The organism is Zobellia barbeyronii (assembly GCF_018603515.1).
Taxonomy (GTDB): Bacteria; Bacteroidota; Bacteroidia; order Flavobacteriales; family Flavobacteriaceae; genus Zobellia; species Zobellia barbeyronii.
In genome coordinates, this window is the sequence record NZ_JACATN010000002.1 from 634,387 (window position 1) to 865,072 (window position 230,686).

Below are 230,686 nucleotides of genomic sequence, written 5' to 3' on the forward strand. Positions count from 1 at the left end.
AATTACGCCCTCATATTGTTTGGTTTGGCGAGGCTGTACCACTTTTAGAACAGGCAGCAATAGCTACTCAAAATGCTGATATCGTTATAATCATTGGCACATCTATGCAAGTGTATCCAGCAGCAAGCCTTATTGATTACACCCAAAGTGGTGTCCCCATTTATTTTATAGACCCACAACCAAGTGTTTCAGAAAATAATTATGAAAACCTTTCTATTATTGCAAAAACAGCCGTAGAAGGTTTACCCAATCTTGTGACAGAACTTACTGAAACAGCCAAAAGACAATAATAAAAGAGTACAATTTCCTGCTTTAATGACCAAAGAAGAACTTTACAAAGCTCTAGATTACGTAAATCATTCTCGTGAAAAACGAGCAGAAATGGCTGGTTTGATTACGCGAAACCCGCAACTGGTAAAACCTTTAATGCATATTGCTTTTAATGTAGATGACCCCATATCCAATAGAGCTTGTTGGGTGTTGGAGTTTACGGCAAAGGAAAACCTACCTTTTATCTACCCACATTTAGATCATTTTACCGCTAATCTCGGCAGGGTTCATTTTGATTCCGCCGTACGACCAATGGCTAAAATTTGTGAATATTTGACAAAAACATATTTCTCAAAACAGAAAAATGAATTACAACAAATAATGACCGAGAGTCAGTTGGAGCAGATAACTTCAGCCTGTTTTGATTGGTTGATAGGAGAACACAAAGTGGCAACTAAAGCTTACTCTATTACTTCATTATGGCTACTAGGTCAAAAATACCCATGGATTCACCCCGAATTGAAAATTATACTTGAGCAAAGCTACGCAGAGGGCAGCGCTGCTTATAAAGCAAGAGCCAGAGATATTTTGGCCAAACTAAAGAAGTATTCCGCATAAAAACCAAGTTATTAACTTTTTAAGGACATCTTTTTAGAACAAGAAACTCTAAAACCTTTTAATACTACCCATCTTAGGGTATCTTTGCTTTTTTTCAAAATCAACCTTAAACAACGTTATGTCGCTAAACGCTTTGAACGCTATTTCGCCTATAGATGGGCGCTACAGAAGTAAAACTGAACCATTGGCACCGTTTTTCTCGGAAGAAGCCCTAATCAAATACAGGGTACGAGTAGAAATTGAATATTTTATTGCCCTTTGTGAGATTCCATTACCTCAACTTTCAGGTTTTGACAACTCCAAATTTGGAGCGCTTCGGGAAATCTATATCAATTTTGATACGGTTGATGCACAAGAAATAAAAGAAATAGAGAAAACCACAAATCACGATGTAAAAGCAGTAGAATATTTTATAAAAGCTGCTTTTGATAAATTAGGGCTTTCCGCTCATAAAGAGTTCATTCATTTTGGACTTACCTCTCAGGACATCAATAACACCGCTATTCCTCTTTCTATTAAAGAAGCGACTAACGAAGTTTATGTACCTGAATATACTATACTATTGAATAAAATTCAGGAGTTAGCAAAAGAATGGGCAGACATACCAATGTTAGCCAGAACACATGGACAACCGGCATCGCCTACACGTCTTGGTAAAGAAATAGAGGTTTTTGCAGTTCGATTAAAAGAACAATTCAACCTATTGAACGATATACCTAGTGCCGCTAAATTTGGTGGTGCTACCGGAAATTATAATGCACACAAAGTTGCCTATCCATCAATTGATTGGAAAGCTTTTGGAACTAAATTTGTACAAGAGAAATTAGGACTGCACCACTCCTTCCCTACTACACAAATTGAACATTATGACCATATGGCTGCCTTGTTCGATAACCTTAAGCGTATAAATACTATTATCCTTGATTTAGACCGTGATTTCTGGACCTATGTTTCCATGGATTATTTTAAACAAAGAATTAAAGAAGGTGAAGTTGGGTCTTCGGCTATGCCACATAAAGTAAACCCAATAGATTTTGAAAATTCTGAAGGTAACTTAGGTATAGCAAACGCCTTATTTGAGCACTTATCCGCTAAATTACCGGTATCTAGACTACAGAGAGACCTTACGGATAGTACAGTTCTTAGAAATGCCGGTATGCCTTTTGCCCATACAATTATTGCTTTTCAGTCTACTTTAAAAGGATTAAACAAACTCTTATTGAACAAAGAAAAGTTTGAACAAGACCTTGAGAATAATTGGGCCGTAGTTGCAGAAGCTATACAGACTATCTTACGTAGAGAAGGCTATCCTAATCCTTACGAAGCATTAAAAGGTCTGACTAGAACCAATGCTAAAATAAATAAGAACTCTATTGCTGAGTTTATTGATACGCTTGAAGTTTCTAATGAAATTAAACAAGAACTAAAGGTAATTACACCAAGTAACTATACTGGTATTTAATAATTACTAAAATATCCTAAACGAAAAAAAGGCCGCAAATGCGGCCTTCTTCGGGGGATAATGGTTAGTGTTTACGTAATAATCATCCTTTCTTTTGTATCTCAACTTGATGTGGGTAAGGAATTTCAATTCCAGCTTTATCAAGTGCTAACTTACAGTTTTCTAAAGTTCCAAAATATACATCCCAGTAATCTTCTGGCTTACAGAACGGGCGTACTGCAAAATTTACTGAGCTATCTGCCAATTCAGAAACGTTTACAGATGGAGCAGGGTCTTTCAATACCTTTGGATCTGCTAAAAGAACATTAAGCAGAACTTCTTTTGCTGTTTTAATGTCTTCACCGTAACCAACTCCTATAGTAGTATCAACTCTCATTTTACCTTCGGCAGTATAGTTAATTATATTTCCGTTAGCCATTGCGCCATTAGGTATAATGGCCAATTTGTTATCAGGCGTAATAAGTTTAGTAGTGAAAATTTCTATCTCCTTCACAACTCCAAGTGCTCCTTGTGCTTCTACCAAATCGCCAATTTTATAAGGCTTGAAGATAATGATCAAAACCCCGCCTGCAAAATTGGATAAGGAACCTTGCAGTGCAAGACCTATTGCCAAACCTGCTGCTGCAATTATAGCGGCAAAACTTGTAGTCTCTACTCCTAACTTAGAAATTACCGTAATTATCAAGAAAATAGTCAAGGCCCATTTTACTAGGCTCAATAAAAATTTCTGCAGAGACTTATCGTACTCTTGTTTTGTCATTCCTTTTTGAACAACCTTAACTATCTTTTTTATAACCCATGAACCAATAATGTAAATTACGATTGCCCCTATTACTTTAGGTCCGTAATCAACGGCGAATTCAATACCTTTATTCATCCATACTTCTGCTTGTTCCATAATCGTTTCTCGTGTTAAGGGTTAATGCTTTAATATTTAAGACACCCGATTTATCTAAAGGTCACTAAAAACTTTAAATTTTATTCAAAAAAAAAACAAACCAGTCAATTTGGTTTGTTTTTTTAAGCGAAACATGTTGTTGTTTTTACTTCATATAGTCCATGACCTTAGATAGTTCATCTCCTTTAAACTCTGATTTTTCTAAAGCTTGAACAAACTGAATCATTTTTGCCGGATTCATGTTTTTTCCTAAAACCCGAACAACTAAAAAGCCTTTATCTTCATTATCTCCGTAAATCACCACCTCATCAATGGCATCTTCGTCTCCAAGATACTTGATTGTGGCCCTACCAAAATCCGTATTCATTTTCATGAGCTCCGTGAAGTCTTCACTCTTTAAAATAGACTTTATAATAGTTTGCTCTTTCAGAAAGTCGGCTTGGTTTGCTTCAGTTTTCTTAAAAGCCAGAACATTTAGCTTTTTTAATGAGCCAAGACTCTCTTTTTGTTCTGAAGACAATTGCGCCTCCCTTATATTCAAAAGGCCTACCGGCAAATCTAAAGTCAAAAAATTAGGGTTCTCAGAATTTGTTACATAATACTGTTGTAAGCTAGGTGTGGAATTACAAGCACTTACAATACATAGTAGCAGGATAGCTATAACCATTGTTATTCTTTTCATATAAATGTCTTTAGGGTATTGAATTAGACTTAGAGGGTGTTCTTTTACCTTCCTCCTACTTCGTTTAACTCTTCAGGAAGATTCATCTTTCTAGTCAGTGCTCCAATTTTGTTCAAATCTATATCTCCGGTCATAGATACCAATACACTTTCAAATTTTCTATTGCCCATATCTAGCTCATCGCTATTAATATCGGACACGAACAACAAAAGCTCACTAACATGATCTTCATCTCTTCCTTCTTTAATATAGAACTTTACAGTAGCATCTTTGTCCTTCACTCTCATCAGCTCTTCTAGGTTAGAAGATTTTAGATACTTTTTAACCGTTTTACCCATATCCTCGGATATTCCAGCATCTTCGGTAATAAATACCTTAATACCATCCAAGCCTTGGGCTATAGAAGCAAAATCTTGAGAATCTTGATCACTCTCGTCAAAAGCAGCTATATTACCCGCTAGTCTAATCATACTTTTGTTTACGGTAACAGAACCTACATTCTTCATGTTATCATATTTGTCAAACATAGATTGAGAAATTCCAAAAAATGGTAATATTACTAGTACTAAAAATACACTTAGCTTTTTCATGATTGTTCGTTTTAAGATTAATGCTTGTTTTTGATTATTGATTGATGATGATTAATTTACTATCTATTCTTACCTGCCTCGTTCAACTCTTCTGGCAAGTTCATTTTTTTTGTTAAAGAACCTATCTTGTTCAGGTCTATATCTCCTGTTAACGATAACAGTACAGTTTCAAACTTTCTACCGTTTACATCTACATTTACGTTGTTTATACCTGTCACGAACATTAGAAGCTCGCTAACGTGGTCATCGTCTTTACCAGCACGGATATAGAACTTAACGTTAGCATCTTTATCTTTTACACGCATAAGCTCTTCTAACTTAGCTGATTTAAGATATTTCTCTACGGACAATTTCATGTCTGTAGAAATAGACTTGTCCTCAGTAATGAAAACCTTTAAGTTATTTAAACTCTTAGCTATATCCATAAAATCTTTTGCTTCTGGATCATCTACCTCAACGTCTATTTTACTCAGTAAATTAAACATGCTACGGTTTACAACTACCGCACTTACCTCATCTAGGTCTTCATATTTATCAAATAGGGACTGTGAAAAGCCCATTACCGGCAACACCGCTACTATTAGTACAATTAATATCTGTTTCATTTCTCGGGTTTTAATTTTAATTCTTATTATAAATTTTTTGTTTTGCTACAACAAACTCATTGAGGTATCCTATTTTTTCCGTACCTCTTTCCATATTATGACTAAGCATGTCCAACGCTTTTTTTGTTTCGTTGTAGGCATAAAGAGCCTGTTGCTGCTCTAGTTCCTTTTCGTCATAATAATTTTTTCCTAAATACACTCCGAACATTAGCATAACTGCTGCTGCAATAGACATCCATTTATAGAAATTTTTACTAGTACCTTTTGTTTCAGGCTCCAATAAAACTTCCTTGGAAAACTGCTCTTTTTTAGCTCCGTCCATAAAACTGAACAAAGGAATATATTGTTGCAGGTTCTCAGGTATATCCTTTTTAGAAAAATACGTTCGGAGCAGCTTTTCTTCTGCAACTGTTGTATCTGCTTCAAAGTACTTTTCAAGCAATTTTTCTATTTTATCCAATTCCATAACTGTGTTTTTGTATTAATTTTTCCCTCACGGTCTTCCTTGCCCTAGACAAAGCTACTCTTACCGCTGTTGGCTGCATTTCTAACATTTTGGCAATCTCATCATAGTCATATTCTTCTACGTCTCTCAACTGCAATACCATTTTTTGCTGTTCAGGTAAATCGTCCATTATTTTTTCTACCCATGAAACACTATCGTTTGCTTCTATCTTTTTTTGTAACGAGCTCCCTTTTTCTTCATAATTGGTATGAACTAGTTTTAAATTCCCAGCCTGCTTAGATTTTAATCTGTCTAAGCAAAAGTTTTTGGTCATCGTCATAGCAAAAGCTTCAACACTTTTATATTGCTCTATACTCTTGTTCTTAGTCCATAGCTTCAATAGAATCTCTTGCGTGGCATCTTCTGCTTCTTCCCTAGACACCAACAACCGTTTTGCCAAACGATATAACTTGTCTTGAAAAGGGCCAATAATTTTTATAAAATCTGCCTGTTGCATTCTAATGGTCTGGTTATTATAAACACTTTTTAAAGGTGCTACATAAGGAAGACGAGCTACTCTTAATTATGTTACAAATATTTTTTATATTTTAGTTATGTAAGTAATTACTACAACCTTTTACTAACTATCTACGTATACTAACTTAGTACCTTTAATTTAGACTCCCCCGTTATATTATCATCATTCTTTTGGAACGGTAATTGATTTGGTAGTTTTATCGCATAATAAAAAACTATGAAAAAGTACCTCTTATTGTTCCTTGTTACAGGATTTTTATTTATTAGTTGTAAAAATGACGATAACATTTTTCCAGAGGAAGTTAAAACAGCAGCCGACTATCCTGCACAACATTTTATGTATCAGGTAATGAATGAATGGTATTTTTGGCAAGCCGATGTCCACAACCTCGCCGATGATAAATTTGGAGGTTCTAATGATCCTGATTATATTTCTTTCTTAGCTTCAGAATCCAACCCAAGTGATTTTTTCTATAATGACCTTGCCTATAACCATAAAGAATCTGTAGGAGATAACGCCTCTGCGACAGACAGGTTTAGTATTGCCGTTGAAAACTACAAAGACCTTGTAAATTCTTTGCAAGGCATTTCTAGTAGCAATGGTTTAGAATTTAACCTTTATCGGGCAAGTAACAATGATATTTTTGGTGTTGTAACTTATATCTTACCGGATTCAGATGCCTCCGCGAAGGATATTGCAAGAGGTGACGTCTTTAACGGAGTAGACGGACAAGCTTTGACAGATAGCAATTTGGGAGATTTACTTTTTGGTGATAATGCGAGTTATACTCTAAATATGGCAGATTTTTCGGGAGATTCTGTCATAGGCAATGGTAAAGAAGTAGCTCTGACCAAGATTGAGAATTTTTCAGAAAATCCTATACATATTAATAAAATCATTGAGCAGAACGGAAAGAAAATAGGCTACTTAATGTATAATAGTTTTCTAGCCGCCTATGACGATCAATTAAATACTGTTTTTGGCGAATTTAAAGCAGAAAACATTGACGAGTTAATTTTAGATTTTAGATATAACGGAGGTGGTAGAGTCACCTCTGCAATTCAAATGGCAAGCGCTGTTTATGGAACGGAAACGGACCAGCTATTTTTAAGAGCGCGTTACAATAATAAAAAAATGGCAATTTTGGCGGGAGACGATAATTTTACGGATAAAACCTTTGATAGTAAAATAGATCTTAACACACTTAATTTAAAAAAAGTATATATCATTGCTACGGACCGAACAGCATCTTCCAGTGAATTGGTAATGAACGGTCTGGCTCCATATGTAGATGTTGTACATATAGGCGAAGTGACAGTGGGTAAAAGTGAGTTTTCTAATACCTTTGTTGATGACCCTGACCCTTCAACTGGTTACTTCTATACAGGAAATAACGATAGTAACATTAACCCTAATAATCAATGGGGAATTCAACCCTTATTAGGTAAGAATGAAAATGCAGATGGGTTCTCTGATTATGAAAATGGGTTAATACCTGATTACGAAATACCAGAAGATATTGAAAATCTAGGTATGCTAGGAGATGTAGACGAGCCCCTTTTGGCATTAACATTATCTGTAATTTCTGGCAATACCGCTAAAAGAAATTTCAACCATGGTTCTTTCTCTAAATCATTTGCTCACTCAAGAATATTTTCTTTAACAAACAATTCTATGGTTATGGATGGATTACTAAAACCGTTAAAATCAGAAAACTGAAAATAAGATGGATTTTTTTACGTTGTGATATTCTATTACGGTGTTCCTTAAAACTCCCCTTTAAACTATATCAGCAATCATGAAAAAAAGCGTAACGACAGGATTATTTCTTTCACTTTTTCTAATATTTTCTTGTTCAGAAAACGACGATTTTAGCATTCCTGATACAGTAGACCCTGACCCAGATGCAGGGGTTGAAGTACAAGATTTTATGTGGAAAGCCATGAACTTTTGGTATTTCTGGCAATCTGATGTAGAAAACTTATCTGACGCAAACTTCCCCAACACGCCTGAAGGCTCTGTAATTTATACAGAATTTCTTTCTTCTGAATCAGACCCAGGAAAATTCTTTGATGATAAATTACTTTTTTCTGAGGATAGGTTTAGTTTCTTTTCAGATGATTATGTAGAGCTTACACAGTCTTTAGCCGGTATTTCTAAAAGCAACGGACTTATGTTTGGCTTGGTAAGACAGAAAGCAAATAACAGTGAACTTTATGGCTACGTGCAATACATTGTGCCTAATTCAAATGCATCAACCAAAAATATAAAACGTGGAGACCTTTTTACCGGTGTGAACGGAACTACCCTTACCGATCAAAATTACATATCTCTCCTTTTTGGAGATAGTGATTCTTACACACTAAATATGGCAAGCATAGTTGGAGAAAATGCCGAGCCTAACGGAAATGACATTCAATTAACTAAAGAAGTAGATCTTAGAGAAAACCCTATTTTTTTGGATGAAATCATAGAAATACAAGATAGTAAAATTGGTTATCTAGCATACACTGGTTTTACAAACGAATACGATGAACAGCTTAATACCGTTTTTGGAAGATTTAAGTCTAGTGGTGTAAATGAATTGGTATTAGACCTTCGTTACAACCCTGGAGGCTCTGTTAATACGGCAGTTCTTTTATCTAGTATGATATACGGCACTAATTCAAAAGATGTCTTCCTTAAAGCCCTTTATAATGAAAAATATCAAAAAGTATTAGATGACAGCGATACTGAACTAAGACGCTTTTTTGCTGAAAAAACAGGGAAAGGAACGGCTATAAATACTTTAAATTTAAAAAAAGTATACATCTTAACCACAACAGGAACTGCCTCTGCAAGTGAGTTAATTATAAACGGACTAAGACCCTATATGGATATTGTTCAAATAGGTGAAACCACACGTGGAAAAAATGAATTTTCTGTCACTATGGTAGATGATAGAGGTAATAACTACATCTACAGCGCAGAAAGAGCTAGTAAAATTAACTCAAAGAACAAATGGGCTATTCAACCTTTATTGGGAAGAAATGAAAATGCAGAAGGATTTTCAAATTTTACCAGTGGACTTTTACCGGATGAACCATTACAAGAAGACATTACAAACATGGGCGTGTTAGGTGATTTAAAAGAACCATATCTAGCAAAAGCTATAGAATTGATAACTGGCTCCTCTGCCAAAGGTATACAGAAAGTTGAGCTACCCATTGAAACTATGACAAGCTCAAAAATGTTTACCCCTCTAAAAGATAATATGTATGTTACCGACCCACCTATAATCTGGTAATTTGATATAACTAAGAACAAAAAAGCGGCCTGTTTAAAACAGGCCGCTTTTTTATTTAATTAATATTTTTTTTTAGAATTCGTAAAACTTTTGGTACTTGCGTTTTAAACGCGTTGGTACGGAGATAACCTCTGGGTGAAACAATCCTGCCAACAATTCTATACCATCCACCAACGTTCCTGCAGATGATTGGGTGAACAAATCAAAATCAGTTATAAATACCTGTTGATTCTGAACTGCTTCCAATGAATTCCACCCATCTTTTAAAAGTAATAAGTGCATTTCTGTCATTGTTCTTTTCATACTAAATCCGCATGGGGCTATGACAATCACTTCTGGATTGTACGCTAAAATATCTTCCCAAGAAATAACCCCGCTATTCCCAGATGGATTAGATAACATATCTACACCACCGGCAAAATCTATCTGATGAGGAATCCAATGTCCACAATTATAAATAGGTTCCAACCATTCTAACAACAACACCCTCTTTTTAGGAGCCTTGGATGCTATTATGGTATCCATAACATGATTAACACGATCATTTAACTTTATTAAATATGCGTAAGCAACCTCTTCTTTATCCAATGCTTTTGCTATAGTAACGGCATTTTGAAAAACATCATCAAAACCCATAGGACTAATAGAAATGAGCTCTGGCTGTTTATCAAGATTTGCAACGGCTGCTGCCGTACATTCCGTATCAATCTGGCAAACATCGCACATATCTTGCGTGAAGATGATATCAGGGGCTATTTCGGCAAGCGCTTGTTCGTCTACATAATAAAGTTTCTTCCCTTCTTTTTTACTTTCAGAAAAAAAGACATCTATCTGTTTACTTGTATAGTTCTTACCTTCTAAGATACACCGCACTACTGGCTTTTTCTCTTTCAGCGCTTGTGGTGGACATTCAAACGTAATACCATACAAATGTTCTTGCAAACCCATATCATAGAGCATTTGCGTAACAGCAGGCATAAAAGAACAGACTTTAAGCATTGTATTTAATTAAAATATATACCTCCTGGAATTATGCCTACAGAAATAGTGTTGGTTAATTCCTTGGTATTTAAATCATATATAAACAAATCTCCTTTACTAGCATAATCTTTTGCATCTGTACCGTAAAGTTTACCGTCATTAACAGTCATACTGTAAAACGAGACATTATTTAAAAAAGCTTCAGTTGGCAAAGCATCCAATCCAGATTCAAATGTATAAACAGCATTAGACATCCCAAAATAAAATGTATCATCTTCCACACTTAAATCGCCAGGATGTTCTGTAGTTTCAAAATCAAAAGTCTGTACTATACTATTATCTGATGTATTAATTTCCGTAAGTGTTCCATTGGTTTCTTCTCCTGTATATTCTGGCGCACCACCACTTAATACCCATAAGTTTCCGGAGGTATCCCATTGCATAGAGTTAGGAAAATCTCCAACAGTAAGTGTGGATGATACAACATCCGTAGAAGCATCAATAATAGAAACCTTATTATTTTGACCAAATGCTCCTTGATGTGCTACATATACAAAATCTGAGTTCGAAGTAATTGCTTCTGGTCCTAACTCAACAGGAATAGAACTTGAAACTACATTAGCATTCAAATCAATAATCGAAACATAATCATCCGTCTCATCGGCTGAATCTCCCCAATTGGTAACATACCCTTTGCCGTTAGCTACGGTCATATACCTAGGGTTTAAAAGCCCCTCTTCTATTACGGCCTCGCTTTTAAAAGTATACCGATTGACCACATGAATTTTATGTGAATTATTAACCACAATATAAGCTCGTTCTTCGTCAAAAGCGATAGATTGAACAATATTACCGAGGTCTTCATTATTTTCTAATTTAAAAATAGCATCTTTTACTAGTAATGAATCGTTGGATATATAAGTTACCGTTCCGCTACCGTTGTTAAAGGGGCCTTCATTTACTATTAATATTCCATTCTGGTAATCTCCCTTCACTTCTTCAATTACAACTCCATCGTCATCATTTGAACAGCTAACTACAAATAAAGCCGCCATGGCTACTAAAACTGATACTTTGTTGATTTTCATTTTGTTCTACTTTTAGATTTTAATTTTTAATTTTAATTGAACATTTCTGTTTGGCATTGGTCGATAAGCTACATTTTGATAATTTTTATTGAATAAGTTATTGACTTGAAGCGAAGTCTCAATATTCAATTTTTCCTTTATTTTGAAACCTCTACTCAAACCTAAGTTGGATACGGAATAACCAGACAAAGACTCAGAGTTATCTGAAGTGACAAAGACGCTACTATTTACGAATAATTGATAAAACAATCGCCAGTCAGAATACGCATACGTTAAACTAGTGGTTACCTTATGCCGTGGCACATACATTAGCGAATTTTCAGTCTCAGAATCGACCGCCTCAGTCAGTGCATAGCTATTTTTCCAAGTAACATGATGGTTTCCCCATTTTTCCGCTAACTCTAAAGAAACTTCAAGACCATAGTTTGACGCGTCTTTGATATTGATGGGAGTCCAAATCCCATCATTGTTAGGCCTCCATTGTATCAAATTCTCCGAATCAATATAAAAAGCAGCCCATTGAAAAGTATATTTCTCTTTTTTGAACGTTTGTCCTATTTCTGCCTGTAGTGAAGATTCAGGTCTAATATCAGGGTTACCACCTGACCCTCCTCCTAAAATCCAATAGACTTCATTGAACGTGGGAACCCTGTAGTTTTTTGAAGCATTAAAATAAACAGAGTGATAAGAATTGAACGAATATCTAGCATTTAAAGAATATACAAATGGACTTTTGTAGTCGTTTACAAATTCTTTTCTAAGGTTGGCTCCGTAGGTAATTTTCTCCCCAAGATTATGCTTAAATAAAAGGGTCGTGGCCAATGTATTTCTCTTCCCATTTTCAATATCAGTTCCTTTTGCTTCAATATAACTGTAATCAACAATTCCGTTAAGAATAATATCATTTAGATCAATTTTATAATCATAATTAACCAAAAAAGTATTGGTGTTTCCAAAAGTAAAACTCTCTCTTTCTTTGTTATCATAGTATTTGTACTTTTCGTACAAGTAACCAAACTTAACACGGTGAATACGTTTTTCATTGAAATGACTCCATTCCAAAAGGTTACGGGAATTATAATCGCGATAATTAGAATTCGAAGATGCAGTAATAGTACCTGAAAAGTCACGGTCGCCAATAAAAGTATTATGATAGAATTTTAGTAATTGTCCTTCTGCTATTTCATGTCCTACGTTAGCATTGACATTAATATTATTAAAGGCTCCATTTTCATTCCTTTGGTCGGTTCCTAAATATTTATAGTCATTTTCGGAAACAAGATAATTTACGCCAAAACCAACCGTGGTCCTCTTTGTCCCAATAGAAGTGCTATAGTTAAAATTCTTGGTATCAAAACTTCCATAACTAACTAGTAACTGGTGTTCTGAGTGTTTATCAAATCGGAATACATCGTTCAAATGCACACTCCCACCAATTGCTCCACTACCAAATTGCACACTCCCTCCTCCACTTCTAACACTTATAGAGCCATAATTTCTTGGCACAATTGTATTAAAATCAACCTGACCAGTAAGTTGTGAATTAATATTGATGCCATTCCAGATAACGGCTGTTTGTGAGGCGTTAGTTCCGCGAAAAGATGGAGAAGAAATCATTCCTAACCCATTTTCTTTCAAATAAATACTAGAGTTAAACTGTAAAAGGTCAGTCAAAGAACTACCATTACGGTCAACTATAGAATCTTTTAAAACGTCTACCTTTCCATTCGAGAAATGCAAAAGGCGGACATCAGTAAGAATTACTTCGTCTAGAACAGTTATGCTATCGCGTTGCGCATAGCCGCAAACACCACATAATGAAATTAGAATAAAAAAAAATGGTTTATAGTTTCTCATACCGTAAAAGACCTTTTACCCGAAAGTCTTGTTTAAGGTTATGAACATGGCAGGTCTCCTGACTTGTTCAATGTTATCTAACCTTCCCATCTATTTATAGACAGTGGTGTTGAAGAAAATAACACCCTCTTAAGAGGTACCTAGCATAGCTTGGCATGAACTTACAGTTGCGGGAACAGTTCCGGATTTTAACCGGATTCCCTTTTAATCGATAAAATATATGTTACTTTATCGAACCAAAATTCGCGGCGAAGGTAGTGAATTCATTGACAAATACAACCTAAAAAAAATACCCTTCGCTTGAAGGGTATTTTTATCGTATAGCATTATAATTTAATTTACTTCTATAAGATTAACTTCAAAAACAAGTACGGAGCCACCGGGAATACCACTCCTATCCGAATTCCCATAACCTAAGGCCGCTGGAACTAAAAGTATACCGTTTCCTCCTTCTTTGAAATAAGTAATACCTTCTGTCCACCCAGCAATAACACCTGAAAGAGGAAAAGTAGCACCACTTGAGCCACTTTGATCAAAAACATTTCCATCTAAAAAATAACCTTTATAAGCCACAGTTACATCTGAACTAGCCGTAGGTCTTTCACCTGTACCTTCTTCTTCTATAACATAGTAAAGACCAGAATTACTTCTAGTTGCATCCAAACCGTTTGCTTCAATATATTCCTTTATATCCAATTCATTCTTAACTGTATAATCTACAACCTCTTTTGGTTCATTTTTATCATCATCTCCACAAGAAGCAAATACAACCAAGGCCAAAACAAATAAAACTTTCTTCATCATAATTATTTTTAAGCGTCAAATATAATGAACTAATAACAGGGCTTAAACTATTTTAGCATATCTAAATTTGAACTTAATTGAATAATGGTAATTATCCGGTTATAAGCCCTCTTCCGTAAAATTAATTAGCAAGTGCCTTTCTTCTTAGTAGATAAACACATTACCTTTAGCACCGTAACAAAGCATACTCCAAGTAACAACTACAAACCGAATACATTGAAAAACAGCATTTTAATCTTAATGTTTTGCCTTTTTATCGCTTGTAAGACCGATAAAAAAACTGATTTTTCTTTACCGAATACACCTGCAGCTGAAATTGAAATAAGCCATGCAAAGGGTTTTACAATTGAAAAATCAAACAACGGACTTACCATAATTGAAGTTTCATCTGCTTGGCCAGGAGCCAATACTTCTTTTAAATACGCACTGATTCCAAAAGATAAAATGGCATCGATGACTCTCAACAAAGATGATTACGATGCTATTATTACCACCCCTGTAGAACGTTTAATTGTAACCTCTACGACCCACATCCCTTCTCTTGAAGCTCTAGGTGTTATTGATAAGTTAGTAGGCTTTCCTAAAACTGAACTAATCTCTTCCGAAAACACCCGTAAACTAATTGATAATGGAGAGATTAAAGAATTAGGTAATAATGAAACTTTAAATACGGAGATTACTATTAGCCTAAGACCAGATGTTGTAGTTGGGTTTGGAATGAACAACCAAAACAAGGCATACGAAACCGTAATTCGCTCTAATATTCCCCTTGTTTATAATGGCGATTGGACAGAAGAATCTCCTTTAGGAAAGGCGGAGTGGATTAAATTTTTTGCCCCTTTTTTCGGTCTTGAAACTAAAGCTGATAGTGTTTTTAAGTCGATAGAAAAATCATATTTGCAAACGAAGGCAATTGTAAAAAATGTCACTAAAAAACCAACGGTACTTACTGGTGGACTTTATAAAGATGTTTGGCATGTTGCTGGAGGAAAAAGCTGGATGGCGCAATTTCTTAAGGATGCCAAAACCGATTATCTATGGAAAGACACACCGGAAACCGGAGGTATTGGTCAAAGTCTTGAGACTGTTCTTGCTACAGCACAACATGCAGATTATTGGCTCAACCCTTCTATGCTTACCTCGTATGAAGATATGGAAGAATCCAATAAGCATTATACGCAATTTGATGCCTACAAAAATAAAATGGTTTTTTCCAATACGCTAGCAAAAGGCGCTACAGGTGGTTTACTCTATTACGAATTAGCACCAATGCGTCCGGATATTGTTTTAAAAGATCTCATTCATATTTTTCATCCTGAATTGTTACCTGATCACGAACTTTACTTTTTTAAGCCTTTAGAATAGTTGCAAACCCCTAAAACATATCGCTCTTCTTTTGTTCTTCTGCTTACTGTTCTAGTAATTGCTTTGGGCATTAATATTTCTTTGGGTTCAGTTTCTATTCCATTTTCAGAAACCCTGCATTCCGTTTTTGGAGGAACTTTGGATAATACAGCTTGGGATTACATTATCTGGAACTACAGAGTGCCTAAAGCTTTCACAGCTATATTGGTAGGTGCAGGACTATCCTTAAGCGGACTCTTAATGCAAACCTTATTTAGAAACCCACTTGCGGGACCTTTTGTATTGGGTATAAGTTCCGGGGCAAGTTTGGGAGCTGCTTTTTTAATTATGGGTTCAGCAACCCTTTCTTCCTTATTTGGGTTCAGTCTTGTAACAGATGTGTCGCTAGCTATTGTCTCCAGTATTGGTAGCTTTCTAGTTCTATTGGCTGTTATAACTGTAGCATCAAAAGTAAAAGACACCATGGCGCTTTTAATTATTGGCCTTATGTTCGGAAGCATTAGCGCAGCAATCGTTAGTGTTCTCTCTTATTTTACCGATGCACAAAAACTGCAGCAGTTCGTATACTGGTCCTTTGGTAGTGTTGGGAATTTATCTTGGCATCAACTAGGGTTATTATTTGTTATTTTAATTATTGGAATAGTTCTAGGTATATTATCAATAAAACCTTTAAATGCTTTGCTCCTTGGTGAAAACTACGCCAAAAGTCTAGGTGTAAATTTAGTCCGCTCACGTTATCTCATCATAATAGCTACCGGTCTTCTGGCTGGTGGTGTTACTGCTTTTGCCGGTCCTATCGCTTTCATTGGCTTGGCTGTACCACATTTAACCCGTCAAATATTTAATACTACAGAACACCGCGTTTTAGTACCCGCAGTTCTGGTATATGGTGCTATTCTCATGCTTATATGCGATACCATTGCACAATTGCCTAGCAGCGCAGAAGTACTTCCTATAAATGCTATTACAAGTATTTTAGGAGCTCCTGTAGTTATATGGCTATTGGTAAGAAAAAGAAAGATGGTATTTTGATAAAACCTTCGTTTCAAAAAACTTTAATTTATACACATTAGACCATATGTTATACTTGTCACAATTGTAATTCAATAGTTTTACCTGTACATAAGATTAAAATCTTTCATCATTTTTCCATTCACAAATCAGATCCAATATGAGAACCAAATTAACTTACCTTTTCCTTCTTCTAATAAGTGTGGCTAGCAGCTTAAATGCTCAGAATAATGATAAAGATTGGGTAAATCTTTTAGATAAAGACTTAACTAACTGGGATGTTTTCATAGGCGTTCCTCATACCTCGTTAGAATTAGAAGGTTATGAAAAAGGAGATGGAATGCATGGAACTCCAATCGGCCTGAATAACGACCCATTAAATGTTTTCTCTACTACTCAAGAAAATGGTGAAATTGTTTTAAACGTTAGTGGTGAAATTTATGGTGGATTAAGCACTAAAAAAGAATACGATAACTATCATTTGGTTTTTGATATTAAATGGGGTACTAAAAAATTTGAACCACGCCTAAAGGACAAAAGAGATAGTGGCGTACTTTATCATGCTCAAGAACCGCACGGCCAATTTTGGAATGTTTGGATGCGTGCCCCAGAAATGCAAATACAAGAAACAGATTGTGGCGACTTCTTTCCTTTAGCAGGCGTCAGTATGGACATTAAGGCAACTAAACGAAGTGAAGACGGTAAAGAATTTTGGTTCTACGATCCAAAAGGAGAAATGCGCACATTTAAAACTGGTGGTGATGGTCGTTGCAGAAGAATGGCTAATTTTGAAAATCCGCATGGCGAATGGACTCGCGTTGAGCTTATCTGCATTAAAGATAAGGCCTACCATATTGTAAACGGTAAAGTGGTTATGGTTCTGGAAAATGCAAAAGAGTATAATGAGGATGTTGCAACGTCCCTAACAAAAGGGAAAATTCAGTTTCAATCTGAAGCTTGTGAAGTATATTACAAGAATATAAAAATAAAGAATATCAGTAAATTACCTAAAAACATTAAAAAACAACTTTAAATAGAAATCGCCGTCGCCCTTCACACAAAACATAATACACTTACCGCTGCTAATCTCTCTATTGGGTATGGCAAAAAAGCTATTGCAGAAAATATAAATTTTGCTTTAGCTCCTGGTGAACTTACCGCTATAGTAGGTATTAATGGTATTGGAAAATCTACCTTGTTGCGGACTTTAGGCAATGCGCAACCAGATTTAGGGGGATGTCTTGCTGTTAAGGGCAAACCTATTGTTTCTTATGCTCCATTAGAATTATCGGCAGAAATAAGCATGGTATTAACGGAGCCTATTGCTTCTAAAAACTTATCTGTCTTGGAATTGGTGGCATTGGGCAGGCAACCCTACACCAACTGGTTAGGTACGCTCACAGATACGGACAAGCAAAAAATCAAAGATGCAATCAGTTCATTAGAACTAGATGAGTTGCAGCATAAGAAATGCTACGAGTTAAGTGATGGTCAATTACAGCGTGTGATGGTTGCTCGTGCTTTTGCACAAGACACCTCCATTATACTTCTAGATGAGCCTACCACTCACTTAGACCTTTATCATAAAATTCAGATTTTAAAGCTTCTGCGCTCTATTGCCCATACCACACAAAAAACAGTAGTCTTTACTACTCACGAGATTGAAATGGCTATTCAGCTATGCGATAAAATGGTTTTACTAGATGGTAAAAACAATTATTTTGGACAACCTTGTGAGTTAATTGAACAAAAAGCCTTTGAGTCGTTATTTCCTTCGGATACCGTCTCGTTCGACCCTAAAACAGGTTCTTTTCGGATTACAAAGTAACATAAGAGTAGTGTTTGGATTTAAAGCCAATCTTGTATCTTTACCCCAAACACTTTACCTTATAAATGAATATTTACCTCGTATATTTATTAATTGGAGTTGTATGCCTTGCCTTGGGGTACTTCTTAGGGAACTATATTCAGAACTTAAAAACGAAGTCTACAAATAGTGCCCTTGAAGAACGTGAGCAGCAATTAAACACTAACCTTGGCGTATTAGAGCAGCGATTACGAGATAGCGATGTACTTAAAATAAATCTACAGGCAGAAAAGGAACAAATGGGAAACCAGATTGTTCGGTATCAAGCAGATTTAGAAAATCTTCAACTTAAAAATACAGAACAAAAAGAAGAAGTAGAAAAGCTGCAAGAAAAATTCACCAAAGAATTTGAGAACCTTGCCAATAAAATTTTAGAGGAAAAAAGCTTAAAGTTCACTGAACGTAACGAGAAGAATATTAAAGATATTTTATCTCCTTTAAATGATAAAATACAGCTTTTTGAAAAAAAGGTCGAAGAAAGCCAGAAAGAAAATATTAGCATTCATTCCGCTTTAAAAGAGCAACTTTTAAACCTTCAGAGCCAAAACCTAAAGATTACCCAAGAGGCCGAAAATCTTACCAAAGCTTTAAAAGGCGATAGTAAAATGCAAGGAAACTGGGGAGAACTGGTATTGGAACGCGTACTTGAAAAATCGGGGTTAGAAAAAGACCGTGAATATACGGTTCAACAAAGTTTTACTAGAGAAGATGGTTCTAGAGTACTTCCTGATGTGGTTATACACCTTCCTGACGGCAAAAAGATGGTTGTGGATTCAAAAGTATCCCTTACCGATTATGAACGTTTCGTAAATGCAGAAGATGATAATCTTCGCGATAAATTCCTGAAAGACCACATCAATTCACTCAAAAGGCACGTAGACCAACTTTCAGCAAAAAAGTACGAAGACCTTTATGCTATGGAAAGTCCGGATTTTGTCCTGATGTTCGTTCCTATAGAACCTGCTTTTGCCATTGCCATAAACAACGATAATAACCTGTATAACAAAGCTTTTGAACAAAATATCATTATCGTTACCCCATCTACCCTATTAGCTACATTACGTACTATAGATAGTATGTGGAATAACGAAAAACAACAACGTAATGCTTTGGAAATTGCTAGACAGGCAGGTGCCCTTTATGACAAATTTGAAGGTTTTGTAAACGACCTTACCAAGGTTGGCAAGAAAATGGACGAGGCCAAATCCGAATACAAGGGAGCTATGAACAAGCTTGTTGAAGGCCGCGGAAACATTGTAGTAAGTATAGAGAAATTAAAAATAATGGGAGCAAAAGCTAAAAAATCAATCCCAGAACCAATATTAAAACGCGCTCAAGATGATCATTTTGAAAGCGAACTAAAACTAAAATCATGAAAAAGTCGCTTTTTGTAACCTTGGGGATTATTGTAGCCCTCTTTGGAATTGTTTACGCATTTATTTATTTTGTAACCTATAGTGATGGCATAAGGACTGGCGAGCTCATTAAAATAAGCCATAAAGGAGTAATTATAAAAACTTGGGAAGGCGAAATAAGCCAGGGGATTTCTGGAGCTCAAATCTTTTCTTTTTCCGTTTTAGATAAGGATAAAGAAGTAATTGAACAATTACAGGAACACCAAGGTCAGTATGTAAAATTACACTATGTAGAGCGCTTTGCCACTTTTCTTTGGCTAGGCGATAGTAAATATTTTGTAACCAAAGTAGAGCAAGAAAATTCACCTCATTTTAAGAACTAATGGAAAAATTTAAAACCGCTAACGAATCTAGGGTATCAATTACAGAACTCATGCTGCCCTCCCACTCTAATTTTGGCGGAAAGGTTCATGGAGGACATATTCTTAGCCTCATGGACCAGATTGCTTTTGCATGCGCCTCAAAACATTCGCAAATGTATTGTGTAACTGCTTCTGTAAACCGAGTAGATTTTTTACATCCCGTAGAAGTAGGCGAGTTATTAACGCTTCGCGCTTCTATAAACTACACAGGAAGAACATCTATGGTAGTTGGTGTTCGTGTTGAATCTCAAGACATTAAGTCTGGTACAAAGCGCCACTGCAACTCATCATATTTTACCATGGTGGCAAAAGATGAAGATGGCAGAGGCGTACCAATACCTGGTCTACTTTTAGACAACGAACAAGGTGTTAGGCGTTTTGCCAGAAGTAAGAAACGAAAAGAAGAAGCTTTCTCCAGAGACACCGAGTTCGACTCTACTCAATTTAAATCAGAATTGCATTTAGAAAGTCTAAACGGTGAAAACGTTAAACTTGACCTTCCCTGATTTTAGCAGCTGCGGCCTTATCTAAAAACCAAACTAAATCACCCAATGTTGGGGCTACTAAATTAGCGGGGTAAGTATCACACGCACCATCACAATTTAGAATTTCCCCAACCTTTTCTTCCTTGCTAGCTCCTGTAACAAGAAAAGCAACGGTTTTAGAATGATTGATAAGGTTACCCGTTATTGTAATTCTTTTTTGACCTGAGTCCGGATGAGCGGCTACCTCACAAAGGTTTACAGATTTCCATAGTTCCATTTCATATGGAAAAATAGATGCGGTATGACCATCGTCTCCCATGCCTAAAATCACCAAATCAAACTGTGGAAAACCATTTTTTCCAGGAAGCTCATCTTTTAGCACTTGGGCATAACGAACAGCTTCTTCCTCTGGATCATTCTCTCCCTTAATTCTATGGATATTCTCTTCTGGAATTTCAATTTTTGACAATAGGTGTTCTACTGTCATTTTATAATTGCTTTCATCATCAGTAGGAAGTACACAACGTTCATCTCCCCAATAGAAATGAACTAGCTTCCAGTCTATACTCGTGCCAAATTCCTTTGCAAGAACATCAAAAACTATTTTTGGTGTACTTCCTCCAGAAAGTGCCACATGAAAGGGCTCGTCTCCTTTTGCTTTCTCAGCAAAATACTTTGAAAACTCTTGAGCAACTTCGTTCTTATCTTGATATATCTTTAATTCCATAGTCTATTTTAAATTGTATAAAAGGCTGCTCTAGGAACATCACCCAAAGCAATAATTAACAAATGACACAAAAACCAGGGTCGTCCGTTAAGTTTGGTCCAGGATTTCTCCACTCACCAATACCTTCTATTAATTCATGAGAATTTTCAGGACCCCATACACCTGCGGCGTACCCGTACATTCTAACATCCTTACCACTAGACCAATACTTTAATATAGGATCTACAAATTCCCAAGCAGCTTCAACTTCATCTGCTCTAGCATATAACGTAGCATCACCTTGCATAGCATCTAACAATAAACGTTCGTATGCATCCATAACATGAGTCTCTGCTAAACTAGAATAGTAAAAATCTAAATTAGCTCGCTCCACTTTAAATCCTTGACCAGGTACTTTTACTCCAAATTTCAATAATATACCTTCATCTGGCTGAATACGGATAACCAACTTGTTATCCTTACTATCCAATCCTGATTCCTGAAAAATCTGGTGATGTGGTGTTTTAAAGTGTATAACTACTTCTGTAGCCTTTGTTGGCATTCTCTTGGCAGTACGCACGTAGAACGGTGTATCTTTCCACCGCCAGTTATCAACAAAAAACTTAATGGCAGCAAACGTTTCTGTAGTAGAATCTTTATTTACTCCCTCTTCTTCGCGATACCCTTTTACTTCCTGACCATCAATTACAGATTTGGTGTACTGAGCTCTAATGGTGTTATCGAAAAGCTCTTTATCGGTTTTCATTACCCTAAGGGATTTAAGCGCCTTTACTTTTTCGTTTCGGATATCTTCTGGAGCATCACTAATAGGTGGCTCCATAACAATTAATGAAACTATCTGTAGCAAATGGTTTTGGAACATATCTCTTAGAGCTCCGGATGTATCATAATAACCACCTCTTTTCTCAACACCAACACTTTCTGCATTGGTAATTTCTACATGGTGAATATAATTACGATTCCATAGGGGCTCAAAAATACTATTGGCAAAACGTGTGATCAGAAGATTCTGCACCGTTTCTTTACCCAAATAATGATCTATTCTATAGATTTGATCTTCTTTAAAAAACTTCTGAAGACCAGTATTCAGCTGTTTAGCCGTATCTAGACTATAACCAAAAGGTTTTTCAACAATTAATCTTTTCCACCCGTTGTTTTGGGTATTCATACCGGCTTCCGCCAAGTTATGAGCTATTGTCTCGTACAATGTAGGAGGCGTGGAAAGGTAATATATAATGTTACCAGAAGTCTGGTATTTATTCTTTAGGTCCTCTACTCTTTTACGCAGACGGCTATAATCCGTATCGTAACTTCCACCTAAATCTTCATAAAAGAATTTATTTGCAAAGTTTTTTATACCCTCATCCGATAGGCCTTCTAGCTTACCTTTTAAGTATGTACTCTCTGACACCACTTTTTTTCTAAAAGCACTATCTGTCATATCACTTCTACTTGCCCCTAGAACTATAAAATTATCAGGAAGTTGATCTGCCTGATGAAGATTAAAAAGTGCGGGTACAAGTTTTCTTGCAGTTAGGTCGCCAGATGCGCCAAATATCACAAGAATCTGATTTTCTGTTTTATTCATAATGAGATGGTATCCATATACTATTTGAAAGGTTAAAAGTATCGAAAAGATGCAGTAATACCAACGAGTTTACCCTAAGATAATCTTACATTTCAATAATTTCGTTTAATTTTGATTGTATCGACCAATAATATCACTTTTATGGTCGTCCATGTAATTTTAAAATTAGAAGATGGAAGAAAAATATGATTTTGGATTAGTTGGCCTTGGAGTTATGGGGCGTAACTTTATATTAAATGTAGCCGATAATGGTTTTTCTGCCTACGGATATGATTTAGACCCTGAAAAAGTAGCCGCTTTAAAAGAAGAAGGTGGTCACGAAGCCAAGGTAAATGCCGCTACAAATATTAAAACATTTGTTCAGGCGCTAAAACAACCTAGAAAAATTATGCTTTTGGTTCCCGCAGGTAAGATTGTGGATGCCGTAATTGAAAGCCTATTACCGCATATTGATCGAGGAGACATTATTATAGATGGTGGTAATTCATTCTTTACGGATACTGACCGTCGTGAAGCTTATCTACATGACAAGGCTATCAACTTCTTTGGAGCAGGTGTTTCCGGTGGTGCTAAAGGTGCTCGCTTAGGACCAAGTATCATGCCTGGAGGTTCAAAATCTGCTTACCAACACATCAAACCTATTTTTGAAGCGGTTTCGGCAAAATATAAAGGGGAACCTTGTGTAGCTTACTTAGGTCCAAAATCATCTGGTAACTATGTAAAAATGGTTCACAATGGTATTGAGTACGGATTAATGCAACTTACTTCTGAAGTTTATGATTTGCTTAAAAAAGCTGGTGATTTTTCTAATGAAGAAATGCACGATACCTTTTCTAAATGGAACGCAGGTCGTTTACAGTCTTTTTTAGTTGAAATTACTTCTAAAATTCTTGAGCAAAAAGATGAACTTGGTTTAGACAAAGGGCATTTAGTAGATCAAATTTTAGACAAAGCAAAACAAAAAGGTACTGGAAAATGGACTAGCCAAAACGCAATGGATTTAGGTATTCCTGTTCCTTCTATTGATATTGCCGTTAGCATGCGTGAGATATCAGGTCTTAAAGACGAAAGAATAGAAGCCGATAAGTTATACGACCGTCCAGAAATTGAGAAATTAGATAAAAAAGAATTGGAAAAAATGGCCGAAGAAGCACTTTACTTCTCTTTCATTATCACCTATGCTCAAGGACTTCATCAATTGGCGGACGCATCCAAAGAATACAACTACAACCTAGATATTACAACAATTGCAAAAATCTGGCGTGCAGGCTGTATTATTAGAGCTGGCTTATTAGCTGATATTTCTGAGGCTTTTGAAGCTGATAAAGATTTACCAAACCTTTTACTTTCTAGTCATTTTATTGATAAAGTGAAGAGTACGGTAGGTTCTACTAGAAAGCTAGTGGCACATGCAGCTGCAAATGGTATTCCTTTACCTGGAATTTCAAACTCTCTTACTTATTTTGATGCATATACCTCTAGCAGATTGCCATTGAACTTAATTCAAGCACAAAGAGATTTCTTTGGTTCGCACACTTACGAGAGATTGGATAAAGAAGGTATTTTTCATACAGAATGGGAATAGACAAATAGTTTGGAAGTATCAAAATTTAATGAGGACAGAACGTTAAAGGCAATGAACAAATACAGCAATAGAAGCTTTTTTATTGAAAAACCTATTTGGGCAATAGCCAGCGCTCTTGTACTTATTATTCTAGTTACTTCATGCAAGCGACCAACCGAGGAAAAGCCGGTAAAGGTTCTTGACGAACATACTTTAAATAGAAGGGTTGACCGTTCTACGGTTGACCCTCTTACCAAACAGGTATACGTACCCATATACTCTGATATTTATAACCAAACCAGGGATTCTAGAACATTATTGACTGCAACTTTAAGTATAAGAAATACGAGCTTAAAAGACAGTCTCTTTATTACGACCATAGATTATTACAATACAGGTGGTGATTTGGTGAGAAGTTATTTAGACCAAGCAATCTACCTTCGGCCTATGGAATCTATAGATTACGTTATTGAGCAGCAAGATACTTCTGGTGGTAGTGGAGCTAATTTTATAATTGATTGGTACTCTAAACGCCCTATTAACCCTTTGTTCCAAGCTGTAATGGTTGGCGGGCTAGGTGCTCAAGCCTTTTCTTTTACTACTGAAGGAATTGACGTAGAAGCACCATAATCTTATTAAAACGTAACTAGAGCATAGTTATAGAGGTGCCATTTATCAATGAATTGCCTACTTCGCAGTCTATTGCGAAGTAAATTCCTATATTAGCTAGCCAAAAAGGTCATACCCACAATTTTATACTGGCCCAAATATTCTTATGAGTATATTAAGAGCACTTGTATTCGTATTTTTTCTTTCCCATTTAACCAATGTACAGGCTCAGAATACTACAGAATGGCAAAGAGACACCTTGGAGTCGTATGTCAACAAATCCAATGAAGCTTACGAACAATACAATTACAAAGACGCTATAAAATATGCCTCTACACTTATAGAAAAAGGGCATGAATACAACTACGATTACTACGAGTTTTTAGGATACGATATTTTAGGTGGAATTTATTCTGAAACCGAGGATACTATAAAAGGAAGGATTTATTCTGAAAAAGCTCTAGAACTAGCAAGAACCACTCAAGCAGATAGCCTAGTGGCATGGGGAGCACTTAACTTAGGTATTCTTTACTCCGATAATAAGCAGACATATCCAAAAGCAATTAAGTTCTTTAAAGAAAGTATAAGTCTAAATGAAAAGAACAAAGACTATGACGAGGTTTATTTAACCTATGTTAACCTTATCTGGACATACTTAGATAACAACCAAATAGATAAGGCATATACCTTTCTTCAAAAAGCAGAAGCACTTTCTACTAAAAATGTAGACTCTCTTGACAAATTATATATAGACCTTTTGTATGGCAAGTATTACTTAGCAAAGAAAAAATATGATTCCGCTGCTCAAAAGCTTGAAAACATTGCACTTACTGCCGATAAAAATGAAAATACAGATTTAGCTATTGAAGCCTATGAAGATTTATCTAAGCTATACAGTGAAACTGATGATTATAGAAAAGCATTTGCCAATCTAGACAAATACAATCAATTCAAGCAAAAGGCGTATACCTTAAAGAAGTTAGAGGAAACGGAAAAGGCTAGGGCAAAATTCGATTTAGAGCAGACACAAAAAGACTTACAATCCGCTTTAAAAGAACACGCCTATTCCGAAGAGCTTATTTCTAAGTCAAAGTCGCTTACCACTCTTCTTGTTGTTGCTATTGTTATTCTTGTTCTAGCCCTATTTGGCATCATTGTTTTTTATAAGACAAGAAAGATTTACATTAATAATCTTAAAGCAAAAAATAAGCAACTTAGTATAGCCAATGAAAAAGCAGAGAAGCTTTCTAAGGTAAAAACTAAGTTTCTTTCTACCGTAAGTCATGAACTACGAACTCCATTGTACGGGGTTATTGGTATCTCTACGTTACTAAAAGAAGATGAAAATTTAAAGGCCTATGCAGATGACCTTAGTTCTTTAAAATTTTCGGCAGATTATTTACTTGCCCTCATTAATGATGTGTTGCTACTAAGTAAGATGGATGCAGAGGCCATTACCTTATCCAAAATTCCTTATGAACTAGATGTACTCATCCAAAACATTGTTCGTTCTTTTGAATTTTCGCTACATGAAAACAGTAATAAGCTGCACTTACATATAGATAAAAACATACCTAATAATCTTGTTGGCGACCCTATACGGTTTTCTCAAATACTTATAAATCTGATGGGTAATGCCATTAAATTTACCGAGAACGGAAACATTTGGCTAAAGCTTATTTTAGTAGAACCCGCTGATAGCACCACCTGCAAAATAAAATTTATCGTAAAGGATGATGGCGTTGGTATTCCTCTGCATATGCAAAAGGAAATTTTTAACGAGTTTACCCAGATTGAAAACAAAAACCACAATTATACAGGTACAGGACTAGGACTCACTATTGTAAAAAAGATTTTGGCACTTTATGAAAGTGAAATTAAACTAACCAGCGAACCCAATAAAGGGGCTAAATTCTGCTTTCAACTAACGCTTAAAAAACAAACCGAACAAAACACAGAAATACCAGTTATAAATGGTATTCACAATACCTCTGATGAGCCTAAAAACGGAAATTTAGCTCACGTACTTATTGTAGATGACAATAGAATAAATCAAAAAGTAACTCAAAAGACTTTAGAAAGACGAAACATTAAATCTAGTTTGGCAGATGATGGAGCTCAAGCCGTAGCTATGAGTAAAGCCAATAATTATGATTTAATATTGATGGATATTAACATGCCGAATATAAACGGAATGGAAGCCTCAATAATGATTCGTAAGTTTGATAAAAATATTCCTATAATAGCTTTGACCGCCGTTGAATTAGATGAAGGAAGAGAAGAAATACTCAATTCGGGCATCAACGATATCATACATAAGCCTTACAATATTCCTGAGTTCTTGAATACCATTTTCAAATACCTTCCCAAGGAAGAAATGGATTTATCACACTAAAAAATCTATTTTAAAATGGCCAAAACTGAATACCGTATCTACGTCATAGAGCTTTCCAAAAAAGTATTCACAGAAAACAGGCGTTTTCGCGAAGCAAATCCTCAGTTTAACGGTGTTTTAGAATGTGTGTATGTTGGCATGACCAGCAAAACCCCAAAAGAACGTTTTGAACAGCATAAAACAGGGTACAGAAACAAAAAGGGACACAACCTATCTTCTAACATTGTAAAAAAATACGGGTCTTATTTACGCCCCAGTCTTTACAATCATATTAAACCATTGACCACTAGAGCTGCAGCCTTAAAAATGGAAGAAATCTTAGCTCTGGAACTTCGCCGAAAACGGTACGCTGTCTGGTTTAACTAAGTACCTCCTTCCCTTTTCCATTACATATCAAAAATTAGTAACTTTAGAGAAGTATGTCTCAACGATTAAATACTTCAACTACAGCTTATGGAAGGATTGATAATGGATTACCCTCTCACCACAACGACAATTCTTGAATACGGAAATAGTGCATTCAAGCATAAAAAAATAATTAGTCACCTACCCAACGGTTCCAGGCATGAATATACATTTGGCGACCTTCACAAAAGATGCAAGCAGCTAGCAAATGTACTTACCCATAAACTAGGGGTCACTAAAGGTGATATGATCGGCACTTTTGCTTGGAACCATTACCAACATGTAGAACTTTATTATGGAATACCAAGTGTTGGGGCAATTTGTCATACCATAAATATCAGGCTCTCATCTCATCAAACTGAATTCATCATAAATCATTCTGAGGACAAAGTAATTTTTGTAGATGCCTCACTTGTTCCTTTATTAGAAAAAATTGCGGGTCAGCTAGAAACTGTGGAGCACTACGTTATTATGAATGCCCCGGAAAAATTCAGCACTACGCTTTTGAACGTGCTTCATTATGAAGACTTGTTAGAAGGTGAATCAGAAGAGTTTGAATGGCCAACCTTAAGTGAGAATGACGCTTGCGGTATGTGTTATACTAGTGGCACAACTGGTTTACCAAAGGGTGTACTTTATACGCACAGATCCACATACTTGCATGCACTGACTATTTCTACCCCAAATGCAGCCAATTATGATAATTCGGACATTGTGTTGCTCATAGTTCCACAGTTTCATGTTATGGCTTGGGGATATCCTTATTTATGTCTTATAACCGGTTCCGATATGGTATTACCATCTTCTAATCTACAGCCAGAAGCTATTATCTCCATTTTGCAAGAAGAAAAAATCACAAAAGCCAATGGTGTGCCCACTATTTGGATGGGAGTTTACGAAGCAATGAAAAAGAATCCGCCAAGACCAAAATTAGCATTACAAGAGTATCTAGTTGGAGGCTCTGCACTCACCGCGAGTCTCATTAAAGGCATGGACGACGATTTCGGTATTAAGGGCGTACAAGCATGGGGAATGACAGAGACTTCCCCTTTGGGTACCGTAAGCCGCTTGCAGCCCCATCATGAAAAACTAAGTACAGAAGAAAAAATAAAAATACGTGCCAAACAAGGTATTGAATTTCCTGGCATTGAAATGCGCGTTGTTGACAATAACGGCAAGGTAGCGGAGCGTGACGGAAAAACCATGGGTGAACTACAGGTTAAAGGAGCTTGGGTTATTAAGTCCTATTTTAAAACAAATAATAGGGATAATTTTACGGATGACGGGTGGTTTAGAACAGGTGATGTAAGCACGGTGGATAGCGATGGCTATATGCATATTACAGACCGAACAAAAGATTTAATCAAAAGTGGAGGCGAATGGATATCTAGCGTTGCCTTAGAATCTGCATTGATGTCTCACCCAAAGGTTAAAGAAGCAGCCGTAATAGCCATACCAGACGAAAAATGGGCCGAAAGACCATTAGCGGTAATTGTTCTGACGGATGAAGATGAAGTGGTCTTAGATGCCAATTTTAAAGAATTTTTATCTCGAGATTTTGCAAATTACCAAATACCTGATAACTATGTTTTTGTTAATCAAGTTCCCCGTACCAGCGTAGGTAAATTTGATAAAAAAGAAATTAGAAGACTTTATGCACAAGGCGAGTTATAAAAGAAAATCGTGATCAATTGAATTAAACACATCTATTATTTACAGTAAATACAGCTGAACATCTATTCTAGATTTTCAGCTTTTTTTTTGTAAAAACACCTCCATTTTATGCGGTTTAACACCAATGTATAGCCTTTAAAATGTAAGTATTAGTTATTCCTTTTTATATAAATGTTGAGAATATAGAATATCTACTCTTCTATAAACCAGTTTTTTACCACAACATAGCCTTATTAGGCAACAAAAATTTATATCATACGGTAATCATTCATAAATTGTAAGAGTTAACCTACTTTAAATAAGTCTATCCAGTTATTATGATTTCACCCAAGCAATCAGCTACACTAGTGTTATGGTCGTCTTTACTACTGCTATGTTGTAAGCTTGCTTTTGCGCAGCAAAATCAAAACCCTTTGTCTTTTCAACACTTACCGGGTGGTTTATCTCAAAGCTCTGCTAACGTAATATATGAGGATAGCTATGGTTACTTATGGATTGGCACCAGAAATGGACTCAATAAATACGATGGTAAAAACTTTCAAATATATGAGCAGGCTCAAGATACCAAGACAGGGCTAACCAATGGCTATATAGAGGATATTTACGAAGACAATAATAGACAACTATATATAGGTACGGTTCAAGGTTTAAACATCTATAACCGAGAAATGGATATCCTAAAGTCCTACCCCTTCATTGGCGAGGGCGAAAAACTAGCTTTAGAACATTTCTATTCTGTTGTTAAATCTTCAGATTTCCTTTGGTTAGGAACCACCACTAGCATCTTCAGGTATCATATTACCACAGGCGAAACCAAAGAATTTAAATATCACGGAACACCTGCACAAGATAACTTTTTTGTGAAAATTGCTAAATTAGATAATGAAAGAACTTTAGTCATAATTGATAACGACATATGGATATTAAATAGTGAATTACAAGTCTTATCAAAACTTCATGAAAATCATAGAATACGAAGTGTAATACAACAAAGCTCATCTCAGTTTTTAATTGGCTTACACAATGGTGAGCTAATCGAATTAAAAATCAAAAATGATAATTCTATAAACATAGAAAGAACAAGCATAAGTAGTGGCTACCCCATACTATCATTATCAATTGCCGCAAATGGTGATTATTGGATAGGCAGTGAAAATGATGGACTTTATATCTACTCAAAAAGCACCAAACAATTATCAAATTTAAAGTATGATAGTAAAAATATAGAATCGATTTCTAGTAACTCTATATGGTCTATATATAATAATAAAGGAATTATGTGGCTTGGTCCATATAAAAAAGGTCTAAGCTTCTACGATCCCATATATCATAAATTTAAGCATGTAAAAAATGAACCTTTTAATTCTCAGTCTTTAAATAACAATAACATAAACTCCTTCATTCAGGATAGAAATGATACTAATGACCACCTTTGGATTGGAACCGATGGCGGTGGACTAAATTATTGGGATAGAACTACTAATTCTTTTGTCAAATACAGTTTAGATAATAAAAATCTTAATACCAATGTCGTCCTTAGTATGCTACAAGATAAAAACGACCAACTATGGTTGGGGTCTTGGGGCAAAGGAATTACCATCTTTAATATCAAGGATAAAAACTATGAGGTATTAACCAAAGAAAATTCCTTTTTACTATCAAATAACGTATTCAATCTAATGATGGATAGTAAAGGGCGCATATGGATTGCAACTTTTCACGGTGGATTACAATTCTATAATCCTGAAACCGAAACTCATAAAAACATAGACCTTAAAAACAATATCAATAACACTAAGGTCTCTACCATCACAACTTTAACCGAAGATAAAAATGGAAATATTTGGGTTGGAACCCAAATTTCCGGACTATTTAAACTTGTTGAAAAAAACGAGGAGTGGCAATACACAAGTTATAACAGCCTTGAGAAGGAACAAATCTTAAGTAACGACTTCATTAATGCAATTGTAGAAGATACGGAGGGTAACTTATGGGTGGGTACACAAGCCGGTTTAAATAAATATAATTCCACAACAGATTCCTTTCAATCGATCCCACACAATGAAGAATTAAAAAATGACGCTGTTAAAGGAATTATAGAAGACACTAACCATTTGCTATGGCTTAGCACCGGTTCTGGAATTACGCAATACAACCCTAAAAGCACAGCATCTATACATTACTATATTAATGATGGTTTACAAGGCAGCGAATTCAATACAAATTCTTTCTATAAGACCAAAAACAACGAATTAATTTTTGGTGGTAGTAATGGCTTCAATTTATTTCAAGCAAAGGACATTAAAAAAAGGGAGGATAAACCTATTGTAAGTATTACCAGTCTAAAAATATTCAACAAACCTATTTATGCAGACGATGAATCTAAAATATTAAAAAAGCACATCGCGCAAGTAGATTCCATTACCCTATCGTATGATAATACTGTGGTGGATTTTGAGTTCAATGCTTTAACTTTTCGTCATCCAGATAAAGTAAACTACGCTTATTTCTTGGATGGTTTTGAAACGAATTGGAATTATGTTGGTCACAAAAACAACGCTACTTATACCAGTTTAGAACCAGGTAAGTATACACTTCGAATAAAATCTAGTAATTCTGATGGTATATGGAATAGCAATGAAACTGACTTACACATTACAATTACCCCTCCTTTTTGGAAAACCTGGTGGTTTCGCGTACTCATGATAGCTTTGTTAATTTCTGCTATTTATTTAGTCTTATTTCTCCGGGTTAGAAACATAAAAAAGTATCAATTAACACTGGAAAAAGAGATAGGTGAACGTACTCAAGAATTACAACTACAAAAGAAAGAACTAGAAAAAGTAGCAGATGAATTAACCACGAAAAATCAAGAAATTCAGCGTTTTACTTTTGCAGTTTCTCACGACCTTAAAAGTCCGTTAAGTGGTATAAAAGGTATTGCAAGCCTAATTCCTATGGAGTTTGTGATGAAAGATTTCCCTGAATTAGAACAGTACCTAGAAATGATTAATATTTCATGTGATACTATGAATAACCTTATTGCCGATATTACCAAAATTGCGAAAATTGGTAAAATTGAGAACAAAAATGAAGTGCTCGATACTAATGAAATTGTATCACTATCAACCACTTTGGTTAAAGGAAAATTAAAAGTATCTAAAGTAAAACTCATAGTTGAAGAAAACCTACCAAATATTTATGGCGACAGAAATAGAATTATACAAGTCTTTGGAAATCTTCTAGATAACGCCATAAAGTATATGGGCGACCAAAAACAACCTGTAGTTCATATTAGAGCAGAAGAAACCGGAGAAAAAATACAGTTCTCTGTTTCAGATAACGGTTCTGGAATGGATGAAAAATCTTTAAAAAAGCTCTTCTCCCCTTTTGAGCGATTTCACGCTGACGTAAATGGTACGGGGCTTGGCCTTTATATGATTAAGCAAATTGTTGAGTCCCACGATGGCATTATCTATGCAGAATCTGAGGGAAAAGGAAAAGGAACTACTTTTAGTGTAATCCTGCCAAACGTTGTAGGTCAGCAGATAAAAAATATGATCGATAATGATATAGTTCCTGAAAAAACCGATGACAATTAGTCTGCAAAGAAAAACTATTGATATAAAAAAAGCTTGAGCAATATGCTCAAGCTTTTTTTATGTTTAAAAATAGTATCTACTACTTACTTAAGTACATTTTTCTGCGGCCGTAAAGCTCATAGAACTGATCGTCTTTTAAACTATCAATAAAGAGAATACTCTCTCCCGTACTTTTCATTTCAGGACCTAAGTTCTTATTTACATTAGGGAATTTATTAAAAGAGAAAACTGGTTGCTTAATCGCAAAACCTTCCAATTGCGGATTGAAATTAAAGTCCTTCACTTTCTTTTCACCTAACATTACCTTTGTAGCGTAGTTCACGTAAGGCTCTTTATAAGCCTTAGCAATAAACGGTACCGTTCTAGAGGCTCTTGGGTTAGCTTCAATGATATAGACCATATCGTCTTTTATAGCAAACTGAATATTGATCAAACCAACTGTATTCAATGCTAAAGCAATTTTCTTTGTATGATCTTTTATCTGCTGCATAACAAACTCACCAAGGTTAAACGGTGGCAAGGTTGCATTAGAATCTCCTGAGTGAATCCCACAAGGCTCAATATGCTCCATTATACCAATAATGTACACATCTTCGCCATCACAAATTGCATCGGCTTCTGCCTCAATAGCTCCATCCAAATAATGGTCTAAAAGTAATTTGTTATTGGGGATTTTTCTTAGAAGGTCTACTACATGCGATTCTAGCTCTTCCTTATTAATTACAATCTTCATTCCCTGCCCTCCTAGTACATAGGATGGTCTTACTAATAAAGGAAAGTCTAATTGGTCTGCAAGCGCTAAAGCCTCATCTGCTGTTTCCGCAATACCGTATTGAGGAAAAGGAATATTATTTTCTTTCAGCATTTCAGAGAAACTACCTCTGTCTTCAGCTAAATCTAATGCTTCAAAGCTGGTACCTATAATTTTGATTCCGTATTTAGATAGTTTTTCAGCTAATTTTAAAGCTGTCTGCCCACCTAACTGTACAATAACACCTTCTGGCTTTTCGTGACGGATAATATCGTAAATATGCTCCCAAAAAACAGGCTCAAAATAAAGTTTGTCTGCTGTATCAAAATCAGTTGAAACCGTTTCAGGGTTACAATTGATCATGATAGTTTCATAACCACATTCCGCTGCCGCCAATACGCCATGTACACAACAGTAATCAAATTCAATTCCCTGTCCGATCCTGTTGGGACCAGAACCAAGAACTACAATCTTCTTACGGTCTGTAACAATACTATCATTCTCTACATAACGGGTTCCATCTGGCTTTTCTATTTCTGCTTCAAAAGTAGAATAGTAGTATGGAGTCATCGCCTTAAACTCGGCTGCACAGGTATCTACCAATTTGTAGACCCTATTAATGTTCATTTCTTCCGTACGTTTCTTATGCACTTCGCTCTCATAGCAATCTAGCATGTGAGCTATCTGTCTATCTGCAAAACCTTTTTGCTTAGCTTCCAACATTAAATCTTTGGTAAGCGTTGCAATAGTATATGTAGAGATTTCTTTTTCTAATAAATGAAGTTCTTCATATTGTTTCAAGAACCACATATCAATTTTTGTAATCTCATGAATTCTTGACAACGGAATACCCAATTGAATAGCATCATAGATTACAAATACTCTATCCCAACTTGGGATGGTCAATTTTTGAATGATTTGGTCGTAATTGGTATAACTTTTACCATCCGCACCTAATCCGTTTCTTTTTATTTCTAGAGATTGAGTTGCTTTGTGTAATGCCTCTTGGAACGAACGTCCAATACCCATTACTTCTCCAACAGATTTCATCTGAAGTCCTAAAGTACGGTCAGAACCTTCAAATTTATCAAAGTTCCAACGTGGTATTTTTACAATTACATAATCTAAAGTCGGTTCAAATAAAGCAGAAGTAGATTTTGTAATTTGATTGTCTAATTCATTTAAATGATACCCGATAGCTAATTTAGTTGCAATCTTGGCAATAGGATACCCGGTTGCTTTTGAAGCTAAAGCAGAAGAACGAGAAACCCTTGGGTTAATCTCAATTGCAATAATATCTTCTTCATCATCAGGACTAACTGCGAACTGCACATTACATCCTCCGGCAAAATCACCAATACTACGCATCATATGAATTGCCATATCACGCATTTTTTGGTACGTTCTATCTGACAGGGTCATTGCTGGTGCAACAGTTATAGAATCTCCTGTATGAATACCCATCGGATCCATATTTTCTATTGCACAAATAATAACTACGTTATCATTATCATCACGCAATAACTCTAACTCATATTCTTTCCAGCCCAATAAGGCTTTATCGATCATTACTTCATGAATAGGAGAAATTTCTAATCCACGACTTAATAACTCATCAAAATCTTCTGGTTTGTATACTATAGCAGCTCCTGCACCTCCTAAAGTATATGATGCTCTTATTACTAATGGAAAGCCAAATTCCTGAGCTATTTCTTTTCCTTTCAAGAATGATGTTGCCGTTGCCTGTGGTGCCATGCCAACACCAATTTTAAGCATTAACTCACGGAATTGCTCACGATCTTCTGTAATGTTTATCGCATCAATATCAACACCTATAAGATCTACTCCAAAATCTTTCCAAATTCCCTTTTCATCTGCCTCAATACATAGATTAAGAGCCGTCTGGCCACCCATAGTTGGTAGCACTGCATCAATTTGAGGATGTTCTTTTAGTATTTCAATTATTGACTTGGTAGTCAACGGTTTTAAATACACATGATCAGCCATTGATGGGTCCGTCATAATTGTTGCCGGATTACTATTTATTAGTATAGTCTCAATACCGTCTTCACGTAATGAACGTAATGACTGTGAACCTGCGTAATCAAATTCACAAGCTTGACCTATAACAATGGGACCGGAACCGATCAGTAGTATGGATTTTAAATCTTTTCTTTTTGGCATTAGTTGTATTCTTTAAAACTTTGGCTATAATTTGTTACAAATATCAATACAAATCTGACATAAAAAAAGGTGTTACTTATAAAAAGTAACACCTATATATTTCTTAAAAAATAAAATCATTATTTCTTATGTCTCGGTTCAGAGGATACAGAAAGTTTTTTTCTACCTTTAGCTCTTCTACGAGCTAAAACTTTTCTTCCGTTTACGGATGCCATACGCTCCCTAAATCCATGTTTATTTCTTCTTTTTCTCTTTGAAGGCTGATATGTTCTTTTCTGTCCGGGCATTGTATTATCCTTTTCTTTGTGTGATAAGAGATAGCGAAACCGCTCGCTAAAACTGGGCGCAAATATACAAAGACTTTTGGCTTTGCCAAATACATTTGTAAAAATATTTTTATTGAATGCCTGCCGCCTAGAGATAGGTTTTTATTACTTTTGCCAAAATCGGATTATAGCAACAGATTCAATATATGAGAAACTTTTTGGGCATTATTTTTATTGTTCTTTCAAGTACCGTTTCTTTAGCCCAGACACAACTTGAGTACAAATTAGAGAAAAACGCCGTCTTCACCGTAAAGCAAAACGCCGAGCAAACCATTACACAAGAACTGGATGGGGCCTCTCATATTCTAACCAATAAAATTAATGGTATTCTAGAGTTCAAGGTACTAGAAGTAAGAGATACCACATATAAGATAGCTTTAAAATTTAAAGATCTTAATTTAAATATGTCTTCTAGCATACAAGGAGAATTAATGGATGTGCATGCTAAAGAAGTGGACGAAAGCAATATGCAGTCGCAAATTTTCCATAGCCTTCTAAACCATCCTGTAAACATTATTCTATCTAAAACAGGTGATATTATTGAAGTAAAAGGTGGCGACAATCTTGTAGCTAAAATGGCCGAAGCATCTGGTCTTGAAGACCAATTTTCTTTGAATATGATGAAAAAATCTTTGGAAAAAGAATTTGGGTCGGAGGCGCTTTCTAACAGTTACAAGCAAATGACCTTCATTTATCCTTCTAAAAAAGTAAAATTAGAGGATACTTGGAAAAATCAATATTTGGGCAAATTGCAAGCCAATAACACTTGGACCCTAAAAGCAATTTCTGCTGACACTGTAAATTTAATAGGAACAGCAGATGTTATAATGAATGTTACCGAAGCTGCAACAGCAATGCATCTTAAAGGAACTCAGAAAACAAATATTACTACTAATGCCATAACAGGCTTTATAAAGAAAATGACCGTTGAAGGCACTTCTAAAGGATCATCTAGCATGACTCAAATGCAGGACCAAGAAATACCCACAACTATAGCGTCTTTTACATCATACGAACTCATTCCTAATTTAAACGAACCGATCAATAATTAATACACATGTTCAACAAAAATCTTAAAATAGTCATAGCAGGACTTATCATAGCATACGCCATATATCAATTTATAGAAGGAAATATAGGCAACGGAATTGCTTTGATTCTTTTATCTTCAATCTTTATATTTCTTTATTTCAGAAACGAGATAATTCTATTAGCTTTTCTACGCATGAGAAAGCAAGATTTAGAAGGAACTCAAAAGTGGCTTGATAAAATTAAAAACCCAGAAGCTGCATTAGTTACAAAGCAACAAGGGTACTTTAACTACCTACACGGTATTATACTTTCTCAAAAGAACTTAACACAGGCCGAAAAGTATTTCAAAAAAGCATTGAAGTTAGGCCTTACAATGGATTATGATATAGCTATGGCTAAATTAAGTCTTGCAGGTATTGCTATGCAGAAAAGAAGAAAAAGAGAAGCTACAACTCTTTTGAGAGAAGCTAAAAAGTTAGACAAAAGCAATATGCTTACTGATCAGATAAAAATGATGCAACAGCAGATGAAGAAAATCTAACTGACTGTATTTATTTAAAATCTGTCTCTAAGAGTTTAACTTACATTATAGAAGTGGTGCCCATAACCTACTAAAAGATTCCTTTAGTTTACGTCTTAGGCCACGGTTTTGCCATCTTTCTAACTCAACCTCTTCACATTCCTTTAAATCATCTAAGAAAGTTGCCGCTAGTTTAAGGTTTATTTCCTTGTTGTATAGCATAGCATTGATTTCAAAGTTGATGGAAAAACTTCTATAATCTAAGTTGGCCGTTCCTACGGTTGAAAACAAATCATCTATAACCATGGTTTTAGCATGAATAAAGCCTTTTGTATACCTGTAAATTTTAATGCCTGACTCCAAGCAATATTCAATATAAGAGTCACCAGCGTACTGCGCTGCCCAGGAATCAGATTCATAAGGAACAATTACCCGAACATCAATACCACTTCTAGCAGCGGTAGCTAAGGCCGTTAAAATAGCATCATTGGGCATAAAGTAAGGTGAAGTAATATAAATGCGTTCTTTTGCCGAACTAATGGCACAAAAGATAGCTTCCATAATATTAGCCCAATCCGTGTCTGGTCCGCTGGCTGCAATCTGTACAGCAACGGGTTGATTCATCTCCGGTTTACTTTTTGGAAAAAATGATTTTTCTATTTCTACTTCATTATGAGAAGCAAAGTTCCAATTTAACAAAAAAGACGATTGTAACGAACCTACTGCCGCACCCTGAAGCCTTAGATGTGTATCTCTCCAATACCTTGGATTATCATATGAATTATCATAACGTTTGGCCATGTTTATACCTCCTACGTAGCCAACCTTCCCGTCTATGACCACAATTTTCCTATGGTCTCTATAATTAAGTTTACCCGTAGAATTTGAAAAAATTACAGGCATAAATGCGTAATGCTCAATTCCCGATTTGGTCATTTTATGTTTTACACTCCTTGCAATCTTACTACCAACATCATCATAAACCAACCTAACTTTAACACCAGCCTTGGCTTTTTCCATGAGGATTTCAATAATTTTATTCCCAAGTTCATCACTAAAAAGAACAAAATATTCTATGTGGATATGGCTCTCGGCATTTCTTAAATCCTCAAACAAACGCTTAAATTTCTCTTCGCCATTAATTAAAACCTCTACATTGTTATCAAAAGTAAGAACAGCCTTCTCGTTGTTTTTCAATAATTTATACACTTTAAAAATACCCTCACCATAAGTTTCTTCAAAATCTTCCCTTTCTTCACAATCCAATTTAAAATTGGCTCGCCATTCCATTATTTTCTTATTATCCAGAAAATATTTCTTTTCAAAAATTTTAGATTTTCTATAGTCTTGTCCAAATAGATAATACACAATCAACCCTAAAAAAGGCAATACAGCAAGAGCAAAAAGAAACGAAAGCGTCTTTACCGGGTTCTTATTTTTTAAAAGGATGAAAAAGGAAAGCACAATAACAAGCCCATAATTAATCGTTAGAAGAATTAACCAGAGATTATCGTTAAAAAGTTGTAGTGCGGTATCCATCTTTGTGATTGCTGAATAAACTCTTAGAACATTCTAAGCGAACTAGCATTTAAAGATGGGAAATAAAGTGGCGTAAAATGACCTCAATGCGAAATTAATATAACGCATTGAGGCTTTAAAATTAACTATTTGCCAATTTTATAATATCCCTTATTTGGAATTTCAATAATATATTTTTTACGCGAACTGTTGTTCAAGTGCGCCTCTCTAAGCCAAGGATTATGTCTTTTCAATATTTTATAATTGATTTCGTACTGTTGCGCGTAATCTGCAAAGCTTAATACAGGCTCATCTAGCTCTACTTTAAAAGTAGGCACTGCCTGGTACATATCTTCTTTATCAATATCAAAACCATACTTCTCCGGATGACTCAATATTTCTTTTATGGCCATAATACGAAATACATATCTACCTGTCTCCTGCCCTAGAAGAAGGTCATAGTAATTACTTACTTGCTGGATACCCAAATACTTATTAATAGCACCTGCACCTGCATTATAAGAAGCAGCAGTCAACGTCCAACTGCCATACCTTTTATAGTTTCTGTTTAAATATTCACAAGCTACCTCAGTAGCTTTTTCTAAATTATAACGCTCATCTACGTTTCCGTTTACCTCCAAGCCATGCTCCTGCCCAGTAGCTTTCATAATTTGCCAAAAACCAGCAGCACCCGCATGTGATTTCACATTCTGAAGTCCGCTTTCTGCAACTGCTAAATATTTAAAATCATCAGGAATACCATTCTTTGCTAAAATAGGCTCTATAATAGGAAAGTACATGTTGGCCCTTTTTATTAATAGTACAGCATTTGATTGCCAATACGTATTAACCAAGAACTCACGATCTATACGTTCCATAACCTCTGGATCATCCTGAGGGACAACCTCACTAGCAAAATTTAAATCTTCAGGTATTTCTATAGCAGAAATACGGTACCCTTCGGCAACGCTTTTATCTACTTCTTTTGCTTCATTTTCAGCATAATCAGCATCACCTTCAGCAGGCTCCGCATTATTCTGTACGGCAAATATCAAAGTGCTCACGACAAAAAAGACACCCAAGAGCATCAATACATTCTTTAAAATCTTCATTTTTTGGTATTGTACGGTTTATTCAAAGTTAATAAACTCTTTTCTAATTTTTCTACCTGAAACGCACTCATATTCAGCATTGACTTTAATTATCTTAAAAGCCAAATCTAATTGTCTTTATTCAAAATCAGACCTTATGAATGTGATTAGTGCAAAGGGGGAAACGAGTCTATTAATACAACTCATTTATTGCAAAATAATTGTAGGCAAATGCTCGTTAAACCATCTAGCTCTATGAATAATCATGGTGTGTGTACCGTTTTTCACAGTAATGCAGTCTTTTATGTTATCTATAGGAAAAACAACATCTTTTTTACCATGAATATGAACAAGCCCTGGAATTGGCTCAACTTGTTTCCAATTAACAATTTGATCAATAGACCAATCTATATAGTATTTATCCCTGACGGAGAGGTATTCTTCATAAAGTGCCAGACGCTTATTTACGTTTTCTCCAAAAGCATATTTTGTTAAAAGTTCCATATTGTTCACTATACCAGTTGGTAAGAGCTTGTGCACGTTAGTGTATTTCGCAAATATCATGCGCTTAGGTAACTCCGATGCATCTTTAACACTTGAAATAATTATAATTTTCCGAAATGATTTAAACCTAGCCATCTCCTGCACCAACATACCACCAAATGAAACCCCTATCAAAACGGCATTTTCATGGTGAATGTTTTCGTTCATTTTTTTGGCATATGCTTCCAAAGACATATTTTTCTCAGGTACGAACCATTCCAAAAGATGTTGTTCAAATTTGTGCTCTGGTAGTGCAATATTTTTAAATATTGATGGGTTGGCTGCCATTCCTGGCATAAAATATATGTGAATCTTAGAATCGCTCATTATTACAACACATAGGAATTGTTAGGAAATTAACATTATTTTCACTACTTTTGGTATCGACTTTGGGGGATTTCCATAGTTTATACAAATATGAGCAAAAGTATACAAAATTACGATTTGAGAACACCGTGATTTTCTTACCTCTTGCCGTCATCTAAAATCAAACTATATGAATGAAGTAGAAATTATTGACAACACTTTCTTGCGTCAATTCGAAACTACGGTTGAAGGCATCTTGGCCAAAATCGAGTATTCTTCGCAAGAACGTAAAGTATTTCTAACAAAATTAGTAGTGCCTGAGGAAATCACAAAAGAGGGTTTCAAAGAAGATTTTATTAAGTCGGTTCTTCACCGTATTCAGGAGCAGAATCTTAGAGTAGTCCCTACGAGTCCACAAATTGCTGGTTTTTTACGTAAAAACAGACAGTACAAAGAAATGTTGCCCGTAGGCATAAGAATCTAACGTATTTCAAAGTTTTTTTTGAAGATGAATCCCGCAACTAGCGGGATTTTTTTTATTCTAAACCTCAGTAGTAATCTTTTCAAAATCAAAACGAACAAGGCCGTCCTCATCTATCTCCGTAAGAGACACATTATGTAAAGTATTAACCAATTCTGGATTCCAAGGAGACTTAACCTTAACATAATTACTGGTAAACCCGTGAATGTACCCTTCTTTGTTCTCTCCTTCAAAAAGAACTTGGTATGTTTTACCTAATTGACTTTCATAAAAAGCCCTTCTTTTTTTAACAGAAAGCCCGCGAAGCATCTTACTACGTTTACTTCTCACCTGCTTAGAAACCACACCATCCATTTCTGCAGCAGCCGTATTATCTCGTTCCGAATACGTAAAAACATGCAAATAGGATATGTCTAGTTCATTAAGAAAATGATAGGTCTCTAAAAAGTGCTCATCTGTTTCTCCCGGAAAACCAACAATAACATCAACACCTATGCAGGCGTGAGGCATGGTTTCTTTAATCTTATTGACCCTATCTATATATAAACCGCTCATATACCTGCGGCGCATCAACTTTAAAATATCATCGCTACCACTCTGTAATGGAATATGAAAATGCGGTACAAATGAATTGCTCTGAGAAACGAAATCTATGGTTTCATTCTTCAATAAATTAGGTTCTATAGATGATATACGTAAACGATGAATACCCTCTACCCCATCTAAAGCCTTTACCAAGTCTAAAAATGTATGTTCGTGAGTTTTATTTCCAAACTCTCCCTTTCCATAATCCCCAATATTAACACCGGTCAATACAATCTCTTTAATGCCCTTCGCAGATATCTCAGCAGCATTATCTAATACGTTCTGCAACGTATCACTCCGTGAAATACCTCTGGCCAAAGGAATGGTGCAATAAGTACATTTATAATCGCATCCGTCTTGAACCTTAAGAAAAGCACGTGTTCGGTCTCCAATAGCGTAGCTACCCACGTAAAAATCTGCTTCTTCTATCTCACAGGAATGAACTTCACCAAAATCATTTTTAGTCAGGTCGTTTATATAATCTCCAATCTTAAATTTCTCCGTCGCACCCAAAACTAAATCCACTCCATCTACAGCAGCCAATTCCTCTGGTTTTAATTGAGCATAACAACCAATTGCTGCCACAAAAGCTTCAGGATTTATTTTTTGCGCTTGTTTTACTATTGTTTTGAATCTTTTATCTGCATTTTCGGTTACCGAACACGTATTAATTACATACATATCTGCATATTCCGAGAAATCTACACGGTCAAAACCGTCTTCCTGAAAACCTCTTGCTATAGTAGAAGTTTCAGAAAAATTAAGTTTACAGCCCAATGTATAGAAGGCAACTTTCTTTTTCATATCCTGATCTCTTTCCGCTTTCGTATTCAATTGAAACTATTTTTTTTTAGAGAATGCAAATATACAAACTTGTACCTAGCCCATAGCAAACATGAACGGTATCAATTTATTAACCCATTAAAAACACGTCTTTACCTGCCGCTCTTAATCTAATATTCTATATTTGACCGAAAATAAAACACTTGTTTGTAAGCAGTTTATATGCTAACCAACCATTAACTCTTGAAACCAACTACTGTGATTTTTACTTCTAAACACATCCCTTCATTCTTAGCTCCTATTCTAATAATTTTTCTGCTTTTCACTTCTAGCATTGCAATTGCTCAAGAATCTGTGTTAAAAGAGAAAACAGCCAAAATTCAAGAATTACTGAGCACGGTAGAAGCAAACAAATTAACTTTCAATCAAGAGCTTACTACCATTTCCCCCGGTTATTACGATTATACGGTTCGCGAAGTAAATAGTAAAGGGAACGAAGTTGCAACCACATACTCGTTTGCACTTTCGGACATTAATACAAATGCAGTTAGATCTTTTACAAAACGAGATGTTTTTCTTATAGAATTAACGGTTAAAGGAAAACAAAAACTGATTAAGAGAATAACGGATGAAGGTAACAAAATAGCCTACATTCCAAGCTTTACCTTATATGGCCTAAATGCAGATAACGGTCGTGATTTAGAAAATGCTATTGAAGATGCCATCCCTGAAGCAATTGAAGTTGATAAAAAGACACTTGTTTTAAATTCTTATGAAGAGCACTTGCAATGGCTAAAAAATAATATTGGTAACGTTAATCTACCAAAACATGAAATTGTACAACAGCTTAATACAGATACCAAAAGACCTGGTCTCGTTATTTTGGAACGAACATTGGGGTCAAAAAAGGAGCGTTTTGAATTTAACTTATCCCTACTAAATCCTAACTCGGTAAATTATAAGATTTCCGGCGATGAGTTTCTAATTGAAATGGGAACGAAAAAAGATATTGCAGGTATTAAGTTCTACAGCGATGACGTTCTTAAAGGCTATACTGATAAAGTGCTATTTTATGCTAATTCATTGGCCAATGGAAAAAACATACACAAGGTCCTTAAAGGAGTTGCTCCACTAGCAAAAACAGAATTTGACTTCTCCAAACCGGATATCACTACCGTAGAGAATGCATTAAAGTATATAAACGACAATATTGATGGAATAGAATCTGACGGTAGAACCACAGTTCAAAACTTAGTTTTGGAAGATTATATGGCCACTTTTTCTCAAAAAGAAACAGTATCCGACAAAAATGAGGAGCATCTATATTTCTTTAACCTTACGGATATAAATGAAAACGGCATAAGTTTTAAAGACAAAAAAACAAGACTTTACCTTGTTTTAAACACCAATAAAGGTGCCTACTATATTGGTCACTCCCTTAATGGTGAGACAGAAGATTACGAAAAGCAACTTTTCCTATACTTCAATTCCTATGACGAAGCTATTATTGGCAAAGAAGCATTTCAATTCCTAATAGAGCACTTTAAAAACCAAGTAACCGAAAGAGCCGAAGAACCCGCAACAAGCTTAGAAGAAGCATTGTCACTTCTTAGCAACGAAATAAAGCCTATACAAAGCACCAACCTTCAATATGAACAACAAATAGAACTTTTAGAAACAGAAACTAGCACGTTTAGATTTACCAAAATAGAATCTAGCTCCAAAAAGACTATTGAAAATGTGTTTGAATTCAGCGCTCAAGACCTAAATAAACAAAACAGCAAAGTTAAGGTGTCCGGAAAAAGGGTTTGGGCAGAAATTGGCATCAAGTCTTCCGAAAAACTAGTAAAGGTTTACGAAGATGGTGAGGTTCAAAACTACGAAAACAGAATTGAGATTGAAGCCCCTAGTATTGAAAACGCCAAAAGCATAGTGGCCATTTTAAAACGATTGGCAGCTTCTCAAAATAAATAGTAAACAGAAAAAACTTAGCAGTTACGCCACTTTTTAGTCAACTCAAAGACGTGTTCTAAAATACGGGCTTCCTTATCATCAAACTCTACATTTCTTCTGGCCATCATAACTTTGGCCGTCTCAAAAGCTTTTGATGTACCATAAGTAGAGAAACCTGAAGCCCCACCCCAACTAAAACTAGGGACAAAATTACGTGGAAAACCAGGAACGTAAATATTACAGTTTACCCCTATTACCGTACCCGTATTGAACATTGTGTTTATAGCTGTTTTACTATGGTCACCCATCATTAGGCCGCAAAACTGTAAACCGGTTTGTTCAAAACTTTCGCTGGCATAATTCCATATACGGACATTAGCATAGTTATTTTTGAGGTTGGAGTTATTAGAATCTGCACCAATATTACACCACTCTCCTAAAACAGCATTACCCAGATATCCCTCATGACCCTTACTAGAGTATCCAAAAATTACAGAGTTGCTAATTTCACCACAAACCTTTCCGTAAGGTCCTATAGTAGTAGCTCCATAAATTTTTGCTCCCATTTTTACAACCGCATTATCACAAAGTGCAAAAGCGCCGCGAATAAGATTACCTTCCCACACCTCTGAGTTTTTACCTAAATAAATAGGACCATCCGTAGCGTTCAAAATACTATGTTCTACCGTGGCACCTTCTTCCATGAAAATTCGCTCAGGGTGAATTAAAGTATTGCTTTTAGGAATAGGCTGGCTTTTTCTTCCTGCGGTAATAAAATCAAAATCCGCCTGTAAGGCTGCTCCATTTTTAGAGAAAATATCCCAAGTATTAACTATCTGGATTAATTCATCTTCAAATTCAATTTGCTTATAAGTATCAAAATCTACTTCTTCTTGACTTTCATTGGTAAAAAAAGCGATGACTTCATCACCTTGAAAAATAGCCTCGTTTTCTTTTAGGTCCTGAACTAGGTCTATCAATTTTTGATTCGGTAAAAAAGAGGCATTGATCAGCACATTTTCCTCCATCTCAACCATTGGAAATTTCTCAGATAGATATTCTTCGGTTATAGTAGTTGTGGTATTCCCTAAATATTTTTCCCATTTTTCCCTAATGGTCAATATACCCACTCGTATATCGGCAACAGGCCTTGTAAAGGTGAAGGGTAACAAATTGTCTCTTACCGTACCGTCAAAAAGAATATAGTTCATGGCTGGTTATTTTTTTACTAAAATAGGTATTCTGCTTTTCTAATCCGTTTGGACAATAGTATAAATATTGGCCATGTTATAAACTAAAAAAGCCTCCGACAATTGTGGAGGCTTTGTAAATATATTATAAAAGAAATTATTTTTCTTCTGTATCAGCTTTCTCTTCAGTAGCTGCCGGTGCTGGCGCTGCTGGTTTTTTCTTAAACTTGTCGTATTTGTTCTTGAACTTGTCAATACGTCCTGCAGTATCCAGAAGTTTAGCTTTACCAGTATAAAAAGGATGAGATGTTCTTGAGATTTCCAATTTTACAACTGGGTATTCAACACCATCAACTTCTAAAGTTTCTTTGGTAACTGCTGTAGATTTAGTTAAAAAAACCTCGTCGTTAGACATGTCTTTAAAAGCTACTAATCTATAATTTTCTGGGTGTATATCTTTCTTCATTATAAATAAAATTTTACGCACCCATTCCAACAGGCACTCATTTTAAGGCTGCAAATTTAATTAATTTTATTTAACCCACAATCTAAATCCTAAAAAAAGAAACAAAAAAAGATATTTTCTTCTGTAACAAAGAAACAAAAACAACCACTAACTTTGAAAACAACCAAAAAAGATAATAACATGGAAGAAAGTAAAGCTGAAACAGGAAAGTTTGCTTTTAATTACGGCCTGCTTGTAGGTGGTATTGGTATTGCATTTGGCATAATGCTTTATACTATGGACATGCACTATGAACGCGGTCTTGCAGTTCAGGGTACGCAAACCTTAATTCTAGTTGTTGGTATAGTATTAGGCATCTATCAATTTAAAAAAAGTAATCTAAATTATCTTACAATTTCCGAAGCCTTAAAAGTTGGTGCGGGCGTTGCTCTTATAGCAGGTATTTTAGGTATCCTTTATTTTTATGTTTTCTCTAGTTATGTAGAACCAGAATATATGGACAAGATGTATGAGATTGCGAAACAGGAAGCCTTAGTAGATAATCCTAAACTAACCGAGGAAGAAATTGATAAAGGTATTGAAATGCAGAAGTCTTTCTCTTGGATGTCTTATCCAATAATTTTAATCATGAACATTCTTATTGGTCTTGTTGTAGGTGTTATTACTGGTCTAATCCTTAAGAAAGAGAAGCCAGCCTATTAAAACCTTTTTTGATATTCATTAATTTATATTCAGTTAGGGTTCTTAATTTGATAATTATCAATATCTTAACTTATTCGAATATTATAAATTATAATAATAAAAATTAAGTCCCCAACAAGAAAGAAGCGTTATAGCCGAAAAGTTTAAATGACTTCAGTATCAAAATTGTATTTTTGGTCAGACTTATAGAAACTGTGAATGGATCTGTCCATAATTATACCCTTACTTAACGAAGAAGAATCTTTAAAAGAGCTTCATGATTGGATTGTAACCGTATTACGCTCCAATGACTTTACGTACGAGATTCTTTTTATAGATGATGGTAGTACTGATGATTCTTGGAAGATTATTACAGGGCTTTCCGAATCTAATCCAAATGTAAAAGGATTACGATTCAGAACTAATTTTGGTAAATCCCAGGCATTACACGCTGGTTTTAAAGCAGCAGAAGGCAACGTAGTTATTACTATGGATGCAGACTTACAGGACGACCCGGAAGAAATACCGGAACTATACCGGTTAATAAAGGAAGACAAGTTTGATTTAGTTTCTGGCTGGAAGAAAAAACGTTTTGATTCCGTTCTCTTCAAGAACATGCCTTCTAAATTATTCAACTGGGCAGCTAGACGAACTTCGGGCGTAAAGCTCCACGACTTTAATTGCGGATTAAAAGCTTTTGACAAAAAAGTAATTAAAACCATTGAGGTTTCAGGCGAAATGCATCGTTACATTCCCGTGTTAGCAAAAAACGCCGGCTACGGCAACATTGGCGAAAAAATTGTTAAGCATCAAGCCCGTAAGTACGGTAAGACCAAATTTGGAATGGAACGTTTTATAAACGGTTTTCTAGATTTGCTCACCATCTGGTTTGTTTCTAAATTTGGTCGTCAACCCATGCATTTATTTGGTGCTTTGGGCGTCCTAATGTTCATAATAGGCTTTGGTTTTGCCATTTATTTAGGTGTCGATAAGCTTTTTATCAACCCTTATGGACGATTAATAACTGATCGACCGCAATTTTTCATTGCGCTTACTGCAATGATTATAGGTACTCAATTATTTTTAGCTGGATTTTTAGGCGAAATTTTAATAAGATCACGAAAAAACGAAACACGTTATACCATTTCCGAAGAAATAGGCTCAGACGCAAAAGCAAAGCAATATTCTTCGTAATTTTAAACGCTAATAAACACACATAATATAGACACGACTATGGATACCATTTTAAATACCGCCAAATCTTGGTTAACCGATTTTTTTGACCCAGAAGTAAGAAAAGAAGTCCAAAACTTAATCGATAATGATACCGATGAGCTAAAGGACCGTTTTTACAAACAAATGGAATTTGGTACGGGTGGTATGCGCGGTGTTATGGGCGTAGGTACAAATAGAATAAACAAATACACTTTAGGCAAGAGCACACAAGGCCTTAGTAACTACATTATAAAAACGTACGGTAAAAAAGATTTAAAAGTGGTTATCGCTTTTGATTGCCGTCATAATAGTGATACCCTAGCAAGAACTGTGGCAGAAGTCCTTTCGGCAAACGGTATCAAGGTTTACTTGTTTTCAGAATTACGTACTACTCCAGAGCTTTCATTTGCCGTTAGACATTTAGAGTGTCATGCAGGTATTGTCTTGACTGCTTCTCACAACCCACCAGAATACAACGGTTATAAAGTATACTGGACAGATGGTGGACAAATTGTACCACCACAAGATGGCGAAATCATTTCTGAAATCAACTCGCTTTCTTTTGAAGATATAAAATTTGAGGCAAACGATAGTCTTATTGAGATTATAGACAAAGATGTGGATGAAGCTTTTATTGAAGCTTCTGTAGCTAAAGGAAGCTTTAATGCTGCCGGTAAAGACGATTTTAAACTCGTTTTCACATCGCTTCACGGAACATCAATAACTGCTATTCCAGAAGTATTGAAAAGAGCAGGTTATAAGAATGTAACTATAATTGAAGAGCAAGCTAAACCAAATGGAGATTTCCCTACTGTAAAATCACCCAATCCAGAGGAGCCAGAAGCCCTTTCTATGGCCGTTACTAAAGCCGAAGAAATAGGTGCCGATATGGTTGTTGGTACAGACCCTGATAGTGACCGTTTAGGTATTGCAGTTCGTAACCTAGACGGAGAAATGGAAATCGTTAATGGCAACCAAGCCATGATTTTGATGACCAAATTTCTTTTGGACCAACAAAAACAAAAAGGTTTCAAAGGCAATGAATTCATTGCTACTACAATCGTTTCTACTCCAATGATGGAAGCCATGGCAAAAGCCTACGGTGTAGAATTTAAGACCGCTCTTACTGGTTTTAAATGGATTGGAAAGATGATAAAAGACTTCCCAGAATCTAATTTTATTGGTGGTGGTGAAGAAAGCTTTGGTTATATGGTAGGCGATTTTGTTCGTGACAAAGATGCCGTTACCTCTACCCTACTGGCTTGTGAAATAGCAGCTCAGGCAAAAGCCAATGGCAGCTCATTCTACAAACAATTAATTGATTGTTATGTTGATTATGGTTTCTATAAAGAAAAACTTATTTCTATTACTAAAAAGGGAATGAGCGGTGCTGAAGAAATCAAACAAATGTTGAAAGATTTTAAAGAGAATCCTGTTTCTTCTGTAGCCGGTTCAAAAGTAAAATGGATTGAAGACTACAATACTTCTATTGCCAAGAATGTTCTTACAGGTGAAGAAAAAGCAATAGATATTCCAAAATCTAACGTATTGATATACGAAACTGAAGACGGTACTAGAATAGCTGCAAGGCCAAGTGGAACTGAACCCAAGGTTAAATTTTATATCAGTACAAATACGAAATTGGACAAAGCGGAAGATTTCAAAAAGGTCTCTAAAGAACTTGATATTAAAATTCAAAACATTCTTAGGGAACTTAATCTCGGTTAATGGAGTATTTTAAAAAGATTCTTCGGTTTGCTAAACCGTACAAAATATACGCTTTTTTAAATATTGTATCCAATATATTCTATGCGCTGTTCTCTACATTGGCAATGATTTCATTGTTTCCGATGTTGACAGTTATGTTCAATAATACCAAGCCGGTAAACGAAAAACCAGTTTGGCGCGGTATTTCTGAATTGAAGGATTATATAATGGAATACCTTAATTTTTTCGTTACCGAAAGAAGTCAGGATGGTGACTCAGGAGATGTTCTCATACTCATGGTTGTGTTAATAATTAGTATGTTCTTTATGAAGAACGTATTTAATTACCTAGCCATGTATTTCATTACATTTTTACGTAATGGTGTACTTAAGGATTTGCGAAATGAGCTATATGACAAAACTATAGAGTTACCTATCTCCTATTACTCCGAAAAAAGAAAAGGTGATACTATTGCCCGTATTACCTCAGATGTATTAGAAATTCAACATTCTTTTTTATCCATTTTAGAGCTTATAGTTAGAGAACCATTGACTATAATCTTCACGATTATAGCCATGCTAGCTATAAGTCCAAAACTGACTTTGTTTGTATTTTTATTTCTTCCGCTTTCAGGATTTTTAATTTCGTTGATAGGGAAGTCTTTAAAAAAGAAATCAGATAAGGTTCAAAAAGAACAGGGGCTTTTCTTATCTATTTTAGAGGAAACCTTAGGAGGTCTGCGGGTTATAAAAGCGTTCAATGCAGAATCTCGATTTTCAAAAACTTTTCAAGCTTCCACTAAGAGATTTTTTAATTTTTCCAACAGCCTACTCAACAGACAAAACCTTGCCTCACCAACTAGTGAATTCTTTGGTATTGCTGCTATTGGTGTTATACTATGGTATGGTGGGCAAATGGTTCTTGTAGAAAAGTCATTGGCACCTGGTCTTTTCATTACCTATATGGGACTTTCTTATCAAATTTTAACACCTGCAAAAGCTATTAGTAAAGCTTCGTACAGCGTTAAAAAAGGAAATGCCGCTGCTGAACGAGTTATGGAGATTCTTGAAACAGAAAACCCTATTGTAGACAAGCCCAATGCCTTAGTTAAAGAAACTTTTGACACCGGAATAGAACTTAATAACATATCCTTTAAATATGAAGATGAATATGTGCTCAAGAACTTCAATCTAAACGTTCCTAAAGGAGAAACTGTAGCTCTTGTAGGCCAATCAGGTAGTGGTAAGAGTACCATTGCTAACCTTGTCACCCGTTTCTACGATGTAAATGAGGGAGAGATATCTATAGATGGCCACAACATTAAAGATCTCTCTAAAAAATCATTACGTGGTCTTATGGGACTTGTTACTCAAGATTCCATTTTATTTAATGATACCGTTGCCAACAACATTTCTTTAGGAAAAGAAAATGCTTCCAAAGAAGAAATTATCGAGGCTGCTAAAATTGCCAATGCCCATGATTTCATAGCTGATTTACCAAATGGTTACGATACCAATATTGGTGATAGCGGAAATAAGCTTAGTGGTGGTCAAAAACAACGTCTATCAATTGCCAGAGCAGTACTAAAGAACCCTCCTATCATGATTTTGGATGAGGCCACTTCTGCGCTAGATACCGAAAGTGAACGCTTAGTACAAGATGCGCTAGAAAAAATGATGCGCAACAGAACTTCTATTGTAATAGCACACAGACTTTCTACCATACAAAATGCCAACACCATAGTAGTACTTCAAAAAGGAGAGATAGTAGAACAGGGCTCTCACGATGAACTTATCGCGAAGAATGGTTCCTATAAAAAATTAGTGCAAATGCAATCTTTAAGCTAGGTCATTAAACCTTTTCCTAAATTTATAGTCTTAACTATAGAATTTAAGCACAATTCATTTGATTGCAGAGGAAACCTTAGTAAATCAGTTACAGCAAACAGAAACGCAGGCCAGCGCTTTTGGTGTGTTAGTAGAGACCTATAAAGAACGTCTTTATTGGCATATTCGTAGAATCGTATTAAATCACGATGATACGGATGATGTACTGCAGAACACATTCATTAAGGTTTACAAAAACATTTCAAATTTTAAAGGTGATAGTAAACTGTATTCCTGGATGTATAGGATAGCAACCAACGAAGCGCTCTCCTTTCTCAAAGTCAAATCAAGAATGATGGGAGTTAGCGATAGTGAATTGCAGGATCGTTTGGTTGAAAACCTAGAAGCAGACGTATATTTTGAAGGAGAAGAAATTCAGTTGAAGCTACAAAAAGCGATAGCTACTCTGCCCGAAAAGCAGAAGCTGGTATTCAACATGAAATACTTTCAAGAGCTTAAATACGAAGAAATATCAGAGATTCTTGAAACATCGGTCGGAGGACTAAAAGCCTCTTACCACTTGGCAACCAAGAAGATAGAATCCTATTTAAAAGAACAAAAAGAATATCTTTAGCAGCATAGCATATGAAGCCATTCGATAAAAAAAATCCGTTTAAAGCCCCAGAAGGCTATTTTGAAGAGTTTGATAAAAATCTTTTTAAAAAGTTATCTAGTAAAGGCTCGGCCATACCCAAAAAAGAAGGTTTTAAGCTTCCTGATGGTTACTTTGATTCGTTGAGTGATAAGCTCCAGCAGAAATTAAAAGAAGACCAACAAAGTAAGGTCATCCCTTTAAAATCATATAAAAAATATTATTACGCAGCTGCTACAGCGGCGGCAGTATTAATAGTAGCGCTGGTATTGAACTTAAACAAAACAACCGAAATTAGTTTTGATGATTTAGCCCAGTCAGATATTGAAAATTATTTTAACCAAAATGAATTAGACCTTACCAGCTATGAACTAGCAGAGGTAATGCCCATAAGTGAACTTGAAATGACAGACATGTTCGATAGTAATTTTAGCGAAGAAAACGTGCTAGATTATATTAATGAGAACACAGATTATTTTGACGAATTAAATCTTGAAGACAATGAATAGATTAAAAAAAATAATAGCAACCATGGTGCTTTTACTAGCATCTGCGCAGTTTTATGCGCAGAGACCGCATGATTACGCTAAGATAAAGTCTCTTAAAATAGCTTTTTTAACGGAGCGGTTAAATTTGAACAGTAAAGAGGCACAAGCCTTTTGGCCTATCTATAATGAATACGAAAATAGCCGTAGCGTACTTAGAGAAAAAGAGCATAACCAAATTCGTAATAAAGTAGAAGAGTCCGAAAAACTTTCAGAAAAAGAGGCGAATGAAATTGTTGAACTATTTCTTGAATTTGAACAAGAAGAGGAAGACATAAGAAAGGACTTTATTAAAAAAGCAGCTGGAGTCATTACAGCTAAGAAAACACTTTTATTATTACGTTCTGAAAATGATTTCAAAAGACAACTCATTAAAAAATACCACCAAAAGCATGGTGAAAGTAACAGAAACGAACCTTAAGTTAGTTAAAACTAAGTTTAGCAATTCTGTTTTTTCCTGCGGCGTAAGCAATGGAATCATTTAAAAAGCGAATTGTGTAAAATGATTCATCTGATAATTGTTTCCAGGTTACTCCCCTATCGCTTGAGTATGAAATACCTGTAAAACCTATAGCCACTAGACCATTTCCATCAGAACCAGGTACAAATTGAATACAGCTTTTGTATTGTGGATTTTGACCATTTGCCATAAGTTCCCAAGTTTTACCACCATCTGTAGTTATTGCCTTGTTTGCTGTATTGGTATCTGGCTCCTTAAAATCACCGCCGATTACAACTCCCAAATTTTCATCATAAAAATCAATTGAGAAAATGCCTTGGGTTTCAACATCACTCTTTAAGGGCGTATTATAAATTTGCCAGGTTTTCCCTTTATCACCTGAAAAATAAATTCGGCTCTTGTTAGTGGCTATCCATGTCTTATTACCCAAAACCTTAATATTAGTATTACTAGCGGCAAACGCACCTTCGCCCTCCAAACCTTCTGGTAATCGCGAACACGGCATCTTTTTCCATGTATTGCCACCATCCCTTGTAATCAAAAGACTCAAACAACCGTTCATGCTATCTCCAACAGCAATACCTTCTGCATCGTTCCAGAAAGTCATAGCGTCATAGAAAACACTTTCGTCTTCTTCCTTATAGACCAATTGCATACGTCCGTTTTCACCCGTTTTGTATAACAAGGCCGGGTTTGCTACGGATAGCATAAAAAAATCTGTTGATGTATGGGCTATGGAACGGAATTCAGGAATGGTAGTATGGTACTTTTCTATACTCTCCCTTACTTTTCCGGTTGGAATATGTACACTTCCAAATACGCCATTACTACCTGCGTAACCCAAGCTATTTCCCATAATTTCAATAGCTCTAATGCTCACTGAATCTTCGTAAACAATCTCTACTTCAACAGATGTAAAGTGTTCATTCTTTGGTTTTTCGGAGCAAGAAATGAAGAGAATAACAATCAAAAAGGGAAGTAGAATACGCATACGTACAAAGTTTCTCAAAAATACAGGTAATCCAATAGCAAAACAATACCTTTGCAGCCTTAATTTTTTGTAATGAAGCTACATAGAAACCTGGTTTTCGCAGTAATCGATGCCTTGAATTTGATTTTTAACGAAGGAGAATATGCCGATAAGGTAGTACAGAAAGTACTAAAATTCGATAAACGCTGGGGTGCTCGTGACCGTGGCTTTATTGCTGAAACCACCTATGAAATTGTTCGCTATAAGCGATTGTATACTGAAATTGCTGAAGTAAAAGGACCTTTTAGCAGACCTGACCTTTTCAGAATCTGGGCTGTATGGGCCGTTTTAAAAGGAGTAAGCTTACCTGATTGGAAACAATTAGAACCTACTCCAGAACGTCGTATCAAAGGTAAGTTTGATGAACTTTCAAAAATTAGAAAGTTCCGTGAATCTATGCCAGATTGGATAGATGAAATCTGCGAAAAGGCTTTGGGCGAAAAGTTATGGACAGCAGAAAGCGCTGCACTTAACGTACAAGCAGAAGTTATTCTTAGAACCAATACTTTAAAAACAACTAAGGAAAAGCTTCGTAAGGCTTTACTTGATGAAGGTATTGTTGTAGAACCTATAAAAGGGTATGCTAGTGCGCTTAGATTACCAGAGCGAGCCAATGTTTTTGTTACCGAATCATTTAAAAAAGGATATTTTGAAGTTCAAGATGCTTCTTCACAGTTAGTTGCTGAATATTTAGATGTAAAACCTGGACAACGTGTAGTTGATACTTGCGCTGGCGCAGGAGGAAAATCGCTTCACTTGGCTGCCCTTATGGAAAATAAAGGTCAGCTTATTTCTATGGACATCTATGGCAGCAAATTAAAAGAGCTGAAAAGACGCGCTAGAAGAAACGATGCCCACAATATTGAAACTCGCGAAATTGACTCTACCAAAGTTTTCAAAAAACTATATGGTAGTGCAGACCGTGTACTTATAGATGCCCCATGTACTGGTATTGGTGTATTACGCAGAAACCCGGATAGCAAATGGAAAATGCAACCTGCTTTTCTTGAAAAAATCATGAAAACGCAACATGAAATTATCCGTAGCTACAGTAAAATTGTAAAGCCGGGCGGAAAAATGGTGTATGCCACCTGTTCTATTCTTCCTCAAGAAAACAATGACCAAATCAAATCTTTTTTATCTTCAGAAGAAGGAAAAGACTTCAGTTTAGTTAAGGAGAAAAAGATTTATGCATCCAAAAGTGGGTTTGACGGATTCTATATGGCGTTACTAGAAAAGAAAAGCTAGTTTTTTTTGATTTATAACGGCATATAGTTGAGAGGTTTATAAAAATGATATGAAGCAGTTTTCGCTTTAAGTAGAAGAGTAACCGGGTATACAAAGTAATCAACAACCTGTTAACTTTTAGTTAGAAAATTTTACGATACTACTTTAAAAAGAGCCTTTTAAAAGCTAAATTTGCGTTTTCTCAAACCTATCAATTTACAAGCTAAATGATTCACTACTTCGGGGATGTAGCCACTAAAGTCTTTGCCGTTCAAACGGTTGAAGAACTTTCGCAAGAAAACAATAATAAACTTATCTGGTTGTTCGGCAACCTACCAAAAATAAATACGGCGTCTATAGACGCCTTTTTTGTTGGCCCAAGGGCAGCAATGATAACGCCTTGGAGCACGAATGCTACTGAGATTACCCAGAATATGGGCATAGAGGGCATAATTAGAATTGAAGAGTTTACAGCGTCAAGCGAAAACTTTACCGATTTTGACCCGATGCTTTCTGAAAAATTTAACGGACTATCGCAGTCTATTTTTCAGATTGATGTTGCCCCTGAAGCAGTTCTAGAAATAGAAAACATTGGCGAATACAACAAAAAAGAAGGTTTAGCCTTAAACGACGAAGAGGTTACCTATTTAGAGAACCTCGCAAAGAAATTAGGCAGAAAATTGACTGATTCTGAAGTTTTTGGTTTTAGCCAAGTAAACTCAGAACACTGTCGTCATAAAATATTCAACGGTACTTTTGTTATCGATGGCGTAGAAAAACCATCTTCGCTTTTTAAGCTTATCAAGAAAACATCGCAAGAGTTTCCTAATGATATTGTTTCGGCATACAAAGATAACGTGGCTTTCGTAAAAGGGCCAAAAGTGACCCAATTTGCACCAAAAAGTGCCGATAAACCCGATTTTTACCAAGAAACGGAGTATAATTCAGTTATTTCTATAAAAGCAGAAACACACAATTTCCCTACTACCGTAGAGCCTTTTAACGGTGCTGCTACAGGTTCCGGTGGAGAAATTCGTGACCGTTTGGCAGGTGGAAAAGGTTCATTACCATTGGCAGGAACTGCTGTTTATATGACTGCCTATTCTCGTTTGGAAGAAGACAGAGAATGGGAAAAAGCATTCCCAGCGAGAGAATGGTTGTACCAAACTCCAATGGACATTCTTATAAAGGCCTCTAACGGTGCTTCAGACTTTGGAAACAAGTTTGGGCAGCCTCTTATTACTGGTTCCGTATTGACTTTTGAACATGACGAGTCTAAAGATAGTAGCGAAAAGAATACAAGAAAACTAGGTTTCGATAAGGTGATTATGCAAGCCGGTGGTATTGGCTACGGAAAAGCAGAACAAGCTTTAAAAGATACGCCTAGAAATGGTGATAAAATTGTTATCCTAGGTGGTGATAACTACCGTATTGGTATGGGCGGTGCAGCCGTTTCTAGTGCTGATACTGGTGCATTTAGTTCTGCAATAGAGCTGAACGCTATACAACGCTCCAACCCAGAAATGCAGAAAAGAGCATCAAATGCTATCAGAGGTATGGTAGAAAATGATGTAAACCCAATTGTCTCAATTCACGATCATGGTGCTGGTGGACATTTGAACTGTCTTTCAGAATTGGTAGAAGATACTGGGGGAAAAATAGATTTAGATAAACTTCCGGTGGGTGACCCTACCCTATCGGCTAAAGAAATAATAGGTAACGAGTCTCAAGAACGTATGGGCTTGGTTATCGGTAAAGAAGATATTGATTTACTACATCGTATTGCTGATCGTGAACGGTCACCAATGTATGAAGTAGGAGATGTAACTGGCGACCATAAATTTACTTTTGAATCAGCTACCACAGGTGAAAAACCTATGGATTTGAATTTGGAAGATATGTTCGGTAGTTCTCCTAAAACTATAATGACCGATAGTACGGTTCAAAGAACGTATAGCAATCCTGAATATTCGTTAGAATTTTTCCATGATTACCTAGAACAGTTGCTACAACTTGAAGCTGTTGCCTGTAAAGATTGGCTAACGAACAAAGTTGACCGTTGTGTTGGTGGCCGTGTTGCCAAACAACAATGTGCCGGACCATTGCAACTTCCGTTGAACAATTGCGGCGTTATGGCTTTAGATTTCAAAGGAAAAGAAGGTATTGCCACTAGTATTGGCCACTCTCCTATTTCCGGATTAATTGACCCAGCTGCAGGTAGCTTGAACAGTATTGCTGAATCTTTAACCAATATTATTTGGGCTCCATTAAAAGAAAATTTAAAATCCATTTCGCTTTCTGCCAACTGGATGTGGCCTTGTAAAAATGAAGGTGAAGATGCCCGTTTATACGAAGCTGTTGAAGCGGTATCTGACTTTTCCATTGCTTTAGGTATTAATGTACCTACGGGAAAGGATTCGCTTTCAATGAAACAAAAATATAAAGATGGCGACGTTATCGCACCAGGTACAGTGGTTATATCAGCTGCTGGAAATTGTGACGATATTACTAAGGTAGTAGAGCCTGTATTAAAGAAAAATAGTGGTTCTATCTACTACATCAACCTATCAAAAGATTCTTATAAATTAGGAGGTTCTTCTTTTGCTCAGGTTCGTAATGCCATAGGTACTGAAACACCAACCATTAAAGATGCAGCCTACTTTAAAACAGTTTTCAACGCTATTCAAAACCTGATTAAAGAAAATGAAATTGTTGCTGGTCATGATATTGCTTCTGGTGGATTGATTACTACTTTATTAGAACTATGCTTTGCCGACACCAATTTATCCGCAGAATTAGATTTATCTAGTTTAGGTGAAGAGGACACGATAAAATTACTTTTCTCAGAAAACTCGGGAATTGTTTTTCAAGCGAAAAATGATTCTATAGAGGAAAAATTAGCTGACCTCAACATAGATGTCAAGAAAATAGGAAACGTAGTTTCTGGAACCGTTCTGAAAATTAAAAATGGAGGAATGGAAATGGGCTTGAACATTGACTCTTTAAGAGATACATGGTTCAAAACTTCCTATTTACTAGACAACAAGCAAACAGCTAAAAACTTAGCTAAAGACCGCTTTGAGAATTATAAAAATCAACCACTTCAGTACAAATTTCCTGAAAACGTTGATTTAACAACTGTTCCGACAAGTACTGGAAAACGACCAAAAGCAGCTATCCTTCGTGAGAAAGGAAGCAATTCTGAACGAGAAATGGCAAATGCCATGTACTTAGCTGGTTTTGATGTAAAGGACGTTCACATGACCGATTTAATTTCTGGTCGTGAAACCCTTGAAGATATTCAGTTTATTGGTGCCGTAGGTGGATTTTCTAACTCAGATGTTTTAGGAAGTGCCAAAGGTTGGGCAGGAGCTTTTAAATACAATGAAAAGGCTAATACCGCTCTTAAAAACTTCTTTGCAAGACCTGATACATTATCCATTGGGATATGTAACGGTTGCCAGTTGTTCATGGAGTTAGACCTTATCAACCCTGAGCACGAAACTCACGGTAGGTTAACTTATAACGATTCTCATAAACATGAGAGTAATTTTACATCGGTTAAAATTCAAGAAAACAACTCGGTTATGCTTTCAAGTTTAGCAGGAACCACTTTAGGTGTTTGGATTTCTCATGGCGAAGGCAAGTTTAGTCTTCCACATAACGAAGACCAATACGGTGTTGTTGCCAAATACGGTTATGAAGGCTACCCAGCCAACCCTAACGGTAGTGACTTTAACACAGCTATGCTTTGTGATACCACAGGTCGCCATTTGGTAACCATGCCACATATTGAACGTTCTATTTTCCCTTGGAACTGGGCATATTATCCAGAAGGTGCTAATGATGTAGTATCTCCATGGTTAGAGGCTTTTGTAAATGCTAAAAAATGGATTTTGGCGACTAAATAGTCTAAAGAAACATACGTATTCAAATTTTAAAACAGCGTGTACTTAAATGTGCACGCTGTTTTTTTATAATTTAGTTTGATATGAAAATCCGAAAAGCAAAGGAAAGTGATATTTCCGCAATTGTAGCGTTATTGGCAAATGACAAACTGGGCAAGCTACGAGAGAACTATAAAGAACCGCTACCCCAAAAATATTACGATGCTTTTAAAGCTATAAACGAAGATCAAAACCAAGAACTAATAGTTTTTGAGAATGAGACTGAACAAATAATTGGCACTATGCAACTATCATTCATTCCCTACTTAACATACCAAGGCGGTGTTCGTGCTCAAATAGAAGCCGTACGGGTACATGAGGACTATCGCAGTAAGGGAATAGGACAACAATTATTTAAATGGGCCATACAACGTGCGAAACAAAAAGGCGCACACGTTGTACAACTCACCACGGATAAAAAGCGACCCGATGCGCTAAAGTTTTATGAAAAGCTAGGTTTTACAGCTAGCCACGAGGGAATGAAATTGCATCTTTAACTCCGCTGATAAGCTTAAAACTAGTTATTTAACCATTAACTTACTACTCCATACTTTATCATTACTACTTGTAATTTTATAGAAATAAAGCCCAGAATTTAAATTTTTCCGTTGTACTGAAATCATATTTTGACCTTCTTTTGTATCGCCATTCATATCATGAGATGAGATTTTTTTACCAGCCATATTGAACAGCTCAAAAGTATAAGTACCTGCGCTTTCTTCGTAAAAATAAAGACTAGATTCAGATTGCATAGGATTGGGATATACCACTGATTCTGAAGTGTCTTCGGAAATAAAAATCTTATTATCTTCATTATTGTTGAAAGAAACATTGGATAAGCTCATTTGCTTTTCCTCAACACTACCATCTTCAGATAATAAATTAAAATTGATGACTTTTAAGCTGGCGAAATCAGTTGTTACATTCGTTGAACTTTTGAAATCTGCGTCTAATAAATTAAAGGTATTAGTCTCGGAAGTTAAATTGACTTTTGCTGTGTATGATTCTCCATCGCCCTTTAATAATTTTACTTCTAAAACTCCTGTTCCACTAGCCTCAAAAGTCAGTTTTCCGTAATCCGATAAATTTACTGGTGTAAACCGTGGACTCAGTGCGCGATACACTCCAATATAGCTTGATGTTTTTCCGCTCAACTCAACATTTCGTTCAACAGGGTAGCCATCTTCCATATAGGGCATTTGAACGGGCATCACTTCATAATTATCTACCGTGGTACCATCTGATGAGCCATCTAATCCCCATGGCGCATCGGCTACAAAAAGGTCATCCGGAGTACCATTGGCAATACTCACTCTAAAACCAAAATCGAAAATATTCCCCGTGCTTAAAGCAACGGAATCTAAGTAACCATCTATAGGTGCTGCTAAAGTCATGCTCTCCGTCTCGCTGGTTTCTGTCTTTTTAAGACCGCCTTCTAGTTGTATTTTCTCTGTCTTATTATTATTTACCAAATTAAGGATGACTTCTCCTTTGGCATACTTAGCCGATTTTACAAAAACTGGAGGTGGTGTAGAACCCTTAAATTCAGAAATTGGACTATTCACTTCTAAGAGGTTCAAAATCTCATCTGCCAGCAAAAGCAAATCATCTACGGTATTAGACCATATCTGAAAATTATAATAGGCCGCATTATCTTCATAAGCATCAATATTCCAATGCGATTCTACAACAAACTCGTCGTTAGCATCTAATCGTGCAGAAAAGGTTAATGCAAATTCTGTATTTCCGTCTGGCTGTTTAATAATGGATTTTATAAAATCTTTCTCTCGCAGCTGTATATTAGATACAGATAATAGCTGAGCACCAAGAAATCTATCGCATATAAACTTACTATGTTCATAAACTTTATTATCAGTCTTAATAACCATTAACGCGCCTATGTTATCATCCTTCCTTAAATAATCTACCGAGTATATATCAGAAGCATTGGTAAGATCTAAGAGATCGGCCGGAGAAGATTCTATAGTACTGCTTTCACCAATCACATCTAAAGGAACTAATTGCTTTAAAGGAATAGCATCTGGTGAAAATTTTCCCGTCTTGGCATAAGTAGCGCCTTTCATCACCTTTTTGGCCGTTAGTTTATCAAACTTATAATTAGTCCTAGCCCGGTTGTAATTCCGCTCTCCGATAAGTGAGGATAACCTGTCATTACTCTCTAAACCACCATCATTAGCTCCTGAGGTAAGGCTGATTGTTGGGCAAGAAGCCACACCAGAACATGAAGGATCATCACAATCTACAAGCCCATCTCCATCATCATCTACTCCATTAATACAATCTTCTTGAGGCACAGGTGCAGTAGGACATCTTGCTCCATCATTACTAGATGCAGCAGGACCAAAAGCAAAAATATTGGATTTCATTACGCCAAGGCTTATATCCTGAACGCTATCTATTTTATAGACCGCACCGGTTTGATTGGCCGAAATATAAAAATTACCATCTACATCAAAATAAACAGCACCAAATGTGTAGTTCAACCCTTCTAAAATAGGTACTTCACCCAATGATTCCACTACTCCTGTTTCAGCAGAAATTCTATAAAGAACGTTGGTTCCTCGTTCTACTGTATACAGCTTATTATCCTTAGCATTAAAAGCCCAGTCAGCTATTGACAGGCTTTGGCTCAAGGAGAACTGTCCTAAATATTCAAGGTATGTTTCAGATTCGGGATTTAAATCAATTTTATAATAAGAAGCGCCTCCGGCTTTAAAGTAATAGATACCATCTGTTGAAATATCTCCAACGTATTTATTACCGGATGGTAGTTCCGGAATAGTATGCTGCTCTACTGTAAAATCCTTTCCTATACGAACAATAGATTGAGACGGAGTTGATAAATAACCCCAAATATAACCGTCCGTTGTATTATAAGCTACGGCATTTACATTACCAGGAGTAATATTTTCCGATACTAAATATGAACTGCCTGAAGCTAGGTCTAGTGCATAAATATCATTATATTGAAACAAGTAAGCATTAAAATCACAAGCAAACGGAGTTGATTGAGATTGACCCATTATACCCGATAATAATATCAGATAGGTCATTTTTTGTAAAAAGAATTTCATGATAAGTAGTTTTAGGGCATACTTTATGGGTAAAATTTGGGATATGTAAGAATTATTTTTAGTGTATAAGTTTTTTCTTACCTTAATGCTATGTAAAAATATATAACTATTTCATTTTCTTTTTATTGCTGTCTTACAAAATTATCAGTCAAGATGTGCGTTACTAGTAGGTGAAATAGTGATTTCTCATAAAATTGATGCTAATTTTGTGAAACTCATTTTAAACTTCCGTGTTCTTTCGTAATTTGCGAGGACCATTTAGATACAAAATATGCAAGATATTACCCGACTTTTTGACTTCCCCTACTATCAGTTGGAGAAATATAATTTAGAAAAATCACTTATCTCAAAAAAGGGCGGTAAGTGGGTTTCTTTATCCACTCAAGAATACATAGACCAAGCAAATACAATTAGTCGTGCGTTACTCCGAATGGGGGTAAAACCTAACGACAAAATTGCGGTGATTTCTCTAACAAACCGTACGGAATGGAATATCATGGATGTTGGTATTCTACAACTAGGCGCTCAAAACGTTCCTGTTTACCCTACAGTTTCAGAAGAAGATTATGCCTATGTATTGAACCACTCAGAAGCTAAATACTGTTTTGTTTCTTGCGGAGAAGTATACCAAAAGGTAAGTTCTGTTAGAGATCAAATTCCAAGCTTGGAACATGTCTACTCTTTTGATGAGATTAGCGATTGCGATAGTTGGAATAAAGTTCTTGAGCTTGGTGCAGATGCTTCAAACCAAGAAGAAGTAGAGAAATTAAAAGATTCGGTTAAAGCGGATGATCTCGCTACCTTAATTTATACTTCCGGAACAACAGGAAGACCTAAGGGTGTTATGTTATCTCATGACAACCTAGTAAGTAATGCTATTGAAAGTTCTAGTCGTTTTCCTATAGAAGACGGCAAGGCCAAGGCATTAAGTTTTTTACCACTATGTCATGTTTACGAACGTATGTTGATTTATCTCTACCAGTATAGAGGTGTTTCTATCTACTATGCTGAATCTCTTGATGTAATTTCCGAAAATCTAAAAGAAATACAACCGCATGTAATGACAGCCGTGCCAAGGCTTTTAGAAAAAGTATACGACAAGATATATGCTAAGGGCACTGAGCTAACGGGTATTAAAAGAAAATTGTTTTTCTGGGCGGTGGACTTAGGTCTTAGATATGAGCCTTATGGTAAAAATGGATGGTGGTACGAACAACAACTAGCTATAGCCAGAAAACTTATTTTTAGTAAATGGAAAGAAGGTCTTGGCGGAAACCTAGGTATCATTGCTTCTGGAAGCGCAGCATTACAACACCGGCTTGCACGTATTTTTAACGCTGCCGAATTTGGACTGATGGAAGGTTATGGCCTTTCGGAAACATCGCCAGTTATTTCTGTAAATGATATGCGTAATGGAGGTTTCCGTATTGGAACCGTTGGTAAGCCAATAAACCGAACCGAAGTAAAGATTGCTGCCGATGGTGAGATTTGCATAAAAGGTCCTCAAGTAATGCTAGGCTATTATAAAGATCCACAGAAAACCGCAGAGGTTATCATAGATGGTTATTTCCATACAGGAGATATTGGTGAGTTAGATAGTGATGGCTTTTTGAAAATCACAGACCGTAAGAAAGAAATGTTCAAAACCTCTGGAGGTAAGTATGTTGCTCCTCAATTATTGGAGAATCGTTTTAAGCAATCTCGTTTTATAGAACAAATTATGGTTGTAGGTGAAGGCGAAAAAATGCCAGCAGCCCTTATTCAACCAGACTTTGACTTTTTACACGAGTGGGCTAAATTGCACAATATTACGATACCTGAGAATTCAGACATCATTAAAAACGAACAAGTTTTAGCTCGTTACCAACAAGAAGTTGATGAGGCAAATGAAAAATTCGCCAAATGGGAGAAAGTAAAACAATTTCGTTTAACACCAGATGTATGGAATATAAGCGAAGGTCACCTTACTCCTACCCTAAAACTTCGTCGGAAGATTATCAAAGCTAAATATATGGATCTCTATGAAGACATTTATGGGCGTTCTTAATGCCGAAAATCCAACATCTAGATTTTAACAAAAATTTATTCCTTTCCTAACGAAAGCCCTCACCCCTTACGAATAAAGTAAAATCTTCATATTAGCGTTGCTCTTCTGGTTTAAAAATTCAAAAATATATTATGCATGCATAATATATTTTTTGTATATTTGATAACCGTCAACCCACCTTATGTATGAAAGATATTACAATAGACTACGCATTGCGTGCCACATGGCAGGCAGTAGCGCGGATGTACAACGAAGAGGCTAAAAAGTTTGATTCAACCATGGCCGTAGGATTTACACTGTTGAGTGTTGACCCTAAGACCGGCACACCTTCTACCGCTTTAGGGCCTAAGATGGGTATGGAAGCAACAAGCTTATCGCGTATTCTTAAGAGGATGGAAGAGCAAGGACTTATTGAGCGTAAACCAAACCCCAAAGATGGGCGCGGCGTACTAATCTACCTGACGGAATTTGGATTAGAGAAAAGAAACGATTCAAAAAATGTGGTCTTGCGGTTTGACGAATCGGTTAAAAATAATATTTCCGAGGATAAAATCAACAGCTTTTTTGAGGTTATGGAAACCATAAATGAGCTTATTACAGAAAAAAACATTTACAATAATGACAATCTGATGAACGATTAAGATAGTCTTAATTCTAAAACAGATTAATTAATAACCCAATAACTACATCGTGAACAAGCATATTAAAAAAGTAGCAGTCATTGGATCCGGAATTATGGGTAGCGGCATTGCTTGCCATTTCGCAAATATCGGAGTAGAAGTGTTGTTGCTCGATATCGTTCCAAGAGAATTGAGCGATAAAGAGAAAGCAAAAGGATTGACACTAGAAGATAAGGTAGTGCGTAACAGGTTGGTAAACGACTCATTAACAGCAGCTTTGAAATCTAAACCTTCACCTATCTACCATCAAAAATTTGCATCGCGGATCTCTACGGGTAACCTAGAGGACGATATTGCAAAAATTAGTAAAGTAGATTGGATTATTGAGGTTGTGGTAGAACGTCTTGATATCAAGAAAATGGTTTTCGAAACTATCGAAAAACACAGAAAGCCTGGTACCTTGATTACGTCTAATACCTCTGGTATTCCTATTAAGTTTATGTCAGAAGGCCGAAGTGATGATTTTCAGAAGCATTTCTGCGGAACGCATTTCTTTAATCCGGCACGTTACTTAAAATTGTTCGAGATAATTCCTGGTCCTGAAACTTCGCAAGAAGTTCTTGATTTCCTTAATGGATACGGAGAACAGTTTTTAGGAAAGACTTCTGTTGTTGCTAAAGACACTCCTGCGTTTATTGGAAACCGTATTGGTATTTTCAGTATTCAGAGTCTTTTTCATACGGTGAAGGATATGGGTATGACTATAGAAGAGGTAGATAAACTTACCGGCCCTGTTATTGGCAGACCTAAGTCAGCCACCTTCAGAACTGTTGATGTAGTTGGTCTAGATACTTTGGTACATGTTGCCAATGGTATTTATGAAAACTGTAAAGATGATGAGAGAATAGAGCTTTTTAAATTACCTGGTTTCATCAATACGATGATGGAGAGTAAATGGTTGGGAAGTAAAACTGGCCAAGGGTTCTATAAAAAATCGAAAGATAAAGACGGAAAGACCGAAATCTTAACGTTGGATTTGGACACTATGGACTATCGTGCCAAGAAAAGTGCCAAGTTCGCCACACTAGAGCTTACCAAGACCATTGATAAAGTGGTGGACCGTTTTGCTGTACTAGTTGGTGGAAAAGATAAAGCCGGAGAGTTCTATAGAAAGAGTTTCGGTCAGTTATTCGCCTATGTATCGCATAGAATTCCTGAAATAACAGATGAGCTTTATAAAATTGACGATGCCATGAAAGCCGGTTTTGGCTGGGAACATGGACCTTTCCAAATTTGGGATGCAGTTGGTTTAGAAAAGGGACTTGAATTTATTAAAGCAGAAGGCTTGGAAGCCGCTGCTTGGGTACAAGAAATGAAAGCTTCTGGAAACGAAACGTTTTATTCTGTAAAAGAAGGGTCTACATATTTCTATGACATTCCTAAAAAGTCCGTTGCAAAAATACCAGGTCAAGATGCTTTTATCATTTTAGATAATATTAGAAAGACCAAAGAGGTTTATAAAAATAGCGGTGTAGTAGTTGAGGATTTGGGTGATGGCATTTTAAATGTTGAATTCCAATCAAAAATGAACACCATTGGTGGTGATGTACTCGCCGGTTTAAATAAAGCCATTGACCTTGCCGAGAAAGATTTTCAAGGTTTGGTTGTTGGTAACCAGGCGGCAAATTTCTCCGTAGGTGCCAATATTGGAATGATTTTCATGATGGCCGTTGAGCAAGAATATGACGAGCTTAATATGGCTATTAAAATGTTCCAAGATACGATGATGCGTATGCGTTACTCATCAATTCCAACTGTTTCTGCTCCTCACGGCATGACCCTTGGTGGCGGATGTGAGCTTTCTCTTCATGCGGATATGGTAGTAGCTGCGGCTGAAACTTACATTGGTCTTGTAGAATTTGGTGTTGGTGTTATCCCTGGCGGTGGTGGCTCAAAAGAGTTTGCTGTTAGAGCGCAGGACACCTTCAAAAAGAACGATGTTGAATTGAATGTCTTACAAGAATATTTCTTGACAATTGGTATGGCCAAAGTTTCAACTTCTGCTTACGAAGCTTATGATTTAGGTATTCTTCAACATGGTAAAGACATAGTGGTGGTGAACAAAGACCGTCAGATTGCAACTGCAAAAGCACACGCCAAACTAATGGCTGAATCTGGGTATACGCAACCGGTTAAACGAACAGATATTAAAGTTCTTGGTAAACAAGCTTTAGGTATGTTCTTAGTAGGTACGGATTCTATGGAAGCTAGCCACTACATAAGTGAGCACGATAAGAAAATTGCAAACAAACTGGCCTATGTAATGGCTGGTGGCGATTTGTCGGAGCCTACTTTGGTAAACGAACAATACCTATTGGATTTGGAGCGTGAGGCTTTCTTATCGCTTTGTACCGAACGTAAAACGCTCGAGCGTATCCAACACATGTTAAAGACAGGTAAACCTTTAAGAAATTAAACACATGAAAACTGCATATATAGTTAAAGCATACAGAACGGCTGTCGGAAAAGCTCCGAAAGGTGTTTTCAGATTTAAGCGGACAGATGAGCTCGCCGCGGAGACCATTGAATACATGATGAAAGAATTGCCGGATTTTGATAAAAAACGGATTGATGATGTCATCGTTGGTAACGCAATGCCAGAAGGATCGCAGGGTCTGAACATGGCTAGGCTGATTTCATTAATGGGATTAGACATTGTTGACGTTCCTGGTGTTACGGTAAACCGTTTTTGTTCTTCAGGTATAGAAACTATTGGTATTGCTACAGCAAAAATTCAGTCGGGAATGGCCGATTGTATTATAGCTGGTGGTGCTGAAAGTATGAGTTCTGTACCAATGACGGGATATAAAACTGAATTGAACTACGATTTAGTAAGTGAAGGTCATGAAGATTACTACTGGGGTATGGGAAACACCGCCGAAGCAGTAGCGAACGAGTACAAAGTATCTCGTGAAGATCAAGATGAGTTTGCTTACAACTCTCACATGAAAGCTCTAAAGGCTCAGGCAGAAGACCGTTTTCAAGATCAGATTGTTCCTATTGAAGTAGAGCAAACTTACATTGATGAAAATGGAAAGAAAGCCACTAGAAAGTACACAGTAAATAAAGATGAAGGACCAAGAAAGGGAACTTCAATAGAGGTTTTAAACAAATTGCGTCCAGTTTTTGCTGCTGGCGGAAGTGTTACTGCAGGTAACTCATCACAAATGAGTGATGGTGCAGCGTTCGTAATGGTTATGAGCGAAGACATGGTAAAAGAATTAAATCTTGAACCTATTGCTCGTATGGTGAACTATGCTGCTGCCGGTGTGCCTCCAAGAATTATGGGTATCGGTCCAATTGCAGCCATTCCAAAGGCTTTGAAGCAAGCAGGTTTAAAACAAAATGATATTGAATTAATTGAGTTAAACGAGGCGTTTGCTTCGCAATCACTTGCCGTAATACGTGAACTTGGTCTTAACAAGGATATCGTAAACGTAAACGGAGGTGCTATTGCACTAGGTCACCCATTGGGCTGTACCGGTGGTAAATTATCCGTGCAACTTTTTGATGAAATGAGAAAACGAAATATGCAAGGCAAGTATGGTATGGTAACCATGTGTGTGGGTACAGGACAGGGTGCTGCCGGTATATATGAATTTTTGAACTAATACAAGACAACTAACATTAAGTATAAAACTATGAGCAAAGAAATTCTACGTGGTGGTCAGTTTTTGGTAAAAGAGACCAACTGCGAAGACATCTTCACTTTAGAAGATTTAAGTGAAGAGCAAAAAATGATGCGTGACAGTACCAAAGAATTCGTTGATCGCGAACTATGGGCACATTGGGAACGCTTTGAGAAGAAAGATTACGCTTATACAGAAGAATGTATGCGTAAAGCAGGTGAGCTTGGACTTTTAAGTGTTGCTGTTCCTGAATCATATGGCGGAATGGGCATGGGCTTTGTTTCTACCATGTTAGTTTGTGATTATATTTCAGGTGCTACAGGTTCATTTAGTACAGCTTTTGGTGCACATACAGGTATTGGTACTATGCCAATTACTTTGTACGGATCCGAAGAGCAAAAACAAAAGTATGTTCCAAAATTAGCTTCTGGTGAATGGTTTGGCGCTTATTGTTTAACGGAGCCTGGTGCAGGTTCTGATGCCAATTCTGGTAAAACAAAAGCGGTACTTTCCGAAGACGGAAAACATTATAGCATCTCCGGACAAAAAATGTGGATTTCAAATGCTGGGTTTTGCAGCATGTTCATTGTTTTCGCAAGAATTGGGGATGATAAGAATATCACAGGGTTTATTGTTGAAAACAAACCTGATAACGGTATTACATTAGGAGACGAAGAGAAGAAATTAGGTATTCACTCCTCCTCTACTCGCCAAGTATTTTTCAGCGACACGAAAGTACCAGTTGAAAATATGCTTTCTGAACGTGGCAATGGATTTAAAATAGCCATGAATGCTTTAAATATTGGCCGTATTAAACTAGCTGCAGCTTGTTTAGATGCTCAAAGAAGAGTCATCAAAGAAGCGGTTGTATATGCCAATGAGCGTATTCAGTTTAAGACACCAATTATGAATTTTGGTGCTATTAAAGCTAAAATCGCAAATATGGCTACCAACGCATATGCTGGTGAATCTGCTAGTTATCGTGCTGCCAAAAATATTGAAGACCGTATTGCTATCCGTGAAGCGGAAGGTAATACACATCAAGAAGCTGAATTAAAAGGTGTTGAGGAATACGCCATAGAATGTTCTATCTTAAAGGTTGCTGTTTCTGAAGATGTTCAAAACACAACTGATGAAGGTGTTCAGATATTTGGTGGAATGGGCTTTAGTGCCGATGCTCCTATGGAGAAAGCATGGAGAGATGCTCGTATTGCTCGTATTTATGAAGGTACTAATGAAATTAACAGAATGCTCGCAGTGGGTATGCTTGTTAAGAAAGCAATGAAAGGCCATGTGGATTTATTAGGTCCTGCATCTGCAGTTGGTGAAGAATTAATGGGAATTCCTTCTTTTGACACTCCTGACTTCTCTGAACTTTTTGCTGAAGAGAAAGATTTAATAAAGAGATTGAAGAAAGTTTTCTTAATGGTTGCCGGTAGTGCCGTACAAAAATATGGTCCAGATTTAGAAAATCATCAGCAATTGATGCTTTCTGCAGCAGATATTCTTATTGAAGTATATATGGCTGAAAGTACCATCTTAAGAACCGAGAAAAATGCCAAACGTTCTGGTGAAGATTCTCAAAAAACTCAAATAGCTATGTCTAGACTATATCTATACAGTGCTACTGAGACTATTATACAAAAAGGTAAGGAAGCTATTATTTCTTTTGCTGAAGGCGATGAACAACGCATGATGCTAATGGGCTTGAAACGCTTCACTAAATACACGAACAATCCTAATGTAGTAGCACTACGTACGGAAATCGCGGACAGAGTTGCCGCTGATAATGCATATACTTTTGATTAGTATATAACTCAAGTGTTTGTTGTTATAACTTAAAAGCACCCCATTGGGGTGCTTTTTTTATGTTCCATAGTAAGCTAGATTTTAGCTTCGCATAGATTCTTTAATATCTTCTGTACTTTCTTTTTTAGCAAAGTTCACAGCACATTCAATTAAGGCTAAATGCGAGTAGGCTTGCGGGAAATTCCCCAATAACCTTTTTGTTTTAAAATCCAAATCTTCACTAAAAAGACCTAAATGGTTACTGTAGCTCAATAATTTCTCAAATTGCTCAAGCGCTTTATCGTGCTCTCCAATTTTAAACAGACTATTTACATACCAGAATGTACAGACTGTAAAAGAAGATGAAGGCAGTCCAAAATCGTCTTCATTCTTATAACGATATAGAAGACCGTCATTACTCAAATCTTTACCAATTGCCCTTACCGTCTTTTTATAGCGCTCATCGGAAGCATTTACACAACCATAAGATTCCATAAGTAAAACAGAAGCATCTAAGTCTTTAGACCCATAAGATTGCGTATAAGCCCCTACTTCTTCGTTCCAAGCATTTTCGTAAATATCGTTCCAGATTTCTTCACGAAGTGGCTTCCACTTTTCTATTTTATGCTTTTTACCAAGCATTTCGGCTACTTTTATCGCTCTATCTATAGCGGTCCAACATAGCACCTTAGAAAAGGTAAAGTGTCTGTCTTCGGTACGGAACTCCCAAATTCCCTTATCGGCTTCATGCCAATGGTTTCCAACAATCCATACAATACCTTTGGTAATAGACCATAAATCTTCACCGTTTTCAATATCTACACTAAATTTTACCATCTGTTCATAAATGACATCCATTAAAATACCATAGATATCGTTTTGTTTTTGATGATAAGCGGCATTACCAACACGTACAGGTTTTGAACCTTTGTAGCCACTTAAGTGCTCCAACGTTTCTTCGGTTAATTTTTTCTCTTTGTTGATCCCATACATGATTTGCAGTTTCTCTGCCTTGTCAGGAATCAAATCAATAATGAATTTCAAGTAACGTCTGGCGACATTCTTATGACCAAGTTCTGAAACTACTTTTATAACCATAGAGGCATCGCGAATCCAGCAAAAACGATAATCCCAGTTCCTCACCTCACCTATGGTTTCTGGTAAAGAAGTGGTAGCTGCAGCCAAAACGGCTCCAGTTTTATCGTAACTCAAAAGTTTCAAGGTCAATGCGCTTCTTGAAATCTCTTCATTGAACTTCTTGTACGTTGGTGTTTTTGTAGACCAGTTTAACCAATATACCTTGGTGCTTTGTAATTCTAGATAGGCCTTAGCTGTAGTAGTTGGAAAAATTTTTTCATTATAACCCATCAAGAAAAAGCCGTCTTCGGTAAGGGTCAGTTCTTTCCCTTCTAGAACAGCTTCTTTATCAAAAGAGGTATAGAGAAAAACAGTATCAAATTTAACGTCATGGGTTAGACTGGCTATAAAATCACTTTTAATATAGCTTTTTGTTTCACCGGCCGCATATTCCAACTTAGGGTCATACACGACTTTAAATTTAGGAGTACCTGCAACTAGCTTAATATATCTCACAAATTCCGGAGGAGCTACATACGTGCCATCCTCTTTATGGTACCGTGGCATAAAATCATGAATTTCAAAACAATCATCACCATCAGTGAATTTCGTTATTAAAATACAAGTACGTGGTTCGTATTTCTGGTCAATAGTATATGAATCGTCTACCAACACTTCAAAACTACCTCCTATTTCCTCATCTAAGAGCTTTGCAAATACCGATGGCGAATCAAATTCTGGCAAACAGCACCAATCTACGCTCCCAGTTTTCGATATTAACGCTGCACTTCGGCAATTTCCTATTATTCCGTAGTCTAAATTATCCATTCAATAAAATTGTTGATTCAATAGGGTAACGTATTGTAATTACCCTTCTTTTTCACGAAATTTAGAGAAATTAAATATAAAACACCGCAAAATATCCAATTTATGGGCAAAACTATCATAATCTCAAATAGACTACCCGTTCAATTACAAATTAGCAACGGAGACATAACTGCAATACCAAGTGTTGGTGGTCTGGCAACGGGAATGAAGTCCGTCCATTCAGGTGGCGATAGCCTTTGGATTGGCTGGAGCGGACTTACCGAAGAGGAAATTCCAAAAGAACTGGAGCCTAAAATAGACGCTGCACTTGCTGAACACGGTTCTTCTAAAGTAAAGCTTACCGAAAAGGAAGTAGATGGATTTTACTACGGATTCAGTAATAGAACCATTTGGCCTTTATTCCACTACTTTTTAGAATATTCAGAGTTTCAGCTAGATTATTGGAATACCTATAAAGAGGTGAACCAAAAATTTGCCGATGCTATTTTGGCAAATACAGAGGATGGTGATACTATTTGGGTACATGATTACCAACTTATGTTAGTACCACAGATGGTGCGGAAAGAAAGACCGGATGTATCCATAGGTTTCTTTTTACACATTCCGTTTCCTTCATTCGAAATTTTCAGAACCCTACCTTGGCGTGAAGAGCTATTGGAAGGTGTACTTGGTTCTGACCTTATAGGTTTCCACACTTATGATTATGAAAGACACTTTCTTAGTTCCGTAAGACGTTTGTTAGGGCTTGAGGTTAGTTTCAACGATATTACTATGGGCGACCATGTGATTAAAGTTGATTCTTTTCCCATGGGTATCGATTACAAGAAATTCAGCGATGCGGCTAAAATTCATTATAATAAATCAAAAAACGAACAATCTGAGCTGCAACAGCGACTTAATACACATCAAGAAACTGATCCAGACGCTAAATTCATTTTGTCTATAGACCGTTTGGATTACAGTAAAGGTATTGCGAAACGACTTAACGCTTTTGAGTATTTCTTAAACAAATACCCACAGTACAAAGAAAAGGTAAGGCTTATTATATTGGCAGTTCCTTCGCGTTCTAACGTACCACAGTACCAATTATTAAAAAGAGAAATAGATGAATTGGTAGGTAGAATTAACGGTGAATTTTCAACCGTAAGCTGGACGCCTATTTGGTATTTCTACCGCTCTATGCCATTTGAAAACCTCATTGACTTATATACTTCTAGTGATATTGCTTGGCTTACGCCGTTACGCGACGGTATGAATCTTGTTGCCAAAGAATACATTGCTACACGTACAGATCAGACCGGTGTTTTAATTTTAAGTGAAATGGCGGGTTCTGCGAACGAAATGAATGAATCATTACTCGTTAACCCTAATAATTTTGAACAGACCGCAGATGCATTGGATGAAGCTATAAATATGCCAGTGGAGGAGCAAAAAGCGCGAAATTCAGTATTACAAAAAAGATTAGCGCGCTATAACGTAGAGAAATGGGCAAATGATTTCATGACTTCCTTAAAATCTCAGAAAGAACGTGAAGCAGCGAATGTTTCTCATAAGCTAACCGATAAAATCTTTGAATCAATATCAGAAAAATATACAAAAGCTAAAAAGAGATTGCTGTTCTTAGATTATGATGGCACCTTAGCCGGTTTTCACAATGACCCTCAAAAAGCTAGTCCAGATGAACAATTATACAAACTTTTGGACAAGTTAAATAGCCAACCCGGTACTGTTCTTTATTTGATAAGCGGAAGAGATAAAGACACTTTTACCGAATGGTTCTTGCCTAAAAAATACAACATGATTGTTGAACATGGTGTTTGGATTTCCCAAGAAGGAGAACCTTTTAGAATGTTAGAAAACGTAAAGAACGATTGGATGGAGCATGTGCGCCCCGTATTGGAGTCCTTTGTTGATCGTACACCTGGAAGTTTTATTGAAGAGAAAAACTACAGCTTGGCTTGGCACTATAGAAAGACCGATCCAGATTTTGGTGAAAAAAGAGCCATGGAACTTTCTGAAACGTTAACCAGCCTTATAGGCACAGACGACTTAAGCTTACTTAACGGAAATAAAGTTGTTGAAGTTAAGAGCAGTAATGTAAACAAAGGTCGCGCTTCTACACGTATACTTGGCGAAGATGAATATGATTTTGTTTTTGCAATTGGTGATGATTGGACTGATGAGTTCATGTTTCAAGAACTACCCGAAAGCACAGTTACCGTAAAAGTGGGTCGCCAGCAGACCTCCGCTAGATTTTACGTAGAGAATACACTAAAAGTTAGAGATCTTTTACAGAAATTTGCTAAACTGTAATAGACAAACCAGCCAGATGAGAATAAAATACGTTCTAATAATAGCTTTGCTATTTTCTTTACCGAACCTTCAGGCCCAACAGAATACGGAAGTATATCTTTTGGACATAAAGACGGTAAACGGTAAGACCGAAATGGTCAACCCAAGAAACATAAGCAATAATGAAGGGTATGATAACCAACCATCATTCTATAACGAGAACACCATTTTATTCTCATCTACTAGGAGGGGACAGACAGACATTGCCAAGTACGATGTAAAATCTGGTGCGCTAACCTATATTTCGGACACACCACAGGGCAGCGAGTATTCCCCTTTAAAAATTCCGGGTAAGAACTCCACTTCTGCAATTCGTTTGGATACTACAGGTTTACAACGCCTCTATAAATACAGTATTTGGGACGGTACATATACCGAAATTCTTAAGGACCTTAGTATAGGCTACCACGTTTGGTTTGATGAAGAAACGATTGTATCCGCAGCGCTGGGAAATGAAGGTCTTGATTTAGTAGTTTCTAATATTAAAAATGGAAGCCATGATACTATTTGCAGCAATGTAGGTCGTTCGCTTCATAAAATTCCAGGAAAGAACCTCATTAGTTTTATTAGTAAGAAAAATGACCCTTGGGAAGTGAAATCTTTAGACCCAAAAACGGGCAAGATTAAAACCATCACCACAATGTTCAAGAATATTGACGACATCTGTTGGCTTGATAATGGCCATATTATTGCTGCCGATAATAAAACATTAATGGAGATTGCCCCTGAAGAAAGTAAAGAATGGAAACGCTTTTTACGATTGGACAAAAAAGGACTAAACAACATTAGCCGTATTGCAGTAAGCCCAAACGGAAGCCACTTATCTCTTGTGGTAGAACAAACTCCGGAGGCTATTGTACAGAATCAACTAGATGCCTACAATGCTAGAGATCTGAAAGCTTTTTTAAACACGTATTCAGAAGACATACAAGTGTTTAATTTCCCAAATGAACTAAGTCTTGAGGGCAAAGAAGCATTAAAGGAAAGGTATGGCGCTTTCTTTGAATCCACTCCTAACCTACACTGTAAAATTAAAAACCGCATTATTATTGGTAATAAAATAATAGATAAAGAAAAGGTTACCATAAATAAAGAAACCCATTGGGTGGTTGCCATTTACGAAGTGGAAAACGGTAAAATTGCCAAAGTTACTTTTGTTCGGTAAGTTCTATTGAAGCCGCGCACCCATATACTCCCAATAATTATTCTCTCGCAATTTGCTTGCACCTCCTTATGGTTTGCAGGCAATGCCATTGTGGACGAGCTTACTCTTAAAACAGGATTAGGTCCTGAAATTATTGGTTATGTGCTGTCTTCCGTGCAATTTGGTTTTATTATAGGCACTTTAGTTTTTGGTCTTTTTATGATTGCCGATAGGTTTTCACCTTCCCGTGTATTTATGATTTGCTCTATTTTGGCAGCAGCTTGTAACTTCCTTTTGCTTTCCGAAGTTCTATCTAAGTGGACTCTTCTCTTTGCACGTTTTGGTACGGGTTTTTTTCTTGCTGGTATTTATCCGGTAGGAATGAAAATAGCAGCAGATTACTACCAAAAAGGACTAGGTAAAGCTCTAGGTTATTTGGTAGGCGCACTCGTTTTAGGAACTGCATTTCCTTATTTTGTGAGCGGTACTAGTTTAGGTAGTGATTTTACTTTGGTTATAATGATCACCTCCGCACTAGCTATTGCAGGTGGGTTAATATTATGGGCGTTTGTTCCCAATGGGCCATTCCGTAAACCTAGTGCCAAGCTTTCATTAGGTGCGGGACCCCTACTTTTTAAACTCCACAGTTTTAGACAAGCAGCATTTGGTTATTTTGGTCATATGTGGGAACTCTATGCCTTTTGGGCATTTACGCCACTAGCCATCCAAACTTATAATATCATAAGTGGCGCGGAGCTTTCCATTCCCTTATATACAGGAGTTATTATTGCCTTAGGCGGACTTTCATGCGTTTTAGGTGGATTAATCTCATTGCGAACTGGCAGTCGTAAAGTGGCGGTAATTTCATTGCTTCTATCCGGTCTATTCTGCTTGCTTTCTCCCGTACTCTTTGTACTACCCTCTGAATTATTTTTAATAGGATGGTGTCTTTGGGGTATGGCGGTTACGGCAGATTCCCCTCAGTTCTCAAACTTAGTAGCCGGCTCAGTACCACCAGAATTAAAAGGTACGGCATTAACCCTCGTAAACTGCATTGGTTTTGCCGTTAGTATTTTTAGCATACAATTGCTTTCTGCCTTAGCGGAGACAATTGATGTCACCTACCTCTTTACCATTTTAGCTTTAGGTCCAGCCATTGCTCTCTTAGGTCTACTGGGAAAGAAGAAGGATAAGGCCTAGATTAAACACTTCAAACTCTGTTTATAAGAACCTAGCATGTCAAAAAGTACACTAAATTGGAGTAAAGTTTCGGTTTAAACCCATCAATTATAGAAAAAATAAAGGCTGTTGGTCATTTGTCGATTAGCAAGTGAAACTTACAGAGATTAGAACGTAAAAACGTCATACAAAACCGACATGAACAAGACCTAAAACACTGGTTTTAACAATAATAGACTTTAGTAAACGTTAAATTTATGTAAGAATAAACCTATAAAACTATATGGTAATAAATTACATACCCCCGATTTCTTGTAAAAACATAGTAATCTTTCTTCTATTGATATGCACAGCATTGTGCCATTCCCAAAATCTTGTGGTAAACCCAAGCTTTGAGGAATTTATTGCTTGCCCTGATAATTTGGGTATTGCAAAGGATAACATAGTAGGATGGTCCGTACCCACAGACGGAACTACTGATTACTTTAATACCTGTAGCGTTGCAATGGGCGTGCCCTATAACTTTAATGGTAATCAGCAACCAAAAAACGGGTTGGGATATTTAGGCTTTTATTTGTTTGCTGCCAATGATTATCGTGAATTTGCGCAGGGGCAATTAATGGAACCTCTTATAAAGGATACTGAATATATTATCAGTTTTTATATTAGTTTGGCAGAAAAATCTCAGTATGGTATAAAATATATAGGAGTTCTATTCTCTGAAAACGAACTTAATACGGCAAATTCCAAATCTCTATTAAAATATAAAAAGACAGAATCACGAGTGATCAATTTTACAGAGATTGGCAACCCCAAGTACTTTGCAGACAAAGAGGAATGGATGTTTATATCCTTCAGAACAAAAGCAAGGGGAGGTGAACGTTTTTTAACGATCGGTAACTTTAGAAACAACCAATCTACTGTAAAGACCACTACTAAAGGAATTAAAAGTGCTGGCTATTATTATTTGGACATGGTATCGATTAAACCGGTTATGAATGATCCTTTTGATAGGGATTTTCTGCTGGACACTAACTATGTACTAAATGATGTCCTTTTTAAGACCGACGAATATTCTTTGGATGAGAAGGCCAAGAAAAGTCTTCAAATTTTGGCAGATAAATTGAAAAAAAATCCTTCATTACATTTAACCGTTCATACACATACTGATACTGACGGATCGGACCAGTACAATAAATCACTTTCTACAAAACGGGCATTGGCCATAACTGAATACCTAGTTCTATTGGGTGCTGCCAAAGAACGTTTAAAATTTATTGGTCATGGAGGAGGAAAGCCCATTGCCGACAACTCCCAGCCTGAAGGCAAGGAAAAAAACCGCAGAGCGGAATTTGAACTTTCTAAAGGCAAATTCAAGAATTTAAAAACAAACACCGGATTTGCCGAGACCATTTTTGAAGATGAACAGTAAAATTTACTCGGAACTATTATCTTAAACTTCCTTTGTAAGAAATTAGCACTTTCATAAGTAAACTAAATTTGTATTTTAGTCGAGAATTTAATTTAATAATCTTCTATCTCTTCATACAGCTAGGTTATTAAATAATACGTAGGTGATACATGGCAAACTGTAAAAATTGTAATTCTACAATTAGTGAAGAAGATAATTATTGTAATGAATGTGGCGCAAAAATAATTAAAGAGCGGATAACTTTAAAAAGTTTATTCTCACACTTACTGGTTGCTTTAGGTTGGGACAGCAACTTTGTTGTCACCTTGAGGTATTTAATTTACAAACCTCAAGTAGTTATTCAAGAATACATAAACGGAACAAGAAAGAAATTTGCAAACCCTTTTTCTCTTCTTGCAATTATTACCGCTATTTCAGTATTTACTTTTAGCCAGTATTCTGAACAATACAAGCTAATGTCAAAGAACCTTGGCACAGAACAAATCGAAAAGTCAGAAACTCTAGCACCTACTATAGATAAAAGTAATATCAAAGAAGCACCTATATTTGGGTATAAAAATCAAGATGAATTTAGTGATTCTATTAATGTCTTTTCATTGAAGTACTATAACCTTATGGTTTTTTTCTTTTTACCATTTTACACACTTATTGCACGCATTGTTTTTGGCAATCCCTATAACTTTGGCGAGCATCTAGTAACTAATATATACCTACAAAGCATACTGTCTTTCTTAGGTCTTTTGTCATTTATTTTAAGCCTCACAATAAGTGTAAATTTATTTTTTAGCTTCATTATGCTACTTCCAATTTTGTATTATAGCTACACTTACAAAAAGCTGTATCAGCTCACATTTGGTCAACTGTTATTAAGAATTTTTAAATTTGTTGGAGTACTTCTTTTATTATTCTTGATACCTGTGCTTATTGGTTTTTTCTGGGGCTATATAACCAAATAATAACAACTAATTTCCTTTGTATGAGGTATGAAGTAGATTTCGTTTTTATTCATACTATCTAATCGTAAAAATTTAAAATACATCTCTAAATATGAAAAAAAACATCTTAGCATTTATCAAAGAAATAGTTCCCATAATAGCGGGTATTTTGATAGCCATGTATATTAATAATTGGAATGAAGATAGAAAAGACAAGAAATATATCAATCAAATATTCTCATCTATCAATAAGGAATTAGCTGAAACCAATGAAGATATCACCGAGAAATTAGTTGTACAAGAATCTCTTATTGACACTGTAGATTTTTATTTAAAAAACGACTCAACATCTATTTTAGAGATAATACTAAAGGCTGAGGGCATTAAGATTCCTTCAATAAAAATTAATTCTTGGAAGGCTATTTCCAATTCAAAAATTGAATTAATGGATTATGAAAAAATATCTGCTTTGGCGAATATTGAAGAACAAAAAGAGACTTTACGCATGAAGGGTGAATATCTATTGAATTTTATTTATCCAAATACAAAAGAAACAGGAATAGATAAAAAAGAACTTCTAAAACTATTGATTAGAGATATTACGGTTACAGAAAAAATGATACAAAATGAGATTGATAGAATTACAAATGATTAATGCTTGTCACCCATAATGACCATAATAAATATGGCTATTATTACTAATTTAAAACTCTTAGATATTTACGAATGCTAAAAGCACTAAATCCAAAGTCAATTCTTGTAGTTTCAGTCTTTATAAGTCTTTTGTCATGCGTGGATACGAAACCAGAATTGATTCAATTGAACTTTCAAAAGGACTTGTTACCAGAAGGCATTGCCATAGACAGCCGTACTGAAAAAGTATATCTGAACAGTCTTAAAAATAACAAAATAGTAAGTAGCTCTATTAATGGGAGTAATCCTAAGACATTTCTAGAAACTAACGAATATAACTATCTGTCTGGCTTTGGAATGACAATCAAAGGAGATACCTTATACGCTCTAGGCAATAATTTACCAGAAGGAAAAAGTAAAAGTATCCTCTTACTCCTACAACTTTCCACTGGAGCTTTAATTGATTCTTACTCTATTAAGGATTCCGTTTCTCACTATTGGAATGATTTGGCTATAAGCACTACTAACCAAATTTTTATCACAGATTCTCAAAGCAATAAAATCTATAGCATTCAAAGACCTGGTAAAACCGTTCAGATTTATTGGGATTCTGAAGCTGTTCCCTACTCCAACGGTATCACTATTTCCGCTAATGACAACTATTTATACCTAGCATCAGACAACGGAATAGCTGTTATAGAAACAGCGTCTAAAAAACTACTGAATAAACCAAAAGAGGAGTATTCCAGTATTGATGGCTTAAAATATTATAAAAATAATTTATACGGAATCGTAAACGGCTGGGGTGAACAATCACAAAACGGACTGTTTAAATTTGAACTTAATTCTACTGGTACGGAAATTCTAAAAAGTAAAAAATTAGTAGAGTTTACAGAGCGTTTCAGAATTCCTACCACTTTTGACATTTGCGACGGGTACATCTATTTTATAACGAATACACAAATAGATAACCTAGACGGTAATACTAATGAAATTCTGGACTTAAATACCCTGGAGCCCTATAGAATGATGAAAACCCCATTGGAATAACAAGTACAGTTGAAACCATTTATGAATACCTATTTTCAAAATTTAAAGAACAAAAAAAAAGGTGAAGCCAATAGCTTCACCTTTTTGTTGAAAATAGTATCTATTATTTTTGGCAAAGTGTAGCCATAAAAGAACCTTCTATATCATTTTCCTCTTTGGAATCTCCACCTTTTACTCTTCCTGAGATAGTAGTCTCTGTAACTTCCGTAATAACAACACTTGCTCCAAAAAAGGAAGAAGTTCCGGAATCCTCTCCATCTTTATAGAAAAAATAAGGGCCTTTTCCATCATATTCGCCAGGTGCTAATTCTGTGTCCGATGCTACGAAAAAAGAAATATCTCCTATAGATTGAAACTCATCACATTCTTTTGTTTCACTAAAAAGTTTGAATTCATAACCTGCATCTCCAAAACTTTCTCCTTTTGTAAAATGGGTAGTTGCAGGAGCAAAGGCTACAGAATTTAAAAAACCTGAAACAGCTGCCGTACTAATTTCAGCTTCTGTTGAACCTTCTTCTTCTGTGGAATCTGAGTCATCTGTTGAACAGGAAATAAAAAAGGTACTACATGCTAATACAAGACTTGGGATAATAAACTTACGCTTCATCTATTTCTTTTTTAAAGTTTAGAGAAGATTGAACGAATAAAACATTCTTTTATTTAGTTAAGCCATGCATTAGTTTTATTATATATTAGGTTCAAACGATAAATTTTTAATTCCGCAGACAACAAATTGGTCTCTCAATAAACAAAATCAAAAAGAGTAGTCAGTGCCTATAAAAAAGCTGTAAATTCTACCAAAGGGTTTCCGTAATTTTACAGCCAAAACACAGCTCACTTGAAAAACAACACTACACCTATGGAATGGATACTAGAATTTTTAAACAGTGAAAAATCGTTGTTTTTATCCGCAGGTATATTGGGGGCAATTTCATTGATTGTTGGACTACTTTTTTTAATATTCTCTACTCATAAAAGCTTTGCCATAACATTGATAGTCATAGGGGTTTTAGAGATGGTTATGATGTTCCCTACGTACATTAAATACCAACAAAAAATAGATACTAAAATTTCTACTTATGAAAGTGATGTTACTGGATTTATAGCAACCGAATCCATAACAACAGAAAAAGCGCTGACCAGTTTTTTTAGACTGAAATTAATCTACGGCATTTTAATTGTAGTTCTTAGTTTGGCTATGTCTTTCATAAATGACAAATCGTTGCTTTTAGGAGTATTTTCTGCTCTCATTATACATTTGGCATTAGCTATTACCATTGACAATTTTGGAGAAAAATATACAAAAGCATATCTGACCGAATTGACCAATGCCTAAAAAGAACTTGGCATAACACTACATATGCTGTATTCTAAGTACTTACTTCCTTTTAAAAAATACTCGCGAATCTTTTATTTAGTTTGTATTCACTAAATTAAGTGCTTAAAATGTGCATCTAACTGTACACGAAGTGTTGGAAGCCACCTAAGCACAAATTCTTATGAGAGCTGCAGTTTATACAGAATATGGTCCGCCAGAAGTTCTTAAGTTAATGGAAGTGGATAAACCAAGTCCAAAGGACAACGAAATTCTGGTGAAAATTCATGCCGCAACAGTAACCTCTGGCGATGTGCGACTACGTAGTTCAGATTTTCCGGCACTTTTCTGGTTACCCGCAAGGCTTATATTCGGACTTTTTAAACCAAAAAAGAGCATCTTGGGTCATGAATTATCTGGAGTGGTCCAAGACAAGGGGAAAAATGTAACCAAGTTTGCTATTGGTGACCACATTTTTGGGACTACAACAATGCTCAATGCTGGTTCTTATGCAGAATATATTTGTTTGCCACAACAATGGAAACATGGTGTGGTTACTATTAAACCTAAAAACCTCAGTTTTAAAGAAGCTGCCGCCCTACCTATTGGAGCCATGACGGCTATGTACTTATTGGAGAAAGCAGAAGTAAGCAAATCTAAAAAAGTACTCATTTATGGTGCCTCTGGCAGCGTAGGAAGTTATGCCGTTCAACTTGCCAAGCAACAGGGTGCTTCTGTTACTGGAGTATGCAGTGGCCCAAATTTTGAGATGGTACAATCTCTTGGAGCGGACGACCTGCTGGATTATAAAAAAGACGACTATTCCCTTTTAAAAGATAAGTTCGATATTGTTTTTGATGCCGTTGGAAAAACCTCAAAATCAAAAGCAAAAAAAGTACTAAATAAAGGTGGAAAATTCGTTTCTGTAAAAATGCTGACCAAAGAAAAACCTGAACACCTTTCAAAAATTAGAACACTCGCCGAGGAGGGAAAACTCATTCCTTTTATTGACAAAACTTTTCCGTTGGAAGACATCGTAAATGCGCACGCCTATGTTGACCGCGGACGCAAACTAGGCAATGTTATTATTGAAGTATGACCCGCTTAATTAGTACATATATAGCTCTTTACGATACATTTAGTTGCTATTTCATTTTTTACCCAACACACTACTTAAAAAAATAGCATCTCTCGATGTTTTTACATTTATATGATAAACCTTGGTAAATTAAGTAATTTAATTACATATATTTATAGGAAAATTCTTTAGTAAATAAACTAAACTACTCTAGCATGTTACGAAACCTAACAAAATCTAATTTAATTTGCCTGATTGCATTTATGAGCTTATCAATAGGAAATCAGCTTTATGCTCAAAATAGCGTTAGTGACGAGGAGCTTGGTAAAAATCTTATTGGTACATGGGTCTATCAAAAAAATCTTAATGGTGAAGATTCAGGTTTAGCTGTTTCTAATAGAATCAAAACAATTGTGGGGAAACATTGGCAAATAACCCAATCAGACCCTAAAACAGGAGAAGTTGTTTTTCATCATGGTGGGACTTATACAATTGAAAATGGTATATATACCGAAACCATATTATTTGCCAATGAAAGTACTATGAACCTAATTCACCAATCTTTCATGCTTAAAATTAAGATAGAAGGAGATACCATGACACAAATAGGAGAAGGAAATCAATATAATGAGGTCTGGAAACGTACTGAATAGTCCATTCCGATTTTGATGCTTTTTTATTGAAAGTTGATACATGCAGGTTCTCAAAAAGCGAAAAGAATTACTTAATTACTAAGCGGGAAAAGAGTTTAAGTACAGTGCATACTATAACAACTACCTCGGCAAATGTTTAATTGACATGATTGGAGAGAGTATAATGGGAACACTAAAAACGTTTTTGCTATCCTTTTAATAGTACTATTTTCCTACCTACAATATTCATTAAGACATATTTTTTCTCAATTTAAAAATTCATAGAATCATCAATTCTTAAAGTAAGGTATTTTCTTAGGTCTGTATATTACTAGAAACGGGTTAAAAGCTTCCACCCATTTTTTAGGTACAGTAATTAATTAGGAATCAACTTTTTTGATGAGTGACTTCCTCTTCCATTAACGCTTTGATAAATAAATAGAGGGTTTCGGACAATTTAAAATCCTATTCGTCCCTAAATAACTGTCTTTTCTATAAATTATCTATTTCTTTAAAATAATAATGGATAGTTGATACCAATTTATAGAGACTAAAAAAGGAACATCTGCTCCTTACTCTATTACAATATAAGTAGCCAACGGTAAAATTGCGATTAGTATACTCCCCCATCCTTAAGTTAAACAAGGATAAACCATTCTCCCCAGAAGAGTACTATATAAAATAATGTGTAAATAATTTTCAGATAGAGATATTTCTCTAATACTGTAGCAATTCTAGTACTAGTGTTTTAGAAAGTAATACTCCAAAAAACTTAACCAATCTAATAATTTAAACCAAGTACAATGAAAAAAACAATTTTTATGCTCGTCATGATGACATCGCTCATCACATTTGCTCAAAAGAAAAACGGAACAGTTTATAACGAACATCCCGCTATTGATGTGGTTGCTAGTTTTACGGAGGCTTTTGTAAAAGGAGATACTACGAAGTTAGCAAGTATGTTAACGGATGATTTTAAGGCATATAACGGACTTTCCACAAAAGCTAATCCCGAAGGCTCTGGAAAAGCAAAATTCATAAAAAATTCATACCGTTGGTTTGATGAGCTAGATTATTTTTCCGTATCCGATTACCCTGGTTCATACCCTGATGCTGTTGAGTACAAAGAGGACAACAAAAACAATGAAGTGTGGGTCCAAACATGGGATTTATTAAAAGGCATCCATAAAACTACGGGTGTAAAATTTTCTTCGCCAGCACATCGTCTTGTTTTAGTTACCAAAGACAATAAAATTAAAATGACGATCGAATATCTAAACGAAAGCATTTTTGATGAGTTGAGAGCAAGTTTTGTAGACCGTACCAACGGTACAATTTACAACCATCATGACAACATTAATACCGTACGTAAAGCGGTCTATGCATTTGAAAACTTAGATTTAGACAAAGCTATTGGTTACTATTCCGAGGACGCCCGGTTTTATAACATAAATGATGATTTTAATACTCCCAGCAATAGAGATGAAGTAAAAGCTACACGGCAAAAATTTCTTGACAATTTTGAAATTAAAAGTATAGAAATGATTGGCTATCCAGATTACTTGGAATATGAAATGGGCAACGGAAGGTCCGTTTTATCTTGGTGGGATTTTCATTTGGTCAGAAAATCAGACAAGAAAGAAATTACACTCCCTATGCATATTAATGATGATTTTGATGAAGAAGGCAAAATATCATCCGAGATGATCTATTTCAACAGGACAATGCTGGAGAAGTAAAATCAATGCCGTGAATTTTGATACTTCACGGCATTTTTTAATTAAATGCAAATACAACTGTTTTGAAACCTATTGAATAGAAAAAATTATGAATGAAACTATTATAGACCGTGTTTACAAATCCTTCGCTACCGGTGATATTCCAACCGTATTGGGCTTATTAGATGAAAAAGTTGTCTGGAATGAAGCAGAAAGTAATTCCTTAGCAGATGGCAATCCATACATAGGGCCGGAAGCCGTATTAAATGGTGTCTTTGCCAGACTTGGAGAAGAACATGAATACTTTAACCTCAAAGACATTGAACTGCATAATATGTACAATGACAAAGTGCTTGCAACTTTACGGTATGATGCCAAAAGGAAAAACAATGGTGCGCTGTACGATGCACAAGTAGCTCATCATTGGTCACTAAAAAATGGAAAAGTGATAACCTTTCAACAATATGCCGATACCAAGAAATTGGCAGATGCAACCAGTAAATAAATTATCAACTTTTAAATAGTCATATATGAACAGATGATTTTTTTCTAAAACTGGAATTATTATAGTTCTAATTTCAATAACTTTCCTTGGATGTAATCTACAGCAAAATGAAAAAGAGGCTGAAACAATAATCGCTAAGAATGATACTCCAGAATACTTTCTCCTACGTCCAGAAGTAGAAAAAGCCTATGGTTACTCACATGCCGTAAAAATAGGGAACGACATAAAAATATCCGGTACTGTAAGTATGGATGACGAAGGTAATGCAACAGCTGTAGGTAATTTTGAACAACAAATGAAAAACTGTTACGCAGATTTGGAGAAAATATTAAAATATTATGGCTGCACCTTTGATGATGTTATTGTAGAAAATGTCTTTACCACCAACATGCCTAAGTTCTTGGAATTTGCAGCTTATAGAAATGAAATTTATACCACTCAATTTCCAACCGGGTCCTGGCTTGGAGTAAAAGAATTGGAATTGCCAGAGTTCATGATTGAAATAGAATTAGAAGTATATAACGTAAACTGAAAAATACAAAGAACTGGCAGAAACAGGTACACATACCTTTTATTGATCAAACTTATTCGTTAGTTGAAATAGTAAAGGCACATGAATATGTAGATCAGGGACATAAAAAAGGAAACGTTATTATCACTATATAAGGTGCTCGTAAACCCATTTTTTTTGAGTACTCGCACCTTTTATTTACTTTTTAATACTGCGTACTTAAGTAGAAATTAATTTGCAAATGCACCCATATCCCACGATCCATTATTTGGTCTAGAAACTTGATTGAAATCAACTCTAATATCAAGACCGTATAAGGATTCGAAATGAGCATAGACATCAAAAGTTAAGTCACTTGGCTGCAATGCAGCATCTATAGCTGCACTAGATGCTTGCAAAGAGAAATCTTCTACACTAGTATCAACAAATAAAGGATTTGCGCTTATACACCCTTCACCTTTACTAAAAGCTGTTTGAAAGCTTGCCAAATCATGAGTAACTCCATTACTCCATGTAATTTTAGCTTCAGCATCAAAATGATTATTTCTAAGTGTAGATTGTGATCCTGTCAAATAACTATCTTCAAGCATTATATCAAAATCTTTTGTGTTAGAAATCATATTATTTTCGATAAACATAGTTGAATTATAATAGCCATTTGCAACTCCAATATCACTATTCACGATAGTATTATTAATGATATATCTTGGGGTAGCGCCATTATTAATTTCTATTCCCAACCCACTTGTAGCACCATTATGCGCGGTACCGTTTATAGTTACATCTTTTATAAGGTTACCGATTATAAAGACACTTTTACCATTAGTACCTGCACCGCCATTATCACTACCTCCACGAATGCCCGTGTATACATTAGAGATTTCATTAAAAAGAATCCAAACACGATCTGGTGCATATTGAAACCCAATTCCTTTTGAAGGAGACCACGGCGTATCTATAATATCATGCACCACATTTTCACTGATAATAATATCTAGAGCATATTTTATTCCAATACCTGCTTGAGCAATATCAAAAATATGATTTCGGGAAATATAAATATGATGTGTTGTTGTTTGGTTGGCCAATGAACCAGCTTCTACTTGAAGTCCGGCAGATGAGTTACTAAATTCATTATCTAATACCCACATATTACTGGTATATGATTGTATAGAGCAACCACGTGCATCAATATCTACATCAGAATCTAGAGGACCTATTCTATGTGCTTTATTATTGTAGATGATAATATCTTTTGCTGGCCCTTCTTCTAAACCAACAGTATTTATTAAGACACCACCAGCAACATCAACTTCGCCCTTCATCTCACTATTTCGAATCAAAATATGATCTACCTGACTACCAGGTTGATATGAACCCAATTGTATGCGACCACCAGAGTGAAAATAAAATCCGTCTAGATATACATAACTGCCTGATAGCAACATTTTTTTATCTGTTATTTCGGCTTTGTTTTCTGAATCACTTACCACCCAAACAGGTCCGCTTTCGCCAGCTACCCAAGTATCTCCTGTGCCTTCTCCTCTTAGTTTAATATCGTTTTGTATGTAATTATAATTACCAGCAACAACAACATAAGACCCTGCAGGAACAGGATTTGGAATTGTTTTACGAGGAGAACTTGGCGTTCCGTAGGTATTATCAGTATCTGATCCAACAGCATACTCAACAAAATAATAACCTGCTAGTTCTGTTTCCCAAGAGCTAGGTCTCTCTGGACTTTCAATATCAGGAGAAATCCATGCATCCGGAACTCCTATTGGAGCAACATATGCGCCTAGTGTTTCAGAAGAAGTTAAGTTACCATCCTCGGTATCAGCATTATCATCCGTACTACAACTGGTAACCGTACTAAATATCAGACTTAGCAGCGCTATGGTAAACACAAATTTTTTCATATTTCTATTTTTTACCTAACGAGCATTTTTTTTATTTATTGGTTGTTTTTCATTAACATCGTCAAACTACACTAAGTTTACATTAGCTAGCCACAAAACTCCGCGCCTCTGTAAAACAACAGAGCTCCCGAAATAAAGACTACTACAGGTCAGTATAATTTACAAGGTTTAGATTTCAAGTAAAAAACCGCTACCTTTAAAATTGTACGGTTGTCATTAGCGGAATAGTCCTTGTAGAAATTCTAAAACCAAGCTATATTTTCACCTTTACCACTAACCCAAAATCAAGAACTATAATTGAGAAAAAGACTTTCAATCAGCATATTTTTAATTATAATTATTGGTTTTTTGATTCCTCAAGATTTAAGAATGCCGGTTAAAGGAGCAACTAAATCTGACTATAATTCCAAATCATTTTGGTTTTTTCCTTGGGGCAAGTCAGTTACTCACAAAGGCGTAGATATTTTTGCTAAAAAAGGAACTGAGATTAATTCTTCCACATCGGGTGTGGTATTATATTCCGGTGAGATAAGTATGGGTGGAAAATTTGTTCTCATACTGGGGCCAAAATGGAGATTACATTATTATGCACATCTAAATAAATTGAAAACAACTTCTTTATCTCTTGCAAATACAAACACCACAATTGGAACCGTTGGGACAAGTGGTAACGCTGCCGGAAAATCACCACATCTACACTATTCAATTTTAACAATTATTCCTTACGTTTGGAAAATAGATACAGACAGACAAGGTTGGAAAAAAATGTTTTATTTAAATCCGATTGAATTCTTTAAAGCTGACAATTAAAAGTTAATACCAGCCTAGTGTAAATAAAAACATAGCAGTAAACCTAAATCCACAAATTGAAAAAACTTATACCAACCCTTGGTGCTTTTATGATGTTATTTTCATGCAATAACCAAAACCAAAAAATACAGAAAAAGGAGCCAGAAAACAGTAAAGACAAGACCTTAATGGCCATATTTGCCCACCCAGATGATGAGATTGTAATTTCTCCTATCTTCTCTAAATATGCAAAAGAAGGTGCTACTATTCATTTAGTAATTGTTACTGATGGCTCCAAAGGAGTTACACCACATGCCAATATCCCTGCTGGAGATTCACTTGCTAGTGTTCGCGCTCAGGAAGCCTTTTGTGTAACAAAAACCTTGGATATCAACCCTCCTATTTTTTTGAATTATACTGATGGTGATCTAGCTTTGAATGAAAACCTATTTTCTTTAGATGATAAAATTGATAGCTTATTCATAAAACACCATCCTGAAGTTGTAATTACCTTTGGGCCTGGCGGAGAATATGGTCATTCTGACCATCGTATGGTTAGCAATATCGTTACAGAAGTTTTTCAGAGGGAAGCATCTGAAACCCAACAACTACTCTATTATGGCTTTCCTAAAGAATCTAAAGACAAGGAATTAAAACTGAATACGAACTTGGTTACATGGTTCAATGAGAATTTAAAAACTACTCAAAAGAGATTTCTCACTTACAGAATATCCTTTAGCAAGGAAGATTTAAAATTGGGACATGAAGCATCTAGTTGTCATAAATCTCAATACACAGCAGAAGCCATAGATGATTTATTTTCTATGATGGGACAAACAGACAGCTTAATCTACTTGAGGCCCTGGAATGGTTCTGAAACGGTTAAGAATCGCATTTTTGATTAGAACATAGAATTCAACAAAAATGTAGAACTCCAATACATATTCCTCTGCCGCACTATACTAACTATTAAATGAGTAAATTTCACAAGAAATAAAAGAGAAGTATTTGAAACCAAACACTAATAAAATGAATAAAAAGATTAGCACATCAGTAGCAACGATATTAACGATTGGTTTTTTTCTTGCACTTAATAGCTGCGGAAATGCCTCTAAAAAAACGAATACAGCAACAACGTCTGACACAGATGAAAAAGAAGTTGTAAAAACTGTTTACGCAAGTGACGTTATTCCGTTTTTTGATGATTGGAAATTGATTTTAGGTGATGGTTCAAATGCGGGTATTGCAAATAACTTTGAAAACAAAGATTTCTTTTATACTGAAAATGATGGTAATAGTGATTGGATTGTGTTTAAGGCTCCCAATGGTGGCGACACCCATGGAACTTCAAATAATACAAGAACTGAATTAGCACAAATAAAAAAATGGTATCCAAAAACCGCTAACGATAAATTAACCGCTACCCTTAAAGTAATGAATGTATCTGCTACTGGTGATGCCCGCGTAGCGGCTTCACACGCTGTGGTGGTCGGACAGATTCATAGTGCAGATAAATTTGAGAACGAACCGCTTAAAATCTTTTACAAAAAATTTCCTGGTCATACTAAGGGTTCTGTTTTTTGGCATTATGAAATCAATACAGCAGGCGATGACAATTCTAAAAGATGGGATTATTCCTCAGCAGTTTGGGGTAATGACTTTTCTGTTGTTGGTACTGAGGCAAATACCCCTCCAGAAGAACCTAAGGATGGTATTGCTTTAGGAGAAGAATTTAGTTATGAAATAGAAGTTAAGGACGGTATAATGAACTTAACATTTACAAGTAAAGATCACGAAACTAAAACCTTTACAAAAAACTTAATCGAATCCGAATATGCTACAAAAGCGGACATACCTAAGCAAACACAAAAATTATTTGTGCCAATTGGTCAAGATGGCGTAGAACGTAAAGAAGCATATGCTGGCGAAGGTTGTTTCTTTAAACTTGGTGCCTATAACCAAACAAATGGAAAATCTCCCGAAGTGAACATGAACTGGTGTTCTGGTGCTGAAACGCATAACGGTGATATCCAAAAGCAATATGCAGACGGAAACTATGCGGAGGTTTGGTTTAAAACAGGAAGTATATCTGTAAGTGAAGATGCAGTATCTAATGAAGGTTATTTTACCAAAAATGATTAGAACTAGAAAATGAAGGACTTAAAAATAAAGAACCTATATTTTTATCCTATAAAATCTTGCCAACCAATAGAAGTAAGTAGTGTAGATATTCAAAAAATTGGATTCAAATATGATCGGGCCTTTGCTGTAATTAATTCACAAAATAAGATTTTAACAGCCAGAGAAAATCCAAAACTCCTAAATATATCTTCAACAATTGATGATGGAAATTTGCTTCTTTCAACACCTGAAAAACCTTCTGTTTCTATAGATTTAAACAAGGTTTTGACCAGTAAAATTGATATCCAAATATTCAGTGATACCGCGAACGCTAAAGTTGTTGGTAGTGAAACGGATGATTGGTTATCTGATACGCTGAATGAAAAAAGCCGCCTAGTTGCTATACATTCAGAACAACTTAGACGAGTGAAATCAAAGTATAATGGCAAGGAAAATGATTTCATTTCATTTAGCGATATTTCGCCTATTCATTTAATTTCCGAAGAGTCCCTGAACGACTTAAATTCTAAATTAGAGAGTCCGGTTACTATTCAAAACTTCAGACCAAATATTGTAGTGTCAGGATGCGCTGCTTATGAAGAGGATAATTGGAGTAGCATTACCATTGGTGATTGCGAATTTGAAGTAACACTTAAAACACCCAGGTGTAAATTTACCACAATTGACCCAATCACAATACAAGTTCATAGCAAGCAAGAACCGTTAAGAACATTATCTACATACCGGAAAGAAAGCAACAGTATCAACTTCGGGATATATTTAACGCCTAAAAAAATAGGCGCTATTAGTACAACTGACGAAATAATAGCTGCTAGATAAAATTTCTTGTTCTATTCGTAAATTTTATCCGTAATCCGTACTCCATTTAGGTTTTATGAATCCACTTTTCTGTTGTCGTTAATTGCAGTATTTCATCGATTTGATTATTACGAGATATGTAGGAAAAGTTACATTCGCTCCTAAAATAAACATCTATGTCTACTATTTTTAGGCCGCTTGCTTTCCTCCTGTTTTTTACATTATGTTTCTCAAATTTTGTACTAGCCCAACCTAATAAAGGGCAATTTATTAAGGCATCGGTTGGCTATGGTCTAACCATTCCCCTTGAGGATTACAATATAGGTGGTACTGGATTTTATACTCAAGGAGAATACGTCATTGGCATACGCAAATGGTTTGGTGTTAGGCCTTATGCTGGGGTCATTTTTACTTCTCCCAATGAAACCGTTACGGACGCTAGTCTTGCACAGTATAGAGTTACAACGAAGGCTTTTATGTTTGGTGGTAAGATTCGTATAGTTGCACCCATACCGTATGTAGCTCCATATTTTGAGCTTGGGCTTGGTTCGTCAATTGGTTCTTTTGAAACCTATACCCCAACGAAGCATATAAAAGCTAATGGCATACAATTCCATGTACCTTTTAGTTTAGGTTTGGCTATAGGTAAAAATCACGACTTTGAACTTGAATTAACCTATTACAGTTACCCTTCTCTAGAACAGGTTTCCGGAGCCATGGCACTGGGGTTTTCTTTTCCTCTAAATTGATAAAATCCTTTTTAAATAGAATTGATTACAACCAAATTGAAATTTAAAAGGTTTCCATTTTCTATTAAATTCTACATAAATAATAAGCTTCAAAAATTTTATACCTTTATCTTGAACTTTGTTCAAAATACTTAAAATTTTAAGATGAAGAAAATACTAGTATCAATACTTCTGGCAACAACATCAGTTGCTTTTTGTCAAGAATTTACAGAACAAGATACCTTAAGGGGAAGTATTACACCAGAACGCGAATGGTGGGACCTCAACTATTACCATTTGGATGTAGCAGTAGACCCAGACAAAAAATTCATTTCCGGAAGCAATACCATCCGCTATAAAGTGTTGAAAAAGAATCAAGTGATGCAGGTTGACCTTCAACCGCCTTTGACCATAGAAAAAGTAACTCAAGACGGTAAAAAACTGGAAGTAGTAAATAATGGAAATGCCCATTTTGTTCAGCTGAAGAAAAAACAAAAAAAAGGTGATTTTAACGAAATCAAAGTATACTACTCAGGTCATCCAAAAGAAGCGATTCGTGCTCCGTGGGATGGTGGGTTTTCTTGGAAAAAAGACCCTAATGGCAATGACTTTGTAGCAACTTCTAACCAAGGGCTGGGCGCTAGTGTTTGGTGGCCTAATAAAGACCATATGTATGACGAAGTAGATAGTATGCTCATTAGCGTAAAATCTCCAAGGGGACTTATGGATGTCTCCAACGGTAGGTTAAGAAAAGTAGACGAGGATACAAATACCTACCATTGGTTTGTTGCTAACCCTATTAACAACTACGGCGTTAACATTAATATTGGCGACTATGTTCATTTTGGCGAAAAGTACGATGGCGAAAAAGGTACTTTAGACATGGATTACTATGTGCTTAGAGATAATCTGGAAAAAGCCAAAGAACACTTTAAAGATGCTCCAAAAATGATGGAAGCTTTTGAGCATTGGTTTGGTCCCTACCCTTTTTACGAAGACAGTTTTAAGTTGGTAGAAGTACCTTATTTAGGCATGGAACACCAAAGTTCCGTTACCTACGGAAATCAATATATGAAAGGCTATTTGGGTAGAGACCTATCCGGAACTGGTTTAGGTCTAAAATTCGATTTTATTATCATTCACGAATCTGGCCACGAGTGGTTCGCAAACAACATTACCTATAAAGATATTGCGGACATGTGGATTCACGAAAGCTTTACGGCTTACTCGGAAAACCTGTTTCTAGATTTCCATTTGGGCAAAGAGGCTTCGGCAGACTACGTAATTGGTACGCGTACAAACATTCAAAATGACAAGCCTATTATTGGTCCGTACGGTGTAAATACCGAAGGCTCAAAAGATATGTATTACAAGGGCGCCAATATGCTCCATACCATAAGACAATTGGTAAACGATGACGAAAAATGGCGACAAGCGCTACGTGGACTAAATAGTGAGTTTTACCACCAAACGGTAACCACAAAACAGATTGAAGAATATATTTCAAAAAAATCAGAAATAGACCTTTCAAAAGTATTTGATCAATATTTGCGAACTACAAAAATTCCGCTTTTTGAATATAAGATAGATGGTAACCAAGTAAAGTATCGGTATACAAATATTGTAGATGGTTTTGCCATGCCGCTTAATATACTAGTTGATGGTAAGCCACAAATCCTCTCCCCTACGGCAGATTGGAAAAGTCAAGAGTTAGACGGTGACCTTTCTACTTTAGAGGTAGATCGTAATTATTATGTAGACCACAAGCAGGTAAAATAATTAAGTATACTCCATAAAAAAGCGGCCCACATTTTCATGTGGGCCGCTTTTTTATTTTAAAGAAGAGTTTTACTCTGTTTTATCTGCTCCTTTTTCTTTAAGAACAACAGTCTTCATTCCAGTAAGCGGAATGGTACCTTCTTGCCCTTTATCCGTATAGCTTGCGGTAATTACCATCACCTTATCATCTTTAGTAGGTTTAGGTACAATACTACCAGAAGCAGGAAGTGATTTTAGCTTCTCTCCGGTATCGGCCAATGACATAATATACTCAACAACCTGTCTGGTTTCATCCTGCGTAATATTAGGATGAGCAGGCATTACTACCTCTCCCCAAACACCGCCACCACCGGCAACAATCTTCTTCTGCAAGTACGATTTTGCTTTCTTATCGTTTTTGTATTTATCGGCTACAGCCTTATAATTCGGCCCTATAGATGGGCTTGCCTCTTTGTGACAAGTTTTACAATCCATGCCCTGGGTTAGTGCTTTACCCATAACGGCAGCAGAAACCTGTTGATGACCTAAAGACATGTTCTGTTCGTCAAAGCTTTCTAAATAATCTACAGACACAAAAATGTTCTTTGAATCAATAACGTCACCATCGGCATCAGTAGCTTTTACTTCATACTTTACAGGAACTCCTTTTTCAAAAATAGCGGTTCCATCATTTAAAGTAATAGCTACTTCAGGTCTTGAGTTTCCCGCAACTACAGAAATCACATCACTCATTGCAACATCACCTTGAGCATCTTTTACTTCAACAGAAATTCTATACTCTCCTGCAGTAGCAAACGTGTGGCTAATTTGTGGTTCAGTGGTTTCTTTAGTCTCTCCATCACCCAAATTCCAAACATAAGAAATGGCATCATCCTCACGGTCTCTCGCATCTACTTTTGCGTTAACCGTAAGCGGTAATTTACCAGAAGTGTGATCAACAATCATACCATCTATAACCGGTGGACGATTGCCTCCATTATATTCGATATAACTTAAAGCTGAATTCTCATTTTGTGTAAACCAACCACTACCATACTCCAGTAAATACACCCTTCCGTTCGGGCCCATTTCCATATCAATTAAACTATTCACTTTAATATCCGAAGCAAAAGGTTCCATTTTATTGAATGTACCGTCATCAAAGAAGGTTACGGCTTTCATCCATCCACGCATCCAATCGTAAATAATGGTCTTACCATCAAAATAATCTGGTAATCCACCTCCGTTAGGATATAAATCTGAATAATACGTTGGTCCTGCCATAGCATTCCTACCACCAGAACCTACTTCCGGAAATTCTTTTGAATCCACATAAGGATAATAAACATAAGCCCCTTTTGCAGGTGGAAGTTCGCGAAGTCCTGTATTGTTCTTAGAATCGTTGATTGGCTTTTGCGGGTCAAAAGTAATACCGCTTTCACCAGTCTCATAATCGTAATCTACATACGGTTTGTTATCCGCAATGAATAATGGCCAACCAAAGTTACCGGCTTCCGTAGCACGGTTCATTTCATCGTAACCTCTTGGTCCACGTGTATCCAACTTATCTTCGCGAGCATCAGGTCCTACTTCTCCCCAATACAACGCACTGTTCTTTTGATCAACTGAAATACGGTACGGGTTTCTATGTCCCATGGTGTAAATCTCTGGACGCGTTTTTTCTGTTCCTTCAGCAAACAAATTACCTGCAGGAATATCATAACTACCGTCTTCGTTTATTTTTAATCGGATAATTTTTCCTCTTAAATCATTGGTGTTTCCAGAAGCTCTACGTACATCATACTGCTCATGACCCGGAATATCATTTAACGGTGCAAAACCATTGCTAACATACTTTACTCCTTTTTCGTTGAAAGGAGTAGAATTATCACCAGTAGAAAGGTATAACAACTTGTCTGGTCCAAAAGCAATAGAACCACCGGTATGACAACAAATCTCTCTTTGTGAATCCACATCTAAAATGACCTGCTCAGAAGCCAAATCAAAAACCCCGTCCTTATATTGGAAACGAGATAAACGGTTTACCCACTTATCACCTGTAGGAGAATAATAAAGATATATCCAGTTGTTAGTCGCAAAATCAGGGTCTTTCTGAAGTCCCATTAAGCCTTCCTCTGCATTAACCCCTTTTGTGTTCAAAGTTTTATAGTAGACATCTAAAGAAGCTATTTCTTTTAGCTCTTGCGTAGCATCATTATACAATGCAATCTGACCACGACGTTGTGCAATAAGCACATCATTATTAGGTAATACCGCCATTTCTGTAGGTTCAAAAAACTCACCTATGCTCAACTGCTTTTTTGAAAAACGGTCAACATCTGGTGGTATTTGTGTTGTAACCTTAGAGTAATCTAAAACCTCATTCTTACCAATGGCATAATTAATACCACCTAGTAAATGTTTTAAGAAAAGGTCTTCTGAAAACGTTTCGTCTGTATGGCCAGCTCCTGTATAGAAAGCTCTACCGCCATCAAACTCATGATACCAAGCAAATGGGTGGTAATCTCCATTTGTACCGCCTTCATAAGTAGACTCATCTACCGTCATCACTACATGAACATCTGGGTTCAGCTTGTTGTAATTGTAAATTTCGTCACTTCTATGCCAAACAGAATCCGTGAAAAATTCTGTTGCGCCAAAGTTTTTATCGGTAACAATAAAATCGGCTTCGGGTGTACCTTTTGGGTGGCTTCTAAATTGAGCTCCTACCAATTTTGTGTACCAACCCCAATCATACTCTGTATCTGCCGCGGCATGTATACCTACATAACCTCCACCAGCTTGAATGTAACGTTCAAAAGCTGCCTCTTGTTTAGCATCTAAAACGTTTAATGTGGTACTCAAAAAGATAACCGCAGAATATTGCTTTAGATTTTCCTCATTAAAAAGTTCGGAGTCTTTTGTGGCATCTACTTCAAAGCCCTGTTCGCCACCTAGTTTTTGAATGGCAGCAATACCAGCTGGAATAGATTTGTGTTCCCAACCAACGGTTTTGGAAAAAACCAATACTTTAGGTTTACCTTCTCTTTTGTGATTACCATCGCCACAACTGGCAACAATCAGTCCTAATACTAGGACTAGTATGGATACTGTTTTTTTCATAAATGAATTGCTTGACTTATTTGGTTTAGTTTGAAAACAAGTTTTAAATGTAATGATTCGCTATCTAATCGCCCAAAATGAAGTGTTAGAAATACAGTTTTGGGAAAATATTAATACACTTTGACCGTCAATTTATCATAACTTGAAAACTCAGAAGACTTTTAAATACAAATTACCAATGACCGACGAGAATAAATATTGGACGGAACGTTATAAAGAAAACAAAACAGGTTGGGATATTGGCTACCCTTCTACCCCCATAAAAGAATATATAGACCAACTTACGGATAAGAATATTTCTATCTTAATACCAGGAGCTGGTAATGCCTATGAGGCAGAATATTTATGGAAAAAAGGTTTTAAAAATGTTCATGTCATGGATATTTCGGAAATCCCGCTTCAACACTTTCAAAAGAGAATTCCAAATTTTCCTAAAGAGCAATTATTACAAACAAACTTCTTTGAACACGACAACCAATATGACCTTATTCTTGAGCAAACCTTTTTCTGCTCATTTGTACCAACTAATAAAAACAGGAATGCATATGCCCAACAAATGGCAAACCTCCTAAAGCCCGGTGGTAAGCTTGTGGGTCTTTGGTTTGATATTCCACTAACGGGTGATATGGTAAAACGCCCTTTTGGAGGTACGAAGGAATTATATCTCAATTATCTAAACCCACATTTTAGTACAACTACCTTTACAAGCTCCTATAACTCTATTCCACCACGCAAGGACAGTGAACTTTTTGGTATTTTTCTTAAAAAGTAAAAGACAAACCAAGTTCTCATCTGCTATGAATTTGCAGTAAGATGTTCAATGGCAAAAGATTCTCTTTTTTGACCGCAATATATTTCTTCAAAAGAAAAAAGAAAGTATTTTTGCGATGTGAAGCAATGCGTAATACTTTTCGTAGCATTTATAATGATGGTCAAACCTCTTTGGCCAGTGGCCGAGTATGTGGCCAACTATGACTATATCAAAAATGTATTGTGCGAGAATAAAGATAAACCAATGCTTAACTGTGACGGTAAATGTTACCTAGCCAAGCAACTTGCCAAAGAATCAGAAGAGAATAGTAAGAACCCTTTTGGAGAAAAGAGTTCTAAAACAGAAATGCAAACTACAGTCTACTTTCAATCAATGTTCAAAATTAATCTTGATTTTATTTTAGATTACGAGAAAACTGAAATTTCCAAAATGGATTCTAATTTAAAATCCACACTTCTTACTTCAGATATTACCGAGCCACCCGAATTGGCTTAATACCCTTCTACATCCAAGCTATGTTCTTCTGCGTCTAAAACTGACCAAAAGCAAGCACTATCATTCAAAAAATAGACATGCTTCCGCCTTATTTAGGCTGTAAGCAACTGTCAACAAACAAAATTCTAAAAAAAACGGATTCAATCTGACCTACCAAAAAATAGGCATTCAGTTTATCCATTCTATAAAATATTCACTGATGAAAAATTCTTTATTAGCCCTTTCTGCCGTATTCGCACTTTTTATGACCTCCTGCTCAAGTGATGACAATGCAAGCGATGATGACTCCCTAACGGGAAGTGGTGAAATCTCTATTAAATATGACAACGGTTTTAACGGTAACGATTTAGTATTGGGAACTGCAAATGCGGCCAATGCCAACGGAGAAGCTATTACAGTTAACCGTTTTAATTATATCGTAAGCAACTTTAGATTAGTTAACGCGGCGGGTGAAGAATTCACCTATGCAAAAGATGATAGCTATTTTATCATCAGTCAAGAAACAGAAGATGATCAAATAGCACTTGCAAATATTCCTGCAGGAGAATACACTACCCTAAAATTTGGTGTAGGTATAGACCAAGAAAAATACCTACAAGGTGCTGAAGGCCAAGGTGATTTCTTAACTCTTGCCGAAGACAATAATATGATGTGGTCATGGCAAGCGGGTTACAAATTCTTAAACTTTGAAGGTACATTTACCTCTGAAACCATTACCGAAGCTACAGAGTTTAAAATACACATGGGAAGCCACGGTTCTAGCCTTGATAATTACAAAGAAGTAACATTAGAGCTACCAAATAATGTTGTTGTTGGTGATGGTGTAGATTCTAATATTCACCTAAAAATTGATGCTTCTAAAATATTAGTAGGTGCTACCAATAGTATTGAGCTAACAGAGAAGCAAGTAATTATGGTAGATGCTGAAAAATCTCCACAGATAGCGGTAAATACTTCTGAGATGTTTGTAGTTGACCACATTCATAATGGCGACGGACACTAGTCTACGATGCATAAAAATTTATAACCGGCCTTTTTGGGGTCGGTTATAATAATAAAGTGAAAATGCAAAAAACTAATATTCTTGCTATACTCATAACATTGGTATTATGGTCTTGTAATTCTTCTGATGATGAATACACAGCCATAAATGAACCTTTGGAATTTTCCGTACCCTCTAATTTTCCGGAGGCTATTTATGATTTAGAATCAAATCCGCCTACTACAATAGGTTTTGAACTTGGTAAAAAACTCTTTTACGATGGTCGCCTGTCTAGTAACGGTTTTATTTCATGTGGTTTTTGCCACGAACAAAAAACGGCATTCACCCACCATGGTCACCAGTTTAGTCATGGTATAGATGACCTTGAAGGCGTTAGAAATACACCTGCGATACAGAATACAGCTTTTATGAAAGAATTTGCTTGGGATGGAGCAACGAATCATTTGGACTTATTCCCTATAATTCCTATTACCAATGAGGTAGAAATGGGTGAAACGGTAAGTAATGTTCTTTCTAAGCTAAAAAGTGATGAAGAATACCAAAAACTATTTGCTTCCGCCTTTGAAGATGGAGAAGTGAATAACGAAAACTTTTTTAAAGCACTTGCTCAATTTATGGTAATGATGGTTTCTGCAGATTCTAAATATGATAAATATATGCGCCAAGAAGATGGTGGGACTTTTACCGATGAAGAAAAAGAAGGCTTTGCTGTTTTTACCAACAAATGTGCCTCTTGCCATACATCGGACCTTTTTACTGATGATGCTTTTAGAAACAATGGTCTAGCTCCAAACCCTTCTCTTAATGACATAGGCCGTGAAGAAGTAAGCGGCGATGCTGCTGACCGCCACAAGTTTAAAGTACCCAGCTTAAGAAATGTAGAACTTACCGCTCCTTATATGCATGATGGTAGGTTTGGCTCTTTAGAGGCGGTACTTGATTTTTATAGTAATTCAGTTACGGACTCTCCTACCCTAGACCCTATTTTAAATCAAGATGGTGAATTGGGTATCGCTTTAACTGAAAATGAAAAAACTACGTTACTGGCCTTTTTGGGCACATTAACAGATGAAACTTATATAAATGACGAACGATTTGCAGAATATTAGAACCTTGCACAGGTTTATAGCCTTTATAGGTATAAGTCTCTACACTACGATTTCTTACGGAAACGATAACCCAAAAGCAATTGACCCAACCCCAACCGAATGTGCAAACCATCTTCATTATGAAGGTGAGTATTTTGATTTTTGCGATACCTGTGGTTGTGGTAGTAGTGGCGGCAGTATGGGCTACGGCACAGGATTGAACAATAATTTTATAGGCTTGCGATACATAGGTCAAGAGTACCGTTCTAGAGACGGAATTTTTGCCGACTCGCCCTGGATAACCGAAAATTTCAATACCGTACAGGCTTGGGCCAATATTCCTGTTACTAAAAGGGCTGTTCTAAATGTTATTGTTCCCTATCAATTTCACAACAGAATATTGCCGGATAATACAGAACAAAACATAAATGGTATAGGCGATATTAGCATACTAGGATATTACAACCTACTTAAAGCTAGACCAGATAGCGTGGTAACCATTAAGCCGGAACATTATCTACAATTAGGTGGTGGTATTAAGATGCCTACCGGAAAATATGATAAAGACAACAATGAAGGAAGCGTAAACCCCAGTTTTCAATTGGGTAATGGTAGTTGGGATTATATTTTAGCTATGAACTATGGCTTTACCTATAGAAATTGGGGTGTGAGCGCTATGGCCAATTATACCATCAAAACTAAGAATCCAAAAAACTATCAATTCGGAAACCAATTGAATTTGGGTATTAATGCCTTTAAAACGTATTACGTTTCAGACTTTGCCATTACACCAATTATAGGTGTAGCCGAAGAAATATACGGCACCAATCAAGAACTAGGTTTTAATATTGCTGATACCAAAGGTGATATTTTCTTAGGTAAATTAAGTGTGGAGGCTAGCTACAATAGATACGCGTTAGGCCTAACTGGAATGCTACCCATTAGTCAAAATTTAAATAGTGACAAAGTAGAACTTCGTAATAGGCTTTCGGTCTATTTGAATATCAATTTATAGCTTACTTTTTCACTTCAGGTCCTGTTTTCAATGTTTGATAGTCATTGGGAGCAGGGCCTTTTTATTTCTACTCTTTATTATCAACATTGATAAAAGCAACTAATTACTAAAACTGACTATAAGGCACAGTATACTTCTTTGCTCTTAACAGCTTTTTAAGAAGTATGATTTAAAGTTTTTGGTATATTTAGGGCTTTACCAATGCTAATTCAACTTGTTTTCTTAGAAAACGAAATCCCTAAATTTTAATGAAGAAAGTTCTACTAGGTTTAATTTTTCTATGCTCAATTTTAACCAATGCCCAAGAAACTGGCGAAAATAGTCTGGGTACATGGCATATGTATTTTGGCACTAATAAAGTGTCAGAAAAATTCAGTATTCACACGGAAGGTCAGCTACGTTATTATGAACAAGCAGATAATTTTAATCAGCTTTTATTACGTACCGGCCTCAATTACCACATTAACTCTGATGCCATAGTCACAATGGGTTACGGTTATATTACTACAGATGGTACTTTTGAAGAATTTCCCGATGAGACCAATTCAAGAGAGCACCGCATTTTTGAACAGCTTATTCTAAAAAATAAAGTAGGTGAGTTTCTTTTTGAACACCGTTACAGATTAGAACAACGTTTTCTAGATTTTGGGGAGACCACGGACACACAACATCGTGCCAGATACAGGCTGCAAGTAACGCTGCCGTTAACGGATATCTTTTTCTTGAATTTCTATGATGAGATTTTCTTAAACCTACAAGACGATGTTTTTGGACAGAACCGTTTATATGCCGCCCTTGGTGTGAACGTAACCAACAATCTAAGTGTACAGGCCGGTTATCTAAAAAATCATTTTCCTTCAGCAAATTTTGATCGTTTACAGATAGGTGTCACCTATAATCCCGACCTAAGAGGTATATTTAAAAAGAATGATAGCGGCAGTTAACAGTAACTCTCATAACTATCTAATTAAAACCGGTACCCATGAACCTTCAAAAAGTAAACTTTAAAAACAAGGACGGACAAGATTTAGTAGGTAGATTAGAACTGCCTGCCAATAGACACCCGCATAACTTTGCCATTTTTGCCCATTGCTTTACGTGCACAAAAAACCTGACTGCAGTGCGTAATATCAGTAAAGCTCTAACTGCAAATGGATTTGGAGTTTTACGTTTTGATTTTACAGGTTTAGGCGAAAGTGAAGGTGACTTTGCCGATACTAATTTTTCAGGTAATGTTGATGACCTTGTTGCCGCTGCAGATTATTTAGAGAAGAACTATAAAGCCCCTACCCTATTGGTTGGGCATTCGCTTGGTGGTACAGCCGTGATTTTTGCTGCGGGAAGAATCAATTCTATAAAAGCTCTGGCAACTATAGGTGCTCCATCAAATCCGGTTCATATAAAACATCTTTTAAAAAGTGGTATTCCAGAAATTGAAGAAACCGGAAAAGCAGTCGTGAATCTTAGCGGAAGAGATTTTACTATCAAAAAACAATTTTTAGATGATTTACAACATCAGCCTCTTGCCCAAATACTGGGTAAACTGCGTAAACCTATCTTAATACTGCATTCTCCACAAGATGCAACCGTTGAAGTTAAGAATGCAGAAGAAATTTACCGTGCAGCACATCACCCTAAAAGCTTTGTTTCTTTAGATGGCGCGGATCACCTGCTATCTAATAAAAGAGACTCTTTTTATGCCGGCGAGCTTATCTCCGGGTGGGCCAAACGTTATTTAACGCTGGATACCGAAAAACAAGAAGAGCCTAAAACAAAACACCAAGTAGTAGCTAGTTTAGACCATGATGATGGTTTTTCTACCCAAATGAAAGTTGGTAACCATTTTATGACCGCAGACGAACCTATTGATGTGGGCGGTAATGATTTTGGGCCATCACCATACGAATTAGTATCTGCCGGTTTATCTGCCTGTACTGCTATGACCGTACAGATGTACGCAAAACGTAAAGGATGGAAAATAGATAATATAGAAGTGCACACTAGCTATAACAGAAGCCACGCAATAGATTGTAAAGAATGTGACCTGGATTCTGCTAAAATTGACACTTTTAAAAGAGAGATAAAACTAACTGCAGATTTAGACGAGAAACAGAAAAAACGCATTCTTCAAATTGCTGATAAATGTCCGGTTCACAAGACCTTACATAATGAAACGCAGGTCATAACCACCTTAATAGCATAAGCGATTCCCAATTTTACTTTAAAGAACTACAATCGTGGAGGTTTTTATGTGTTAAAATCATCTTATAGTCAAGTTGATATGGCTATAAGAATGTTTAACTTTGAGGCGAAACCTAAAAATTCACAGGGAACATGAAAAAAATTAAACTTATAGCCCTTGGGCTACTGTTAGTTGGTGCTTTTAGTTGTAAAGATGCCAAAAAAGAAAACGCAGAACAGAGTACAGAAGCACAAGCTGCAACGGAAACGTATAGCTTGGTACAAGACTCTACAAAAGTTAGCTTTACTGCCTATAAAACAACTGATAAGTTACCGGTTGGTGGTCAGTTCAAAAAAATAAACATTACTAAAGCTGGCGAAGGCGATACTGCTCTTGAAGCTTTAAACGGAACTGAATTTAGTATTCCTGTAAGCAGTTTATTTACAAACGATGCTACTGGAACAAGAGACCCAAAAATTTTGGAATTCTTCTTTGGTGTAATGGACAACACAGAACTTATTTCAGGAGTATTTAAGGTTGAAGCAGATAATACATGTTCTATTGATGTAACCTTAAACGGTAAAACTGAAAACATAGCACTTTCTCACAAAGCTGTTTCTGATAACGCACTTACTTTTGATGGTGTTATGGAACTTGAAAACTGGGATGCTCTTGATGCTGTTGCTTCAATAAACAAAGCTTGTGAAGCGTTACACACTGGTAAAGATGGTGTTAGCAAAACATGGAGCGATGTTGCTGTTCACGCAGAAGTATTACTTCAAAAAAACTAGAATTTTAGAGAGAAGACGTTAAGTCTCATCAATAAATTCCAATTAAAAAATCCACTTATCAATCTAATTTGATAGGTGGATTTTTTTTGTACCCTCTCTTTTTTGACGCAATGAAAGAGAATCATGCCGCATACGCTAATACGGGTTGAAAGAGCCTAAATTTCTTATTACATTTCACCTAAATCTTAAAACATCAGTATTATGAAAAATATAAAAATAGGAGCACTAGCGATATTCGCAATGGCTATGGTAAACTGTAAAGAAACCAAAAAGAACGCAGCCGAAACAACAGATGGCCTGAACAACAGCGTGGACCAAATTGAATCAAACGTTAATGAAATGAAAGACGATGTTATGGGCGAGACCCTTACCGTAATGATGACTTCCAAAAGCGATAGTGACATGAACGGCGAGATTACTTTTACCCAAACAGATGGTGAAGTTGATATGAAAGCAGTTTTTACTGGTCTGGAAGAAGGTTCACATGCTATTCACTTACACGAAAATGCCGATTGCTCATCTGACGACGGTAAATCTGCAGGTGGACATTGGAACCCAACGGACGAGCCTCATGGGAAATGGGGAGCAGAAGAAGGATACCATAAAGGTGACATAGGAAACTTCACAGCTGATGCAGATGGTAATGCTACGGTTGAATTTTCTACGGACGAATGGTGTATGGATTGTGATGATGAAAATAAGAACATTATAGGTAGATCAGTAATCGTACATAAAGGTCAAGATGATTTTACTTCTCAACCAAGTGGAGACGCTGGTTCAAGAATAGGCTGTGCCGGTATTACCAAATAATATAACATTTACACTTTAACTTTAAAAACCGCTTTCTGGAGCGGTTTTTTCTATCTTTAACAGAATCACTAAAGAAAATATGGATTTAGATACATTGGTTGTTCGCTTCCAAAAAAAGGACATCCTAGCTTTTGAGAAGCTCTACGACATGTATTGGGAAAATATCTGCGGCGTTGTTCATACTATCGTGAAGGACAAAGGCTTGGCCGAAGAAATTTCTCAAGATGTCTTTGCTAAAATCTGGAATAATTCAGACAGCTATAACCCTTCTAAAGGGCGATTTTTTACGTGGATTCTAAATATTGCCCGTAATGCGGCAATCGATAAAGTGCGATCAAAATCCTTTAAAGACCAAAAAAAGAACCTGTCTGCAGATTACTTCGTAGGTATTCTAAACAGGCCGGATAGTACCGAAGAAAGCAAAGAAGAAATAGATACTTCCGCACTGAAAAAATTAGTACTCAACCTAAAGGAAAAATGTCTTGAAATTATTGAAATGCTTTACTTTAAGGGATACACCCAGACAGAAGCATCTCAGGAACTAGATATTCCACTAGGTACCGTAAAAACAAGAAATAGAAGCTGTATTTCTCAACTACGGAAAAATGTTACGTTAGAATGGAAGTAGACAAATACATAGCATCGGGAATTTTGGAACTCTACGTAGCGGGAACGCTCACGGAAGAACAAAATGTGGAAGTATTTCAGTATGCTCGCGAGTACCCTGAAATACGAGAAGAGATTTTGGCTATAGAAGCATCTATTTTGGAGTTGACCAAATCGGTTGCTCCCAAAATGGCCAAAAGAAAAGGATTTGACGACGTTAAAGTTCGTATTGGAGAAAGAAAAGATGCTAAGGTTGTTCAGTTTCCTAAAGAGAAATCTAATTGGAGTACATATACAGGTTGGGCCGCAGCTATTTTATTGGGTGTTGGTGTTGCGTGGTTCTATAATGAAAACACACAACTTAAGTCAAACATTAATGTTGTTGAACAACAGAAGCAAATCTTGGAACAACAAATTTTTGAAGCCCGCGGGTCATTGGCAAGCAGCAACGAATTGTTGGACAACTTAAGAGATAAAGACATAACCTTAACTCCGTTAGGCGGCCAAGAGGTATCCCCTACTTCATATGCAAAAGTATATTGGAACAAAAAGGAAGACAAGGTTTATATAGATGCCCAAGGATTACCGGAACCACCAGATGGTATGGTATACCAAGTATGGTCTCTTAAGCTAGACCCTTTAACACCAACAAGTATGGGTCTTTTGAAAGATTTCATTGAAGATGAAAACAAAATTTTTACACTGGATAATCCAAATGAAACGGAAGCTTTTGGTATTACACTTGAGCCTGCGGGTGGTAGTGAATCACCAAATCTAGAACAACTATATACCTTAGGAGCAGTTGCTTCTTCCTAACAGAATTATCACTTAAACTTAAAAGAGCTTTACATTAAGATGTAAAGCTCTTTTTATTTGTATCCCTTGGTTAGTCTAAAAGACCAAAAACGACTTATATATCTTTTTTCACCTTATGAACCGCCATTAATTTAACCATCCACTTTGGCAAGGGTTTTTGCGGATTCCGTGTTTTTAAATTTATAAATACACCCAACTTCTTAAAAACAGGAACGCGGTGGGTTTCTACTAATTCAATTAATGTTCCGTCTGGATCTTCCATATAAGCAAACCTTCCTGCAGCGTCACCCATATCAAAACTATTGGCGCTGTCTACCGTAAAAGAATGACCTGCTTCTTTTGCCTCATCCCTTAGAAAATTTAAACCAGAGACATCAAAACAAAGGTGTATAAAACCCAAATCTCCCCAAAGTCTATCTTTAAATATCGTATTCGGAACTCTGTCTAGTGCTTGTATCAATTCTATTTGAGACGGACCATAGAGCTGTCCAAAACCACCTGAGTGTCTATTACTTCTTGTTAGCAAAACTCTCCTAAAATTATTACCATGTCCATTTGATAACTCCTCAAAAACACCAGAAGAATCACTTACAGCAGTATCATACCCCAATAATTTATTATAAAAATAGAGTGAAGCATCCATATCAGAAACACCAATTATAACACCTAATATGCCTCCGGAGTCTCCCTCATTTTTGACAAACTTGTACTGTTCATCAACCAATTGTACTTGGTTTCCCCACGGGTCCTTAAAATAGAAATGACTTCCCTGATGTATCTCCGAAAGCTCGGTTATATTGGAATCACATAGTGCTTTATGGATTTCATTTATATTAGCAGAACGGATTTTAATCGCGTTAATTCCCAAATCACCAAATTGAACGGGATGTATTGGTGGTTGTGGTTTTCGGTTTTTAAACTGCCAAATTTCAAGTCCACCGCCACCTGCCATATTCAAGGCTAAAATTGCCTGCCGTTGTTCTGCGTTACCCGCAGTATATTGCGTCATTAGATTAGCAGTGGCCAAATCATTAAAAACCATAATATCAAAACCCAAATGGGCTCGGTACCAATTAAAAACAGCTTTTACGTCTGTAACGCCAATACCTATCTGTTGAATTCCGTTTATGATTTTATGCATGCTAAAAAATTAGGTGTTCTGCTGATAAGGCATTTTGAGAAGTTTGTTATGTATGGATTTCAGTGTTTCCGAAGAAATCCCCATTTTAAATAAAACTACAAGTAAGAAATTAGAAAGGTTCACGCGCAGGTATGAGTTACTTTCATACTTCCTTGCGGAAACAATCAAATCGTTATTTATAATTTTATAAGGTATTTTGTTTCTTTTCATTCGTTTGAAAAACTCAAAATCCTCCATTAGCGCTTGGTTTTCATCAAATTTTCCAAGATTCTCAAAAGTTTTCTTTTTAATGAAAAGACACTGGTCTCCTCCTCCTGTGAAAATACCATCCTTAGCTGTAAAGGAAGCATTTATATCCAACCAAAAACTTTCCTTATCAAATCGATACGAGAAAAAACCAGCCTCGTAATCCTCATTTAAAGTCTTTTCTATATCATTTAGAAAAGAAACAGGTGGTCTCACATCTGCATGCAAAAAGACCAACACGTTACCCAAAGCCATAGATGCCCCCGTATTCATTTGTACAGACCTTCCTTTTCCTTGGCATTTAACGAATTTAACATTAGGTGCCACCTCTAAATTTTCAGAACCATCTGTACTACCACAAGACAACATAACAAGTACTTCAAAAACTACGCTACTAGCTTCAGAATTAAGCATTGGCAGTAGTTGAGAAAGATTTTGTCTTTCATTGTGCGCAGGAATAATAATAGATATCATAGTGTCTTTTAGAAATTCTTCAAGGGATAAATTAAAACTTTAATAAAGTTACCCTTGTCAAACACATCTACGTAACTTTAAAAGAAAGGTTTCAAAAAAAAATCGACAAAACCTCGGCATGTACTATTACGTATATAGCAATATTACAACTCTAAAGCATAATCCATGAGCGCAATCAAATATAAATATCCTGTTATTTTATTCCTACTAGTATTATCGATTTTTCCTTCATATGGGCAAATGGCTACTAGTGAAGTTTTGGACCTTAATTCCCTTTCGGAGAATTTTTTAACACGGGTACGCAACAATCAAGACACCAATGAACTAAGGGCGCAGTTATACAGTACAACACTAGAAGAACTAGAAGTGGGTCTAGATACAGATGAAAAGAAACTTGCCTTTTGGATTAATGTTTACAACGCATATATTCAAGTGGTTTTATCTGAAAACCCTGAAAAATATGATGACCGAGGCACATTTTTCAGCTCTGAACAGCTACCTATTGCCGGCAGACTTATTTCTTTTGAAAAAATTGAACACGGTATTATTAGAAAGTCGCAATGGAAACTTGGTCTTGGTATGATCAGAAAATGGTTCCCAAATAAATTTGAAAGAAAACTAAGAGTAGATAATAGAGAATATCGTGTACATTTTGCCTTAAACTGTGGAGCAAAAGATTGTCCTCCAGTGGCCATATATAACGCAGACACTTTAAATGAGCAACTGAATAAAGGTACAGCCGCTTATTTGAGCAAGACATCTACTTATAACAAGGAAACCGGAGAAGTATCCGTTACATCATTATTTAGCTGGTTTAGAGGTGATTTTGGATGTAAAAGCGGAGTAAAAGATATTTTAAAGGAATTTGATATCATCCCAACTACAAAGAACATTGACCTGAACTATAAAAGTTACGATTGGACTTTGGACTTAGATAACTGGATAGACCTTTAGACTCCTTCCTTAAAACGCCTCTTTTATGGTAAAATAGAAATTACCGCCTTCGCTAGACATGCCATAATCTGCACGTATACGAACGCCATCTCTTTTATTAATGATATATCTTAGTCCTACTCCTGCTGAGTTTTTATAAGCGGAAGATGATAGACTTTTAAAAGCCGGAGCAACCGTACCTGAAGAACCAAAAACAGCTCCTCCAAATCTACCTGCAATAGGAAATCTATATTCTAGCGCCATACTTAACTCAGAATTATCTTGAAATCTTCTATTATTAATACCTCTAGTTCTATCAGAACCCAAGTAAAACAAATCATAAAACGGCGTACTCTTACTACTGCTACCTAAAAACAAATTGGCAGCAATTACCTGCTTTTTCCCTACTTTTTGATAAAAGCGGTTATCCAATTCAAATTTTGAATACTCAAAGCTAGACCCTAGAATTTTGCTAGAGGTAAATACATTAGCTTGAATATAAAATCCTTTAGTTGGAAAAAAGATATTATCTCTGGTGTCATAGAATGCTTGTAACCCTATATTAGATACAGTTCCATCCTGCTTTCCTGGTACATCCGAAGCTTCTAAAATTCCACCTTCTTCAATTTTTAAACTACTAAAATTGTCAAACTCATACCCCAGCCCTAAGTAAAGGTTGGGCCACACTTCGCGCATTAAAGCCAAACGTGCTCTAGGAAAAGTTACTTCATATACTTCTTCATCTTCCTCTTTGCTATCTATTCCTACACCAAAAAAGTTATAGAAATACTTATAAAAACCAAGCTCTCCCAACAAGCGCCATTTTTCATCATCCTTATAAAACTCAAAAGGCATGTAAACTAAAATTTGACTTTTTGTGGTATAACTAACTCCTAATTGTAATGAGGAAGGCCTTGTCTCTCTTTTTTCATTCTTCAGCCAAAAGTTAGCAATACCGATACCTCCAAAGCCAAAAGCTGTTTCGGGTGTGTAGAAAGCTACAGGAAAAGCAGAAATTTTTAAATCCTTTACAATGGAGTCTTGACTAGTTTGCTTTTGCTCTTGAGCCATAATGGAACTCATGCAAAAGCATAGTAGAAATAATGGTATAATTCTCTTTGAGTTGGTCATTCTTTTTTTAAGGATACCTTAAGTTTTTAAAAAGTAATTGATAATCGTTTATGATGGGGTAATTTAGCACCGTATTTGAAGAACCGATATTCCATATGCATAAAATATTTGCTTTAAAGAAAACCGTACTGATAATTTTTGGTGTACTAAGTGTATTGGCGGTAATGTCCTTGGGGAATTTGAAGTTCTCTTTTGATTTTAGTCAGTTTTTTCCAGAAGGAGACCCTGATCTTGTGTTTTACAACCAGTTTATTGAAGAATTTGGTACAGATGATAACTTTCTGCTCATTGCCGTAGAGAATGATTCCACTGTTTTTAATCAAGATTTTTTGCAACGGTTTGATGCGCTTTCCAAAGAAGCACGGGAGCTTCCATTTGTAACCGAATCACAATCGCTTACAACGCTTTTCTACCCATTAAAAACCTCGTTTGGTTACACCAAGCTTCCTATTATACACCTTAAAGATTCCACTAAGTACACGTCTGACCTTAATAAAATAAGAGAAGACAATCTATACGTAAATGCATTAATAGATGAAAAAGCTACGTCCTTGGTCCTTGCCCTAGAGACAGAAAACAAATTAGATTACGCGCAAAGCATTATTCTATTGACCAAGGTTAGGGCGCTACTAGAAAAACACAATTTAAAAAACCACCACTTATTAGGACGCTCCTATTTCTATGAAGCTATAGTGGCGATGCAGAAGCACGAAGTTATAGTAAGTAGCATTGCTTCTATTCTGCTCATATTTATTGTGCTGTTATTAATTTACCGCAGAATACTAATTGTTCTAATTGCTCTATTTTCTATAACGATAGCACTTTTACTCTTTTTAGGACTACTGTCCGTATTAGGAAAGGAACTGAACGCAATGGCCGCCTTCTACCCTATTTTAATGCTCATTGTGGGTACTTCTGACGTAATCCATATTGTAGATGATTATTTGAGTAAACTTAAGACTGGGCTAACCAAAGAGAACGCCCTTTTGTCTACATTAAAAGAGGTTGGAACCTCAACATTATTGACCTCGGTAACTACCGCAATAGGATTTGCCTCTCTTTTAACCTCAAAATCCAGTAGTATAAGTGATTTTGGTATGAATGCAGCTTTAGGGGTTTTAACAGCATTTATTACGGTAATTTTCTTGACCAGTGCGCTCATACTGCTTCCAAAGAAAGAGCAATTATTACCAAAAAAAGAAGTATCAACAAAATGGCCTAAGCTACTGTCCGGTATAAATAATTACACAAAGAAAAGACACAAACCCATTCTATATATTAGTTTAATATTCACTTTTGCCTGTGCTTACGGAACCACATTAATTGACACCAACTACCAAATAAAAGAGAGCTTACCAACCAACAGCCCAATTGCAACCGATTTTAAATTCTTTCAAGATAGCTACTCAGGTTTCAGACCGTTGGAAGTTGCTGTAATGACCCAAGGCACCAGTAAAATATCTGATTTTGAAGTGATTAAACAAATAGAACTTGCTGAAAATCAATTAAGAACGGAGTCGCCTATAAGAAATATCCAATCCGTTTCTACATTGTACAAAGCCCTGAACAAAGCTCACAACTTAAATAAAACGGATTATTTTACGCTACCAAAAGACAATAAGACTTTTGAGCTTTACCAAGATGATATTAAAAAAATGGCTCGCAAACAGTATGGGAAATTCGTAAATAAAAACGAAACAAAATCTCGCATAAGAGCTAGGGTATTGGATGTTGGTACAGATACCTTGAACCAACTTTACAAAAGGTTTGATAATTTTACCTCCACACAAACAGACTCCTCTCAGGTAAAATTCAAATTAACGGGAAGCGGTGTTCTTTTAGACAAAAACGCCTATTATATTCAGGAAAGTTTAATAACAGGGCTTTTAGCCGGATTATTAATGGTTGCACTTATTATGGCGCTACTTTTTAAGAACTTAAAACTACTCTTGATTTCTTTACTTCCAAACTTAGTTCCACTTCTATTTGCCGGAGCTCTGTTGGGCTATTTAAATATTCCACTAGAATCTACTATTTCCGTTGTTTTTGCTATTGTATTTGGTATTGCGGTAGATGATACCATTCACTTTTTGGGAAGATATAAACTGTGTAGGGATAAAGGATTGAATAAAGAGGCTGCCCTTGAAATTACTTTTGCGGAGACCGGTAGAGCACTGATAATAACAACTATGACGCTCTTCTTTGGCTTTTTAATTCTGCTCTTATCTACCCACGCACCAAGCGTAACCATTGGTCTATTGGTAAGTGTAACCCTTTTAACAGCTTTGGTATTAGACCTGCTCTTATTGCCTGTCTTAATCCGCTCGTGGTTAAAATAGAAGTGTAAGATTGAACATAAGTTTATATCTACAAGAATTTAATGTGTAGACAAAACCTTCAATACAATACAAGACGAATTTAATAGCAGTAAGCGTATTAGCAACTCACTGTTATAATTCTTAAATAAAAAATGAAATTTATTATTTTTCGGCCTTGAGGAATTTCCTGAGTTCTTTACGAGCTACTATAATTCTGTACAATACAATAGACATAAATGAAAGCCAAGCGAAGAAAAGGAGGTACTCCATAATGATACTGGTTTTGGGGACTATTTCGGTTAAATTACTCTTATTCAAGATATTATTAGAATACCATAGAATAGCACATACTTAATTTGGAAGATAAACATAGTAATTACTTTCGTAATTTCCTACACTAAAGTTAAAAAAAACACAAATAATTTGCTTTTTTCGTCAAGAGGGGCTCTAGTTTCAGATTTAGATCCTTTTGAAAACCACTCCTACCCAAGACCTAAATCATTATCAGGCTATTATGTATAGAAACTTAAACCTCATCTTTATATCTATAACTTAGAAATACTCTTCGTAGAAGAAGGCCCTAACTCATAAACCGCCTCAAACAACTCTGTTTTAATAGCTTGAGCCTTCTCAACATGTCCTGTTGCTTTATAAATTTCAGCAGCATAGACTAGCACAGCTGGCTCAAAAGTTTTTCCTTCAATATGCTTCTGAACAATTTCTAGAGCCTTCTCTTTATCACCTTTTTTGAAGTGACTATAGGCCAATAAGCTATATGATTCTGGAGTAGGTCTATTTCCCACTTCTTTTCTAGATAATTTTAACGCCTTATCAAACTGGTCCGTTCTATCTAAATACAAAGAAACGTTATAAGCGTTATACATATCTCCATAAGCAGGATTTCTAACCATTTTAAAATAGGTGTCAAAATTGGAGAGACTTTTTAAATCATCACCCATAAAATCTGCAATTTCAGCCTTAAGCAAATAATAATCCGGTGCTTTATAGTTCTTAGTTACGGAATCAAGAATACGCATTGCCTCATCTGCTTTCTTTTCGTGAGAGAAAACTATCCAAGCTATTCCTTTCTTTGCATAGGCATTACCAGGGTCCAGCGCTAATGCTTTTAAATAATGCTGATAAGAATCTTCAATTCTCCCTGCATGTCCGTAATAATCAGCAAGATTCGTGTAAGCCCACAATCTTAGCCCTTTATCTTTTGCATCTTCAGCTTTTTCCTTTGCCTTTTCCATAAACCTGATGGTAGTATCCAAATCACCTTTGTGGTCATTCCATTTAGATAATCGAATTAAATATGCAAAATCATTCATATTCTTTAAACTATCCAAATATTTCTGCGCTACATCATAATTGCCCAATTCCATATTCACATCAAACATAAGCCCCATGGTTTGATCAACACCACTCTTTATTGTACGTGCAGAATCCGCAAGTTGCGCAGCTTCCCTAAAACGGTGTTGTGAAATATAATTTCTTGCCAAAGCCCTATAATAACTAGCCTGCCCAATAGCAGCGATATTTACCGCCTTCTCTAAAACTTGCTCTGCCTTTTTTAAATATTGAATATCACCCGTATTCTGAAAATAGCGGTTATACTCCCCTCCTACGATACCAAAACTCATTAGCTGAGAACTATCTGGTAATATCTTGTTATTCCAAAGTTCAAAATATTTTGAAGTAGTCTTTGAAGGACTTGATGCCAAGTACTTATTATAATCATCCTTATTGGTCAAGAGGTTTTCAGTCTCTGTTTTGCATGAGGAAAGAAAAAGCAACACAATGCACATGGAAAGATATTTCATACTTGGATTTTTATGGTTTGATATTGAATTTGATTTGATAAAAAGGGGAGGATGTAAATACCATCCTCCCCACCCCTTCTTTTTCATAGACTTACGTCTTATTCAGGAGACCCCAAATACGGGAATGTATCTGTTGGATTTGCAGTAATGGCAACACCATCCGAAACCAATCTTGGAAAAGTCCCTACACCTTCTACTTCTTGACCATTGAAACGTGCTCCATCGCCTCCTCCAAAAAGAAGGATTAAAGAAACATCAATAACATCGTCTTGTGGTGTTCTTCCCGTAAAACCAATAGCGCCTTCAAAATTAGGTGCACCGCTACCTCCGTTAAAATAAGTAGTTGGTAAATCCGGAGCTACTTCTAAAACATCGTTCGCTAAAACTGTAGTTAAGACCTCTGCACTAACAATATTATCCGTGAAACCATCCTTATCTGGACCATTAAGAATATCTCCTAAAATATTAGGCTGATAATTAACATCTTCTGGATCAAGGCCTAATAACTCTGCATACACATCATGCAAACCTTCCAATCTATTTTCAAAATCTTTTTGATAAAATTCTGCTATAGTAGACGGCACCGCTTGGTTGTAAGGATCCTTGAAGTCAGGAATACTCAATACTGTATTGATACCTGGTCTTCCCATAAAATCTACCTGGGCATACGTACCTGAGAAATCTGGAGGTGTAACCATCATTTCTCCACCACCTTCTTCGCATGGTGCGCAAGAAGTACCACCGCAATCAACTCCCGTTTCTGTACCGTTCATAATACCATCTGTACAACTGGTTTCTACCATTTCTAAAGCGTCATCATCATCACAGGCAACAAACATAGTAGCTGCGCAAAGCGATAAGAACATGTATTTTATAGTATGTATTTTCATTATTTTTTAATTTTAAGATTAGTTATTATTGTTTTCTATTGGTAGTTACCCAAGTCTTGTACACTTTTAAGCCTAGAACGTTCGTACCAGTAGTTTCTCCCAAAATGCTATTTGGAATTTCTAATACTAAGGCCATAGTATTGGCTCCGTCAAAAGTATCTACAGCTTCACCTGCAGGTAAGAATCCTTCCGGTGCAGCACCACCAATAACCTTATTGAACTGTCCAAAGTCAAAAAAGAAAGCATCTTGTCTTGGTCCGGCAAAAAGAGAAATACCAGATTCCGTTGTTGTAGTTAAAGCACTTTCTGTAGATATTGCAACTTGCCCTAGTGGCGAACCGATCATTACCTCACTACTCTTACCTGTTGTACTAGGAATAGCTGGGCCAAAGAAATACATAGTATCTTTTCTAGGAATAGCCTGAATAACCAAATCTTCAATTAAATCGTTATTGGTGTCAATATTAATCTCAGTTAATACATTCTCGTCAAACGTCCCGTAAGCTAAATCCTCAAGTACATTTGTTTGCAGGTCTACTATAAACACGGTGTTATCTGGATTAGAAGGCGATTCAAATCCGTAGAAATCAGCAATGTCAGCTGTATTTCCTGTAGTACCTGGCGCATCAATATGATCCGCTGCTACTAAAACCGCACCAACTACGGCCAGGATTCCCATGCCGAATAAAAGTTTTGTCTTTTTCATTTTAAAGTTTTTAATGATTATTAATTCACCCCTACTTACGGGGCTTTAGTTGGGGGGTTTGGTTTTAAACGTTAAAACAATGTTAAAATCAAAAAGAAGCCTTCTCTAGCTTCACGTACACACTTGTATAGTCTTAAACAAAAATTAAAGCACTCATTATTAAATAAGTGACAATAATGAACACTATAAATTCTAACCTTTTTAAAAATGAGCTCTTAAATAGGATTCTACTGTGTATGCAGTTTTCGTTTGCTCATTTTAGCGTAATTTGGCGCTTCAATAACCATTACCCTATGAACCCTTCAGCCTCAGGTTGGATCAATAAATTCGGTTCGCTTGTAGAAAAAGAGCAGGACCTTTATACGGATTTCGATTCGCACTACTGCGATTTAAGAAATACGGGATTTGTCTATGGCATAAACATGGAGATTCCGGAGTTTATAGTTCCGGAGTACAAACTCTCTGAAGATGAGAAGGCTAAAATTAATCTACTTCATGCACTATATGGTATCTACAGGTTAGAAACCAATGAAAGTGAGTTTGAGCCTTTTTTAGAAAAGACATTTGAATTTTATAAAGTACTGAAGGTTGGTCATTTTTCATTTCTAAGCAAAATGCTTACCGGTTCAACCACACCCGCACGATTAGAAAAACTCATAGAAGCTAGGGTGTCGTTAGGTGATAGCCTTATCAATAAGACTTTTAGCAGCGTAATTACCAACTCTCTGCTATTTATTGATGTACTGCTATTCAAATGTTATTTGGGCGACCCTAGAGATATCCGGGAACAGGCTAAGCTCATGGAGTACTTGACCATAAATATCACCTACCATGCCTTAAGTTCAAAAGAGACAAACAAAAGCGATGAACGTCTAGCGTTATTGTTTGCATCCTCTCTAACGTTTATAGAAAGTGATGCACAGGATTTTGATGGCTCTTATCGTCAACAGTTACTAGAAAAACGTTCCGAAATAGAAAACCGATATTTTTTAGATATTGCCTGCCTGGCGGTATGGGAAGATAAATCTTTGGAGTACCAAGAATCTGAATTCATTTTTGGGCTCGGAAAAGACTTGGGATTAAAAGAAGACATCATTACCAGTTCTCTGGATAAGATAAAACTGTTCTTTCTAAAAAACTCAAAAACGGTACCTTTTTTGAAGGATACCAATCTAGCTATTCAGTTTTATGACAACATGTCTAAAATGGTAAATAAGCTAATTTTAAGAAATAGCAAACGACTACAAAAAGAACTAGCGGAAAGTAAAGAGTTGGTTTTTCTTATTTCAAAATCTACCATAAAAGACCTTACTCCAGAAGAGAAGAAAAAGGTTCAAAAGCAGCTTATAGATATCTTCAAAAGCATACCATCTTTGGCTATATTTTTACTTCCAGGAGGTGCAGTACTTCTACCTATTTTTATAAAATTAATTCCAAAACTATTACCTTCTTCTTTTGATGAAAATCGTATAGAAAAGTAGTTTTTTTGTTAAAAAAGCCACTATAAGAAAAATCTATAGGTAATATTAATGAATTTTAAATCAGCTTGTTAAACTATTTTACTCCAACCACAACTTGAAGTCCTTAACACGATCTCTACTAACGATGATTTCCTGCTCCTGAAAGTGATTTAACTTAATTTGTAGCCTGGAATTCGTATATGAAACGATGTCTTTTATATGATTAATATTGATATAAAATTTTCGACTCACCCGGAAGAAAGTTTTGGGTTCCAACTCAGTCTCAAGGTTCTCAAGAGTGGTATCCAAAAGGTAATTTCTACCATCTGAAGTAGCCGCATACGTCCCTTTGTTTTCACTATAAAAAGACTCTACTTCGTCTGCATTTATGATTTTAAGATGTTGCCCTACCCTTGCCGTAAATCTCTTTTTGTATTCGCGTTCTAATGGGTTTACCAAGAGGTTTTTGATGTCATCAAAATTGAGTGTCATATTCTTTACCTCAGGCTTGAACGACTTATATTTTTTAACAGCCACCTCCAATTCCTCATCATCAATGGGTTTTAACAAGTAATCAATACTATTCAGCTTAAACGCCTGCAAAGCATATTCATCATAGGCAGTGGTGAAAATAATAGCGCTTTTCACCTCTACAGCGTCAAAAATCTCAAACGAAAGTCCGTCTGAAAGTTGAATATCCAGGAAAATTAAATCAGGATGTGGGTTGTTTTGAAACCAGTTAATGGACTCCTCTACCGAATGTAGCATTTGCGACACTTCTACATCTAAATCTAATAACAAACGCGACAATCGTCTTGCTGACGGCTTCTCGTCTTCTATAACTATAGTCTTCATATTTGGTTTTGGTTGATTTAAAAAAAATAGATTATGAATACTTCTTCATTTCATCTCTATCTGCATCCATATACTTTTGAATTTGACGTTCCTCCCAAGCCTTACTAAAGAAGGGGTTGTACGAAAACACTTTAAAGCCATGAAAAAGGACACCTATACCCCAGAAAATAAACGTCGAAAAGGTATTGAAGTTAAAAAATGCCTCGCCAAAACTTTGACCGTTATTCATATTACCCGACACAGCACCAGCTATAACAATTATGTTCACTATAATAAATACAGCCAAATGAATATAAAAAGCCTTTAACTGTTCTATTCTTTTCTTTGCCCTAATCTGCTTACTTCTTCTACCTGATGATGTTGCTTCCATTTTTATATTTTTTTATACTCAAACCCAATTGTTATTGCCACTTTGTTCTTTGCTCATCTTCCTGCATGAATTCCTTTATTTTTCGCTCTTCCCAGTCTCGTCCAAAAAACGGATTACCACCAAATGTTTTCACAGCTCCAATAACAACACCTATACCCCAACCAAAGGCAGCCCACAAAAACCAAGCATATGCAAAACCATTGGTGTAGTAATTTATGGCTGCCAAGAAACTTATGACCACTACATATGAAATTAAGCCATTATAGAATTTTTTCTCTGCCTCAACTCGTTCTTTCGCCCTAATATATTTACTTTCTCTTTCCATGATTTAAATGTTTTTCTAGTTATTTATTACAAGTTCAAATTACGTTAAAAGGGTGTCGATTTTAAAATGTTACTTTCTGAACTGTAATTTTTTACGACTGAACTGTAAACTTTTAGTTTAACTCTTTAAAAAGACGCTAAATGCTAGTTTAAAAGTTATCGTCCTCCATATACTCTTGCATCTTTTTCTCTTCCCATCGTTTACCCCAAAGTGGATTAGTTCCAAAAGCCTCCATGGCATGCATAGCCACACCAAAGCCCCAACCCAAAATAGGAAATATCACCCATGGAAAACTCGTTGTCTTATAGTTTAATAAAGCCAAGAATGGTATAACAATACAGTACGCCAATAGATTTCCATAAAACCCCTTAATTGCCTCTACACGCTCTTTCGCCTTCTTATAGCGCTTATCTTCAATATACTCATGTTGTATTTCCATAGCTGAAATTTCCTTTAAAAGTATAGGCAACCGGACACTGAACTCAGTAGCTGTTTTATCAATCACCACCTTTCTATCCGTCAGGATTGCATAGCGCTCACGTATATTATACAAACCAACACCACTGCTTTTTTTAACCACTTGTTTCTCCTGAAGATTATTCACCACCACCAGCTCACCATTTTGCTCAAAAACCTTTAAATGCAAAGGCTTGCTAGGAGTAATCACATTATGCTTAACAGCATTCTCAATAAGCAATTGAAGCGACAAGGGAACAATCTTTGCATCTGGGTCCTCACTCTCTTCTAGGATGTCAAAAACAATACTATCTTCAAACCGCATTTTCAAAAGCCGAACATATGTTCTAGCGAATTGTAGCTCCTCATTTACAAGAACCAAGTCTTTACTCTTTTGTTCAAGTACATACCTATAAACCTTTGATAAGGAAGACGTAAACTTTTGTGCTTGATATGGGTCTTCTTCAATAAGACTAGACAATACATTTAAGCTGTTGAATAGAAAATGGGGGTCTAGTTGATTCTTTAACGCATCAAATTTCGCCGATGCCGTATTGGCTATTATTTTCTGTTCTTTAACTTTATTTTCTTGCCTAAACCTATAATAAAAAATGGCGTAAAAAATTATGGAAACTCCCAAGGAGATAATAATAGTACGCACATAATTCTCTACCGTATGATAACTTAAGGTGTCCTGAACAGGCACGTTATAAAGCGCTACCAGAAGAATAGAAGTAGCCACAAAAACACCCAAACATGTTATAACCACATTACCTAAAACTGCAAGACTCATACGCTTGGCCGTATATATGTTTCTTTCAAATTTTTTCAAAAGAAAATAAAGCCAAGACATGTTTACCATGTACAAGACAATGGAAAACACAATATTAACAAAGTATTCCCTCCAAATATCCTGAAACATATTATCAAACCGATAATCATCGGTAAAATAATTATAGGTGAGGAATGCAAAGAAAATTCCATTACCAATAATGAAACCCCAAAAAAGCTCCTTCAAAACCCTATTACCTCCCATTTTTTACTGTTTTCAAAAAAGTACTAACTCCTATTTCTTATAAGCGCAAAGATGCCTTATTGGCCCACACTTTTAAAATGAATACTACCCAACTGTAGATAAACCGCTCCAAACTGCAATCTTCCGCTACTAAAACGGAACACCACACCCTTGTTTTATTGTACCAATTACAAAAGTGCTATGGGCACTACCTATATTATTCACAGCTCCCAAGGTATTGATTACAAAGTCCTGATAATGCTTCATATCTCGCACAAGAACTTTTAATCTAAAATCATAATCCCCTGAAATATTATAACACTCCGTTACCTCTTTTACAGCGCGAATATCCATAACAAACTGATTACCAATAACTTTTGTATGCTGTTTTAAGGTGATGTCACAAAAAACTATCAACTCAAGACCCATTTTTTCAGCATCCAATAGAGCCGAATAGCCTGTAATATAACCCTCTTTCTCCAATTTTCGAACCCGTTCATAAACTGGTGTTGGAGATAGATTTACGGTAGCCGCTAGTTCTTTTGTAGTAATATTCGAGTTTAATTGAAGCTGCTTTAGTAACTCCAAATCGGTTAAATCTAAATTTTCCATAGATAAATCGTCTTTAAAATGCCCATCACAGGACATTCACTTTTCGTTTACACTTTAAAAATACCCATTTACAGTTAAATAATCTTAATTAAGCTCATTATTATGGATAAAATAACCTTTGTAATAGCTTTGCCTAGATATTAATTCAAAAAATACAGCATGAAAACTACTAACCTAGGATATCCCAGAATTGGAAGTAAAAGAGAATTAAAAAGATCCCTAGAACAGTATTGGTCCGGCAAAACAGACCTTGAATCACTACTGGCTACGGCAAAAACAATTCGGAAAGAAAACTGGTTGTTACAACAAGAACAAGGCATAGACTTGATTCCAAGTAACGACTTCTCCCTTTACGATCAAGTATTGGACCTTTCTACAACTTTGGGGTGTATTCCTGAGCGTTATGCAGCCTTAGCAAGCAACCCTTCTTTCTCTAGCCACGACCTTTATTTTGCCATGGCAAGAGGTATTCAACAAGACGGAGCAGACATTACCGCTATGGAAATGACCAAGTGGTTTGACACCAACTACCACTACATTGTACCGGAATTTACTAAGAATCAAATATTTAATGTCTCTACGGATAAAATTATAAATGAGTACAAAGAAGCTCTAGAATTAGGTATTAAAACAAAATCAGTACTGATTGGCCCTGTTTCTTTTCTTCTATTAGGAAAAGAGAAAGAGGATGGTTTCCACAGAATAGATCTATTGGAGCGGTTACTCCCTGCATATGAAGAAATTCTACAACAATTAGTAGATGTTGATGCGGAACATGTTCAATTTGATGAGCCTTATTTAGCCCTTAATCTTTCCGAAAAAGAGCAGCGTGCCATCCAACAAACCTATGCATATTTCGCTACCAAATTCCCGAATATAAAAATAACCGTTGCTAATTATTTTGATTGTTTTGGTGAAAATATTGATACCGCACTATCCTTACCTGTACACACTTTACATCTAGATTTAGTGCGTTGTCCTTTACAACTAGATGATATCTTAGAATCAAATAAACTAAATAGTTATACTCATTTATCTCTAGGAGTAGTTGATGGTCGTAATATTTGGAAAAACGACTTTGAGAAATCCTTAAAGTTGATTCAAAAAGCAATTGACCATGTAGGTACAGAGCGTATTCTTATCTCACCTTCATGCTCATTATTACACTCGCCTTGCGACCTAGATTTAGAATCTAACGAAGAAAATCTAAACGGAGAAATCAAACAATGGTTAGCCTTTGCTAAACAAAAATTAGACGAAGTAACCACGCTTAAGCAATTAGCCAATAAAGAGAATCTTTCTGATAGTTTAGAAAAGCTTAGAAAAAATAGTGAAGCTCAAGCCAACAAAAAAACAGCGACTCTTATACACAATCAGAAAGTAAAACAACGTGTAAATGCCCTTACGGCCAAAGACGACCAAAGAGAAAGCAAATTCCCAACGCGCCAGAAACTTCAGAAAGAAGCTTTAGACCTTCCTCTTTTCCCAACTACAACTATTGGTTCGTTTCCTCAAACAAAAGAAGTACGTAGCTGGAGAGCCAATTTCAAAAAAGGAAATCTATCTGCAGACGAATACAACGTTCTTTTAGAAAAAGAAACCAAAGAGACCATAGAATTCCAAGAACGCACAGGTCTTGATGTCCTTGTTCATGGGGAGTTTGAACGAAATGACATGGTAGAATACTTTGGAGAGCAACTAAGCGGATTTGCTTTTACCAGCTTTGGATGGGTGCAGAGTTATGGTAGCAGATGTGTTAAGCCACCAATCATTTATGGTGATGTATCTAGAGAAGCTCCTATGACGGTTAAATGGTCTGCTTTTGCACAATCATTGACTAAAAAACCGGTAAAGGGGATGTTAACGGGACCGGTTACTATTCTACAGTGGTCTTTTGTACGTAACGATCAACCGCGTTCTGAAACGTGTACTCAAATTGCATTAGCTATTAGGGATGAAGTAGTAGACCTAGAAAAAGCCGGCTTAAAGGTTATACAGATAGATGAGCCCGCTATCCGTGAGGGTCTTCCGTTACGTAAAGAAGATTGGAATGCGTATTTAAATTGGGCCATTAAAGCTTTTAGAATCTCCGCTAGTGGTGTTCAGGATGAAACGCAAATCCACACACACATGTGTTATTCCGAGTTCAATGATATTATTTCGAATATAGCTGATATGGATGCCGATGTCATCACCATTGAATGTTCAAGATCACAAATGGAGCTTTTAGACGTTTTCGCAACGTTTAAATATCCAAACGAGATTGGACCTGGTGTTTACGATATTCACTCACCGAGAGTTCCAGAAAGAGCTGAGATGGTCGCTTTAATGGAAAAAGCCGCAAAACAGATTCCAACAGAGCAACTTTGGATCAATCCTGACTGTGGATTAAAAACAAGACACTGGCCAGAAACTAGAGAAGCGCTCATAGAAATGGTAGCCGCTGCTAGAGAATGTAGACAAAACAGTGCTGTATTGGCATAATACGCCTTAAATTATTTAAAAATGCATCTTACAAATCGTAAGATGCATTTTTTTATACCATAAAGCGTAGTAGCTTTGCACCATGGTCAGAAGAATTCAGTTGCGGGTATCGTTAAAAGAGGAAAGTAAACCCAACATCCTTTTAAAGAAAACCGCTAAATATTTAAGCGAGGACGAAAAGAACATCACTATTAAAGTGTTGCGCAAATCTATTGACGCCCGTAAACCTAAGATTTACTTCAATTACAAGATGGAGGTTTACATTAACGAAAAGCCTTCTCCTGCTGCTGACTATGAATTCAAATACCTAGATGTTTCTAAAGCAAAAGAGGTTCATATTGTAGGTTTTGGACCTGCAGGCATGTGGGCCGCATTACGTTGTTTGGAACTAGGATACAAGCCTATTGTTCTAGAACGTGGCAATAATGTCAAAGACAGAAGACGAGATTTAAAGGCCATTAACCAAGACCATATTGTAAACGAAGATTCTAACTACTGCTTTGGCGAAGGTGGTGCCGGAACCTATTCTGATGGTAAACTATACACCCGAAGTCTAAAAAGAGGAGACGTACGCCGTATTTTTGAAAGTTTGGTTCACCATGGTGCTACCGAAGAAATTCTGGTAGACGCACACCCGCACATTGGCACGAACAAGCTTCCTAAAATTGTACAGAACATAAGAGAAGCTATAATTAGTCATGGTGGCGAGGTACATTTCAATACCCGCCTAACCAATTTTACGGTAAAGAATAACAAAATAGAAAGCCTTCAATTGCAAAACGGCAATGAAATGAAGGTTAATCGGGTTATTCTAGCAACAGGACATTCGGCCCGTGATATCTACTATTTATTGAACGATAAGAAAATCAGCCTAAAGGCTAAATCTTTTGCTATGGGCGTTCGTGTTGAACATCCACAGCATATTATCGACTCTATTCAATACCACTGCTCTGGAGATCGTAACGAATTGCTTCCTGCTGCTGCTTATAGTTTAGTAGAGCAAGTAAAGAACCGTGGCGTATACTCTTTTTGCATGTGTCCCGGCGGATTTATAGTTCCAGCTGCAACTGCTCCTGGAGAAGTGGTCGTAAATGGTATGTCTCCCTCTAAACGAAATAACAAGTTCGCTAACTCGGGTATTGTAGTAGAAATCAATGTGGATGAAGATCTATATAAATACGAACGTTTTGGGGTTTTAAAAGGATTGGAATACCAGAAGGATTTAGAACGATTGGCTTTTACCGCAGGTGGAAGAACGCAAACGGCACCCGCCCAACGTTTAACAGATTTTGTTGATGGTAAACTTTCAGCAGACCTCAACCCTACTTCCTATCAACCTGGATTGAATTCTGCTCCCTTACACTCTTTACTCCCCAAACTTATTGGCGGAAAACTGCGTCAGGGCTTTAAAGCCTTTGGTGATAAAATGAAAGGGTATTACACTGCCGAAGCTAATATTGTAGGTGTAGAATCCCGTACCTCATCTCCGGTCAACATCCCTAGAACTGAAAAATTAGAACACCCAGAAATTGAAGGCCTATTCCCTTGTGGAGAAGGTGGTGGTTATGCTGGTGGAATAGTTTCTGCTGCAATGGACGGTGAACGGTGCGCAGAGGCCGCTATAGCAGGTCTATAGTTAGGGTTTATAGGCTTATCCAAACATTCGCCGTATCTTTGCGGCTTATTAAATATACATGACATTTAAAGATTTAGGTATTGCTTTGCCTATACTCAAAGCTATTGAGGAACAAGGATATACGAATCCTACACCCATACAGGAACAAGCCATTCCTATTTTACTTAACAAGAAAGACCTTTTAGGAGTTGCACAGACAGGAACCGGAAAAACAGCCGCGTTCAGTATCCCCATAATACATCATTTACACAACAGCCAAGATCAAACTAGAGGTAAGCGACGCATACGCACACTTATTGTAACACCTACTAGAGAACTTGCTATTCAGATAGCCGATAACTTTACTGCCTACAGCAAGCATACGCACATTAAAAACACGGTGATTTTTGGCGGTGTTAAACAATCCAGACAGGTGAATGCCTTACATAATGGTGTTGATGCACTTATTGCTACTCCAGGAAGATTATTAGATTTGATGAATCAAAATATTATCTCATTACGGGATATTGAATTTGTGGTTCTAGATGAAGCGGATCAAATGCTGGATATGGGTTTCATTCATGATATTAAAAAAATCATAGCTAAACTGCCAAAGCAAAGACAATCCCTTTTCTTTTCGGCTACTATGCCTTCTAGTATTGTGGAGCTTTCAAAAACCCTTTTGGGACAGTTTGAAAGGGTTACTATAAAGCCGCAACAGGCTACAGCAGAAAAAGTAGATCAAGGTGTTTATTTTGTAAGCAAGCCCAACAAGCCAAAATTATTGGTTCATTTAATTAACGAAAGACCTACAGATTCTGTTTTGGTCTTCTCAAGAACTAAGCACGGCGCCAACAAAATAGTTAAGAAATTAGCACAGGCTGATATTAAGTCGGCTGCTATACATGGTAACAAATCACAAACTGCAAGACAAAAAGCTTTAGGTGATTTTAAAGATGGAAAATTACGCGTCTTAATTGCAACTGATATTGCTGCAAGGGGAATTGATGTAGAAGACCTTTCTTTGGTTATCAATTACGATTTACCAAATGTACCCGAAACTTATGTTCACCGTATTGGTAGAACAGGCCGGGCAAGTGCAAGTGGTATTGCCCTTTCTTTTTGCGATAAAGAAGAACGCGCATTTTTAAAGGATATTGAAAAACTTATCAAACAACAGGTGCCACGTATGCCGGAGCATCAGTTTATTGGTGGGGACGAAGAGGAAGCTGAAGAGGAAAAAAGACCTCAACAGAGATCTAATTCAAGAAACAACCAAGGAGGTAACCGAAATAAAAGTCGCTCAGGAAATTCGAATAACAGAAGTGCAAACAATCGCAACCGAAGTAATTCAAATAGACCACGTAGAGACGATTAAACAAGTCCGTTCATAATTCAATTGAACAATTAGAACAACCGCAAGCAGATTTTGATTCCATAAGGCATCTTTTCTTCTTGCGGTTTTTCTTTGCTTTTTTTCTATGTAAACTACCTCGGGGCAAGCGCACGAGGCATTAAAAGGAATATACTTTGATTTCGAGGCAAGCCTTGGAGCATTTAATCTCGATTATCGAGTAAAAAAATAACGGTTTCATAATTTCTATTTGAGAAAGTAGAACTGATTATTCTTAAATTGCTATTCCATACTAACTCATAATCTCAAATGGCTTTAAGAACTATTCTCGCTTCGTTCATTTTCCTCACTATGCATATTGCGCAAGCTCAAGACGTAAAGGTTATGAGCTACAATATTAAATATGATAATGTAAACGACACCGTAAACAACTGGAACGACAGGAAAGCTCCTATGGTTCGTTTAATTAAGCATTATGCTCCAGAGTTTATTGGCATGCAAGAGGTGGTGTATCATCAATTGACCTATTTAGACGAAGCGCTGGAAGATTACAAATACATTGGCGTAGGCAGAGATGATGGAAAGAATAAAGGTGAGTTCTCCCCTATTCTTTTCAACAGTGAAAAATTTAACCTATTACAATCCAATACCTTTTGGTTATCCCCTACACCAGATAAAGTTAGTGTGGGTTGGGATGCCGCTATGGAACGTGTTTGCACGTATGGCCTCTTTGAAAATAAGGAGAATAAGCAAAAATTCTGGGTATTTAATACTCACTTTGACCACATAGGAACAGAGGCGCGTGAAAAATCTGCTGCGCTTATCGTGAAGAAAATTAATGAGATAAATACGAATAAACTTTCCGTTGTCCTTACGGGGGATTTCAATTTGGAACCTGAGTCAAAACCGATTCTGTTTCTTAAAAAAGAAATGACGGACGGAAAAGAAATAACTGAGCAGCCTTTTTATGGGCCTACCGGGACCTTTAGTGGATTTGACCATGCACGAGTGCTTGACCACCGCATTGACTATATTTTTGTACGAGGTTTGAAAGTTGAAAAATACATTCACATAGATGACCGAATGGAAAATAACCAACATATTTCTGACCACCTTCCTATAATGGCTACACTACAGAAATAGTTTAGTTTCAACAAACATAAAAAAGCCCGAATCTAGATAGATTCGGGCTTTTTAAATTTATATTACCTATTTCATTACTTTTTCAAGAACGAAATAAGAATTTCATTTAACTCATCGGCATGTGTTAGGTTTAAACCGTGAGGTGCACCTTTTATAACTTCGTATTGATTGTCCTTTATTCCTTTTGCCGCTTGGTCAGCAGAAGTTGCCTGTGGAACCGTTGCATCCGCATCTCCATGAACAATAAGCGTTGGTACCGTAACATTTTTTAATTCCGGTCTAAAGTCCGTATGCATCCAAGCTAAAGCCGTTTCAATTGCAGCTCTTGGTGAAGCATGTGATGCAATACTAAAATCATAGTCCAGTTGAGCCTCACTAACTTTGTCCTTGTTATCCTCGTAATTATAGAAACCCGTCAGGAACTTTTCTTTTAAGAATCCTACCCTATCATTTTGTAAGGCCTCCTTAATCCAATCTAAAGTTTCTTCCGGTACTCCATCAGGATTATCATCTTTCTTCTTTACCAATGGAATTATAGAACTTATTAGAGCTGCTTTTGAAACTTTATTTGCTCCGTAGTCCGTTAGATAACGAACCACTTCTCCTCCACCCATAGAGAAACCAACGATTACCACGTTGTCTAAATCTAAATCTTCAATAATGGCATTTAAATCGCTGGCAAGTGCAGAATAATCATACTCTCCCCATGGCGCTGAAGACGCTCCAAAGCCTCTTCTATCATAAGCGATACAACGATAGCCTTCCTCTACAATTTTCCAGACCTGCTGTTCCCACGCTTTGTGACTTAGAGGCCACCCGTGAATAAGTATAACCGGTTGTCCGGAGCCATAATCCTCATAAAATATTTCTACGTCTTCTTTTCCTTTTTTGTTCTTTATAAATGGCATATATTTATTTTTAAAGTGAATTTAAATTTACGGAATGTTTGCAATAGCGCTTGCCTCATTCGCATTAATATTCGCCCTAAAAGACACTTTTTACACTTTCTTAAAATACAGCTCTTATAGAACTGACAATTAACTTAGCTTATGTTTATACCTGATCATCACCGTAACGAAAATGCTTCAGAGATTAGAGCGTTCTTAAAAGCGAACAGTTTTGGAATTCTCGTAAGCCAATATCAAAACAAACCTTGGGCTACACATATTCCTTTAGAATTAGAAACCACAGAAGACGGAAAAGAGGTTCTCACTGCCCACATTGCCAAGGCCAACCCACAATGGCGTGAGTTTGATCAGAACGAAGAAGTACTCTGTATTTTTAACGGTCCGCATTCCTATATATCCTCATCTTGGTACAAAGATGAAGAAGTACCTACATGGAATTATGTTGCCGTTCACGTTTATGGAAAACTGAAAATTTTGAGCGAAGAAGAAGTTATGGCTTCTATGCACAGGCTGGTAGATAAATACGAAGCAAATTCAAAGAAACCAATTTCCCTAAAAGACATGTCTCCCCGCACGTTGAAACAGATAAAAGGCGTAGTGGGTTTTCAGATAGAGATAACAGATATTCAAGCGCAGTATAAATTATCTAAAAACCGAGAACAAGACCACCCGAAAATCATTGAAGAGTTGGAAGACTCCAAGAACCCCATGAGTATTGAAGTTGCCAAAGCCATGAAAAAATAAAGTTCTTAAAGGGATTTATAAGCCTTAAGAATACGCTCTATTTTCTGGTTTTTATCCTCATTTACAACTTTTGGTTACATAACGACTTAAATAGAGTGAACATTGTCAATAGTTCCCAATTGGTTATTCATAATGGAAATATCCAAAATCCTTGAGGAACCAATTAATTCGTTGCCTAATGCAAAATAAATTTTCCCCTGTGAGACCCTCTTTATTTTAATAAATATCAGGCTTTTAATATGAGATAAGGGGAAATGTTACATAGCTCGATGTTTTCTGTAGTTTAACGATAAAGAGCGCAAAGACGGGATTTGAAGATTAATTTCAGAGCACTATTTTAGAACAATAACTATGAACCAAGTTACCTTTCTCACATTATTTTCTATTTTTTTTTTATTCAGTAGTCCAAAGGAAGCCAAACACTCCTCTCATACCGATGCTATAAAAGTATCGGCCGCATTGGCAGATGCTATTCATTATGACGAAGGCAGTTTCAATAATAAGGAAATGGTCCATAGCCATACCATAATAAACCTCGATCAACTTAACCCAAATAACCAGCGGCCATTTATAACTACCTGGAAAACGGATAACCCTGGTCCTTCTAATGATGACCAGATAACCATACCGACCGCGTCGGGAGAGACTTATGCTTATACGGTAGATTGGGGTGATGGTAGTTCTGATTCCGATGTTACGGGCGACATAACGCATACCTATGCCACCGCTGGAACGTATACTGTAAGTGTTTCAGGTGTTTTTCCTAGAATATTTTTTGAAACTGCCGCCGCGGATAAAGATAAACTGCTCTCTATTGAACAATGGGGAGACAACCCATGGGTTTCTATGAGAGGTGCATTTTACGGTTGTAGTAATTTAAGAGGACAATTTAGTGATAGTCCGGATTTAATTAATGTTACCAACATGCAGCAAATGTTTCTTGGGGCGAGAATCTTTAATAGCAACATTGGTGATTGGGACGTAAGTAATGTAACCAATATGAGAGGCTTGTTTCAGAATGCAATCTCGTTTAACCAATATATCGGAGATTGGGACGTGAGCAATGTAACCAATATGAGCAGCCTGTTTTTCAATACAAGGGTCTTTAATCAGGATATTGGCAAGTGGGACGTAAGTAGTGTAACTAACATGAGTAGCATGTTTCGCGCGACCGCAACTTTCAATCAGGATTTAGGAGATTGGGATTTTAGTAGTGTATTGAGTATGCCGAATATGTTCAATGGTGCACTAGAATTCAATCAGGATATCGGAAGCTGGAATGTGGATGGCGTATACAACATGTCGTTCATGTTTTTCAATGCTTATTCCTTTAATAGGAATGTTGAAAATTACGATGCGTTGTTAAACGGCTGGACCAGTCTGTCCAGTTTACAATCAGGAGTATCATTTGATGGAGGCGGTAGTCAATATTGTCAAGGTACAGCGGGCCGTCAAAAACTCATCGATGACTATGGTTGGGTAATTACCGATGGCGGTAGAAGTGAAGATTGCGTTACCGAAAGCGGTGGTAGACCTTTCGTCACCACTTGGAAAACAGACAACCCTGGTACATCTTCAGATAATCGGATTACTATACCGACATTCCCGGGGGAAACGTATGACTATACTGTTGATTGGGGAGATGGTAATACCGATACCGGGGTGTCTGGCAATATAACGCATACTTATGCTACATCTGAAACATACACCGTAAGTATTTCTGGTGTTTTTCCTAGAATATATTTCGAAACAGCAGGCGATAAGGACAAATTACTCTCTATTGAACAATGGGGTAACAACCCTTGGGTTTCAATGAGGGGGGCATTTGCTGGTTGTAGTAATCTACAAGGAAACTATAGCGATAGTCCAGACCTTTCGAACGTTACTAATATGAGAAGAATGTTTAATGGGGCCACCTCCTTTAATCATCCTATAGAAAATTGGGACGTAAGCAGTATAAAGGATATGTCCTCTTCATTTCGCGATGCTAGTTCGTTCAATCAGGACATTGGAGATTGGGACGTAAGTAATGTTACTGAGATGAGCCGTATGTTTTACCAGGCCACGTCGTTCAACGGTTTCATTGGAAGTTGGGATGTAGGAAACGTTATTGATATGTCTCGCATGTTTTTTAGAGCTTCTACTTTCAATCAGGATATCGCTAGTTGGGATGTAAGCAGTGTAAAAGATATGTCTTCTATGTTTGAAGGACCCGTGATTTTTAATCAGGATATTGGAGATTGGGATGTAAGCCAGGTAACGGTAATGACCAAAATGTTTCATAATACACTTGCCTTTAATCAGGATATAGGAGGTTGGGACGTAAGCAATCTACAGGATATGAATGCTATGTTCTACAATGCCCTTGCCTTTAATCAAAATATTGGGGATTGGAATGTGGGTCAGGTAACTACAATGCAGAATATGTTCAACGGTGCGAAAATTTTAAACCAAAATCTAGGGGCGTGGGACGTCGGGAGGGTTACCGATATGGAAAATATGTTCAATCGGGTCGACCTTTCCATAGAAAATTATGATGCCATCCTAAACGGCTGGGGCATTTTATCAAGTTTGCAATCCAATATAACGTTAGGTGTCGGGACCAACACTTTTTGTGATGGCAAAGTGGCCAAACAAAGGCTGACCGATAGCTTTGGATGGGTAATTACCGACGGAGGCGAAGACTGTTCGTCAATCACGCAGTTTTCTACTGAGGTAGTGGAAAATGAGATTCCATTTGACATCTCCATATATCCTAATCCATCATCTGATATGATTACTATTTCTGTTGATGCCCCTGCCGAAATCAAAGAAATTAAGGTATATGATTTAGCAGGTCGGTTAGTGCAAACTACAAAAGTATTTCGGAGAGTACCGTCTAACGAGTATAGTTTGGATGTATCATATTTTAATGCAGGCACGTATTATCTACAAGCCACTGATAGCTTAGAAAAAGTATATCAGCAACAATTGCTAATCAACTGATCCAAAAAATTAACAGAGAGTCATCTTTTTTTCTCGATTGCATATGAGAGTAGTTGTTGTACAGCGAAAGACCGGCCTAGCAAATAGCTCGCATGCAGTTTAAAGCTATACTTTCTAAAGAACATAGAATTTAATGCCCATTCATTTTTATGAAAAAATAAAATTCTTAGAGGGATTTATAAGCCTTAAGAATACGCTCTATTTTCTGGTTTTTATCCTCATTTACAACTTTATGTTCAGGATTTTCATCAAACCATTTTAAGGTTCTTCTAATTCCTTCTGAAAAAGGAATGGTTGCTTTAAAGTCAGGTACAAATGTTTTGATCTTGGAATTATCAAAAATGACACTTTCTCCTTTATCGGCCAGTAAAGTACCTGTAAATGATGGTTCAATTTTACATATAAAATCTGAAGCAATATGCACTACCCTAGCTTCATACCCAAGAGCATCGGCAAAAATTTTGTAAATCATATTCCAACTCAATATTTCGTCAGACGTAATATGAAAAGCATGGCCAATAGCTGTTGTTAATCCTAACAGACCTACAAAGCCTTTTGCAAAATCATCTGCATGGGTAACCGTCCACAACGAAGTTCCATCACCATGAATAATAATTTCTTCGCCATTTATAATACGATTGGCCGTTGTCCATTCCCTGAAACCACCAATGGCAATAGGAATTACCGTGTCATAGGTTAATGATGGACGAACAATAGTAATAGGAAAACCTGTTTCCCTATACGCTTTCATTAAACGGTCTTCACTTCTAATTTTTTCTTGAGAATAATCCCACAAATTATTACAAAGCGGAGTAGATTCAGTTATAATAGGATATTGCAAAGGAGTCTGATAACAAGATGCCGAACTAATAAAAATGTACTGCTTTGTCTTCCCTTGAAACAAGACAATATCACGCTCTATATCTTCCGGTGTAAAAGCAATCCAATTCACTACTACATCCCAAGTGTGGTTCTGTAATTCCGAAAGTTCTTCTGGTTTGTTTATATCGCCAAAAATAGTATTAACGCCTGGCAGGCCTGCCTTATTTGTACCTCTATTTAAGTGATAGAGGTCAATGCCCTTTTCTAATGCCAAGTGACTAGATGCTGTACTTATATTTCCTGTCCCACCTATAAATAAAACCTTCATTGTGCTATATATTTTTCGTTATTCGAATATAACTATAAGCAACGGTAATCCAGCAATTGTGACCAGCCCAATAAACGCTTTTTACAATCTATAAAGCCAAAGACTTTAAACAGTACTGAACAAAACTGTATTTTTGAAATATGGCCAACCTGCCACCATTCAAACTTTAACCCACAAGACAAAAAATGGCTTACGACGAATATCTTGCCGACCGATGTAGACAAATATTAAAGCAAAAGCATGTGTATTCCGAAGAGAAGAAAATGATGGGCACCCTATGCTTTATGGTCGATGAAAAAATGTGTTTTGCAATTACTATTAATAAGGATAGTGAGTCATCTCGTATGATGGCAAGAATAGGAAGGGATAATTATGACAATATACTTCAATTACCCCATTGCAGACCTATGGACTTAACTGGCCGCAAGATGAAAAGTTATATTTATGTAGATGCAGACGGAATGGACACGGACGAAGACCTAGAAAGTTGGATTCAACTTTGTTTAGATTTTAATCCGTTGGCCACAAAGAGCAAAAAGAAAAACAAGAAATAAAAAAATCCCCGATGAACATTAAAGTCCATCGGGGATTTTTCATCTATAATCACCTAAACTATATTTCTTCGGCCAACCAAGCTTTCATCATCCAGACTGTTTTTTCCTGGCCTGTAATGAAATCACTCATCATAGAGTTGGTACCTTCATCTCCAGATTCACCTGAAGCATCTAAAATTCGTCTCTCAATAACCAAAAGACCTTTTAATGAATCTACTACCAAACGGATAGCATCTTCATCTTTACTTATATTCTTACCTACTGGTACTTTTGAGTTTTTTATATAATCCTCAAATGTATGCAATGGCACTCCTCCTAAAGTAAGTATACGCTCTGCAATCTCATCTACATTAAGATTTGCTTCTGTATATAATTCTTCAAATTTTGGGTGAAGCTCAAAAAAGCGTTTCCCTTTTATATTCCAATGAATACCTCTTAAATTTTGGTAGTAACGTTGAAAATTCGCTAACAACTCGTTTAAGTCTTCGCTTAATGATTTTGAATCTTTTTCGCTTAATCCTATACTATTTAGTTTCATGGCTCTTGTTGTTTTAACTATGGTATAAAGGTACCCAATATTAGACCCTACTTCATGATAGATATCATTGATAGTTTTTATATTTTTATCACTAGAATTTATAGCAAATGACAATTACTCAATTACAATATGTGCTGGCCGTTGCCGAGCATAAAAACTTCACCTTAGCTGCAGAAAAAAGCTTCGTTACGCAACCTACCTTAAGTATGCAAGTACAAAAGTTAGAAGACGAGCTAGATGTTTTGATTTTTGATAGAAGTAAAAAACCTATTTCTATTACAGAAGTAGGAGCAAAAATAGTGGCGCAGGCCAAAAACATCGTAAATGAAGCCAGTAGAATAAAGGATGTCGTAGATCAAGAAAAGGGATTTATAGGAGGTGATTTCACTTTAGGCATTATCCCTACCATAATGCCCACACTACTCCCCATGTTTCTTAAGACTTTTATAAACAAGTACCCTAAGGTAAACTTGATTATAAAAGAACAGAGCACAGAAACGCTAATTCGTAATATTCAAGATGGTCATATAGATGCGGCTATTGCTGCCACACCACTGGGTATTGAGTTTATAAAAGAACGGCCTTTGTATTACGAGCCATTTGTAGGCTATGTTCCAAAAGAGCATAGACTTGGAAAAGCAAAAACATTAAAGCCAGAGGATTTAGATATTAATGATGTTCTATTGCTACAAGACGGTCATTGCTTTAGGGATAATGTGATTAACCTATGTAAAGCAACACGGAATTTAGACACTAAGCAATTTCGTTTGGAAAGCGGTAGTTTTGAGACATTAATCAATCTAGCAGATGAAGACCTTGGAATGACTCTATTGCCTTATTTGAACACGTTGGTATTAGATGATAAAAAGAGAAGCAAGTTGAAGTATTTTGATAAGCCCTCACCTGCTCGTGAAGTAAGCTTAATTTACCACAAAAGTGAGCTAAAAATTCAGATTACAAATGCGTTAAGAGATGTCATCTCTAGTATTGTTAGAGGAGCCATTGCTTTTCAAGATGTACAGATTATCAGTCCTGTAAACAAATAAGTTGTTACCCATTTATTTATAGCTAAATCGTGCTATACTATGCTTGGGTAGTAATATTAAAAAAGCCCTCTGTTTAGAGGGCTTTTAATTATGATTTTATATAAATAAGCGTTTGTTTTAGTTCTGGTTTGTCTGTAATAAACTGTTGTAACCAGAGTTGAAGTTCTTCAATTTCTTCGGGAAGCAACATTGATACTGCTTTTTGAAGTTCTTTAATGAACAATTTCGCGTCAAAACTAACTTTTTTCAATACCGTTTTAGAGTATTCAAGCATAGCTCTAGCCATATGTCAAAATGTTTAAGTTATTAGTTGTTGTTAAGAGAAATTCTCTCCTTATAAAGTTAAACAATAATGCATTTACTATATTGCTTATGAGTTGTTAAATGTAAGCCAATTTCTTGTTAAATGCCCTGAATACAGGCGATAACACAATTTTAAAAATGAAAAAAATACTATTTATACTTCTTGCCTTTGTTTCTTTAACTAGCTGTAAATCATATAAGAAGATTATTTCTAAATCTACAGACACCATTATTTTATCTGACTTTTATAAAAATCAGTTTGTGGGCTTGCTGGTTTTAGACCCAGAAACGAACGATACCCTGTACTCTAACAAAAGTAAGAAATACTTTACACCGGCTAGCAATACCAAAATCTTTACACTATTTGCTTCTTTGCAATTATTACCCCAACAGGTACCTGCTTTGAAATACGCTGTAAAGAATAATACCGTATATGTTGAGGGTACTGGAGATCCTTCTTTCCTACACCCACATTTTAAGGATAGTACTGCTTTTCATTTTTTACAAAAATATAATTCTATAGTTCTTGACCTGAATAATTTTGAAGACAAAAAATTGGGTCAAGGATGGGCGTGGGACGATTATCAATATTACTATCAACCTGAAATAACTTCTTTACCGCTCTATGGCAATGTCACCAATATTTCCAATACAAACGGGTTGAAAGTAATACCTGATTTTTTTAAAGACGATGTTGTGCGTACTTGGTATAAAAAGAATAGGGAATTAGAAAAAAATACGTTTTACTTCTCACGTTCACGTAAAGACACGATTGAAATTCCCTTTCGCACAGATTCAGTTCTAACCAAACAATTGTTAGAATCTGCTCTGGACAAAAAAATAAGCTTGTCTAACAAACCTATTATAGGCGAAAAACAAATACTCTACGGACAGCCATCAGATTCCCTTTATATACGGATGATGCACGAAAGTGATAATTTTATTGCAGAACAATTACTGGTTTTGTCTTCATCTACCCTATCCGACACCCTTAGTGGAAAAAGAACAAGGGAATATATTCTTAAAAACCAATTGGCCGATTTACAACAGCCTCCTAGATGGGTTGATGGTTCCGGGCTTTCTCGTTATAATTTATTCACTCCAGAGTCTATGGTTACTGTTCTAAACAAATTGTACCAGACGGTTCCCCGCCAAAGATTGTTCTCTATTTTTCCAGAGAACGCAGTTTCTGGAACTTTAAAAACATGGGATTACGACGGAGGATATCCAAAGATATATGCCAAGTCCGGGAGTCTAAGTAATAATTACTGTCTGAGTGGCTACCTCATTACCAAAACAGGAAGAACGTTGATTTTCAGTTTTATGAACAATCATTACCAACAACCCACCTCCGAGGTAAAAAAGAAGATACAACAGATTCTACGGCAAATAGCAGATACCTATTAAGGTAGAAATATAGGATTTAACTAAAAGCTGACTAGGCTAGTAGCTTATGAACGGCCGCGTATTGCAATAACAGAATGGTTTTAGCGTCTTTGATTTCTCCAGAAGAAATCATAGCCATAGCTACATCAAATGGATATTCAAGAACCTCTATGTTCTCGGTTTCATCTTCTGCACCACCACCGTCGCCAATTTTCATTTTTTCCTCATAGGCACCCACAAAAAAATGGAGTATTTCTGTTACCGAACCTGGTGACATATAAGATTCAAATACTTTTTTGACGTTTTCTATTTTGTAGCCTGTTTCTTCTTCTACTTCTTTTCTGATGCAATCTTCAGGATTATCGCCATCTAAAAGACCGGCACAGACTTCTATCATCATTCCACTAGGATTACCGTTAACATAGGTAGGCATGCGGAATTGTTTTGTTAGCACCACCGTTCCCTTTTTCTGATTGTACAATAGAATTGCTGCTCCATTGCCACGATCATAGGCTTCACGTTGTTGAGTTTCCCAAGAACCATCTTCCTTTTGATACTCGTAAACATACTTGTTTAAGGTGTACCAATTATCTGATAAAACTTCCTTTTTGATGTTTTTTATTGTGCCGTTTTTCACTGTAGAATAGCCGTTCGTGGATTAATATTGATTCAAAGCTACTAGCATTTAAGCAAATGCTACTATTTAGCCTCTTCTTTTTCTCCAAAAATACGGCTAAGTGCTCGCTTTGAAATAGGTTTATCAAAATAACCTTTTACTACAGGATGGGTAGATGCACGTTGTCTTTCTTTTGTGCTCAAAAATGCAGACAAAATATAGATATCAGAGCTTCTAACATGCTCTGGCATTTCTTCCAACTTTTCTAGAAACTCCCAACCATTCATTTTAGGCATAACCAGATCAAGCAGTATAACGTCCGGTAATTCTTTGTCACCCTCAAGACTATCCGATAATATTTTTAAAGCTATTTCAGCGCTATCAAAATCAACTACATGATAAGGTTTTTTCAACTGCTCTATACCATAACGCGCTGCAAATAACGAAACAAGGTCGTCATCTATAATCCAAATTGTTAAGGGGGTAACGGTTTCAAATATCATAATTCCCTAAAATATAGTAAGAAAAAACTTTCAAATCAAATTTTAATAAAATAAATATATGCAAAAGATTTATTACTATACCCTTTTCAGGCTACTGTTACCGCTTTATTGAGATATCTTCTAAATGGAAGCATTTCTTTGTACACATTGATAATTTTTTCTTCAAAATTATTCCTAAACACCTCATTTGTAGGAAATTCGTGTGCCACAGCCAATGTTTTATTGCGTAAAAGCTCTATATGTTCATGAGAATTTGAGAACCCTTTTGGCGCTTTTATTAATTTGGCATCTTCATAGAGTCCGCCAAAAACTTTTTTGAAAGATTTTTTATCAATTATTTCCTGAAATACATCTCCATCATAATCTATAGCATCGCGTATGCTTTTTAGCGTTGGAGAATCCGGCCTCCAAAAACCACCTGCCATGATACATCTTTCAACACCAATTTCAATATAAAAATCTCCCGTTGAAGGTCTTTTGTCCAATCCCGCTCCAAAGTGGTCTTTGTAAACCGGTTTGTTAGGGTGAAACATTAGGTTATTATTAATCCGGTTAATTCCCTTCTTTCCCGGCGTATCATAATACTCATTATCCAAAGCAGCCATTACATCATTCATATGGTCTAACCATTTTACGAAATCTGTGCGTACTTCTTTATACCATTTACGGTTGGCATCCATCCACTCTTTGGAATTATTGGAATTGAGTGCCTTTAAAAACTCTATGAGGTTTTTGAAATCCATTTAAATATTACGACTGATGCGCATCTTATTATAAATTATACTATTCTCTTTGGAGGTTCTTCCTAAAAACGATTATCGCCACCAACAATATCTCCTAAAGAACCTAAAATACTTCCTTCGCCTTTATCCTTGCCTCCTCTTGGAATAGAAGCCAAAACTCTACCGGCAAGTCTACTAAATGGTAATGATTGAACATAAACCGTTCCAGGCCCTCTTAAGGTAGCAAAGAAAAGACCTTCACCACCAAAAACCGTATTTTTAATACCACCTACAAATTCTATATCATAATCTACGGTTTGAGAAAAACCAACAATACAGCCTGTATCTACTTTCAATACCTCTCCGGCAGCGAGTTCTTTTTTTGCTAAAGTACCACCGGCATGTACAAAGGCCATACCATCTCCTTCTAACTTTTGCATAATGAAACCTTCTCCACCAAATAAACCTCTACCCAACTTTTTGGAAAATTCAATACCAACTGATACTCCTTTTGCCGCACACAGAAAAGCATCTTTTTGACAGATGAATTTTCCTTGCTTTTCGGATAAATCTATTGGAAGGATTTTTCCTGGATACGGAGAAGCAAAACTGACTTGCTTTTTCCCCTGACCTACATTTAAAAAAGCGGTCATAAAAAGACTTTCACCAGTCAATATTCGTTTTCCTGCAGAAAAAATCTTTCCCAATACGCTGTTATCCTGGTTAGAACCATCTCCAAAGATGGTATCCATTTTAATATCAGAATCCATCATCATAAAACTTCCTGCTTCTGCCACTACAGCTTCTTGCGGGTCTAGTTCTATTTCTACATATTGCATTTCTTCACCGTAAATCTGATAATCTATTTCGTGTGCGTTCATTTCTTTTTTGTTTTTTGTTGATGCTTGTTAGTTGGTGTCTACGGTAGAAATGTTACAGGATTTACTGAAAATTTTATTTCTTCACTCGCACAGTCCACTCAAAATTAAAAGTAGAAACCACTACTCCATCCTCATTTACACCAACGGACTTCATCCAAAACGCCTGACCCTCACCAGTAGCAACGGTTTTATCTATAGCCTCTTTAATCATATGACCATCCTCACAAGTAAATGTGATTTTACCTGTAGCCTTTTTAGAAAAGTTGGCATTATTATTTGCTACAAGCATAGATATTTTTTTTCCGCTTTCTTTAATTTGAGCAATAACCATAGCGCCAGTACTTAACTCCGCAGCCATTCCTTGTACGGCCCAAAACATGCTTTTAAACGGATTTTGATTAAACCATTTATGGGTTACCGTTACAATTGCCTTCTTTTCATCCATATGTCGCAACCTTACCCCACACCACCATGCAGATGGTAATTTAAAAAAGGTAAATGTGTTGAACTTGCCCGTAGATACTGCCATCGTCTTATTTATTTTCTCTAAATGTATTGAAATTTTTCCTTTTTACAATTGTTAATTTGATGTTAATTTTTAGTACTTTGTTTTGCATAGTACCTTCTTTTAGCCATATATTTGCATAAGAAATTACTAAGCCATGGAAAGTACACTAACAAAACACGAACGAAATTTAGCCGCAATGGTGCATGCTTCTTCTTTTTCAAAATTCTTTATTCCTTTCGGGAATTTTATTATTCCGTTGGTATTATGGACTGCCAATAAAAAAGATTCTGCACTTGTAGATTATTCTGGAAAACAGGTTTTAAATTTTCAGATTAGCCTTCTACTCTACTCTATTGTTTTGGGAATCATTAGTATACCAATATTGGTTGGTTTCTTTCCTGATTTATTAGATAGCAGCTTATTTGGTCTAAACCACCTGAACGATTATAATAATCTGAACATTGACTTTAGTGAAACTTTTAAGTTTAGTTCTTGGTTATTTCCGTTGGGTGTTGCCGGTCTGGCCCATGGCGCTTTGTTTGTTGTAAACATAGTTTACACTATTCTAGCGGTCATAAAAACTAACGAGGGACAAGAATTTTCTTATCCAATCACTATAAAGTTTTTAAAATAATGAAGTTAACTACCGTCATAATCGCACTTATTTTTATTTCCAACTTTTGTGAGATGGCAGCACAATCGGCTGCCGAGGAACAATTAAAGGAAACGATTACCAAGTTAGATGCAGATTACTTTGAGGCTTACAACACTTGTGACATGGAAAAGCAATCAGAAATGTATTCTGAAGATTTAGAATTCTATCATGACAAAGGAGGCTTAATGACATCAAAACTAGATTTACTTGAGAGCTTAAAAAAAAACATTTGTGGCAAAGTAACAAGAGAATTAGTTGAAGGTAGTATTGAAGTGTATCCCATAAACGATTTTGGCGCGGTAGAAATAGGATTGCACAAATTTCATAACAACCAAGAGCCGGACGCCATTTCAGAACCGGGAAAATTTATAATAATATGGAAAAAAACAGATTCTAATTGGAAGATCACGAGGGTCATCAGCCTTCATTAATATAAAAAGGGTGCTCATCACACCCCAGTCAAAAAGGAGTTTATTCATCAATCAATTTACTCAAAATTTGCATAAGGGTCTCACTAATCACGGGGCGTTAACCTAAACAGATTTGGAGTAAAGAAAAACGAACAATCACACTATGCAGCGTACCATTTATGAACAGACACGTTCCCCCAATTTAAAGGAACTGCATAAAAAGAAAAAAGAAATTATGAATGTAGAAAATACAAAAGCACAAATGCGCAAGGGCGTTTTGGAGTATTGTATTCTGTCTATCTTAAATGGGAAAGACAAATACGCTTCTGAAATTCTCGCAACGCTAAAAGATGCGAAAATGCTTGTAGTAGAGGGCACAATTTACCCTTTATTAACTCGCTTAAAAAATGCAGGCCTACTCAGCTACCGCTGGGAAGAATCAACCTCTGGTCCCCCAAGAAAATATTACGCATTAACGGAAACCGGTAAACTTTTTCTAAAAGAACTGGACAGCACTTGGGATGAGCTAAGAACAGCAACTAATTTGGTAACCAACAACAAATAAACCTAAAAAACTACTTTGTAACTTCATAGCTACTATGCGTTTACAGAGAAAAAACGACTAAAATGAACAAAACTATAAACATTAATCTAGCAAATATGCTCTTCCACATGGATGAAGATGCATATAACAAAATGCAGCGCTATTTGGAGTCCGTGAAGCGCTCTTTTGCCAACACACCGGGTAGTGATGAAATACTGGCGGATATTGAGGCACGAATAGCAGAACTGTTTCATGAAAAGCTTGATAACGAGCGACAGGTTATTACCCAAAAACAGGTAGACGAGGTCATAGCCATCATGGGACAGCCAGAAGATTATATGGTGGATGAAGATATTTTTGAGGATGAGCCTAATACAGGTAGAACAAATTCTGAGCAAAGAAAATCTAAAAAACTGTACCGAGATACGGAGCAGAAATATGTAGCGGGTGTTTCTTCTGGTTTAGCGCATTACTTTAATATAGACCCACTTTGGGTACGCTTAATATGGGTGCTTTTAACAATTGGTTCTTCGGGTGGTTTTATTTTGATTTATGGCTTACTGTGGTTATTGATTCCCGAGGCTGTTACTACTTCGCAAAAATTAGATATGCGGGGGGAGGACATCAACATCAGCAATATAGAACGTAAGGTCAAGGAAGGCTTTGATGATGTTGCCCAAAAAATTAAAAGCGTTGATTATGAAGATGTAGGTAATAAAGTAAAAAGCGGAGGTAAGTCTTTTTTTGATACCCTAGGAGATATTATCATGTTCTTCTTTAAAGTCTTTGGAAAGTTCATTGGCGTGCTCTTAATCATTATTGGTGCTTCTACTATTATAGGTCTTTTTATAGGCATGATAACCGTAGGTATTTCAGATATGGTTCAGATACCTGGTCTTAAAATGTATAATCTAGTAGATGCAAGTAACATGCCCATTTGGTTGGTATCCATACTGGGTTTCTTTGCCATAGGTATTCCATTTTTCTTCCTTCTATATTTAGGTTTGAAAATCTTGGTGAACAACTTAAAGTCTATTGGTAACATTGCAAAGTTCTCGTTATTGGGCCTTTGGTTATTATCTATTATAATGCTGATTGTCTTTGGAATAAAACAAGCTGCAGCGCGTGCATATTCAGATACTGCTCAAGTTACTGAAGACCTCTATTTTAGAGATGTTAAGGACACCTTAGAAATTAGAGTAGTTGCATATGATACCAGGTTTAGAAATAAAAGAAAAGTTGAATTAGACGGACTTACCATTACCCGTAATGAAGCTGGTGAAGAGGTTATGGTTCTAGACGATGTTAGCTTTTATATTGAGCGCTCAAGAGACTCGATTGCCAAAATAGAAATCGTTAAAGAATCTGATGGTTCGTCTTTTGAGAAAGCCGAAGAATTGGCCGAGAAAATTAACTATGAATACAAAATTGAAGGCAACACATTATTGCTAGAAGATTTCTTGACCACCTCTCGTGAGAATAAAATCATGAACCAAGAGATAAGAGTTAATCTATTCATTCCTGCAGGTGCTATTTTAAAATATAGTAAAGATAGTGGCTTTAGCTGTTGGAGATTTCATGCCAAAAATGATAGAGACCTAGATGGCTGCGAAGTTAAAGACGAAGTATGGAAAATGGGTGCTGATGGCGAATTAAAATGCCAAGATTGTCCTGAGATTATTGAAGAGGATGATAATGATGACGATAACAACGGGAGGAATAAAATTAGAATAGATGAAAACGGAATTGATATTGATATTCAAGAAGACGGTGAATCAATAAAAATGAAAATAGGTAAAGACGGCGTTCATATAAATTCTAATGAAGATGATACTGATGGTCAGAACAGGATAAATATAGACGAAAATGGCATTGATATAGATATTGATGATAACCGTTCAGAACCAAATGACACCAATTATAAAACCTGATTTTATTAAAGTTTAGCCAGTGTAATCAATTCAGTATCAAAATATGACGTTTGAGTCTGAAAATCTGGTAAAGACGCAACCAATAGTTCAATTTTACATCAATCTTAAAACAACAATCATGACAACTTTAATTCGTATTGCAATTGCATTTCTAGTAGCACTGTTTTTATCTTCCTGTGGTTTTGACGTCAACATTGGCGACTTTGGCTCCGGTGAAAAAGGTAACGGAACCGTAGTAACGGACGATAGAACAATAACAGATGAGTTTACAAAAGTATCTGCATCAGAAGGTCTTACAGTGTATATAACTCAGGCTAATGAATTTAATATAAAAGTAGAGGCAGATGAAAACATAATTGACCTCATTGCTACGGATATTAAGAACGGAAAACTACGTATTCACGCTAAGCAAAATATTGGCAGAGCTACCAAAAAAGTTTACGTTTCACTTCCTGTGGTTTCCAACTTAAGCGCATCAAGCGGATCACAACTGCATGTTGAAAATACTATTGAAAGTGATGACTTAGAGATAGATGGCAGTAGCGGTGCTCAAATAGATGTTGAAGTAGTTGCGGATGTTCTTGAAATAGACGCCAGTAGTGGTGCTAGTCTTACTATATCTGGTAAAACCAATCGTGCAGATGTAGATGTAAGCAGCGGTGGTAATATCAATGCAAAAACGCTTTTAACCAAAACCTGCACAGCAGATGCCAGTAGTGGTGGAAATATGAAAATTCAAGTTTCCGAAACCCTCGTGGCAGACGCCAGTAGTGGCGGTAACGTTGCCTATACCGGTAATGCTAATGTGAAAACTAAAAAATCTGTTTCGGGTAGCGTACACAAATATTAAAATCAAAAAACGAACAATCCTAAATGCAAGCTGTCGAATTTTCGGCAGCTTGTTTTTGGTTTAAGTAGGTAGAAATGTTAATCTTTTCTGCTTTCCGAAAAAAAGCTCAGAGAAGAGTGCAAACCCTTTTTCTCTTTTTATATTAGTGGAAACAATTGGAACATGCAGTTAGATTTAAAAAAATACGTTTTAGCCTTAAAACATACCTTTAGTATCTCCCGTGAATCTCACGATTTTCAAAACACTTTAATCGTTAGTCTTTCTTTAGAGGGAAAGACTGGTTATGGAGAAACGACCTCTAACCCTTACTACAATATTACCGTAGAAAGTATGATGGCAGAAATTGAAACCATCAGAAAAGAAATAGAAGCCTTTCACATAGATCATCCTGAAAATTTTCATGCTTTTTTGACAAGTAAAAAGCTGTCTAATTTTGCTATCTGTGCATTAGATCTTGCTGCTTGGGACCTTTTTGGTAAACTGCAAGGAAAGCCACTTTATAATATTTGGGGAACAGGAAACACCTCCTATCCAATAACAAATTATACTATAGGTATTGCACCCGTTGAAAAAATGGTGGAGAAAATGAAAGAAATGCCGTGGCCTATTTACAAAATAAAATTAGGTACGGATGATGATGTTGCTATTGTTAGAGCTTTACGCGAACATACCGATGCTATTTTTAGAATAGATGCCAACTGCGCATGGTCTGCAAGTGAAACCATTGCAAACGCCCCATTATTAAAAGACTTAGGCGTAGAGTTTCTTGAGCAACCTTTAAAAGCCGATGATTGGGAAGGCATGGAAAAAGTTATGCACCACAGTGTGCTGCCTGTTATTGCAGATGAAAGTTGCATTGTAGAAAGTGATGTTCAAAAATGTGCGCTTCACTATTCTGGTATTAATATAAAATTGACCAAATGTGGAGGTATTACCCCTGCCCTACGCATGATAGCCGAGGCAAAAGAAATGGGAATTAAAGTAATGATCGGTTGTATGACAGAATCTACCGTAGGTATTTCTGCCATAGCCCAATTAGTTCCACAACTGGACTATGTGGATATGGACGGACCGTTATTACTTAAAGGTGATATTGCCGATGGCGTAAAAATATTGCCAGACGGAAAACTCGTTTTTTCAGAACTGAATGGAACAGGAGTTACTTTAAGATAATGAACCATTATATTGACACATTTCCGGGAAGAAAGATTACTCTAAAGGGAGTTTCTCACCTTTATTTTGGAGGTACTTCGTATTTAGGTCTCCAAACCGATGGTGATTTTCAGAAATTATTCATTAGTAATATTAAGAAATATGGAACCAATTACGGAGCCTCAAGAAAATCTAATATTCGCCTGTCTGTCTTTGATGAAGCTGAAACGTATTTAGCTAAAATCGTGGGCAGTGAGGCTTGTATCTCTTTATCATCTGGGTACTTGGCTGGTCAGTTTTTGGCACAAGTACTCAACACCAAAGAACATCAGTTCTTTTATGCACCCAATACACATTCTGCGCTTTATCAATCTAAAATAAAATCGTATACCACTTTTGCTACATTAAATATTGCCGTTCGCGAGCATTTAGAATCCAATAAATCTACACCTGTTGTTTTTTTAGATAGTATAGATTTCTCCGGCTGCAATTATCCTGATTTTGAAGCTTTAAAAATTCTCCCGCTAGAGGATATTATTTTGGTTGTAGATGATTCTCACGGATTGGGTATTGTTGGTAAAAAGGGAGGAGGGGTTTATTCTATTTTAGCTAAGCTGAAAATAAAAGAACTTATTGTATGTGGATCATTGGGCAAGGGTTTCGGTATTCAGGCGGGTGCTGTTTTTGGTACAAAAGAGCGTATTCATTTTCTAACTGAAACTTCATTTTTTGGAGGTTCTAGCCCAGCAACACCAGCAGCCATGGCAACGCTTGTAGAAGCAGATGCCATTTATGAACTTAAAAGAAAACGACTGCAGCGTAATATGGATTTGTTTTTTGGCAATCTTAAAAAACGAAAAACATTTCATTTTATGAAAGGCCATCCGGCCTATACGTTTTCTGATGAGCAGTTAACCGAGTATCTTGAAGCAAACCGTATTATTGTAACCAGCTTTCCCTATCCTGATAAAAGTTCTCCGCTTATGAGTAGAATTGTATTGAGTGCAGCGCATAAAAAAAAGGATATTGAGCACGTTTTACATTGCATCAATATCCTTCCTTAAAAGACTTTTATAAGTTCTTAGTCTCTATCCCACCAAACTGGGTCACCAATTCCTTTGGTTACAGCTTCTACCTGTTCTCCGTTTCTGGTTTGTTCAGAAGTTGGGTACTGAGCTCTCCTAACCCATTGTCCATTTAAAACTTCATTATGACCAACGGGCAGTTCCAATCCTATAAATACATTAGGATCAAAATCATATCTTCTTAAATCTACAAACGATTCCGGGTTTAGAAAAGTGGCAATAAACTTCTCTCTCATAACCAAGGCCATCGTTAAATTATCTGCTCCCACGGCAATTGAAGCATCACTTAAGTAAGCCGCTTTATCTGCTGGAGTAACGCCAAGCTTATCCATGTTTGCTCCTATTCCTTCTAGATATGCATTGTAAGCATCTGCAGAAGTACCAACCGATGTGGCATCTCCTCCATTTTGGAGAAATAATGCTTCGGCCTCCATAAACTTTAACTCGGAATAACTGCCCATGATTATAGGAGCACTCTGGGAAGAATAAAAATTATCAGCTCCTAAATCTGTATTAGCGCTTATATTATCATCATCTTCAGTTGCTGCTAATTCATAACTACCGGCACCACCATTTAGACCTCCAAGATATTCTATATCGTCTTCGCCTATTGTGGTAATTAAAGGTAAACGTGGATCCAATTCTATAGAAGCAAACGGAATAGATGTGCCATTCATAAGGCTTACCAATTGATCAGATAATAATACAGAAAAGTTACCCGTATTATTAGGAAGTACTACTCCTGAGTTCCATGGATTAAAATTTCTTTCGTTGTACACCAATTGAAAATCATCTTCATTACTTGAAAAGCTATTGGATACACTACTCAATACACCTTCAATAGCTACATTTTGGTCAACCTCCGAAAGGTGTAACGCATACTTTGCTTTTAGAAAATAAGCTGCTTTAATCCATTTTGTAATATCACCTCCATAGATTAAATCATCTTCACCAATGGAGAATCCTGAACTATCTGCGCCTTCCAAAAAGGTAATTCCCTCATTCAATAAAGCATTTATCTGCCCATAAACACTCTCTTGTGAATCATATGATGGTCTAAAATTTGCTTCGCCTTCTAGGGCAGTTGAAAAAGGAACATCTCCCCATTGATCTGTAGCAAGTCCCAAATTAAATGCTTGTAAAATTTTTGCCACACCTATATAATGACCGGCTTCATTACTCTCTGCAATAGTAACTACTTGATCTAAATCTGCTAAGGCTTGTAAATAGATATTACTCCACCCCCCAGTTATCTGAACTTCTTCCTGAGTATCTGCACCAGGCTCAAAATAAGAAGCCAAATGTTGTGAGTATTGACAGATGCTTAAAGCAATACTATAATGTGCGGAAGAAGAATTATAAATTGCCGTTGGCAAAAGATCTGCTTCTGTGACATTTTCAGGAAGCTCTTTATTAGGGTCGACATTATCGCCCAAATAATCATCGCAACTTACCAAAAGGCTAGTCGCTACCGTAATTGAAAAAATATATTTTAAAACTTTCATCTTTCTAGAAATTAAGGTTTAGACCAAATATGAACGACTTTGTGTTAGGTATGTTTAGACCGGTAAAACCGTAGGCGTTTGTACCTGCACTAAACTGGCTACCTTCTGGATCATACCCTCTAAATGGCGTATCTAACCATAGGTTGGTTCCTGTAAAACTGAAACCCATAGTCGTAAATGGGGTGTTCTTTATGAGTTTGGTAGGAAGGTCATAGGATAAAGTAACGTTTCTCAATCTCCACCACGATGCATCTTGAACTAAGATTTCAGAAGCACGATTGTAAACTGCAGAATTTCTGTAGTAGTTCTCATCAATAAAAACAGGAATATTATTTGGAGATCCATTTGCTAAAACACCATCTAAAACAGTTGTAGCATCTCTGAACTCAGTAATTTGTAACACGCCATTTCTAATACCATTTCGTTGGCCAGAATCATACAATTCACCGCCTTCTTTTCTCTCTATTAAAAATGACAATGCTAACCCTTTATATTTTAGCGTACTACTTATACTACCTAACCAGTCCGGCAACGCACTACCTACTTTTACCCTGTCCGAAGGATTATTAGCAACAATAGATGGAAAACCATCTTCACCTATTAGTCTACTGCCATTTTCGTGTTTCTCCCATACATAACCAAAAAGGTCACCAGGTGCACCACCTACTTCTAGTTTAGAGATAACTCCAGGAAAACCACTATCTGCAAAAATAATCTCATCTACACCGTTTGGTAACGAAATAACTTCTGCGTCTACTTTAGACCAGTTTAATGTAACGTCCCATTTAAAATTATCTGTTTTAATAGGTACAATGTTAACCAATGCCTCGAGGCCTCTATTCTCTATTTCTCCAGCATTTAGAACAAACGTATCATACCCTGAAGATTGTGCAACCGGAACAGGTAGAATCTGATCTTTACTATTCTGCTTATAATACGTGAAATCAATTCCAAAACGATTATTGAAAAACTTAAATTCCCCACCAAATTCTACCGAAGCAGTTCTTTCGGGTTTTAAAGTACTTGATCCACCAGAACTATCTCTAGAAAGACCGTCTACAGTTCCGAACGGGAAATTAGATGGTTGGTCATAATAAATACCTACATAGGCAGATGCATCCTTACCAACCTCAGCATACGATGCTCTAAACTTAGCAAAAGTTAAGAAATCTGGTAAGCTACCGGCATCTTGAAGTGTCTGCGAAAGAACATAACTTAAGTTAAAAGACGGGTAGAAGAAACTTCTATTTTCTTTTGGTAAAGTAGATGACCAATCGTTTCTACCAGTTACGTTCAAGAACAAAGTATTCTTATACTCTAATCTAAAGTCTCCAAAAAGACCAACAACTTTACGTTCTGCTCCACCTATATCTTCAAAAAAGTTATTGGCTTGACCAAACGCTGTCATATTATCTGGGTCAAGACCTTCAGCTCTCGTGGTCAATCTTCTGCTTTTAGTGTTAGATACTTGATTACCTACCAATAAGGAACCAGATAAATCTTCACTAAAGTCCTTTGAAAGTGTTACAAATAAATTAGATGTTAATTCATTGTAATTTAAACCTTCATCTACAATAAAACCATTGGTTGCGGAACCAGGATCAATATCTGGCGGCACAAATCTAAGTCTTGAATCATGGTAATTATCTACACCCAATTGGTATTGTACCTGAGCCCAATCATTAAACTTATAATTGAATTTAGTGTTTGCTAAAATTCTATTTACTTTACTATCTAAATAACTTACTTCGGCAAAATAACGTGGGTTATCCACTACTCCCGCTGTATAGTTTTTTTCATCTCCATTTGGCAAAACATAATCGTTTATATCTATAGTTGGCGACCAATACGATAGCGAACTCATAACCGACTTATCTCCACCATTTGGTAATCTACCATCAGAAACGATGTAGGATAGAGAAGGTTCTACTGTAAATTTATCAGTAATGTTAATTGAACCTGATAGCTTTAAAGAAGTTCTATCAAAATACGTGTTCGGCACTAAACCTTCATCATCGGAACGAGAAACAGAACCAAAATAAGTATAGTTTTCTCCACCACCACTTACGTTCAAAGAATTGTTCGTTGTAAATGCTCTATTGAAAAAGTTCTTGAAATTATCATAGTTCTTATCATTTGGACCGTATTCTGGGCCTAACGTCCAGAAACCAAAACTATTCCCGTCTGCAAAGTCATAACCGTCTGGAGCATTATTATTAGAAGTTGAAATAATTTCACCTCCTCTACCTTCTCTCCATTTGGTTTGAACATCAGGAGTTTTATTTACTTCTTGCCAACCTATGCTAGTTCTAAGGTTAAATTTTGTTTCTCCATTCTTTCCTTTCTTTGTGGTAATAACTATAACACCGTTTGCAGCTCTTACACCATATAATGCGGTTGCAGCAGGACCTTTAAGAATTGATACACTTTCAATATCGTTAGGGTTTAAATCCGCTCCTCTATTGGTAAAAGAAAATTGCTCTGAGGAAGAAGGAGCATTAGAACCTGTACTAGGCAAAAGATTACCTGTTGAAGCCTCGTTACTAATAGGTATACCATCTACAACAAATAGCGGTTGGTTGTTTGCCGATGGGTTCAAAGAGGTTATACCTCTTATTATAATACTAGAACCTGCTCCGGCTGCACCACTACTGGAATTAATATTCACACCGGCCACTTTACCTTGTATCCCACTTAAAACGTCTCCGTTATTATCGCGGTTAAGTTCTTCTGAACCAATTTCTTGAATAGCATACCCAACGGAACGCTTTTCTTTCTTTATACCTAATGCAGTTACCACAACCTCGTTTAACTGTTGTGCATCTTCTTCTAAAACAACATTAATAGTTTGATCCGCTCCAATTGTGACGGTTTTACTTTTCATACCTATATATGAAAAATTGAGCGCATCACCCTCAGCAGCTGTTATGGTATAATTACCATCAAAGTCTGTGGTAGCACCTTTGTTTGTTCTAGCGACTACAATAGAAACGCCGGGAAGCGGAACATCTTTTGTGTCGGTTACATTTCCTGAAATTGTTTGCCCAAATGATGTGTACGAGCACAAAAGAGCAAACATTACGAGTGTAATATTCTTCATGTGTTTGGAGTTAGTTAATTACTAAAATTAGCAAATAATTAACTAAAAACCTTGGTTTGGAGTGCAGAAATCACACATCGGCAAAATACATTCTCCTTATTATTAATATGTCGATTTTATTCAATTTGAATTTCAAATACCCAATATTGAGGATTTTACCTACACTAAGAATATCATATTATTTTGTTTCAAAAAATACGATATTCATAAATTTTGTTGTAACTTATTGGTACAAAACCGCTTATCCACTTAAACAACACTATTATGAAAAAACTACTAGGATTAGCTTTATTAATGCTTTTACTCATCTCTGCAACAGGAACTACATCTGTTGAAAATGAACTACACCCTTCAATTGAAGGAACATGGGAATTGACTAGCCGTTATAATTATGATGGCGAAAACGTTACGGACACTTTAACTCCTGTAAAGGGGTATAGCCAGATTAAAATGTTCTATAATGGAAAGGTTATGTGGACGCGCTATACACCTAATAAAGAGGTAGAATGGTTTGGGTATGGCTCCTATGCCGCTACAGATAATACTTTAGTTGAAAAATTAGAATATATGTCTGCTTCCATGCGTAAAATTGCTAATGAAGATATGCAATGGAGTATGGAACTACAATTAGACAATAATACGTTCACCCAAATTTCATTGGATGAAGATGGTGGACGCATTGCTTCAGAAAATTACCACCGCATAGATTAACAACGGCTCCTTACGGCCTATTCATACAGGCTGGTCTTATATATTAGTATACGTCAACCTTAAAACACTTGGCCATGAAAAAAATAATCACTTTAGTCTGTATTTCGTTTTTACTTATTTCCGCCACCAAATATGAAGCTCCTGAAAATCCATATCACCCTACTATTGAAGGCACGTGGGAATTAGTGAGCCATTATAATTATGCCGATGACGTTCCTACTGACACGTTGCTGGCAGCAGATGGGTACCGCCAAATTAAAATGTATTATAACGGTAAAGTAATGTGGACCCGTTATGTGCCTAATGATTCTGTTGAATGGTTTGGCTATGGTTCTTATGAAACTACAGACAGCACACTTACCGAAAAACTAGAATACATGTCTGCCTCTATGCGAAAGATCACCAACTCAGATATGAAATGGGATATGGAACTGGAATTGGATAAAAATAGCTTCAGTCAGATTTTCACCGATGAGGAAGGAAATAGAATTAATTCCGAAAACTATAAACGCTTGGATTAATAATTTTATAACAAATAAAAAAAGCTGCATAATGCAGCTTTTTTTTGTTTTATATATTGGTTCTTTTAAACCGTTTCCTGAGGAGTTTCCACAGTCGCTAAATAACGCTCAGCATCTAGTGCAGCCATACAACCTGTACCGGCAGCTGTAACTGCTTGACGATATTCTCTATCTTGAGCATCACCACTGGCAAAAACACCTGGCTTGTTAGTTTTCGTAGACTTCCCTTTAGTTATGATATATCCTGTCTCGTCCATATCTAACTGTCCTTTAAAGATATCTGTACTTGGTTTATGACCAATCGCTATAAAAAGACCTGTAATAGCAATATCTTCTTTTACTCCAGTTTCATTGTTAACCATACGTAGACCTTCAACAACTTGTTCTCCTAGAACCTCATCTACTTCTGTATTGTATCTAATCTCAACATTCTTTAAGCTTTCAACACGGTGTTGCATAGCTTTAGAAGCACGCATGTGATCTTTACGAACTAACATGGTTACCTTGCTACAGATATTAGCTAAATATGAAGCTTCTTCTGCTGCAGTATCTCCTGCACCAACAATAGCTACATCCTGACCTCTATAGAAAAATCCGTCACAAACAGCACAAGCTGATACACCACCTCCACGTAAACGTTGTTCACTAGGGATGTTCAAATATTTTGCCGAAGCACCAGTGGAAATTATAATAGTTTCCGCTTCTATAGTCTTATTATCATCTATGGTTACTTTGTGAATACCACCAACGGTATCACTCAACTCAACGGCTGTTGCCATCCCAATACGTACCTCAGTTCCAAAACGCTCTGCTTGCTGCTGTAATTGCACCATCATGGTTGGACCATCAATACCTTCTGGGTAGCCTGGGAAATTATCGACCTCAGTTGTAGTGGTCAATTGCCCTCCGGGCTCCATCCCTGTATATACAACCGGTTTTAAATCTGCTCGAGCCGCATATATTGCTGCGGTATACCCTGCAGGTCCCGATCCTATAATCAACGTTTTAAGCCTTTCTATTTTCTCAGACATAATCAAATACTCATTTTAAATAGTTAATGAACAAAAATAGACTTTTTGTAAAAAGCCTCTTCTAAAAGTTATTAAAAGTTTTTCCTATTGGTCGTTTTGCCTTGTGATTCTTACAAACCTTCTAACATGCCGTAAATAGGATGTTTCTAACGAAATGGAAGATATATATTTATTTTTTACTCAAAAAAAATGTTGAAAAACCAAACCCTTGGCATACACATCCCGTAAATACTTGTTGAAAAAGATTAAAGTATTATGGATGATTTAAAATTAACGTGTGTAATTATAGAAAACTCTATTCTTCACAGCAAGGAACTAACCAAAATAATAAATCAGCACCCGAATCTAAGCCTTAAAAACACTTATAGAAATGGAATAGAAGCCAAGAACCATAAAGCAAATGAAAATGCAGACCTTATTTTCTTGACCGTAGAACTGCCCTTTATTAACGGTTTTGACTTAATTGAAACTTTTAAAGAAAGCCCCCAAATTGTATTGGTAAGCAGTACCCCTACTCATGCCTTTAGAGCTTTTGATTATGCTATTACAGATTATTTACTAAAACCCCTATCACCTTTAAGGTTTGGCAAAGCGGTTAAAAAAGCGCTTCACAATGCACAACCCACCACAAACCATAAAGATGAAGCACACTTTTTTGTAAAAAGCAATTCTAGAAAAGTGAAAATAAATTATATGGATATTAAATGGATAGAAGCTTTAGGAGATTATGTGAAACTAGTCACCGAAAAATCTAACCACATTGTTCTCTCTTCGATGAAGGATTTTGAAAAAAAATTACCCGATTCCCAATTTGTCCGTATTCACAAATCATACATCATCAACTTAAAAAGAATTGAAAAATTTAATAATACCATGGTTGAAGTTGAAGGCAAGAAAATTACTCTAAGCCGAAGCCGAAGAGATAACTTTATGAGTGCCATAGGTACTTCTTAAATTCTAGTTCTCCACCGGAATCACTAAAAATGGTATTTCTACACTAAAACTCACTTTTTTAATTACCGGTTCCCTCATTATACCTTCTATGAAATCATGGTCATATTTTACCATAGTCAAAAAATCAATATCCAATTCTTTTAAAAATACTTGAATGCTCTTTGTCTTATTAGTAAAATTAGGCATCCAATGATATGTGGGGTCAAATTCATTTAAATAAGCGTCTAACGTATTTCTGTTAGACTCTTGCGTGAAATCCAACCGTTCTTCCTCATTTATATGCATAATGTGCACAGATGATTTAAAACGGGTAAGAATACTTCTTAAAGGCGCTAGAACCTCTGCAGAAAAATTTCTCTTGTAACTAGTTACTAATGCCACTTCTTTAGGTGCTTTATAAAAACATCCCTTTGGAACTACAAGTACGGGACATGCTGCTACTCTTAAAACATTCATTGTTTTGGTACCCAAGAAAACAGATTTAGCTCCAGTAGCTCCTTGCGTGCCCATTACAATAATATCTACTCCCTCTTTTATAGTTACTTGCAAAACCTCATCAACTAAAGATTCTAATGCAATGTGTGTTATAAAATGATGTTTGGGATTATGGTTTGTAAGTTCTAAATCGTCACGAAACTCATTTATTTCTGTTTCTGTTTCAGTCAGCCAATTATCGCCTAGACCTATCTGTCCGGGTGAACCCAAAATATAATCAATCCTCATTGCTGTTGGCGTGTAAGTATGCAAAAGATAGAAAGTACACTCTACTTCTTTATAAAAATGCAGGGCATAATCTATGGCATTTCTAGAATTTTCAGAAAAATCGGTCGGTAAAAGGACTTTTAGCATGACTTTTGATTTAGTTTTATAAAACTATGACTTTCTAAAATAAAAAAACATGACAACTATCAGTTTTACTGTTCATATCAGTGAAATTTTAAAGTCAGACTCAATTTTAAAAGTGCTCAAAAGCCAGTAAATTATTATATTATATATTTGCATTAGCTAACCTATTTTTTATCTGGCCCCACAACTGTAAAAAGAAGGTGATTAGTTAATAATTATTTAACCTCTTTAAGAAGTTACATACTTTTTAAACAATCCTCTTACTATGAATTCTGTAAAATTAACGTGTGTAGTTATAGACGACTCTAAGACGCAACGTACTGCAGTCGCCAAACTTATCAAAAACCATATTAATCTTCGTTTTGTTGCTGATTATAAGAACGCAGTAGAAGCGCAAAAACATATGGAGGAAAGCGATGTAGACCTCGTTTTTCTAGATATAGAAATGCCTTTGATCAATGGTTTTCAATTTCTAGACTCTTTAAAAAGCCGACCGCAGATTATTTTAATTTCTGCAAAAGAAGAATATGCCATGCAGGCTTTTGACTATGATGTAACCGATTATCTTCTTAAACCTATACGTCAAAACCGTTTTAATACGGCTATTAAAAAAGCACTACAAAACAATATTGAGATCGAAGAAAATGAAGATGATTATATTTTCGTGAACAGCAAACTCAAAAAGATTAAATTACCTCTTGGTCAAATAAAATGGATAGAAGGTCTTGGTGACTATATAAAAGTAGTTACAGACGAGAAAAATGTTTTGATTCTGTCTACCATGAAGTCTTTTGCCGAAAAGCTACCAGAAGATAGGTTCCTGAGAGTACACAAATCATATATCATCAACTTAGACAGGGTTGATAAATTTAATGGCTCTCAAGTTGAAGTCTGCGGACATTCAATTCCATTAAGTAGACATAAAAAACTTGCACTAGAGGACGCACTAATGAACTCAGAGGCTCAATAGTCTCTACTCTCATATAAAAAAGGCCAATCTTAAGATTGGCCTTTTTTAATTATATGATAGATGTACCACCACTTGGCCGCACTTCAAATGCTTCCAATGTAATATCAAACTTATCTTTATATGCTTTTGTAGCAGCACTTACAAAATCTCCAACAGCGCTTTCGTGCACAATGTTCAATGTACATCCGCCAAAACCACCACCAGTCTGTCTAGCACCTAATACTTGAGCATTATCCTTAGAGAAGTCTACCAAGAAATCCGATTCAGGACAACTTACTTCATACTCCTTACTAATACCGTCGTGGGCCTTGTACAGAATCTGACCAACCTCTTTAAGATTGTTCTGTTTTAATGCATCTACCATTTCCAATACCCTATCGTTTTCTTTAACGATAAATGAACATCTGTTGTAAACTGTAGGGCTCATATCTTCTTTAGAAGCTAGAAGCATTTCTTCGTCAACATCTCTCAAAGATTTTACATTAGGGTATTTCTTCTGAATGATGGCTACACCCTGTTCACATTCTTGTTTCCGGGTGTTATATTCACTAGAAGCTAGATTATGAGACACCTTTGTATTGAGAAGTATGATTTTATACGGATGTAAATCTATAGGAATATGCTTGTATTCCAAAGAACGACAGTCTAATAGAATAACATTTCCCGCCTCGCTCATTACCGAAGCAAATTGATCCATAATACCACATTGTGTTCCCACGTACGTATGCTCTGCAGTCTGCGAAAGTTGAACCATTTCTATTTTAGAAAGACCCAAATCAAAAATTTCATTAAGACCAAAAGCCAAACCACATTCCAAAGCTGCAGACGAGCTTAGACCAGAACCAGTAGGCAAGTTACTTTCTACGATACAATCAAAACCTCTAACTTTATCAGTTCTTTTTGAGATTTCATTCAACACGCCTAGAATGTAATTCTCCCACTCTACTTTACTTACCGCAATCTTATCTAGATTTAATTCAAAGCCCGTGTCGTATGTTTTACTGTACACATGACATTGGTTTTCGGAACCGTTCTTTTTAAAACTGAATGTAATATTCTTTTCTATGGCTGTTGGAAGCACATATCCCATATTATAATCAGTATGTTCACCTATAAGGTTTATTCTACCCGGTGATGATATGACTAATTCTGGTTTAAAATTTTCTAAAAACTGCATAAGAGAGGTTGTTTATTTTGAGTTACGGACCATATCTGCCGTAGCAACGGTTCTAAAACCTAAATGTTCTAATGATGAATCTAAACTTGTAGCCATACGAGATGAAACTCTATAACTGGCGCAATAACTGGCGTTGCATAAAAAAGAACCACCTTTCATTACTTTTTCTCTTGCATAAGGGTCTCTTTCATTATAAGCCTGATCTGCTCCCAATGGATTTTTAGCCACTGGATACGTTGTATTCAATTCTTTGTAATAGTTGGTATTGTACCAATCGTTAGTCCACTCCCAGACGTTTCCTGCCATATCATATAATCCAAAGTCATTTGCTGGATAGGATTTTACAGGTGCACGAAGTCCATAACCGTCAGTCTCTGCATTGGTTACCGGAAACTCACCTTCCCAAGTATTTGCCTTTTCTGATAATTTAGTGTCTTCGTCTCCCCAAGAATACGTTGTTGTTAAATGCGTACCACGAGCAGCACGTTCCCATTCCGCTTCAGTTGGTAAACGTCTATTTGCCCATTCACAATATGCTAGAGCATCTTCGTATGCAATGTGCACTACAGGGTAGTTTCCTTTACCTTTAATAGAACTTTTAGGTCCATTTGGATGTTGCCAGTCCGCACCTATGGTCCAACTCCACCATTGTGAAAAGTCATAAAGATTTGGTACAGCACTTTTAGCCTGTTTAAATGTCAAAGAACCCGGTTGCATAATACTATCATGTGGCTTAGGAGTGCCTTCAGGAAGTTGTTTTTTCATTTCTTCCCAATCTATTTGGCGTTCCGCTACGGTTTCATAACCCGTTGCCTTTACGAATTTTTTAAAATCGTCATTAGTAACCTCGGTGATATCCATAAAGAAACCATCTACCGCAACTTTATGTGCAGGCTTCTCATGCTCCATAGCCCCTTTATCTTGTGGAACTGCTCCTTGAGAAAACACAGTTCCAGGAATCCAAACCATCCCCTTGGGCGTAGCAACATCTTTGGGCATTTCTTTAATGACCGTAGTATCTACTTCAATGGTTTTGGGAGTCTCTATTTTCTCAGCAGCTTCAACTACTTCTGCCTTTTGAGATTTATCTTCCTTACAGCCTATGGATAAACAAAGAACTGCTACAGAAGCGTAAATTTTAATCGTGTTGTGCATAATTATATTTGAAAAATGGAAAACAAAGTTAACCCTATTTTTCGGTTAACCGTTAAATTTAGAACCCCTCTGTTTCTTTTAAAACAGAAACAAAAAAATGTCCCCGTAAATCACGGGGACACTGTTATTTTGTGAAGTTCATAAATTAAATCACAACTGTTTCACCGGGTTTTGGTATGTTGTAAGTACCATCAGCATTTGGCTGTACCGGAGCTGGAGATTCCCAAGTTAATTCATCGGGAGCCAAATCAATATTAGACTGCATAGCTTCGTCCCATTTAATTACTTTTCCAGAATACGTAGCCATTCTACCTATTATAGCACTCATTGTACTTTTAGCCCCATTTTCAGCATCGGCAATAACGCCACCGTTTCTAATAGATTCAAAAAGTTTTATATGTTCAACTTGATAAGGGTTTGGATCTTCTTTGCCTCTGTGTTCAAATATGGAATTTCCGTTATAATCAGTTAATGTAGCATTATCGCCTTTAGTATATACCGTCCCTTTTGTGCCTTGGAAAAACTCTGAAACCTTACTCATAGTTTCTGGTTGATGACGACACTGACTTGCTATTACAGCTCCACTTGGATAGGTATACTCTACAAAATGATGATCAAAAATTTCACCATGGTCTTTCCCTTTTCTTACTTGTCTGCCACCCATACCTTGCGCGGAAATAGGATATTCACCAACAAACCAATTGGCTACATCTATATTGTGAATGTGCTGTTCCAAAATATGATCGCCACATAGCCAGTTAAAATAATACCAGTTACGCATTTGATATTCAAGTTCACTCTGTTGCGGCTGACGCTCACGAACCCAAACTCCACCACTATTCCAATATACTTGCCCAGAAACAATCTTACCAATGGAATCCTTCTTAATTTGGTCAATAGCGGCCAAATAACTGTCTTGATAATGTCTCTGAAGACCTACCACTACATTTAATTTATTTTCTTTTGCTTTTTTAGCAGCTGCCAATACCTTACGCACACCGGGTACATCTGTTGCTACCGGCTTCTCCATAAACACATGTTTGCCGTTGTTTACAGCGTATTCAAAATGTTGCGGACGGAAACCAGGAGGTGTTGCCAAAATAACCACATCTGCCAAATCCATTGCCTTTGTAGCGGCATCAAAACCAACAAACTGGTTCTTTTCTTTTACATTAATCTTTTTGGTTTCGCCCATTGCTTTAGAGATATTCGCCAAACTACCTTTTAAGCGATCTTCAAAAGCATCTGCCATAGCAACAAGCTCTATATTATCATCGGCAGTCAATGCTTGAACCGCTGCGCCCGTACCACGACCACCACACCCAACCAGTGCCAACTTTAATTTCTTATTTCCTAATACATTTGCCATACCGCTCATATGCAGGTTTGGCAATAACATAGCACCGCCGGTAAACAATGCTGTGTTTTTTACAAAATCTCTTCTTGATTTTTTGATCATACTGGTTTTGGTCTTGTCTTCTTTCATTTTCTCAATATTTCTGATATTAATTTTGGTACGTATGCTATAAATAAGGTAGGTGTGAATATAAAAATAATACAGCAATTTATTTCACTAAACCTTGCGTTTTTCTCACTTTTTCTAGAACAATATTATCAAAAAATTATAATATTGTTAGTTTTACAAGCTGGTGTTTTCTAAAAGTTCAATCCTATTAAATACTAACGCAATTAGGCTAATTCTTTATCTTTTTGCAGTTAATCACCTGACTTTTTGCACCTTGAAGATAGCACACTTCTTTCAAACAAGTGTATATTTAACACATGTGTTGTTAAAAAACCATATTTACATGCCAATTATAAGGCTAGATTTTGGGTTATACTCAGTTGTTAAATTCTGTTTTTTTTTATCAATTACATATTTTTGATTTATCTTTCGTTTCGATTTTCGCAATAAAAACGTATTGAAAAATACTTTTACGAATTTCAGCTTAAACAACAAACCAATATTTTATGGAAACAAAAACAACTGAAATGGCTTCAAACGCCAACAGACTTTTTTACGCAAGTTGCTTTGCGTTAATTACTACCGCCTTCTCTTTCAGTATCAGGGCAGGTATTCTACCTCAATTAGGAGAAGAACTTAGTTTAAGTGGTGAACAACTAGGTTTTATTAATTCTATGTGGTTCTTAGGGTTTCCATTATCTATGGTTGTAGGTGGATTAATCTACCATAAGGTAGGTGGTAAAGCCATTATGCAATTCGCTTTCTTTGCGCACGCTGTAGGTATAATTTTAACTATCTATTCTGGTAGTTACATTGGTCTTCTAATCTCAACACTTTTAATTGGCCTAGGTAACGGTTGTACTGAAGCCGCTTGTAACCCTATGATTGCAGATGCATATCAAGGTAACAAGATGAGTACAATGTTGAACCGTTTTCATATGTGGTTTCCCGGTGGTATTGCCATTGGTAGTCTTGTCTCAGGTTTCATGACCGATTTATCATTTAGTTGGGAGAGTCAAATTTGGTTAATCCTTATACCAACGCTTGTCTATGCCTATTTGTTCTTTGGACAATCATGGCCTAAAGCTAAAGTAGAAGAAGCTGCCACAATAGGCGGAAACTTCAAAGCAATGGTTTCCCCTCTTTTTATATTCATGCTTGTATGTATGGCGCTGACTGCTATTTCAGAATTTGGTCCAAACCAATGGGTGGGTCTTATTTTATCTAAAAGTGGAGCGAACCCTATGATTATTCTTGCGTTAACAGCAGGTTTAATGGCGGTAGCTAGATTCTTTGGTGGAGATATGGTAAAGAGATTTAACCAAACCGGCGTTCTTTTAGGTTCTGCCGTACTTGCTACATTAGGTATCTACTTATTCAGTACTCAAACAGGAGCTATGGCTTATGTTGCTGCTATCTTCTTTGCCTTGGGTGTTGCTTATTTCTGGCCTAACATGATTGGTTTCGTTGCAGATAAAATTCCAAAAAGTGGTGCATTAGGTCTTTCTATTGTTGGTGCTGTAGGTATGTTCTCTAGTTCTATATTCCAACCAATCATTGGTGGATGGATTGATTCTGACAAAGCAAAAGCTGCCGCAGAAGGTTTTACCGGTGATGAATTAGACTTAGTATCTGGGCAAGCAACCTTATTGACCATGACCATATTTCCCGGTATTCTAATTGTACTCTTTACTTTGCTTTATTTTTGGATGAAAAAAAGAAAAGAAAACCCAGAAGCCGAAGTTGCATAAACTGAAGCATTACATATTTATATTAAAAAGCCCGATACATATCGGGCTTTTTTTATACCCCTAATTCATTAACTATCCCTCCATAAAGACCCACTATCTCTTTCCTCCTACTTGTTCTAAAATACTAGGCGTACTAGGGTTAAACTAAAACGTCCCTACTACAACACAAATTCCATCACTCTACTATTGTAACCTAAGAATTGCCCAAACTGGTTTGATAATTATGTTACTCAAAGCAGATAAATGGAGTAACATATGGTTTTCTACCTCATATTTTCTCCATTCCAGACATGTATTATATTGATAAATATTAAGGTGTCAAACTATTAAATTCATTGTTTTACCCCTAAAACATTAGGATTTAAAGAACAATGCAACATAATTCTCAGTATATGCATCAAATCTTCTATAGCTCATAGAGCCCTTCACATACATTTGCTGGGGTCTGGCCCTCACAATGCCAGTAACCTAATAATTAACTAACTAAACCAATGATTATGATTAAACTTAAACATGCGGTCATTGCATGTCTTGTAATGATCGGGCAGTTTGCCTATTCACAGACTTCCACAATAAGTGGTGTAGTTTCTGATGATAGCGGCACTCCCTTGCCAGGTGCTACAATAATAGTAGCAGGTACGACTAATGGTACAACAACAGATTTTGATGGTAATTACGCCCTCTCTAACGTAAACTCTACAGATAAACTGGTATTCTCTTATATAGGGATGACCACCCAAACTATCGCCGTAGGAAGTCAAACTTCTATTAATGTTAGTCTACAAGAAGATGCAGAAGCTTTGGATGAAGTGGTAGTAGTTGGTTACGGTACACAATCACGTGCAGAAGTAACTGGTGCTATAGTCTCTGTAGGAGCCAAGGAATTAGCTGCATTACCTGTAACTAATGCAGATCAAGCTTTACAGGGTAGAGCCGCCGGCGTAACTGTTATAAATGCAGGTTCTCCCGGTACCGCACCCGTAGTACGTATTCGTGGTCTTGGGACCATGAACAATAATAATCCACTTTATGTTATTGATGGTATCATTGCTGGTGGTTTAGGAGATTTGAATCCTAATGATATAGAATCCATCACCGTTTTAAAAGATGCTTCCACAACAGCAATTTACGGTTCTTTGGGGTCTAATGGTGTTGTAATGGTTACTACAAAAAAAGGGAATAGATCTGGAAAGACCTTAGTTACTCTTGACGCCTATACTGGGATTAACTTTTCTAATCAGAGGTATGACTTATTAGATACACAACAATACTTACAATACGCACAAGATGCTTTTGGTTTTACACCAACCTCTCCTCTTTCTCAATCCAATGGTAACACTACAGATTTTCAAGATGCTCTCTTTAGAACAGGTGTTATGCAAAAAGTTGATTTTGGACTTTCTGGGGGTGGTGAAAATAACGACTTCAGATTTTCTGGGGGATATATGGATCAAGAAGGAATTCTTGTAGAAACAGGATTCGAAAGATTTTCTTTTAGAGCCAATAGTAACTTTACTGTAGGTAAGTTCAATTTTGGTGAAACTATGGCCGTTTCTTTCCAAAAACAAAATCCAGAAAGAAACTTAGGTGACCGTTCTTTAATTGAACATGCTATAAAAGCTGCTCCTTATTTACCTATCTACAACCCTAGCAACCTACAGGGTTTTCAAGGACCAAATAATGATGCAGACGGTCAAGATGGTGAAAACCCTATTAGAGTTCAAACCCTTGGTGAACAAATCAACAAATCATCGTCCATTATTGGAAGTATATTTGGTGAGTTTGAAATCATTGACGGCCTTAAATTTAAAAGCCAAGTTGGCCTAGAATATAGAAATTCAAACACTAACATTTTTGTACCTTCTTATAATGATGATAGTTTAGGCGCAACGCACAGCTCAGATTTTGCAGAAATCACAAAAAATTCCACCTCAAGAAAAAATATTACGATAACTAATAGCTTAAACTATGCGTTCTCTCTTAGTGACAAACATAATTTTGACCTTTTAGTTCTTGCGGAAAAACAAGAAACGGTAGATGAGCTTCTAAACAGTAGCAGTCAAAACCCGATTACTAATGAAGTGAATCAAGTTTCTTCTGAAAAAGCATTCTTAGAATCATTTACATATGACTATACGCGTATAAGTTATATGGGTAGATTGAATTACAACTTTGATCAGAAGTATATATTTGCGGCTTCAATTAGGCGTGACGCCTCTGGAAGATTTGGAGAAAATAACAGATGGGGTAATTTTCCTTCTCTTGCTCTAGGTTGGAATATTGCCAAAGAAAGTTTTTTAGCAGATACTGCATTTAATACCTTAAAACTAAGAGGTAGTTGGGGTATAACTGGTAATGACAACATTAATGATTACGGATTCCTATCTACTCTAAGTTCTAACTTCTTTTATCCATTTGGTGATACATTGGCAACAGGAACAACAGTGAGCGGACTTGCCAATCCTTATTTGAAATGGGAGGAAACTACTATGAAGAATATTGGACTGGATTTTGAACTATTTAATAGCAAACTAACAGGTGCCGTTGAATACTTTAGTAACACAAGTGATGATTTATTAATGGGCCGCCCACTTTCGCCATCACTAGGTACTAATTCAGGTGAAGTACCGGAAAATGTAGGTTCTGTTGAAACCAGTGGTGTTGAATTTAGTCTAGGTTATAATGATTATGATGGAGATTTCACATGGTCTGCTAACCTTAATATAGGAACATCTACTAATGAAGTAAAGTCATTAGGACCTGTTGAGTCTATTTCAGGAGGTACTTTTGAGTCTCAAGATATTTCTAGAATTGAAGTGGGCGAGCCTTTGTTCTTTTTCTATGGATATGAAACAGATGGAATTTACCAGACACGTGCTGAAGTAGATGCTAATTTAACTCAAACCCTTGTTGATGGAGAGTTTCCTGTAAACCCAGGAGACATTAGATTTGTGGACCAAAATGGAGATGGCCAAATTAACGCAGATGATCGAGTAAAAATTGGAAATCCTTACCCAGACTTCACATACGGTCTAAATTTAAATGCTAATTACAAGCAATTAGATCTTAATCTATTTATAGCTGGTGTATCTGGTGTTGATGTTTACAATACTAATATTTATGACTTAGAAGGTATGCCTAGATTATTTAACGCAGGAACTAATGTGTTGAATAGATGGACTGGCCCAGGAACTTCTAACAGCGTACCTGCAGCAGGAGGAAATGATCAGAATTTCAACTCTATTTCAGATCGTTTCGTAGAGGACGGTTCCTATGCTAGACTAAAAAATATAACACTAGGATATACATTAGATAATCCCGCTTTAGAGGAATATTTCTCCAAATGTAGAATATATATTAGTGGTCAGAACTTGATTACGATAAGTGACTATTCTGGTTTAGATCCAGAAATAGGGGGGCCTTTGACAAACAATGGAGGAAGCAACAAGTATGAATTAGGAATCGATAGAGGAAACTATCCACAGCCTAAATCAGTATTACTTGGAGTACAACTATCCTTTTAAAAAAAAATATCATGAAAAAAACTAAAATACTAGTAACGGTCTTAGCTACGATTGGCCTTGTGCTATCGTGTAATGAAGACTCATTAGAATTAACGAATCCAAACGAGCTTTCACCAGATACGTTCTTTGCGAACCAAACTCAGGTTCAGTCTGCCGTAAATGCCGTATACTCCAACCTACAGACAAGAGGTCTATTTAGCCGTCATATGTTTTTTATGATGGATAATATGGCACAAGAAAATGGAGGGAACAACCAGTTAGAAGCAGATAAACGTCAATATCTAGATTTTTCGTTCGACTCCAGTCACGGTGCTATAGGAGCCTATTGGGAAAGTTGCTATAGAGGTATTAACAAAGCAAATTTCGTTATAGAGAATGCGACTAAAATTAATGAAATTTTACCCTCTCAGATGAGTGATGACCTTAAGAAAAAGGCTATTGGTGAAGCTAAATTTTTGCGTGCCTTGTTTCATTTCTTTATCGTAACTAGATATGGAGATGCACCATTAGTAACCGTTTTACCTCCTGATGATGGTTCTGGTCCTGGTAAAAGTCCTAGCTCTGAAATATATGCACAGATTGTAAAAGACTTACAAGAAGCTATTCCTGTTTTAAAATTAAAAGGCGAAGAAGAGAACGGACGAGCTACTAAAGGAGCTGCACAAGCTTTATTGGGTAAAGTTTATTTATTCTTAGAGCAGTATGATGATGCTTTAACCCAATTCACCGCTTTAAACGGTTACAAATTAGAAGACAACTACTTTGATAATTTCATGGAAGAAACTGAACACGGTGATGAATCCATTTTTGAAATTGAATATAATGATGATTTTGGCACCAGTGCACAGTGGAATTCTGACCGTAGCGGAGAAGGTCCTAACGAGGCTACTTTTAGAGGTCAGGAATATGGTTTTAATGATTGGTTTAATGTTTTTCCTTCAGATGACTTATTAGAAGAGTATGAAATTGGAGACATTCGTTTTGAGCAATCTTTCTATGTAAACGGTGATACTTTTGGGCCTGATGGTTCATTAACCGTAGATGCTTTTCCTAGTAATGGAGGTGGTAATGCAGGATGGGCCAAGTACAACAACTATTATAAAGATGCGAACGAAGATCAAACTTCAGGAATCAACTTTAAGTATTTAAGATATGCCGATGTATTACTAATGATGGCCGAGTGCGAGAGCATGAGACCAGGTGGTGACCAAGATGTTGCTATAGGCTATATTAACGAAGTTCGCGAAAGGGCTATGTTAGCTCCGTTGGCTACAGGCTTATCACAAGCTGAAGTATTTGCAGCTTTAGTACATGAACGTAAAGTTGAATTGGCGGGTGAGCAAACCAGATTTAATGATATTATTCGTTGGGGAATTGCTAGTACAGAATTAGCCAATACGCAATTTCAAGCAGGTAAGCATGAGCTTTTACCAATACCTCAACCTGAAATAGATGCAAACATAAACATCTCTGCTGCTGACCAGAATGCAGGGTATTAAAACGCTTAATTTTAGTTAGTTTTGAGTTAGTAATTTTAAAACAGTGTGTTTTGGTCGACACACTGTTTTTTGTTTCTATTCTATTTTAAAAAAACTGTATCTTAAAATTTTGAACACGAACAAATGGATATAAATATTTACAGTAAAACCTTAGTATACTCGTTTTTTATTCTTCTCTTCGCAAGTTGTACCGAAGAACAAATCAAAACGGATAGTAAGATATTTACTGGCTTAAAATCTGACCAAACAGGTGTTAATTTCAACAATACCCTTACTGAAAATGATTCCTTAAATTATTTCACCTACTCCTATTTATATATGGGCGGTGGTGTGGCAAGTGGCGACATCAATAATGACGGCTTAATAGATCTCTTTTTTACCGGTAACCAAGTTTCCAATAAGTTATACCTAAATAAAGGCGAGCTTAAATTTGAAGATATTACAGAAAACGCAGGTATTTCTGGCGATGACCGCTGGTATACTGGCGTAACCATGGCAGATGTAAATGCAGATGGCCTTTTAGATATCTATTGTTCTGTAGGTGGTAAATTTGGACCAAAAGACAATGAACTATACATCAATAATGGGGATGAAACCTTTTCTGAAAAGGCTGCAGAATATGGACTAGATGACATTGGAAATAGTGTACAAGCTACTTTTTTTGATTATGATAAAGATGGTGACCTAGACCTATTTGTTGCCAACTACCCTCCTACTCAATTTGATTCTCCCACTTTTGCCTACGTTTATAAAATGGAAAATGTCAAAGACAATGAATCTGGGCATTTGTACCAAAATAACGGAAATACCTTTACCGATGTTACCGAAGCTTCCGGTTTAAAAGCATACGGACTTTCACTAAGTGCTACGGCAGGTGATCTTAATAATGACTCGTGGCCCGACCTTTACATTTCCAATGATTTTAATTCTCCTGATTTTATGTACATCAATAACCAAGATGGCACATTTAAAGAGGTGGTAAAAGAGGCTACTTCACAAACGGCATTTTATGGTATGGGTGCAGACATAGCGGATTTTAATGATGATGGAAATCTAGATATTTTTCAGGTTGATATGGATGCGAAGTCCAACCGGCGAAAGAAAGCCAACATGGCCAGTATGAATCCTGAACTTTTTTGGGATGTAGTCAATGCCGGATTCCATTACCAATACATGCACAACTGCATGCAGGTTAACTCAGGAGTTTTTGAAGATGGCATTCCGCATTTTTCTAATGTTTCCAGAATAACCGGAACTTCCTCTACCGATTGGAGCTGGGGTCCTCTTTTTGCAGATTTTGATAATGATGGGCACAAAGACCTTTTCGTATCTAACGGTACGCGACGTGAGATTAACAATAATGATTATTTCAATAAGCTTAAATCTATCAAAATTAAAAGTGATACGCTATTAGAGTTAAGTCAAAAAATACCATCGGAGAAAATAGACAATTTCATTTTCAAGAATATGGGAAATCTAGAATTCAAAAGAGCCAACAAAGATTGGGGCATTGAATTTAAAGGTTTTTCAAATGGCGTAGCTTATGCAGATCTTGATAACGATGGCGATTTAGAACTTATTACCAATAACATAGATGATGAAGCTTCAATCTTTAAAAACAATGCTTCAGAAAACAATAATTATATCCAGATAAAATTCAAAGGTAATCAGAGTAATCAGTTTGGTCTTGGGTCTCGCGTTTATGTTACCGTTGACGGGAAAACCCAAATGCAAGAACTAACGCTTACCAGAGGTTTTCAGTCTTCCGTCTCTCCTGTGCTTCACTTTGGACTGGGTGATGCTTCAAAAGTAGATGAGTTGAAAGTAGTATGGCCTAATGGTAAAATTCAAAAATTAAATACCGTTGAGGCTAATCAAGCATTGACTCTAGACTTTAACAATGCTATTGTAGACACCGATAAAAACATCTCTAAATCCAAAATATTCTTAACAGATAAAACATCAAAATTTCCTGAATACAAACATACCGAAAACGAGTATGATGATTTTGAGGACCAGGTTTTACTTCCACATAAAATGTCATCTTTTGGTCCAACTTTAGCGGTTAGAGACCTTAATAACGATGGTTTAGAAGATTATTTTGTTGGAGGTTCTTCTGGTAATATAGGTAGTCTATTTATGCAAACTTCAACCGGGTTTCAAAAACACCCTTCTACCTTTTTAGAGGACGATATTAAAAGTGAGGATTCTGGCTCTTTAATTTTTGATGCCGATGGTGATGGAGATAATGACCTGTACGTAGTAAGCGGTGGGTATGAATTTTCAAATAATTCCGAAGCTCTCCAAGACCGATTATACCTAAATGATGGTCAAGGAAATTTTACTAAAGCAAACGCTACTGCTCTACCTGATTTAAAAATAAGCGGTTCCAAGGTCTATCAATCAGATTTTAACGGTGATGGCAAGCCTGACCTTTTGGTATTAGGTAGACAGGTTCCTAAAAATTATCCCAGCCCTGCTACGAGCCACATTTTAAAAAATACGAGTAGTAACGGAAAGGTTAGTTTTGAAATTTTTGAAGAAATACAACCCAAAGAATTTCAAAACCTTGGGATGGCTACCAGTGCCGTAATTACAGATTATGACAATGATGGTAGACAAGATATTATGATTGTTGGCGAATGGATGCCTATACGTATGTTCCACAATACCAAAACGGGCTTTAAAGAAGTTTCTGAATCTTTGGGATTAACAAAAGATACCACTGGCTGGTGGTGGAGCGTACAAGGGGGTGATTTTGACAATGATGGTGATATGGATTATGTTGTTGGCAATAATGGTCAAAACTACAAATACAAGGCTACTGAAGAAGAAACTTTTGATATTTTCGTAAGTGATTTTGACAAAGATAACAATCAAGATATTGTACTTAGTTATTATAATGACGGTAAGCAATATCCCGTTCGTGGCCGCGGATGTTCATCGCAACAGATACCTGCCATTAAACAAAAATTTCAGGATTACGAGAGTTTTGCAGAAGCTACTTTAGAGGATGTATACACCGAAAAATCTCTAGAGTCTGCACTGCACTATCAAGTGAAATCTTTTGCCAGTATCTATTTAGAAAATAGGGATGGAAAATTCATAGTTCATGAGCTTCCGGTTTTAGCCCAAACCTCTAGCATTAATGAGATATTAATAGATGATTATAACCTAGATGGCAATCTGGATATCCTTGTAGCAGGAAACCTTTATGCTTCTGAAGTTGAAACCCCTCGTAACGATGCTGGTCATGGATTATTTTTAGAAGGAAATGGTAGAGGAGAGTTCACAGCTATTCCGCCATCAGACAGTGGTTTTTTTGTCTCTGGTGATGTGAAGAATATGTCTAGCATACAATTAAACTCGCAGCCTTATATCATCGCTGCAAAAAACAATGACTACCTTCAATTTATTGGATTGAAAAAGAAAAAGGGACTATCATCAGAATAGTCCCTTTTATATATTTTAATATTTAATTTACTACTTAAGATAAGGGTCTAGAGTTACTATGCTCCCATCTGGATTATAAGTGAGTTCTGCAATTTTTACAGAACGTAAATGAGTTACACCTTTAGACAGGCTAGAATCATGATAAAATAAATACCACTTACCTTCTACCTCACAAATGGAATGATGAGAGGTCCAACCTACAACAGGGTTTAATATACGACCGGTATACGTAAAAGGTCCATAGGGGTTATCGCCTATCGCGTAGCAGATAAAATGGGTATCTCCCGTAGAATAGGAAAAGTAATATTTACCATCGTATTTATGTATCCAAGAAGCTTCAAAGAAACGTCTATCATTATCAGCCTCTAAAAGTAATTCCCCATCTGCATCTAAAATTTGCACCTCTTTTGGCTCTTCTGCAAATTCTAGCATATCATCAGTTAGTTTGGCTACAATAGGTAATAGCGCCACTTCTTCAAGTTCTGGCATTTCATTGCTTTTATCGTATGTATTATTACGATATTTTTGAAGCTGTCCGCCCCAAATTCCACCAAAATACATATAATAACTACCGTCTTCATCTTCAAAAACCGCAGGATCTATGGAGTAGCTACCTTTAATTGCTTCAGAATGAGGCGCAAAAGGACCTTCTGGAGTATCACCTACAGCTACGCCTATTTTGAAAATTCCGTCATATCCTCGTGCGGGAAAATATAAATAGTATTTGCCATCTTTATGTGCTGCATCTGGTGCCCACATTTGTTTTTCTGCCCACGGCACATCATCAACATGAAGCGCTACTCCGTTATCAACCGCTTCACTATGTACTCCATCCATAGAAATTACATGATAATCCTGCATGGCAAAATGGCTCCCTAAATCATCAAAGGGAATCCCTGATTCTACGTCATGAGATGGGTAGATATATATTTTTCCATTAAAAACATGAGCAGATGGATCTGCCGTGTATATATTCTTTACCAACGGCTGGGAAATAGCTGTTTCGTTTAACTTATCAAAATCGATATTTTCTATAGATTCTTCTGGCATGTGATATTCGTGTTATATTATCATTTATTTTAGTCTTCGTTTCTTTAAGTCTACCTCTATCTGAGTTTCCATCTTTTTATTTATCTCATATAAAAATAGCAAAGCAATTCCCAATAAAAACGGAATTGCAGGGTAAATACTCACTAACATTTTTGTTCCTTGAATAGCACTTTCGGGTTGCACAATAGCTTCTCCCGCAACCATAGCTTCTTTTGAAATATAACCATACGCCCCCAAGATACCAGTCAGCAATGCGCTTCCAATACTTAGACCTCCCTTTAAACCCACCATCATAGCAGAAAAAATTATAGCCGTAGCTCTTCTATTGTTCTTCCATTCCGAGAAATCTGCTACGTCTGCAATCATGGCCCAGAGTAAGGGGATTGTTAAGCCATAAAAGAAACCATGAAAAATCTGCGATGTAAAAATTAGTCCCACTGAACTTGGTGAAAAGAAGTAAAAGAAAATAATAAAAAGTGTTGATATAAAAAGAGCTACCATAAAGACATCTCGCTTTCCATATTTATCGGCAAATCTTTTTGATAACGTAATACCTACAATCATAAAAATAATACCACCTGCATTAAAAAGCCCAAAACCTGCAGAAACCGGATTCTCACCAAAAAAATTGACACCAATAGATGCTAGAGCATCTAATATAGGTTGTATAAAAACCGTCAAACTTTCTTTATTCACGTAGTTCTCAAAGTAGTACACATAAGACCCACCTTTCATTGCCAAGGTTACAAATACGAGCGTAGTAAGCACCAACATAATGATCCATGGTTTGTTACCGAATAAATCACCCAAATCTTCTTTTAAAGTAGATTTCTGTTCCGGAGTAGGTACAATACGTTCCTTAGTAGTCAAAAAAGTAATTATGAGCATCACTGTGCCAATAATGGCCAACCAAGTCATTACAATCTCTATACCCACAGCTTTATCTCCATTACCTGCAGATTCAATTATAGGCAGCATAAATACCTGTACAAAAAACTGCGCGAACATTACAGCTACAAAACGATAAGCGGATAGACTATTCCTTTCGCCCATATCGCCTGTAATCACCCCACTTAATGCAGAGTACGGCAAATTGTTTGCTGCATATAACAACAATAACAAAGTGTAGGTTACAACGGCATAAATAACCTTGCCTTTATAATCAAAATCAGGAGTGCTGAAAGCCAAAAGTGCTACAATGCCCAGAGGAACCGCAGTAAATAAAATCCACGGTCTAAACTTACCCCACTTAGAAGTTGTACGGTCCGCAAGAGCACCTATGATAGGATTAAAACCGAATGCAGCTACAAGACCAACGGTTAATATAATGGCCGATGCATGGCTAGTTTCCAGACCATAAATATCTGTATAGAAATAGGCCAGATACGTCATTAAAGTCTGAAAGACCAAGTTTGCCGCTAAATCACCTAGGCTGTAACCAATTTTCTCTTTTACAGATAATTTTTGAGATTCTAAATTCATGAGAATTACTGTTGGTTGGTTGAATCTGTTTTAATTTGAATTACTGCTTGATATGCTTTTTTAGCATCAAATTTTCTATCAAAAAGTAACGGGTAGTTGGTTCTATTTTTAATTGGCCAATTGTTGAGCCAAGAACTTTGGTCATTCACTCCCCAGAAAGTAACCCTATCAATCTTATCACTATGCTTTAGGAAAAGTTTAAAAATATCTTGATACCGCTGGGCCAATTGAACTTCTACAGAGTCTGGCAAAGCATTTGGATAAGGATTCATTTCTTCGCTCTCCTCATAGTTTTGACTTATTTCTGCGCCTTCCAAATCCCATGGGTTTGGTAAAACGGTAACATCCAGTTCCGTAATGGCAACCTTTAATCCCAGTTTTGCATAGGCAACAATACTATTCTCTACTTCTTCCAATGAAGGTTCTGTCAAACCCCAATGTGCTTGCATGCCTACCCCGTTAATCTTAGCTCCGCTTTTTTGTAGATTTTCTATAAGCCGTATAGCCCCTTCCCGTTTTTTGGGTTTCCACATATTATAATCGTTATAATATAACTCAGCAGATGGGTCCGCTTTTTCAGCTACCTTAAATGCAAATTCCAAATACCGCTCTCCCATCACCTTTAAAAAGACAGATTCTCTTAGCGAACCATCTTCATTTAAAGCCTCGTTTACCACATCCCAACCATCAATTTTACCACTATACCTACTGGCCACGGTTGTAATATGATCACGAATGTAATTTGCCATAGTGGCACTATCATTTACAGTATTCATCCATGGTCCTATTTGGCTATGCCATAGAAGGGTATGACCAATTACGAACATGTTATTTTTTTTGCCAAGAGCCACATATTTGTCGGCCATATCAAAATAAAATGTATCTGGAGACGGATGAATCTCTTCCCATTTCATGACGTTTTCTGGACTTATCGTATTGAATTCCCTCTTCAAAACTTCAAGGGCTTTTTTATCTTTTCCTGTTATAATTTTGTCATTAATAGCCGCTCCTATATAAAACTCTTTTTGGAATGCATTTTTAAGACCAGTAACCTCATCGCCTGTCTGAAACTTATTTTCTCTTAGTTTTCCAAAACCAAACAAGAACAACAGGATTGCAAAAAATACTACAACAGTTTTAAACATATCATTAAATTAAAATGGTTAAATAGAGAAATCGATAATATAACTAGTCAAATCTATTAACTATGAATATGATAAAAGTCGTGAAATTCCTATGTTGCCTATATTACAAATGAAGCGCTGTATAGAACAATTGTGGCATTTTGCCCTATAAAAGCGATGGCCCTAAGGTAATTGGGCATTTTGTGGAAAACGTGAGTGCTTAAAACTCGCATTTTTGAATGTAGAAAATGAGCGGTTTTAATTGAATTTTGAGAGGGTCAGTTGATTGCTAAACAATCCTATTTTAGCTTTCTTCAGCATTGTTTTTAGTAGTTTCTATTCCTTTATAGACATTTGGATTATGCTTTTCCATGTAAAATTCAGGATGAGGCAATTCTGTAAATCCAAATTTCTTATAAAGCCATTCTGCAGTGTCAGTTAGTAAAATCCATCGTCTTAATCCTTGTAGGTTTGGATGTTGCATGATTTCATTTATCAACCACTTACTTAATCCTTTTCCTCTATATTCTTTAAGAACAAATACATCTCCTAAATACGCAATTGTGGAATAGTCTGAAATTATTCTGGCGTAACCTATTTGTTTGTTATTATGATACAGCCCAAAATTCAAAGAGTTTTCAATGGATGTTTTTAGGGTATTCATTGGAATTCCCTTAGCCCAATCAGTTTCGTTTGAAAGGAATTTGAAGATGCTCAAAATATCTAGCTTATCCTTGTCGGTTGAAATGGTATAATCATTTCTATATGTTTCTACTATTTCCAAGACAGTATATTTAATTCATATAAAGATATGGATTTACCTAAAACACTACATATACTTCTATTGTTCCCGTAATTTTATTTAATCATTTGTAGTGTCAACATCTAAGAAAGCGTAATAAATAGAATACTTAACGAGAGCCCACTAGACTTCTTTCTACCGCCAAATTCGATTTTATAAACCGTAATGCTAGTGTAATCTGGTTCTCTACCGTTTTTGGACTGACCTCCATTTCTTGTGCAATTTCTTTTACCGAAAGACCATCAAACCTGCTCTTCATAAAAGTTTCTCTTCTTCGTAACGGTATTTTTGCAACAACGCCCATAAGATTATCCATTAGAAAAGTATAATCAACCATATTCATGGTAGAGTAATCTAAACTTTCCCCGTCTGCTTTAGAGTTCATGTAATTTTTATGAGCGGTTCTTTTTGAAAACATGCTTTTAATCTGATTGAAACCTATGGTGAAAATGTACGATTTAAAGGAGCACTCCGGCTTTAAGTCAGCTCTCTTTTTCCAAATGATAACAAAAACATCTTGAACCAATCCTTCTGCTTCTACATGGGATTTTAAATATCCGAATGCAAAGTGATAGAGTCTATTTCTATATTTTTCATATAGTGCCTCATATGCCTTTATATCACCAGCTTTTAGATTACTTACTAAAACCTGGTCCTTTTCTATTATCATATTTTCTTTACTTCTTTTGAAATGTTCCTACCTACTACCCCGCACTATTGTGCACGTAATTTTTCTATAAATAGTAATAGCAAGTCAGTATTTTTTGTCGTTAAGCATCTTGCATTAGTGCAGACCTTCCCCCGTCCATTAGGTATGTTGTTCCGTTCATGAATTTTCCGTAATCACTACATAAGAAAGCGCAAAAGGCTCCCACCTCCTCTGGTGTTCCAATCCTTCCACTAGGATGCAAAGCGTTGGTTCTCTTCCGCTCCTGCTCTGGGTCAGGAAAAGAGTCAAACCAAGTTTGTGTTCCCGCAGTCTCTATAAATCCTGGAGCTATACCCACGGCCCTTATTTTTGGTCCCCATTCAATTGCTAACGACTGTACTAAACCTCTTAATGCCGTTTTAGTGGTGTTATACGGAAAACAGCCCGGCATGGTAGAATAGCCATGGTTTGAGGTGATAATAACGATGGTTCCATTATCGCTCTTACTTAAATGAGGTTGACATAATTGGCTTATTTTCCAATGTGACCTCAAGTTCAAGTTTAGGTTTTTATCAAAATCTGAATCGCTACATTCCTTTGCTCCCTGAAAAGAATTTGCTCCTGCATTGGATATTAAAAAATCGATTTTCCCAAATTTATCTACGGTACGGTCAACAAGATTTTTCAGGTCCTCATCATTTGTAACATCGGTTTGGGTATAGAGAGTAGCTAATTCATATTGCTTTCCATTGCTATGAAATTTTTGAACATCGGAATGAGATTCTTCCCTTCTTCCACAACCCGAAACAAGACAACCTGCTTCTGAAAATATGGCAGCTATTCCAGCCCCTATGCCACTGGTTACTCCTGTAATTAGTACAACCTTATTTTTAAAATCTATGTTCAGCATATCAATTTGTAATTAAGAATTAGGAGCTATTAATTTATTAAAAAAGAAAACCTCCGGGCCGCCCACAGTTAGGTCTATAGAAAAAAGACTTCCGCTTAATGGGTACTCGGACAATTGTTCTTCGGTAAGGCCTTCTCTTGCCGTCGTGATAAAAAGTTTGCGCTGATCTTCTCCCCCAAAAGCACATGATGTTACATGAGGGGCAGGTATCATTATCTTTTGGATAAGTTCGCCCGTATTAGGATTCCATTGAGATACCGAGTTTCCGCCCCACAAAGCAATCCATAACATTCCATCGTTATCAATCGTCATTCCATCGGGAAAACCAAATTCTTCAGGTACATCAATTACTTTTATGGGGTTAGATATATTTCCGGTTTCTACATCGTATGAATATGCGACTACTTTTCTTGTTGGCGAGTCTATATAGTACATGATCTTATGGTCCAAACTCCAAGTGATACCGTTTGACACGGTAATATTTTCCACTCTTTTCACAAAGCTCTTGTCTGTGTTTATAGTGTATAAAGCTCCTGTTGGGTTTAATCCATGACGGCACATACTGCCTAACCAAAACCTTCCCTTTGGGTCGCACTTACCGTCGTTAAACCTATTACTGGATTTATCTTTTTCGAGTTCTAAAACGGAGGAAAATTCGCCTGTTTCGGTATCTAGTTCTACTATACCATTTTCTAAGGCCACCAACAATCCCCCAGAAACAATGGGAGCAATAGTACCCACAAATTCAGGAAAATTAAAAGTTTGGTTACTTCCGGTCTTTGGGTCGGTGGCGTGAATTTCTTTGCCATAAATATCTATCCAATAGACTTTTTTTTCTTGGGGATGCCAAAAAACACCTTCACCTAATGTTGCCGTACTATTTAGAACCGTTTCAACCATATAACTCTACTACTGTTTAATTAAATATAATACCCCTCCCTATGTTTTCGTATACCAGGGTGCTTTTCCATTTCGCTCTCAACAAGATCCACTCCAAGTCCTGGTCTATCTGAAATTATCAATTTACCATTTTTAATATTGAGTGGGTGGCTTATAACTTCATCCCTCCAAGGTACATCGTTGAAAATAAATTCTTGACGAAAGAAATTGGGAATAGAAGCACAAACATGAGAGCTTGCCAAGGTAGATAACGGTCCGTTTGGATTATGCGGAGCCACCAAAACATTGTAGGCTTCCGCCATTGTTGCCATACGTTTCATTTCACTAGGGCCACCGCATCTTGTAATATCCGGCATAATAACATCTGCTACGTAACTCTCCAAAACATCCCGTATACCATATCGTGTATAGTGTCTTTCTCCAACGCAAATAGAAACTTTAGGGTCTATGCGTTCTCTAAACGCCCTTAAGGTCTTTGTACTTTCCGGTCCTGCCGGCTCTTCAAACCAAGCAATGTCTAACGCAGCCAATCTTTCTGCCATGGCCACGGCAACTTTAAAATTCAGCATGGCGTGTGTTTCAATCATCATGTCCATATCCGGACCTATGGCATCACGTACAGCCTTACTTATATTAAATGCCAAATCTTGTTGTGTTCTGGTAAGGGTAAGCTCCGTACTAAGGTCTTCGCCATAAAAATAATTGGTATGCGCAAAGGGGTCAAATTTCAAGCCGCTAAAACCTGCTTCTTTTACTATTTTGGCCTGACGTACATAGTCTTCTGTATTGTGGCCGCCGCCTACAAACCAATAATTGGCATATAGTGGAATTTCCGTACGGTACTGACCTCCCAACAGCTCATACATGGGAACTCCCAACACCTTGCCCTTCAAATCCAAAAGAGCCATATCAATACCACTTATAGCACACATACTGGCGCCATAAGGCCCCACCCAGTTTAGATCGCGGTATAATTTTGTCCATATAAAATCGGTTCGCATGGGGTCAAGACCTATAATTCTTTCGCCTAGCTCTCGGGTAGCTGCCTCCACAATTTGGCTACCGGGCCAGTTTGTAGACTCACCCACACCGGTATGGCCGGTGTCCGTATAGATTTTTAAAAGTGTCCAGTTATATTTCACCCCTTCTACCAGCCAAACTTTTACTTCCGTAATTTTCATTATGCTATATTCTAATTAGTATTACTTTCTTCTCTTTTTGGTATTTACATGATGCCATAGGTGTTCCATGCGTCTACAGCGCTCATCCCATCTTGTACCGCTTTCAACACTTTTCGTTCGCCTCTTGCTTTTTCAAAAGCTCGCTCAAAAACTTCCTTTTCATGTGCTTTAGGTACAACACACACGCCATCTACATCGCCTATTACGATATCTCCGGGATTAATTCTCACGCCTTCAATCTCTATGGGCACCCGAAAATCTATTACCCTTCCTCTAGGCCCTTGGTCCTGAGCATAATTTCCATAAGAAAAAATGGGCATATCCAAATCTAACAATCCATGGGTATCCCTAGAATAACCGTTTACTACGGCACCGGCGGCACCTAGCTTTTTAGCTCGGGTCATCATAATCTCCCCAATTAAAGCATAGTGATCAGAGGCTCCGGTACATATGTATACCTCGTCTTTTTTTAAATCATCCAAAGCTTCTAGCATTAGCCCGAATGGTTTTTTAAGTATAGGGTTGTTCGTAAAGCTTGGCGTTTCTTCAAAAGTATCGGCTTCAAGCACGGTCATCGCCCTTCCTATTAAAAGCATGTCAGATTTAAGTGGCTGTACTTTAGCTGGCAAAAACTGATGGAGCAATTTCATCTTATCCATAGCATCACCAACTACGGCCGTAAACAATTCTTTTCGGGCCGCTGTGAACAATTCTTCATCCGACATATCCTGTACATTCATATACGCTTATTTTTAGAATAGATTAGAAATCCAAAACTAGTGTACAAGAGCACTCAACACCTCCACACCGTTTACAATAAAATACACTATATTCACATTTTATTGATAATTTGAATTACAAATTGACAATATAAGCGTCTATGAAAGCCATTTCCCAGAAAATAACACTACCCTCAAATAAGGCATTTGAAGTTAGAAAAGATGAATTGCCCCATTTTTACAACTCGTGGCACTTTCACGACCAAATTGAGCTTACCCTTATTTTAAAGAGTGATGGAATACGGTTTATTGGTGATCATATTGACCAGTTCTCCGCGGGCGATTTGGTATTGATAGGACCTAATTTGCCCCACCTATGGCAGAACGAAGCATCCTATTACCAGAATACCTCGGGTAATCATGCTGCTGCAATAATCATTCATTTTGAACCTGAGCTTTGGGGAAGCAGGTTTTTGACCCTGGAAGGTATAAAAGCGGTAGACGATTTATTAAAAAAAGCAAAGTACGGTATTCGTATAGATGGTCTGGCCCGAACGGAAATCGCTGTAAAAATCGAAAAGCTGACTCATATTGAAGGTTTTGAAAAACTGATGTTGTTCTTTGAGGTATTGAACGATATTGCAACCAATACAGAGCACCAGCTCTTGGCCACTTCGGGTTTTGTTAAATCGTTTAATAAGGGAAATGACGAAAGACTGGATAAGGTGTATGAATACGTCATGGAGCATCTGACCGAGAACATAAGTTTAGACGAAGCGGCAAACCTGCTAAATCTTTCCAAAAGTGCATTCTGTAGATTCTTTAAAAAGAAGACCCGAAAAACATTTTCACAATTTGTTAAGGAAGCTAGAATAGGCTATGCCTGTAAACTTTTACAAAGCAATGACCTATCTACTAGTCAAATTTGTTATGAGTGTGGGTTTGACAGTTTCACTTATTTCAGTCGCTCGTTTAAAAACATTACAGGAAAAACCCCTACCATTTACCGGAATCAGTACAATTTTGATACAGTTTAGAATCAGGTAAACCTTGTATTTAACCTTTCATTTTACTTCTATCAGTTCGTAAAACTGCTATCCATTAATTTGATAAAAGATACAATAAATCATTCCCAGATTAAAAGCTGCATGACAAGGATTGTGGTCAAAATAGTTTTTTTTACGAATTACTGGCTTGTACCGAGGTTAGCTTTACTCGTGTTTGATTTCTCCATCAACTCGGTACCAAAAGCTTTTATCTGATCTATAATTGGTAGTATTTTTTGTCCTTCTTCGGTCAATGAGTATTCTACTTTAGGTGGAATCTCATTGTAAGCTTTTCTATTTAAAATTCCTGCTCCAGTCAAATTTTTCAGTTCTTGGATGAGCATTTTTTCGCTAATTGCAGGAATGAGCCTTTTTAGTTCTCCAAATCTCCTTTTTTCATTACCAATTTGAAAAATTATCTGTAACCTCCATTTTCCTCCTATGATGCTTAATGCTGTACCTACAGGACAGGTTTCATCTTTTAACATTTTTTTATTTATTACAACTAGTTGATTATCAATTTTACATACCTTTTAGTAGGCACCTTACTTTTTGGTAAGTACTTAAAAAAAGTAAGGTAATATACTATTTTTAGACTATAATTTAAATTTGAAATAAGAAAGATGAAGATATTTGTATCAGCAGCTACTGGGTTCCAGGGAGGCAGCATAGCACAACAGTTAATCAAAAAAGGACATGAGGTAACCACATTATCTCGTTCAGAAGGCAATGTCCCAGATATACATGTTGTAAAAGGAGGATTAGAAAATAAGGAAGCTTTACATAAAGCATTGACGGGAGTAGATGCGGCTATTTATACGTTCCCTTTACTATTTGATTTAAATTTAGCAAAGGAGTATACTTTAAATTTTATTGACGCGGCAAAAGAGCAAAATGTATCCCACGTGGTATACAATGTAGGTTTTGATTTGCCTGAAAAAAGTCATGGACTGTTAGCCCTTGACATAAAAACAGAAGTTAAAAACTTACTGGATGCATCTGGACTAAATGTAACCACATTAGTACCTGACATCTATATTGATAATATTTCTGCACCTTGGTCTATTCCGGTTATTTTAAATAACAATATTGTTCCTTACCCAGTGGCATCAGGAAGTAAAGTGCCATGGATTAGCCATACGGATTTAGCAAAATATGTAGCCTCTGCGATTGAAAAACCAGAGTTGTCCGGTAAAGTTTTACCTATTGGAGGGAACTTGTTTTCTGGAGAAGAAATAGCAGCAGCCATTTCATCAGAAATAGGCAAAGAACTCCATTATGTTCCTATGACTCCTGATGAATTCGAAAAGAAAATTTCACCTGCTTTTGGAGAAGTTGCAGGAAGAGAAATCTCCAATCTTTATAGATATGTAGAGAGCAATAGAGAAGAACTGATTGCTAAAGACTTTAAACGTACACAGGAACTGTTAGGAGTAACTCCACAAAGTTTAACGGACTGGGTTAAGTCTGTAAAATGGGAATTGACATCCTAATTTTGAAAGGTTATGATTAACATTTGCCACAGACGGCGGGCTCTAGTTTATCCAATATGGACAGTATCCAGAATTTTGTTTGTACAGAATTTTGGGTACTGTTTAAATTTTGTTTCGCTTATAAACTAATCAACAAAGTGAGCATGGAAACGAAAGCCATTAACCCATAAAGAATTTTGGAGGTTTAAAAACTTTTATCCTTTAAGAAATCAGCAGCAGATTTGAATGGACAAGTTTGGGGTAATCTAAATATATATTACTACGATTTTTTACTTGTCAATTCTGGCGCAAAGCCAAGTTGCTTCTACAATAGGTTCATCCTTTGCATATGCAATTCCAGATTGCTTTATTAATTTGTTGCTAACTCTAATGTTTTTAATGACATATTTAACTTCTTCATTATAAGTCACTCCTTTTAAAAAAGTAACTTTTTCCATACTTGCCAGTCCAAAAAAACCATTTGCAAGTCCAGCTTTTTTTAAGCCTGCACCTCCACATTGAGCCATGGATTCTACCAAAATCGTCCCAGGTATAAAATTATATTCTGGAAAACTACCTGTTAGCATTTCATTTGATTTGTCAAAACTTTTGATTCCAATAATTTCTTTTTCATTTGCAGTAATAATTTTATCTACAAATAAAAAGGGGAATCTATGGGGAATTAATTTTTCTATTTCTGTTTCCATTTTATTTCTGTTTATCAAATGACGAACAACGTTTCAACTAAGCGCATTGCGGAGACAATTAAACTTTTCGTTTCCTACTCCGCACGAAGCTAAAGCTTATTATTTAGTTTTATCTTTTGTTAAATCTATTTATGAAATCAATTAAACTCTCTTTATCGCCGTTCATTCTTAGGTAACCAGTATTATTAATTATCATTTTGTTTAGTATTCGCTTACTAATTTTTTTAGATCTCGAAAGATTAAAAATATCTTTAGTTAATAAATACGGAGTTGAAAATATACCACTTTTTGACCACCAACCAAAGAGTGAATTTTGAATAATAGATAACGCTTTTTCTTTTTTTCCACACGCAGAGCATAGAATCTTTTCTTTTTGTGATTCTGATGAACTTATGACATATGAAAAAATTTTATTAATCTCATAACCATAAAGAATTGAAGAATTTTTGGAACATTTTGGACAGGGTAAAATTGAAATGTCTTTTATTAAACCTTCTAATTCATTCTCTTCAAATTTTTTACTACCAGCGTTCACCCAATTTAATAAATTAGAGTTCAAACCCCTAATTTTAATTTCTGATCTTAAAATTTCAATAACTTTTCTCTCTAAACCTATAGATTCAAAAAGGGCTATTTTTTCAATTTCAGAATCTGACATTTTTTTGTAATTATTTTTTATTTCGTCAAATCTGTGCATTGATATTTTGTGGTTTTTTAAATTGGTTACATCGTACGTATATATGTAATACACAATTCGTGTACATCGATTTTACCCCTAATTTAATTAAATTTAACAAAGTCATGGGTTTATAAAACAATAGAAATTATCAAGTGATTACTTAACCTCGGTAGGAAGAAACCCAAACTGGGCCTTAAAGCATTTGGTAAAATAAGAAGGAGAGGAAAAGCCTACTTTAAAGCAAACTTCACTTATAGATTCGTTTCCGTTCTCTATCATCTGCTTGGCTTTTTCAAGTCTTATTTTGCGTAGAAACTCATTTGCGGAGTAGCCTGTGAGTGCTTTTATCTTTCTATATAATTGACTTCTACTTAAATTTAATTCCTCTGCTAACTGCTCTACATTAAGATTTTCATCAGATAGATTAGCGGTAACATAATCTAATACTTTAGTAATAAAACCTTTGTCTAGCTCAGAAGCACTTTCAGGGACTTTTACGTTGTTTGAATCCTTCAAATACTTATTAAAAAGTACTTGTCTGCTGCTCAATATTTGCTTTAACTGAGCTCTAAGCACGGTCATTTCAAAAGGTTTGGTCAGATAAACATCCGCTCCGCAGTCAATACCCTTTACCCAATCATCCGTCATGGTTTTGGCGGTGAGCATTAGAATGGGAATATGGCTTGTTTTAAGGTCTTCCCTTATATGTCTACAAAACTCAAATCCGTCCATTTCTGGCATGACCACATCAGAAAGAATAATGTCTGGTGTTCTTTTTTCGGCAGCCTTTAAGGCTTCCATTCCGTTTACTGCTTCAATAACTTTATACTCGCCCTTTAGCTCACTTCTTAGATAAGCCCTTAGCTCAGCGTTATCTTCAACAATTAGAAGCGTAGTATCCAAACCATTATTTGCATACTGATTAACGATATCTCCGGTCATTGCAACCGGTTTTAATTCCTCGCTCTTTTCCTCAGGTTTTAAAAACAACTCGCTGGGTTTGAAATGGGCATTACCAAGGGGTAGAAAGATTCTGAATTTGGTACCAAGTCCTTCTTCACTTTCTACAACTATTTTCCCTTTTAGCAGGTCTATAAAATTCTTTACTACTTCTAAACCAATACCTGTACCACCATAATACTGGCTGTTCATTTTTTCTACTTGGTAAAACCGTTCAAAAACCTTTTCCAATTCTTCTTTTCCAATACCGCTTCCTGTATCCTCTATACTTATTTCCAAGGCTTGAAAAGGTTCATTCTCATTTACCAGAGGGAATATAATTTTATTGGCGCATTTAAAAACACCTACCGTTATGGTTCCCCTATCCGGAGTAATTTTAAAGGCATTTGAAAGGATGTTGAAAATTACTTTTTCTAACATAGATGGGTCACTCCAGAGCGTTATGGGTTGCTCCTCCGATTCTACTAAAAAGTGAATATCCTTTAGCGTAGCCTCTTCCTCAAAATGATTTGTAATCTCTTTGATGAACGTTATGGCCTCTAGCTCTGACACCTTAACGTTGAGCTTGTTAATGTCCAGTTTTCTAAAATCCATCAACTCATCAATCAATCGTTTTAATCTGTTGGTATTTTTATGGATGATACCCAGCTTCTCCTTCATTTTTTGAGAAAAAGAAGTGCCCGAATCTCTAAGAATGTCTTCTAACGGATTTAAAATAAGTGTAAGCGGCGTTCTAAATTCATGGGAGATATTAGTGAAAAACTGAATCTTTCTATCGTTCAACACTTCTTCTTGCAAACGCTTTTCTCGTTCAAACTGAACCATTCTTTTTTCCTGAACTCGCTGATTTGCCAGCTTAATCAAAAAGTAAGTTATTAGCAAAATGGCAAGTATATACAGTAAAATAGCCGTAGTTGTTCCCCACCAAGGTGCTAAAATAGTAAGCTTCAAAGTTTTGGGCGTTTCATTCCAAACACCATCATTATTAGCTGCTTTCACCTTAAAAACATAATCGCCCACAGGAAGATTCGTATAGGTTGCAGTTCTGCTTTTCCCTACATAGTTCCACCTATTGTCAAACCCTTGTAAAAAGTAAGCGTATTGGTTCTTTTTAGGTCTTGTAAAGTTAATACCTGCATATTCTATGGTAAAAACGGACTGGTTATGAGTGAGGGTTAAATTTTCTGTACGTCCTATAACTTTTTCTAAAGGCGATTTTTCCGTTCCTGGAACAACGGACTTATTGAACAGCTTAAAATCTGTAAAGTAAACTTGTGGTTCATTACTATTGAAACTTAAGTTTTGGGGATCTATAGAATTAACCCCTTCATAGCTACCAAAGTACAGAATACCAGAATCATCTTTATACGTAGCATTGTAATTAAAATCGTTAGCCAATAACCCGTCATGAATATCAAAGTTTTTAATACTTTCTTCCGCTACATCCAACCTAGAAATACCATTATTACCGCCTAACCAAAGCGCACCATTATCATCTTCTAAAATTGAAGCTATGGTCTGTTGCCCTAAACCATTTCTATCTCCATACCATGTAAATACATCTTTAAAGGGGTTATATTTACATAAACCTCCGCCATCTGTGCCTATCCAAATGATATTATTACTATCCTCAAATAACGATACTATTCTATCTACGGTAGGCTTTAGACCAGTATCTGCGTGCATGCGATCTACCAAAGAAATGGCCTTATCCTCTCCAGAAAAATCATTGGCTATTTTATACAGACCACCTGTGGTACCCAACCAAATAAAGTCATTACTATCTACTAAAATTTTACGCACTTCTCCATGACTAGGAATTACGTCTTCATAAATTTGTGTATTGTAAGGCGTGAATATTTTGGTTTCCGGGTTATAGGAATGTAAGCCCGTTACGTAAGAGCCAATCCAAATAATTCCGTTTTTATCTTCATCAAATGTCATTATACGGTTGCTTGTAAGCCCACCGTTCGTATTTGAAATCTTATAATTTATAAATTTTGATGAGTTTTTAGGAAGGTAATAGATACCGGAATTCCATGTTCCCACCCAAAGATTGCCTTTACTATCAAAAAACATTCCTGCAACAGCTGCCGCATGCAGGTTAGTTGCTATTGAATTTTCAGAGTCTTTTAAATGAACTATACTTTTTTCTGCAGCATCATATACGTCTATACCGCCACCATCTAAACCAATCCACAATCTACCTTCTTTATCACTAGCAATACCGGTAACCGAAGGCAGCAGCAGGGAATTATTGATATTGGCCAAACTTTCAATATCCTTAAACTTGTCAAACAACTTATCGTAAACCCCTACCCCTTTGTTGTAATATCCAATCCAAATGCGTTCTTGGCTGTCTACGAAAACGGACCAAATGGAGTTGGATTTTACACTTTTAACATCAAACTTATCATAGCGATAATTCTTTATTAAAGTTCCGTCTGATTTTAGTACAAAAAGCCCGTCATTCTCCGTACCACATATGATATTACCATCTGCTCCTTGGGCTATGGATAACACCCTTTCTGGGGTTACCTTAAAGGAATCTATTTTATACTTATTTGCAGACTGTAGTTTTATTCTAATCAATCCGTCTGATAGGGTACCCAACCAGATTGCACCTTCTTTATCTTGAAATAACGTCTCTATATTTACATTCAGGTTTTTAGCTATTTCCCCGCTTTCATTCAGAAGTTGCGAGGGTGCAACCTTAACCCCGTCATACTCAAAAAGACCGTGATTAGTAGCTACAAATACGTTACCTGTTTTACTTTTCAAAATACAATTTACCTGTATGGCCGATTTGGCTATAGTAGACTGAAAAGGAATTGACTCACTGCGTAAGGTTAACGGATCTACTCTAAATACCCCATGATAATGAGAACCTACTAAAAGCTCTCCATTAATACCTTCTTGAATTGCTCTAATTAGGACACCATTTTCTAATCCGGGTTCTCCCCTCAACTCTATTTTATCAAAATTATCAAAATCTCTATTGTACAAATCCAAGCCCGTTTCCGTACCTATCCAAAATCTATTAGACTTATCAATGTACGACGTGTGGATAAGCGAATTGCTCAGTGATTTTGATTCGCTAATATCTTGCTTATAGGTAGTAAAATCAATACCATTATATTTCTTTAGCCCCACCCCATTGGTACCCATCCAAATAAGGCCCATGCTGTCTTCAACGATAGTGGAAACCGCTCTTTGGGTATTATCTTGTTCTATATCTATAAAGGTGTAATCGTCATTTGAATTTTGTCCATAGAGATGACATTGCGTAAGAAAGACGCAAAAAACTAAACTCAAAATTATATTACTTAATCTCATATAGGAGTGCTTCTACTCTGTTGTATTTTTAAAAATTGATATTTGATAAGGTGAAAAACCAAAATATGCTGTGCATTATGGAATCGGTTAGAAGATAGGGTAAATGACTATTGCACACAAACAGATTAGTTATTCTGCACCATATCCAGACTCCGGTATTACTTTTTTACATAACGGGTTTTCCAGAGTATCTTGCCTACTTTATCCTGTCCTTCTAGATACACCTCATTATCTGAGAAAAACTGAAAAGAGACCGTCAATACACTCTTCTCATATAGAAACACAAGTAACATTAGTTTGTAATTCATAAGAGTGATTAATTTAGGTGAAACAGAAGTATTCTTTAACCAAATTGCCGGTAGTTTCAACCACCGGCAATATAGTCTATAAAATAAATTAGAAACTGTTGTTCAGACTTGTCTATTACGTCTGTTTACGACAGGTTTACCTATTGATTTCCTTTGTTATAATCTGCCAAGAATTTCTCTAAACCACTATCCGTTAACGGGTGCTTAAGTAGACCTTCAATAGCTGACAATGGACCTGTCATTACATCTGACCCCAATTTAGCACAGTTAATTACGTGCATAGTATGACGAACAGAAGCCGACAAAATTTGCGTTTCAAAACCGTAGTTATCATATATAAGACGGATTTCTTCAATCAAACGCATACCGTCTGTAGAAATATCATCTAACCTACCTAAAAATGGAGAAACATAGGTAGCTCCAGCTTTAGCAGCTAATAATGCCTGACCTACTGAAAATACAAGAGTAACGTTTGTTTTTATTCCTTTATCAGAGAAATATTTACACGCTTTTACCCCATCTGCAATCATTGGTAATTTTACTACAATCTGAGGATGTAAAGCGGCTAACTCTTCACCTTCTTTGATCATACCTGCATAATCGGTTGCAATAACCTCAGCAGAAACATCACCTTCAACTTTTTCGCAAATTGCCAAGTAATGCTTTAAAATATTGTCTTTTCCGGTTATACCTTCTTTAGCCATTAAAGAAGGATTGGTAGTTACGCCATCCAAAACACCTAATTCGTAGGCGCTTTGAATGTCGTTTAAATTTGCTGTATCTATAAAAAACTTCATATATTCTAGATGTACTGATTAATAATGTTTTCGAACAATTCTTGCTTACCACTCTTAAGCTCTAACTCGCCATTTGTAGTTGCTAAATCGTATAAGTTCTCAAGGCTTAATTTACCTCCTTCAAACTCTTTTCCTTTTCCTGAATCAAAAGAGCTGTAACGGTTTTCACGAAGCTTGGAATAATCAGAAGACTGGATTATTTTATCGGCAGTAATTAAACCTCTTGCAAACGTGTCCGCACCACCAATATGAGCCAAGAAAATATCTTCTAGGTCAGTAGAATTTCTTCTGATTTTAGCATCAAAATTAACACCTCCACCTTGTAAACCGCCTGCTTGTAAGAATACCAACATAGCTTCAGTAGTTTCTTGAATATTGTTTGGGAACTGATCGGTATCCCATCCGTTTTGGTAATCCCCACGGTTGGCATCTAAACTACCTAACATTCCTGCTTTGGCGGAAACTTCCATTTCATGCTGAAAAGTGTGTTGTGCCAAAGTTGCATGGTTTACTTCTATGTTTATTTTAAAATCTTTATCCAATCCGTACTCTTTTAAGAAACCGATTGCTGTAGCCGAATCAAAATCATACTGGTGCTTAGTTGGCTCCATTGGTTTTGGTTCAATAAAGAAATTACCTTTAAAACCTTGCTTACGAGCATAATCTCTAGCCATAGTTAAGAACTGCGCCATATGATCTAATTCGCGACCCATGTTTGTGTTCAAAAGAGACATATACCCTTCACGGCCTCCCCAGAAAACATAGTTCTCACCGTCTAATGCAATAGTTGCATCCATCGCTAATTTTACTTGACCACCTGCTCTAGCAACCACATCAAAATCTGGGTTTGTAGCAGCACCGTTCATGTATCTTGGATTAGAGAAACAGTTAGCCGTACCCCACAATAATTTAATACCTGAAGCCGCTTTTTTCTGCTTTATATAATCTGTAATAGTAGCTAATCTTTTTTCTGACTCCGCGAAAGTTGGACCTTCTTGAATCAAATCGAAATCATGAAAACAGAAATAATCGAATCCCATTTTACTGATAAACTCAAAAGCAGCATCTGCCTTATCTTTTGCAGCTTGAACGGCATCTGAAGATTTATCCCAAGCAAAATTCTGCGTACCTGGGCCAAATGGATCAGAACCTTGCCCACAGAATGTATGCCAGTATGCGATAGCAAATTTGAAGTGCTCCTTCATTGTTTTACCTGCAACAATCTGGTCCGGGTTGTAATATTTAAATGCTAAAGGGTTGTCTGATTCTTTCCCTTCAAACTTAATTTCTCCAATACCTTTAAAGTACTCTTTGTCTCCTAATAATGCCATGTTACTTGTTTTTTAATAATTGTTCTAATTCTTTTTTCCATGCGGAATATGCAGATTGTAATGCTTCTTTTTCTGCGGAAGGTTTATAGCTCATGACATAATCATTAGCCATAATCTGTTCGCCAAAGCTTGAAAAATCTCCATCACGTAAAATACAGGCCCTAGCTGCGCCAATGGCACCTGTGGTATTATATATTTCTATCTCGCGGTCAATAAGCGTTGCTATTGTATTTGAGAAGATTTCTGATCTAAACAGGTTATCGTTTCCTGCCCGTATTTTGGTAGCGGTAATACCATCTGACCTAAGGATTTCCATACCGTACACAAAAGAGAAGGCAATACCTTCTAATGAAGCTCTACATAAATGTGCTTTGGTATGGTTGTTTAAGTTGATGCCAAACATATTGGTACCTAAATCCACATTATTCAACATACGTTCTGCACCATTACCGAAAGGCAATATTTTTACGCCATCCGAACCTTGTGGCACGGAATTGGCCAAATCGTTCATTTCATCATATGAAGCTACAGCCAAGTTGTTCAACAACCATCTGTACTGAATACCAGCTCCGTTTATACAAAGTAGTTTACCTATGTTCTTATTTTCCGCACTGTAATTAACGTGGGCAAAATTGTTAACTCGTGAGCTTTCTTTAACCGAAAGATTATCTGTAACAGCATAAATAACCCCAGATGTTCCACCAGTTGCAGCTACCTCTCCTGGATTAAAAACATTCAAAGACAATGCATTGTTAGGCTGATCTCCTGCACGGTATAAAATAGGCGTACCTACTTTTAAACCTGATTCTTTTGCTCCTTGCTCCGATACTGTACTTTGAACAGAAAAGGTATCAACTATTTCAGGTACATGAGATTCGTTCAATCCGTAATAATCCAATAACCAAGTGGCTAAACTATTCGTCTTAAAATCCCAAAATATACCTTCGGATAAACCAGATAAAGTTGTATTTGCTGTACCGCTCAACCTACAGGCTATATAATCTCCAGGAAGCATGAACTTATGAATACGTTCAAAATTTTCCGGCTCGTTTTCCTTTACCCACTTTAATTTGGATGCGGTAAAATTAGAAGGCGAGTTTAATAAGTGCTCACTACAACGGTCATTGCCAAGTTCATCAAATGCTTTTTGACCAATACCTACCGCTCTACTATCACACCAAATAATGGAATCACGTAAAGGCTTTAGGTTCTCATCAACAACAACCAATCCGTGCATCTGGTATGAAATACCAATACCCGTAACCTCTTCTGGTTTTATATTATTTTCCGATAGCAATGTTTTTGTAGCGGTACAAACATGTTTCCACCATGTATCTGGATCCTGTTCTGCCCAACCATTGTTAATGGCAAGAATATCCATTTCTGTTTTAGGTTCGCTCACTACAGCAACGGGTTTACCCGTACTTACCTCAACTAAGGCCGCTTTTATTGACGAACTTCCTATATCGTAACCTATACTGTACATAATTTTTTGGTGTTTGTAAGTGCTTCTGTTTTTTGAACGTTGTCCTATTGGATATTTTGTATTCTCTTAAAAACCAAGCACTTTTGTCAAATTTAAACTATAACTTAAAACGAGTTCTAGATAATTCGTTTCTGTACTAAAAATACAAAATAGAACCTTTTGTAAATTCAAAATTTCATAATCACAACGTGCTTATAATCAGATATTTGTAATATTTTGTATTTTTCGAAATGGGTTTCGTAAAAAGCGTAGGTCCAAAATGCTATTTTAGCGATCGGAATGGCAAAAATGAAGTAATGTCTTAATATGATATTTAGTATCTTGATACTGTTATGAAACGAAAACTTAGTTTAGACGATATTGCCAAGCATTTTAAAGTCTCTAAATCTACCGTATCCAAGGCGTTAAATGATAGCCATGAAATAAGCGCCAAAACCAAGGCGAAAATCATTGCGTATGCACGGGAACACAAATACCGTCCCAACCTGAATGCTATTAACCTTAGAAAAGAACCTTCGCAATCTGTGGGTGTCATCATTCCAAATATCCTCAACTACTTCTTTGCCCAAGTTATTAGTGGTGTAGAAAAAGTATTGAATGATCGTGGTTATAATATGATTGCCTGTATCTCTAACGAATCCTACAAAAAGGAAGTTGCTATTACGGAAATGCTACGCAAAGGTGCTATATCCGGACTCTTAGTTTCGCTTGCGGAGGAAACAGGTAAACTTGACAATACAGACCATTTTGAGCCCTTCTTGAACAAAGGTATACCGGTAGTAATGTTTGATCGCGTATCATCAAAACTGGACTGTGACAAAGTAACCATAGATGATACCAAAGCTGCTTACAATGCAACGGAACATCTTATAAAAAGCGGATGTAAGCGTATTGCCGTGGTTTCGCTTTTGGGCGACCTTGAGATATCAAAACTGAGAATAAACGGTTACCATCAGTGTCTAAAGGACCATAATATAGACTTGGACCAGAGTTTGATTTTTGAAAAGTTGGAAAAATCATTTATGGAAGTGGAAATACGAAAACTACTATCCGCAGGAAAAGTAGATGCCATTTTAGGTTTAGAAGAAGAAGCGGGTGTCACCTCATTATTGACCGCAAATTCTTTGGGAATAAAAATTCCTGAAGAGCTTTCCATTATCTGCTTTACAAACGGAATTTTACCTAAATATGTAGTTCCTAGCCTAACTTCTATCAGTCAGCATGGGTATCATATGGGGCAGCGCGCCGCTCAACAATTGGTGAACCGTATAGAACAAAGTGATCCCGAAAAGCCATTTGAAACTGAAGTAATCAAAACCACTATGATCGAACGGGATTCCACCATACCCCTAATCAAGGCCTAGCCTTAAAAAAAGAACAATTGATTGATTCGTATAGTTTGCTCTTTTTGGGGCTGGGCTACTATTTTTAAATATTTATACGATTTCTGCGGAAGCTCTATTGAGATTTCCTCTAGTCTGTCTAAATTGTTTTCATTGGCAAAAGACTTCTTTTTAACCAATTGCCATTTTACTTTATCATCACTAGCCCAAACCCCTACAAAATCTAATGGTGATTTCTTTTGTTTGTAATGGATACCACAGCTTAAAACCACCTCTTTTATTTTGGGAGTGGATACGCTAAAGTCAACAATGGCCTCCAGTGGTTTTTTGTTATAAGATGCCCAGAATTTAGAGAATCCTATTTTTTCATTATTCCGAACGGCATCGGTCAGTATTTTTTCTGTATCACCTGTATACGAGCTTAAAACGCCAGGATACAAAACTTCAATACCATCGGGCACTAGGCCTCTATCGTAAAAAACATAGGAAACAGGCTTGCTAGGTAACCAACCTTCTTTGTAGGCTAACGTTTTTATAGTTTGTTGTCTTTTCCCTTTTAAATCCAATGAAAACGCTTTTTCAAAAGCTATTGAAGTGGAGTCTGGTTCGCTCTCATCTAAAGTATATTGAATGGTAACTCCATTCATTTTATGCCCAAGAGAAACCAAATCGCCCGAACTAATTATATTCCCTTCGTTAACCAAAGTTGGTGGTGTTAATTGTAGCTCCTCTTCTGGATTTGGAATATAACCTTCGTTAATGATAACCTTGGGTAATTCGCTTCTTAACACCTCTATATCCTCAGCTTCCAAATTGGTATTCCATACGAACACTTCCTTTAAACTCTTTAAGCCTTTCAAATGCTCCAACACAGTCGCGTCTATAGCGGTCCCTGACAAGGACAACGTTTCTAGTTTGGCACAACTCGCCAATGATGCTAAAGACTCACTGCTGATATCTGTAAAATTGAGTACAAGGTGCTCTAGGTTACCTAATTTTCCAATGCTACCCATCTGCTTGCTTGTAATAGGAAGATTAGCCAAATTCAAATACACCACCTGATCTTTTACCTTTTCAAGTTCGGTTAAGTTATTTTCCTGAAAAGCGCTTCTACCAAATATAACAACGTCAATAGCTGGTGACGTAGGTGATTTTTGAACTACCGTTCTATATGGATTATTCAGTTCCTTGATGGTTTTTGCCGTTACAAAATCGAACTCATATTGCTTATCCTCAATAGATTTTAGCCATTTGCTGGTAACAAGTTGTTTTAAGGTGTCCCCTTCTTTTAGTTGAGCATAAGTAATTTGGTCATCGGCGCCATGTGCAATCCAAATCTGCATTAATTCTATTTCTCCTGCCGTCAATTGGGGTTTTCCTTCGGGTGGCATGTGCTCTTCATCTTCAATAGGTAAGGCTGCTCTTTTCAATAAAAGGCTTTCTTCCGGATTATGAGCTAACCATACGTCTCCATTCTCACCACCTTTGGTTATGGCTTCGATTGTGGTCAAATCTAAATCACCTTTATGCTTTTGAGGATTATGGCAACTGGTACATTTCGACTTTAAAACAGGTACGATATAAGCCGAATAAATAGGTGTATTTTCATCTACGATTTCTTCTTTTGAAGCGGTAATAGGCTCCATTAAAAAATTGGTGCCATGGGTCAATCCCGCTCCAAAGTGCCCGCCTACCAATACTCCTATCAAACCAACATATAGCAATACCTGAAATACTTTCTTATAAGCGTAACACCAAACCAAAGCATATATGACAAAACATAACGCTATACCTACCCACTTGTGAAGCGTCAATAATTCTGAGTCGTAACCTTCCAGTGATAACAATAGTCCCATTAGGGTTGCCAAAACCGTGGTAAAAGATGTGAGCAATAAGAGCGCGAAGTTTATCTTTTCGAAAGAAGCAGGCTCCAACTGTTTTTTGAAAAAATTGAGCATTACTAAAAGCACAATAAATGCTACCGGAAAGTGTAAAACCAAAGGATGCATTCTTCCTAAAGGTTGAACCCAAAACGGAACTTTCATATACCCTTCAAAGAGCACCAAAAATGCCAGCAAAACATGTAGAAAGAATAAAACATTCAAAAAGAAAGGGACTGCTTTTTTCATATAGCTACGCTAGAATATCTTTTACCACATGACCATGAACATCGGTCAACCTAAATCTTCTACCTAGGTGTTTGTGCGTTAGTTTTTCATGATCTAAGCCCATTAAGTGCATGATAGTAGCATGTAAATCGTGAATATGCACGGGGCTTTCTACAATGTTATATCCTAATTCATCTGTCTTACCATAAGACATCCCTGCCTTTACACCACCACCGGCCATAAAGATGCTAAAACAACGTGGGTGATGATCTCGTCCGTAATTATCTTTGGTGAGTTTACCTTGGCAGTAGTTTGTTCTACCAAATTCTCCGCTCCATACCACTAAGGTTTCATCTAAAAGTCCCCTTTGTTTTAAATCGGTAATCAAAGCAGCAGATGCTTTATCTACATCTTTTGCCTGTCCTTTAATTTCGCCTACCAAGTTATTATGCTGATCCCAACCTTGATGATACAATTGCACAAAACGCACACCGGATTCGGACAGTTTTCTAGCTAACAAACAATTGGCTGCATAGGTACCCGGTACCATACAATCAGGACCATACAGTTTTTTAATATGATCTGGTTCTTTAGAAACATCGGTAATTTCTGGCACGGCCGTTTGCATTCTAAAAGCCATTTCATATTGTTTGATTTTTGCTGGAATTTCCGGATCACCAAACTCATCATACCCCAGTTGATTTAACGATGCCAGGTGGTCTAGCATCTTACGACGGGTTTCCCTATCCATTCCTTTTGGATTGTTCAAGTATAGAATTGGGTCTTCACTGGCACTCAATTGCACCCCTTGGTGCGAACTATCTAAAAACCCGTTAGACCATAATTTTGAGTATACACCTTGTCCATTACCTTTTCCTTTGGAAAGCAACACGCAGTACGCAGGTAAATTTTGATTCTCACTACCCAGTCCATAACTAAACCAAGAACCAATACTAGGTCTGTTACCCACTTGGGCTCCGGTTTGCATGAAAGTTAGGGCAGGATCATGGTTAATAGCATCTGTATGCATGCTCTTTATCATGCAAATATCATCTGTGATTTTGGCAATATTAGGAAGAAGCTCGCTTACCCAAGTACCGGATTCTCCATATTGTTTAAAGCTGAATTTAGACCCCACCAACGGAAACGATTCTTGTCCTGCCGTCATGCCTGTCAATTTTTGCTCCCCTCTAATTGAAGGAGGTAGTTCTTGACCGAACATATCATTCAACTTAGGTTTGTAATCAAAAGTCTCCAATTGAGAAGGTGCCCCATTTTGCACTAATAAAATGATTCGTTTGGCTTTGGCAGCAAAGTGTTTTAACCCTAGAGGTAACTGTTCTTCGGTTGCTTTCTTTCCTGTTAACAAATCGGGCATTAAAAGCGAGCCTAAAGCCACGCCGCCCATTCCCATGGCCATTTTACCTAAAAAATGTCTTCGGTTCGTATTCAAGTAATGTTCAAAAACTTCTTTATCCATATTGTTTGATTGACCGTTAACCTTTTACTATTGTTTCTTCTAGATTGTAGATGGTGTGAATGATTTGCATGAGTGCTGCAACTTTAACTTCATCCCTATCTTTCAAAATAGGATACTCCCCTACTTCAATAAAATCTATTGCCTTCTGCTTATCGTTTGCAAAAGCATCTTCCTGATCATGGTAATACCCCACTAACATTTCCTTTTCTTGGGGTTTAATGGTTCTGCTCATAATGCGCCCAAAAGCTTCCACTATCTTCTCATCTACGGTACTTTCTTCTTGTATTAATGTTTCCGATAATACCCGAGAAGCTTCCAAAATAGTTGGGTCATTTAAAGCAATGAGTGCTTGAAGCGGAGTCATGGTAGATTGTCGTTTCACCTCGCATTGGTCACGTGTGGCAGCATCAAAAGTTAACTGTACCGGAGGGAGCGTGGTTCGTTTTATAAAAACATAAATACCACGTCTATACAGGTCTTTGCCATGGTCTTGTACATAATTCGCCAAAATACCACGCCCTGAACTTGCTGCTTCCCAGATACCATCTGGCTGATACACCTTTACGCTACGACCTCCTATTTCCTCGTTTAACAAACCACTAGTTGCCAATGCATGGTCTCTAATAGTCTCCGCACTAAACCGCAAACGGCTCATATGCGACAAATACCTATTGTCTGGATCTAACGCGAGTTTTTTATCATCAACCACAGAAGATTGCTTGTAGGTAGATGACATAACTATTTGCTTCATCAAACGTTTCATATCCCAATCATTCTCTATGAAATCTGCGGAAAGCCAGTTGAGCAAACCAATATGCGTGGGTAAATCTCCCTGCATACCAAAATCTCCGGAAGACCTAACAATACCTTCTCCAAAAATTTCTTGCCATACCCTATTGACAAAAACCCTACTTGTTAAAGGATTTTTGACATCAAAGAGCCATTTTGTAAGCCCAAGACGATTACTATCGTAAACAAGCGTATCAAACTTTAAAACTGACTCTGGTGTGCTTGGCTGAACAATCTCTCCTTTATCATCATATACACCTCTATTCAATACGTGGGTTGTTCTAATATCCACCTTCTCCTCAATAACCATGACCTCTATATCCTCTGGCTCTTTTTTATTCACAAACGGAAGTTCCTTTTCAACAACCTCATCCGTAATTGTGATTAGCGGAGCTTCTGCCAATACTTCTCCCATAGGTTTTGACCTATGAATTACTTTATCAAAAAAGGCAAAAGTGTTGAAGTATTCTTTCTGTGAAATAGGATCATATTTATGATCATGGCACTTAGCACATTCTAATGTCAATCCTAAAAATGCTTTACCAAAAGTATTGGTTCTATCGGTTACATTTTCTATTCTAAACTCCTCTTCTATTATGCCTGCCTCTTGGTTTATTTTGTGGTTTCTATTGAAGCCTGTTGCCAAAATAGTTTCTATATTTTTCTTGGGCATTAAATCTCCTGCTAACTGATAGGTTACAAATTTTTTGTAACTATAATTTTCATTGAATGCATGAATTACCCAATCTCGCCAAGGCCACATGGTACGTAACTGATCGTTCTGAAATCCGTGCGAATCTGCATAGCGGGCTACATCTAACCAATGACTGGCCATTTTTTCACCATAATGAGCGCTGCCCAATAATTCATCTACTATTTGTTCGTAAGCATCAGGAGCATTGTCACCAATGAATTTTTCTCGCATTTCAGGTGTAGGCGGCAAACCTGTAATATCTAATGAAACCCTTTTCAACAAACGTTCTTTATCTGCAATCTGGTTTGGCTCAAGATTAACCTCATCTAGTTTTTCCAAAACAAAATGGTCAATCTCATTATTCACCCAATCTTTATCTGTATTAGGAATTTGGGGTTTTTCCACCGGACTAAAAGCCCAATGCTCGTCATAGACCGCACCTTGTTCTATCCACTTTTTCAACACCTTTATTTCGTAGTCGGACAGTTTTAAATTGGAGTCCACGGGAGGCATAAGGTTGGAACTATCTTTAGCCGTAATCCGCTGATACACCACCGATTTTTCAATGTTCTTAGGCACTATCGCAAACTCGTTCTCAGAATCTTTTAAAGCCCCATAAGCACCTTCTGGAGTATCTAACCGTAAATCTTCCGACCTTTTATTCGCATCCGGACCATGGCAATTAAAACACTTGTCAGATAATATAGGCCGCACATCAAAATTATAGTCTACCATGTCCGGCACTTTTTTCTGCGGAATGGAAGCGTATTGGCCCTCTTCTTTACAAGAGACCAGAAGTAAACCTAGGACGATAAGCTGTAAAACGATTTTTTTCATAAACTAAACCCTTTCAAGTTTTATAGGATAAGTTTTGTTTGCATTCCACTGGCAGACGTATATATTCTTATCGTCGTCTATACAAACATCATGACAGTGATTAAAAAGAGGTACATCTTGAACCATCATTTGCAACTCTCCCTTTTCATAAACCGGTGCCGTCCCACCAGGGTTTGAGATTACTTTATTATCCTTATCTAAAATGGTAACAAAGCCTGAATCTGGCGTTTGCTCTAAATACTTTAACCTTGACCAACATACTCCAGAATATAAATTCTCACCATCTATAACTGGCCTACAAACAAAAGCTCCGGGCAGAAAAATACTAGATAAGTACTTACCATCTAGACTATAGCGTTTAAAAGAATTGTGTTTTCTAGAGGTACACAACAACGTAATATTATTTGGATCTCTATCATCTATGGTAACACCATGGGCCGTACTGAACAAATGATCTTCAAAACCACGACCTCCAAATTTTCGGATAAACTCTCCGTCTTTGGAGTATTGTAAAATGAAATCAGAACCATAACCATCCGCCACATAGATATCTCCGTTGGGACCAACGGCGGTTTCGGTAGGCCGATACTTTTGGTCTTTTTCATACACACCTATTTTATGCGGATTTGGCAACTCCATAAGTACCTTACCGTCTACCGTAGTCTTTAGAATAGCTCCGTCGTTATCAGTTATATACAGCATATCAACTTCACCTTCCTTGGATAAGGTTAGGCCGTGAGCAGATTTCAAATCATGTGTCCACGTTTTTAATAGTTTACCAGACTTGTCATAAACAATAACATTGTTCTTAATCTCATCCGTTACCATAATAAGTCTGCCCTTAGAATCCATCACCATTTCATGGCAATTTTTTACTGGCGTATTTGCAGGATTCAGGTTTCCCCATTCTTTATGAACGCGGTACGTAAAATCTCCATGCCCTATAATTTGCTCGGAAAATTTTGGCTTATTTATAATCCCAAAACTATATGTGGGCACGGTTAATGCGGCGCTTGCAAAAGCGGACTGTTTAATGAAGTTTCGTCTGGAGTTTTTCATTCAGGTATTTTTTGGTTGCAGCAATACTATGAGCTCCTCAAAATTACCTAACTACCTGTTTTACAAGGTAGACTAATTGTGCAAAAGGGTGCACTTTTTGTGTATCACGTACACTTAATCTATTTATTGGGTACGTAATGTGACGGTGGATGTCCAAACTCTTTCTTAAAGATTCGGCTGAAATACCTATTATCATTATACCCCACCTTAAAGGCAATTTCCTTTATACTTAGGCTACCATCTTGTAGCAAGGGCATGGCTTTAGACAGTTTATAGGTGTTGATATATTCAATTATAGTTTTACCGGTAAGGGCTTGAATTTTACGATACAATTGCGACCGCCCGATAGCCAATTCATCGCACAGAAAATCAATTGAAAAATCTGCATTTTCAAGGTGCTCATCAATAACTTCATTCACCTTTAATAAATACTGATCTACTGAAGATGTAGGCTCTATGAACAACTCTTCTTTTTTATATTTTTTGATAAGTCGATGTCTACTTTCCAAACGGTTCTGAATTTTCATTTTAATCTCAGAAACACTAAAAGGCTTTTCTATATAATCTTCCGCACCCGTTTCTAAACCTCTCAATTTATTTTCAAGTCCTGTTTTAGCCGTCAAAAACATCAATGGAATATGAGCCGTCAATTCATTTGCTTTTAATTGATTTGCTACTTGAATTCCATCAAAAAGCGGCATCATAATATCACTGATTACAATATCCGGAATATGCTCCAAAGCCAACTGAAAACCGTCTTTACCATTATCAGCCTGAAGAATAACATAATCTTCAGATAGCTCTGCAGTTAAGTAATTTCTAATATCCTCATTATCCTCAATGAGCAACACTACGGTTTCTCCAGAGGCTACTTCCGTAATTGGAACGACCGCTTCTTGAATATTGGCTTCATAATCTTCGTAACCTACGGGTAGGGTTATTGTAAAATGTGAGCCTATACCCTCTTCACTCTTTAAAGCTATACTTCCGTTATGCAACTTCACCAATTCCGAAATTAGGGAAAGGCCTATACCGCTGCTGTAGCCCTTATTCGGGGTTTCATCTAACTGGTAAAACCGTTCAAAAACCTTCTCTTGGTATTTTTCTGGAATACCTGCTCCGTTATCTATCACTTCTATCTGGAGGTTACCTTTCTTTACCTTATCATCATTATCTATTTCAAGATTTGCATAGGTAGCCTGTAAGCTTATCGCTCCATTTTTTGCCGTAAACTTGAACGCATTGGAAACCAGGTTGCTTACTATTTTCTCAATAACATCTTCATCAAAATAAAGCGTATGATCCGTTTCTGGGGCATCACATTTAAAATTGATGTTTTTCTCCTTCGCCCAGTATTCATATGCCGTGTACATATTTGTGCAGACCAAAAGTTCATCATGTGGTTTGATTCGCAATTGCTGACTCCCTTCTAATTTTCTGAAATCTAGAATCTGATTAACGAGTTCTAACAAACGATTGCTGTTTCTGTGCATCATTTGTAACACCTTGGTATCTGGCTTGGTGCCTTTACGAATGTACTTATCCAACGGGGAGGTAATAAGCGTTAATGGCGTTCGTAGCTCGTGAGAAATATTGGTAAAAAAACGCAATTTCATCTGTGCCAACTCTTCAAATTGATAGACCCGTTGTTTCTCAATTTCAAACATATTCTTTGTCCTTTCTCTCAACAAGAAAAACCGAAAAGCCCATACCCCTAATAAAACCAATAGAATGCCTGCAAGAATCTGAACCCATAAACGTTCCCAAAACGGAGGGGTGACCACAATGTTCAATCGTTTTAACTTATCGGTCCAAATGCCATCCTCATTAGTCGCTTTTAAAAGAAACGTATAGTTGCCGGACGGTAAGTTGGTATACGTAGCCCTCGTGCCATTGGCCATGGTCCAATCTTTGTCAAAGCCCTCCAGCATATAGGCATATTGGCACCGCTGCGTATTCTTGTACTGTATGGCTTGAAAACCGAGCTCTATCTTTTGGTCTTTATAGGACAATTGCAAATGGTCTTCTACCTCAATACTTTTTTTTATGTAATTGCTATTAGGTGAAACCAGTTCATTATTTACCCATAATTTAGAAATATAGACCGATGGTGTTTTGGTACTGGCTACTACATTTTCCGGGTCAAAAGTCATTAATCCTGCATTCGTAGAAAACACCATATGACCATCATCCGTGACTAAACTTGAAATATTGATTTTCTGTGAGAGGAGTCCGTCTTGTTCATTTAAAATACGGACAACATTATTCTTTGCATCCAGTTTTATAAGTCCGTTTCTTGTACCCAACCACAAATTACCTTTAGCATCTTGCTCAATACTATTTATGATTCTATCCTTTAGTAGGCTATTATCATATTGAAGAAATACATCTTTCTGAGAATCATAGCTACAAAGTCCAGAGTTTGTGCCCACCCAAAGTGTCCGGTCCGCATCCTCAAAAATTACATTTATAAAATTGTTGTTTACCGTAGCGGTATTGCCTATTTCATGTCTGTAATGAACAAATTGGTTTTTCTCTGGCACATATCGTTTAACGCCATCTCCATTGGTCCCAATCCAAATTTGATTTTTATAATCTTCGAAAATTTCATTGGCACGGTGAAAATATCCAATACCGTTAGGGTCATTGGGGTCACAGTCAAAATACATTGTTGTATCCGTTTTGGGGTTGTAAATACGTGCACCCAAAACCTCCCCCGTCCACACTAGTCCAGAACTGGTTTCTAAAAAACTAAAGAGTTCGCCCGGCTTGCGACTTGTCTTTTGTAAAGTTTCACCTTCTTCAGTAAAACTATAAATGAAATCGTTATCTGCTACCCAGATAGTTTGTTTATCATACGAACTCATATACGTTCTGTGAACAAAACCTTTTAGAGTTTTAAGAAGTATATGGGATTCTTTCGCATAAATCTGAACTGTACCCTTATCAAATACCCAATAATTATTTTTAGTCTTCAGAATTTTTCCGCTTAAACCGGATTCCAAAAAAGGTTGAAATATGACCGATGATTTTTTAATATGAAAAAAGTGGCCTGCTCCGTCCAATACCCAAGAATCTTCTTTGGAAGGATTATGAAATATTTCCCTAATGTTAAAAGTACCTTCATTGAACCGCTCATTTAGCGCTATCAAATTCTTGGTCTTAAAATCCGCATCTATGATAGCTATCTGATCTTGGTACGCTATCCAACAACTCTTCTCTTCATTTGGTTGTATGGCACTTGCCCGCTCCACTGGTAAATTCAGATAATGAAACTGATTCTTTTTATCTACAGTAAATAATTTGCCATTAGAAACTATGAGATCTTTGTAAAAACTCAATACGGGATAGGCATGAAAAATACCTGGTAAATTTTGAACAAGGCGTGTAAATTTCTCTGTGTTTGGGTGAAATATATTTAGCCCAATCCATGTACCAATAAAAAGGCGTCCATCAGGACTCTCTTGAATATCCAACACATTGTTGTGGCTAATACTTCCTACATCTAGGGCGTTGTGTTGGAATTTTTTGAAGGTACCCGTTTCCCTATTCATTAAATTTAGACCACCACCATCTGTACCAATATAAAAGGCTTTATCTGCGGTTTCATAAATTACTCTAACTTCATTAAAACTGAGACTTTCTGGGTTATTTTCATCATGTACGAAACGTTGGAAACGGTCATATTCCCGATCATACTTCAATAACCCTCCACCATAGGTACCCACCCATAAAATTCCGTTACTATCTTCAAACAAATAGGAAATATGATTGTCCGTAATGCTGGTCTGTTCATGCTCATTTTTACTGTAATTCTTAAAATTACCACCATCAAAACGCCATAATCCGTTAGTGGATGCTATCCATATAAAACCATAACGGTCTTCTAAAATATCTTGGGCTTCTGTCTCTATTGGCAGTTGAAAATGAGTGATGTCAAAATTGCTTAGATTCTCTTGCCCCCAGACCGAAGTAGAGAAACCTACTGTACAGACCGTTAGAAACAGAAAGAAAAAATGAGAAATTCTAAGCATATTTTGAATATAAAGCAATTCTCATGAAAGGTAAATTAATTTTAATTTCTATAACAGGATAATTCAAATTGACTCTATTTAAATTGCTAAAAATGGACTATAATAGAAAGTATGCAGATATGGTTAAAATAGTGCCGACCATTGATAAAATCGAGAAATCAATACACGCAATTTTAAAGTTAATTTGTAGTCGGTTCAAAATACTGTTTTGTACTTCTTACTATAATCCACTTTTAAATCGTTTTATAAAACTCGATAAAAATGAACATTCGTATACTCGCTCTTGTCTCTATTGGGCTATTGTTTAGCTGTAAGAACACTACAACTCCTGTAAAAAAAGCAAAGCAACCCAACATTCTATTTCTTGCTATTGATGACCTTAGGCCAGAGCTTGGTGTATATGGCTCCGATATTGCCATCACTCCAAATATTGATGCGTTGGCCCAAGACGGACTTCGCTTTAATAATGCGTATTGCCAGCAAGCCATTTGCAGCCCATCTAGAGCAAGTTTAATGACTGGTGCACGACCCGAAACCATTCAGGTCATTGAAAATTTCACCTATTTCAGAGATAAAAACCCTGATATTATAACACTTCCTCAGCATTTTAAAGACAATGGTTATGAGGCAGTACACACCGGAAAAATCTATCATGGCAAATATAACGACCCATTACTTTCTTGGAGTAGAGAACCCGTTAAGATGAATAAAACCGATGTAAAATTCGGATTCAAACTACCGGAGAACATAAAAATGCAAAAAGAGAATAGCGCTGCCATGGTAGCCAAATACGGAGAAAAAGCACTAAGAAATGGTCTAGGTAAAGGTCCTTCTTACGAATTTGCCGATTTTCCAGATAACGCCTATGAAGACGGATTCAATACTGATTTGGCCATTGCCACCATGAAAGATATGCTTCAGAAAAATCCTGAAAAGCCTTTTTTCTTAGGTATGGGAATGAAAAAACCGCACCTAGATTGGATTGCCCCAAAGAAATATTGGGATATGTATGATGAGGCAGACATAAAACTTGCGGCACAGGACAAAGCTCCAAAAGACGGAGCCGCCATGGGGTTACATGCTTCTTTTGAATTGCGAGCAAGAGCCGGCATTCCCAAAAAAGGAGATATATCTCCAGAGCAGGCCATAAAATTGAAGCATGCTTATCTAGCTTGTGTAAGTTACGTAGATGCGCAAATTGGTAAGATGCTCAGTGCTCTTGACGATGCCGGGATCAAAGACAACACCATTGTTATTCTGTGGAGTGACCATGGCTGGCATTTAGGTGATATGGGTATTTGGGGAAAAGCTACAAACTATGAAATTGCCACAAGAGTCCCCTTAATTATCTGGACACCGGATATGGCAAAAGAAACCAGAGGAAAATCTACCGATGCCCTCGTAGAGCTCGTAGATATGTATCCTACCTTATGTGATCTTGCAGAAATTTCTAAACCCAACACTTTGGAAGGTCAAAGTTTTGCTCCTTTACTTTCCAATCCTGAGCAGGAATGGAAAACCGCAGTTTTTTCTCAGTTTCCTACACCAGCATTACGCGAGTGGGCTGCCAACCCATTATCCAAAGGAATGCGGGAAACTTCTTTTGGACCTTTAATAGAAGAAGTTGAAGGGCGTATTAAAAAACAACAAGGCGAAAAATGGGATCGTGATTTATTTGAAAACCGACTTATGGGCTATTCCATGCGGACTAAAAATTATCGGTTTATAGTTTGGAAAGACTATACTGATAAAAATGCAGAGCCGGTTTTCATAGAACTTTATGACCATAATAAAGACCCATCAGAAACCGTAAATATTGCAAAAGAAAATCCTGAAATTGTAAAAGATCTTCTAGAACAATTCAACAAAGGATGGAAAGGGAACCGGGCAAAAGTAAGTCAAACGGGAGCCTAATATCTTTATAATGAAAGGTGACTATGCTTAGACAATAAGAGCTAAGAGAAGCTAGAGTACAACTACTATAATTTCTCTTCGCTTTTCTTTGCTTTTGCCAGCGCTCGTTTCTTTTTATAGTGGGCCTTATCTGCTATATAGATTGTTTTTTTCACTTCACAAAAAACAGTATTCCGCTCCGCGTTCATTAAGCGCGTAGTCTTTACAATGTCTATCTCATCTTCCTGCGCTACCCTTAACTTTATTTCGTCTATTTCTTCCTGGTTGTATTCAAAATCTGCATAAACATCCTCCTTTGCAGGTCTTTTGAAAGCTATCTCTGCCGATTTATCCCAAACAACAAAATCATTACCAAGAATATTGATTAGTTGAGTCATGGGTATTGGGTCTACTGCTGAAAAGAGACTCCCACCAAAAATGGTGCTTACGTAATTTCGGTTTTTATAGCTAATAGGGAGCTTAATAGTCACTTTTCTAAGGTCCTCAGAAACATGCTTTATTCTAGCTGTGCTTCTGCGGTACATAGGTGAAAGGTTAAAGCCGTGTTTAAAGAGGATATGCTTACCAACAAAACGAGAACCAAAATCTGATAACTTACTATAAAATGACATTTTTTTTGTTGTTCTTATTAATGTTAACTGACATCAAATTTATCACTCTAAATGGGTTAAAAAAAATAAGGAATACTGACGGCACTATTTTCTATAATAGACTAGGATTTTAATACTGAGCTACATATTAATTATCTGTAACCTTTATACCCAATGGCTGATTTAAACGCTCAGCATAATTTTTAATGACCTTTACAGGGGATTCTGAACCTACTGGAAAAATTAAATAAGCATTTTTCTCATAATACTGACTTCCGACCGGAAAAGTCTGAATAGTATCAGATAAAACTCTATTCCAATATCTACCATTATTTGAAGATTTGGTAATCTTAGTGTATGGATTATGCATTGGAGAAGGCCCTCCTTTAGTATTTGTATTATCATACTGAAGACGTATTGAACCAAAACCGTAACCTTTTTCCAAATTATAAAAAGCCAACCAAGGCGCATCATCAGTAACATGATTTTCTTCTAAAACATCTAGTTCATCAGAATATAGATTTAATCGTTTAATTGTACCGTCTTTTTGAGCGTAGGCGAGATGAGTAAAGAGACTATCCATGGTCATTTCATCATTCCGTAAGAGATTTAGTTCCACTTCTTTTTGAACCGAAATCATAGACTCAAATAAAAAATAGGGTAGATTATCATAAAACTCATAACGTCCTTCAATTAGAATTTCCGGCACACTATCCGTGATACCTGAGCGCTCCTTAATTACACGGTATTTCTCTACTTCTATAAGATTTTTAGAATCCGGTCGTAAATCTTCTAAATTGAAATACAACTCTGAACTACTTTTAGAAAAATTAGGAGCCCAATGCATTGCAATGTGGCTTCTTTTTAAGAGCTGATTTTTAAAGTTCTTCAACTCTATTCCATTTACTTGTCCGCCGCGTTTATCATCTTCTGTACTAAAAGTAGCTTTGTAATACTTATTTTCTATAACAAGATTATCATCGGATAGCATTTGCTGAACAGGTAATGAACTCTTCTTTTTTTCTTGAATACTAATATTGAATTTTTTGGATTGATTTGCCGTAACCGCAACCGGAAAAATAATTGAATATTCAAATCGGTTTTCAATTTCAGCAAAAGCTATATCATCTACCGGTATTACAGAACCATCTTCTGAATCCATAGCTACGAACACTTCATTCTCCTTTAATTTATTACCTAAACTAATTATTGGGTTTACATATTCTAAAGGACGGTCTAAGCCTGCAGTTTCTGAAACAATAATGATAGGCATCTTATCTGGTGTAGAACAACCAGCAATCAATACGATTAAAACAATGTATTTAATTAGGTTTCTCATTCTTAAACTAATTCATTTATAACACAGGAATTCCTGGTTTAGGGATCACATAATTACCATCTTCCAATGGTGCATTAGGCATTTTCATATCCCAAGAAAATTCAGAAGGGACTATACTTAAATTAGAAGCTTTCGCCTTTTCTAAATCAATAATTTCACCAGATTCAATTGCCATTCTACCCATTATGGTAGTCATAGAGCTTTCAGCACCATACTTAGTATTATTTACATAGGGTTTATCTCCTAAGATTGCTCCTATAAACTCATCTTGTTCTATTTGAGAAGACGATGGATCATCTTTATCTCTGTATCTCCAAAGCGAATTTCCTTTTAAATCAACCATCTGGAAACGTTCATCGGCTTTACCTTTTGAACCTTGAATATTAAAACCTAACCTATTGGCACAATTATCCATTTGTCTACACTGCACATGTAGTTTTGTACCATCTGCATACTCATATTCTACATAATGATGGTCAAATATTTCTCCATGGTCAGGTCCTTTTAGCATTGCCCTACCTCCCATTCCACTTGCTTTGATGGGGTAATTTTTTTTAATCCAATTAACCACATCAATTTGGTGAATGGCCTGACCAGCAAGCTGACCGCCCCATAACCAATTAAAATAATGCCAATTGCTAATTTGATATTCCAATTCCGTTTGACCTGGCTTTCGAGGATGTACCGTGGCCAAGCCAATGTTATAATACACATCCATAGAAAGAACGTCTCCAATATCACCTGCATGAATTTTTTCCACCATTTTATTGAGCGCAATTTCATAGCGGGATTGTAGACCTACCACAACATTTAATTTCTTCTCTGTCGCCAATTTTCCGGTCTCTATAATCCTTCTATATCCAGGACCATCAACAGCCAATGGTTTTTCTAGAAAGACATGCTTGCCCGATGCTATGGCGTATTCAAAATGATCAGGTCTAAAACCAGGTGGTGTAGCCAAAATTACCGCATCACATTCATCAATGACTTTCTTATAAGCATCTAAACCTAAAAACTGACGTTCTCCTGGCACGCTGACTTGTGTTGGAAAATCTTTAGAAACCCTTTGAAAACTATTGTCCAGCTCATGTTGAAAAACATCTCCCATTGCTACTAACTCAACAGATTTTGATGCCGTCAAAGCTTGAAATATAGCGCCGGTACCACGACCTCCACAGCCCACTAAACCTAATTTTATTTTTTCTTGCCCAAAGACATTAGCATTTGAAAAAACAGGAAGATGACTGAAAACCATCCCGGCTGCTACTGTTTTTGAAGTTTGTTTTATAAATTTTCTCCGTGGATTAGTTTTCATAAGCTTCTCTATTTATTATTCTAAAAATTTTCAATTATAGTTTAAAATTGCTTTCCTATTTACAGTCCTTTCAACCAATTTTCTATGTTATCCCTAACAAAATCATCATCATTTAAATGCGGGTAATCATTATAAACTCTACTGATTTCTTCATTCTGACCTATAGACAATTTTTCATTTTCATCTAAACACCAAATCCCTTTTAAAAGTCCCTGTCTTCTTAGCACCTCATGAATACCTGCAATACACCCTTCAAAATTATTGGCCGAATCAAAAAAGGCTGCATTGCTATCTGTAACTGCTATATTTAAGGTCATTGCTTCTTTGGGTATGGTGGTCCCTGATTCTTTTATTCTATGAATTTCCTCTAAAAGAGAAACAGCCTTATTCGTCCAAACAGCCCAATGCCCCAGTAACCCTCCTACAATATCTTTTTTGATGACTTTCCCTTCAACAGTTATTTTATAGCTTGTCAAAAGATCAGCTACTATATTATCATCATTACCTGTGTATAATGCAATTTCATCACAACGTGATGATGCACATACAGCACGTACCACCTCTAAAGTTTGATACCTATTAAACGGTGCCATTTTTATAGCTAGAACATTTTCAATCTCCGAAAAGGCCTTCCAAAAATTATAACTCAAAACCCTACCACCCACTGCTGGTTGTAAATAAAATCCGAATACGGGTATGATTTCGCTAATTTTAGCTGCTCGTTCCAATAATGCCTCTTCTGACCAATCTCCTAAGCCATTTGTACTTACCAAAACAATATCATAACCTAATTCCGCACAGATTTTAGCCTCATTCACAGCTTGTTCCGTATTACCACTAACGCCAGCTACTTTTATAAAAGGGCGGTCTAGATTAGCTATTGTAATTTCCTCAATAGCCAGTTGTAATACCTTTTTATAAAGGTTGATTTTTGGGTCTCGTATTTGGAATTGTGTTGTATGAACACCTATTGCAATACCTCCTGCGCCTGAAGCCATATAATATCTGGTCAACAATCGTTGACGTTTCTCATCCAGCTCACGACCTTCTGTCAATCCCAGCGGATGGGCAGGAATTACAGTACCTTGTTGCAATAATTGTTTTAATACAGGGTCTAAAGTCTTCATATTAACTTTGTACTAATTTGATTTAAAAATCTCCTTTTCGTTCTTGAAAATGCGTTGGTTTACCTAATTGCTCCCCTCCAATTTTGACCCAATTAGCTGTCCACTTTATCATATCTTGCAGTGAGGTCGTGGGTTTTCCAAATAAACTGTAAGCCCCGCTTGAATTATTCAGCAATGCTGTTTCTGCAGGCTTATTTTCAAAAATGGTTTCTATCTTAAGTAATTTACCAAATTCTTCTGCCAACCATTGTATTGATATGGTTTCCGGGCCGGTCACGTTTAATTTTCTGGCTGGTGATTCACAATGTAAAAGGGAACGTATAGCATATTCATTAGCATCGCCTTGCCAAATAACATTGGCGAAACCCATACTTAAATTTATAGGCTTCTGCTCTATTACCGCCTTTGCGACTTCTAACAAAACTCCGTACCTAAGATCAAGTGCATAATTTAACCGGTACAATAGCATTTCTGTTCCGTTTTTAACCGAAAAATGTTCAAATACACGTTCACGTCCCAAGCAAGATTGCGCATATTCACCAATTGGTGAAGGTTTTACCTCTTCCGTAGCACCACCACTTTTAATAGGCATAAACGGATATATATTACCGGTAGAAAAAACAACTATTTTTGATTCCTTATATTTTTCCGAAACTCTACCCGGAAGGTAAGCGTTCATTGCCCAGGTAAAATGCTCATTACCCGATGTACCAAACTTATTACCCGCCATATAAATAACGTTTTTAACCTTTGGAAGCTTCATCAACGCTTCATCATCCAATAAATCTACCTTGATACATTCTATACCAAAATCCGTTAATTCTTGAAATAGATTTTGATTTGAAAAGCGAGAAGCGCCTATTACTTTTTTTGTGCTTCCTGAAGCATCAATTGCTCTTTTCGCGAGCTTTGCCAAAGTAGGCCCCATCTTTCCCCCCAAACCTAAAATCATTATATCACCTTCAATTTTACTGATATCTTCTATTAATCGTTTTGAAGGTTTAGAGAGTTGTTCCTCTAATTCGGCTATTGTAGCTATCATAGATTTCTAGTTTATTTAATAAATATGTTATAGGTGTTTGCCCCTGCTAATAGCACTAGCATTACCAATCCTAAAATCATAATAATATTCAATGTTGTACTTAATTTAAAAAAGTGTTTTGCCGCTCTATCCCGTGCAATCATAAAAATCATAAAGCCAATTACAGGAACAACTATGATGGTAAAACCTTGAGCCATAATTATAAGCTGTATAGGTAAATTTCCAAAAATTATAGCAACGGCTGCGCCAATCAATATGACCGACATTATCACATACCGTACATTTTGGGACTCTAACTTTCTACCAATATTTAGAGCATCGGATAATAAAACACCACCCAAAGTTGCGTTCCCGATTAGGGAAGAAAAAGAAGCTGCAAACAAACCGAACATAAATATTACAGTGGCATAACTACCAAATATTGGTTCTAACGCTTTACCCATTTCTGCAGCAGAATTAACCTGAATTCCCTGGGGATAAAGTACCGAAGCAGCAACCAACATAACTGTAGCTGTTATTACTCCAAGAATAAATACGCCGGATAAACTTTCTCTTTCATGTGACTTGGACTCACTCTTATCCCATCCTTTTTCTTGGACTAGATACGACTGATAAAATGCTCCTGCAATTGAAAAGCTGGAAGCCACTAAAGCCAGAGCCAAAAACTCTGAACCACTTGGTAATTCAAAATTAAATTGCTGTATTAAAAGTGAAATATTAGGCTTTGAAATTATTAGAGTTAGTACAAATGAAACCAGCATTAAAACAACCATGCCAATCATAATTTTTTCTAGAATCTTAAAAAATGATTTAAAAAATAGCAAAATGATAGCAATCACGGAAAATCCAATTATCCATGGCACAGGTGATACATTGAACATTTCACCGAACACCATACCAGCGCCAATTGAGTTACCTGCCTGAAAAGAAGCTGATACTATAAAAAGACCTACGCCAATAACAATACAAATTGTATTGCCATATTTTTCACGTATCAGTTCAATAAGTGTTTGTTTTGAACTTAACCCTATTCGAGTAGAAACTATGGTGAAAGCCGCCATAAAAAGAATACAAATAGGCACTACCCAAAGTAACCTAAATTCATAGTTAGCCCCAATTTTAGAGCCTATTGCCAAACTACCTGGTCCCAAAACTAAAGCTGCAGTAATAAAGCCTGGACCTATTAGACTAAGTATATTCTTCTTTTTTCTATCTGTCATTTAAAATCCAACTCATTTATTATTTCGGACTAAAACCTCATGAGATAAGGCCATTTACAGGAATACCTAAAAGTAACATTAAAAACAGAATAACCTTTAATTTGCAATTCACAAAAAAACGTTGCATTTTTCTAAGTGACAATTATTGAAACTTCACATCCAAAATTTTATTGAATATCGAAGTAAAAGTATTTTGAGGAAGGAAGTAAATGAACTTTAAAGAATTTTTAGAATGATGAAAATATTACGCATTAGCTTTTTAGTTTTAATTTTTGGTTTCGTTTCTAATAGCGCGTATGCAGAACTAGATAATTCAATTAAAAAGAAAGGCTTCATCATAACCGATTATGGTGCAAAAGGGGATGGGGAATTTTTAAACACAAAATCTATTCAAAAAGCAATTGATGCTTGTGCTGCAAAAGGAGGTGGAAAAGTAATTATCCCTGCTGGAATTTTTAAATCCGGGACTATTATTCTGAAGAGTAATGTTGAGTTGCATTTTGAACATAACTCTGTTTTACTTTCAAGTATTAATGTCACTGATTTCCCATTACAACCCATGCCAAAATATAGATCGCATAAAGACCAACTTGGCGGATTTAATGCTCTTATTTATGCAGAAGGCCAAGAAAACATAGCTATAACGGGTAACGGAACTATTGACGGACAAGGACCACTTCATACTCCCATGCCCAACCCTTATGCAGGTGATGTTGATGGTAGACCTAGAAATATACTTTTAATTTCCTGCAAGAATATTAAAATAGACGGCCTACGGATGCTCAATGCATCCATTTGGAACCAACATTATCTAGACTGCGAAGACTTATTTATTTCCAACATTTATGTGTACAGTCATGGAAGTCGAAATAATGATGGTATTGATATTGACGGGTGCCGCCGTGTTGTTCTTTCAAATAGTATCATTGATTCTGATGATGATGGTATTGTTTTAAAAAGTACAGGGGCAGCTGCTTGTGAAGATATTGTTATTACCAATTGCGTAGTCAGTAGTTTTTGCAATGCTATAAAAGCAGGTACAGAAACCACTGGCGGCTTTAAAAATATTTCTATAAGTAATTGTGTAATTAAGCCCTCAAAAGAAAAAGGGAAGCCTATTTGGGATACGCCACGTATAGGTGTATCCGGCCTTTCACTTATGATTGTAGATGGTGGTACCTTGGAAGGTTTTACCGTAAACAACCTAACCATTCATGGCACTGAATCTCCCATTTACATTCGTTTAGGCAATAGAGCACGACCTCATACGCCTGGTGCTGTGGTAAATACTATTGGCGAAGTAAAAAATATTTCAATCAGTAATGTAGTTGCTTACGGTGCGGGCACATGGGGTTCCTCTATTACAGGGCTTGAAGGACATCCAATCAAAAATATATCACTGAACAACATTCAGCTTTTCTCTAAAGGCGGACTTAAGATGGGAGATTTTAGTACTACTGTTGAAGAAGATGAAAAAGGATATCCGCATGCAATTACCTATGGTAATTTACCAAGTCATACATTGTATGTTAGGCATGCAGAAAACATATCCTTGAACAATGTTACCATTGGAACGGATATACCAGATTCTAGATTCCCTATCATAGTAGATGATGTAGATGGCCTTCAAGTTAGAAATATAGTCTGGAAAAATGCCGATGGAACAAAACCCTTAGTTAAAGGAAAAGCAATTAGTAATCATGCCGTTGAAGCCCCATTAGGATGGACAGACGGAGATTATTTTGACTTAATGGATGAGTAGACTCCCAATAGTTCATATTAGGCGGAAAGAAAATATAAAAATGCGAACGATAATTTCAACTAGGCCGATTGCTGTTTTTTCAAAAAAGGGGGAACATTTAATATCATTCTATCATAAACAACAGTAATTGACCTTTTTCAAACTTCCTATCAGACATATATCGTCCGCATTTTAATGAGCTAAATTGTGATTTCTTTGTTTTGCTTACACCAAAATTACGGTATCGTTCTAGTTGAAATTTGATATTTTCGGTGAGTACCGTTTATCTACACTTGAAACCTAATTACCTATAGACGAATGGAAATTGGAAATGAGAAGTAGCTACTTATTCTGATAAAATCCGGGTATAAAAAAAGAGCATCATAATATGATGCTCTTTTAAATAAATGTATTAAAGCATTAATTAGATTTCAAGCTTTCAGATTGTAAACGTTCTATCTGTTTTTTACTCAACCCTTGCCTGAAGTACACGTCAGGTTTATGTTTGACTCGGTGCTCTTTCATTTCTGGATCATGTATATCCAAGCTTAAATCGCAGTCAAAACGTACCAGTTTTGAATGGAATTCACCTTTTCCTCCTAAATTAATAAAATGGGCCAAGCCCCAGGTAATCCCACGACCATCTTCTGTATTCGTAAAAGCATCTGGTACGTGAGGTGCAGCTGCGTAAGGCATCAGTTCCGTGATTGAAGCAATTTCAAAATTCACCCAATCTTCGGCATATTGAATAGTATTATGCTCCGGTCCGTCTTTATATACCAAAGCCGCTACTCCTTTTCGAAACGGAAACAATGAAGTTTCGTGCCCCGAAGTTATCACCGGGTTTAATGGGTGCTTCTCAAAAGGTCCTAAAGGATTATCAGCAATGGCAAGCCCTTGCATACGAACCTTATCTGGCTTTTCACCAAAGTCAGATTTATAATAGATATAGACCTTACCATTATGTACTAACGGATAAGGATCATGAATAGAATATTGGTCCCACTCCCCTTCTTTTCCATTTTCGATTACAATCTTGTTATAAGGCGTCCAAGGGCCTTCTGGAGAATCTGCATAAGAAACTGCAACAGGACAGTCGTCTCCTCTTTTGCCACTAGCTTCCATGAAACCTTGGTAATAGAGGTAATACTTTCCTTCCCATTCTAAAATATCTGTAGTGGTTACAGACCGCCAGCCTACCATAGGCTTTTTGGGTCTTTTAATGGCCACACCTTGTTCTTCCCAAGTAAAACCATCTGTGGAAGTAGCGAACCAAATTTCCGATAAATCCCAATCTGAAGACGGAATAGTATCATTGCTCATATCTGCTCCTCTTGGCGGTGTAGGCGTATTTCTATACGTATACCACACGTAGTACTTTCCGTTATGCAAAAGTGTTTTTGATGGATCTCTTCTTGTAATTGTACCATCGTGACCATTATAGTCAAATCCTTTTAACTCTGTATACTTGAACTGACTAAATAGCTCGTTGTGCTGTGGTTGCGGGGCTTCATAATCCGTATAAATACGTTCCATGGCTGCACTCATTTTTCTATTGGGCTTTTCCTTTGGTAACACAAAAGGGAAACCTTCTTGGTTTTCCGTCGATTCAACTACAACAAATTTTTCAGATTGTGCTTTGCATGAGCTTAGCACAAAAAGTAACAGTATTACAGTGGTAATATTCTTCATAATATGGTCTGATTATAATTCTAAAAACTCTAATTATTATTTACCTAGGTATTCAATGTAGGTGTAGTACACGCCATAGGTTTCTCCATTTTCAATAAAGTCATTTACCAACATAGTTTTGCCTTCTTGAAGGTTCAAGATAAAATCTGCGCTCTGCATATCTCCCTCTATAGTTTGTTCCTTAATTTGATTGGCAATTTGTATACGCACCTTTTCTGGATGCATAGTTTTATACTCGTACTGGTTTTTTGGATTCTCTTCAGGTATACCTAAAATAGGTCCAGCGCATTCTTTTGGCCAGCGCATACACGATATTTTATACCTACCCGCTTTCTCCACTTTTATTGGATGTGTATTGTTTCTATTTTTCATTCCTGACGCTACTTGCTCAGGTTTCCAGATTCCACCATCTTCTCCAATAGCATGCTGGATGGTTAGTTTAATTTCCTTTTGATTCTCATTCCCAACAGTACTCACCGGAAATTCTTGGTATTCGTAACCTAATTTTGCCACATCCAAAAATGCCTTGTTCTGAGATAAAAGTCCTTCTACCACGTCCTTATTTCCTGATGCTACATCTGTATCTTGATGTTTATCTGCCTCGATATCATAAAGCTCTTTACCGTTTACCAATCGCCATTTCTCATTTAGTATAGCGGTTTCTTCTTTATCATGCGGCGTGCGCCAATCTTGACGAGTATGAACAAACACTGTTCTTTTATCATCTAACTTTCCGTTTTTAAGTAATAAAGGCGAAAAATCTATTCCATCTAACTTCATACCTTCAGGAATTTCAAGATTACAAAGTCCAGCTAAAGTTGGAATCAAATCCACATGTGCCGTTAATTCATTTAAGTCTTTTCCTCCTTTTATTTTTCCATCTTTCCAACGGATAAAGAAAGGAACACGATGACCTCCTTCTGTACGTTGGCCTTTTCTTCCTCTAAACCCTTTATTGAACCCTAACTTACCATCTTCACTAAGCCCACCTCCAGAACCATTGTCCGTCATGTAAATTAGTATGGTATTATCCGCTAGATTTTTCTCTTTTAAATAAGCTTCTAGTTTTCCAAAGTTCTCATCTATGTTGGTAATCATTCCGTAGAATTCGGCACCAACAATTTCTTTTCCAACTAAATGCCGATAAGGAGCCGCGTACTTTTCTGCAACAATAAATGGACTGTGAGGTGCATTGGTTGGTAGATAAAGAAAGAACGGAGCATCTTTGTTTTTATCCATAAAACGCATGGCTTGTTGGAACCATACATCTGTACAATAGCCTGAAAATTGTTTGGGCTCATTATTCACGTAATACACATCATCATTATAACTATTGCCCCAATAATCAGATAGTTCTCCTACTCCACCAGCTTTATGATGAATAGCAACATCAAAACCACTGTCCGTAGGTCTTGAAGGATAATTATCTCCCAAATGCCATTTACCGAACATGGCCGTTTTATAACCATTCTTTTTAAATACATCTGCCATGGTATTTGCATTTTCAGCCAAAGCATCCCTGCCTTTATATGTTGCCCAAGTACCATTATTTACCGGATATCTCCCTGTCATTAAAGCAGCACGTGTTGGCGTACACATTGGGCTAACGTGAAAATCGGTCATGCGCACCGCTTGTTTATAGAACTTATCTATGTTAGGAGTCTTGATCCAAGGGTTACCATGACAACCTAGATCTCCTATGCCTTGGTCATCTGTCATTACCAAAATTACATTGGGTGGTTTCCCTTCTTGTGCAAATCCGTCACTCACAAATAATACCAACAAAAACATCAGGACATTATCTGCCAACCCATATCTGAACATCTTAAATTTTATCATACTATTGAATGGTAATATTACTTTATTCAAGTTTCTTAATTGCAAACGTTTAACCTTAATCCAACCTCTCAAAACTAACCATAGAAAATGAAAAGATGCTAAAAATGTACTTTACAAATATTATACAAGTGTATATTTACCCTTAATTATAACTCTATTCCTATTATTATTTAATATCTTGATTTTACCAATCCCACAAACACATATGATTCTGTATACCAGAATATTACATATTTTCATTATTCTCTTTTTAGTCACAGAAATTGGAATTTGTCAAACTATAGAATCTAAAAATAGTATACAAGACAGTACTTCTTATTATACAAACCGATTAAAGGAAGCAATGGCGGAGTCAAACTTGTTTCCTACTACATCCTATAAAATTCTTGATGAATCCAAAGTATATTTTGAAAGTAAAAAGGACACAAGTAGAGCGGTAAAATGTCTTCTGGCTATGTCCGAAATTCAAAAGAGAAAGGGGAAATTCAGTAAAACTTTTGACCACCTTTGGCAGGCTAAATATCTAAGTGACCAAGCTTTTGATAGAGCTCAAAAAGTTAAGATACGAATTAGTTTGGCTCGTCTTTACGATGAGTTTAATATGAACGAGCAATCTGTTTTCTATCTAACGGAAGCCTTAGAAATCGCAAAAGGAATTTATGCTCAAGACTCTACGCAAGTAGATAATCTTATTTCTAGCTATATGTACATGGCTGTGCGGCAACGAAAAATGGGTAACCACCAAGAAGCACTTCATTATCTAGACTCTTGTTTTGTAACTCCTTCTATTGCTCTGGAAAAAAGTATAGAAATGCCTTTTTGGGATGCTGAAAAGGGTAAAATTATGCAAGAACTACATCAGTATAAAAAAGCAAATACCTTTTTGCATTTATCTCGCAACAATACGTTAGGAAAAAAAGCAAGTTACAGGCCCAATATCTCTATGTATTTAGGCGACCTAAAAAAAGACCTTGGTCAGAAAGATAGTGCCCTATTTTTTTATAACGAGAGTTTAACCCTGAGTCAAGACCAAGGATTCAGGAACGATTTAGAAACGGAAGTACTGCGAAAAATATCTGAAGTATATTCCGCAAACGGAGATACCAAACTTGCCTATAACTATCTTGTAAGGTCAACAAATACTGCTGACCAGGTCCTCCAGAACAAGAACCAAACCAATAGCGAGCTTTTTCAAATAAAGGATTCTTATCTAAAATCTATTTCGGAAAAGAACGAACAGTTAGAGCAAAAAACACGGACTATAGAAAAGAATAATACTATCCAGTTTAGGCTTAAAATTATTCTCTTTTTACTAGTTCTATTAGGCCTTGTTTTAGGTATTGTATTTCAAATGCGTTTAAAGCTCAAAAAGACCCTTTTACATAAAAAAGAAGCTGAACTACAAACGAAATTTGTAGAAGAACGCAGCAACAATGAGATAGAATTAAAAAGCAGAGAACTTACCTCTTATGCACTGCAATTAATTGATAAGGATAGCGCAATAGATGAACTGTTGAACATGCTAAAAACAGAATCATCCCCTCGTTATAAATCGCTTTTTAGTAAATATAAAAAAGGTTCTAAAGACCTCTGGAATGAATTCAACCTTCAGTTTACCCAAGTCAATTCAGCATTTTATGATAAACTAAAAGAACTACACCCCAAATTAAGCTCAACAGAACAGAAACACTGTGCCCTCATAAAACTAAATTTAAGCACTAAGGAAATGGCCAGGATCCTGAATATAGAACCCCATAGTGTTCATGTTTCACGTTCTAGAATACGTAAGAAAATGGGGTTGGAACGTTCGGTAAATTTAGAGAGTTATATAGCTGGTATTTAGTTACCCCAATTCTACCCATCTATTTTTCTAAAACAAAATACATTTAAGATTGTATGAGAAAAAGTAGTATTTACCATTGTAATTCATAACTTTAACTACTTAACTAGCGGATGGTTAAGGTTTTTTATTCTATTAATACTCCTTAGTCCAGACCTTAGGAAAATCATCTATAAACGATTAAGATATCTGAGCTATGAAAAAATTAATACCCCTCCTTATTCTTGTTCTAGTTGCAAACCTATTGCAAGGTCAAAGCGAAGACAGTAAAATAATGCACATGATAGATGCTTCCTACGACAGTAAATCTGAGCTAGGCTATCTTTTTATTAGTCGGTTAGATGAAAGTCCGATAACTTTCAATCAAATTAATCTTGAACTGCTTCAAAAATTTAATTTAAACGACGACTCTCTCAAAGGCTCTACTTTTAAAATTACCTATGGCACTGAGAAGTTATACGCTGAAGAAAACAACGCACAGAACAGCATACCGATAAAAGAGAAAAAAATTATTCTGAATTTAGAACAGATTGAATAAATGGTCTTACTAATCAGAAAGAATGGCGGTACATTTTCTGCATTAACCCATAAAGTTCAGGGTGTTTTTTCTGAAATGCCTCAGGATTACTAAAGAAATATTCGCTGGCCACGCTAAGAAACTCTACTTCGCTGGTAGCGCCGTAAGGGTTAATATCGGACTTATTTTCCCTAATATTATCTATTTCTTTGTGCATCAGTTTTAGCCATGGAGCAACATATGTATTATGCATTAGGCTTTCTGGTATACCATCAATAGCACCATCTGCCTTATCTATTAGATGAACAAATTCATGTATACCTACATTGCTGGTCGCGTTTTTATTTTGGAATCCTGCACGTAGCGCTGGTAAGGACAAAATCATTAAACGGTTCATATCTCCCGTGCCAACTTTTCCTAAAATATTACGTCCTTCACCCTCGGTCTGGTGTTCTTCATTAAAACTACTCTCATATAACAGGACCTCATTAATATTTCGGTAACGTAATTCTGGAAAACCAAATAACGGTATTACCGCACTTGCGGCTACTAACAAGCGATCGGTATCGTTAATTTCAATTTTTACGCCCGTAATTGTTACATCATCAAAAAAGTATAAAACCTCCTGTTCAAAACGAATCTTATCTGTTTTAGATAAATCAGCATAGAACAATACTTCTTTGTTAAGGATATTACGCCACGCTGGATTAAAGTCATTCAGATTAATTTTTTTCTTATAAAACCAAATCCGCCAAACAATGAGCATCACCAGTACTAAAAGAGGGATAAAAATATAGAAATTAGTGGTCATACTTTAAAATGAGGATTTGATTACTGTTTGTAAATTAGCCTAAGATTCCTGACACTACCTGCTGGTTACTTTGTTAAACGAATTATTACTTTCTCTAGCGTTAAACCTTGTACGATTATAGAAAATATAACTACTAAATAGGTTACAGGCACAATGTAATTCCAGGAAACTTCCTCGGGTAAGGACAGTGCCATTGCTATAGAAATACCTCCTCTTAATCCGCCCCACGTCATTAATAATGATGTTTTTGAATCAAAATGCAACCATTTTTTTAATAAAACTATTAGAACACTTACCGATAAAAAACGCGAAATTATTACCACGATAGCGGCTAAAAAACCAACAACTATAAGTTGTTGTGTAAAAGGAATTAACACAATTTCTAAACCAATTAACACGAACAAAACGGCATTAGACAGAATATCTATAAGCTCCCAGAACTTATCTACGTAATCTACTGTTTTTTCTTTTTTCTCCTGACGATACGTTCTGTTCCCAATAAAAAGTCCAGCAACAACCATACTTAATGGACCCGAAACACCAATCTTTCCTGCTACAGCATAACCCCCCATTACCATTCCCAAAGTAATAAGAACTTCCGTTTCATAGGAATTAATCTTTGAAATTGCCCTATGTGCAATACGGCCAAGAAGATACCCGAACAGAAGTCCTCCGCCTATTTCAAGTAAGAAATTTTCTGCTATACCCCATGGATCAATACCTTCTAAATTACCCGCATTGGCAAACTGTAACAAGGTTAAAAAAACCACCACTCCTACTCCGTCATTAAAAAGACTTTCACCAACTATAGTGGTTTCCATAGATTTTTTAATTCCGATTTTCTTTAGAATTCCTAAAACGGATATTGGGTCCGTGGGAGAAATAAGGGCGCCGAACAATAAGCAATGAACTAATGGTAAGGGCATTCCTATTTGTTGTAATACCCAGAAAAAAATACTTCCTATTAAAGCTGTTGAAATCAACACCCCTAAACTAGAAAAAGCCACGATTTTCCATTTCTCTGATTTTAGTTCATTTATCTTCACGTGCACCGCGCCCGCAAAAAGCATGAAACTTAACAAACCGTCCATCAATAATTTTTTAAAATCGATGGATCCTACAATGTCTTTTTCAAATTTTATTAGCTCAGGAAAGAGTTTAGATAAACCGAGTATTCCCAATGAAAAAACAATGGAAATTATCATAGTACCTATGGTGGTCTGTAACTTTAAGAATCGTGTATTGAGGTATGCAAAGATGGATACCAGTACCATGAGTATACTAATAATCGTAAATAAATCCATATCTCAAATTAAGCTGTTAACAATTGTACTACATTAATTATATCTAATACGGATTATACTTTCTGCCTATCAAAAATGAGTATTGATACCAATATACCGCTGTAAAGAAGCCGCTAGGCTTGAGGGCAAAAGTAATCTAACAGCTTTAAATCTCTCTCCTATTATATAAAACTAAATCTCATGTTTCTATTATTTTTATTGAAATCATTAGAACTTTATTCTTTACAGCCCATTCTCGAATATCTGTTTATCAAAAATCAACAATATTGTATTAGGAACTTCGCTCTGTTTTGTTCGGAATAAAAAGAAACCCGGTAAATTAAATCAACGGCCGCTCTTTGGACCATGATTTCATTTACCGGGTTTGAATAAAAAAAGTACTTCTTTGATCTAAAATTTAATCCATAATGAATTTTCAATTTTTAAACTTAATATTGGTCAACTGTTGATCATACTTCAACAGCCAATCTTTTATTTTTTGCGCAGAATCCTCATCTGTCTGAGAAGAATAATAACTGCCATCCGGAAGCTCTATCCATAAAGTCAATAATACTCCGTTCTCTGAATAATTGGGGGCGAAACGTGAATGTAATATCACCAATTTTTCACCTAACATAGGAAGTAATACATGTTCGCTCTCAAACTCTACATTACCTTCATTGGCAGAAACCAAGTAGGTTTTTCCTTGGTGACCCTCAATAAATTTTTGCCATTGATAGTAGACATTACTTTCATTCTGTCCAATAATATTAGCCGTAAAACTAGTTGCCATTTTATTGTACGGCATGTTTTGCTCCGTAATTTCATACGGGTTTTGGGCGTTGACCATTGGCATTAAAAAGAGCATTAGTGCACCTATTAAAAATGTTTTCATGGTTCTTCTAAATTGAATTTATGATTTCCTTTTTTGTGAAGGCTTAAACCTTCCTCCTTTTAAAAAGAACTGTACTTAAATTTTTGCCCACCTACGGTAGCCTTTGCCATAAGTCCTGATTTAGGAAGGGTAAAAACCGCAACACCATCTTTGTATTTAGCGTTTGCAGCCACACCAGACTTGAGGGCTACAGCAGAAATTTGAGCCGAAAATTCAAAATTGTCTTCTTCAAATTGCATAACATCATCTTCAGTTTCAAAAAAGATAACCTCAATAACAGATTGGCCACCAGCTTGAAAACCTACATCTAGTTTTTTAAGATCAGCCATACCTAGGGCAGTACCTTCTTGGTAAAGAACACCGTTACCAGATGCTGCGCCAACTAAAAAACCACCTTCACCAACATTTGGAAATATGACATAACCGGCAGAGTTTTCAAAAAACGTATTAATATTGGCATCGGTCTTTACCAATTCCTTTTTTGCCTTAGCGGCATCTTTAATAATTTTTTTATCCTTTCTTGTTTGTGCAGACACAACAAACGTCATGCTCAATGCAAGTACCATTGTAATTAGTTTCATCTTCTTTTTTTTTATTATTACTGTTCTATTTTGGGGTTAGAAATAGGTTTCCAATTCCCGATTTTTAATATAATTTCATTAGAAAATACGTCTAATGATTCACCTAATAAGCTTCAATACGTCCCATGGTTCCAACAATGACACTTAACTCAAAAGTTTTTTTAGTTTCCATTCCATTGGTGTAATCTATTTTAAGCATATCCTCTCCCGTACCCACTGTCATAAAATTAAACGTAGATATGGTGTTTGTTGCGCTGGTCTCCGCAGTTACTGGTTCCGCAAGTTTTATATGGTTATTTTCTGAAACAATATGCCATTCATACTCTGGAAAATCTTCTCCTTGCAGGTTAATTGTAAATACATCGTCCTCACTTAATTCAATAGTAGAACCACTATCTTTATTGGTCAAGGGGCTGCTACACCCTATCACCAATAGTAAAATCGAAAAAATTAAAATTGCGCTTCTTTTTAACATCGGATGGTTAATTTAATGCCGACCCTATTTCTCCAAACTAGAAAACCGAGCCGTATTTATAATGTTATTCAACTTTGGTTGGCACTACCAACAAAGGTGTTTTAGTATGCTTTACAATTTTTACAGCGGTGTTACCCATCAACACATTTTCAAAAGAGCTATGGCTGTGTGTACCAATTACTAATAAATCCATCTTATTATTCTCCACATACTCTAAAATAGCAACATCAGTTTCTCCTTCTAAAACAGCTGTCTTTATATTTTCTCCTCCCAAATGCTCCGCAGAATCTATTAAAAAATTATTGGCACCCTGTATCAGTTCTTTTACCAATTTCAAAGAGCCCGTGTTAAAGGGACTTTCATAACCCAAAAATGGAGAATAGTCAATAGCATAATAGGAAGCATCAGAGATTACGTGTATCAAAAAAATCTCTGCATCTAAGGCCTCCGCATAAGCATACCCTGTTTTTCCCACTTTTTCTGCTGATGGATTATAATCTAATGCTATACATATCCTTTTCATATCTCTTTATTTTAGTTGAAAAATTAATAAGCTCATTATAATTAATGGGCAGTTTATAATCTTGATAAATCGCTAGGCGTTTCTACGAATATGCTTTTATGACCCCGAATAGCAATTGGTTCTTTTATATATTTCGGACTCTTTCGCAGCAGCTTGATCCAATCATTATCCGAGAGGTTCGCATCATTAAATTGAGACGGAAAATCAGGATGCTCTTTATTAACCAACCCTTCAAGAGTTACAGACAGACGTTCGGCCAATTCTTCCAACTGGGTTCCCGTAAATATATTTTTAAGAATGTCTACGTCCCGTACCGGTAGTCCCTCTCCTATTGCATATGCCAATGTCTTTTCTGCAGACGCTCTGCTAGGGTTGTAATACAAAATAATTTCATATTCTGATGTGGCTAATTCGGGCATAATTTTTAGAATTTATATCAAGTTAATGTTGCCTCATATTAAAGGTTTGAAATAAGTATTCTCTGGGTTCACAGCTAGGCCTTTACTATTAATTACTCAAAATTATAAAGTTTGAAATATTGATGAACTGACCTAAATCATGTTGTGAGTTATTTATGATATACTGTACAATTAGTTACACTTTTTTTAGGAATGTACTTCTACTGTTCAAACAACCAAATGCAAAACATCTCTAGCATGACCTGCGTCATGCTTTCTTCATCACAACCACAATACATTTGTACTAGTAAATTGTATAACTTAAACAATTCCGTTGTGAGCGATTTTAGAAAAAGACCGAAAGATAGCTATATTCATGAAGCTGATTGGGCAGAATTGTATGTTCTAACTGAGCATTGGAAATCAGATCTTGAATTTTATAACGACGACCTAAAGTTTTTGCATCATCTTATTGACAAATATTTTATGTGGATCTCAAAAAAAGAGAACATAGATATGGTGCGACAAATTGAAGTTGGTCTAGTTGAGATGGATAACCAATCTAGCAAATTATTAAAGCAAGTAAATACAAGTTTGCACCATTTGGCTGAGTTAATGGATAATCCGTTTGCTTACGATTCCCATAAGTTTAGGACAGAACACCAACAAATAGAAGATGACCTTACCTCTTTTGTTAAGAGCTTTAGAAAAAACAGAAAAGCAGTTTTCTCCATTACGGAACACGTAATAGATGCAGAAGAAATGGTACGACGTCTAAATTTAATTCCAAAATAAACCAATCAGAATTGTTGTGAAGATTTCATCATTGGTAGAACACATATAATTTAGAAGATTTAAGACTGATAAAATGAAAGATCTACATAAAATACTAAATCAAATTACGCAGCTTACCACCAATATAGAAACTAATTATCCGGAACTTTATCGTTCATTGGATGAAAATCCTATGACCCTGCCAACAAAGAACCATCCGCAAATGGATAAAGAGGTAATGCAGGAATATTTAGAAGATTTAAAAGAGCTGCTTGAGCATCATTTAGATACTCATAAAAAGAAATAATTTGGGTTTACAAAAGATGGAATGTGCCGTACTTTTTGTAGTACAGATAAAAACCAATTATTGAATAAAAACAAAACATCATGGTAGACGTAACTTATAATTCTGACCTACATTTTGAACACACTTTATGGACGTCAGAACTTACCTTTTGGGGAGGCGAGTTAAAGTCATTAGAGAACAGGCTAAATGAATTGATAAGCCATTGGACAGATAAAGAAGTACTCACAAAACTGGAGCATTACCTAGATGAATTTAACCTTCAAAGTAATATAGTCAGGGATATACAAAAAAGCATTCAACAACATGAGATAAACATTTTAGACCATACGCCCAATGGTAGTGAATCCATGGATATTCCCAGAGTTAAAGAACACCTAAAACTTCGCCATAAAATGGAAGCCCAACGAGAAATATATGGAAATCTCAAAAAAGATTTTTTCCTATTTTCGAGCGAAAACTTATAGGTGTAAAAAGACTTAATTAGGTAAATCTCTCAAACTAAAACTTGAACAACCTAAAGGTCTTTTCATTAAATAGTCAAGGCTACCCGCTTATATTTCAACAAAGTATCTTGAAAAGCTTGCAAGCCTTTTCCAGACTCAAAAGAATGACCTAATTCTAATAGCGCCATTTCTAAAGCACTCAATACGGCTACCAAATCACTAGAGGATACCGAGCCCATATGACCTATTCTAAAATAGGATGCTTTCATTTCGGTAAGTAACCCTCCTGCAATAATAACATCATAATTAGCAATTTTTGAGCGTATTTCTGCGCCATCAATACCCTTAGGATAATAGATTGCTGTTAAAGTATTGGCCGTAATTTTTTCTGTTTTTGGTAATGTTTCCAAATTAAGCGCCTTAATTCCTGCTCTAAAGGCTTCTGCCAAATTTCTATGTCTTTCTATCCTATTGGCTATCTTCTCTGCGCAGATGATTTTTAAACTAGCTTCTAAGGCTACGATTAAATTAACGGCGGGTGTTCCAAAATAAGAAGGGCGTCTTTCTTCATACGCCTTCATAATCGGCAACCAATTGTTCCAATCAGAATAATAGCTAGACACGGGTGTTTTTCTATTTTTCCAAACCTCCATTGCTTTTTGGGAAGCCACTAAAAGTGCTAGACCAGGAGGTACACCTATTGCTTTTTGAGAACCGGTAAGAACAACATCAACACCCCATTCTTCTTGTTTAATTTTTTCACCTGCTACAGAACAAACACCGTCTAAAATGCTTAAAACATTATATTTTTTAGCCAATTGTGCTATAGGCTCCGGATCAACAAGAACTCCTGTAGAAGTATCTACATGGGTCATGGTCAATACTTTGTATGGTTTAGACCTTAGCTCATTCTCAATAGCGTCAATAGATACAACTTCGCCTACGGGAGCTTCCAATATTGTTGTATTAGCTCCGTATCTATCTAAAATATCCTTAAACCTTTCTCCAAAGTATCCGGTAGAAATCACAAGAGCATTATCTCCCTTTTCTATAAGATTGGCTGCAGCCATATCCATAGCTAAAGTTCCTGTTCCGGCAACTATAAAGGGTTGTCCGTTTGGTGCCAACCAAACCTCTCTCATCATCTCTAGACTTTTTCCAAAAATCTCAATAAAATTTGGAGCTACATGGCTCGTAGTTGCCATACCCATGGCACGTAAAACTTCTGGCTCAAATTCTATAGGACCAGGAATCATTAATAATTTTCTGTTTTTCATATCTTTAATTTTATTGATGAAAAATTTAAAAAATAGCTTGCTCGCTCAATAATAGGCCATCTGCATCTACGTATACGTAGTGATTAGGTACAAAGGTAACACCAGCAAAATTTACAGGAATATCATTCTCTCCAATATTACGTTTTATACTCTTAACTGGGCACGTATTCAGAGCTCTTATACCCACATCCATCGTATTAATTAGTTCACTATCCCTAATACAACCATTTACAATAATTCCGGACCAATTATTCTTTAAAGCCAATGCGGCAAGTTGATCCCCAACTAAGGCACAACGTAA

General features: G+C 36.4%; 197 protein-coding genes and 1 riboswitch (2 of these 198 running past the window's edge). Of the genes, 105 read left to right on the top strand and 92 right to left on the bottom strand.

Going from position 1 to position 230,686, the window contains the following annotated elements; all coding sequences use genetic code 11:
• The 3 genes from HW347_RS07210 to purB form a co-directional block, all read left to right on the top strand.
• A protein-coding gene (locus tag HW347_RS07210) for an SIR2 family NAD-dependent protein deacylase (RefSeq protein WP_214611221.1) crosses the window boundary here: on the top strand, positions 1 to 290 show its 3' end. The gene continues 412 nt to the left of window position 1, outside the view; the window shows 290 of its 702 coding nt (coding positions 413-702); its start codon lies off the left edge, out of view; the stop codon is at positions 288 to 290.
• A 25-nt stretch (positions 291 to 315) separates the two neighbouring features.
• Positions 316 to 888 carry an adenylosuccinate lyase gene (locus HW347_RS07215; protein ID WP_214611222.1) on the top strand — a complete coding sequence of 191 codons (573 nt, stop codon included), beginning with the start codon at positions 316 to 318 and terminating at the stop codon, positions 886 to 888.
• 118 nt (positions 889 to 1,006) lie between these two features.
• Entirely contained in the window at positions 1,007 to 2,350 is a 1,344-nt protein-coding gene (gene purB, locus HW347_RS07220; RefSeq protein ID WP_214611223.1) for an adenylosuccinate lyase, read from the top strand.
• Positions 2,351 to 2,432: 82 nt separating this feature from the next.
• Here the strand turns inward: purB and HW347_RS07225 are convergent, their stop codons facing one another.
• The 6 genes from HW347_RS07225 to HW347_RS07250 all read right to left on the bottom strand — a co-directional run bounded on the left by HW347_RS07225 (position 2,433) and on the right by HW347_RS07250 (position 6,087).
• Positions 2,433 to 3,248, bottom strand: coding sequence for a mechanosensitive ion channel family protein (locus tag HW347_RS07225; RefSeq protein ID WP_214611224.1), 816 nt, complete (start codon positions 3,246 to 3,248; stop codon positions 2,433 to 2,435).
• Positions 3,249 to 3,393: 145 nt separating this feature from the next.
• On the bottom strand, positions 3,394 to 3,930 hold the full coding sequence (locus tag HW347_RS07230) for a DUF4252 domain-containing protein (protein WP_214611225.1): 537 nt from the start codon (positions 3,928 to 3,930) through the stop codon (positions 3,394 to 3,396).
• A gap of 44 nt (positions 3,931 to 3,974) precedes the next feature.
• Positions 3,975 to 4,520 (bottom strand): DUF4252 domain-containing protein, encoded by a 546-nt coding sequence (locus HW347_RS07235; protein ID WP_214611226.1) that lies wholly within the window; start codon positions 4,518 to 4,520, stop codon positions 3,975 to 3,977.
• Between the two features lie 59 nt (positions 4,521 to 4,579).
• A complete protein-coding gene (locus HW347_RS07240; RefSeq protein WP_155595829.1) occupies positions 4,580 to 5,125 on the bottom strand; it encodes a DUF4252 domain-containing protein in 546 nt (181 codons plus the stop codon).
• 16 nt (positions 5,126 to 5,141) lie between these two features.
• Complete coding sequence (locus tag HW347_RS07245; RefSeq protein ID WP_214611227.1) at positions 5,142 to 5,591, bottom strand: hypothetical protein; 450 nt, start codon at positions 5,589 to 5,591, stop codon at positions 5,142 to 5,144.
• Entirely contained in the window at positions 5,578 to 6,087 is a 510-nt protein-coding gene (locus HW347_RS07250) for an RNA polymerase sigma factor (RefSeq protein ID WP_214611228.1), read from the bottom strand. Before HW347_RS07250 ends, HW347_RS07245 begins: the two co-directional genes overlap by 14 nt.
• A gap of 237 nt (positions 6,088 to 6,324) precedes the next feature.
• Between HW347_RS07250 and HW347_RS07255 the strand changes: the two genes are divergently transcribed.
• Both HW347_RS07255 and HW347_RS07260 read left to right on the top strand, forming a co-directional pair.
• Positions 6,325 to 7,827, top strand: coding sequence for a S41 family peptidase (locus HW347_RS07255; RefSeq protein WP_214611229.1), 1,503 nt, complete (start codon positions 6,325 to 6,327; stop codon positions 7,825 to 7,827).
• Between the two features lie 79 nt (positions 7,828 to 7,906).
• Positions 7,907 to 9,394: a S41 family peptidase gene (locus HW347_RS07260; protein WP_214611230.1), complete on the top strand. Its 1,488-nt coding sequence runs from the start codon at positions 7,907 to 7,909 to the stop codon at positions 9,392 to 9,394.
• A gap of 72 nt (positions 9,395 to 9,466) precedes the next feature.
• Here HW347_RS07260 and HW347_RS07265 read toward each other — a convergent pair whose 3' ends face one another.
• The 4 genes from HW347_RS07265 to HW347_RS07280 all read right to left on the bottom strand — a co-directional run bounded on the left by HW347_RS07265 (position 9,467) and on the right by HW347_RS07280 (position 14,121).
• Positions 9,467 to 10,393, bottom strand: coding sequence for an ABC transporter substrate-binding protein (locus HW347_RS07265; protein WP_214611231.1), 927 nt, complete (start codon positions 10,391 to 10,393; stop codon positions 9,467 to 9,469).
• A gap of 5 nt (positions 10,394 to 10,398) precedes the next feature.
• Positions 10,399 to 11,463, bottom strand: coding sequence for a YncE family protein (locus tag HW347_RS07270; RefSeq protein ID WP_214611232.1), 1,065 nt, complete (start codon positions 11,461 to 11,463; stop codon positions 10,399 to 10,401).
• Positions 11,464 to 11,475: 12 nt separating this feature from the next.
• A complete protein-coding gene (locus tag HW347_RS07275; protein WP_214611233.1) occupies positions 11,476 to 13,320 on the bottom strand; it encodes a TonB-dependent receptor plug domain-containing protein in 1,845 nt (614 codons plus the stop codon).
• 31 nt (positions 13,321 to 13,351) lie between these two features.
• Positions 13,352 to 13,576, bottom strand: a riboswitch (cobalamin riboswitch).
• 77 nt (positions 13,577 to 13,653) lie between these two features.
• Positions 13,654 to 14,121 (bottom strand): FKBP-type peptidyl-prolyl cis-trans isomerase, encoded by a 468-nt coding sequence (locus HW347_RS07280; protein WP_214611515.1) that lies wholly within the window; start codon positions 14,119 to 14,121, stop codon positions 13,654 to 13,656.
• A gap of 219 nt (positions 14,122 to 14,340) precedes the next feature.
• Between HW347_RS07280 and HW347_RS07285 the strand changes: the two genes are divergently transcribed.
• The 7 genes from HW347_RS07285 to HW347_RS07315 all read left to right on the top strand — a co-directional run bounded on the left by HW347_RS07285 (position 14,341) and on the right by HW347_RS07315 (position 20,650).
• Entirely contained in the window at positions 14,341 to 15,489 is a 1,149-nt protein-coding gene (locus tag HW347_RS07285; protein ID WP_225901844.1) for an ABC transporter substrate-binding protein, read from the top strand.
• Complete coding sequence (locus HW347_RS07290; protein WP_214611234.1) at positions 15,490 to 16,521, top strand: FecCD family ABC transporter permease; 1,032 nt, start codon at positions 15,490 to 15,492, stop codon at positions 16,519 to 16,521.
• 139 nt (positions 16,522 to 16,660) lie between these two features.
• Positions 16,661 to 17,533: a 3-keto-disaccharide hydrolase gene (locus HW347_RS07295; protein ID WP_214611235.1), complete on the top strand. Its 873-nt coding sequence runs from the start codon at positions 16,661 to 16,663 to the stop codon at positions 17,531 to 17,533.
• A gap of 93 nt (positions 17,534 to 17,626) precedes the next feature.
• Entirely contained in the window at positions 17,627 to 18,328 is a 702-nt protein-coding gene (locus tag HW347_RS07300) for an ABC transporter ATP-binding protein (RefSeq protein WP_317195309.1), read from the top strand.
• Positions 18,329 to 18,393: 65 nt separating this feature from the next.
• Positions 18,394 to 19,743 (top strand): DNA recombination protein RmuC, encoded by a 1,350-nt coding sequence (rmuC, locus tag HW347_RS07305; RefSeq protein WP_214611236.1) that lies wholly within the window; start codon positions 18,394 to 18,396, stop codon positions 19,741 to 19,743.
• A complete protein-coding gene (locus tag HW347_RS07310) occupies positions 19,740 to 20,105 on the top strand; it encodes a 6-phosphogluconate dehydrogenase (RefSeq protein ID WP_155595820.1) in 366 nt (121 codons plus the stop codon). The genes rmuC and HW347_RS07310 overlap by 4 nt, the downstream gene beginning before the upstream one ends.
• Complete coding sequence (locus tag HW347_RS07315; RefSeq protein ID WP_155595819.1) at positions 20,105 to 20,650, top strand: acyl-CoA thioesterase; 546 nt, start codon at positions 20,105 to 20,107, stop codon at positions 20,648 to 20,650. Before HW347_RS07310 ends, HW347_RS07315 begins: the two co-directional genes overlap by 1 nt.
• On the opposite strand, the gene pgl is transcribed toward HW347_RS07315, so the two are convergent.
• Positions 20,631 to 21,356 (bottom strand): 6-phosphogluconolactonase, encoded by a 726-nt coding sequence (gene pgl / locus HW347_RS07320; RefSeq protein WP_214611237.1) that lies wholly within the window; start codon positions 21,354 to 21,356, stop codon positions 20,631 to 20,633. The genes HW347_RS07315 and pgl overlap by 20 nt on opposite strands.
• Before the next feature lie 55 nt (positions 21,357 to 21,411).
• On the bottom strand, positions 21,412 to 22,944 hold the full coding sequence (gene zwf, locus HW347_RS07325) for a glucose-6-phosphate dehydrogenase (protein ID WP_214611238.1): 1,533 nt from the start codon (positions 22,942 to 22,944) through the stop codon (positions 21,412 to 21,414).
• A gap of 172 nt (positions 22,945 to 23,116) precedes the next feature.
• On the opposite strand from zwf, the gene gndA reads away from it, so the two are divergent.
• The 6 genes from gndA to HW347_RS07355 all read left to right on the top strand — a co-directional run bounded on the left by gndA (position 23,117) and on the right by HW347_RS07355 (position 33,193).
• Positions 23,117 to 24,529: an NADP-dependent phosphogluconate dehydrogenase gene (gene gndA, locus HW347_RS07330; RefSeq protein ID WP_155595816.1), complete on the top strand. Its 1,413-nt coding sequence runs from the start codon at positions 23,117 to 23,119 to the stop codon at positions 24,527 to 24,529.
• 9 nt (positions 24,530 to 24,538) lie between these two features.
• Positions 24,539 to 25,138 carry a DUF3124 domain-containing protein gene (locus HW347_RS07335; protein ID WP_214611239.1) on the top strand — a complete coding sequence of 200 codons (600 nt, stop codon included), beginning with the start codon at positions 24,539 to 24,541 and terminating at the stop codon, positions 25,136 to 25,138.
• 145 nt (positions 25,139 to 25,283) lie between these two features.
• Positions 25,284 to 27,512, top strand: coding sequence for a tetratricopeptide repeat-containing hybrid sensor histidine kinase/response regulator (locus HW347_RS07340; RefSeq protein ID WP_214611240.1), 2,229 nt, complete (start codon positions 25,284 to 25,286; stop codon positions 27,510 to 27,512).
• A gap of 15 nt (positions 27,513 to 27,527) precedes the next feature.
• Positions 27,528 to 27,878 carry a ribose-5-phosphate isomerase gene (locus HW347_RS07345; protein WP_214611241.1) on the top strand — a complete coding sequence of 117 codons (351 nt, stop codon included), beginning with the start codon at positions 27,528 to 27,530 and terminating at the stop codon, positions 27,876 to 27,878.
• Between the two features lie 87 nt (positions 27,879 to 27,965).
• Positions 27,966 to 29,591 carry a long-chain fatty acid--CoA ligase gene (locus tag HW347_RS07350; protein WP_214611242.1) on the top strand — a complete coding sequence of 542 codons (1,626 nt, stop codon included), beginning with the start codon at positions 27,966 to 27,968 and terminating at the stop codon, positions 29,589 to 29,591.
• Between the two features lie 413 nt (positions 29,592 to 30,004).
• A complete protein-coding gene (locus HW347_RS07355) occupies positions 30,005 to 33,193 on the top strand; it encodes a ligand-binding sensor domain-containing protein (RefSeq protein WP_225901845.1) in 3,189 nt (1,062 codons plus the stop codon).
• A gap of 79 nt (positions 33,194 to 33,272) precedes the next feature.
• Here the strand turns inward: HW347_RS07355 and carB are convergent, their stop codons facing one another.
• On the bottom strand, positions 33,273 to 36,128 hold the full coding sequence (gene carB / locus HW347_RS07360; RefSeq protein WP_214611244.1) for a carbamoyl-phosphate synthase large subunit: 2,856 nt from the start codon (positions 36,126 to 36,128) through the stop codon (positions 33,273 to 33,275).
• A gap of 119 nt (positions 36,129 to 36,247) precedes the next feature.
• The gene (gene rpmH / locus HW347_RS07365; protein WP_072991142.1) at positions 36,248 to 36,415 is read right to left on the bottom strand and encodes a 50S ribosomal protein L34; all 168 of its coding nucleotides are present in this window, start codon (positions 36,413 to 36,415) and stop codon (positions 36,248 to 36,250) included.
• A gap of 185 nt (positions 36,416 to 36,600) precedes the next feature.
• On the opposite strand from rpmH, the gene HW347_RS07370 reads away from it, so the two are divergent.
• Both HW347_RS07370 and HW347_RS07375 read left to right on the top strand, forming a co-directional pair.
• Complete coding sequence (locus HW347_RS07370; protein WP_214611245.1) at positions 36,601 to 37,506, top strand: DUF6263 family protein; 906 nt, start codon at positions 36,601 to 36,603, stop codon at positions 37,504 to 37,506.
• A 5-nt stretch (positions 37,507 to 37,511) separates the two neighbouring features.
• Positions 37,512 to 38,027: a DUF2892 domain-containing protein gene (locus HW347_RS07375; protein WP_214611246.1), complete on the top strand. Its 516-nt coding sequence runs from the start codon at positions 37,512 to 37,514 to the stop codon at positions 38,025 to 38,027.
• Positions 38,028 to 38,072: 45 nt separating this feature from the next.
• Here the strand turns inward: HW347_RS07375 and cls are convergent, their stop codons facing one another.
• The 3 genes from cls to HW347_RS07390 form a co-directional block, all read right to left on the bottom strand.
• A complete protein-coding gene (gene cls, locus HW347_RS07380) occupies positions 38,073 to 39,545 on the bottom strand; it encodes a cardiolipin synthase (protein ID WP_214611247.1) in 1,473 nt (490 codons plus the stop codon).
• A gap of 125 nt (positions 39,546 to 39,670) precedes the next feature.
• A complete protein-coding gene (locus HW347_RS07385; RefSeq protein WP_214611248.1) occupies positions 39,671 to 40,636 on the bottom strand; it encodes a lytic transglycosylase domain-containing protein in 966 nt (321 codons plus the stop codon).
• 186 nt (positions 40,637 to 40,822) lie between these two features.
• Positions 40,823 to 41,485: an alpha/beta fold hydrolase gene (locus HW347_RS07390; protein WP_214611249.1), complete on the bottom strand. Its 663-nt coding sequence runs from the start codon at positions 41,483 to 41,485 to the stop codon at positions 40,823 to 40,825.
• A gap of 169 nt (positions 41,486 to 41,654) precedes the next feature.
• Between HW347_RS07390 and HW347_RS07395 the strand changes: the two genes are divergently transcribed.
• Positions 41,655 to 41,948, top strand: a complete 294-nt coding sequence (locus tag HW347_RS07395) for a GNAT family N-acetyltransferase (protein WP_155595803.1) — start codon at positions 41,655 to 41,657, stop codon at positions 41,946 to 41,948.
• A gap of 57 nt (positions 41,949 to 42,005) precedes the next feature.
• Here HW347_RS07395 and mtaB read toward each other — a convergent pair whose 3' ends face one another.
• A complete protein-coding gene (gene mtaB, locus HW347_RS07400; RefSeq protein ID WP_214611250.1) occupies positions 42,006 to 43,334 on the bottom strand; it encodes a tRNA (N(6)-L-threonylcarbamoyladenosine(37)-C(2))-methylthiotransferase MtaB in 1,329 nt (442 codons plus the stop codon).
• 222 nt (positions 43,335 to 43,556) lie between these two features.
• On the opposite strand from mtaB, the gene HW347_RS07405 reads away from it, so the two are divergent.
• Positions 43,557 to 45,287 (top strand): hypothetical protein, encoded by a 1,731-nt coding sequence (locus HW347_RS07405; protein ID WP_214611251.1) that lies wholly within the window; start codon positions 43,557 to 43,559, stop codon positions 45,285 to 45,287.
• A gap of 14 nt (positions 45,288 to 45,301) precedes the next feature.
• Here the strand turns inward: HW347_RS07405 and HW347_RS07410 are convergent, their stop codons facing one another.
• Both HW347_RS07410 and HW347_RS07415 read right to left on the bottom strand, forming a co-directional pair.
• Complete coding sequence (locus HW347_RS07410) at positions 45,302 to 46,477, bottom strand: GlmU family protein (RefSeq protein WP_214611252.1); 1,176 nt, start codon at positions 46,475 to 46,477, stop codon at positions 45,302 to 45,304.
• Between the two features lie 136 nt (positions 46,478 to 46,613).
• Entirely contained in the window at positions 46,614 to 46,922 is a 309-nt protein-coding gene (locus HW347_RS07415; protein ID WP_214611253.1) for a type B 50S ribosomal protein L31, read from the bottom strand.
• Between the two features lie 153 nt (positions 46,923 to 47,075).
• Between HW347_RS07415 and HW347_RS07420 the strand changes: the two genes are divergently transcribed.
• From HW347_RS07420 to HW347_RS07450, 7 genes are all read left to right on the top strand, one after another.
• On the top strand, positions 47,076 to 47,624 hold the full coding sequence (locus HW347_RS07420; protein ID WP_225901846.1) for a DUF4199 domain-containing protein: 549 nt from the start codon (positions 47,076 to 47,078) through the stop codon (positions 47,622 to 47,624).
• Positions 47,625 to 47,822: 198 nt separating this feature from the next.
• Positions 47,823 to 48,797, top strand: a complete 975-nt coding sequence (locus HW347_RS07425; protein ID WP_214611254.1) for a glycosyltransferase family 2 protein — start codon at positions 47,823 to 47,825, stop codon at positions 48,795 to 48,797.
• Positions 48,798 to 48,836: 39 nt separating this feature from the next.
• A complete protein-coding gene (locus HW347_RS07430; protein ID WP_214611255.1) occupies positions 48,837 to 50,546 on the top strand; it encodes a phospho-sugar mutase in 1,710 nt (569 codons plus the stop codon).
• Positions 50,546 to 52,372, top strand: a complete 1,827-nt coding sequence (locus HW347_RS07435; RefSeq protein ID WP_214611256.1) for an ABC transporter ATP-binding protein — start codon at positions 50,546 to 50,548, stop codon at positions 52,370 to 52,372. Before HW347_RS07430 ends, HW347_RS07435 begins: the two co-directional genes overlap by 1 nt.
• A gap of 58 nt (positions 52,373 to 52,430) precedes the next feature.
• Positions 52,431 to 52,985 (top strand): RNA polymerase sigma factor, encoded by a 555-nt coding sequence (locus HW347_RS07440; protein WP_194535558.1) that lies wholly within the window; start codon positions 52,431 to 52,433, stop codon positions 52,983 to 52,985.
• An 11-nt stretch (positions 52,986 to 52,996) separates the two neighbouring features.
• On the top strand, positions 52,997 to 53,512 hold the full coding sequence (locus HW347_RS07445) for a hypothetical protein (protein ID WP_214611257.1): 516 nt from the start codon (positions 52,997 to 52,999) through the stop codon (positions 53,510 to 53,512).
• On the top strand, positions 53,505 to 53,969 hold the full coding sequence (locus HW347_RS07450; protein ID WP_214611258.1) for a hypothetical protein: 465 nt from the start codon (positions 53,505 to 53,507) through the stop codon (positions 53,967 to 53,969). The genes HW347_RS07445 and HW347_RS07450 overlap by 8 nt, the downstream gene beginning before the upstream one ends.
• Before the next feature lies 1 nt (position 53,970).
• Here HW347_RS07450 and HW347_RS07455 read toward each other — a convergent pair whose 3' ends face one another.
• Positions 53,971 to 54,999 (bottom strand): WD40/YVTN/BNR-like repeat-containing protein, encoded by a 1,029-nt coding sequence (locus HW347_RS07455; RefSeq protein WP_214611259.1) that lies wholly within the window; start codon positions 54,997 to 54,999, stop codon positions 53,971 to 53,973.
• Positions 55,000 to 55,071: 72 nt separating this feature from the next.
• On the opposite strand from HW347_RS07455, the gene HW347_RS07460 reads away from it, so the two are divergent.
• From HW347_RS07460 to HW347_RS07470, 3 genes are all read left to right on the top strand, one after another.
• Positions 55,072 to 56,286, top strand: coding sequence for an RsmB/NOP family class I SAM-dependent RNA methyltransferase (locus HW347_RS07460; protein ID WP_214611260.1), 1,215 nt, complete (start codon positions 55,072 to 55,074; stop codon positions 56,284 to 56,286).
• 206 nt (positions 56,287 to 56,492) lie between these two features.
• Entirely contained in the window at positions 56,493 to 60,176 is a 3,684-nt protein-coding gene (gene purL, locus HW347_RS07465; RefSeq protein WP_214611261.1) for a phosphoribosylformylglycinamidine synthase, read from the top strand.
• 80 nt (positions 60,177 to 60,256) lie between these two features.
• A complete protein-coding gene (locus HW347_RS07470; protein WP_214611262.1) occupies positions 60,257 to 60,709 on the top strand; it encodes a GNAT family N-acetyltransferase in 453 nt (150 codons plus the stop codon).
• A 24-nt stretch (positions 60,710 to 60,733) separates the two neighbouring features.
• Here the strand turns inward: HW347_RS07470 and HW347_RS07475 are convergent, their stop codons facing one another.
• Positions 60,734 to 63,307, bottom strand: a complete 2,574-nt coding sequence (locus HW347_RS07475) for a DUF6923 family protein (protein ID WP_214611263.1) — start codon at positions 63,305 to 63,307, stop codon at positions 60,734 to 60,736.
• Positions 63,308 to 63,578: 271 nt separating this feature from the next.
• Here HW347_RS07475 and HW347_RS07480 point away from each other — a divergent pair, with 271 nt between their 5' ends.
• The 5 genes from HW347_RS07480 (at position 63,579) to HW347_RS07500 (ending at position 71,472) form a co-directional block, all read left to right on the top strand.
• Positions 63,579 to 65,354 carry an AMP-dependent synthetase/ligase gene (locus tag HW347_RS07480; protein WP_214611264.1) on the top strand — a complete coding sequence of 592 codons (1,776 nt, stop codon included), beginning with the start codon at positions 63,579 to 63,581 and terminating at the stop codon, positions 65,352 to 65,354.
• Positions 65,355 to 65,539: 185 nt separating this feature from the next.
• A complete protein-coding gene (locus HW347_RS07485) occupies positions 65,540 to 65,995 on the top strand; it encodes a MarR family winged helix-turn-helix transcriptional regulator (protein WP_214611265.1) in 456 nt (151 codons plus the stop codon).
• 49 nt (positions 65,996 to 66,044) lie between these two features.
• Positions 66,045 to 68,450: a 3-hydroxyacyl-CoA dehydrogenase/enoyl-CoA hydratase family protein gene (locus HW347_RS07490; protein WP_214611266.1), complete on the top strand. Its 2,406-nt coding sequence runs from the start codon at positions 66,045 to 66,047 to the stop codon at positions 68,448 to 68,450.
• 4 nt (positions 68,451 to 68,454) lie between these two features.
• Positions 68,455 to 69,645, top strand: a complete 1,191-nt coding sequence (locus HW347_RS07495; RefSeq protein ID WP_194549780.1) for an acetyl-CoA C-acyltransferase — start codon at positions 68,455 to 68,457, stop codon at positions 69,643 to 69,645.
• Between the two features lie 30 nt (positions 69,646 to 69,675).
• Positions 69,676 to 71,472 (top strand): acyl-CoA dehydrogenase family protein, encoded by a 1,797-nt coding sequence (locus HW347_RS07500; RefSeq protein ID WP_214611267.1) that lies wholly within the window; start codon positions 69,676 to 69,678, stop codon positions 71,470 to 71,472.
• Between the two features lie 81 nt (positions 71,473 to 71,553).
• Here HW347_RS07500 and HW347_RS07505 read toward each other — a convergent pair whose 3' ends face one another.
• Entirely contained in the window at positions 71,554 to 73,356 is a 1,803-nt protein-coding gene (locus HW347_RS07505) for a glycoside hydrolase family 15 protein (protein WP_155595783.1), read from the bottom strand.
• A 102-nt stretch (positions 73,357 to 73,458) separates the two neighbouring features.
• Here HW347_RS07505 and HW347_RS07510 point away from each other — a divergent pair, with 102 nt between their 5' ends.
• From HW347_RS07510 to HW347_RS07540, 7 genes are all read left to right on the top strand, one after another.
• A complete protein-coding gene (locus HW347_RS07510; RefSeq protein ID WP_214611268.1) occupies positions 73,459 to 75,669 on the top strand; it encodes a bifunctional alpha,alpha-trehalose-phosphate synthase (UDP-forming)/trehalose-phosphatase in 2,211 nt (736 codons plus the stop codon).
• A gap of 16 nt (positions 75,670 to 75,685) precedes the next feature.
• The gene (locus HW347_RS07515) at positions 75,686 to 76,873 is read left to right on the top strand and encodes a nuclear transport factor 2 family protein (protein ID WP_214611269.1); all 1,188 of its coding nucleotides are present in this window, start codon (positions 75,686 to 75,688) and stop codon (positions 76,871 to 76,873) included.
• 6 nt (positions 76,874 to 76,879) lie between these two features.
• Positions 76,880 to 78,052 (top strand): MFS transporter, encoded by a 1,173-nt coding sequence (locus HW347_RS07520; protein ID WP_214611270.1) that lies wholly within the window; start codon positions 76,880 to 76,882, stop codon positions 78,050 to 78,052.
• 355 nt (positions 78,053 to 78,407) lie between these two features.
• Entirely contained in the window at positions 78,408 to 79,463 is a 1,056-nt protein-coding gene (locus HW347_RS20780; RefSeq protein WP_214611271.1) for an OmpA family protein, read from the top strand.
• A gap of 149 nt (positions 79,464 to 79,612) precedes the next feature.
• Positions 79,613 to 80,419: a DUF3667 domain-containing protein gene (locus HW347_RS07530; RefSeq protein ID WP_214611272.1), complete on the top strand. Its 807-nt coding sequence runs from the start codon at positions 79,613 to 79,615 to the stop codon at positions 80,417 to 80,419.
• 91 nt (positions 80,420 to 80,510) lie between these two features.
• Entirely contained in the window at positions 80,511 to 81,053 is a 543-nt protein-coding gene (locus tag HW347_RS07535; protein WP_214611273.1) for a hypothetical protein, read from the top strand.
• A 71-nt stretch (positions 81,054 to 81,124) separates the two neighbouring features.
• Positions 81,125 to 82,081 (top strand): YncE family protein, encoded by a 957-nt coding sequence (locus HW347_RS07540; RefSeq protein WP_214611274.1) that lies wholly within the window; start codon positions 81,125 to 81,127, stop codon positions 82,079 to 82,081.
• A gap of 103 nt (positions 82,082 to 82,184) precedes the next feature.
• Here HW347_RS07540 and HW347_RS07545 read toward each other — a convergent pair whose 3' ends face one another.
• A complete protein-coding gene (locus HW347_RS07545) occupies positions 82,185 to 82,688 on the bottom strand; it encodes a hypothetical protein (protein ID WP_214611275.1) in 504 nt (167 codons plus the stop codon).
• Between the two features lie 231 nt (positions 82,689 to 82,919).
• Here HW347_RS07545 and HW347_RS07550 point away from each other — a divergent pair, with 231 nt between their 5' ends.
• From HW347_RS07550 to HW347_RS07580, 7 genes are all read left to right on the top strand, one after another.
• A complete protein-coding gene (locus HW347_RS07550; protein WP_214611276.1) occupies positions 82,920 to 83,417 on the top strand; it encodes a hypothetical protein in 498 nt (165 codons plus the stop codon).
• Positions 83,418 to 83,580: 163 nt separating this feature from the next.
• A complete protein-coding gene (locus HW347_RS07555) occupies positions 83,581 to 84,495 on the top strand; it encodes an NAD(P)-dependent alcohol dehydrogenase (RefSeq protein WP_214611277.1) in 915 nt (304 codons plus the stop codon).
• A 194-nt stretch (positions 84,496 to 84,689) separates the two neighbouring features.
• Positions 84,690 to 85,127, top strand: coding sequence for a hypothetical protein (locus tag HW347_RS07560; RefSeq protein ID WP_214611278.1), 438 nt, complete (start codon positions 84,690 to 84,692; stop codon positions 85,125 to 85,127).
• Between the two features lie 782 nt (positions 85,128 to 85,909).
• A complete protein-coding gene (locus HW347_RS07565; RefSeq protein WP_214611279.1) occupies positions 85,910 to 86,845 on the top strand; it encodes a nuclear transport factor 2 family protein in 936 nt (311 codons plus the stop codon).
• An 88-nt stretch (positions 86,846 to 86,933) separates the two neighbouring features.
• The gene (locus HW347_RS07570) at positions 86,934 to 87,329 is read left to right on the top strand and encodes a nuclear transport factor 2 family protein (RefSeq protein WP_214611280.1); all 396 of its coding nucleotides are present in this window, start codon (positions 86,934 to 86,936) and stop codon (positions 87,327 to 87,329) included.
• Positions 87,330 to 87,456: 127 nt separating this feature from the next.
• Complete coding sequence (locus HW347_RS07575; protein WP_317195310.1) at positions 87,457 to 87,861, top strand: RidA family protein; 405 nt, start codon at positions 87,457 to 87,459, stop codon at positions 87,859 to 87,861.
• Positions 87,862 to 87,929: 68 nt separating this feature from the next.
• Positions 87,930 to 87,995, top strand: a complete 66-nt coding sequence (locus HW347_RS07580; protein WP_394370274.1) for a hypothetical protein — start codon at positions 87,930 to 87,932, stop codon at positions 87,993 to 87,995.
• A 75-nt stretch (positions 87,996 to 88,070) separates the two neighbouring features.
• Here HW347_RS07580 and HW347_RS07585 read toward each other — a convergent pair whose 3' ends face one another.
• On the bottom strand, positions 88,071 to 89,759 hold the full coding sequence (locus HW347_RS07585; protein ID WP_214611281.1) for a right-handed parallel beta-helix repeat-containing protein: 1,689 nt from the start codon (positions 89,757 to 89,759) through the stop codon (positions 88,071 to 88,073).
• 297 nt (positions 89,760 to 90,056) lie between these two features.
• On the opposite strand from HW347_RS07585, the gene HW347_RS07590 reads away from it, so the two are divergent.
• From HW347_RS07590 to HW347_RS07615, 6 genes are all read left to right on the top strand, one after another.
• Entirely contained in the window at positions 90,057 to 90,569 is a 513-nt protein-coding gene (locus HW347_RS07590; RefSeq protein ID WP_214611282.1) for a M23 family metallopeptidase, read from the top strand.
• A 56-nt stretch (positions 90,570 to 90,625) separates the two neighbouring features.
• Positions 90,626 to 91,453, top strand: a complete 828-nt coding sequence (locus HW347_RS07595; protein ID WP_214611283.1) for a PIG-L deacetylase family protein — start codon at positions 90,626 to 90,628, stop codon at positions 91,451 to 91,453.
• 124 nt (positions 91,454 to 91,577) lie between these two features.
• Positions 91,578 to 92,690, top strand: a complete 1,113-nt coding sequence (locus HW347_RS07600; RefSeq protein ID WP_214611284.1) for a polysaccharide lyase family 7 protein — start codon at positions 91,578 to 91,580, stop codon at positions 92,688 to 92,690.
• Between the two features lie 9 nt (positions 92,691 to 92,699).
• Positions 92,700 to 93,509, top strand: a complete 810-nt coding sequence (locus tag HW347_RS07605; protein ID WP_214611285.1) for an MOSC domain-containing protein — start codon at positions 92,700 to 92,702, stop codon at positions 93,507 to 93,509.
• 155 nt (positions 93,510 to 93,664) lie between these two features.
• Positions 93,665 to 94,237, top strand: a complete 573-nt coding sequence (locus HW347_RS07610) for a hypothetical protein (protein WP_214611286.1) — start codon at positions 93,665 to 93,667, stop codon at positions 94,235 to 94,237.
• Between the two features lie 144 nt (positions 94,238 to 94,381).
• Positions 94,382 to 95,995 carry a M1 family metallopeptidase gene (locus HW347_RS07615; RefSeq protein ID WP_214611287.1) on the top strand — a complete coding sequence of 538 codons (1,614 nt, stop codon included), beginning with the start codon at positions 94,382 to 94,384 and terminating at the stop codon, positions 95,993 to 95,995.
• 69 nt (positions 95,996 to 96,064) lie between these two features.
• Here HW347_RS07615 and HW347_RS07620 read toward each other — a convergent pair whose 3' ends face one another.
• The gene (locus tag HW347_RS07620; protein WP_214611288.1) at positions 96,065 to 99,097 is read right to left on the bottom strand and encodes a ThuA domain-containing protein; all 3,033 of its coding nucleotides are present in this window, start codon (positions 99,095 to 99,097) and stop codon (positions 96,065 to 96,067) included.
• A 178-nt stretch (positions 99,098 to 99,275) separates the two neighbouring features.
• Between HW347_RS07620 and HW347_RS07625 the strand changes: the two genes are divergently transcribed.
• The 11 genes from HW347_RS07625 (at position 99,276) to HW347_RS07675 (ending at position 108,675) form a co-directional block, all read left to right on the top strand.
• Positions 99,276 to 99,869, top strand: coding sequence for a methyltransferase domain-containing protein (locus HW347_RS07625; RefSeq protein ID WP_214611289.1), 594 nt, complete (start codon positions 99,276 to 99,278; stop codon positions 99,867 to 99,869).
• Between the two features lie 153 nt (positions 99,870 to 100,022).
• On the top strand, positions 100,023 to 100,364 hold the full coding sequence (locus HW347_RS07630; RefSeq protein WP_214611290.1) for a hypothetical protein: 342 nt from the start codon (positions 100,023 to 100,025) through the stop codon (positions 100,362 to 100,364).
• A 199-nt stretch (positions 100,365 to 100,563) separates the two neighbouring features.
• Complete coding sequence (locus HW347_RS07635; protein ID WP_214611291.1) at positions 100,564 to 101,367, top strand: MbnP family protein; 804 nt, start codon at positions 100,564 to 100,566, stop codon at positions 101,365 to 101,367.
• A 62-nt stretch (positions 101,368 to 101,429) separates the two neighbouring features.
• A complete protein-coding gene (locus HW347_RS07640) occupies positions 101,430 to 102,476 on the top strand; it encodes a cytochrome-c peroxidase (protein WP_214611292.1) in 1,047 nt (348 codons plus the stop codon).
• Positions 102,451 to 103,470, top strand: a complete 1,020-nt coding sequence (locus tag HW347_RS07645) for a transporter (protein WP_214611293.1) — start codon at positions 102,451 to 102,453, stop codon at positions 103,468 to 103,470. The genes HW347_RS07640 and HW347_RS07645 overlap by 26 nt, the downstream gene beginning before the upstream one ends.
• Positions 103,471 to 103,718: 248 nt before the next feature.
• On the top strand, positions 103,719 to 104,414 hold the full coding sequence (locus HW347_RS07650) for a DUF2490 domain-containing protein (RefSeq protein WP_214611294.1): 696 nt from the start codon (positions 103,719 to 103,721) through the stop codon (positions 104,412 to 104,414).
• 38 nt (positions 104,415 to 104,452) lie between these two features.
• Positions 104,453 to 105,673 carry a bifunctional alpha/beta hydrolase/OsmC family protein gene (locus tag HW347_RS07655; protein ID WP_214611295.1) on the top strand — a complete coding sequence of 407 codons (1,221 nt, stop codon included), beginning with the start codon at positions 104,453 to 104,455 and terminating at the stop codon, positions 105,671 to 105,673.
• A gap of 131 nt (positions 105,674 to 105,804) precedes the next feature.
• The gene (locus tag HW347_RS07660) at positions 105,805 to 106,443 is read left to right on the top strand and encodes a hypothetical protein (protein ID WP_214611296.1); all 639 of its coding nucleotides are present in this window, start codon (positions 105,805 to 105,807) and stop codon (positions 106,441 to 106,443) included.
• A 201-nt stretch (positions 106,444 to 106,644) separates the two neighbouring features.
• Positions 106,645 to 107,253 (top strand): superoxide dismutase family protein, encoded by a 609-nt coding sequence (locus HW347_RS07665; RefSeq protein ID WP_214611297.1) that lies wholly within the window; start codon positions 106,645 to 106,647, stop codon positions 107,251 to 107,253.
• A gap of 79 nt (positions 107,254 to 107,332) precedes the next feature.
• Positions 107,333 to 107,881, top strand: coding sequence for an RNA polymerase sigma factor (locus HW347_RS07670; protein ID WP_155595759.1), 549 nt, complete (start codon positions 107,333 to 107,335; stop codon positions 107,879 to 107,881).
• Positions 107,872 to 108,675, top strand: coding sequence for an anti-sigma factor (locus tag HW347_RS07675; RefSeq protein WP_214611298.1), 804 nt, complete (start codon positions 107,872 to 107,874; stop codon positions 108,673 to 108,675). Before HW347_RS07670 ends, HW347_RS07675 begins: the two co-directional genes overlap by 10 nt.
• A 94-nt stretch (positions 108,676 to 108,769) precedes the next feature.
• Here HW347_RS07675 and HW347_RS07680 read toward each other — a convergent pair whose 3' ends face one another.
• A complete protein-coding gene (locus HW347_RS07680) occupies positions 108,770 to 109,816 on the bottom strand; it encodes a VOC family protein (RefSeq protein ID WP_214611299.1) in 1,047 nt (348 codons plus the stop codon).
• Positions 109,817 to 109,825: 9 nt separating this feature from the next.
• Positions 109,826 to 110,536, bottom strand: coding sequence for a TIGR04283 family arsenosugar biosynthesis glycosyltransferase (locus tag HW347_RS07685; protein ID WP_214611300.1), 711 nt, complete (start codon positions 110,534 to 110,536; stop codon positions 109,826 to 109,828).
• 165 nt (positions 110,537 to 110,701) lie between these two features.
• On the opposite strand from HW347_RS07685, the gene HW347_RS07690 reads away from it, so the two are divergent.
• Positions 110,702 to 111,490 (top strand): DUF547 domain-containing protein, encoded by a 789-nt coding sequence (locus HW347_RS07690; RefSeq protein WP_214611301.1) that lies wholly within the window; start codon positions 110,702 to 110,704, stop codon positions 111,488 to 111,490.
• Positions 111,491 to 111,499: 9 nt separating this feature from the next.
• Here HW347_RS07690 and HW347_RS07695 read toward each other — a convergent pair whose 3' ends face one another.
• Positions 111,500 to 112,552, bottom strand: coding sequence for a BamA/TamA family outer membrane protein (locus HW347_RS07695; RefSeq protein ID WP_214611302.1), 1,053 nt, complete (start codon positions 112,550 to 112,552; stop codon positions 111,500 to 111,502).
• Between the two features lie 143 nt (positions 112,553 to 112,695).
• On the opposite strand from HW347_RS07695, the gene HW347_RS07700 reads away from it, so the two are divergent.
• Complete coding sequence (locus tag HW347_RS07700; RefSeq protein WP_214611303.1) at positions 112,696 to 114,939, top strand: efflux RND transporter permease subunit; 2,244 nt, start codon at positions 112,696 to 112,698, stop codon at positions 114,937 to 114,939.
• A 524-nt stretch (positions 114,940 to 115,463) separates the two neighbouring features.
• Here the strand turns inward: HW347_RS07700 and HW347_RS07705 are convergent.
• The 3 genes from HW347_RS07705 to HW347_RS07715 form a co-directional block, all read right to left on the bottom strand.
• Positions 115,464 to 116,741 (bottom strand): tetratricopeptide repeat protein, encoded by a 1,278-nt coding sequence (locus tag HW347_RS07705; protein WP_214611304.1) that lies wholly within the window; start codon positions 116,739 to 116,741, stop codon positions 115,464 to 115,466.
• A gap of 98 nt (positions 116,742 to 116,839) precedes the next feature.
• Positions 116,840 to 117,631 carry a DUF4331 family protein gene (locus HW347_RS07710; RefSeq protein ID WP_225901847.1) on the bottom strand — a complete coding sequence of 264 codons (792 nt, stop codon included), beginning with the start codon at positions 117,629 to 117,631 and terminating at the stop codon, positions 116,840 to 116,842.
• Between the two features lie 25 nt (positions 117,632 to 117,656).
• Entirely contained in the window at positions 117,657 to 118,337 is a 681-nt protein-coding gene (locus tag HW347_RS07715) for a DUF4331 family protein (protein ID WP_214611305.1), read from the bottom strand.
• A 293-nt stretch (positions 118,338 to 118,630) separates the two neighbouring features.
• Here HW347_RS07715 and HW347_RS07720 point away from each other — a divergent pair, with 293 nt between their 5' ends.
• Positions 118,631 to 119,818, top strand: coding sequence for an LETM1-related biofilm-associated protein (locus HW347_RS07720; RefSeq protein WP_214611306.1), 1,188 nt, complete (start codon positions 118,631 to 118,633; stop codon positions 119,816 to 119,818).
• Positions 119,819 to 119,896: 78 nt separating this feature from the next.
• Here the strand turns inward: HW347_RS07720 and HW347_RS07725 are convergent, their stop codons facing one another.
• The 5 genes from HW347_RS07725 to HW347_RS07745 form a co-directional block, all read right to left on the bottom strand.
• Positions 119,897 to 120,652 carry a LytR/AlgR family response regulator transcription factor gene (locus HW347_RS07725; protein WP_038232219.1) on the bottom strand — a complete coding sequence of 252 codons (756 nt, stop codon included), beginning with the start codon at positions 120,650 to 120,652 and terminating at the stop codon, positions 119,897 to 119,899.
• Between the two features lie 31 nt (positions 120,653 to 120,683).
• Entirely contained in the window at positions 120,684 to 121,022 is a 339-nt protein-coding gene (locus tag HW347_RS07730; protein ID WP_214611307.1) for a 2TM domain-containing protein, read from the bottom strand.
• A gap of 31 nt (positions 121,023 to 121,053) precedes the next feature.
• Positions 121,054 to 121,347, bottom strand: coding sequence for a 2TM domain-containing protein (locus tag HW347_RS07735; RefSeq protein WP_214611308.1), 294 nt, complete (start codon positions 121,345 to 121,347; stop codon positions 121,054 to 121,056).
• Between the two features lie 148 nt (positions 121,348 to 121,495).
• Complete coding sequence (locus HW347_RS07740) at positions 121,496 to 122,839, bottom strand: 2TM domain-containing protein (RefSeq protein WP_214611309.1); 1,344 nt, start codon at positions 122,837 to 122,839, stop codon at positions 121,496 to 121,498.
• A 129-nt stretch (positions 122,840 to 122,968) separates the two neighbouring features.
• A complete protein-coding gene (locus tag HW347_RS07745; RefSeq protein ID WP_214611310.1) occupies positions 122,969 to 123,430 on the bottom strand; it encodes an Lrp/AsnC family transcriptional regulator in 462 nt (153 codons plus the stop codon).
• A gap of 159 nt (positions 123,431 to 123,589) precedes the next feature.
• On the opposite strand from HW347_RS07745, the gene metE reads away from it, so the two are divergent.
• The 4 genes from metE (at position 123,590) to HW347_RS07765 (ending at position 130,026) form a co-directional block, all read left to right on the top strand.
• Complete coding sequence (gene metE, locus HW347_RS07750) at positions 123,590 to 125,914, top strand: 5-methyltetrahydropteroyltriglutamate--homocysteine S-methyltransferase (RefSeq protein ID WP_214611311.1); 2,325 nt, start codon at positions 123,590 to 123,592, stop codon at positions 125,912 to 125,914.
• Positions 125,915 to 125,996: 82 nt separating this feature from the next.
• Positions 125,997 to 127,550 carry an NAD(P)/FAD-dependent oxidoreductase gene (locus HW347_RS07755; RefSeq protein ID WP_214611312.1) on the top strand — a complete coding sequence of 518 codons (1,554 nt, stop codon included), beginning with the start codon at positions 125,997 to 125,999 and terminating at the stop codon, positions 127,548 to 127,550.
• A gap of 58 nt (positions 127,551 to 127,608) precedes the next feature.
• Positions 127,609 to 128,907: a DEAD/DEAH box helicase gene (locus tag HW347_RS07760; protein WP_214611313.1), complete on the top strand. Its 1,299-nt coding sequence runs from the start codon at positions 127,609 to 127,611 to the stop codon at positions 128,905 to 128,907.
• Positions 128,908 to 129,192: 285 nt separating this feature from the next.
• Complete coding sequence (locus HW347_RS07765) at positions 129,193 to 130,026, top strand: endonuclease/exonuclease/phosphatase family protein (protein ID WP_225901848.1); 834 nt, start codon at positions 129,193 to 129,195, stop codon at positions 130,024 to 130,026.
• 74 nt (positions 130,027 to 130,100) lie between these two features.
• Here the strand turns inward: HW347_RS07765 and HW347_RS07770 are convergent, their stop codons facing one another.
• A complete protein-coding gene (locus tag HW347_RS07770) occupies positions 130,101 to 130,934 on the bottom strand; it encodes an alpha/beta fold hydrolase (RefSeq protein WP_214611314.1) in 834 nt (277 codons plus the stop codon).
• A 141-nt stretch (positions 130,935 to 131,075) separates the two neighbouring features.
• Here HW347_RS07770 and HW347_RS07775 point away from each other — a divergent pair, with 141 nt between their 5' ends.
• Positions 131,076 to 131,678 carry an FMN-binding negative transcriptional regulator gene (locus tag HW347_RS07775; protein WP_214611315.1) on the top strand — a complete coding sequence of 201 codons (603 nt, stop codon included), beginning with the start codon at positions 131,076 to 131,078 and terminating at the stop codon, positions 131,676 to 131,678.
• Positions 131,679 to 132,029: 351 nt separating this feature from the next.
• The gene (locus HW347_RS07780; RefSeq protein WP_214611316.1) at positions 132,030 to 134,663 is read left to right on the top strand and encodes a BspA family leucine-rich repeat surface protein; all 2,634 of its coding nucleotides are present in this window, start codon (positions 132,030 to 132,032) and stop codon (positions 134,661 to 134,663) included.
• Positions 134,664 to 134,829: 166 nt separating this feature from the next.
• Here HW347_RS07780 and HW347_RS07785 read toward each other — a convergent pair whose 3' ends face one another.
• Complete coding sequence (locus HW347_RS07785; RefSeq protein ID WP_214611317.1) at positions 134,830 to 135,813, bottom strand: NAD-dependent epimerase/dehydratase family protein; 984 nt, start codon at positions 135,811 to 135,813, stop codon at positions 134,830 to 134,832.
• Between the two features lie 185 nt (positions 135,814 to 135,998).
• Here HW347_RS07785 and HW347_RS07790 point away from each other — a divergent pair, with 185 nt between their 5' ends.
• Positions 135,999 to 136,367 (top strand): TfoX/Sxy family protein, encoded by a 369-nt coding sequence (locus HW347_RS07790; RefSeq protein ID WP_214611318.1) that lies wholly within the window; start codon positions 135,999 to 136,001, stop codon positions 136,365 to 136,367.
• A gap of 58 nt (positions 136,368 to 136,425) precedes the next feature.
• Here the strand turns inward: HW347_RS07790 and HW347_RS07795 are convergent, their stop codons facing one another.
• On the bottom strand, positions 136,426 to 136,905 hold the full coding sequence (locus HW347_RS07795; protein ID WP_155595735.1) for a Dps family protein: 480 nt from the start codon (positions 136,903 to 136,905) through the stop codon (positions 136,426 to 136,428).
• A 107-nt stretch (positions 136,906 to 137,012) separates the two neighbouring features.
• Between HW347_RS07795 and HW347_RS07800 the strand changes: the two genes are divergently transcribed.
• Positions 137,013 to 137,951 (top strand): LysR substrate-binding domain-containing protein, encoded by a 939-nt coding sequence (locus HW347_RS07800; RefSeq protein ID WP_214611319.1) that lies wholly within the window; start codon positions 137,013 to 137,015, stop codon positions 137,949 to 137,951.
• An 88-nt stretch (positions 137,952 to 138,039) separates the two neighbouring features.
• Here HW347_RS07800 and HW347_RS07805 read toward each other — a convergent pair whose 3' ends face one another.
• Positions 138,040 to 138,237, bottom strand: a complete 198-nt coding sequence (locus HW347_RS07805) for a hypothetical protein (RefSeq protein WP_214611320.1) — start codon at positions 138,235 to 138,237, stop codon at positions 138,040 to 138,042.
• A 155-nt stretch (positions 138,238 to 138,392) separates the two neighbouring features.
• On the opposite strand from HW347_RS07805, the gene HW347_RS07810 reads away from it, so the two are divergent.
• Complete coding sequence (locus tag HW347_RS07810; protein ID WP_214611321.1) at positions 138,393 to 139,661, top strand: D-alanyl-D-alanine carboxypeptidase; 1,269 nt, start codon at positions 138,393 to 138,395, stop codon at positions 139,659 to 139,661.
• 31 nt (positions 139,662 to 139,692) lie between these two features.
• Here HW347_RS07810 and nudK read toward each other — a convergent pair whose 3' ends face one another.
• The 5 genes from nudK to HW347_RS07835 form a co-directional block, all read right to left on the bottom strand.
• Entirely contained in the window at positions 139,693 to 140,277 is a 585-nt protein-coding gene (nudK, locus tag HW347_RS07815; protein WP_214611322.1) for a GDP-mannose pyrophosphatase NudK, read from the bottom strand.
• A gap of 62 nt (positions 140,278 to 140,339) precedes the next feature.
• On the bottom strand, positions 140,340 to 140,759 hold the full coding sequence (locus HW347_RS07820) for a response regulator (RefSeq protein ID WP_214611323.1): 420 nt from the start codon (positions 140,757 to 140,759) through the stop codon (positions 140,340 to 140,342).
• 86 nt (positions 140,760 to 140,845) lie between these two features.
• Positions 140,846 to 141,502, bottom strand: coding sequence for a DUF2461 domain-containing protein (locus HW347_RS07825; protein WP_214611324.1), 657 nt, complete (start codon positions 141,500 to 141,502; stop codon positions 140,846 to 140,848).
• Between the two features lie 62 nt (positions 141,503 to 141,564).
• Entirely contained in the window at positions 141,565 to 142,362 is a 798-nt protein-coding gene (locus HW347_RS07830) for a TIGR00266 family protein (RefSeq protein ID WP_155595729.1), read from the bottom strand.
• Positions 142,363 to 142,435: 73 nt separating this feature from the next.
• Positions 142,436 to 142,891: a DUF4442 domain-containing protein gene (locus tag HW347_RS07835; RefSeq protein ID WP_155595727.1), complete on the bottom strand. Its 456-nt coding sequence runs from the start codon at positions 142,889 to 142,891 to the stop codon at positions 142,436 to 142,438.
• Between the two features lie 133 nt (positions 142,892 to 143,024).
• Between HW347_RS07835 and HW347_RS07840 the strand changes: the two genes are divergently transcribed.
• From HW347_RS07840 to HW347_RS07870, 7 genes are all read left to right on the top strand, one after another.
• A complete protein-coding gene (locus tag HW347_RS07840) occupies positions 143,025 to 143,504 on the top strand; it encodes a DUF4870 domain-containing protein (protein ID WP_214611325.1) in 480 nt (159 codons plus the stop codon).
• A complete protein-coding gene (locus tag HW347_RS07845) occupies positions 143,504 to 143,956 on the top strand; it encodes a nuclear transport factor 2 family protein (RefSeq protein ID WP_214611326.1) in 453 nt (150 codons plus the stop codon). Before HW347_RS07840 ends, HW347_RS07845 begins: the two co-directional genes overlap by 1 nt.
• Before the next feature lie 214 nt (positions 143,957 to 144,170).
• Entirely contained in the window at positions 144,171 to 144,500 is a 330-nt protein-coding gene (locus HW347_RS07850) for a PadR family transcriptional regulator (RefSeq protein ID WP_155596681.1), read from the top strand.
• 62 nt (positions 144,501 to 144,562) lie between these two features.
• Entirely contained in the window at positions 144,563 to 146,410 is a 1,848-nt protein-coding gene (locus HW347_RS07855; RefSeq protein ID WP_214611327.1) for a PspC domain-containing protein, read from the top strand.
• Positions 146,411 to 146,528: 118 nt separating this feature from the next.
• A complete protein-coding gene (locus HW347_RS07860) occupies positions 146,529 to 147,260 on the top strand; it encodes a head GIN domain-containing protein (RefSeq protein ID WP_214611328.1) in 732 nt (243 codons plus the stop codon).
• 162 nt (positions 147,261 to 147,422) lie between these two features.
• On the top strand, positions 147,423 to 148,433 hold the full coding sequence (locus tag HW347_RS07865; protein WP_214611329.1) for a dipeptide epimerase: 1,011 nt from the start codon (positions 147,423 to 147,425) through the stop codon (positions 148,431 to 148,433).
• The gene (locus tag HW347_RS07870) at positions 148,433 to 149,476 is read left to right on the top strand and encodes an aminotransferase class I/II-fold pyridoxal phosphate-dependent enzyme (RefSeq protein ID WP_214611330.1); all 1,044 of its coding nucleotides are present in this window, start codon (positions 148,433 to 148,435) and stop codon (positions 149,474 to 149,476) included. The genes HW347_RS07865 and HW347_RS07870 overlap by 1 nt, the downstream gene beginning before the upstream one ends.
• A 17-nt stretch (positions 149,477 to 149,493) precedes the next feature.
• Here HW347_RS07870 and HW347_RS07875 read toward each other — a convergent pair whose 3' ends face one another.
• Positions 149,494 to 151,002, bottom strand: a complete 1,509-nt coding sequence (locus HW347_RS07875) for a SusD/RagB family nutrient-binding outer membrane lipoprotein (protein ID WP_214611331.1) — start codon at positions 151,000 to 151,002, stop codon at positions 149,494 to 149,496.
• A gap of 4 nt (positions 151,003 to 151,006) precedes the next feature.
• Positions 151,007 to 154,102 (bottom strand): SusC/RagA family TonB-linked outer membrane protein, encoded by a 3,096-nt coding sequence (locus tag HW347_RS07880; protein ID WP_214611332.1) that lies wholly within the window; start codon positions 154,100 to 154,102, stop codon positions 151,007 to 151,009.
• A 264-nt stretch (positions 154,103 to 154,366) separates the two neighbouring features.
• Between HW347_RS07880 and HW347_RS07885 the strand changes: the two genes are divergently transcribed.
• Both HW347_RS07885 and HW347_RS07890 read left to right on the top strand, forming a co-directional pair.
• Positions 154,367 to 154,813 carry a hypothetical protein gene (locus tag HW347_RS07885; RefSeq protein WP_214611333.1) on the top strand — a complete coding sequence of 149 codons (447 nt, stop codon included), beginning with the start codon at positions 154,367 to 154,369 and terminating at the stop codon, positions 154,811 to 154,813.
• Between the two features lie 74 nt (positions 154,814 to 154,887).
• Positions 154,888 to 155,334 carry a hypothetical protein gene (locus HW347_RS07890; protein ID WP_214611334.1) on the top strand — a complete coding sequence of 149 codons (447 nt, stop codon included), beginning with the start codon at positions 154,888 to 154,890 and terminating at the stop codon, positions 155,332 to 155,334.
• 65 nt (positions 155,335 to 155,399) lie between these two features.
• Here the strand turns inward: HW347_RS07890 and trxB are convergent, their stop codons facing one another.
• Positions 155,400 to 156,365, bottom strand: a complete 966-nt coding sequence (gene trxB / locus HW347_RS07895) for a thioredoxin-disulfide reductase (RefSeq protein WP_214611335.1) — start codon at positions 156,363 to 156,365, stop codon at positions 155,400 to 155,402.
• A 255-nt stretch (positions 156,366 to 156,620) separates the two neighbouring features.
• Between trxB and HW347_RS07900 the strand changes: the two genes are divergently transcribed.
• Complete coding sequence (locus HW347_RS07900) at positions 156,621 to 157,319, top strand: LytR/AlgR family response regulator transcription factor (RefSeq protein WP_214611336.1); 699 nt, start codon at positions 156,621 to 156,623, stop codon at positions 157,317 to 157,319.
• A 3-nt stretch (positions 157,320 to 157,322) separates the two neighbouring features.
• Here HW347_RS07900 and HW347_RS07905 read toward each other — a convergent pair whose 3' ends face one another.
• Positions 157,323 to 158,168, bottom strand: a complete 846-nt coding sequence (locus tag HW347_RS07905) for a universal stress protein (RefSeq protein ID WP_214611337.1) — start codon at positions 158,166 to 158,168, stop codon at positions 157,323 to 157,325.
• A gap of 262 nt (positions 158,169 to 158,430) precedes the next feature.
• Here HW347_RS07905 and HW347_RS07910 point away from each other — a divergent pair, with 262 nt between their 5' ends.
• On the top strand, positions 158,431 to 159,135 hold the full coding sequence (locus tag HW347_RS07910; RefSeq protein WP_214611338.1) for a LytR/AlgR family response regulator transcription factor: 705 nt from the start codon (positions 158,431 to 158,433) through the stop codon (positions 159,133 to 159,135).
• A 49-nt stretch (positions 159,136 to 159,184) separates the two neighbouring features.
• On the opposite strand, the gene galK is transcribed toward HW347_RS07910, so the two are convergent.
• The 3 genes from galK to HW347_RS07925 form a co-directional block, all read right to left on the bottom strand.
• Positions 159,185 to 160,312, bottom strand: coding sequence for a galactokinase (gene galK / locus HW347_RS07915; RefSeq protein WP_214611339.1), 1,128 nt, complete (start codon positions 160,310 to 160,312; stop codon positions 159,185 to 159,187).
• A 12-nt stretch (positions 160,313 to 160,324) separates the two neighbouring features.
• Positions 160,325 to 161,467 carry a formylglycine-generating enzyme family protein gene (locus HW347_RS07920; RefSeq protein ID WP_214611340.1) on the bottom strand — a complete coding sequence of 381 codons (1,143 nt, stop codon included), beginning with the start codon at positions 161,465 to 161,467 and terminating at the stop codon, positions 160,325 to 160,327.
• A 145-nt stretch (positions 161,468 to 161,612) separates the two neighbouring features.
• The gene (locus HW347_RS07925) at positions 161,613 to 162,953 is read right to left on the bottom strand and encodes a Gfo/Idh/MocA family protein (RefSeq protein ID WP_214611341.1); all 1,341 of its coding nucleotides are present in this window, start codon (positions 162,951 to 162,953) and stop codon (positions 161,613 to 161,615) included.
• Positions 162,954 to 163,438: 485 nt separating this feature from the next.
• Here HW347_RS07925 and HW347_RS07930 point away from each other — a divergent pair, with 485 nt between their 5' ends.
• The 4 genes from HW347_RS07930 (at position 163,439) to HW347_RS07945 (ending at position 173,159) form a co-directional block, all read left to right on the top strand.
• Complete coding sequence (locus HW347_RS07930) at positions 163,439 to 164,683, top strand: MFS transporter (protein ID WP_225901849.1); 1,245 nt, start codon at positions 163,439 to 163,441, stop codon at positions 164,681 to 164,683.
• 497 nt (positions 164,684 to 165,180) lie between these two features.
• Entirely contained in the window at positions 165,181 to 168,207 is a 3,027-nt protein-coding gene (locus HW347_RS07935) for a SusC/RagA family TonB-linked outer membrane protein (protein ID WP_225901850.1), read from the top strand.
• 11 nt (positions 168,208 to 168,218) lie between these two features.
• A complete protein-coding gene (locus HW347_RS07940; protein WP_214611343.1) occupies positions 168,219 to 169,706 on the top strand; it encodes a RagB/SusD family nutrient uptake outer membrane protein in 1,488 nt (495 codons plus the stop codon).
• A 123-nt stretch (positions 169,707 to 169,829) separates the two neighbouring features.
• Positions 169,830 to 173,159, top strand: coding sequence for a VCBS repeat-containing protein (locus HW347_RS07945; RefSeq protein WP_214611344.1), 3,330 nt, complete (start codon positions 169,830 to 169,832; stop codon positions 173,157 to 173,159).
• Positions 173,160 to 173,189: 30 nt separating this feature from the next.
• On the opposite strand, the gene HW347_RS07950 is transcribed toward HW347_RS07945, so the two are convergent.
• The 9 genes from HW347_RS07950 to HW347_RS07990 all read right to left on the bottom strand — a co-directional run bounded on the left by HW347_RS07950 (position 173,190) and on the right by HW347_RS07990 (position 181,997).
• Positions 173,190 to 174,209, bottom strand: coding sequence for a glycoside hydrolase family 43 protein (locus HW347_RS07950; RefSeq protein ID WP_214611345.1), 1,020 nt, complete (start codon positions 174,207 to 174,209; stop codon positions 173,190 to 173,192).
• A gap of 24 nt (positions 174,210 to 174,233) precedes the next feature.
• Positions 174,234 to 175,691, bottom strand: a complete 1,458-nt coding sequence (locus HW347_RS07955; protein ID WP_214611346.1) for an MFS transporter — start codon at positions 175,689 to 175,691, stop codon at positions 174,234 to 174,236.
• A 5-nt stretch (positions 175,692 to 175,696) separates the two neighbouring features.
• Positions 175,697 to 176,836: an endo-1,4-beta-xylanase gene (locus HW347_RS07960; RefSeq protein ID WP_214611347.1), complete on the bottom strand. Its 1,140-nt coding sequence runs from the start codon at positions 176,834 to 176,836 to the stop codon at positions 175,697 to 175,699.
• A gap of 283 nt (positions 176,837 to 177,119) precedes the next feature.
• Positions 177,120 to 177,599 (bottom strand): GNAT family N-acetyltransferase, encoded by a 480-nt coding sequence (locus tag HW347_RS07965; protein ID WP_214611348.1) that lies wholly within the window; start codon positions 177,597 to 177,599, stop codon positions 177,120 to 177,122.
• A 127-nt stretch (positions 177,600 to 177,726) separates the two neighbouring features.
• Positions 177,727 to 178,287 (bottom strand): RNA polymerase sigma factor, encoded by a 561-nt coding sequence (locus HW347_RS07970; protein ID WP_214611349.1) that lies wholly within the window; start codon positions 178,285 to 178,287, stop codon positions 177,727 to 177,729.
• 100 nt (positions 178,288 to 178,387) lie between these two features.
• Positions 178,388 to 179,176 (bottom strand): SDR family NAD(P)-dependent oxidoreductase, encoded by a 789-nt coding sequence (locus tag HW347_RS07975; protein WP_214611350.1) that lies wholly within the window; start codon positions 179,174 to 179,176, stop codon positions 178,388 to 178,390.
• 12 nt (positions 179,177 to 179,188) lie between these two features.
• Positions 179,189 to 180,076 (bottom strand): SMP-30/gluconolactonase/LRE family protein, encoded by an 888-nt coding sequence (locus HW347_RS07980; RefSeq protein WP_214611351.1) that lies wholly within the window; start codon positions 180,074 to 180,076, stop codon positions 179,189 to 179,191.
• Between the two features lie 20 nt (positions 180,077 to 180,096).
• Positions 180,097 to 181,257 carry a mandelate racemase/muconate lactonizing enzyme family protein gene (locus tag HW347_RS07985; RefSeq protein WP_214611352.1) on the bottom strand — a complete coding sequence of 387 codons (1,161 nt, stop codon included), beginning with the start codon at positions 181,255 to 181,257 and terminating at the stop codon, positions 180,097 to 180,099.
• 44 nt (positions 181,258 to 181,301) lie between these two features.
• Positions 181,302 to 181,997, bottom strand: coding sequence for an RraA family protein (locus HW347_RS07990; RefSeq protein WP_214611353.1), 696 nt, complete (start codon positions 181,995 to 181,997; stop codon positions 181,302 to 181,304).
• Positions 181,998 to 182,137: 140 nt separating this feature from the next.
• On the opposite strand from HW347_RS07990, the gene HW347_RS07995 reads away from it, so the two are divergent.
• Complete coding sequence (locus HW347_RS07995) at positions 182,138 to 183,013, top strand: AraC family transcriptional regulator (RefSeq protein WP_214611354.1); 876 nt, start codon at positions 182,138 to 182,140, stop codon at positions 183,011 to 183,013.
• Between the two features lie 149 nt (positions 183,014 to 183,162).
• On the opposite strand, the gene HW347_RS08000 is transcribed toward HW347_RS07995, so the two are convergent.
• The gene (locus HW347_RS08000) at positions 183,163 to 183,510 is read right to left on the bottom strand and encodes a winged helix-turn-helix transcriptional regulator (RefSeq protein WP_214611355.1); all 348 of its coding nucleotides are present in this window, start codon (positions 183,508 to 183,510) and stop codon (positions 183,163 to 183,165) included.
• Positions 183,511 to 183,645: 135 nt separating this feature from the next.
• On the opposite strand from HW347_RS08000, the gene HW347_RS08005 reads away from it, so the two are divergent.
• Positions 183,646 to 184,515 carry an SDR family oxidoreductase gene (locus HW347_RS08005; RefSeq protein WP_214611356.1) on the top strand — a complete coding sequence of 290 codons (870 nt, stop codon included), beginning with the start codon at positions 183,646 to 183,648 and terminating at the stop codon, positions 184,513 to 184,515.
• A gap of 269 nt (positions 184,516 to 184,784) precedes the next feature.
• On the opposite strand, the gene HW347_RS08010 is transcribed toward HW347_RS08005, so the two are convergent.
• The 7 genes from HW347_RS08010 to HW347_RS08040 form a co-directional block, all read right to left on the bottom strand.
• On the bottom strand, positions 184,785 to 185,201 hold the full coding sequence (locus HW347_RS08010; RefSeq protein ID WP_214611357.1) for a 3-hydroxyacyl-ACP dehydratase FabZ family protein: 417 nt from the start codon (positions 185,199 to 185,201) through the stop codon (positions 184,785 to 184,787).
• A 109-nt stretch (positions 185,202 to 185,310) separates the two neighbouring features.
• Positions 185,311 to 185,859 carry a hypothetical protein gene (locus HW347_RS08015; protein WP_214611358.1) on the bottom strand — a complete coding sequence of 183 codons (549 nt, stop codon included), beginning with the start codon at positions 185,857 to 185,859 and terminating at the stop codon, positions 185,311 to 185,313.
• 177 nt (positions 185,860 to 186,036) lie between these two features.
• The gene (locus HW347_RS08020; RefSeq protein ID WP_225901851.1) at positions 186,037 to 190,155 is read right to left on the bottom strand and encodes a hybrid sensor histidine kinase/response regulator transcription factor; all 4,119 of its coding nucleotides are present in this window, start codon (positions 190,153 to 190,155) and stop codon (positions 186,037 to 186,039) included.
• 179 nt (positions 190,156 to 190,334) lie between these two features.
• Positions 190,335 to 190,484 (bottom strand): hypothetical protein, encoded by a 150-nt coding sequence (locus tag HW347_RS08025; protein WP_214611360.1) that lies wholly within the window; start codon positions 190,482 to 190,484, stop codon positions 190,335 to 190,337.
• A gap of 140 nt (positions 190,485 to 190,624) precedes the next feature.
• Positions 190,625 to 191,281, bottom strand: a complete 657-nt coding sequence (gene fsa, locus HW347_RS08030; RefSeq protein WP_214611361.1) for a fructose-6-phosphate aldolase — start codon at positions 191,279 to 191,281, stop codon at positions 190,625 to 190,627.
• 5 nt (positions 191,282 to 191,286) lie between these two features.
• Positions 191,287 to 192,612: a xylose isomerase gene (xylA, locus tag HW347_RS08035; protein ID WP_214611362.1), complete on the bottom strand. Its 1,326-nt coding sequence runs from the start codon at positions 192,610 to 192,612 to the stop codon at positions 191,287 to 191,289.
• Position 192,613: 1 nt separating this feature from the next.
• The gene (locus HW347_RS08040) at positions 192,614 to 194,098 is read right to left on the bottom strand and encodes a xylulokinase (RefSeq protein ID WP_214611363.1); all 1,485 of its coding nucleotides are present in this window, start codon (positions 194,096 to 194,098) and stop codon (positions 192,614 to 192,616) included.
• Between the two features lie 332 nt (positions 194,099 to 194,430).
• On the opposite strand from HW347_RS08040, the gene HW347_RS08045 reads away from it, so the two are divergent.
• On the top strand, positions 194,431 to 195,462 hold the full coding sequence (locus HW347_RS08045) for a LacI family DNA-binding transcriptional regulator (RefSeq protein ID WP_214611364.1): 1,032 nt from the start codon (positions 194,431 to 194,433) through the stop codon (positions 195,460 to 195,462).
• Positions 195,463 to 195,464: 2 nt separating this feature from the next.
• Here the strand turns inward: HW347_RS08045 and HW347_RS08050 are convergent, their stop codons facing one another.
• From HW347_RS08050 to HW347_RS08070, 5 genes are all read right to left on the bottom strand, one after another.
• Complete coding sequence (locus HW347_RS08050) at positions 195,465 to 197,570, bottom strand: c-type cytochrome domain-containing protein (protein WP_214611365.1); 2,106 nt, start codon at positions 197,568 to 197,570, stop codon at positions 195,465 to 195,467.
• Between the two features lie 4 nt (positions 197,571 to 197,574).
• The gene (locus HW347_RS08055; RefSeq protein ID WP_214611366.1) at positions 197,575 to 199,029 is read right to left on the bottom strand and encodes a DUF1501 domain-containing protein; all 1,455 of its coding nucleotides are present in this window, start codon (positions 199,027 to 199,029) and stop codon (positions 197,575 to 197,577) included.
• Between the two features lie 16 nt (positions 199,030 to 199,045).
• Entirely contained in the window at positions 199,046 to 201,349 is a 2,304-nt protein-coding gene (locus HW347_RS08060) for a PSD1 and planctomycete cytochrome C domain-containing protein (protein ID WP_214611367.1), read from the bottom strand.
• A gap of 3 nt (positions 201,350 to 201,352) precedes the next feature.
• Positions 201,353 to 202,408: an NHL repeat-containing protein gene (locus HW347_RS08065; protein WP_214611368.1), complete on the bottom strand. Its 1,056-nt coding sequence runs from the start codon at positions 202,406 to 202,408 to the stop codon at positions 201,353 to 201,355.
• Positions 202,409 to 202,527: 119 nt separating this feature from the next.
• Positions 202,528 to 206,442: a hybrid sensor histidine kinase/response regulator transcription factor gene (locus HW347_RS08070; protein WP_214611369.1), complete on the bottom strand. Its 3,915-nt coding sequence runs from the start codon at positions 206,440 to 206,442 to the stop codon at positions 202,528 to 202,530.
• Positions 206,443 to 206,703: 261 nt separating this feature from the next.
• Between HW347_RS08070 and HW347_RS08075 the strand changes: the two genes are divergently transcribed.
• The gene (locus HW347_RS08075) at positions 206,704 to 208,356 is read left to right on the top strand and encodes a sulfatase (protein WP_214611370.1); all 1,653 of its coding nucleotides are present in this window, start codon (positions 206,704 to 206,706) and stop codon (positions 208,354 to 208,356) included.
• 65 nt (positions 208,357 to 208,421) lie between these two features.
• On the opposite strand, the gene HW347_RS08080 is transcribed toward HW347_RS08075, so the two are convergent.
• From HW347_RS08080 to HW347_RS08105, 6 genes are all read right to left on the bottom strand, one after another.
• The gene (locus HW347_RS08080; protein WP_214611371.1) at positions 208,422 to 208,967 is read right to left on the bottom strand and encodes a DUF4442 domain-containing protein; all 546 of its coding nucleotides are present in this window, start codon (positions 208,965 to 208,967) and stop codon (positions 208,422 to 208,424) included.
• A 127-nt stretch (positions 208,968 to 209,094) separates the two neighbouring features.
• Positions 209,095 to 210,285, bottom strand: a complete 1,191-nt coding sequence (locus HW347_RS08085; RefSeq protein ID WP_214611372.1) for a hypothetical protein — start codon at positions 210,283 to 210,285, stop codon at positions 209,095 to 209,097.
• A gap of 16 nt (positions 210,286 to 210,301) precedes the next feature.
• Complete coding sequence (locus tag HW347_RS08090) at positions 210,302 to 211,600, bottom strand: Gfo/Idh/MocA family protein (protein ID WP_214611373.1); 1,299 nt, start codon at positions 211,598 to 211,600, stop codon at positions 210,302 to 210,304.
• A 59-nt stretch (positions 211,601 to 211,659) separates the two neighbouring features.
• On the bottom strand, positions 211,660 to 212,727 hold the full coding sequence (locus tag HW347_RS08095) for a dihydrodipicolinate synthase family protein (RefSeq protein WP_214611374.1): 1,068 nt from the start codon (positions 212,725 to 212,727) through the stop codon (positions 211,660 to 211,662).
• 22 nt (positions 212,728 to 212,749) lie between these two features.
• The gene (locus HW347_RS08100; RefSeq protein WP_214611375.1) at positions 212,750 to 213,769 is read right to left on the bottom strand and encodes an NAD-dependent epimerase/dehydratase family protein; all 1,020 of its coding nucleotides are present in this window, start codon (positions 213,767 to 213,769) and stop codon (positions 212,750 to 212,752) included.
• An 11-nt stretch (positions 213,770 to 213,780) separates the two neighbouring features.
• Complete coding sequence (locus HW347_RS08105; RefSeq protein WP_214611376.1) at positions 213,781 to 214,989, bottom strand: Nramp family divalent metal transporter; 1,209 nt, start codon at positions 214,987 to 214,989, stop codon at positions 213,781 to 213,783.
• Between the two features lie 232 nt (positions 214,990 to 215,221).
• Between HW347_RS08105 and HW347_RS08110 the strand changes: the two genes are divergently transcribed.
• Positions 215,222 to 216,751 (top strand): glycoside hydrolase family 28 protein, encoded by a 1,530-nt coding sequence (locus tag HW347_RS08110; RefSeq protein WP_214611377.1) that lies wholly within the window; start codon positions 215,222 to 215,224, stop codon positions 216,749 to 216,751.
• A 399-nt stretch (positions 216,752 to 217,150) separates the two neighbouring features.
• Here HW347_RS08110 and HW347_RS08115 read toward each other — a convergent pair whose 3' ends face one another.
• Positions 217,151 to 218,422, bottom strand: coding sequence for a glycoside hydrolase family 117 protein (locus HW347_RS08115; protein ID WP_214611378.1), 1,272 nt, complete (start codon positions 218,420 to 218,422; stop codon positions 217,151 to 217,153).
• Positions 218,423 to 218,458: 36 nt separating this feature from the next.
• Positions 218,459 to 220,261 carry an arylsulfatase gene (locus HW347_RS08120; RefSeq protein ID WP_225901852.1) on the bottom strand — a complete coding sequence of 601 codons (1,803 nt, stop codon included), beginning with the start codon at positions 220,259 to 220,261 and terminating at the stop codon, positions 218,459 to 218,461.
• A 205-nt stretch (positions 220,262 to 220,466) separates the two neighbouring features.
• On the opposite strand from HW347_RS08120, the gene HW347_RS08125 reads away from it, so the two are divergent.
• Together HW347_RS08125 and HW347_RS08130 are read left to right on the top strand one after the other, a co-directional pair.
• Positions 220,467 to 222,104 carry a helix-turn-helix domain-containing protein gene (locus HW347_RS08125; protein WP_214611379.1) on the top strand — a complete coding sequence of 546 codons (1,638 nt, stop codon included), beginning with the start codon at positions 220,467 to 220,469 and terminating at the stop codon, positions 222,102 to 222,104.
• Positions 222,105 to 222,297: 193 nt separating this feature from the next.
• Positions 222,298 to 222,639 carry a hypothetical protein gene (locus HW347_RS08130; protein ID WP_155595671.1) on the top strand — a complete coding sequence of 114 codons (342 nt, stop codon included), beginning with the start codon at positions 222,298 to 222,300 and terminating at the stop codon, positions 222,637 to 222,639.
• 13 nt (positions 222,640 to 222,652) lie between these two features.
• On the opposite strand, the gene HW347_RS08135 is transcribed toward HW347_RS08130, so the two are convergent.
• The 7 genes from HW347_RS08135 to HW347_RS08165 form a co-directional block, all read right to left on the bottom strand.
• Positions 222,653 to 223,429 (bottom strand): M90 family metallopeptidase, encoded by a 777-nt coding sequence (locus HW347_RS08135; RefSeq protein ID WP_214611380.1) that lies wholly within the window; start codon positions 223,427 to 223,429, stop codon positions 222,653 to 222,655.
• Positions 223,430 to 223,494: 65 nt separating this feature from the next.
• On the bottom strand, positions 223,495 to 224,733 hold the full coding sequence (locus HW347_RS08140; protein ID WP_214611381.1) for a cation:proton antiporter: 1,239 nt from the start codon (positions 224,731 to 224,733) through the stop codon (positions 223,495 to 223,497).
• A gap of 415 nt (positions 224,734 to 225,148) precedes the next feature.
• On the bottom strand, positions 225,149 to 225,607 hold the full coding sequence (locus tag HW347_RS08145) for a hypothetical protein (RefSeq protein WP_155595668.1): 459 nt from the start codon (positions 225,605 to 225,607) through the stop codon (positions 225,149 to 225,151).
• Positions 225,608 to 225,666: 59 nt separating this feature from the next.
• Positions 225,667 to 226,188 carry a lipid-binding SYLF domain-containing protein gene (locus HW347_RS08150; protein ID WP_214611382.1) on the bottom strand — a complete coding sequence of 174 codons (522 nt, stop codon included), beginning with the start codon at positions 226,186 to 226,188 and terminating at the stop codon, positions 225,667 to 225,669.
• Positions 226,189 to 226,291: 103 nt separating this feature from the next.
• The gene (locus HW347_RS08155; RefSeq protein WP_214611383.1) at positions 226,292 to 226,663 is read right to left on the bottom strand and encodes a hypothetical protein; all 372 of its coding nucleotides are present in this window, start codon (positions 226,661 to 226,663) and stop codon (positions 226,292 to 226,294) included.
• A 64-nt stretch (positions 226,664 to 226,727) separates the two neighbouring features.
• Entirely contained in the window at positions 226,728 to 227,186 is a 459-nt protein-coding gene (locus tag HW347_RS08160; protein WP_214611384.1) for a universal stress protein, read from the bottom strand.
• Positions 227,187 to 227,239: 53 nt separating this feature from the next.
• A complete protein-coding gene (locus tag HW347_RS08165) occupies positions 227,240 to 227,605 on the bottom strand; it encodes an arsenate reductase family protein (RefSeq protein WP_214611385.1) in 366 nt (121 codons plus the stop codon).
• A gap of 315 nt (positions 227,606 to 227,920) precedes the next feature.
• Here HW347_RS08165 and HW347_RS08170 point away from each other — a divergent pair, with 315 nt between their 5' ends.
• The 3 genes from HW347_RS08170 to HW347_RS08180 all read left to right on the top strand — a co-directional run bounded on the left by HW347_RS08170 (position 227,921) and on the right by HW347_RS08180 (position 229,129).
• Positions 227,921 to 228,379 (top strand): hypothetical protein, encoded by a 459-nt coding sequence (locus HW347_RS08170; protein ID WP_162524474.1) that lies wholly within the window; start codon positions 227,921 to 227,923, stop codon positions 228,377 to 228,379.
• Positions 228,380 to 228,452: 73 nt separating this feature from the next.
• A complete protein-coding gene (locus HW347_RS08175) occupies positions 228,453 to 228,665 on the top strand; it encodes a hypothetical protein (protein WP_155595663.1) in 213 nt (70 codons plus the stop codon).
• Positions 228,666 to 228,745: 80 nt separating this feature from the next.
• Complete coding sequence (locus HW347_RS08180) at positions 228,746 to 229,129, top strand: hypothetical protein (RefSeq protein WP_214611386.1); 384 nt, start codon at positions 228,746 to 228,748, stop codon at positions 229,127 to 229,129.
• 65 nt (positions 229,130 to 229,194) lie between these two features.
• On the opposite strand, the gene HW347_RS08185 is transcribed toward HW347_RS08180, so the two are convergent.
• Together HW347_RS08185 and rraA are read right to left on the bottom strand one after the other, a co-directional pair.
• Positions 229,195 to 230,385, bottom strand: coding sequence for a pyridoxal-phosphate-dependent aminotransferase family protein (locus HW347_RS08185; RefSeq protein WP_214611387.1), 1,191 nt, complete (start codon positions 230,383 to 230,385; stop codon positions 229,195 to 229,197).
• Positions 230,386 to 230,410: 25 nt separating this feature from the next.
• On the bottom strand, positions 230,411 to 230,686 hold the 3' portion of the coding sequence (gene rraA / locus HW347_RS08190; protein ID WP_155595660.1) for a ribonuclease E activity regulator RraA. The gene runs 201 nt beyond the window's last position; only the last 276 of its 477 coding nucleotides appear in the window; its start codon lies beyond the right edge, outside the window; its stop codon occupies positions 230,411 to 230,413.

Coding starts and splice junctions, on each gene's coding strand:
- HW347_RS07480 (WP_214611264.1), top strand. CDS start 63,579: ATGCAAGATATTACCCGACTTTTTGACTTCCCCTACTATCAGTTGGAG.
- HW347_RS07535 (WP_214611273.1), top strand. CDS start 80,511: ATGAAAAAAAACATCTTAGCATTTATCAAAGAAATAGTTCCCATAATA.
- HW347_RS07845 (WP_214611326.1), top strand. CDS start 143,504: ATGAAGTTAACTACCGTCATAATCGCACTTATTTTTATTTCCAACTTT.
- HW347_RS08005 (WP_214611356.1), top strand. CDS start 183,646: ATGAAGATATTTGTATCAGCAGCTACTGGGTTCCAGGGAGGCAGCATA.
- HW347_RS07545 (WP_214611275.1), bottom strand. CDS start 82,688: ATGAAGCGTAAGTTTATTATCCCAAGTCTTGTATTAGCATGTAGTACC.
- HW347_RS07505 (WP_155595783.1), bottom strand. CDS start 73,356: ATGGATAATTTAGACTACGGAATAATAGGAAATTGCCGAAGTGCAGCG.
- HW347_RS07835 (WP_155595727.1), bottom strand. CDS start 142,891: ATGGCAGTATCTACGGGCAAGTTCAACACATTTACCTTTTTTAAATTA.
- HW347_RS07260 (WP_214611230.1), top strand. CDS start 7,907: ATGAAAAAAAGCGTAACGACAGGATTATTTCTTTCACTTTTTCTAATA.
- xylA (WP_214611362.1), bottom strand. CDS start 192,612: ATGGCATTATTAGGAGACAAAGAGTACTTTAAAGGTATTGGAGAAATT.
- HW347_RS07800 (WP_214611319.1), top strand. CDS start 137,013: ATGACAATTACTCAATTACAATATGTGCTGGCCGTTGCCGAGCATAAA.
- HW347_RS07695 (WP_214611302.1), bottom strand. CDS start 112,552: ATGAGTTCCATTATGGCTCAAGAGCAAAAGCAAACTAGTCAAGACTCC.
- HW347_RS08070 (WP_214611369.1), bottom strand. CDS start 206,442: ATGCTTAGAATTTCTCATTTTTTCTTTCTGTTTCTAACGGTCTGTACA.
- HW347_RS07820 (WP_214611323.1), bottom strand. CDS start 140,759: ATGATATTTGAAACCGTTACCCCCTTAACAATTTGGATTATAGATGAC.
- HW347_RS08160 (WP_214611384.1), bottom strand. CDS start 227,186: ATGAAAAGGATATGTATAGCATTAGATTATAATCCATCAGCAGAAAAA.
- HW347_RS07900 (WP_214611336.1), top strand. CDS start 156,621: ATGGATGATTTAAAATTAACGTGTGTAATTATAGAAAACTCTATTCTT.
- metE (WP_214611311.1), top strand. CDS start 123,590: ATGAAAACTACTAACCTAGGATATCCCAGAATTGGAAGTAAAAGAGAA.
- HW347_RS07630 (WP_214611290.1), top strand. CDS start 100,023: ATGATGGTCAAACCTCTTTGGCCAGTGGCCGAGTATGTGGCCAACTAT.
- HW347_RS08175 (WP_155595663.1), top strand. CDS start 228,453: ATGAAAGATCTACATAAAATACTAAATCAAATTACGCAGCTTACCACC.
- HW347_RS07435 (WP_214611256.1), top strand. CDS start 50,546: ATGGAGTATTTTAAAAAGATTCTTCGGTTTGCTAAACCGTACAAAATA.
- HW347_RS07710 (WP_225901847.1), bottom strand. CDS start 117,631: ATGAAAATACATACTATAAAATACATGTTCTTATCGCTTTGCGCAGCT.
- HW347_RS07735 (WP_214611308.1), bottom strand. CDS start 121,347: ATGGAAAGAGAAAGTAAATATATTAGGGCGAAAGAACGAGTTGAGGCA.
- HW347_RS08120 (WP_225901852.1), bottom strand. CDS start 220,261: ATGATAAAATTTAAGATGTTCAGATATGGGTTGGCAGATAATGTCCTG.
- HW347_RS07730 (WP_214611307.1), bottom strand. CDS start 121,022: ATGGAAGCAACATCATCAGGTAGAAGAAGTAAGCAGATTAGGGCAAAG.
- HW347_RS07270 (WP_214611232.1), bottom strand. CDS start 11,463: ATGAAAATCAACAAAGTATCAGTTTTAGTAGCCATGGCGGCTTTATTT.
- HW347_RS07680 (WP_214611299.1), bottom strand. CDS start 109,816: ATGCATAAAATCATAAACGGAATTCAACAGATAGGTATTGGCGTTACA.
- carB (WP_214611244.1), bottom strand. CDS start 36,128: ATGCCAAAAAGAAAAGATTTAAAATCCATACTACTGATCGGTTCCGGT.
- HW347_RS07850 (WP_155596681.1), top strand. CDS start 144,171: ATGAATGTAGAAAATACAAAAGCACAAATGCGCAAGGGCGTTTTGGAG.
- HW347_RS07650 (WP_214611294.1), top strand. CDS start 103,719: ATGAAGAAAGTTCTACTAGGTTTAATTTTTCTATGCTCAATTTTAACC.
- HW347_RS07265 (WP_214611231.1), bottom strand. CDS start 10,393: ATGCTTAAAGTCTGTTCTTTTATGCCTGCTGTTACGCAAATGCTCTAT.
- rmuC (WP_214611236.1), top strand. CDS start 18,394: ATGAATATTTACCTCGTATATTTATTAATTGGAGTTGTATGCCTTGCC.
- HW347_RS07715 (WP_214611305.1), bottom strand. CDS start 118,337: ATGAAAAAGACAAAACTTTTATTCGGCATGGGAATCCTGGCCGTAGTT.
- HW347_RS07825 (WP_214611324.1), bottom strand. CDS start 141,502: ATGGATTTCAAAAACCTCATAGAGTTTTTAAAGGCACTCAATTCCAAT.
- HW347_RS08015 (WP_214611358.1), bottom strand. CDS start 185,859: ATGTCAGATTCTGAAATTGAAAAAATAGCCCTTTTTGAATCTATAGGT.
- HW347_RS07760 (WP_214611313.1), top strand. CDS start 127,609: ATGACATTTAAAGATTTAGGTATTGCTTTGCCTATACTCAAAGCTATT.
- HW347_RS07700 (WP_214611303.1), top strand. CDS start 112,696: ATGCATAAAATATTTGCTTTAAAGAAAACCGTACTGATAATTTTTGGT.
- HW347_RS07280 (WP_214611515.1), bottom strand. CDS start 14,121: ATGAAGAAAGTTTTATTTGTTTTGGCCTTGGTTGTATTTGCTTCTTGT.
- HW347_RS07310 (WP_155595820.1), top strand. CDS start 19,740: ATGAAAAAGTCGCTTTTTGTAACCTTGGGGATTATTGTAGCCCTCTTT.
- HW347_RS07235 (WP_214611226.1), bottom strand. CDS start 4,520: ATGAAAAAGCTAAGTGTATTTTTAGTACTAGTAATATTACCATTTTTT.
- HW347_RS07470 (WP_214611262.1), top strand. CDS start 60,257: ATGAAAATCCGAAAAGCAAAGGAAAGTGATATTTCCGCAATTGTAGCG.
- HW347_RS07810 (WP_214611321.1), top strand. CDS start 138,393: ATGAAAAAAATACTATTTATACTTCTTGCCTTTGTTTCTTTAACTAGC.
- HW347_RS08110 (WP_214611377.1), top strand. CDS start 215,222: ATGATGAAAATATTACGCATTAGCTTTTTAGTTTTAATTTTTGGTTTC.
- HW347_RS07785 (WP_214611317.1), bottom strand. CDS start 135,813: ATGAAGGTTTTATTTATAGGTGGGACAGGAAATATAAGTACAGCATCT.
- HW347_RS07395 (WP_155595803.1), top strand. CDS start 41,655: ATGAATGAAGTAGAAATTATTGACAACACTTTCTTGCGTCAATTCGAA.
- HW347_RS07515 (WP_214611269.1), top strand. CDS start 75,686: ATGAGAATAAAATACGTTCTAATAATAGCTTTGCTATTTTCTTTACCG.
- HW347_RS07660 (WP_214611296.1), top strand. CDS start 105,805: ATGAAAAAAATTAAACTTATAGCCCTTGGGCTACTGTTAGTTGGTGCT.
- HW347_RS07790 (WP_214611318.1), top strand. CDS start 135,999: ATGGCTTACGACGAATATCTTGCCGACCGATGTAGACAAATATTAAAG.
- HW347_RS07425 (WP_214611254.1), top strand. CDS start 47,823: ATGGATCTGTCCATAATTATACCCTTACTTAACGAAGAAGAATCTTTA.
- gndA (WP_155595816.1), top strand. CDS start 23,117: ATGGAAGAAAAATATGATTTTGGATTAGTTGGCCTTGGAGTTATGGGG.
- HW347_RS07240 (WP_155595829.1), bottom strand. CDS start 5,125: ATGAAACAGATATTAATTGTACTAATAGTAGCGGTGTTGCCGGTAATG.
- HW347_RS07350 (WP_214611242.1), top strand. CDS start 27,966: ATGGAAGGATTGATAATGGATTACCCTCTCACCACAACGACAATTCTT.
- HW347_RS08000 (WP_214611355.1), bottom strand. CDS start 183,510: ATGTTAAAAGATGAAACCTGTCCTGTAGGTACAGCATTAAGCATCATA.
- trxB (WP_214611335.1), bottom strand. CDS start 156,365: ATGTCTGAGAAAATAGAAAGGCTTAAAACGTTGATTATAGGATCGGGA.
- HW347_RS07570 (WP_214611280.1), top strand. CDS start 86,934: ATGAATGAAACTATTATAGACCGTGTTTACAAATCCTTCGCTACCGGT.
- HW347_RS08145 (WP_155595668.1), bottom strand. CDS start 225,607: ATGAAAACATTTTTAATAGGTGCACTAATGCTCTTTTTAATGCCAATG.
- HW347_RS07740 (WP_214611309.1), bottom strand. CDS start 122,839: ATGGGAGGTAATAGGGTTTTGAAGGAGCTTTTTTGGGGTTTCATTATT.
- fsa (WP_214611361.1), bottom strand. CDS start 191,281: ATGAAGTTTTTTATAGATACAGCAAATTTAAACGACATTCAAAGCGCC.
- HW347_RS08125 (WP_214611379.1), top strand. CDS start 220,467: ATGATTCTGTATACCAGAATATTACATATTTTCATTATTCTCTTTTTA.
- zwf (WP_214611238.1), bottom strand. CDS start 22,944: ATGAATAAAACAGAAAATCAGATTCTTGTGATATTTGGCGCATCTGGC.
- galK (WP_214611339.1), bottom strand. CDS start 160,312: ATGCAGTTTTTAGAAAATTTTAAACCAGAATTAGTCATATCATCACCG.
- HW347_RS07670 (WP_155595759.1), top strand. CDS start 107,333: ATGGATTTAGATACATTGGTTGTTCGCTTCCAAAAAAAGGACATCCTA.
- HW347_RS07370 (WP_214611245.1), top strand. CDS start 36,601: ATGAGAAACTTTTTGGGCATTATTTTTATTGTTCTTTCAAGTACCGTT.
- HW347_RS07905 (WP_214611337.1), bottom strand. CDS start 158,168: ATGCTAAAAGTCCTTTTACCGACCGATTTTTCTGAAAATTCTAGAAAT.
- purL (WP_214611261.1), top strand. CDS start 56,493: ATGATTCACTACTTCGGGGATGTAGCCACTAAAGTCTTTGCCGTTCAA.
- HW347_RS08065 (WP_214611368.1), bottom strand. CDS start 202,408: ATGAAAAACTCCAGACGAAACTTCATTAAACAGTCCGCTTTTGCAAGC.
- HW347_RS07620 (WP_214611288.1), bottom strand. CDS start 99,097: ATGAAAAAAACAGTATCCATACTAGTCCTAGTATTAGGACTGATTGTT.
- HW347_RS07250 (WP_214611228.1), bottom strand. CDS start 6,087: ATGCAACAGGCAGATTTTATAAAAATTATTGGCCCTTTTCAAGACAAG.
- HW347_RS07995 (WP_214611354.1), top strand. CDS start 182,138: ATGAAAGCCATTTCCCAGAAAATAACACTACCCTCAAATAAGGCATTT.
- HW347_RS07665 (WP_214611297.1), top strand. CDS start 106,645: ATGAAAAATATAAAAATAGGAGCACTAGCGATATTCGCAATGGCTATG.
- HW347_RS07585 (WP_214611281.1), bottom strand. CDS start 89,759: ATGAAAAAATTTGTGTTTACCATAGCGCTGCTAAGTCTGATATTTAGT.
- HW347_RS07830 (WP_155595729.1), bottom strand. CDS start 142,362: ATGAACGCACACGAAATAGATTATCAGATTTACGGTGAAGAAATGCAA.
- HW347_RS08100 (WP_214611375.1), bottom strand. CDS start 213,769: ATGATAGCTACAATAGCCGAATTAGAGGAACAACTCTCTAAACCTTCA.
- HW347_RS07255 (WP_214611229.1), top strand. CDS start 6,325: ATGAAAAAGTACCTCTTATTGTTCCTTGTTACAGGATTTTTATTTATT.
- HW347_RS08115 (WP_214611378.1), bottom strand. CDS start 218,422: ATGAAGAATATTACCACTGTAATACTGTTACTTTTTGTGCTAAGCTCA.
- HW347_RS08080 (WP_214611371.1), bottom strand. CDS start 208,967: ATGTCATTTTATAGTAAGTTATCAGATTTTGGTTCTCGTTTTGTTGGT.
- HW347_RS07455 (WP_214611259.1), bottom strand. CDS start 54,999: ATGCGTATTCTACTTCCCTTTTTGATTGTTATTCTCTTCATTTCTTGC.
- HW347_RS07880 (WP_214611332.1), bottom strand. CDS start 154,102: ATGAAGAATATTACACTCGTAATGTTTGCTCTTTTGTGCTCGTACACA.
- HW347_RS07860 (WP_214611328.1), top strand. CDS start 146,529: ATGACAACTTTAATTCGTATTGCAATTGCATTTCTAGTAGCACTGTTT.
- HW347_RS07870 (WP_214611330.1), top strand. CDS start 148,433: ATGAACCATTATATTGACACATTTCCGGGAAGAAAGATTACTCTAAAG.
- HW347_RS07770 (WP_214611314.1), bottom strand. CDS start 130,934: ATGCCATTTATAAAGAACAAAAAAGGAAAAGAAGACGTAGAAATATTT.
- HW347_RS07215 (WP_214611222.1), top strand. CDS start 316: ATGACCAAAGAAGAACTTTACAAAGCTCTAGATTACGTAAATCATTCT.
- HW347_RS07890 (WP_214611334.1), top strand. CDS start 154,888: ATGAAAAAAATAATCACTTTAGTCTGTATTTCGTTTTTACTTATTTCC.
- HW347_RS07245 (WP_214611227.1), bottom strand. CDS start 5,591: ATGGAATTGGATAAAATAGAAAAATTGCTTGAAAAGTACTTTGAAGCA.
- HW347_RS07925 (WP_214611341.1), bottom strand. CDS start 162,953: ATGAAAGAAGACAAGACCAAAACCAGTATGATCAAAAAATCAAGAAGA.
- HW347_RS08090 (WP_214611373.1), bottom strand. CDS start 211,600: ATGAAAACTAATCCACGGAGAAAATTTATAAAACAAACTTCAAAAACA.
- HW347_RS07375 (WP_214611246.1), top strand. CDS start 37,512: ATGTTCAACAAAAATCTTAAAATAGTCATAGCAGGACTTATCATAGCA.
- HW347_RS07225 (WP_214611224.1), bottom strand. CDS start 3,248: ATGGAACAAGCAGAAGTATGGATGAATAAAGGTATTGAATTCGCCGTT.
- HW347_RS08050 (WP_214611365.1), bottom strand. CDS start 197,570: ATGAAAAAAGCAGTCCCTTTCTTTTTGAATGTTTTATTCTTTCTACAT.
- HW347_RS08140 (WP_214611381.1), bottom strand. CDS start 224,733: ATGGATTTATTTACGATTATTAGTATACTCATGGTACTGGTATCCATC.
- HW347_RS07685 (WP_214611300.1), bottom strand. CDS start 110,536: ATGATATCTATTATTATTCCTGCGCACAATGAAAGACAAAATCTTTCT.
- HW347_RS07460 (WP_214611260.1), top strand. CDS start 55,072: ATGAAGCTACATAGAAACCTGGTTTTCGCAGTAATCGATGCCTTGAAT.
- HW347_RS07970 (WP_214611349.1), bottom strand. CDS start 178,287: ATGATAATAGAAAAGGACCAGGTTTTAGTAAGTAATCTAAAAGCTGGT.
- HW347_RS07275 (WP_214611233.1), bottom strand. CDS start 13,320: ATGAGAAACTATAAACCATTTTTTTTTATTCTAATTTCATTATGTGGT.
- HW347_RS08185 (WP_214611387.1), bottom strand. CDS start 230,385: ATGAAAAACAGAAAATTATTAATGATTCCTGGTCCTATAGAATTTGAG.
- HW347_RS08055 (WP_214611366.1), bottom strand. CDS start 199,029: ATGGATAAAGAAGTTTTTGAACATTACTTGAATACGAACCGAAGACAT.
- HW347_RS07315 (WP_155595819.1), top strand. CDS start 20,105: ATGGAAAAATTTAAAACCGCTAACGAATCTAGGGTATCAATTACAGAA.
- HW347_RS07615 (WP_214611287.1), top strand. CDS start 94,382: ATGAAGAAAATACTAGTATCAATACTTCTGGCAACAACATCAGTTGCT.
- HW347_RS07430 (WP_214611255.1), top strand. CDS start 48,837: ATGGATACCATTTTAAATACCGCCAAATCTTGGTTAACCGATTTTTTT.
- HW347_RS08010 (WP_214611357.1), bottom strand. CDS start 185,201: ATGGAAACAGAAATAGAAAAATTAATTCCCCATAGATTCCCCTTTTTA.
- HW347_RS07910 (WP_214611338.1), top strand. CDS start 158,431: ATGAATTCTGTAAAATTAACGTGTGTAGTTATAGACGACTCTAAGACG.
- HW347_RS07920 (WP_214611340.1), bottom strand. CDS start 161,467: ATGCACAACACGATTAAAATTTACGCTTCTGTAGCAGTTCTTTGTTTA.
- HW347_RS07605 (WP_214611285.1), top strand. CDS start 92,700: ATGAAGGACTTAAAAATAAAGAACCTATATTTTTATCCTATAAAATCT.
- HW347_RS07885 (WP_214611333.1), top strand. CDS start 154,367: ATGAAAAAACTACTAGGATTAGCTTTATTAATGCTTTTACTCATCTCT.
- HW347_RS07755 (WP_214611312.1), top strand. CDS start 125,997: ATGGTCAGAAGAATTCAGTTGCGGGTATCGTTAAAAGAGGAAAGTAAA.
- HW347_RS07635 (WP_214611291.1), top strand. CDS start 100,564: ATGAAAAATTCTTTATTAGCCCTTTCTGCCGTATTCGCACTTTTTATG.
- HW347_RS08135 (WP_214611380.1), bottom strand. CDS start 223,429: ATGACCACTAATTTCTATATTTTTATCCCTCTTTTAGTACTGGTGATG.
- HW347_RS07565 (WP_214611279.1), top strand. CDS start 85,910: ATGAAAAAAACAATTTTTATGCTCGTCATGATGACATCGCTCATCACA.
- HW347_RS07855 (WP_214611327.1), top strand. CDS start 144,563: ATGAACAAAACTATAAACATTAATCTAGCAAATATGCTCTTCCACATG.
- purB (WP_214611223.1), top strand. CDS start 1,007: ATGTCGCTAAACGCTTTGAACGCTATTTCGCCTATAGATGGGCGCTAC.
- HW347_RS08165 (WP_214611385.1), bottom strand. CDS start 227,605: ATGCCCGAATTAGCCACATCAGAATATGAAATTATTTTGTATTACAAC.
- HW347_RS07450 (WP_214611258.1), top strand. CDS start 53,505: ATGAATAGATTAAAAAAAATAATAGCAACCATGGTGCTTTTACTAGCA.
- HW347_RS07840 (WP_214611325.1), top strand. CDS start 143,025: ATGGAAAGTACACTAACAAAACACGAACGAAATTTAGCCGCAATGGTG.
- HW347_RS07745 (WP_214611310.1), bottom strand. CDS start 123,430: ATGGAAAATTTAGATTTAACCGATTTGGAGTTACTAAAGCAGCTTCAA.
- HW347_RS07445 (WP_214611257.1), top strand. CDS start 52,997: ATGAAGCCATTCGATAAAAAAAATCCGTTTAAAGCCCCAGAAGGCTAT.
- HW347_RS07950 (WP_214611345.1), bottom strand. CDS start 174,209: ATGCCAGAAGAATCTATAGAAAATATCGATTTTGATAAGTTAAACGAA.
- HW347_RS07555 (WP_214611277.1), top strand. CDS start 83,581: ATGAGAGCTGCAGTTTATACAGAATATGGTCCGCCAGAAGTTCTTAAG.
- HW347_RS07385 (WP_214611248.1), bottom strand. CDS start 40,636: ATGAAGATTTTAAAGAATGTATTGATGCTCTTGGGTGTCTTTTTTGTC.
- HW347_RS07675 (WP_214611298.1), top strand. CDS start 107,872: ATGGAAGTAGACAAATACATAGCATCGGGAATTTTGGAACTCTACGTA.
- HW347_RS07500 (WP_214611267.1), top strand. CDS start 69,676: ATGAGCAAAGAAATTCTACGTGGTGGTCAGTTTTTGGTAAAAGAGACC.
- HW347_RS07485 (WP_214611265.1), top strand. CDS start 65,540: ATGAAAGATATTACAATAGACTACGCATTGCGTGCCACATGGCAGGCA.
- HW347_RS07345 (WP_214611241.1), top strand. CDS start 27,528: ATGGCCAAAACTGAATACCGTATCTACGTCATAGAGCTTTCCAAAAAA.
- HW347_RS07600 (WP_214611284.1), top strand. CDS start 91,578: ATGAATAAAAAGATTAGCACATCAGTAGCAACGATATTAACGATTGGT.
- HW347_RS07495 (WP_194549780.1), top strand. CDS start 68,455: ATGAAAACTGCATATATAGTTAAAGCATACAGAACGGCTGTCGGAAAA.
- HW347_RS07475 (WP_214611263.1), bottom strand. CDS start 63,307: ATGAAATTCTTTTTACAAAAAATGACCTATCTGATATTATTATCGGGT.
- HW347_RS07930 (WP_225901849.1), top strand. CDS start 163,439: ATGGAAACAAAAACAACTGAAATGGCTTCAAACGCCAACAGACTTTTT.
- HW347_RS07940 (WP_214611343.1), top strand. CDS start 168,219: ATGAAAAAAACTAAAATACTAGTAACGGTCTTAGCTACGATTGGCCTT.
- HW347_RS07805 (WP_214611320.1), bottom strand. CDS start 138,237: ATGGCTAGAGCTATGCTTGAATACTCTAAAACGGTATTGAAAAAAGTT.
- HW347_RS07415 (WP_214611253.1), bottom strand. CDS start 46,922: ATGAAGAAAGATATACACCCAGAAAATTATAGATTAGTAGCTTTTAAA.
- HW347_RS07560 (WP_214611278.1), top strand. CDS start 84,690: ATGTTACGAAACCTAACAAAATCTAATTTAATTTGCCTGATTGCATTT.
- HW347_RS07865 (WP_214611329.1), top strand. CDS start 147,423: ATGCAGTTAGATTTAAAAAAATACGTTTTAGCCTTAAAACATACCTTT.
- HW347_RS07295 (WP_214611235.1), top strand. CDS start 16,661: ATGAGAACCAAATTAACTTACCTTTTCCTTCTTCTAATAAGTGTGGCT.
- HW347_RS07690 (WP_214611301.1), top strand. CDS start 110,702: ATGAGCGCAATCAAATATAAATATCCTGTTATTTTATTCCTACTAGTA.
- HW347_RS08060 (WP_214611367.1), bottom strand. CDS start 201,349: ATGAAAAAAATCGTTTTACAGCTTATCGTCCTAGGTTTACTTCTGGTC.
- HW347_RS07705 (WP_214611304.1), bottom strand. CDS start 116,741: ATGAAATATCTTTCCATGTGCATTGTGTTGCTTTTTCTTTCCTCATGC.
- HW347_RS08040 (WP_214611363.1), bottom strand. CDS start 194,098: ATGTACAGTATAGGTTACGATATAGGAAGTTCGTCAATAAAAGCGGCC.
- HW347_RS08130 (WP_155595671.1), top strand. CDS start 222,298: ATGAAAAAATTAATACCCCTCCTTATTCTTGTTCTAGTTGCAAACCTA.
- HW347_RS07610 (WP_214611286.1), top strand. CDS start 93,665: ATGTCTACTATTTTTAGGCCGCTTGCTTTCCTCCTGTTTTTTACATTA.
- pgl (WP_214611237.1), bottom strand. CDS start 21,356: ATGGAATTAAAGATATATCAAGATAAGAACGAAGTTGCTCAAGAGTTT.
- HW347_RS07875 (WP_214611331.1), bottom strand. CDS start 151,002: ATGAAAGTTTTAAAATATATTTTTTCAATTACGGTAGCGACTAGCCTT.
- HW347_RS08085 (WP_214611372.1), bottom strand. CDS start 210,285: ATGAGAAACCTAATTAAATACATTGTTTTAATCGTATTGATTGCTGGT.
- HW347_RS07655 (WP_214611295.1), top strand. CDS start 104,453: ATGAACCTTCAAAAAGTAAACTTTAAAAACAAGGACGGACAAGATTTA.
- HW347_RS07985 (WP_214611352.1), bottom strand. CDS start 181,257: ATGAAAATTACGGAAGTAAAAGTTTGGCTGGTAGAAGGGGTGAAATAT.
- HW347_RS08155 (WP_214611383.1), bottom strand. CDS start 226,663: ATGTTAAAAAGAAGCGCAATTTTAATTTTTTCGATTTTACTATTGGTG.
- HW347_RS07795 (WP_155595735.1), bottom strand. CDS start 136,905: ATGAAACTAAATAGTATAGGATTAAGCGAAAAAGATTCAAAATCATTA.
- HW347_RS07720 (WP_214611306.1), top strand. CDS start 118,631: ATGAACCCTTCAGCCTCAGGTTGGATCAATAAATTCGGTTCGCTTGTA.
- HW347_RS08025 (WP_214611360.1), bottom strand. CDS start 190,484: ATGAATTACAAACTAATGTTACTTGTGTTTCTATATGAGAAGAGTGTA.
- HW347_RS08095 (WP_214611374.1), bottom strand. CDS start 212,727: ATGAAGACTTTAGACCCTGTATTAAAACAATTATTGCAACAAGGTACT.
- cls (WP_214611247.1), bottom strand. CDS start 39,545: ATGGATACCGCACTACAACTTTTTAACGATAATCTCTGGTTAATTCTT.
- HW347_RS07765 (WP_225901848.1), top strand. CDS start 129,193: ATGGCTTTAAGAACTATTCTCGCTTCGTTCATTTTCCTCACTATGCAT.
- HW347_RS07625 (WP_214611289.1), top strand. CDS start 99,276: ATGACCGACGAGAATAAATATTGGACGGAACGTTATAAAGAAAACAAA.
- HW347_RS07340 (WP_214611240.1), top strand. CDS start 25,284: ATGAGTATATTAAGAGCACTTGTATTCGTATTTTTTCTTTCCCATTTA.
- HW347_RS07540 (WP_214611274.1), top strand. CDS start 81,125: ATGCTAAAAGCACTAAATCCAAAGTCAATTCTTGTAGTTTCAGTCTTT.
- HW347_RS07530 (WP_214611272.1), top strand. CDS start 79,613: ATGGCAAACTGTAAAAATTGTAATTCTACAATTAGTGAAGAAGATAAT.
- HW347_RS07780 (WP_214611316.1), top strand. CDS start 132,030: ATGAACCAAGTTACCTTTCTCACATTATTTTCTATTTTTTTTTTATTC.
- HW347_RS07725 (WP_038232219.1), bottom strand. CDS start 120,652: ATGAAGACTATAGTTATAGAAGACGAGAAGCCGTCAGCAAGACGATTG.
- HW347_RS07945 (WP_214611344.1), top strand. CDS start 169,830: ATGGATATAAATATTTACAGTAAAACCTTAGTATACTCGTTTTTTATT.
- HW347_RS08075 (WP_214611370.1), top strand. CDS start 206,704: ATGAACATTCGTATACTCGCTCTTGTCTCTATTGGGCTATTGTTTAGC.
- HW347_RS08105 (WP_214611376.1), bottom strand. CDS start 214,989: ATGACAGATAGAAAAAAGAAGAATATACTTAGTCTAATAGGTCCAGGC.
- HW347_RS07980 (WP_214611351.1), bottom strand. CDS start 180,076: ATGGTTGAAACGGTTCTAAATAGTACGGCAACATTAGGTGAAGGTGTT.
- HW347_RS07645 (WP_214611293.1), top strand. CDS start 102,451: ATGACGAACGATTTGCAGAATATTAGAACCTTGCACAGGTTTATAGCC.
- HW347_RS07390 (WP_214611249.1), bottom strand. CDS start 41,485: ATGAGCGATTCTAAGATTCACATATATTTTATGCCAGGAATGGCAGCC.
- HW347_RS07990 (WP_214611353.1), bottom strand. CDS start 181,997: ATGAATGTACAGGATATGTCGGATGAAGAATTGTTCACAGCGGCCCGA.
- HW347_RS08045 (WP_214611364.1), top strand. CDS start 194,431: ATGAAACGAAAACTTAGTTTAGACGATATTGCCAAGCATTTTAAAGTC.
- HW347_RS07775 (WP_214611315.1), top strand. CDS start 131,076: ATGTTTATACCTGATCATCACCGTAACGAAAATGCTTCAGAGATTAGA.
- mtaB (WP_214611250.1), bottom strand. CDS start 43,334: ATGAAAAAGAAAGTTGCCTTCTATACATTGGGCTGTAAACTTAATTTT.
- HW347_RS07410 (WP_214611252.1), bottom strand. CDS start 46,477: ATGAACTATATTCTTTTTGACGGTACGGTAAGAGACAATTTGTTACCC.
- HW347_RS07935 (WP_225901850.1), top strand. CDS start 165,181: ATGATTAAACTTAAACATGCGGTCATTGCATGTCTTGTAATGATCGGG.
- HW347_RS07640 (WP_214611292.1), top strand. CDS start 101,430: ATGCAAAAAACTAATATTCTTGCTATACTCATAACATTGGTATTATGG.
- HW347_RS08150 (WP_214611382.1), bottom strand. CDS start 226,188: ATGAAACTAATTACAATGGTACTTGCATTGAGCATGACGTTTGTTGTG.
- HW347_RS08180 (WP_214611386.1), top strand. CDS start 228,746: ATGGTAGACGTAACTTATAATTCTGACCTACATTTTGAACACACTTTA.
- HW347_RS07230 (WP_214611225.1), bottom strand. CDS start 3,930: ATGAAAAGAATAACAATGGTTATAGCTATCCTGCTACTATGTATTGTA.
- rpmH (WP_072991142.1), bottom strand. CDS start 36,415: ATGCCCGGACAGAAAAGAACATATCAGCCTTCAAAGAGAAAAAGAAGA.
- HW347_RS07955 (WP_214611346.1), bottom strand. CDS start 175,691: ATGAATTTAGAATCTCAAAAATTATCTGTAAAAGAGAAAATTGGTTAC.
- HW347_RS07960 (WP_214611347.1), bottom strand. CDS start 176,836: ATGTTTAAAACTGTTGTAGTATTTTTTGCAATCCTGTTGTTCTTGTTT.
- HW347_RS07975 (WP_214611350.1), bottom strand. CDS start 179,176: ATGCTGAACATAGATTTTAAAAATAAGGTTGTACTAATTACAGGAGTA.
- HW347_RS07510 (WP_214611268.1), top strand. CDS start 73,459: ATGGGCAAAACTATCATAATCTCAAATAGACTACCCGTTCAATTACAA.